General features: G+C 66.5%; 186 protein-coding genes and 2 tRNA genes (1 of these 188 only partly in view). 87 read left to right on the forward strand and 101 right to left on the reverse strand.

Annotated elements, in window-relative coordinates; all coding sequences use genetic code 11:
• Positions 1–10: 10 nt before the first annotated feature.
• Genes ABFD52_00535 through tatB form a run of 6 tightly spaced genes read right to left on the reverse strand, consistent with a single transcriptional unit; the run spans position 11 to position 6,010 of the window.
• The gene (locus ABFD52_00535; protein ID MEN6559247.1) at positions 11–2,200 is read right to left on the reverse strand and encodes a hypothetical protein; all 2,190 of its coding nucleotides are present in this window, start codon (positions 2,198–2,200) and stop codon (positions 11–13) included.
• Between the two features lie 5 nt (positions 2,201–2,205).
• Entirely contained in the window at positions 2,206–2,721 is a 516-nt protein-coding gene (locus ABFD52_00540) for a dCMP deaminase family protein (GenBank protein MEN6559248.1), read from the reverse strand.
• A complete protein-coding gene (locus ABFD52_00545) occupies positions 2,718–3,263 on the reverse strand; it encodes an AAA family ATPase (protein ID MEN6559249.1) in 546 nt (181 codons plus the stop codon). The genes ABFD52_00540 and ABFD52_00545 overlap by 4 nt, the downstream gene beginning before the upstream one ends.
• Positions 3,260–4,903, reverse strand: coding sequence for an aldehyde dehydrogenase family protein (locus ABFD52_00550; GenBank protein ID MEN6559250.1), 1,644 nt, complete (start codon positions 4,901–4,903; stop codon positions 3,260–3,262). Before ABFD52_00550 ends, ABFD52_00545 begins: the two co-directional genes overlap by 4 nt.
• Positions 4,904–4,914: 11 nt before the next feature.
• Positions 4,915–5,691 carry a twin-arginine translocase subunit TatC gene (gene tatC / locus ABFD52_00555; protein MEN6559251.1) on the reverse strand — a complete coding sequence of 259 codons (777 nt, stop codon included), beginning with the start codon at positions 5,689–5,691 and terminating at the stop codon, positions 4,915–4,917.
• Positions 5,660–6,010 carry a Sec-independent protein translocase protein TatB gene (gene tatB, locus ABFD52_00560; GenBank protein MEN6559252.1) on the reverse strand — a complete coding sequence of 117 codons (351 nt, stop codon included), beginning with the start codon at positions 6,008–6,010 and terminating at the stop codon, positions 5,660–5,662. The genes tatC and tatB overlap by 32 nt, the downstream gene beginning before the upstream one ends.
• Positions 6,011–6,120: 110 nt before the next feature.
• Between tatB and ABFD52_00565 the strand changes: the two genes are divergently transcribed.
• From ABFD52_00565 to ABFD52_00605, 9 genes are all read left to right on the forward strand, one after another.
• The gene (locus tag ABFD52_00565; protein MEN6559253.1) at positions 6,121–7,689 is read left to right on the forward strand and encodes a S41 family peptidase; all 1,569 of its coding nucleotides are present in this window, start codon (positions 6,121–6,123) and stop codon (positions 7,687–7,689) included.
• A 55-nt stretch (positions 7,690–7,744) separates the two neighbouring features.
• Positions 7,745–8,194 (forward strand): ribose 5-phosphate isomerase B, encoded by a 450-nt coding sequence (rpiB, locus tag ABFD52_00570; GenBank protein ID MEN6559254.1) that lies wholly within the window; start codon positions 7,745–7,747, stop codon positions 8,192–8,194.
• An 11-nt stretch (positions 8,195–8,205) separates the two neighbouring features.
• A complete protein-coding gene (locus ABFD52_00575) occupies positions 8,206–9,648 on the forward strand; it encodes a hypothetical protein (GenBank protein ID MEN6559255.1) in 1,443 nt (480 codons plus the stop codon).
• Between the two features lie 2 nt (positions 9,649–9,650).
• Positions 9,651–10,931, forward strand: coding sequence for a phosphoribosylamine--glycine ligase (gene purD, locus ABFD52_00580; GenBank protein MEN6559256.1), 1,281 nt, complete (start codon positions 9,651–9,653; stop codon positions 10,929–10,931).
• Entirely contained in the window at positions 10,928–11,419 is a 492-nt protein-coding gene (gene purE / locus ABFD52_00585; GenBank protein ID MEN6559257.1) for a 5-(carboxyamino)imidazole ribonucleotide mutase, read from the forward strand. The genes purD and purE overlap by 4 nt, the downstream gene beginning before the upstream one ends.
• Before the next feature lie 9 nt (positions 11,420–11,428).
• On the forward strand, positions 11,429–12,691 hold the full coding sequence (locus ABFD52_00590; GenBank protein ID MEN6559258.1) for a MiaB/RimO family radical SAM methylthiotransferase: 1,263 nt from the start codon (positions 11,429–11,431) through the stop codon (positions 12,689–12,691).
• A complete protein-coding gene (gene mutL / locus ABFD52_00595; GenBank protein ID MEN6559259.1) occupies positions 12,688–14,472 on the forward strand; it encodes a DNA mismatch repair endonuclease MutL in 1,785 nt (594 codons plus the stop codon). Before ABFD52_00590 ends, mutL begins: the two co-directional genes overlap by 4 nt.
• Before the next feature lie 111 nt (positions 14,473–14,583).
• Positions 14,584–14,658, forward strand: a tRNA-Pro gene (locus tag ABFD52_00600).
• A gap of 23 nt (positions 14,659–14,681) precedes the next feature.
• Positions 14,682–14,758, forward strand: a tRNA-Arg gene (locus ABFD52_00605).
• A 1,672-nt stretch (positions 14,759–16,430) separates the two neighbouring features.
• Here ABFD52_00605 and ABFD52_00610 read toward each other — a convergent pair.
• The 11 genes from ABFD52_00610 to ABFD52_00660 form a co-directional block, all read right to left on the reverse strand.
• Positions 16,431–16,667, reverse strand: a complete 237-nt coding sequence (locus ABFD52_00610) for a hypothetical protein (protein MEN6559260.1) — start codon at positions 16,665–16,667, stop codon at positions 16,431–16,433.
• Entirely contained in the window at positions 16,667–16,960 is a 294-nt protein-coding gene (locus tag ABFD52_00615) for an RNA-binding protein (GenBank protein MEN6559261.1), read from the reverse strand. Before ABFD52_00615 ends, ABFD52_00610 begins: the two co-directional genes overlap by 1 nt.
• A 113-nt stretch (positions 16,961–17,073) precedes the next feature.
• Positions 17,074–18,552 carry a hypothetical protein gene (locus ABFD52_00620; GenBank protein MEN6559262.1) on the reverse strand — a complete coding sequence of 493 codons (1,479 nt, stop codon included), beginning with the start codon at positions 18,550–18,552 and terminating at the stop codon, positions 17,074–17,076.
• 134 nt (positions 18,553–18,686) lie between these two features.
• Entirely contained in the window at positions 18,687–19,334 is a 648-nt protein-coding gene (locus ABFD52_00625; protein MEN6559263.1) for a hypothetical protein, read from the reverse strand.
• 667 nt (positions 19,335–20,001) lie between these two features.
• Positions 20,002–20,607, reverse strand: a complete 606-nt coding sequence (locus ABFD52_00630; GenBank protein ID MEN6559264.1) for a hypothetical protein — start codon at positions 20,605–20,607, stop codon at positions 20,002–20,004.
• Positions 20,604–21,341, reverse strand: a complete 738-nt coding sequence (locus tag ABFD52_00635) for a hypothetical protein (GenBank protein ID MEN6559265.1) — start codon at positions 21,339–21,341, stop codon at positions 20,604–20,606. Before ABFD52_00635 ends, ABFD52_00630 begins: the two co-directional genes overlap by 4 nt.
• A 213-nt stretch (positions 21,342–21,554) precedes the next feature.
• A complete protein-coding gene (locus ABFD52_00640; GenBank protein ID MEN6559266.1) occupies positions 21,555–21,725 on the reverse strand; it encodes a hypothetical protein in 171 nt (56 codons plus the stop codon).
• A gap of 12 nt (positions 21,726–21,737) precedes the next feature.
• A complete protein-coding gene (locus tag ABFD52_00645) occupies positions 21,738–22,364 on the reverse strand; it encodes a hypothetical protein (GenBank protein ID MEN6559267.1) in 627 nt (208 codons plus the stop codon).
• 38 nt (positions 22,365–22,402) lie between these two features.
• The gene (locus tag ABFD52_00650) at positions 22,403–23,380 is read right to left on the reverse strand and encodes a hypothetical protein (GenBank protein MEN6559268.1); all 978 of its coding nucleotides are present in this window, start codon (positions 23,378–23,380) and stop codon (positions 22,403–22,405) included.
• 62 nt (positions 23,381–23,442) lie between these two features.
• Positions 23,443–23,586 (reverse strand): hypothetical protein, encoded by a 144-nt coding sequence (locus ABFD52_00655; protein ID MEN6559269.1) that lies wholly within the window; start codon positions 23,584–23,586, stop codon positions 23,443–23,445.
• Positions 23,587–23,772: 186 nt separating this feature from the next.
• Entirely contained in the window at positions 23,773–24,393 is a 621-nt protein-coding gene (locus ABFD52_00660; protein ID MEN6559270.1) for a site-specific integrase, read from the reverse strand.
• A gap of 270 nt (positions 24,394–24,663) precedes the next feature.
• On the opposite strand from ABFD52_00660, the gene ABFD52_00665 reads away from it, so the two are divergent.
• Entirely contained in the window at positions 24,664–24,879 is a 216-nt protein-coding gene (locus ABFD52_00665) for a hypothetical protein (GenBank protein MEN6559271.1), read from the forward strand.
• Between the two features lie 488 nt (positions 24,880–25,367).
• Here the strand turns inward: ABFD52_00665 and ABFD52_00670 are convergent, their stop codons facing one another.
• The 10 genes from ABFD52_00670 to ABFD52_00715 all read right to left on the reverse strand — a co-directional run bounded on the left by ABFD52_00670 (position 25,368) and on the right by ABFD52_00715 (position 32,997).
• Entirely contained in the window at positions 25,368–25,547 is a 180-nt protein-coding gene (locus ABFD52_00670) for a hypothetical protein (GenBank protein MEN6559272.1), read from the reverse strand.
• A gap of 48 nt (positions 25,548–25,595) precedes the next feature.
• Positions 25,596–25,985, reverse strand: coding sequence for a hypothetical protein (locus ABFD52_00675; protein MEN6559273.1), 390 nt, complete (start codon positions 25,983–25,985; stop codon positions 25,596–25,598).
• Complete coding sequence (locus ABFD52_00680) at positions 25,972–26,262, reverse strand: hypothetical protein (GenBank protein MEN6559274.1); 291 nt, start codon at positions 26,260–26,262, stop codon at positions 25,972–25,974. The genes ABFD52_00675 and ABFD52_00680 overlap by 14 nt, the downstream gene beginning before the upstream one ends.
• Positions 26,263–26,410: 148 nt before the next feature.
• A complete protein-coding gene (locus ABFD52_00685) occupies positions 26,411–27,214 on the reverse strand; it encodes a hypothetical protein (GenBank protein ID MEN6559275.1) in 804 nt (267 codons plus the stop codon).
• Positions 27,215–27,220: 6 nt separating this feature from the next.
• Positions 27,221–28,456, reverse strand: a complete 1,236-nt coding sequence (locus tag ABFD52_00690; protein MEN6559276.1) for a site-specific DNA-methyltransferase — start codon at positions 28,454–28,456, stop codon at positions 27,221–27,223.
• A gap of 124 nt (positions 28,457–28,580) precedes the next feature.
• Positions 28,581–28,832, reverse strand: a complete 252-nt coding sequence (locus ABFD52_00695) for a hypothetical protein (protein ID MEN6559277.1) — start codon at positions 28,830–28,832, stop codon at positions 28,581–28,583.
• Between the two features lie 278 nt (positions 28,833–29,110).
• On the reverse strand, positions 29,111–30,151 hold the full coding sequence (locus ABFD52_00700; protein ID MEN6559278.1) for a hypothetical protein: 1,041 nt from the start codon (positions 30,149–30,151) through the stop codon (positions 29,111–29,113).
• Complete coding sequence (locus ABFD52_00705) at positions 30,148–30,474, reverse strand: hypothetical protein (protein MEN6559279.1); 327 nt, start codon at positions 30,472–30,474, stop codon at positions 30,148–30,150. Before ABFD52_00705 ends, ABFD52_00700 begins: the two co-directional genes overlap by 4 nt.
• Before the next feature lie 301 nt (positions 30,475–30,775).
• Positions 30,776–31,927: an aldo/keto reductase gene (locus ABFD52_00710; protein MEN6559280.1), complete on the reverse strand. Its 1,152-nt coding sequence runs from the start codon at positions 31,925–31,927 to the stop codon at positions 30,776–30,778.
• Positions 31,928–32,010: 83 nt separating this feature from the next.
• Entirely contained in the window at positions 32,011–32,997 is a 987-nt protein-coding gene (locus ABFD52_00715) for an AraC family transcriptional regulator (protein MEN6559281.1), read from the reverse strand.
• A gap of 327 nt (positions 32,998–33,324) precedes the next feature.
• Between ABFD52_00715 and ABFD52_00720 the strand changes: the two genes are divergently transcribed.
• The 6 genes from ABFD52_00720 (at position 33,325) to ABFD52_00745 (ending at position 37,268) form a co-directional block, all read left to right on the forward strand.
• A complete protein-coding gene (locus ABFD52_00720) occupies positions 33,325–33,720 on the forward strand; it encodes a cupin domain-containing protein (GenBank protein ID MEN6559282.1) in 396 nt (131 codons plus the stop codon).
• Between the two features lie 45 nt (positions 33,721–33,765).
• Positions 33,766–34,746 (forward strand): DUF362 domain-containing protein, encoded by a 981-nt coding sequence (locus ABFD52_00725; protein ID MEN6559283.1) that lies wholly within the window; start codon positions 33,766–33,768, stop codon positions 34,744–34,746.
• Between the two features lie 14 nt (positions 34,747–34,760).
• Positions 34,761–35,114: a carboxymuconolactone decarboxylase family protein gene (locus ABFD52_00730; GenBank protein ID MEN6559284.1), complete on the forward strand. Its 354-nt coding sequence runs from the start codon at positions 34,761–34,763 to the stop codon at positions 35,112–35,114.
• A gap of 50 nt (positions 35,115–35,164) precedes the next feature.
• A complete protein-coding gene (locus tag ABFD52_00735) occupies positions 35,165–35,992 on the forward strand; it encodes an SDR family oxidoreductase (protein ID MEN6559285.1) in 828 nt (275 codons plus the stop codon).
• Between the two features lie 100 nt (positions 35,993–36,092).
• Positions 36,093–36,617: a hypothetical protein gene (locus ABFD52_00740; GenBank protein ID MEN6559286.1), complete on the forward strand. Its 525-nt coding sequence runs from the start codon at positions 36,093–36,095 to the stop codon at positions 36,615–36,617.
• Between the two features lie 117 nt (positions 36,618–36,734).
• Positions 36,735–37,268: a flavodoxin gene (locus ABFD52_00745; GenBank protein ID MEN6559287.1), complete on the forward strand. Its 534-nt coding sequence runs from the start codon at positions 36,735–36,737 to the stop codon at positions 37,266–37,268.
• Between the two features lie 394 nt (positions 37,269–37,662).
• Here the strand turns inward: ABFD52_00745 and ABFD52_00750 are convergent, their stop codons facing one another.
• The 4 genes from ABFD52_00750 to ABFD52_00765 all read right to left on the reverse strand — a co-directional run bounded on the left by ABFD52_00750 (position 37,663) and on the right by ABFD52_00765 (position 41,695).
• Positions 37,663–37,923 carry a hypothetical protein gene (locus tag ABFD52_00750; GenBank protein ID MEN6559288.1) on the reverse strand — a complete coding sequence of 87 codons (261 nt, stop codon included), beginning with the start codon at positions 37,921–37,923 and terminating at the stop codon, positions 37,663–37,665.
• A 101-nt stretch (positions 37,924–38,024) separates the two neighbouring features.
• Complete coding sequence (locus ABFD52_00755; GenBank protein ID MEN6559289.1) at positions 38,025–38,957, reverse strand: glycosidase; 933 nt, start codon at positions 38,955–38,957, stop codon at positions 38,025–38,027.
• Entirely contained in the window at positions 38,954–41,242 is a 2,289-nt protein-coding gene (locus tag ABFD52_00760; protein MEN6559290.1) for a glycosyltransferase family 4 protein, read from the reverse strand. Before ABFD52_00760 ends, ABFD52_00755 begins: the two co-directional genes overlap by 4 nt.
• 234 nt (positions 41,243–41,476) lie before the next feature.
• Positions 41,477–41,695 carry a hypothetical protein gene (locus ABFD52_00765; protein ID MEN6559291.1) on the reverse strand — a complete coding sequence of 73 codons (219 nt, stop codon included), beginning with the start codon at positions 41,693–41,695 and terminating at the stop codon, positions 41,477–41,479.
• Between the two features lie 474 nt (positions 41,696–42,169).
• On the opposite strand from ABFD52_00765, the gene pilB reads away from it, so the two are divergent.
• The 6 genes from pilB (at position 42,170) to ABFD52_00795 (ending at position 49,798) form a co-directional block, all read left to right on the forward strand.
• Positions 42,170–43,900 carry a type IV-A pilus assembly ATPase PilB gene (gene pilB / locus ABFD52_00770; GenBank protein ID MEN6559292.1) on the forward strand — a complete coding sequence of 577 codons (1,731 nt, stop codon included), beginning with the start codon at positions 42,170–42,172 and terminating at the stop codon, positions 43,898–43,900.
• A gap of 28 nt (positions 43,901–43,928) precedes the next feature.
• Positions 43,929–45,044, forward strand: coding sequence for a type IV pilus twitching motility protein PilT (locus tag ABFD52_00775; GenBank protein ID MEN6559293.1), 1,116 nt, complete (start codon positions 43,929–43,931; stop codon positions 45,042–45,044).
• A 28-nt stretch (positions 45,045–45,072) separates the two neighbouring features.
• Positions 45,073–46,275, forward strand: a complete 1,203-nt coding sequence (locus ABFD52_00780; protein MEN6559294.1) for a type II secretion system F family protein — start codon at positions 45,073–45,075, stop codon at positions 46,273–46,275.
• Between the two features lie 26 nt (positions 46,276–46,301).
• On the forward strand, positions 46,302–47,603 hold the full coding sequence (locus ABFD52_00785) for an ATP-binding protein (GenBank protein ID MEN6559295.1): 1,302 nt from the start codon (positions 46,302–46,304) through the stop codon (positions 47,601–47,603).
• Positions 47,604–47,613: 10 nt separating this feature from the next.
• Positions 47,614–49,029 carry a sigma-54 dependent transcriptional regulator gene (locus ABFD52_00790; protein ID MEN6559296.1) on the forward strand — a complete coding sequence of 472 codons (1,416 nt, stop codon included), beginning with the start codon at positions 47,614–47,616 and terminating at the stop codon, positions 49,027–49,029.
• A 202-nt stretch (positions 49,030–49,231) separates the two neighbouring features.
• On the forward strand, positions 49,232–49,798 hold the full coding sequence (locus ABFD52_00795; protein ID MEN6559297.1) for a prepilin-type N-terminal cleavage/methylation domain-containing protein: 567 nt from the start codon (positions 49,232–49,234) through the stop codon (positions 49,796–49,798).
• Positions 49,799–49,879: 81 nt separating this feature from the next.
• On the opposite strand, the gene ABFD52_00800 is transcribed toward ABFD52_00795, so the two are convergent.
• Genes ABFD52_00800 through ABFD52_00810 form a run of 3 tightly spaced genes read right to left on the reverse strand, consistent with a single transcriptional unit; the run spans position 49,880 to position 53,834 of the window.
• The gene (locus ABFD52_00800; GenBank protein MEN6559298.1) at positions 49,880–50,899 is read right to left on the reverse strand and encodes a DUF362 domain-containing protein; all 1,020 of its coding nucleotides are present in this window, start codon (positions 50,897–50,899) and stop codon (positions 49,880–49,882) included.
• A complete protein-coding gene (locus ABFD52_00805) occupies positions 50,896–51,810 on the reverse strand; it encodes a hypothetical protein (protein MEN6559299.1) in 915 nt (304 codons plus the stop codon). The genes ABFD52_00800 and ABFD52_00805 overlap by 4 nt, the downstream gene beginning before the upstream one ends.
• Complete coding sequence (locus ABFD52_00810; GenBank protein MEN6559300.1) at positions 51,810–53,834, reverse strand: sulfatase; 2,025 nt, start codon at positions 53,832–53,834, stop codon at positions 51,810–51,812. The genes ABFD52_00805 and ABFD52_00810 overlap by 1 nt, the downstream gene beginning before the upstream one ends.
• Before the next feature lie 65 nt (positions 53,835–53,899).
• On the opposite strand from ABFD52_00810, the gene ABFD52_00815 reads away from it, so the two are divergent.
• Together ABFD52_00815 and ABFD52_00820 are read left to right on the forward strand one after the other, a co-directional pair.
• Positions 53,900–54,598, forward strand: coding sequence for a lysophospholipid acyltransferase family protein (locus ABFD52_00815; GenBank protein ID MEN6559301.1), 699 nt, complete (start codon positions 53,900–53,902; stop codon positions 54,596–54,598).
• 3 nt (positions 54,599–54,601) lie between these two features.
• On the forward strand, positions 54,602–55,159 hold the full coding sequence (locus ABFD52_00820; GenBank protein MEN6559302.1) for an SIS domain-containing protein: 558 nt from the start codon (positions 54,602–54,604) through the stop codon (positions 55,157–55,159).
• Here ABFD52_00820 and ABFD52_00825 read toward each other — a convergent pair.
• From ABFD52_00825 to ABFD52_00910, 18 genes are all read right to left on the reverse strand, one after another.
• Positions 55,156–55,734 (reverse strand): hypothetical protein, encoded by a 579-nt coding sequence (locus ABFD52_00825; protein ID MEN6559303.1) that lies wholly within the window; start codon positions 55,732–55,734, stop codon positions 55,156–55,158. The two genes, ABFD52_00820 and ABFD52_00825, sit on opposite strands and share 4 nt — an antisense overlap.
• 109 nt (positions 55,735–55,843) lie before the next feature.
• Entirely contained in the window at positions 55,844–59,629 is a 3,786-nt protein-coding gene (locus ABFD52_00830; protein ID MEN6559304.1) for a PilC/PilY family type IV pilus protein, read from the reverse strand.
• A 23-nt stretch (positions 59,630–59,652) separates the two neighbouring features.
• Positions 59,653–60,219: a pilus assembly PilX N-terminal domain-containing protein gene (locus tag ABFD52_00835; protein MEN6559305.1), complete on the reverse strand. Its 567-nt coding sequence runs from the start codon at positions 60,217–60,219 to the stop codon at positions 59,653–59,655.
• Positions 60,220–60,229: 10 nt separating this feature from the next.
• A complete protein-coding gene (locus tag ABFD52_00840) occupies positions 60,230–61,336 on the reverse strand; it encodes a hypothetical protein (protein ID MEN6559306.1) in 1,107 nt (368 codons plus the stop codon).
• A 13-nt stretch (positions 61,337–61,349) separates the two neighbouring features.
• Positions 61,350–61,778: a prepilin-type N-terminal cleavage/methylation domain-containing protein gene (locus ABFD52_00845; GenBank protein ID MEN6559307.1), complete on the reverse strand. Its 429-nt coding sequence runs from the start codon at positions 61,776–61,778 to the stop codon at positions 61,350–61,352.
• A 1-nt stretch (position 61,779) separates the two neighbouring features.
• A complete protein-coding gene (locus ABFD52_00850; GenBank protein MEN6559308.1) occupies positions 61,780–62,325 on the reverse strand; it encodes a prepilin-type N-terminal cleavage/methylation domain-containing protein in 546 nt (181 codons plus the stop codon).
• A gap of 213 nt (positions 62,326–62,538) precedes the next feature.
• A complete protein-coding gene (locus tag ABFD52_00855) occupies positions 62,539–64,887 on the reverse strand; it encodes an aminotransferase class I/II-fold pyridoxal phosphate-dependent enzyme (GenBank protein MEN6559309.1) in 2,349 nt (782 codons plus the stop codon).
• Positions 64,888–64,918: 31 nt separating this feature from the next.
• A complete protein-coding gene (locus tag ABFD52_00860; GenBank protein ID MEN6559310.1) occupies positions 64,919–66,328 on the reverse strand; it encodes an SPFH domain-containing protein in 1,410 nt (469 codons plus the stop codon).
• Between the two features lie 206 nt (positions 66,329–66,534).
• Positions 66,535–67,335 (reverse strand): ribonuclease PH, encoded by an 801-nt coding sequence (rph, locus tag ABFD52_00865; protein MEN6559311.1) that lies wholly within the window; start codon positions 67,333–67,335, stop codon positions 66,535–66,537.
• A 53-nt stretch (positions 67,336–67,388) separates the two neighbouring features.
• On the reverse strand, positions 67,389–68,051 hold the full coding sequence (locus tag ABFD52_00870; GenBank protein MEN6559312.1) for a hypothetical protein: 663 nt from the start codon (positions 68,049–68,051) through the stop codon (positions 67,389–67,391).
• A 14-nt stretch (positions 68,052–68,065) separates the two neighbouring features.
• On the reverse strand, positions 68,066–70,429 hold the full coding sequence (locus tag ABFD52_00875; GenBank protein ID MEN6559313.1) for a DNA internalization-related competence protein ComEC/Rec2: 2,364 nt from the start codon (positions 70,427–70,429) through the stop codon (positions 68,066–68,068).
• Between the two features lie 92 nt (positions 70,430–70,521).
• On the reverse strand, positions 70,522–71,859 hold the full coding sequence (locus ABFD52_00880) for an amidohydrolase (GenBank protein ID MEN6559314.1): 1,338 nt from the start codon (positions 71,857–71,859) through the stop codon (positions 70,522–70,524).
• 87 nt (positions 71,860–71,946) lie between these two features.
• Positions 71,947–72,249, reverse strand: coding sequence for a YtxH domain-containing protein (locus tag ABFD52_00885; GenBank protein MEN6559315.1), 303 nt, complete (start codon positions 72,247–72,249; stop codon positions 71,947–71,949).
• Entirely contained in the window at positions 72,242–72,610 is a 369-nt protein-coding gene (locus ABFD52_00890) for a hypothetical protein (protein MEN6559316.1), read from the reverse strand. The genes ABFD52_00885 and ABFD52_00890 overlap by 8 nt, the downstream gene beginning before the upstream one ends.
• A gap of 44 nt (positions 72,611–72,654) precedes the next feature.
• Positions 72,655–73,233, reverse strand: a complete 579-nt coding sequence (locus ABFD52_00895; GenBank protein ID MEN6559317.1) for a hypothetical protein — start codon at positions 73,231–73,233, stop codon at positions 72,655–72,657.
• A gap of 96 nt (positions 73,234–73,329) precedes the next feature.
• Complete coding sequence (locus ABFD52_00900; protein MEN6559318.1) at positions 73,330–74,319, reverse strand: iron ABC transporter permease; 990 nt, start codon at positions 74,317–74,319, stop codon at positions 73,330–73,332.
• Entirely contained in the window at positions 74,316–75,242 is a 927-nt protein-coding gene (locus ABFD52_00905) for an ABC transporter substrate-binding protein (GenBank protein ID MEN6559319.1), read from the reverse strand. Before ABFD52_00905 ends, ABFD52_00900 begins: the two co-directional genes overlap by 4 nt.
• Complete coding sequence (locus tag ABFD52_00910; protein MEN6559320.1) at positions 75,239–76,045, reverse strand: ABC transporter ATP-binding protein; 807 nt, start codon at positions 76,043–76,045, stop codon at positions 75,239–75,241. The genes ABFD52_00905 and ABFD52_00910 overlap by 4 nt, the downstream gene beginning before the upstream one ends.
• 110 nt (positions 76,046–76,155) lie before the next feature.
• Here ABFD52_00910 and leuS point away from each other — a divergent pair, with 110 nt between their 5' ends.
• From leuS to holA, 3 genes are read left to right on the forward strand one after another with little or no spacing between them, the layout of a single operon-like run.
• Entirely contained in the window at positions 76,156–78,624 is a 2,469-nt protein-coding gene (leuS, locus tag ABFD52_00915) for a leucine--tRNA ligase (protein ID MEN6559321.1), read from the forward strand.
• Between the two features lie 26 nt (positions 78,625–78,650).
• Positions 78,651–79,196 carry an LptE family protein gene (locus tag ABFD52_00920; protein MEN6559322.1) on the forward strand — a complete coding sequence of 182 codons (546 nt, stop codon included), beginning with the start codon at positions 78,651–78,653 and terminating at the stop codon, positions 79,194–79,196.
• Between the two features lies 1 nt (position 79,197).
• A complete protein-coding gene (gene holA, locus ABFD52_00925; GenBank protein MEN6559323.1) occupies positions 79,198–80,343 on the forward strand; it encodes a DNA polymerase III subunit delta in 1,146 nt (381 codons plus the stop codon).
• Here the strand turns inward: holA and rpsT are convergent.
• The gene (gene rpsT / locus ABFD52_00930; GenBank protein ID MEN6559324.1) at positions 80,327–80,605 is read right to left on the reverse strand and encodes a 30S ribosomal protein S20; all 279 of its coding nucleotides are present in this window, start codon (positions 80,603–80,605) and stop codon (positions 80,327–80,329) included. The two genes, holA and rpsT, sit on opposite strands and share 17 nt — an antisense overlap.
• Positions 80,606–80,716: 111 nt before the next feature.
• On the opposite strand from rpsT, the gene dtd reads away from it, so the two are divergent.
• From dtd to ABFD52_00960, 6 genes are all read left to right on the forward strand, one after another.
• On the forward strand, positions 80,717–81,181 hold the full coding sequence (dtd, locus tag ABFD52_00935; GenBank protein MEN6559325.1) for a D-aminoacyl-tRNA deacylase: 465 nt from the start codon (positions 80,717–80,719) through the stop codon (positions 81,179–81,181).
• Positions 81,182–81,356: 175 nt separating this feature from the next.
• Complete coding sequence (locus ABFD52_00940) at positions 81,357–83,333, forward strand: radical SAM protein (protein ID MEN6559326.1); 1,977 nt, start codon at positions 81,357–81,359, stop codon at positions 83,331–83,333.
• Positions 83,330–84,505, forward strand: coding sequence for a radical SAM protein (locus tag ABFD52_00945; protein ID MEN6559327.1), 1,176 nt, complete (start codon positions 83,330–83,332; stop codon positions 84,503–84,505). Before ABFD52_00940 ends, ABFD52_00945 begins: the two co-directional genes overlap by 4 nt.
• On the forward strand, positions 84,502–84,819 hold the full coding sequence (locus tag ABFD52_00950) for a PqqD family protein (GenBank protein ID MEN6559328.1): 318 nt from the start codon (positions 84,502–84,504) through the stop codon (positions 84,817–84,819). Before ABFD52_00945 ends, ABFD52_00950 begins: the two co-directional genes overlap by 4 nt.
• 3 nt (positions 84,820–84,822) lie before the next feature.
• On the forward strand, positions 84,823–85,305 hold the full coding sequence (locus ABFD52_00955; protein MEN6559329.1) for a S24/S26 family peptidase: 483 nt from the start codon (positions 84,823–84,825) through the stop codon (positions 85,303–85,305).
• 1 nt (position 85,306) lies between these two features.
• The gene (locus ABFD52_00960) at positions 85,307–86,434 is read left to right on the forward strand and encodes a radical SAM protein (protein MEN6559330.1); all 1,128 of its coding nucleotides are present in this window, start codon (positions 85,307–85,309) and stop codon (positions 86,432–86,434) included.
• A gap of 300 nt (positions 86,435–86,734) precedes the next feature.
• Here the strand turns inward: ABFD52_00960 and ABFD52_00965 are convergent, their stop codons facing one another.
• Genes ABFD52_00965 through ftsY form a run of 5 tightly spaced genes read right to left on the reverse strand, consistent with a single transcriptional unit; the run spans position 86,735 to position 91,073 of the window.
• Complete coding sequence (locus ABFD52_00965) at positions 86,735–87,250, reverse strand: HEAT repeat domain-containing protein (GenBank protein ID MEN6559331.1); 516 nt, start codon at positions 87,248–87,250, stop codon at positions 86,735–86,737.
• A gap of 2 nt (positions 87,251–87,252) precedes the next feature.
• Positions 87,253–88,470, reverse strand: coding sequence for a bifunctional 3,4-dihydroxy-2-butanone-4-phosphate synthase/GTP cyclohydrolase II (locus tag ABFD52_00970; protein ID MEN6559332.1), 1,218 nt, complete (start codon positions 88,468–88,470; stop codon positions 87,253–87,255).
• A 19-nt stretch (positions 88,471–88,489) separates the two neighbouring features.
• Positions 88,490–89,086, reverse strand: coding sequence for a riboflavin synthase (locus tag ABFD52_00975; GenBank protein MEN6559333.1), 597 nt, complete (start codon positions 89,084–89,086; stop codon positions 88,490–88,492).
• Positions 89,086–90,186, reverse strand: coding sequence for a bifunctional diaminohydroxyphosphoribosylaminopyrimidine deaminase/5-amino-6-(5-phosphoribosylamino)uracil reductase RibD (gene ribD / locus ABFD52_00980; GenBank protein MEN6559334.1), 1,101 nt, complete (start codon positions 90,184–90,186; stop codon positions 89,086–89,088). Before ribD ends, ABFD52_00975 begins: the two co-directional genes overlap by 1 nt.
• Complete coding sequence (gene ftsY / locus ABFD52_00985; GenBank protein ID MEN6559335.1) at positions 90,183–91,073, reverse strand: signal recognition particle-docking protein FtsY; 891 nt, start codon at positions 91,071–91,073, stop codon at positions 90,183–90,185. The genes ribD and ftsY overlap by 4 nt, the downstream gene beginning before the upstream one ends.
• Before the next feature lie 494 nt (positions 91,074–91,567).
• Here ftsY and recJ point away from each other — a divergent pair, with 494 nt between their 5' ends.
• From recJ to ptsP, 11 genes are read left to right on the forward strand one after another with little or no spacing between them, the layout of a single operon-like run.
• Positions 91,568–93,259, forward strand: coding sequence for a single-stranded-DNA-specific exonuclease RecJ (gene recJ, locus ABFD52_00990; GenBank protein ID MEN6559336.1), 1,692 nt, complete (start codon positions 91,568–91,570; stop codon positions 93,257–93,259).
• Positions 93,260–93,263: 4 nt separating this feature from the next.
• A complete protein-coding gene (locus ABFD52_00995; GenBank protein MEN6559337.1) occupies positions 93,264–95,114 on the forward strand; it encodes an LptA/OstA family protein in 1,851 nt (616 codons plus the stop codon).
• 3 nt (positions 95,115–95,117) lie between these two features.
• Entirely contained in the window at positions 95,118–95,843 is a 726-nt protein-coding gene (lptB, locus tag ABFD52_01000) for an LPS export ABC transporter ATP-binding protein (protein MEN6559338.1), read from the forward strand.
• A 19-nt stretch (positions 95,844–95,862) separates the two neighbouring features.
• The gene (gene rpoN / locus ABFD52_01005) at positions 95,863–97,350 is read left to right on the forward strand and encodes an RNA polymerase factor sigma-54 (GenBank protein ID MEN6559339.1); all 1,488 of its coding nucleotides are present in this window, start codon (positions 95,863–95,865) and stop codon (positions 97,348–97,350) included.
• Entirely contained in the window at positions 97,347–97,871 is a 525-nt protein-coding gene (gene raiA / locus ABFD52_01010) for a ribosome-associated translation inhibitor RaiA (protein MEN6559340.1), read from the forward strand. Before rpoN ends, raiA begins: the two co-directional genes overlap by 4 nt.
• Positions 97,872–97,887: 16 nt before the next feature.
• A complete protein-coding gene (locus ABFD52_01015; protein ID MEN6559341.1) occupies positions 97,888–98,358 on the forward strand; it encodes a PTS sugar transporter subunit IIA in 471 nt (156 codons plus the stop codon).
• Positions 98,351–98,917, forward strand: coding sequence for a hypothetical protein (locus tag ABFD52_01020; protein MEN6559342.1), 567 nt, complete (start codon positions 98,351–98,353; stop codon positions 98,915–98,917). Before ABFD52_01015 ends, ABFD52_01020 begins: the two co-directional genes overlap by 8 nt.
• Positions 98,918–98,928: 11 nt before the next feature.
• Positions 98,929–99,798 carry an RNase adapter RapZ gene (rapZ, locus tag ABFD52_01025; protein ID MEN6559343.1) on the forward strand — a complete coding sequence of 290 codons (870 nt, stop codon included), beginning with the start codon at positions 98,929–98,931 and terminating at the stop codon, positions 99,796–99,798.
• A gap of 47 nt (positions 99,799–99,845) precedes the next feature.
• Positions 99,846–100,253: a PTS sugar transporter subunit IIA gene (locus ABFD52_01030; GenBank protein ID MEN6559344.1), complete on the forward strand. Its 408-nt coding sequence runs from the start codon at positions 99,846–99,848 to the stop codon at positions 100,251–100,253.
• A 7-nt stretch (positions 100,254–100,260) separates the two neighbouring features.
• The gene (locus tag ABFD52_01035; GenBank protein MEN6559345.1) at positions 100,261–100,530 is read left to right on the forward strand and encodes an HPr family phosphocarrier protein; all 270 of its coding nucleotides are present in this window, start codon (positions 100,261–100,263) and stop codon (positions 100,528–100,530) included.
• 5 nt (positions 100,531–100,535) lie between these two features.
• Positions 100,536–102,317 (forward strand): phosphoenolpyruvate--protein phosphotransferase, encoded by a 1,782-nt coding sequence (gene ptsP / locus ABFD52_01040; protein ID MEN6559346.1) that lies wholly within the window; start codon positions 100,536–100,538, stop codon positions 102,315–102,317.
• Positions 102,318–102,499: 182 nt separating this feature from the next.
• Here ptsP and ABFD52_01045 read toward each other — a convergent pair whose 3' ends face one another.
• The 8 genes from ABFD52_01045 to tolQ all read right to left on the reverse strand — a co-directional run bounded on the left by ABFD52_01045 (position 102,500) and on the right by tolQ (position 108,247).
• Positions 102,500–102,880 carry a phosphomannose isomerase type II C-terminal cupin domain gene (locus ABFD52_01045; protein ID MEN6559347.1) on the reverse strand — a complete coding sequence of 127 codons (381 nt, stop codon included), beginning with the start codon at positions 102,878–102,880 and terminating at the stop codon, positions 102,500–102,502.
• 3 nt (positions 102,881–102,883) lie between these two features.
• Positions 102,884–103,384 (reverse strand): single-stranded DNA-binding protein, encoded by a 501-nt coding sequence (ssb, locus tag ABFD52_01050; GenBank protein MEN6559348.1) that lies wholly within the window; start codon positions 103,382–103,384, stop codon positions 102,884–102,886.
• Positions 103,381–104,232 carry a tol-pal system protein YbgF gene (gene ybgF, locus ABFD52_01055; GenBank protein MEN6559349.1) on the reverse strand — a complete coding sequence of 284 codons (852 nt, stop codon included), beginning with the start codon at positions 104,230–104,232 and terminating at the stop codon, positions 103,381–103,383. Before ybgF ends, ssb begins: the two co-directional genes overlap by 4 nt.
• Before the next feature lie 3 nt (positions 104,233–104,235).
• Entirely contained in the window at positions 104,236–104,784 is a 549-nt protein-coding gene (gene pal, locus ABFD52_01060; GenBank protein MEN6559350.1) for a peptidoglycan-associated lipoprotein Pal, read from the reverse strand.
• Between the two features lie 182 nt (positions 104,785–104,966).
• A complete protein-coding gene (gene tolB, locus ABFD52_01065) occupies positions 104,967–106,277 on the reverse strand; it encodes a Tol-Pal system beta propeller repeat protein TolB (GenBank protein MEN6559351.1) in 1,311 nt (436 codons plus the stop codon).
• On the reverse strand, positions 106,274–107,095 hold the full coding sequence (locus ABFD52_01070) for an energy transducer TonB (protein ID MEN6559352.1): 822 nt from the start codon (positions 107,093–107,095) through the stop codon (positions 106,274–106,276). The genes tolB and ABFD52_01070 overlap by 4 nt, the downstream gene beginning before the upstream one ends.
• A 44-nt stretch (positions 107,096–107,139) precedes the next feature.
• Positions 107,140–107,589, reverse strand: coding sequence for a biopolymer transporter ExbD (locus tag ABFD52_01075; protein ID MEN6559353.1), 450 nt, complete (start codon positions 107,587–107,589; stop codon positions 107,140–107,142).
• Entirely contained in the window at positions 107,579–108,247 is a 669-nt protein-coding gene (tolQ, locus tag ABFD52_01080; protein MEN6559354.1) for a protein TolQ, read from the reverse strand. The genes ABFD52_01075 and tolQ overlap by 11 nt, the downstream gene beginning before the upstream one ends.
• Before the next feature lie 129 nt (positions 108,248–108,376).
• Here tolQ and ABFD52_01085 point away from each other — a divergent pair, with 129 nt between their 5' ends.
• Positions 108,377–110,350: an APC family permease gene (locus ABFD52_01085; GenBank protein MEN6559355.1), complete on the forward strand. Its 1,974-nt coding sequence runs from the start codon at positions 108,377–108,379 to the stop codon at positions 110,348–110,350.
• A gap of 21 nt (positions 110,351–110,371) precedes the next feature.
• Here ABFD52_01085 and ABFD52_01090 read toward each other — a convergent pair whose 3' ends face one another.
• A complete protein-coding gene (locus ABFD52_01090) occupies positions 110,372–112,762 on the reverse strand; it encodes a DEAD/DEAH box helicase (GenBank protein MEN6559356.1) in 2,391 nt (796 codons plus the stop codon).
• Between the two features lie 150 nt (positions 112,763–112,912).
• Here ABFD52_01090 and uvrA point away from each other — a divergent pair, with 150 nt between their 5' ends.
• Genes uvrA through ricT form a run of 3 tightly spaced genes read left to right on the forward strand, consistent with a single transcriptional unit; the run spans position 112,913 to position 117,114 of the window.
• The gene (uvrA, locus tag ABFD52_01095) at positions 112,913–115,444 is read left to right on the forward strand and encodes an excinuclease ABC subunit UvrA (GenBank protein ID MEN6559357.1); all 2,532 of its coding nucleotides are present in this window, start codon (positions 112,913–112,915) and stop codon (positions 115,442–115,444) included.
• Between the two features lie 4 nt (positions 115,445–115,448).
• A complete protein-coding gene (gene holB, locus ABFD52_01100; GenBank protein ID MEN6559358.1) occupies positions 115,449–116,438 on the forward strand; it encodes a DNA polymerase III subunit delta' in 990 nt (329 codons plus the stop codon).
• Positions 116,431–117,114, forward strand: coding sequence for a regulatory iron-sulfur-containing complex subunit RicT (gene ricT, locus ABFD52_01105; GenBank protein ID MEN6559359.1), 684 nt, complete (start codon positions 116,431–116,433; stop codon positions 117,112–117,114). Before holB ends, ricT begins: the two co-directional genes overlap by 8 nt.
• Here ricT and ABFD52_01110 read toward each other — a convergent pair.
• The 3 genes from ABFD52_01110 to ABFD52_01120 form a co-directional block, all read right to left on the reverse strand.
• A complete protein-coding gene (locus tag ABFD52_01110; GenBank protein ID MEN6559360.1) occupies positions 117,111–117,380 on the reverse strand; it encodes a zf-HC2 domain-containing protein in 270 nt (89 codons plus the stop codon). The two genes, ricT and ABFD52_01110, sit on opposite strands and share 4 nt — an antisense overlap.
• Positions 117,381–117,448: 68 nt before the next feature.
• Positions 117,449–117,949 (reverse strand): sigma-70 family RNA polymerase sigma factor, encoded by a 501-nt coding sequence (locus tag ABFD52_01115; GenBank protein ID MEN6559361.1) that lies wholly within the window; start codon positions 117,947–117,949, stop codon positions 117,449–117,451.
• Positions 117,950–118,008: 59 nt separating this feature from the next.
• Complete coding sequence (locus ABFD52_01120) at positions 118,009–120,414, reverse strand: DNA translocase FtsK (GenBank protein MEN6559362.1); 2,406 nt, start codon at positions 120,412–120,414, stop codon at positions 118,009–118,011.
• Positions 120,415–120,574: 160 nt separating this feature from the next.
• Here ABFD52_01120 and ABFD52_01125 point away from each other — a divergent pair, with 160 nt between their 5' ends.
• Positions 120,575–120,766, forward strand: a complete 192-nt coding sequence (locus ABFD52_01125) for a hypothetical protein (GenBank protein MEN6559363.1) — start codon at positions 120,575–120,577, stop codon at positions 120,764–120,766.
• 49 nt (positions 120,767–120,815) lie between these two features.
• Here the strand turns inward: ABFD52_01125 and rsmA are convergent, their stop codons facing one another.
• Positions 120,816–121,613 (reverse strand): 16S rRNA (adenine(1518)-N(6)/adenine(1519)-N(6))-dimethyltransferase RsmA, encoded by a 798-nt coding sequence (gene rsmA / locus ABFD52_01130; GenBank protein MEN6559364.1) that lies wholly within the window; start codon positions 121,611–121,613, stop codon positions 120,816–120,818.
• 116 nt (positions 121,614–121,729) lie between these two features.
• Here rsmA and ABFD52_01135 point away from each other — a divergent pair, with 116 nt between their 5' ends.
• From ABFD52_01135 to ABFD52_01185, 11 genes are all read left to right on the forward strand, one after another.
• The gene (locus tag ABFD52_01135; protein ID MEN6559365.1) at positions 121,730–122,218 is read left to right on the forward strand and encodes a response regulator; all 489 of its coding nucleotides are present in this window, start codon (positions 121,730–121,732) and stop codon (positions 122,216–122,218) included.
• The gene (accD, locus tag ABFD52_01140; protein MEN6559366.1) at positions 122,215–123,006 is read left to right on the forward strand and encodes an acetyl-CoA carboxylase, carboxyltransferase subunit beta; all 792 of its coding nucleotides are present in this window, start codon (positions 122,215–122,217) and stop codon (positions 123,004–123,006) included. The genes ABFD52_01135 and accD overlap by 4 nt, the downstream gene beginning before the upstream one ends.
• Positions 123,003–124,298 carry a folylpolyglutamate synthase/dihydrofolate synthase family protein gene (locus ABFD52_01145; GenBank protein ID MEN6559367.1) on the forward strand — a complete coding sequence of 432 codons (1,296 nt, stop codon included), beginning with the start codon at positions 123,003–123,005 and terminating at the stop codon, positions 124,296–124,298. The genes accD and ABFD52_01145 overlap by 4 nt, the downstream gene beginning before the upstream one ends.
• A gap of 519 nt (positions 124,299–124,817) precedes the next feature.
• Positions 124,818–125,237: an ATP synthase F0 subunit B gene (locus ABFD52_01150; GenBank protein ID MEN6559368.1), complete on the forward strand. Its 420-nt coding sequence runs from the start codon at positions 124,818–124,820 to the stop codon at positions 125,235–125,237.
• Positions 125,234–125,734 (forward strand): ATP synthase F0 subunit B, encoded by a 501-nt coding sequence (locus tag ABFD52_01155; protein MEN6559369.1) that lies wholly within the window; start codon positions 125,234–125,236, stop codon positions 125,732–125,734. Before ABFD52_01150 ends, ABFD52_01155 begins: the two co-directional genes overlap by 4 nt.
• The gene (atpH, locus tag ABFD52_01160) at positions 125,724–126,269 is read left to right on the forward strand and encodes an ATP synthase F1 subunit delta (GenBank protein ID MEN6559370.1); all 546 of its coding nucleotides are present in this window, start codon (positions 125,724–125,726) and stop codon (positions 126,267–126,269) included. The genes ABFD52_01155 and atpH overlap by 11 nt, the downstream gene beginning before the upstream one ends.
• An 8-nt stretch (positions 126,270–126,277) precedes the next feature.
• Positions 126,278–127,795, forward strand: a complete 1,518-nt coding sequence (gene atpA, locus ABFD52_01165) for a F0F1 ATP synthase subunit alpha (protein MEN6559371.1) — start codon at positions 126,278–126,280, stop codon at positions 127,793–127,795.
• A 1-nt stretch (position 127,796) separates the two neighbouring features.
• Positions 127,797–128,666 (forward strand): ATP synthase F1 subunit gamma, encoded by an 870-nt coding sequence (atpG, locus tag ABFD52_01170; protein ID MEN6559372.1) that lies wholly within the window; start codon positions 127,797–127,799, stop codon positions 128,664–128,666.
• A gap of 12 nt (positions 128,667–128,678) precedes the next feature.
• Positions 128,679–130,106: a F0F1 ATP synthase subunit beta gene (gene atpD / locus ABFD52_01175; protein MEN6559373.1), complete on the forward strand. Its 1,428-nt coding sequence runs from the start codon at positions 128,679–128,681 to the stop codon at positions 130,104–130,106.
• Positions 130,103–130,396 carry a hypothetical protein gene (locus tag ABFD52_01180; protein MEN6559374.1) on the forward strand — a complete coding sequence of 98 codons (294 nt, stop codon included), beginning with the start codon at positions 130,103–130,105 and terminating at the stop codon, positions 130,394–130,396. The genes atpD and ABFD52_01180 overlap by 4 nt, the downstream gene beginning before the upstream one ends.
• Entirely contained in the window at positions 130,368–131,111 is a 744-nt protein-coding gene (locus ABFD52_01185) for a methyltransferase (GenBank protein ID MEN6559375.1), read from the forward strand. The genes ABFD52_01180 and ABFD52_01185 overlap by 29 nt, the downstream gene beginning before the upstream one ends.
• 205 nt (positions 131,112–131,316) lie before the next feature.
• Here the strand turns inward: ABFD52_01185 and ABFD52_01190 are convergent, their stop codons facing one another.
• The 5 genes from ABFD52_01190 to ABFD52_01210 form a co-directional block, all read right to left on the reverse strand.
• Positions 131,317–132,189 (reverse strand): ankyrin repeat domain-containing protein, encoded by an 873-nt coding sequence (locus ABFD52_01190; protein ID MEN6559376.1) that lies wholly within the window; start codon positions 132,187–132,189, stop codon positions 131,317–131,319.
• 16 nt (positions 132,190–132,205) lie between these two features.
• Entirely contained in the window at positions 132,206–133,018 is an 813-nt protein-coding gene (locus ABFD52_01195) for a hypothetical protein (protein ID MEN6559377.1), read from the reverse strand.
• Positions 133,019–133,047: 29 nt separating this feature from the next.
• Positions 133,048–133,365: a hypothetical protein gene (locus tag ABFD52_01200; GenBank protein MEN6559378.1), complete on the reverse strand. Its 318-nt coding sequence runs from the start codon at positions 133,363–133,365 to the stop codon at positions 133,048–133,050.
• A gap of 886 nt (positions 133,366–134,251) precedes the next feature.
• On the reverse strand, positions 134,252–135,478 hold the full coding sequence (locus tag ABFD52_01205) for a DUF6786 family protein (GenBank protein ID MEN6559379.1): 1,227 nt from the start codon (positions 135,476–135,478) through the stop codon (positions 134,252–134,254).
• A 133-nt stretch (positions 135,479–135,611) separates the two neighbouring features.
• A complete protein-coding gene (locus ABFD52_01210) occupies positions 135,612–136,133 on the reverse strand; it encodes a hypothetical protein (protein MEN6559380.1) in 522 nt (173 codons plus the stop codon).
• A gap of 414 nt (positions 136,134–136,547) precedes the next feature.
• Between ABFD52_01210 and ABFD52_01215 the strand changes: the two genes are divergently transcribed.
• Complete coding sequence (locus tag ABFD52_01215; GenBank protein MEN6559381.1) at positions 136,548–139,595, forward strand: TonB-dependent receptor; 3,048 nt, start codon at positions 136,548–136,550, stop codon at positions 139,593–139,595.
• 109 nt (positions 139,596–139,704) lie between these two features.
• Here ABFD52_01215 and ABFD52_01220 read toward each other — a convergent pair whose 3' ends face one another.
• Together ABFD52_01220 and ABFD52_01225 are read right to left on the reverse strand one after the other, a co-directional pair.
• Positions 139,705–142,131: a tetratricopeptide repeat protein gene (locus ABFD52_01220; protein MEN6559382.1), complete on the reverse strand. Its 2,427-nt coding sequence runs from the start codon at positions 142,129–142,131 to the stop codon at positions 139,705–139,707.
• A gap of 160 nt (positions 142,132–142,291) precedes the next feature.
• A complete protein-coding gene (locus tag ABFD52_01225) occupies positions 142,292–143,437 on the reverse strand; it encodes a gamma-glutamyl-gamma-aminobutyrate hydrolase family protein (protein ID MEN6559383.1) in 1,146 nt (381 codons plus the stop codon).
• A gap of 191 nt (positions 143,438–143,628) precedes the next feature.
• Between ABFD52_01225 and ABFD52_01230 the strand changes: the two genes are divergently transcribed.
• Entirely contained in the window at positions 143,629–145,812 is a 2,184-nt protein-coding gene (locus ABFD52_01230; GenBank protein ID MEN6559384.1) for a DUF5916 domain-containing protein, read from the forward strand.
• A gap of 17 nt (positions 145,813–145,829) precedes the next feature.
• Here the strand turns inward: ABFD52_01230 and ABFD52_01235 are convergent, their stop codons facing one another.
• The gene (locus tag ABFD52_01235) at positions 145,830–147,206 is read right to left on the reverse strand and encodes an alpha/beta fold hydrolase (GenBank protein ID MEN6559385.1); all 1,377 of its coding nucleotides are present in this window, start codon (positions 147,204–147,206) and stop codon (positions 145,830–145,832) included.
• A gap of 203 nt (positions 147,207–147,409) precedes the next feature.
• Between ABFD52_01235 and mfd the strand changes: the two genes are divergently transcribed.
• From mfd to ABFD52_01250, 3 genes are read left to right on the forward strand one after another with little or no spacing between them, the layout of a single operon-like run.
• A complete protein-coding gene (mfd, locus tag ABFD52_01240; GenBank protein MEN6559386.1) occupies positions 147,410–150,832 on the forward strand; it encodes a transcription-repair coupling factor in 3,423 nt (1,140 codons plus the stop codon).
• A 26-nt stretch (positions 150,833–150,858) separates the two neighbouring features.
• Entirely contained in the window at positions 150,859–151,875 is a 1,017-nt protein-coding gene (locus tag ABFD52_01245; protein ID MEN6559387.1) for a peptidyl-prolyl cis-trans isomerase, read from the forward strand.
• The gene (locus tag ABFD52_01250) at positions 151,872–152,849 is read left to right on the forward strand and encodes a peptidyl-prolyl cis-trans isomerase (GenBank protein MEN6559388.1); all 978 of its coding nucleotides are present in this window, start codon (positions 151,872–151,874) and stop codon (positions 152,847–152,849) included. Before ABFD52_01245 ends, ABFD52_01250 begins: the two co-directional genes overlap by 4 nt.
• Before the next feature lie 7 nt (positions 152,850–152,856).
• Here ABFD52_01250 and ABFD52_01255 read toward each other — a convergent pair whose 3' ends face one another.
• The 5 genes from ABFD52_01255 to ABFD52_01275 form a co-directional block, all read right to left on the reverse strand.
• Complete coding sequence (locus ABFD52_01255; GenBank protein ID MEN6559389.1) at positions 152,857–153,414, reverse strand: arginine decarboxylase, pyruvoyl-dependent; 558 nt, start codon at positions 153,412–153,414, stop codon at positions 152,857–152,859.
• Position 153,415: 1 nt separating this feature from the next.
• The gene (locus ABFD52_01260) at positions 153,416–153,943 is read right to left on the reverse strand and encodes a hypothetical protein (GenBank protein ID MEN6559390.1); all 528 of its coding nucleotides are present in this window, start codon (positions 153,941–153,943) and stop codon (positions 153,416–153,418) included.
• Positions 153,944–154,020: 77 nt separating this feature from the next.
• Positions 154,021–155,280, reverse strand: coding sequence for a divergent polysaccharide deacetylase family protein (locus ABFD52_01265; protein ID MEN6559391.1), 1,260 nt, complete (start codon positions 155,278–155,280; stop codon positions 154,021–154,023).
• Positions 155,281–155,286: 6 nt separating this feature from the next.
• Positions 155,287–156,423: a S41 family peptidase gene (locus ABFD52_01270; GenBank protein MEN6559392.1), complete on the reverse strand. Its 1,137-nt coding sequence runs from the start codon at positions 156,421–156,423 to the stop codon at positions 155,287–155,289.
• A 22-nt stretch (positions 156,424–156,445) separates the two neighbouring features.
• Entirely contained in the window at positions 156,446–157,669 is a 1,224-nt protein-coding gene (locus ABFD52_01275; protein ID MEN6559393.1) for a peptidoglycan DD-metalloendopeptidase family protein, read from the reverse strand.
• An 87-nt stretch (positions 157,670–157,756) separates the two neighbouring features.
• Here ABFD52_01275 and ABFD52_01280 point away from each other — a divergent pair, with 87 nt between their 5' ends.
• Together ABFD52_01280 and ABFD52_01285 are read left to right on the forward strand one after the other, a co-directional pair.
• Positions 157,757–159,118, forward strand: a complete 1,362-nt coding sequence (locus ABFD52_01280) for a glycerate kinase (protein ID MEN6559394.1) — start codon at positions 157,757–157,759, stop codon at positions 159,116–159,118.
• Between the two features lie 370 nt (positions 159,119–159,488).
• Positions 159,489–159,953 carry a hypothetical protein gene (locus ABFD52_01285; GenBank protein MEN6559395.1) on the forward strand — a complete coding sequence of 155 codons (465 nt, stop codon included), beginning with the start codon at positions 159,489–159,491 and terminating at the stop codon, positions 159,951–159,953.
• Here ABFD52_01285 and ABFD52_01290 read toward each other — a convergent pair.
• The 4 genes from ABFD52_01290 to ABFD52_01305 all read right to left on the reverse strand — a co-directional run bounded on the left by ABFD52_01290 (position 159,926) and on the right by ABFD52_01305 (position 163,311).
• On the reverse strand, positions 159,926–161,188 hold the full coding sequence (locus ABFD52_01290) for an MFS transporter (protein MEN6559396.1): 1,263 nt from the start codon (positions 161,186–161,188) through the stop codon (positions 159,926–159,928). The two genes, ABFD52_01285 and ABFD52_01290, sit on opposite strands and share 28 nt — an antisense overlap.
• A 118-nt stretch (positions 161,189–161,306) precedes the next feature.
• On the reverse strand, positions 161,307–161,651 hold the full coding sequence (locus ABFD52_01295; GenBank protein ID MEN6559397.1) for a hypothetical protein: 345 nt from the start codon (positions 161,649–161,651) through the stop codon (positions 161,307–161,309).
• 56 nt (positions 161,652–161,707) lie between these two features.
• A complete protein-coding gene (locus ABFD52_01300) occupies positions 161,708–162,520 on the reverse strand; it encodes a redoxin domain-containing protein (protein MEN6559398.1) in 813 nt (270 codons plus the stop codon).
• A gap of 332 nt (positions 162,521–162,852) precedes the next feature.
• Positions 162,853–163,311: a hypothetical protein gene (locus tag ABFD52_01305; protein MEN6559399.1), complete on the reverse strand. Its 459-nt coding sequence runs from the start codon at positions 163,309–163,311 to the stop codon at positions 162,853–162,855.
• Between the two features lie 259 nt (positions 163,312–163,570).
• On the opposite strand from ABFD52_01305, the gene ABFD52_01310 reads away from it, so the two are divergent.
• The 4 genes from ABFD52_01310 (at position 163,571) to ABFD52_01325 (ending at position 172,450) form a co-directional block, all read left to right on the forward strand.
• Entirely contained in the window at positions 163,571–165,292 is a 1,722-nt protein-coding gene (locus ABFD52_01310; GenBank protein ID MEN6559400.1) for a hypothetical protein, read from the forward strand.
• 15 nt (positions 165,293–165,307) lie between these two features.
• Entirely contained in the window at positions 165,308–168,184 is a 2,877-nt protein-coding gene (locus ABFD52_01315; protein ID MEN6559401.1) for an insulinase family protein, read from the forward strand.
• Positions 168,185–168,268: 84 nt separating this feature from the next.
• Positions 168,269–170,707 carry a hypothetical protein gene (locus ABFD52_01320; GenBank protein MEN6559402.1) on the forward strand — a complete coding sequence of 813 codons (2,439 nt, stop codon included), beginning with the start codon at positions 168,269–168,271 and terminating at the stop codon, positions 170,705–170,707.
• A gap of 366 nt (positions 170,708–171,073) precedes the next feature.
• Positions 171,074–172,450, forward strand: coding sequence for a right-handed parallel beta-helix repeat-containing protein (locus ABFD52_01325; protein ID MEN6559403.1), 1,377 nt, complete (start codon positions 171,074–171,076; stop codon positions 172,448–172,450).
• 48 nt (positions 172,451–172,498) lie between these two features.
• Here ABFD52_01325 and ABFD52_01330 read toward each other — a convergent pair whose 3' ends face one another.
• Positions 172,499–174,214 carry a tetratricopeptide repeat protein gene (locus tag ABFD52_01330; GenBank protein ID MEN6559404.1) on the reverse strand — a complete coding sequence of 572 codons (1,716 nt, stop codon included), beginning with the start codon at positions 174,212–174,214 and terminating at the stop codon, positions 172,499–172,501.
• Between the two features lie 224 nt (positions 174,215–174,438).
• Between ABFD52_01330 and ABFD52_01335 the strand changes: the two genes are divergently transcribed.
• Positions 174,439–177,309, forward strand: coding sequence for a penicillin acylase family protein (locus tag ABFD52_01335; GenBank protein MEN6559405.1), 2,871 nt, complete (start codon positions 174,439–174,441; stop codon positions 177,307–177,309).
• 85 nt (positions 177,310–177,394) lie between these two features.
• Here ABFD52_01335 and ABFD52_01340 read toward each other — a convergent pair whose 3' ends face one another.
• Positions 177,395–177,880, reverse strand: coding sequence for a hypothetical protein (locus ABFD52_01340; GenBank protein ID MEN6559406.1), 486 nt, complete (start codon positions 177,878–177,880; stop codon positions 177,395–177,397).
• Between the two features lie 113 nt (positions 177,881–177,993).
• On the opposite strand from ABFD52_01340, the gene ABFD52_01345 reads away from it, so the two are divergent.
• The 3 genes from ABFD52_01345 to ABFD52_01355 all read left to right on the forward strand — a co-directional run bounded on the left by ABFD52_01345 (position 177,994) and on the right by ABFD52_01355 (position 182,921).
• Positions 177,994–178,785, forward strand: coding sequence for a hypothetical protein (locus ABFD52_01345; GenBank protein ID MEN6559407.1), 792 nt, complete (start codon positions 177,994–177,996; stop codon positions 178,783–178,785).
• A 110-nt stretch (positions 178,786–178,895) separates the two neighbouring features.
• Entirely contained in the window at positions 178,896–179,840 is a 945-nt protein-coding gene (gene pilO, locus ABFD52_01350) for a type 4a pilus biogenesis protein PilO (GenBank protein ID MEN6559408.1), read from the forward strand.
• Between the two features lie 111 nt (positions 179,841–179,951).
• Positions 179,952–182,921, forward strand: coding sequence for a CHAT domain-containing tetratricopeptide repeat protein (locus tag ABFD52_01355; protein ID MEN6559409.1), 2,970 nt, complete (start codon positions 179,952–179,954; stop codon positions 182,919–182,921).
• Here the strand turns inward: ABFD52_01355 and ABFD52_01360 are convergent.
• Both ABFD52_01360 and ABFD52_01365 read right to left on the reverse strand, forming a co-directional pair.
• A complete protein-coding gene (locus tag ABFD52_01360; GenBank protein ID MEN6559410.1) occupies positions 182,854–183,534 on the reverse strand; it encodes a hypothetical protein in 681 nt (226 codons plus the stop codon). The two genes, ABFD52_01355 and ABFD52_01360, sit on opposite strands and share 68 nt — an antisense overlap.
• Entirely contained in the window at positions 183,515–184,063 is a 549-nt protein-coding gene (locus ABFD52_01365) for an RNA polymerase sigma factor (GenBank protein MEN6559411.1), read from the reverse strand. Before ABFD52_01365 ends, ABFD52_01360 begins: the two co-directional genes overlap by 20 nt.
• A gap of 227 nt (positions 184,064–184,290) precedes the next feature.
• Here ABFD52_01365 and ABFD52_01370 point away from each other — a divergent pair, with 227 nt between their 5' ends.
• Positions 184,291–185,604, forward strand: a complete 1,314-nt coding sequence (locus ABFD52_01370; protein ID MEN6559412.1) for a VCBS repeat-containing protein — start codon at positions 184,291–184,293, stop codon at positions 185,602–185,604.
• A gap of 24 nt (positions 185,605–185,628) precedes the next feature.
• Here the strand turns inward: ABFD52_01370 and ndk are convergent, their stop codons facing one another.
• Positions 185,629–186,030, reverse strand: coding sequence for a nucleoside-diphosphate kinase (gene ndk / locus ABFD52_01375; protein MEN6559413.1), 402 nt, complete (start codon positions 186,028–186,030; stop codon positions 185,629–185,631).
• A 145-nt stretch (positions 186,031–186,175) separates the two neighbouring features.
• Between ndk and ABFD52_01380 the strand changes: the two genes are divergently transcribed.
• The 4 genes from ABFD52_01380 to ABFD52_01395 all read left to right on the forward strand — a co-directional run bounded on the left by ABFD52_01380 (position 186,176) and on the right by ABFD52_01395 (position 188,924).
• Positions 186,176–186,481: a hypothetical protein gene (locus ABFD52_01380; GenBank protein MEN6559414.1), complete on the forward strand. Its 306-nt coding sequence runs from the start codon at positions 186,176–186,178 to the stop codon at positions 186,479–186,481.
• A gap of 10 nt (positions 186,482–186,491) precedes the next feature.
• A complete protein-coding gene (locus ABFD52_01385) occupies positions 186,492–187,259 on the forward strand; it encodes a YkgJ family cysteine cluster protein (GenBank protein ID MEN6559415.1) in 768 nt (255 codons plus the stop codon).
• Complete coding sequence (locus tag ABFD52_01390) at positions 187,256–188,068, forward strand: hypothetical protein (protein ID MEN6559416.1); 813 nt, start codon at positions 187,256–187,258, stop codon at positions 188,066–188,068. The genes ABFD52_01385 and ABFD52_01390 overlap by 4 nt, the downstream gene beginning before the upstream one ends.
• Positions 188,069–188,309: 241 nt before the next feature.
• Positions 188,310–188,924, forward strand: coding sequence for a class I SAM-dependent methyltransferase (locus ABFD52_01395; protein ID MEN6559417.1), 615 nt, complete (start codon positions 188,310–188,312; stop codon positions 188,922–188,924).
• Between the two features lie 27 nt (positions 188,925–188,951).
• Here ABFD52_01395 and ABFD52_01400 read toward each other — a convergent pair whose 3' ends face one another.
• From ABFD52_01400 to ABFD52_01410, 3 genes are all read right to left on the reverse strand, one after another.
• Positions 188,952–190,496 (reverse strand): C69 family dipeptidase, encoded by a 1,545-nt coding sequence (locus ABFD52_01400; protein MEN6559418.1) that lies wholly within the window; start codon positions 190,494–190,496, stop codon positions 188,952–188,954.
• Positions 190,497–190,606: 110 nt separating this feature from the next.
• Positions 190,607–192,463, reverse strand: a complete 1,857-nt coding sequence (locus tag ABFD52_01405; protein ID MEN6559419.1) for a PDZ domain-containing protein — start codon at positions 192,461–192,463, stop codon at positions 190,607–190,609.
• A gap of 77 nt (positions 192,464–192,540) precedes the next feature.
• Positions 192,541–193,806, reverse strand: a complete 1,266-nt coding sequence (locus ABFD52_01410) for a hypothetical protein (GenBank protein MEN6559420.1) — start codon at positions 193,804–193,806, stop codon at positions 192,541–192,543.
• Positions 193,807–194,081: 275 nt separating this feature from the next.
• Between ABFD52_01410 and ABFD52_01415 the strand changes: the two genes are divergently transcribed.
• From ABFD52_01415 to ABFD52_01425, 3 genes are all read left to right on the forward strand, one after another.
• Positions 194,082–195,743, forward strand: a complete 1,662-nt coding sequence (locus tag ABFD52_01415) for an ankyrin repeat domain-containing protein (protein ID MEN6559421.1) — start codon at positions 194,082–194,084, stop codon at positions 195,741–195,743.
• A 72-nt stretch (positions 195,744–195,815) separates the two neighbouring features.
• On the forward strand, positions 195,816–196,478 hold the full coding sequence (locus tag ABFD52_01420) for a hypothetical protein (GenBank protein ID MEN6559422.1): 663 nt from the start codon (positions 195,816–195,818) through the stop codon (positions 196,476–196,478).
• 98 nt (positions 196,479–196,576) lie between these two features.
• Complete coding sequence (locus ABFD52_01425; GenBank protein MEN6559423.1) at positions 196,577–197,602, forward strand: DUF362 domain-containing protein; 1,026 nt, start codon at positions 196,577–196,579, stop codon at positions 197,600–197,602.
• 7 nt (positions 197,603–197,609) lie between these two features.
• Here ABFD52_01425 and ABFD52_01430 read toward each other — a convergent pair whose 3' ends face one another.
• Together ABFD52_01430 and fbp are read right to left on the reverse strand one after the other, a co-directional pair.
• On the reverse strand, positions 197,610–198,881 hold the full coding sequence (locus ABFD52_01430) for a Xaa-Pro peptidase family protein (protein MEN6559424.1): 1,272 nt from the start codon (positions 198,879–198,881) through the stop codon (positions 197,610–197,612).
• Between the two features lie 61 nt (positions 198,882–198,942).
• Positions 198,943–199,968, reverse strand: a complete 1,026-nt coding sequence (gene fbp / locus ABFD52_01435) for a class 1 fructose-bisphosphatase (GenBank protein ID MEN6559425.1) — start codon at positions 199,966–199,968, stop codon at positions 198,943–198,945.
• Between the two features lie 135 nt (positions 199,969–200,103).
• Between fbp and ABFD52_01440 the strand changes: the two genes are divergently transcribed.
• A complete protein-coding gene (locus ABFD52_01440; GenBank protein MEN6559426.1) occupies positions 200,104–200,289 on the forward strand; it encodes a hypothetical protein in 186 nt (61 codons plus the stop codon).
• A gap of 48 nt (positions 200,290–200,337) precedes the next feature.
• On the opposite strand, the gene surE is transcribed toward ABFD52_01440, so the two are convergent.
• Entirely contained in the window at positions 200,338–201,204 is an 867-nt protein-coding gene (surE, locus tag ABFD52_01445) for a 5'/3'-nucleotidase SurE (GenBank protein MEN6559427.1), read from the reverse strand.
• A 139-nt stretch (positions 201,205–201,343) separates the two neighbouring features.
• On the reverse strand, positions 201,344–203,746 hold the full coding sequence (locus ABFD52_01450; GenBank protein ID MEN6559428.1) for a prolyl oligopeptidase family serine peptidase: 2,403 nt from the start codon (positions 203,744–203,746) through the stop codon (positions 201,344–201,346).
• Positions 203,747–203,879: 133 nt separating this feature from the next.
• On the opposite strand from ABFD52_01450, the gene ABFD52_01455 reads away from it, so the two are divergent.
• From ABFD52_01455 to ABFD52_01465, 3 genes are all read left to right on the forward strand, one after another.
• On the forward strand, positions 203,880–204,626 hold the full coding sequence (locus ABFD52_01455) for a dolichyl-phosphate beta-glucosyltransferase (protein MEN6559429.1): 747 nt from the start codon (positions 203,880–203,882) through the stop codon (positions 204,624–204,626).
• 139 nt (positions 204,627–204,765) lie between these two features.
• Positions 204,766–205,167: a PilZ domain-containing protein gene (locus ABFD52_01460; protein ID MEN6559430.1), complete on the forward strand. Its 402-nt coding sequence runs from the start codon at positions 204,766–204,768 to the stop codon at positions 205,165–205,167.
• Complete coding sequence (locus ABFD52_01465; protein ID MEN6559431.1) at positions 205,167–205,595, forward strand: PilZ domain-containing protein; 429 nt, start codon at positions 205,167–205,169, stop codon at positions 205,593–205,595. The genes ABFD52_01460 and ABFD52_01465 overlap by 1 nt, the downstream gene beginning before the upstream one ends.
• Positions 205,596–206,016: 421 nt before the next feature.
• On the opposite strand, the gene ABFD52_01470 is transcribed toward ABFD52_01465, so the two are convergent.
• Positions 206,017–207,355 carry the 3' portion of a hypothetical protein gene (locus tag ABFD52_01470; GenBank protein MEN6559432.1) on the reverse strand. 299 nt of this gene lie beyond the right edge of the window, so only the last 1,339 of its 1,638 coding nucleotides appear in the window; the start codon falls outside the window, past its right edge; the stop codon is at positions 206,017–206,019.

Raw genomic sequence — 207,355 nt, forward strand, 5'->3', positions numbered from 1 at the left:
TCGCCCCTTCTTATCTCAGCGATTCCAGGTACTTGCCCAGGCCGGCCGCTTTCACGATGGCCAGCGTCTCCTCGCCGCCGAGGCCCCGCTTCTCCTTGAGCGACTCGAGGATGCGGATGATCGAGAAGGCCACCTCGGCCGTCTGTCCCCCCTCCGCCTGCCGGTCCTTGAGATAGGAGATGGCGTCATACAGGACGGCGTTGGCTTCGCCATAGCTGACGGGGTCCCGAGAGCCATGGGCCGCGACCCACTTCGGCGTGCCGAGGATGTCGTTGACGTGCGACTGGATGAGGTAGGTGGCCCGGCCGATGAGCTTGAGGTTGCTCGGGCTGACGTTGGTCATGGTGTTCCCGACGACCTTGCCCAGCTTGGCCATGACCGCGGTCGAGTGGGCGTTGAGAAGCATCTTGGCCGCCATCTGCTGGCGCAGGCCGAAAGGATCGGCTTCGGCCCGGACGGACACCGGCACCGCCACGAGCCGGCCGGCCGCGCCCGCCCAGCGTCGCCGGACCCGCTCGGCGAGCTCCGGGAACTCCTTCGCCGGCCGGGCGGAGAGGATGATGACGCCGGCGTCGGCGCCCCCCGCCGCGGCCAGCCGCAGGACCTTGACGAACGAGGACCCGGGATCGTCGAAGGCCCGGTCCTCCGGGGTCATGGCGACGAGGACGCACAGATCGCCCTTCTTCGGCCCCCGGCCCTCCGTGTTCGCGTCGGACAGCGAGAAGTCGTAGAGCCCGGCCTGATCGTCGCCCGCCTTCTTCAGGCTCTCGAGGGCCGCCCGCCGCAGGTACGGGTCCGCGACCTCTGTCTCGAACGGCTGCCGGTAGATCTCCGCCTTCAGGCCCCGGAAGGGGCGGCCCAGGAAGGCGCGCCAGGCCTCCGCCGGGGTCGCGGCCTTCGTCCAGACCTGGATCCAGCACTTCCTCTTCGGCTCCCGGACCGTGTCCAGCGGCGCCAGCCGGAAGGTCGGGCTCCGCTCGGTGCTGTCGATGAACACGGTGATCAGGCCGCGCTCGGCGTAATAGGTCGAGAAACGCCCGCCGGCGTAGGCGGCCGCCTCGAGATCGGTCAGGGCGGCCAGCTCCGGCAGCGCCGCCCGGGCCCCGGCCAGTACGCCGCTGAAATCGGCCAGCCTGGCCGCGACGCTCGTCCCGCCCCGGGACCGGCCGCCGGCGAAGCCGAGCTTCTCCATGTCCCGCGGGCCGAGGACGGGCGCCAGGACGCGCTCCACCGCCGTTTCGACGATGGCCGCCACGACGTACGTTTCGATCGTCGTGGCCTGCATCCGCGTCGAACCGGTGATGGCCTGCGGCCCGGTCGTCAGGTTGATCTTGGTGATGCCCGGCTCGGTCAGGACGCTCCGGCTGCGGTCGAAGGGCATCAGCCGCTCGTCGGGGTTGTTGTAGACGAAGTAGAGCTTCTTGCGGCTCTCGGCGGGATCGTACCCGGGTTCCGCCTTCCACTCGTCGAGCGCGGCCAGCACGGTCCCGATGACCGATGAAGTCTCCCCGCCTTCGGTGACGCAGATGACAACGTCGCCCTTGGCCACGCCCCGGTCATGGAGCTGGAGCCGCCCGATGAGCTGCAGGTCCTCGAAGCCCTCGAGCGAGCTGATGAGGGCCCGGTCCGCGCCGGTCATCTCGCCGACGAGGCCGGCCTCGATCCCGTCTTTCGCCGGGAGGCGTCCGGCCGCCTTCTTCCAGATCCGGGCGTCGGCCTTGACCGCGCGCCAGAAGGGGCGCCAGAAGGCGCTCTCCATCTGCTTGGCCAGCCGCCCCGTCGCGCCGCAGCCGTAGATGTAGATCTTCCGGCCGCCGAGGATGGCCGTCTCGACCGCCCGGGCCGCCTGTTCAAGCGCCTCGGGCGCCGCGGCCAGCTCCTCCAGCCTGGCCAGGACGTCGTCGTCGACCGACGAGAGCATGCGCAGCCCGGCCTGGGTGTCCTCGCGGACCCGTTCCCCGAGGTACCAGGTTTTTGGATGCCGCTGCTCGGTCAGAAGGGTGTGCAGCTGGAACTGGGTCTTGTTCTGGACATAATCGACGGACTCGGCCGACGGCTCGATCCCCAGCAGCTTGAGCAGCCCGCCCGGGGGCGCGCCCGCCGCCTGCCGGTCCTGCCCTGCGCCTGCCGCCAGCCCGCCGCCCAGCAGGACCGCCGCGGCCGCCGCCAGCCAGAAGCTCCTCTTGGCCCGGGCGGACATCGGCCTCAGTCCTTCCCGTACTGGCGCTCGTCGTCGAGGATGTCGCGGGCCTGCCAATCCCGGATCCAGTCCTCGACGCTGAAGACCTGGGCCCCGCCCCCGGCCGCCGAGCAGACGACCCGGCCGAGGCCGCAGTTGACGATCATCTTCTTGCAGATGAAGCAGGGGAGGGCGTTGATCGGCTTCTCGCCCTCCGGCTCGCTGCCGTAGATGTACATGTCCCCTCCGAGCAGGCTGACCCCGGCCCGGGCCGCGTTGATGATGGCGTTCTGCTCGGCGTGAACGCTGCGGCAGAGCTCGTAGCGCTGGCCGTGGGGGATGGCCAGCCGGTCCCGCAGGCAGAAGCCGTGCTCGAGGCTGTCCTTGGTCTTCCGGGGCGCGCCGACGTAGCCCGTCGAGATGATCTGGTCGTCCCGGACGATGATGGCCCCGATGGACCGCCGGAAACACGTGCTCCGGCGCGAGACCTCCTTGGCGATGCCCAGGTAATACTGGTCCTTGGACGTTCTCTGCGGCCTCATGCGACCTCCTCGAGCTTGCGCTGGAATTCTGCCAGGGTCCCGTCGTTGACGATCAGGCGGTCGGCCGCCGCCAGGCAGGCCTCGAGCTGCTGGGCCCCGGCCCCGCCGGCCCGCTCCTGGCCCTCTTTCTTCCGGAAGGTCTCGAGATCGCCGGCCGATTCGTCCCGGCCCCGGCGCGCCGCCCGGGCGAACCGCAGCTCGATCGGCGCGTCGATGGCCAGCAGGAGGAAGCCCTCCTGGCGCCGGAGGAACTCGATCTCGCGCAGGTTGCGGATGCTGTCGATGACCGCCCGCTCGCCAGGACCGATCTTGGCCATCGTCCGCCGGGCCAGGACGTCGGGGCCGAAGCTGCGCCGCAGATCGTTGCCGGTCCGGATGAGGTTGTCCCGGCTGGCCGGCTCGCCCCGCCGCGCCAGCTCCTCCCGGATGACGTCGGACAGGGAGTGATAGGCGTAGCCCCTGGTCCCGAAATAGGCAGCGGCCTCGCCCTTGCCGGCCCCGTTCGTGCCCGTCAATCCGATCAGCCGCGGCGGCACGGTCATTTTCTGAAAATCCTCGGCAGGGCCCGGACGTAATTCCCGAGCGGCGCGGTGGCCGCGATGCGCCGCCACTCCTTGCGCAGGCCCAGGACGGCCCGCAGCCGGCTCCCGAGGCCCTGGCCATGGAAGGCGGCGATGGCCTTCTCGATGACGCCTTCGAGGCTCCGGTCGTAGGGGAACCACCAGGTCTGCGATCTCTTGCGGAAGAAGTCCATGTCGACGTACTTGATGTCGACGAGCCCGAGCAGGCCGAAGGGGCCATGCGACCGGCCCATGCCGGTCTGCTTGATGCCGCCCCAGATCGCCCGCGGCTCGACGAACGAGTACATGTGGTCGTTGACGGTGACCGACCCGGCCTCCAGGCGCTCGGCGAACCAGGCCGCCCGCTTCCGGTCGCGGGTCCAGACCGAGGCGGTCAGGCCGTAGTCGCTGTCGTTGGCCAGGGCGACGGCCTCGTCGTCGCCGTCGTAGGCCATGATCGGCAGCGTCGGGCCGAACGTTTCCTCGGTCATGCAGCGCATCGTATGATCGACGCCCGTGAGCACGGTCGGCTCGATGAAGTAGCCGGGCAGGCCGGCGACGCGGCCGCCCCCGACCGGGACCGCCGCGCCCCTGGCCCGCGCGTCGGCGATGTGCTCCTCGACGACCGCGAGCTGCCCGGCGTTGGCCATCGGCCCCATGTCGACGCCGGGCTCGAGGGGATCCCCGACCCGGACCTGACGGGCCAGCTCGACGACCCGGGCCGTGAACGCCCCGGCGATCTCCCGGGCGGCGTAGACCCGCTCGATCGACCCGCAGCTCTGGCCGCAGTTCATGAAGGCCGTCCAGACGGCCCCCCGGGCGGCCCGTTCGAGGTCGGCGTCCGGGCAGACGATCATCGGGTCCTTGCCGCCGAGCTCGAGGGCCGCGTTGGTCAGGTTCCGGCCGCAGAGCTCGAGCACCCGCCGGCCGACGCCGACGCTGCCCGTGAACTGGACGCTCCGGATGTCCGGGTGGACGATCATGGCCTCGGCTTCCGGCACGCGGCAGACCACGACGTTGAAAACGCCGGGCGGCAGGCCGGCCTCGACCAGGATCTCGCCGACGGCCAGGGCCGCGAGCGGGGTCGTCGTCGAGGGCCGGAGGACGACGGTGTTGCCCGCGGTCAGGGCGCTGAGCGTGTCGCAGAAGGGGATGAGGAAGGGGAAATTCCAGGGCGAGATGACGAGGGTCGGCCCCAGGGGGTCGAAGCGGAAGGCCGCGGCCTTGTTGAAGAACAGGGGGGTATGGTGGCCGGTCCGCCGCGACCGGAGCAGGCGCCCCTGGCCGCGGCCGTAATAATCGAGGGATTGGAGGGCGCCGAAAACCTCGACCGACAGGGACTCGGGATAGGGCGAGCCCTTTTCCATGGCGATCAGGCGCCCGATCCCGGGGGCCCGCCGGGCCAGGATGTTCTCGGCCCGCTTGAAAACGGCCCGCTTCTCCCGCGGATCGAGACGGCGCCAGGCCGGGCCGGCCTCTTTGGCGGCCCGGACGGCCCGCCCGCAGTCGTCCGGCGAGGCGACCGAGACCTCGCCCACGGGCTCGAGGGTGGCCGGGTTCACGGAGACGAGCTTGTCCGCGGTCTCGACGCGCTCGTTGCCGATGATCAGACGTCCGTCCATGGGGGCGTCCCTCAGCCGGCCTGCTCCGTCTCCTTCCGGCGGGCCTTGTCACGGCGGCGGCCCACCACCAGGGCGATCAGGATGCCGAGGCCGTACAGGAGGATCATCGGGACGGCCACGATGCTCTGGGTGATGGCGTCCGGCGTGGGCGTGATCACGGCGGCGAGGACGAAGGCGGCCAGGACGGCGTACTTGAAGTTGCGGACCATCCAGCGGGCCGTGACCAGGCCCATCTTGGCCAGGAAGTAGATGATCGTCGGCAGCTCGAAGACGGCGGCGATGCCGAGGAGGACCTTGAGAGCGAAGCCCAGATAGTCGTCGGCCTTGATGACCGGCTGGAAGTCCGAGCCGAGCTGAATGAAGAAGCGGCAGGCCCAGGGGAAGACGATGAAGTAGCCGAAGGCCGCGCCGAGCAGGAAGAAGACGGTCGTCATGAACACGAAGGGGATGACGTACTTCTTCTCTTTCTGGTAGAGCCCCGGCGCGACGAAGTACCAGATCTGGAGGAAAATGAACGGCGACATGATGAAGAGGGAGGCCAGGAAGCCGACCTTCATGTAGAGCATGAACGGCGCGGTCAGGCCCGTGTAGGCGAGCTTGGCGCCTTCGGGCAGATACCGGGTCACCGGCCGGGCCAGGATCTTGAAGATGTCCTTGGCGAAGATCCAGCCCGGGACGAACCCGAGGATCAGGGCCAGGATGGCGTAGAAGAGCCGCTTCCGGAGGTCCTCCAGATGCTCGAGGAAGGTCATCTCGTCAGGAGATTTTTTGCCCTTCCCCAGTCCCATGATCCTCGCTGCCCTTCTTGGTTTCTCCGCCCTTGTCCTTGGGGCTCTCGTCCGGGACGGCGGTCAGATCGTCCGCGAACGAGCGCACCCCGGACCGCAGGTCATCGACCCCGGACTGGATGTCCTTGCGGATGTCGTTGATCTCCGAGGCCTCGATCTCGTCGTTGATGCGGCCCTTGATCTCCTCCGAGGTCTTCTTGAACTCGCGCATGGCCTTGCCGACCGAGCGGCCGATCTCGGGGAGCTTCCTCGGGCCGAAAACGAGCAAGGCGATGACAAAGATGAGGAGGAGTTCCTCCGTTCCAAGGCTGCCGAACATGTTCGTCTCGCGGCGCTATTATAGCACGGCGCGGGGAGGCCGCCAAAGCCGGGCCCGCGCGGCTTTACACCGGCCGCGGCGGATGGTAAAATTAGCGGGACGTGAAGTCTATGAAAAAAGGCCTTGTCCCCCTGATCGTGGCGGGGCTCGTCCTGCTTTCGACGCCCTCGCACGACGAGGATCTCTGGGCCGCCGCCGGGAGCAAGGCCCGGGCCGTGGCCGGCCTCCTCGAGCAGAATTATTACCAGCCGCTCAACGAGGAGGCCCTGGCCGTGGCCTCGATCAAGGGGACGCTGGACACGCTCGATCCCCACTCCTACTTCCTCGACCCCTCGAGCTTCTCCCGAATGCGCGAGGACTATTCTGGCAAGTATTTCGGCGTCGGCCTGCAGATCCAGAAGCAGGGCGACAGCATCGTCGTCATCGCCCCGATCGAGGGCGGGCCGGCCTGGCGCCTGGGCCTGCTGCCCGGCGACGTCATCTCGCGCATCAACGGCGAGTCCACGGTGCCGATCTCGAGCTATGACGCCATGCAGAAGCTCCGCGGCGAGAAGGGCACCAAGGTCGACATCACCGTCGTCCGCGACGGAGTCGACAAGCCGCTCGAGCTGACCATCGTCCGAGAGGAGATCCCGCTCCTGAGCGTCCCCTACGCCTTCCTCCTCGACGGGGGCATCGGCTACGTCTACATCAGGAACTTCGGCGAGGAGACGCCGCGGGAGCTCGAGGAGGCCCTGCAGAAGCTCACGGCCCAGGGGATGAAGAGCCTCGTCCTCGACCTGCGCCTGGACACCGGCGGGGGCCTGGCCGCCTCGGTCGAGATCTCGGACCTGTTCCTTCCCCGGGGCGAGCTGATCGTGTCCATGAAGGGCCGCAATCCCTACTTCGACAAGGAGTTCCGGGCCTACGCCGACGGCCAGTACGAGAAGCTGCCCCTGGTCATCCTCATCGACCAGGGCACGGCCAGCGCCTCCGAGATCGTCAGCGGTGCGGTCATGGACCACGATCGGGGCCTCATCGTAGGCGAGGACTCCTGGGGCAAGGGCCTGGTCCAGCAGCTCTTCCCGCTGGCCCCGAACATGGCCGTGGCCCTGACCGTGGCCAAGTACCTGACCCCGAGCGGGCGGTCCATCCAGCGCGATTACAGCCATCTCGACGAATACCTGATGAGCAAGCGCGCCCCCGAGGCCAGCCGCGAGATCCGCTACACCGAGCACGGCCGCAAGGTCCTCGGGCAGGGCGGCATCACCCCCGACTACGCCGTCGATTCCCTGCTCAAGCCGGTCACGGGCCGGCTGCGCCTGAGCGGGATGTTCTTCGCCTACGCCCGGAAGCTCGTTCAGCACCAGACCGACCTCGGCCGGAAGCTGATGCTGCCGCAGGAAGCCCGGGCAGGCGAGCCCGTCTCGGCCGGCAAGATCCGGGTCGGCCAAGCCTTCGTCGTCACCGACGAGGTCGTGGCCGATTTCCGCAAGTACCTCGCCTCCCGCAAGGCGCAATACGACGCGGCGGCGTTCCGCGAGGCCGAGCCGGAGATCCGGCGGGAGATCGAGCGCGAGGTCACCGGGGCCATCTGGGGCGTCGACGCCGGGGTCAAGATCTCGCGGGAGAGCGATCCTGTCGTCCTCAAGGCCATCGAGGTCATGCCCGAAGCGACCCGGCTCCTCGACCGGGAATGACCGGCGCCGGCGGCCGCGCCGCCGGGCGCCGAAGGGGACGAGAAAGGAGACCGGTATGACCATCGCCCTCGCGTCCGACCACGCCGGCTACGAGCTCAAGGCCGGCATCGCCGAGTACCTGAAGGCCCGGGGCGTCGACTTCGTCGACTTCGGCTGCGGCCCGGGCGAAAAAGTGGATTACGTCGAGTACGGGTCGAAGGCCGCCCGGGCCGTCGTTTCCGGCCGATGCGACCGGGCCATCCTCGTCTGCGGCACCGGGCTCGGCATGGCCATCGTGGCTAACAAGTTCAAGGGCCTGCGGGCCACCCCGTGCGGCATCGAATACGCCGCCGAGGTCAGCCGCTCCCATAACGACTCGAACTGCCTGGCCCTGGGCGGCCGCACCCAGACCCTTGAGCTGGCCACCCGCCTGGTGCGGATCTGGCTCGAAACGCCCTTCGAGGCCGGCCGGCACGCCCGGCGGGTCCAGATGATCAGCGACCTAGAGACCGCAAATTTCAAATAAGGACAGGTGACATGCCGACTTTCGCCGAAAAAGCCCAGGACCTGGCCGCCCGGACCGAGCGGAACAGCGCCTGGCGCCAGCAGGACTGCTTCAACCTCATCCCTTCCGAGGCCACGCCCTCGCTCCTGGTCAAGATGTTCGAGATCGCCGACCCGGCCGGCCGCTACGCCGAGCACCGGACGATGAAGGGCGAGGAGGTTTATTTCTACCAGGGCACGGACTTCATCCGCGACATCGAGATCGAGTGCCAGCGCGAGATGGCGGCCTTTTTCGGCTGCACCGACATCGAGCTCCGGCCGATCAGCGGCCAGATGGCCAACGAGTGCGTCTTCAAGGGCCTGGTCAAGTTCATCAACCGCGGCCGGGCCGCGGGCCAGCTCTCGCGGCGCATCCGGCTGGTCTTCAACAACGAGCTCATCTACGGCGGGCACCTCAGCGCCCAGCCGATGGGGGCGCTGTTCAATTACGTCGAGGAAGACCCGGCGACGGGCAAGGAGCGGATCGTCAACCTGCCCGTCCGCAAGGACAATCCCTACAAGCCCGACCCCGAGGCCCTCGGCCGCCTCCTCGAGGCGCACAGGCCCGAGCTCATCGTCTTCGGCAAGAGCATGTTCCTCTACCGCGAGCCGGTCAAGTTCGCGGCCGACATCGTCAGGGACTGGAAGGACCGCCCCGTCCTGATGTTCGACATGGCCCACGTCCTGGGCCTCTACGGCGCTTTCCAGGCTCCCTTCGAGGAAGGCGCCGACCTCGTCACCGGCAGCACGCACAAGACCTTCTTCGGGACGCAGCGCGGCGTCGTCGCCGGCAACATCGTCAAGGGCTCGACGTTCCGGCCGCTCTGGACCGAGATCAAGGGCCGGGCCTTCCCTGGATCGACCAGCAACCACCATCTGGGGACTCTGCTCGGCCTGCTGATGGCCGCCCACGAGATGAACGCCTTCAAGGCGCCCTTCCAGGCCCAGGTCCGGGCCAACGCCAAGGCCCTGGCCAGGGCCCTGCACGCCCACGGCATCCCGGTCGAGGGCGACCCGGCCGACGGCTACACCGAGACCCACCAGGTCATCATCCGGGTCAAGGCCTTCGGGCCGGGCATGGCCATCGCCCGGCGCCTGGAGACCAACAACGTCCTGACCAACTACCAGGCCTTGCCCGACGACGCCACCTTCCTCGAATCGAGCGGCATCCGCCTGGGCGTCCAGGAGATGACCCGGTTCGGCATGGTCGAGAAGGACTTCGACGCGCTCGCCGGCCTGATGGCCGATATCATCATCCGCGGAAAGACCGCCGGCCCGGAGGTGGCCAAGTACCGGAAGAACTTCCTGAAGATGGGCTTCACCCTCCCGCCGGCCGAGGCCCTGCCCCTGGCGGCCCGGATCCTGGCCGCCTCGATCCCCGATCCCGGCTACGCGGCCGCGTTCGTCGAGAACCTGCGCCGGGTCACGGGGGCCTGAACGTGAAGATCCTGATCGTCGGGTCCGGCGGCCGCGAGCATGCCCTGGCCTGGCGGATCGCGAAGAGCCCGCGGGTCGAAAAGATCTACTGCGCCCCGGGCAACGGCGGGACGCGGCTCGTGGCCGAGAACGTGCCGCTGGCCGAGACCGACATCGCCGGGCTGGCCGATTTCGCCGGGCGGGAGAAGATCGGCCTGACCGTGGTCGGCCCCGAGATCCCGCTGGCCCTGGGCCTGGCCGACGAGTTCGAGAGGCGGGGCCTGCGCGTCTTCGGCCCGTCGAAGAAGGCGGCCGAGATCGAGGGCAGCAAGGTCTTCGCCAAGGAGTTCATGGGCCGCCACCGCATCCCGACCGGCCGGTTCCGGGTCACCGACGATTTCGAGCAGGCCCGCAAGATCCTGGCCTCGGGCGAGTTCGGCTTTCCCGTCGTCCTCAAGGCCGACGGCCTCGCGGCGGGCAAGGGGGTCGTCGTCTGCGCCACGCAGCAGAAGGCCGAGGAGACGGCCGGCGAGATGCTGGTCCGGAAGAAGTTCGGCACGGCCGGCCGCCGCATCGTCATCGAGGAATTCCTCCGCGGCCGCGAGGTCTCGTTCATCGTCATAACCGACGGCCTGCGGGTCCAGCCCCTGGTGACGGCCATGGACCACAAGGCCGCCTACGACGGCGACAAGGGCCCGAACACCGGCGGCATGGGGGCCATCTCGCCCTCGCCGCTCATGACCGAGAAGCTCTTCGACGAGATCATGTCCACCGTGATCATGCCGGCCGTCACCCGCCTGCTCGAGGAGGGGCGGAAGTTCAAGGGCGTCCTGTACGCCGGGCTGATGATCACCGCCGAGGGGCCGAAGGTGCTCGAGTTCAACGGCCGCTTCGGCGACCCCGAGACCCAGCCCCAGATGGTCCGGCTCGAAAGCGACCTGGTCGACCTGCTGGAGGCGGCCGTCGACGAGGACCTCCTGCGGACCGAGGTCCGCTGGTCGCCCCGGCCCGCGGGCTGCGTCGTCGTGGCCTCGGGCGGCTATCCCCTCCACTACGAGAAAGGCAAGATCATCTCCGGCCTGGCCGAGGCCGAGGCGGTTCCCGGCGTGACGGTCTTTCAGGCCGGGACGAAGTACGAGAACGGCCGCTGCGTGACGACAGGCGGCCGGGTCCTGAACGTCTGCGCTTCGGACGAGACCCTGGGCGGGGCCATGGGCCGGATCTACGACGCCTGCCGCCGGATCTATTTCGAAGCCATGTACTACCGCCGGGACATCGGCGCCGTCAAGGAGGAGCGGACATGAAGGTCATGATCTTTCTCGGCAGCGAGTCCGACGCGGGGACGATCGAGGAGGCCCTCGCCGTCCTCAAGGACTTCGGCGTGTCGTTCGGCCTCGAGGTGACCTCGGCCCACCGCTCGCCCGAGCGGACGGTCCGCCTGGTCCGGTCGGCCGAAGCCGCCGGCGTCGAGATCTTCGTCGCCGCGGCCGGCAAGGCGGCCCACCTGGCCGGCGTGGTCGCCGCCCACACGGTCAGGCCCGTGATCGGCGTCCCCGTCGAGAGCCCGGCCCTGGCCGGGTTCGACGCGCTTCTGTCGACCGTCCAGATGCCCAAGGGCGTGCCCGTGGCCACGATGGCCCTGGGCAAGCACGGCGGCACCAACGCCGCCCTCCTGGCGATCGAGATCCTGGCCCTCCACGACGACGGGCTGCGGACGAAGCTCGCGGCTTACAGGGCCAAGATGGCCGACAAGGTCGAAGCCGCTTCCCTCCAGCTCAAGGAGAAGCTCTAGCCGGCGGCGATGGTCTCGTTTGCGATCCGGAATTTCGGTTGCCGCGCCAACCAGGCCGACGCGTTCGCCTGGGCGGACGCTCTCGGCCGGAGCGGCCTGCGCCTCGAACGGGATTGGGCCCGTGGCGACGTCGTCGTCGTCAATTCCTGCACGCTGACGGCGCGGGCCGACCGGGACGTCAAGAAGTTCATCCGCGCGGTCGCCCGCGAGAATCCGGCGTCCCGGATCGTCGTCGCCGGGTGCTATGCCGAGCGAGCCCCGGCCGATCTGGCCGCGCTGCCGGGGGTGGCCGCCGTATTGCCGCGGCGGGCCGAACCAGATCTGGTCGAAAGGGTCCTGGAGCTCGGGGGGCCGGGGGCGCGGACGGAAGAGCGCGCGCCGGACGACGCCTTCAGGGCCAGGGCCTTTCTGAGGGTCCAAGACGGCTGCGACAACCGCTGCGCCTACTGCATCGTCCCCGGCGTCCGCGGCCCGAGCCGGAGCGTCCCGGGGGACACGGTTGCGGCCTCGGTCGCGGACCTGGCCCGGCGCGGCTTCCGGGAGATCGTCCTGGCCGGCATCCATCTTTCCTCCTACGGCGAGGAGCTCGAGCCGCGAACGTCGCTCGCCGGGCTCCTGGCGGGCCTGCGGGGCCGGACCGGCCCGGCCCGGCTGCGGCTGACCTCGCTCGATCCGCGGCGGATGGACGACGCCCTGATCGGCTGCATCGTCTCTGACGCCGCGATCTGTCCCCACGTCCATCTGTCCCTCCAGCATGCCTCGGCCGGCACGCTCCGGCTGATGGGCCGGCCCGTCGAGCCCGGACGCGCCGAGGCCATCCTGGAGCGGCTGGGCCGGCTCGCCCCCGACGCGGCGATCGGGGCCGACCTCATGGCCGGCTTTCCCGGGGAGACGGAGTCCGATTTCGAGGCGACGAGGGCGCTCCTCGAGCGCTCGGCGCTGACCTACGCCCATGTCTTCCCGTACTCGCCCCGGCCGGGGACGCCGGCGGCCGCCCGGCCCCAAGTTCCGGCGGGCCTGGCCGCCGGGCGGGCCAGGGCCCTGCGGCGGGTCGCGGCCATGAAGGACTATCGCTTCCGGCGGCGCTTCGTCGGCCGGGAGCTCGAGGCCGTGGTCATCGACCGCCCGGCCGGCGGCGCCGGGGCGGAGGTCCTGACCGGCAACTTCATCAAGGTGTTCGTCCCGGCCTGCGCCGCCCCGCGGCGGGAGCTGGTCCGGGTGGCGGTCCGCCGCGTCCTGCCGCTCCGGACCGAAGGCGAGGTCGTGGCATGAAGAAGATCCATCTCCTGCCGGACGACGTGGCCCGGAAGATCGCCGCGGGCGAGGTCATCGAGCGGCCGGTCTCCGTGGTCAAGGAGCTGGTCGAGAACGCCCTGGACGCCGGCGCGACGGACGTCCGCATCGACCTCGTCGACGGGGGCAAGACCCTGATCAGGGTCCGGGACGACGGCGCGGGCATGGACCGCGAGGACGCGGCCCTGTGCTTCCGCCGGCACTCGACCAGCAAGATCGCCAGGGAAGAGGACCTCGAGCGGATCGCGACGCTCGGCTTCCGGGGCGAGGCCCTGGCCAGCATCGCGGCCGTCTCCCGGCTGACGCTCCGGACCTTCGACGGGACCGGCGACCGGGGCACGATGATCGAGCGGGAGGGCGAACGCCTGGTCGCCGTCACGGACATCGCCTTTCCCCGGGGCTCGACGGTCGAGGTCCGCGACCTGTTCTTCAACCTCCCGGCCCGGCGCAAATTCCTGCGCAGCGGGACGTCCGAGCTCGGCCCCGTGGCTAAATATGTGACCCAGGCCGCGCTGGGCGCGCCGGGGACCCGCTTCACCCTTGTCCACGGGACGCGGGAGACGATCTCCTGCCCGCCCGTGGCCACGCTCCGGGAGCGGGTCTTCCAGCTTTTCGGCAAGAAGCTGGTCGACGGGCTCATGGATGTCGCGGCCGAGGACGGGGAGGCCCGGGTCGATGGCTTGGCTTCGCTGCCCCTGGGCGGCCGCGGCGACAAGTCGGTGCAATACTTTTTCGTCAACGGCCGGCCGGTCAAGGACCGCATCCTGCTCGCCGCCCTGAGCCAGGCCTACACCGGCATCCTCGAGCGGGGCCGGTCTCCGGAGGCCTTCCTGTTCCTGCGGCTGCCGTATGCCGATGTGGACGTCAACGTCCATCCGGCCAAGGCCGAGGTCCGGTTCAGGGACACCCAGGTCGTCTTCAGGCTGGTGCTCCGGGCGGTCGGCGAAGGGGCCGCCCGCGGCCACACGATCAAGGAGGTCGCGCCGGGCCCGGGAAAGACGGCGGCCGGGCCACGGGTAGGAGAGGGCGGCGCGGATTACCAGGCCCCGGGGCTGGATTTCGGCCCGGGCGGCCCGGACGAGCATGCGGCGGGACCCGCGGCCGCCCGGTCGGACGGCATTGGCGGCGGGACCTGGGACATGTGCCGGAGGTACGCGCCCCCGCTTTCGGCGTCAGCTGCCCCGACGAGCCGCCCCGCGGTCCTCGGCCAGTTCGCGAACATGTACATCGTCGCGGCGGCGGCGGACGGTCTCCTCGTCGTCGACCAGCACAACGCCCACGAGCGCGTCCTGTTCGAAAGGTTCAGGGAGATCGACCGGCGCAAGCTCTGGCCCCGCAAGACTCCCCTCATCCCGGCCCTGATCGAGCTCGCGCCGCCGGCGGCGTCCAGCCTGGAGGAGAACGCGGCGGCGCTCGAGGAACTGGGTTTTCGGGTCGAAGCCATGGGCGGCCGCTCCTACGCGCTCAAGGAATATCCCGACGTTTTCAAAGAGGAAGAAGCCCAGGCCGTCTTCCTGAGCCTGCTCGAGGAGGCCGGAGCGAAGGGGGCGGAGGACCGGCGCGAGCGGATGCTCGCGACCATGGCCTGCAAGTCGGCCGTCAAGGCCGGCGAGCCCCTGAACAGCGAAAAGATGGCCTACCTCGTCGAGGAGCTTTTCAAGACATCCCAGCCGGCCCTGTGCCCCCACGGCCGCCCGATCGTCGTCCGGGTCGAGAAGTCGGCCATCGACAAGGGGCTCGGAAGAAAAGGCCAGACGTAGGAAAGCCGGGGCCAGGAAAGACGAAACCAGGAAAGAAGGGACCAGGTCTTCGCAGGCGGCCAAATTGACACCCAGTCACCGCGTCGGTTAAGATACATCGACTGAATGGAACGGGGAGTGGCGCAGCCTGGCTAGCGCGCCTGCCTTGGGAGCAGGAGGTCGGCGGTTCAAATCCGCTCTCCCCGATGTCTTCCTCACGCCGCCTCGACGCGCCTGTAGCTCAGGTGGATAGAGCAGCTGCCTTCTAAGCAGCGGGTCGGGGGTTCGAGTCCCTCCAGGCGCGCCAACTTTAATTTCAGGCGTTTTTCCGGGTTTTTCCGAGCCGGAATCACCCTCGGGGACCGCCTTCATCGCCTTGATGAACCCTCTCTTGGCTAGGTCCAGAAAAGGTTGATTCCAATGGAATTGGAACTTGTCGTAGGTCAAGTATTCGTCCGTTTCCGTCAGCGGGAGCAGGGTGGGTTCGCGGTAGACCTCGACGGTTCTAAACAGGAGGGAATTCAGTTTCTGCCGTTTTTCCGGTGATGCGTGTAAGTATATATTTTTCAACGCCTTAGAAAATTCTAGAATTTCCCTCATGTCCTGGACGTCCCCGGCGAGATTGCCCGTCTTGACGGACTCCAGATGGCTCTCGATCTCGGAACGCTCGGTAGCGGCCTCCTCCAACTGCCTCATGAAGGATTCTTGGACGCGCAGGGAGGCCTTCGCCATGTTGTCGGTAAGGAACTTCTCCTTCGCCTTTAGCTCGGTCAACCTTGCGCTCAGGGTCGTGATCTTGTCGCGGTTCATCTGGGCGAGCAGTTTGATCCCGTCTTCGAGCTGATCTTTAACCTCTAGGTAGACCTTCTCGTCCACGTCCAGGGCCTCGATGGCCGCGCTGAACGCTTCGTCGATCTCACGCCCCTTGAGATAGGGCTTTCGATAGTTAGGACAGCCGGGCGTACTACAATGGTAGTAGTGGTGGACCTTTTTATCGCCGGACTTCAAGTCCTTGATCTGCTCGTCGCCACCGAAGCCGTTCGTGCATAGATGGCAAGTGAGGAGGCCTTTATACCGGAAGTCCTTCCCGCGCTTGATGAGCCGCTTGCCGCCGAGAATATCCTGGACCTGGTCCCATTGGGCCTTGGAGATGAGGGGTTCGTAGTTCCCTCGGTTGGAGTACTTGACCCCCTTGATGGGAATGACCCCGTAGTAGTAGGGATGCCGGAGGTAGTCATTAATTTGGTCGGAGTTGAGCGCCCGACCAGTATCGGACCGGAGCCCCATATCGCGGGCCTTCCGCATTAGCTCGGTCTTATTCCTCTCGCCGGTGGCGATGACGTATTCGAACAGCCGCTTGATAATCGGGGCCCGGTCCGGGTCCTGCACGGGGACCTTGACCCACTTCCCATCGACTAGCTTCGGCACAGAGAGGTAACCGATCGGCTTCTTGTGTGGGTACCGACCCAGGGCTCCTTGTGTCTGCCAGGCCTCGGTCACTTGGCTGGAATTATCGTCCGAATCCTCAGTCGCCTTGACTAGCTCTCGTTCGAACGCACGAGTCCTCTTTCGATCCTCAGGTTCTTGGGATAGTGGGCTGAAGGCCTCCTTGGTTACGGCGTTGTGATGCCGAACCCCGGTGTCGCGCAACGGAAGCCAGTCATCGAGATTACGGGCGATCCGAGAAGGGATAAAGAATATCAGGTGCTGAATCTTCTCGGCTTTGATCTGCTTGATCATCGCTTTGTACTTCGGTCTCTTGCCCGCTTTCCAAGCAGAATCCGTCTCCTCGACTATCCTATCTCCGATATCAAGCCCATGTTCGCGGGCGTATTCGAGGCACTTGTTAAGCTGGGTGATAGGGGAGAACGCATCTTGGGCCTTCGTGCTGACCCGGATGTAGCAGATCGCCTTTTCGCCCATATAGCGGCCTCGGTTCTAAATATAAACCAGCTCACGAATAATGTCAAGAGATTTCCTTATGGAGCCCAGACTTCGCAAGGGAAGACCTTATACAGCCCGTCGAGGAACCTCTGCTTAAAGCCGGGCGCGATCGGGGCCTCATCGTCATAGGCGACGCAACGCCAGAGCACGCCGTCTGGGCCCTCCACTTCGAAGCACTCTGTATGGACCTCGATCGCCTCGACATACTGCATCACCACCTGGGCCAGCAGGTCATCGAGACTTTCATGATCAGACCATCGGAACTTTTCCATCATCTCCCCCAGTGCGGCATCTGCCGCCGTTCGTTATTCGGTCTCTCACGGCGTGGAAGAGCGCGGCTGACGTGGAGGACCCGGTCCATGAAGAGTGTAGTATCCAACGACTCGATAGCTTTCATGGCCTCATGATGATCCGGCATCGTTATGAACGAGAAGCCCCGAGACCGCGACCCGATCCCTTCGGCCCGGACGATCTCGACCTGCTCCACCTTCCCGTATTGTTCAAACAAGGCCCGGACATCGGCCTCTGTTGCGTCGAAATTCAGGCTTCCAACGTAGATTCGCATAGATTCACTCCTTTTCTCTGGGAAACGGGCCTGCCCGCGCCTGTATGCGGCGCGATCATCTTCGCGTGAAGGGCTCTGTATAGGCCACTTTGAGATCGCGCCGTGCTCATAAGTTACCTCCTGATAATCCTGCTTAGACCGCCAGGCCCCGGTGAGAGAAAGTCGTGCATCTCCTTCTCAAGGTCCTCGCGTGCATCGAGCGCTCGTCCGAGAGGACTCATATGCTGTTTAGCGGGAAGGTGCGCGTTCATTTCCTTCTCGTCCCAAACGGTCCCTCTCGCCGCAAACACGAGCGCCCCAACGACGGCGTTGCAGAGGTCGTCGTGCGAATTGTCAGGATGCAGGACTATGTCCTTTCCAGAGCGACCGGTTCTGCGTTCCAAGCTCAACAGCTGGACGATCAGACGCTCGTCGTTGATAATCTCGCATCGAGCCATCGTAAAGAGAGCCTGACCCTCAAGATACAAGTCCGAAGCAGAGAGGTCCGAGACATCAACACGAATTCCTTGTTTTCTGAAGGCCTCGGCAACCCATTCTCCAGCGTATCTATCGCTGGAGACACAATGACACCCATAACTTTTCAGGATACCCGCAAACTCCTCGGCGATCTTCGAAGGGTCAAACGGGGGTCTCCGTTCTTCTATCCGGTCGAGTAGGACTTTCTCTCCTTCCCGATGGCAGATCGCCAGGGCGAAAGAATCATTCCGCCCACCACTGGGGTCTATATGAGCGACATACCTGAGTTTTGGATCGGGTAATGATAAACTTCGCGTTGCGGCCCCACGAACCAGGTCCTCGTTCAAAAAATCGGATATATCATCTCTGAATTCCGAATAGAACTCAGACCTATATCGCAATGGGTCTCTCAAAATGAGTCGGTCAATCGTGGCCTGAGAGAAGGTAGGGTTCATTTCTGTGGTGATAGCATGAAACACAAGCTCGTCCGAATCCTTGGCAAAGGCGTTCTTGTACGTTTGATAAAGGTAGCCTGATTTCTTGTACACGGTGCTGATCGCGATGAGCCGCGCGTTGGGCTTCATCGAGGGCAGAATGGCTGTGATTACCTCTTCAGCAGGATTCGCCGAATTCTCATCCCGCCAGAACGCGATTTCGTCCGCGACGACTGCGATTGTACTGAAGCCTCGAACGCCCTTGAAAGAACATGTCTTCACCCCTACGGCAGTCCCGTTACAGAGAAAAATCTCATCCGCCGTCTCGCGCTCAATCATGTCCGGAAAAAGAGAGAGTAAGCTTCGCACATACCCCAGCACAATCTGACTCTGCTGACGGTCATTCGAGATGCAAAAGGCCCATCCTCGTTCGCCGGGGGCGAGTTCTTTTTCATGGCCGCCCCACAACGCCTCGTAGGCGGTGATGAGACCGGAAATTCTCGATTTTCCGCTTCGCCGCCCGGAGACACAGAGGGCAGAATGATACCCCTCGGACCGAGCCGTCTCGCGTCCTGTGAAGTGCTGAAACAAGGACAGCTCGTCCTCGTCCAGAGGGAGACCGTACAGGCCCTTGAGTAGGATAGTCCAGGCGGCCCAGGTATCGTTAGGCGTGAACGCGGTTCCGAAGAACCTATCGTCCATCATGGCCTCGATGATGTCACGGGGCCGCGCGGGGATCTTCCGAGAATGGAAATAACAGAAGTCGGAATCGGCGACGCACCATGACCCGCATTGGCGTCCGTCTGGATGGATGAACGTGCATTGGGCGGGCATGGCTACATTCGGGCTTGAAGCATACGGAGTCGGCGGATCAGGTCTTCAGGAACAGGACCGTCAAGTGAGGGGGCAGAACGCAAGGCTTCTTCTCGAAGGTCCTTGAGGGTCTGGAGGAGGACTTCGTTCTTGTCGGCCACGGTCGTAAGCCGATCGTGCTCGGTGTCGAAGACTTGATAATCGCCGCGAAATCCCATTTTCCGGAGACTGGCGAGCGCTTTCTGATCGGAGCCGGATGCCTGCTCTTTCCCGGCGTGATTGTGGATGATCGCTTTGAGGCCGGACAGGTAGAATTTCTTAGCGCGGAGGGTGTCGAACAGTTCTTGTCCTGTGAGCGAAACCTGATTCGCCTCCCCGGAGGAGATGGACACGAACGTTCCATCGTCCTTGAGGAAGATCATCGTCTCGCCCTGCTCGGAACCCCAGCCGCGGTACAGGCGGTGGAGTTCGGAGGTTAGGTCATCTGTATTGATTGTGCCCGTTTCCACTTTCTTTCCTTTCCCAACTCCACCAGTCCCGGCCTTGCTCCCTCCTTGCTTCCCAGGTCGGCCCTTGTGGCCGAAGTTGCCGGAGCCCTTGCCGCCCTCTGCCAGAGAGGCCTTGATGAGGCGGACTTTCTCGGTGAGCGTCATTGCTGAAGTATTGAGCATTCCTCACCTTGGCACGTATCGCAGGATTCGCAAGAGTAGCAGACCGCGCAAGCCGGGCCTTGACCTGAGCCGCAGTACCCTCCCTCACAGGCATAACAGGACTGACAGGTCTGGCACGACAGCTGGCACCCCATACAGGTCACGCATGACCCACAATTAGCCTGTTGGCAGATGTCGCAGGTTCCGCAGGCGTAGACGCGATTGCACCCCATCACCGCACCGCACTGGTTCGTGTTGCAGATCATGCACTGGTTGCAGGCCTCGCACGCCGGACATTGGCCAGTTATACAGCCCTGACAGGTGTTACATAGTTCGCAGACCGGGCAGAGATTCGGGCCGACTTCGATCTGACAATTAACGCAGATTTGACAATCGGCGCAGTTCAGCGCGTCGCAGTTCTGACAGGAATTGCAACTTTGACAGGTGCTACAAGAGGCCATGTTAGGCCTGTTTCACATTGCACTGTTCACAGCTCACACAGATTCTGCATTCATTCTGCTGAACCGACACGCACTGCTGGCAAACAAAGCAGGAGGAGCAACGCTCGCGCGTCTCATCGTTGGCCCATTCGGGTTTGATTTTCCCGCCGTTGGCACGGATATCGTCAGCGGTTATGCGCGGCGATATATCCGCTTGGCACGAGTAGCAGTTCTTGCAGTCGTCCATGTTACCACCTCACAGCCGGGTGACTATGTCGGCGCTCGACCTGCTCCTTGGCGCGCTTCTTCAACGCGGCCTCGACCTCCTGCATCTCACTCGCGGTGCGTTCAGTGCGGAGGAGCTTGACCTCGGTTTTGGTAACAAGGTAGTCGTGGTCCTCGGCGGGAGCCTGCTCAGTTACTTCTCGCCACTCGATCCTGCGAAGACGGATGTAGGGGGAATCGAGGAAGAGGGGCACAAGGCGCGGGACGCCTTTATAAACGGAGACCGCCTCGCCGTGTGGGCCGTGCGGGTAGAAGACTTGGATGGGCTCGGGCGAGTTGTTAGCGCACTCCAGCAGGAAGAGACCCCGCCAGTGGTCCGGTGCGCGCCAGGCTTTGTTCCACTCAACTTCTACCCGGTCCTTGGGGAGGAACGTGATTCTTGAAAACGGAGCATAATAGACGCTCCGGTCATACATTTCGACCAGGAATGTCTGGCCTGGAAGGACTTCAAGGAGGACCCTCCCGCCAAACTCCAGCACCTGGACCGGCTCGGCGCGCTTATTGACAAACTCGCAGGAGAGGTCCTCGGCGGGACTTACTTCGTTAGGGATTGCTAGTGTCTCGTTCACTTGGCGGCCTCCTTCTCCAGGAAGTCCAAGTACTCCTCAAAAGTCAGCTTGCACCCCGCCGCGAGTGCCTTGCCATACTCATCGCGGGCCTTCGTCAGCAGTTCCATGCTCTCATGGTCCTCGTTCATCTCTCGGATGTCTTCTCGGGAGAGTTTTGTGCCCGCGAAAAGCGCCTCCGCGTATTTTCGATCGAGTTCTTCTTCAGTAAGTTTCATCGCAGTTTCCTTTCTGTCTTCTATAGGGGCGGACTCGCAGACCATCTCCATTCCCGCATACATGCCCGACGCGGGGGACAGCACGAAGTCCAGGCCCTCCATCGAGTACCCCTGGTTGACAATCTCCTGGCCCTCGGCAACACGAACCTCGCCGCGGCCACGGGCCGATACCCCGATTCGACCGCCATTCTTGAGGATGACCTGGAGGTCATGGCCCTTCTCGGTCGGGAGGATTTTCAAGGTCGCTACGGCGGTCTTGCCCTTCATCTTCACATCCTCGATGATGTGGGAGACATCAGGCACCTCGAGCCGATCCTTGTGTGAGGTGGAACCGTAGCCGGTCGCTTTCGAGAGACGTTTCTTGAGACCTTCGACCGCCGCTGAGAGGACCGATAGCGGATAGAGCCGATGATTCGCGGTCTGCTTGTCTGCCTCTAAAAACGGGACCTCCATGCGGAGCGCACCGTCCGAGGACTCATTCAGTTGTGATTCGGTATCAAGAAATTCAGTGAGTTTCATGTTAGCCTCTCAATTCGCCGGAGCCCGGGGGGAGTCCGGGCGTCACTCCGCTCCCCCCAGGGCGGCAGGACGCGCCGCATGACAACGCGCCCTTTACCAGGAAGGGCAGGGGGCCCGGAGCAGGAAATGGCAAACCCGTTCCAGGCCCCCCGCGTGAAGGAAATGAAGGAAGGAGCGCCGGGAAGCCCAATACCCAACACCCCTTCATATTCGTTACTCTTCGGTGGTCTCGGTGACGTCGGTGACGCGCAGGTCCGCGCCGCCCTCGATCGCGTTGAACTGGCCCACGACCTTCTCGAACAGGGCCTTGAGATTCGCCTTCTCCTGGCTCGTGGGGAGGTTGCCGCCTTCGACGAGCGTGATTTCATAGGTTAAAGTAGCCATATCGTTACTCCGTTACTTCCTTACGCCGAGGCCGAGGTCTCTGACCAGGCTCGGGTCAACAGGCTGGGCCGGACCGATTGCGCCGATCCGCTCAGGCTCCTTCTCGTCCTTCTTAGGCTCTACGGCGGGCTGTGCCTCCGCCCTCTCTTTTTGTATTCGCTCCAGGTCCTCGGTGGGCCGAGGGGTTTTGGAAATCCCAGGACGGGAAACTCTGGCGTAATAACCGGGAATCCTATCAGGCTTGACTCTCTCACTCTCCAGCTTGATCTCGATGCGAGAGAACTCGGCCAACGGGTCCTGACTCGAGAGAAACCTGATGACGGAGATGTTTCTCGGCAAGCAGATCACCTGACCAGCAACGGGGATGAACTCCTTCTCGCGGCCGTCGAGATTGATAAGCTCAACCCGCCAAGGCTCCTTCGAATACGCCTCCACCCACCCTGGGCGTTGAGAGAGGTGCACTGAGCCGTCCCGGTTGAAAATCACCTCGGCGTATGGGGCGTAGAGGTTCTTGTCGGACCGCGCAACGAGGGAGATGATATCGCCCGGTGCGACCACCGCGACGAGCTTTCCCGTATCATCAAACACTGATTGTTTCACAGGTGTCTTGTTCCAGAATTTAGTCTCGAATCCTTCCATCTATTTTCTCCTTATGACCCGATATAGTCTCGGACCACCTAAAAGATGTCCTTGTTTTCAGGATCGGCTTTTTTCTCGGCCTCGAGGTCCATCACGTCAGTCCGGCGACGGTCGACCTCTTCTGGAGTGAGTTGGGGTTCCCCAGCACGTTTCCTGAGAAGATTCTCGAATCGTTTCTCAAGCGCCTCTCTCTGGGTGTCGGGATCGACCTGTTCGATCAGACGTCGAATCTCCAGCTCACCCTCGGCGGTCTCTTTCATCCCCGGCCAGGCCTTTTCGAGCTTCGAATGGTAATCTGTCTGACCCTCAACCCCGACGAGCGCCGCAAGCTCCGCATGACTGAACTCATCGTTCAGCGCCAGGAACGCACGGAAATGCGCCAGTGCAAGATCTCGCTCCGTGGGGGCCTTGGGCGGCTGGACGATCGTGAGCACACGGAGCAAGGCCTCAAACACGGCCTCCGGGCTGTAGTTCCCTCTGACCATTGCCTCGATTGTTCGCCAGATCTTCCACCAACGTCCCGTGTCCTCACGTTTGGCCCACTCCACGGCGGCGGACTCGTGGTCGTGGAGGAACTTCTCGAATCTCTCCCGCGCCGTGTGGAGACCCGATTGTTTCTCCAGGCAAATCCCTATCTCCAACTTGATGACCTTCGTTCGTGAGACCTTCTCCTCGCCCTCTTCATCCACCCTCGCGCGTTCCTCTTTGAACTCGTTCATCCAGGGCTCGGCACGGAGTGTCTCGATCCGGCCGTTGAGCCAGAGGTGAAACACAGCAACGACTCTTCCCGCAAGCTCCTCGTCCGTCGCGGCATCGATGTAGGCCTGGTGACGCGGGCTCCAGGTCTTCTGCAGATAAAACAGGAACCCTTGGACTGCGTCCTCGGCTTCGGTCATCAGGTCCACGGCAAGTTCTGCCCCCGCGAATCTCTCCTTGGCGATGGTGAAGAGGTAGCGCCAGGTGCGGTCACTCGTGGGTCTGCCCCTTAACAAGTCCTTCACTTCCTTCGAAAACATTTCCTTCTCCCTCTCTCAAACATGGAGGTAGGCCCAGGCATTCCCTAGGCCTCCTCGAAACGTCACTCGGTCTTGCTCAAGGCCTTCTGAAGCTCGAGCTTCTTCTGCTCGATCTGCTCGTCCAGCTTCTTGGCCTGGGCCTTGAGGGCCTCGTACCGCTTGAGCAGGGCCGTGAGTTCAGCGAGCACCTTCTGAAGCTTGTCCATTTGGGTCTCCTTTCACCGGCGCTGGGGCCGGGGAATCCTTTTCGTAGAAACTGCACTTTTCGAGGCCCATGATCCGACTGTGCGGGCACCCGGCTGGGTATCGTTCGCAAACGGGTAGTCCCAGTCGAGACGAAAGGCCCATGTAGTGCCGACACGCGCGTGACGCGCATTTGTTGATCATTTTCGTTACCCTTTCTTGAACCTCTCCAACGCGCGCTCCGCCTGCCGTTGGTCCAGCTCGAGGTCCACAGCGTGGTCCACGTACCGTTTGCTGGAGTCGATCTCTCGGTGCCGGAGCCATGACGCCACCTGGGCCAACCCTTCCTTGTTCCGCACGAGTTCCTGCGCCGTCGTGTGGCGGAGATCGTGGACGCTATGACCTTTCAGCCCGGCCTTCTTGGCGATCGCGTAGAATGCGAACTGAATACCCTCGGGGATCATGTGGCCTGTTTCGTGGAAGTCTCGATGCGGGAAGAGATAGGGGTTCTTGTCCGCGCCTTGTAGTTTCTTCCTATCGGCAAGCCAGTGTTTCAGCATCTTCTGGTACGGCTCTGGGAATGGGTAGGGCCGCTTAAGACCGTTCTTGAGGCCTTGGATGGTCACGAAGTTAGGGGGATCGGAGAACGCATCGAGACGGAGCGCGGCACACTCGGCCACCCTCAGGGCCAGATAGCTGATCAGGTTGAACATCAACGCGTACTTCCGGCTCTCCGCTTCTGCGGTCTTGAGGAACTTGGCCAGCTCGTCCTGGGTGAGATACCGGGTAGGGGGAAGGGGAGTTGCTCGCCAATCGCCGGACTTGGGCATCCCGTTTCTCCTTAGCAATCCCGACCTAAGTGTTGTATTATCAGCACCTTGGCACTATGTAATATAAAAGGGAAAACATAATCTGTCAACCCCTGGTGGTGGTTCAAACATACTGGAATCAGTATGTTACGGCTTTCGTCTTAGCCAGTTACACGATTTTAAAATAACTCAAAATAATTTCTTGGAGAGGTCGAAAAAGCCGGGATTCTACATAATCGCGCCTTGACTCTCGGTTCCCGCTGGACCTATTATCGGCGGGAGAGGTGACGGATGTTAGCTACGCCCGAGCAGGCACAATGGTTCGTGGAACTGGATACCTTGCTCAAAGAGATCGCTGGACTGGAGATCACCAAGAACTTGCTCAAGCATGGGGGAGGCATCTTGATCCACCAGCGGGGTGGTGGGGTGGTCGTTCACTACGACGGCGGCCTCTTCGAGATGTGTCAGCGACGGATCGAGAAGGACAAAAAGACCAGCGGGAAGTGAGCGCGCGCGTCGAGGCGTCCGGGTCTCCCAGCGTCCTCACGACACACACCAAACCTCCCCAACCCGCTCCAACTTCTTTCGTCTCCCATGTCTCCCGCCGCCAACTACCCCTACTTTCTCGGCCCCGTGCGGGAACTCCCCCTGTTACCCCCGTCCAAATCCCCACGGACCTGATTCTTGTGAACTGGTTCCCGAGAACTTCTCGCCGCCCACGCGAACTCTGATCCCATAGGTCATACGGGTACTCGATGGGATATGGGATCACCCTCAACCTCTACGGCCTTTTCCCCTTCGGGGAAAAAGGCCGGAGGTGAGGGCGAGAGAACTACCTATAGGTTAACAGGATGACTCGGACTTCGAAGACTCGTCCTTCGTCCACCCCTTCGGGGGTGTTTGGGTTTATACACTTACGGACACAACGATCGTTCTTTTCTCTTTTCATTTCGACCTCTCTCACTCACCTTGTTGAGAGCAGTCGCGGGCGAGTGCTACTTCTTGTTCTGTGGATTAGTGTCGACGACCTGTTTCCACTTCTCGCCTTTTTGCGGCGTCGGAGGAGCAGGTTCGTTCCTGACCAGTGTGGATTTTTGTCCCGACTTCGTTCCCTTATAGATGCCAGAATCCGGGACCTTCTCTCCAGGCTTCACAGAAGGATGATGTTTTCCCATCGGCTTTCTCCTTTCACGCTTTCATTAGCATTATAACTCAAAGCAACCTTAGGGCACGATTTCCGATTGTTCTTTTATTCGGGTTACTGCCGAGCCGCGTTTCTTGAGAGTGTAGATCGCGATGCCTAGAAAGGCCAGACCAACAACACCCGTGAAGGGTGATACCGTAAACACTAATTCGCGGGTTGCAGGGTCCTGGGTTGTTCGTTTGAATAATTCGAGGAGCAAGCTGATGGAGAAGAACAAGGAACCGGAGGCGAGCGAAAAGAAGATCGTGGATAGGGTGTTGAGAAGACTCAGATGATCTAATTCTTCTTCGGTGACTCCGAAGCATTTCACAGTGCGCCTTGACTGCCCGACCTTGATAAGCGCCCCACCTTCCGACTCAAACTGGAGCCTAAAGGGAGTTGCTTCTGCGGTGCCCTTACTTCTTTCCATTGGCTTCTTCCTTTGGCTTCACAACGCCCATCATCACGGCGTTGAAGTAGAGCGTAAGGCCGCACTTCTTACATATCAGCATTACTTGCGGGTAGGTTATGCCCCCCACAAATGCAGTATTTTGCCCAGACCGAAGTGTCGTCACAACATGGTCAGCGATGATCCATGTGCCTTCTCTGCAAACAGGGCAGATGACAGGCTCCTTCCACTTGTCTTCGAACCACTTCTTTATCGTTCCTTTTTCCTCATCTGTGATCTTTCCTTCTACGTCTGGCATCACTACCTCCCTCGTGAGAATCTTTCGCGTCTCCCGGCGTCTCTCTCTATGAGGCGCGATCCTTCGCCCTAACCGGCGTCCCTTCGATCATCGGGGCCATGCCTTCTCGGGCCTCTGGCCCCCCGGCGCCTCAACTTCTTTCGCGGTCCTATCGGAATCTTTGGAGATATATTAGCCCGGCTTCTAGAATCTCAAAGCCGATTTCACCAAATTCTCCTACCTCAACTTCAGCTACTAGATTATTTGTTTTTAGGACATTGATGAGTACTTGAAAGTCAACCCGACTCCTTCTCGGAAACTGCCTCTGGTACTGGGGCTCGATGAATCTGAATGCCAACGACCTATTGGCTTCACTCGCAACCAGACTTAGAAAAAAAACGATTTCTTCGTGAGGCTCAAGACGAGACGTTGATGCTCTAGGTACGCTCTGTTGAGATAGCCCAATAAAAATGTCATTACCCTGCTTTTTCACGATAGCACCGAGTCTTTTGAATGCTTTGAGCCCCCTTTTTGTCAACTTGAACAATTCGTCCTGAACAGAGTTAGCTCCTCCTGTGAAGATAGAGATCCTTATCAGCTTTTTTCGTTCAAGGCCCCGAACTCCAGCGACACACTCTGAAATCGTTCTGGATTCGGAAGGGAACGCTTGCTTGTAAGCTCTGATCAGAAGTTTGAGACCTCTCTCCCCTTCATCAAGAAAGCTAATAATAAATTCTTCTTCTAAGGATAGCTTCCGACTAACTAGCCTAATCAGGAAGAATACAACTAGGCCAATTGCGATAATGATAACGATAGGAACTTTTAGAATCAACAGATTCCAAATGAATCTGAAAGTGGGAACTGCAAAACCGATTATATTTGTTAAAGCATCGAGAAGGATAAAGAGAGAAGAGAGGATAACTAGAATAGTCTCAGTCCTCTTGATTAGTTTCCACGCATTCTCAGATAGCATCAGTTTTCACACTTTGAAGTTCCCGTGGAGAAGGTCGTCCACCTCAACCAGCTTCACCTCAAGACCCTCGTGCTTAGCTCGGGCCGCTTCCTCGCACGCGCCCTTCCCGAAACTGAACGCTACGATGTACCCTTTCGCGTACTTGGCCCGCTTCAATGCGGTCTCGAAGTTGTCCACCACGTTCCGGCCGATATGCTCCGACTGCTTCACTTGGATACCAGCGGGGTCGGTGAAGATCGTTTTGTCGTAGTACCCATCGAGGCCAAAGTCCGATGTAAGCTTCTTGCTCTGCTTGGCCTTCATCTCGTTGATCACCCAGTTCTGGAATTCGAAGGGTTCAAGCGCACGTAAAGCGGAGAGCGTGGTCGGCATTCCTACTACCTCGAATTCTCTGTCCTTCTTGGCACCGGAGAATTTCACCAACCGGTTCTCAATTAGCTTGGTCGCCGTGGGGGAGATGTCGATCCCCACCCACCGACGCCCCAGACGCTGGGCCACGGCCACTGTGGTTCCGCATCCGCAGAACGGGTCGAGCACAATGTCGCCCTTGTTGGAAGACGCTTTAATAATCTTCTCCAGAAGGGTCTCGGGTTTCTGGGTGGGGTATCCAAGCCGCTCGTTCGCCGAGGGGGCGATCGGTTGAATCTGCCACCAATCGTCCGGCTGTTTTCCCAGCGGATTCAGCTTCTGGAGTCCAAAGTCCCCCGATTTTCTCACGTTGCCGATGTAGTGCTTGAATCGCTCCTTCGTGGCTTCGGCGTACTCCTCCCTGACATCATCAAGATTGAAAATATAATCCTCCGTCTTCGAGTAACGATAGATCGTATCGTGTCGCTTGCCGAAATCCTTCTTCGGGTAACCGGCCCCCCTGTAACACCAGACTATCTCGTTCCTGAAGTTATGGTACCCGAAAACTTCGTCGAGCATCACTTTCAAGTAATGACCCGCGTGCCAGTCGCAGTGAAGGTAGAACGTACCGGTGTCCTTCAGAACATCGAGCATCTTGACAACTCGTTCCTTCATCCAGTCAACATAGACGATGATCCCCCCGGACCATCGATCCTTGAAGCTGCGGACCTCCGCTTCGTCACCCCAAACAACCTCGTAATGTCGATTGCTGAAGAACGGCGGATCGAGGTAGATCAGATCGGCCTTGATCCCCTTCTTCACAAGATCGTCCAGCGCAGAGAGGTTGTCCGCGCAGATGAGAAGGTTCTTATCAAGACCATTCGGCTGGGTCATGGGGGCCTCCCCGTCGCTATTTACAAGGATTCTACGCCCGACGGGCCCGGATTGACAATAGGGAGGAATCTTGGCCGGGAATCGGCTTCTCTTGCGTTCTGCGGCGTTTTCTTGAAGGGGTCCCTTACTTGGCCTTCTTCTTTCTACGACCGACTCTCACGCTGTAGGGACCTAATTCGGGCCAGACGACCGGCTGTTCGGTCATCGGGATATCCTTCCAGTGAGGTTCGCCGTGAACGGCGTACTTCTGTTTGAAATCGCTATGGAGACGCTCGACGGCATCAAGCAAGACCGGGTCGTCCAGGGTCTTGATCCGGTCGTGGATCGCTTGAAGCCGGTCAAGGTTGGCGGTGGAGAAGAACGTTTTCAGGGCCATGGGGCCAGCATAGGGCCGCATGGCCGGGGTTGTCAACGCTGGACGTTCTCCGGGCGGCAGGACCGAGAGAGTGCTGGTCCGTATCCGTCAGTCCAGGTGATATGATCCTGAAAGAAGGCCGAGTCTTCGAGGCCTTAGGCCCGAAGGGCCTTTCGACGCTAACCCCCGCTCGTTCACTTTTTCTTCACTCTTAAGATCAAGATTGTGACGGGGAGAAATCCATATGGATTTCGGTTACTCGCCATACTGTTTCCGATTACCTTCCATATGGATTTCGGTTACTCCGGCTTGGGGAGCCGGTTGAAGTCGGTCTTGGTGAGCTTGTAGACCTCACCTTGGAGCCGTTGCCATGATCCGATCCAGCCGGACTTCTTCAGTCCATCGAGCAGACCCTCGACCCTTTCGACCTGCCGAGCATGGTTGTCCGCGTCCCATCGCTCCCAACCAACGATCTTGACAATCTGGTTGAAGGTCAAGATGGCCGGAATGTCCTCCCGCCAGGAGATCGAAAGGAACAGAGTCTGCTCCGGGCCATTGAGGCCCATGAACCCCCGCCAGTTATTGATGAGGGTGAACCTATGGGTGACGATGTTTTGATAAAAGGCCAGACCAGGCATGGAGTTGAAGTATATCCGGTACTTCCTGACCATCCGCCCTTTCCACCGGCCCTTCTCTCGTATCCGCATACCCTCGACTTGAGCCCAGGCAATCGCGCCGATGCACTGCGAGTAGGATACGCGCTCCTTGTCCTCCCCGACCTTGACCACTTCGAATTTCTTCGGCGTCTTGATAACCAGCTTGGCCAGGTTCGTCACGACGGACTCGATGTCGTCGGACGTAAGGTCGGGCTTGTTGAGAATCTTCCTGAATTCGATGTCGTCGAATTCGATGGAGGGCAGGACGTAGTCCTTGCCGGGTTGGAAAAGCATCGGGAAGCGCTTCAGGTCGGACTCGGCCATCTGCACCTCTTCAGGCTTCTCGAAGACCGGCAGACCATCGTTGACAATCTTCTTCGCGGCGACGAGCAGAATCCACCACACCCGGTGGTCGAACTTCCCGCTGACGACCTCGGCCCCACCTTGGCCGACCTGCCAGAGAAGTTCCTGGGTGGATCGCTCGGCGGCGTAAGACCCTTTATCGAGGGCATACTTGAGCTTCTCCTCTTTGGTCGGCTTCGGTCGGCCCTTGGGCTTGGGGGGCCTGGACGTGCTGACCTTTTGACCGCCGAGGGAGGCCGCGAGCTTGCGCTTGTATTCGTCAATATCGGGCCATCTCGGCATCGACGCCGCCGAATGTACTAACCCGGCCTTGTTTTTCATTCTGAGGGGTACCCTTCGTCCAAATTCTGTGAATCCGGCGCGGTTTCGGCGGCATCCTCAAGCTGATTGACCATCTTGTCCGGCCCGAAGCGCTCGCCGTCCGCGAAATTCCGCTTGTCGAGCAGTTCCTGCTCCTTGACCTGCCGGGGCGTACACCCGAAGCGATACGGCCAGAGAGGGCAGTCCAGCGCCGAGCAGTACTTGGCCTCCACGACGCTCCCCGTGGTGCAGTCGAGGCAGTTCTTCCGGATCGACCTCAGGACCTCGGCCTTGGAGTCCTCGCGGGCCATCTTTGATTCATTGGAAAAGTTGACTTCGACCATGTGCGTCTCCTATGCGGGTACAGAGGCCTCCCTTGAGAGGTCCCTGATGATTGACGCCGCCCGCCGGACGTTCCGGATCGCCTCGGCGTCAGCTAGGAAGAAAGGTTCTAGGAACTCCGGGCCGGGCGCGCTCTCTGTTTCCTCGAGAAAAATTCCCCCTCGGCACGCTGGTGTACAGGGAGGTTCGCGATTTGGCATAGGAGGTAGGCCATCGTAAACTCTCTTCGACTGCGACTAATCGACTCCGAAGTCCCCAAGCCGTGAGTTCTTTCATCGGGAATACTTTCCATTTTTGGTGCGCCTACTTCATTGCATCGCTCATTTCAAGCAAAGCGGCAGTGGAACGATCGCCGTACACTCGCAATTTGGAAAAACCATCCTTAAGGTGTCGCCTGTCTTCTGAGGATAGATAAACGGCTGTTGCACTAAGATTTTCTTTCAAATGCGATACATTCGTCGTACCTGGTATTGGAACAATAAAAGGTTTCTGAGCAAGCAGCCACGCCAACGCAACTTGTCCGGGGGTGGCTCCATTCTTTTTCGCTACCTCGGTTAGCAAATCCACAATAGGGCGATTCGCCAAGATCGCTTCAGGTGTGAAGCGCGGGAACATCAGACGAAGATCTCCTTCTTGAAATCTTGTCTTCGCGTCGATCTTCCCCGTAAGATAGCCCATTCCCAACGGACTCCACGGTACAAATCCGATGCCCAGTTCCTCACATGCCGGCAGCACCATTGGTTCAGAGTCTCTCGTCCAAAAGGAATATTCATTCTGCACTGCAGTGACAGGCTGAACAGCATGCGCGCGGCGAAGGGTTTTAGGGCCTGCCTCTGAAAGGCCGAAGTGTTTAACCTTCCCTTGCAGGATGAGGTCCTTGACTGCACCTGCGACATCTTCTATGGACACACTGCGGTCTATGCGGTGTTGATAGAGCAAATCGATAGCATCAGTTTTCAGTCGTCGTAACGATGCTTCCACAACCCTCTTGATATGTTCGGGCCGGCTGTTGAGACCACTGACTTGTCTTGTGTCAGGATTGATGTTGAAGCCGAACTTTGTAGCAATCACCACCTTGTCACGAAACGGGGCTACGGCTTCGCCAACATATTCTTCGTCTTTGAACGGTCCATAAACCTCTGCGGTGTCAAAGAACGTAACGCCTTGTTCGTAGGCAGAACGTATGAGTAAAACTCCGGTCTTCTTATCCACACCAGGACCATACGCCCATGTCAGGTTCATACAGCCCAGTCCGAGCGCAGAGACTTCGAGCGACCCAAGTTTGCGTTTATCGCTTGCCGGATTGAGTTGATTCATGGTGTTTCCTTTCAATTCAGAGGCTGGATTGGCAAATACGCATTTTCCTAAGGCCAAACTTGCGCCTGCAAGAGCCGACTTTGCGATGAAGTCACGGCGATGAATACCTTCACTTCTCGTTTTTGTTTCCTTCTTCATTTTTAACCCCCCTATTCTTTGATTGTTAGAAAATTGATTTCTACTTCAACGAGGCCATGTCTATAACGAAGCGAAAATGTGCGTCACCTCGTTGCAGAGTCCCTCCAGGCGCGCTTCCGTGTTCTTGGCCGGCTCTTTTTCGGCGGCTTGTCGCTCCCTGACGGCGTCGATCGGCGCAAGCTGGTGATGTCGCGCAGGGGCGGCGCGCCAAACAGGCGAGCATACTCGCGGCTGAACTGGGAAGGGCTCTCATAGCCGACCTGGAACGCCGCAGTTGCCGCATCCCGATCCTCGGAGAGCATTAACCGCCGGGCTTCGTTCAAGCGCAACCATTTTTGGTATTGCAGGGGGCTCATGGCAGTCACGGCCCGGAAATGATGGTGAAAAGTCGACGCGCTCATGTGGACCCGTCGCGCGAGAGCGTCGATGTGTAACGGCTGCGAGAAGTTGTCCTTCAGCCAATTGATGACCCGCGCGATCTGATGGCTTTGACTTCCCGCAGAAGCCATCCGGCGCAGCCGGACCCCCTGATCGCCGACGAGCAGACGATAGAAGATCTCCCGTTGGATGATCGGCGCAAGGACGGGAATATCCTCAGGCTCGGCAAGCAAGTCGACCAGGCGCTGAAAGGCGGCGAGCAGGGAAAGTGTGACCTGGCCGGTCGCCATGGCCCGGCTCGAATGCTGGGGCCTCGGGGCGGGCAAATGGCTATCCACCATCAGTTGTGAGAGCTCGCGCGGGTCGAGCTTCAAGACGAGCCCCAGGTAGGGCTTCTCCCGGCTCGCCATGATGATCCGTACGACTGTGGGCAGGTCCACGGACGCGATCAGATAGTGCCTGGCGTCATACACATAGGTGTCATCCCCGAGCCACACGCGTTTGGCCCCTTGCGCGATCAAACAGATGCGAGGTTCGTACAGGACCGTGGTCGGGGGGCTCGGTTCATCACGCCGATGAAGAGACAATCCCGGGATTCCCGCTTCGTGGTAGTCGCCTTTCTCGGTCCATCGGGCAATGCTCTTTCCCAGCGCCTCGAGCGCAATGTCGATGGCGCCCCCATTCTCGATCATCTGCTTAGAGGGCTGTTTATCCACTGATATCTCCTGATCGACATTATCAGATCCTATTGCGGAGCACAACTCAATTATCCATATGCGCGGAGAAATAGGCAAGAATAAAGCAGAATTGGACTAGCCAGTGATCCTCTTCAAGGCTATAATCCTTTTGTCAACAAGATCTGGGAGAACAGTTTCGGGGAACGTCGTGATGATCCTTGCGGGTTTTCGAGGCGCTCGGACCACGTATCGAACGATGCGCCGCCGATGCCAGGACATCCCTGGAGGATAGGGCATGTCATAGACGGTATCCGGCAGCCTGACAGCGAAGGGGACGAAACGGTGGAGATCAAGAAATGCGGCTCACAACCATCCGGCCGGGGACCGGCGGAATGTTTCTCGGGGACTGTTCGGGTCGATCCGTTGTTCAACGCGCCCGATCCCGCGCGCGTTCTTGGCGCCGCCGTCACATTTGAGCCTGGCGCCCGCACGGCATGGCACACCCACCCTTTGGGGCAGACCCTGATCGTGACGGCAGGCTGCGGCCTGGTCCAGCGCTGGGGCGGCCCCCCAGAGGAGATTCGGCCTGGCGATATCGTCTGGATCCCGCCTGGCGAAAAGCATTGGCATGGGGCCACGGCGACCACGGCCATGACCCACATCGCGATTGTGGAGCGGATTGATGGCAAGACCGCAGACTGGATGGAACAGGTCAGCGACGGGCAATACCTTCGGTGACCCGGTGGCTTTGAAAAAAGGGATCTTGGATCAAGGAGAGAGAACATGAAACAGCAGATCACGCGACGGGAATTCGTTAAGCGCGGCGCTATCACGCTGGGCGCGGTCGCCGCATCCGGCTCCGGAGGCCTAGTCAACGTCCTTGGCACATCGCGGCGCAAAGCCCGAGTCTTCTTCATGCAGGATATCAGCGCCGACGGATTGCTGAAGGTCTATTCGAAAATCAATAAAAGCGTCACAGGCAAGGTCGCCATCAAGCTGCACACCGGCGAGCCGCATGGCCCCAATATCCTGCCGAGGGAAATCGTGAAAGCATTGCAGCAGCATATTCCCCACAGCAACCTGGTTGAAACCAATACCCTTTATAAGGGCAAGAGATACACGACGGAGGATCATCGGGCAACCATTAAGATCAACGGCTGGGATTTCTGTCCGGTGGACATCATGGACGAGGACGGGGCGGTGATGATCCCCATCAGGGGAGGAAAGCATTTCAAGGAGATGTCCGTCGGCAAGCACATGTTGAGCTACGACTCGATGATCGTGCTGACCCATTTCAAAGGGCACGCCATGGGCGGCTACGGCGGTTCGCTGAAGAATATCGCCATCGGCTGTGCGGACGGGGCTATAGGCAAGAAGATGGTCCATGCCGCTCCTGATAACGAAAATTATGAGAGCTGGCTGAAAGGCGAGCCGTTCATGGAAAACATGGTGGAGTCGGCCAAAGCCACCATCGATCATTTCGGCAAGAGGATCGTCTACATCAACGTACTGCGCAACATGTCCGTGGACTGCGACTGCGCCGGCGTCGACGCCGCGCCGGTCAAGGCGCGCAACTTGGGCATCCTGGCATCCACCGATATCCTGGCCGTCGAACAAGCTTCCATCGACATGGTGTACAAGCTGCCCGAAGCGGAGCTTCACGATCTCAAGGAACGCATTGAATCCCGCAAGGCCCTGCGGCAGCTGTCGTACATGAAAGAATTGAAAATGGGCAACGATCAGTACACGTTGATCGCCCTCTGAAGGAGGGAGCCCTCATGAAGCAAGAGCGTTCAACAGCCGAGACGATGATCGGAGACTTTGCTCCCAAGCTGGTCGAGCTCACCGACCGCGTGCTCTTTGGCGACGTCTGGGAACGCGCGGATTTGTCCAAGCGCGATCGAAGTTTGATCACTGTAGCGGCGCTCGTCAGTTTGAACCGGTCTGACCAGTTGCGGTTTCACCTGGATAAGGCGCTCGACAACGGGCTCGAGATGACGGAGCTAATCGAGGTCATCACCCATTTGGCGTTTTATGCCGGATGGCCCAATGCGATGACGGCTATTATGGTGGCCAAAGAGCAGTTTTCCAAAAGGGATTCTTCACGTACCCAATCCCAAAAGACGCCGTGAAACGGCGCTCCTGGAGCGCAGGCAATACTCGGGCCTCTAGGGGAATAAGCATGAGAAACGTGATTGTCGTCGTCGGATCAGGTCAGATTGGCCAAGCAATCGCCCGGCGGGTCGGTGTAGGCAAGCACGTCCTTCTGGCCGATATGCGCCCGGACAACGCCAATGCGGCAGCAGAGGTCCTGGAGAACGCCGGATACGAGGTGAGCGTCGCGACCGTCGACGCGTCCTCGCGCGAGGCCGTACACGCGCTCGTCGAGACGGCTACAGGTCTCGGTGACATCATCGGACTTATCCATGCTGCCGGTGTCTCCCCGACGCAGGCCTCGCCGGCGACGATCCTCAAAATCGATCTATATGGCACGGCACTCGTCCTGGAGGAGTTCGGCAACGTCGTCGCCCGTGGTGGCGCTGGGGTCGTCATCGCGTCGCAGTCCGGGCATCGCCTCCCCCCACTCACCGTCGAACAGAATAAAGCGTTGGCCACAACGCCCGTGGAAGAGTTGCTCGCACTTCCCTTCCTTCAACCCGACCAAGTGACGGATTCTCTTCATGCATATCAGATCGCGAAGCGCGGGAACTCGCTGCGCGTCATGGCCGAGGCGATACGCTGGGGCAAGCGTGGTGCCCGGATCAACACGATCAGCCCGGGCATCATTATCACACCGCTCGCCAAGGACGAATTGGCCGGGCCACGAGGTGAAGGATACCGACGTATGATCGAGGTGTCCGCGGCTGGACGTGCTGGTACTCCAGACGAGGTGGGCACTGTCGGCGCGCTGCTCATGGGCCCGGACGGTGGGTTCATCACCGGCAGCGACATCCTTATGGATGGTGGAGTGACTGCCGCCTATTGGTACGGCGAGCTTGCTCCTCGATGAGCGTCCAGCGGGTACTTGAGTGTACCCTGACGACGCGGTGTGAACCGATCGCCGGCTTTGAAGCGCGACGGATGAGACGTGCGGGGGAGGTTGCTCGAACATGACGGTGATTAAGGGATGGGCAGATTTCTACGTCATCGTCGGCTCGTCAGCCGGGGCCCTGATCGGGTTGCAGTTCGTCGTCATTATGCTCATTGCGGCGGGACCGATCGTAAGAGGTGAAGCGCAGGCCGGCCGGGCCTTTGCGACGCCGAGCGTCGTTCATTTCGGAGTCGTGCTATTGCTGTCAGCGATTGCCTCTGCGCCCTGGAACGGGATGGCAGCGATCTCGGCACTCTGGGGATTGCTGGGCGTCTTTGGGATCGTGTACATCCTCGTGGTGGCCCGGCGCATGCGTCGGCAGACTTTCTACCAGCCCGTGTTCGAGGACTGGTTATTCCATGTCCTGCTGCCGGTTATGGCTTACACGGTCCTCGCCATATCGGCTTGTGTGGCCTTTTCGCGCGCTCGTATAGCCCTGTTCCTGGTCGGCGGGACCGCCGTGATGCTGCTCTTTGTCGGCATTCACAATGCTTGGGACGCCGTTATGTATTATGTCTTTTGCGGATCGGGGTCGAAGGAATAATACCGGCCCGAAGCGGCGTGGCAAGGGCCGGGTTTCCCTCAGTCTCTCGCCGTGGGAATGCCGGCTAAAGCGCGAACAATGCCATTATGGAAATAATGATCGGAGGAGGATCTCGTTATGAACGCGACTATAAAAAAGTGCTTGATCGCCTTTTATTCCCGGAAGGGACAGAACATCGTCGGCGGCAGGATCGCTGACTTAAAGGTCGGAAATACGGAAGTCGTCGCAAACATGATTCAGACGAAGGCGGGAGGCGACACGTTCCATATCGAATCCGTGACAGGCTATCCCGAAGATTACATGGAGACGACCGAAGTCGCCAGGAAGGAGCTGCATTCCAAAGCCAGGCCGAAGCTGACGGGACGAATCGAACATATGGAGTCCTACGACGTAATCTTCTTGGGCTTTCCGATTTGGTGGGGAACGATGCCCATGCCGGTTTACACTTTCCTCGAAAGTTATGATTTTTCCGGAAAGACAATCGTCCCATTTTGTACCCATGAGGGTAGCGGAATGGGCCATAGCGAACGGGACATCATCAAAGCATGTCCCAAGGCGACCGTACTGGAGGGGATCGCTATCTACGGAGCCAGCGCAAGCTCCGCGGGCTCAAGGGTGTCGAGTTGGATCCATGAATTGGGAATATCATGATTCGGATGGACCGTGCTCTCCCGTTTATGGAGGAAATCCTTGTCGGTCATGGCTCTCGGCGCTTCCGTAAAGGAGGGCTGCATGCGACGGTCGTTCCGCCGCCGGCGGCTCGCCGGGAGCCTCGTCTTCCTGGCCGCACAGTTTCGAGCATAGGCGACCGCAGTCCTTGTCTCGTCCCGGGGAGGATATGAGCCGGCTGGGAGAACGTTCCTCGTGGTTATGCGGGCGAGGAGCAGCCAACCTGTCCGCCAAGAATCCTCGAGCACTTTGCTGGATCAGCTTTCGGGATCCCTGTCATGCGTTTGGCGTGGTTCCCGATCAGTCACAGGGTTCATCCCGGTTTCTTGGGATCAGGAACACAACAAGGGCCCATGAAACACATGGGGCCGATCCATTACTTCATGGATTCTTCCTGCACCAATTCGGCGATAAGAGTCTGAGCTTTGGCGATGATACCCACCTTCTGTGACATAACTCGGTATTTCCTTCCCACCCACCATACGGTCTCCCCCTTGAGCGCTTCCGCGGCTCCAGGCTCTGCCCTTAGTATTGCCCCGTTCCCGAATTTCAGTATCCACCCAGGCTTGGCTCCAGGCTCTGCCGCATGGCAATCGGCATCGGTCAGGATAGATTCAAAGAGAACCGTGTCTGCCATTTATCACGCCCTCCCTGCCCCTTATGTATTCCTGCCGGGGCTCTGCGTCAAGGATTTTCGCTCGGGCGCAGCTCGGAGATCATTTCGGAAGAACGGACTGGTCATCCCAGCCACTCCAGGAGGGCGTGAATACTGCCGGAAGCGAGGGCGATGCTCGAATCCGCCGCTCCATAGTACAGGTTGATCATGTCGTTATCGGGCGCAATGGTGAAGCCTCCGGGGAACACGACGCTGCCAACGTCCCCGTGCTGCTCGTAGGGCGCCTCCGGGCCAAAGAACCACTCATCGCTGCGCTTGAGGCAACGCTCCGGTGCGTTCAGATCAAAGAGGGCGAGCCCCAGCCGGTACAGCGAACCAGCCGCAGTCTGCCGCACTCCGTGGTAGATCATCAGCCAACCTTCTGGGGTTTCGATGAGCGGAGGGGAGAGTCCGATCTTGTTGGCGTCCCACCACCCGCCGCGCCGGCATTCCAACATCAGCTTGTGGTTGCCCCAATAGCGCAGATCGGGCGAATAGGACATCCAAATATTGGCCCTGGGAGAGCTGACCGGGCGATGAATCAAGGCCCAATTCCCGCCAATACGATGAGGCAGCAAAGCCGCGTCCTTGTCTTCCGGGGGCATGATCACGCCGTAGCGCTCGAAACGGCGGAAATCTTCCGTGGTCGCCAGGGCCACGCCAGGCCCCTCGCGTGAGTAGGCGGTATATACGACGGCGTATTTGTCCAATTCGGGAAGATAGGTGATGCGCGGATCTTCGATTCCCCACATTTCTTCTGGAAAGTGCTTGGGATCAGCCGACAGGGTGGGCTGAGGATCGATCCGCCAATCATCCACGCCATTTATGGACCGGGCCGCGCAAAGATGGGACTGCCCGCGGCGATCCTCGACTCGACATAAAAGCAGGGTCGTGCCATCAGGCAGCAATGCGGCGCCGGGATTAAATACGCTATGGACCGGATAGGTCCAATTGGCGGCGGTCAAGATGGGGTTGTTCTTGTAACGGCGCAAGAGCTCGGGGCGGTGATTGTTCATTGAGATCGTGACTCCAAAGATAGCAGCGTATTTTCAGCCAAGCGCAATTCCAACAGAGCCTGGAGAAAGGCGAGCGTCGATTCCGCGCCCTGATTCTCGTTGGGCCGGTCGGGATGCAGGCCGTCCCGGCAACCTCCGGTCGTCGGGTCGTAGACGGGGAGGCTGAGGTCGTTGCGGCCTATGAACCAATCGAAGGCCCGGCGCGCTTCCTTGTTCCAGCGCTTGTCTCCCGTGACCCGGTAGGCTTCAAGGCAGGCGGATACCATCGCTTGGGCTTCGACCGGCTGTTGATCGAACCGGGCGCGCTCACCGCCCCGCTGATAGAAGCCGCGGGACCCGATGGGGACAAAATGCCCCCCGCCCGGGTCCGAGCACTGGAGGTTGGTCAACCAGCGGAGCGACTCCAGTCCGGCCTCGGCCATGGCCGCGTTCGCCATCGATCGGCCGCAGGTCAGCAACGCGTGCGGCAGCGCGGCGTTGCAATAACTCAGCCCATCCTCAAACCAGAGCCATTCGTCCGAACGATGGCCTTGATAGAGGGTCATGAGCCGCCCGGCCAAGTCCTCCCGGACCTGGCCTGCCCTCCGATCACCGGCAAACCGCCGCAGGTACTCATGGATCCCGATGAGCGCGAATGCCCAGGCCCGCGGACTGGTCGTATCACGAATGGCAGGCAAGGCCTGCTCGAACAGCCAGCCCGCCATATTTTGGACGGCAGGGGTGTTCGCGTTGCCCAACACCATGCCCAGCGCCCATAACGCGCGGCCGTGGCTGTCATCTGAACCGCTATCCTCCTGCCACTGGCGCTGGTAATCCATGAAGTTGCGAAAACGCCGGGTCTTCGTATTGAAGGCATACCAAAGGAAGGCGAGATAGCGCGACGCCAGCTCGAAGGGCTCTTTGATGCCCAGCGCCTCGATCAGCGCGCTCACCATCAGCGCTCGAGCATTGTCGTCGGTGCAGTAGCCCTCCCCGTAGTTGGGCACGGTGAAAATGGCATGCTGCAACATGCCCGTCTCGTCGGTCATGTGGCGCAAGTGGTCCAGCTTGAGAGGGGGCAGGTCCCCAGCGTGTCTATCCAGGGCTTTGGCCGCGAAGCCTGCGGGCGCGAAATGCCGGCGTTCGGTGCGGGCGCGTTCAAAACTCTCCATGTAGCGGCGCGCCACCTCCGGCCAGATCATCGCCCGTCCAAACAGGTAAGCCCGCTTGCGCATGGCGTGGCGCTCGGCCTCGTTTTCCAGCAAGTAGATGACCTGTTCGGCCAAGGCTGCCGGGTCACGGAACGGGACCAGGGAGCCTCGTCCTGCGGATAGCAGCTCTTCCGCATACCAGTACGGCGTCGAAATCACGGCTTTGCCCGCTCCCACGGTGTAGGCCAGCGTGCCGGAAGTGATCTGCTGCGCGTTCAGATAGGGAGTGATGTAGATGTCCGCGACGCTGATGAACTCAACGAGCTCCTCCAGGCTGACGAAACGATTGTAGAAGATCACGTGACCTTCCACGCCCCTCTCCTGAGCCAGCCATTGCAGCGACAGCCGGTAAGTTTCCCCTTCGTGCTTGATCACGTGGGGATGTGTAGCGCCGACAACGATATACACGACATCGGGATAGCGGGCCACAATGGCCGGCAAGGCCGAGATGACGGTTTCGATCCCTTTGTTCGCCGACAGCAGGCCAAAGCTGAGCAAAACGGTTTTGCCCTCGACGCCGAAGAGGTCCTTGTTGAAGCTGGGGTCGACGAAGGGCACGTCGGGGATGCCGTGAGGGATCAGATCGATCTTCTCCGGCGGGACATGATAGACCGTCCGCAGGAATTCAGAGCCGCGTTCGCTCATGACGACCAGCCGATCTGACAGGGCCGCGACGCCTTCCAACACCCGGCGCTGGTCAGGGTCGGGTTCGTTAAGGATGGTATGCAGGGTCGTGACGACGGGCATGCGCAATTCGCGCAAAAGGGTCAGAATGTGGCTGCCCGCTTTTCCGCCGAAAATCCCGTATTCGAATTGAAGGCACACGAGATCGACGTTATTGATATTCAGAAAATCGGCGGCGCGCCGGTAAGACTCGATGTCCTTCTCCGTCAGCTCAAACCGGACGCGAGACGGGTAGTCATAGCCAGCCTCGGTATCGTTGACGGGCAGGGCGATACAGGTCGCGCCAGGATATTCCGAGGCGACGGCCTCACATAGATCGGTGGTGAACGTGGCGATGCCGCACTGCCGCGGCAGGTAGTTGCCGATGAAAGAGATGCGCTTGATGGGCGAATTGGCTAAGCCGCCTTCCATGACCGGTATCTCCTTCCTGCCCCCGTTCCGATCCCGCGGTTAATGAACGCAAAGAGACGGCCACTCGATCGTTATCGCCTTGTCGTGGCCAGAATAGACCGGGACCGAGTGCTTCTCGTTTGAAGGTCGAGCCATTCGGGATTATGCCGAGGATCAAGTATACCACAATCCGACGGTCAGCATGAAAGGGCCCGCCCGCGCCCCGCCTGGGGAGCTCCCGTGGATCCTTTTCGTTCACCCGCCCTGCTGGGCTTTCCGGATGATCGCGATCGCCGCGGGTGAGTCCGTGGCGAACGGCGAGCCGGCCACGGTTGACAATGCCCCCGTGGCGGCATTGATGGCAAAGGCGGAAACATGGTCGGAAGCATAATTCGCCGCGTAGGCATAATACTTGTAGACCGTGCTCGGAGGATTGTGGTCGCCGGCCCGCTCTCTGCCCCCATTGCCGATCATGCGCCAGTCGATGACATATAGCCGGCCACAACTCCGCCGCAAATCATCAAGCGCCTTATCCGGAGGGGATTCTCCTTGGGACTCGAAGGGCCGCGACTCCCTGCATCTTGCCCCCCAGGCTAATCATCGGCGGCAGAACAGTCGATGTCAAGGATTATGGGCTTCATCCCTGAAAGCAGGTCCTTCCTTTAGCGTCGCCCCTCTCCAGAGTGGAGGTGCCACCTCCGGTCCCGCTTCTCACCCCGCGAGATGAGACAATTTTTGGTAATTTCACCCAGGCAATGCTCATCCCGGGTGATTGACGTAATTTGTCGCTGAGAGAGAATAGGCGCCGTGGGAGCAATGCCTTGAAATTCCTGAATCTCTCTCGCATTGGAAAATTTAGCGGGGCCCGATCGTCCTTGATTAATAAGGAGGCCGGAAACGGCGAGATTGACAGGAATTGTCTAAAAACATAAGATGACGGAATAAAAAATGGCATCCAACCTGGGCGAGCTGTTGCTGCGGGAGAAGATCCTCTCGGTTGACCAGCTGAAAACCGCCCTGGAATTCCAGAAAAAGAACAGTCTCCCGGTCGGGACTTCGCTCGTTCAGCTCGGCTACCTGACCGAGGAGGACATCGCCCAGGCCCTCAGCCGCCAGCTCGGCTATCCCTACATCGACCTCGACCAGTTCGACGTCTACTCCGAGGTCATCAGCCTCATTCCCGTGGACGTGGCCAAGAAGTACCTGGTCATGCCCATCCACCGCATCCGGAACTTCCTGACCCTGGCCATGGTCGACCCGACCGACCTCGAGATAATCGAGGACATCCGCTTCCGGACCGGCCTGTCGATCCAGCCGGTCATCGCCTCCGAGACGGGGGTCGTCAACGCCATCAACAAGTACTACGGCACGGCCGACGCCATCCGGGTCAAGAAGATCATCGAGGACATCGCCCTGGCCGACGACGGCCGGGTCAACATCATCGACGAAGACAAGGAAACGGACGTCCTGACCGAGGGCGACGAGACCGAGGCCGAAGAAGCCCCGATCATCAAGCTGGTCAACCAGACCTTCGTCGACGCCATCAAGCGGGGCGCCAGCGACGTCCACTTCGAGCCCTACGAAACGAGCTTCCGCGTCCGCTACCGCATGGACGGCGACCTCTACGAGATCGTCAACCTGCCCCTGAAGTACCGCAGCCCGGTCCTGTCCCGCGTCAAGATCCTGGCGAACATGGACATCGCCGAGAAGCGCCTGCCGCAGGACGGCCGGATCAAGATGCGCCTGCGCCTCGACAACGGCAAGAAGAAAGAGGTCGACATGCGCGTCTCCTCCCTGCCGACCCTGTGGGGGGAGAAGATCGTCGCCCGTATCCTCGACAAGGAGATGCTCAAGCTCGACCTGACCCAGCTCGGCTTCGAAGAAGAGTCGCTGACCGTCTTCCAGGAAGCCATCGGCCGGCCCTGGGGCATCGTCCTCGTCACCGGGCCGACCGGCAGCGGCAAGACGAACACGCTCTACTCGGCCATCTCGACCATCAATTCGCCGGACATGAACATCATGACCGCCGAGGACCCGGTCGAGTTCAACGTCCCGAACATCAACCAGGTCCAGATCAAGGACGAGATCGGGCTGACCTTCGCCGCCTGCCTGCGCAGCTTCCTGCGGCAGGATCCTGACGTCATGCTGGTCGGCGAGATGCGCGACCAGGAGACCGTCGATATCGCCATCAAGGCCGCCCTGACAGGCCACCTGGTCTTCTCCACCATCCACACCAACGACGCCGCGAGCTCGATCACCCGCATGGAGAACATGAACATCGAGCCCTTCCTGATCGCCGACTCGCTCATCCTGGTCGCCGCCCAGCGGCTGGTCCGCAAGCTCTGCAAGAAGTGCGCCCAGCCGCACCCGCTGCCCGAGTCGGCCCTGCTCGAGATGGGCTATCACAAGAACGAGGTCAAGGGGCTCCAGGTCATGAAGCCCGGCGGCTGCGACGCCTGCAACAAGACCGGGTACAAGGGCCGGACCGCCCTGTTCGAGGTCATGAAGGTGGACGATGACATCCGCACCATGATCCTGACCCGGGCCCAGTCCCGGGAGATCAAGAGGAAGGCCATCGAGAAGGGCATGCTGACCCTGCGGCGGAGCGGCCTGGTCAAGATCAAGAACGGCATCACCTCGGTCGAGGAAGTCCTGCGCGAGACCGTCCGGGACGAGTGACGGGGCGCGGAAAGAGAGGAAGAATCCCATGGCCAAGCCGATCTTCGAGCTTCTGAAAGCCTGCGTCGAGGCCGACGCCAGCGACCTCCACATCACGACCTACATCCCGCCGCGCATCCGCGTCCACGGCGTCCTCCGGGACCTCGACCACCCGGCCCTGACCCCGGCCGAGACCAAGGAGATCATCTACAGCATCATGACCGACAAGCAGAAGCGGCTGTTCGAGGAGAAGCTCGAGCTCGACTTCTCCTTCGGCGTCAAGGAGCTGGGCCGGTTCCGGGCCAACGTCTTCATGCAGAAGGGCGCCGTGGCCGGGGCCTTCCGCCGCTTCCTGCCCTCGATGTGGAGCTTCGCCCAGCTGGGCATCCCCCAGCGGGTCCAGCAGCTCTGCTACCTGCCGCGGGGCCTGATCATCGTCACCGGGCCGACCGGCTGCGGCAAGTCGACGACCCTGGCCTGCATGATCGAGCACATCAACGCCGAGCGGCCGGTCCACATCGTCACCATCGAGGACCCCATCGAGTACTACCTGACGCCGCGCAAGGCGATCATCAACCAGCGCGAGCTCTACGCCGACACCCAGTCCTACGGCAACGCCCTGCGCTCGGTCCTGCGCGAGGACCCCGACGTCGTCCTGGTCGGCGAGATGCGCGACTTCGAGACCGTCGAGGCCTGTATGCGCGTCGCCGAGACGGGCCACCTGACCTTCTCGACGCTGCACACGAACTCGGCCGTCGAGTCGATCAGCCGCATCATCGACATCTTCCCCAGCCAGTACCAGGCCCAGGTCCGGATCACGCTGTCGATGTCGCTCGAGGCGGTCATGACCCAGGCCCTCCTGCCGCGCATCGACGGCAAGGGCCGGGTCCTGGCCATGGAGATCCTCATCCCCAACCCGGCCATCCGCAACCTCATCCGGGAGAACAAGATCCACCAGATCTACTCGGCCATGCAGATGGGCCAGGAAAAGTTCGGCATGCAGACCTTCAACCAGTCGCTGGCCAACCTGTACTTCCGCAGGCTGGTCAGCCTGGAAACCGTCATGTCCATGACCTCCTTCCCCGAGGAGCTGACCGACATCATCCAGCGCCGCGAGGGGATCAAGATCGGATCCGGCGGCGCGGCGGGGCCGGCCCGGCGCTAGGGGCGGCCCGCGAAAGGCGAGGTGCACTATGGCGACCTACGTTTGGAAAGGCAAGAACCGCTACGGCGACGCCGTCGGCGGCGAGCGCGTCGCGGCGACCAAGGAAGAGCTGGTCCGGATGCTGCAGAAGGACCAGATCCAGGTCTTCAGCATCGCTCCGGCCAAGACGGGGTTCAAGATCCCCTTCCTCAAGCGGGAAAAGGTCAAGCTCAAGGACCTGTCGGTCTACAGCCGACAGCTCTCGGTCCTCATCGACGCCGAGCTGCCCCTGATCCAGAGCCTGGGCATCCTCGAGGACCAGCAGAAGAACGTTTATTTCAAGAACGTCATCAAGACCGTCAAGGAGGACGTCGAGGCCGGCTCGACCCTCAACCAGGCCAAGCGGAAGCATCCCAAGGTCTTCGACGACCTCTATTGCAACCTCATCGCCTCGGGCGAGCAGTCGGGCTCCCTGGACATCATGCTCCGCCGCCTGTCGGAGTTCATCGAGAAGAACGTCCGCCTGCGGGCCAAGGTCAAGCAGGCCATGATCTACCCGGTGGCCATCGTCATCTTCGCCATCACCGTGGCCATCTTCCTCTTGTGGAAGGTCATCCCCATCTTCGCCAACATCTTCAATGACCTCGGGGCCGAGCTGCCGGGCCTGACGGCCTTCGTCGTGGCCCTGAGCAACTTCGTCCAGAAGTACATCGTCTTCGTCATCATCGGCATCGTCGCCCTGATCTTCCTCTTCCGCTATTACCGCAGCACGACCCCCGGCCGCTGGTCGACCGACCGCCTGGCCCTGAAGCTGCCGCTCTTCGGCAAGCTCCTTTACAAGGTGGCCATGACCCGGGTGACCCGGACCCTGTCGACCCTGATCTCCGGCGGCGTCCCCATGCTCGAAGCCCTCAAGATCACCTCGACCACGGCCGGCAACGTCGTCATCGAGAAGGAGATCATCGAGACCCGCAAGCTCGTCTCCGAGGGCAAAACCCTGAGCGAGTCGTTCAAGCAATCCGGCCAATTCCCGCTGATGATGCTCCAGATGATAAACGTCGGCGAGGCCACCGGCACGCTCGACGAGATGCTGAACAAGCTGTCCTCCTTCTACGACGAGGAGGTCGACAACTCGGTGGCGGCCCTCCTTTCGGTCCTTGAGCCCATCCTGCTCATCTTCGTCGGCGGCATGGTCGGCGGGCTGGTCATTTCCATGTACCTGCCCATCTTCGGCCTGATGAAGGCGTTCTAGGGGACGGGCGGGGCGGGGAGGAGAGGATGGACGCCGTCAAACCCCGACCGGCAGACCGTTCCGGCCCGGTCGAGCGCCGCAGCGTCCTCCTCTACAACATCTATCGCCTGGTCGTGCTGACCTCGCTCCTGGTTTCGGCCCTGATCATCCAGTTCTCCTCGCCCGAGGCCGGCCCGAACCTGCCGTTCTACTATGTTATCCTGGCCGGCTGCGGGTTCGCGGCCGTCTGCTTCGGCCTCTATGCCTGGGGCCGGGCCCTGGCCGTCCAGGCCTATCTCCAGGTCGTTTTCGATCTGCTCTTCATCACCGCTTTCGTCTACATCTCGGGGGGCATCGGCTCCTCGATGTACTTCCTCTACGTCTTCCCCGTCATCGCCGCCAGCCTGGTCCTGTCCGGGCGCTCGGGCTTCCTGGCCGCGTCGCTGGCGGCCATCCTCTTCGGCGCCCTGGTCGACGGCGCCTACGCCGGGCTCTTTCCGCCCTTCCGGCCGGACCAGGCCGTCAGGCCGCCCCTAGGGACGATGCTGGTGACGCTCTTCATCGCCTGGGCCGTCTTCTTCGTCATCGCCGCCCTGATGAGCAAGCTGACGGTCAGCCTGCGCCGGACCAGGGAGGCCCTGCGGGCCGCCGAGAAGGAGCTCCTCGTCCGGGAGCGCCTGTCCGAGGCCGGCCGCGTCTCGGCCAGCCTGGCCCACGAGATCCGCAACCCCCTGGCGGCCATCTCCGGCTCGGTCCAGGTGCTCAAGAAGGAACTGGCCTTGAGCGCCGAGCAGAAGGAGCTCATGGACATCGTCCTCAGGGAATCGGAGCGAGTCTCCCACAGCCTGGAGCAGTTCCTGGATTTTGCCCTGCCGGCCAAGCAGATCTTCGCCCCGATCAACCTGCGCGACATCATGGACGAGACGGTCAAGATGCTCCTGGTCGGCGGGGAGATCGACGGCAAGGTCGAGGTGGAAGGCAACTACCGGACGGCCGACGTCCCCTTTATCGGCAACGCCGGCCAGTTCCGCCAGGTCTTCTGGAACCTGATCAAGAACGCCCTCAAGGCCATGCCCGGCGGCGGCCGGCTTCGGCTCGACTTCCCGGAGCACGGCCGGAAAGATGTCCGCATCGTCGTCGCCGATACCGGCCGGGGCATGTCCGGAGAGGACCAGGCCCATCTCTTCGAGCCCTTCTATTCCGGGTTCGAGAACGGGCGCGGCCTGGGCCTGTCGATCGTCCGCAAGATCATCGACGACTACGACGGCCGGATCGACATCCGGTCGGCCCCCGACGAGGGGACGGAAGTACAAATCATCCTGCCTCTGCGCAAGGGCGCCGGGGCGTGAGGTCGGCGGCATGGATACGATCCTGATAATTGACGACGAGAAGAGCCTCCTCGACCTGCTGACGGTCGTCTTCAAGAAAGAAGGCTACGGCGTCAAGACCGCCCCGTCGGCCGCCGGCGGCTTCGAGATCCTGGCCAAGGAGGAGGTCGATCTCGTCGTCACGGACATCAAAATGCCCGGCGCCGACGGCATGGACATCCTCCGCTATGCCCGCGAGAACCTGCCCGACCTGCCGGTCATCCTCATCACGGCCTACGGCAGCATCGCCCAGGCCGTCGAGGCCCTGAAGGCCGGGGCCCTGGACTACGTCGTCAAGCCCTTCGACGTCGAGGAGCTGAAGATCATCGTCGCCCGGGGGCTGGCCGCCCGACGCCTGCGGCAGGAGAACCAGCTGCTCAAGCGGGACTTCAAGGACCGCTACGGCTTCGAGCAGATGATCGGCAAGAGCCGGGCGATGCAGGAGATCTATATCCTCATCGAGAAGGTCGCTTCGACCGACTCGACCGTCCTGATCACGGGGGAGAGCGGGACAGGCAAGGAGATGGCCGCCCGGGCCGTCCACCTCCAGGGCGCGCGGCGCGACCATCCCTTCGTCTCCATCAACTGCGCCGCCCTGCCCGAGAACCTGCTCGAGAGCGAGCTCTTCGGACATGTCCGCGGCTCGTTCACCGGAGCGGTCTCGGACAAGAAAGGGATGTTCGAGCTGGCCCAACGGGGCACCCTGTTCCTCGACGAGGTCGGCGAGATGTCGCCCTGGACCCAGGTCAAGTTGCTGCGGGCCCTCCAGGAGCGCAAGGTCCGCCGGGTGGGCGGGGCCGACGAGATCCCGGTCGACGTCCGCATCATCGCGGCGACCAACCAGGACCTCAAGAAGAGGATCGCCGAAGGCAAGTTCCGCGAGGAGCTGTTCTACCGGCTGAACGTCATCTCCGTCGACATGCCGCCCCTGCGGAAGAGGACGGAGGACATCCCCCTGCTCATCGGCCATTTCCTCCAGAAGTACTGCGACAAGATGGGCAAGAGGCCCAAGCGGTTCACGCCCGACGTCGTCGGCCTGCTCGAGGGCTATGCCTGGCCGGGTAATATCCGCGAGCTCGAGAACGTCATCGAGCGCATCGTGGCCATCGAGGACCGCGAGACGGTCACCGCCGCCTGCCTGCCGCAGGAGATCGTTTCGCCGCAGAAAAAGAAACTCGAGACCCAGGAGCTCTTCGCCCCGGGCTTCAACCTGACCCATCACCTCGACGATCTCACCAAGAAGTATATCCAGGAAGCGCTGGCCCTGACCGGCGGCAGCCTGCAGAAGGCGGCGCCGCTCCTGGGGCTGAGCTACCGGACCATCCGCTATCTCATCGGCAAATACGACCTCAACCAGGTCCGCAAGGCCGAGAAGCGGAACGGCAACGGGGACCGGAATCCCGTTTGAGCGACAAATAATGTCAATACTGACAAAATACGGCTACTATTTTTCCTCAGGCTCTCTGGCAATTTTTGCATTTTATTTTATATGAGCAACTTACTGATGCTATGAAGTTGGCACGCTTATTGCTATAATAGGGGTGCCAATTATGAATGGCAAGCAAACCCGGCTGAGGAGATCAGCCAGGGAATCTCAAAGGAGGTTTTCAATGCTTAAAAAGATGAGAGGCTTCACCCTCATCGAGCTGCTGATCGTCGTCGCGATCATCGGCATCCTGGCTGCTCTTCTCATCCCGAACGCTCTGGCCGCCATCCAGAAGGCCAAGCAGAAGACGGCGATGAAAGAGATCATGACCATGTCCACGGGCGCCATGGACTACATCACCGACCATGGCGACTGGACGAACGTGACCCAGAACGGCGCCATCGCCAACGCGACCGGCATCTCGGTCGCCATCGCCCCGTTCTACATCAAGGCCTGCCCGATCAATGATCCGTGGAACACCGCCTATCAGTGCGGCGTCGGCGATGCCACGAACATCAACAGCTACCTGACCGGCACCGCGGCCACCGACGTGGGCAACGACGATTTCCTGTTCGCCTCCTACGGCCGGAACGGCGAGGTCGGCGCGCTGACGTACGACCCGACGAACCCTGAAGGCAGCCGCTACAACGTCAGCGGCATGAGCGATTTCGACAACGACCTCGTGGCTTGGTCCGGCAACTGGGTCATCGCCCCCGCGACGGCTCTGGTTCAGAACGCCTCCGGAAGCTGACCTAGATCTTGATCTGACGTCCTTGAAGGGGCGGCTTCGGCCGCCCCTTTTTTTATTGTTTCCCCGCCGCCCGGCGGCGTCTCAGGATCTCGCGGCCCGGAGGGCGGCGAACTCGGGGTCAAGGGCGAAATCGGCCCGGACGCTCTCGATCCGGCCGCCCGAGACGGCGATGTCTTGACGGCGGAGGGAGCCCAGCTTGATCCTGTGAGCCAGGGCCAGGTACTCGACCCGCTCGGGATCGACGCCCATGATCCGGGCCGCCGTGGCGTCGACCGCCAGGGCGTTGTCGCCCATCACCAGCACGCCGGCCTTCTTGGCGCGGCCCATGACGGGGCCGTGGCCCTCCATGCCGATAACGCCGTCGACGACCGTGTAATGGGTCTTGACGGTGCCGTTGATCTCGCAGATGCTGAGCGGGATGCCGTTCCAATGGAGCGTGTTCTTGGGCCAGCCGTAAACCATGCCGGGCAGGATACCGAACATGTTCTTCAGGCCGAGCGTGATCCCGGCGAGCTTGTGGGTCTTCATCTTGGGCAGGGAAATGAGGACATCAGCCTCGCGGATGGTCATCGGCAGGGACATCTTCTTGAGCAGGGTGGCCCGTGGGTTGACGGAAGGGACGGTGACCAGGTCGTCATAATTCAGGTCGACGAGCCGGATCCCGCGGCGGCGGGCCAGGGCCTCATACCCGGCTCTCCGGAAAAGGTCCTCGGAATCACGGTTGTGGGACGTGCCTTCGGCCAGGACGATCTCCCGCGCTCCCTGGTCGCCGAGGTGGAGGACGAGCGCCTCGAGGAGGCGCGGGTCGGTGTGGATCGGCCGCTCGGGGGAGACGTCGACCATGTTCGGCTTGAGCACGACCCGCTTGCCCCGGACGTCGGGCGGCCGGCTCGATCGCCAGCCTTCCCGGATGGCCGCGGCCAGCGTCCCCGGCTCGTAATCTGGACAGGCGACCAGGGCGACCTGAAGGAGCGGAACGGATCCCGTCCCGGCGGCCTGCCGGGCCGCGGCCTTCGCCAGCGCGGCCGTGGGCCAGGCGGCCAGGGCCGAGGTCCCGAGCAGGCGGCCGAATTCCCGTCGCGAACACGGCCTTCCGGTCATCGGTCCCTCCCGGCTGCGGGCGCGAGGATCGGAGCGCCGGCCAGAACAAGATACGACAGGGCCGTTTCGAAAAGGTTGGCGCGGAACCCCCCGTCGGCCGCCTGCAGCCGGGCCAGACGGGAGGCCGCGTCCCGGGCCCGTGCGGCCCGGCCCGCAAAGCACGTCAGGGCCAGCGCCGACCACGCCAGGGTCGCGGTGCTGACGTTCCCGGCCAGGCGATCCTCGAGACAGCGCAGGCCGGCCGCGACGGCGGCGTGGTCCTCGGGGAGGCCGGCTGCGCCGAGGGCCGCCAGGGCCAGGGCGGTCGACATGGCCGTGGCCTCGAGCTCGAACGACTTGCTGAAGGGATTGCCGAAGTTCCAGCCCCCGGACGGGACCCTGCGGTCCAGGATGAGGGCGACGCCGGACCGTATCCTTTTCTCCGTCGCGGCCGTGCCCGTGCGGCGGAGGGCCAGGACGAAAAGGGCGGTCGGCTCGACCCAGGCCGTTGTCCGCGGCGTCCAACCCCAGCCCGGGATCGAGGCGTCGTAGCGAAAGCGGGCCGCGATCTCCGCGAGGTCGGTCTTGCTGTAACGTCCCGAGGCGTCCTCGAAAGCCAGGATCCAGGCCCGCAGCCGGCGCTCCTCCTTCGGCGCCCCCAACGCGTGGAAGGCGAGGAGGGCGGCATAGGCCATCCAGTTCCCGTCCTCGTCCCCGGGGCCAAGGCCGACCGCCCCGCCCGGATTCAGGCAGGACCTGAGGAAGGCCAGGCCGCGGGCCGCCGCGGCCTCGTCGCCGGCCGCGCCGAGCGCGAGGGCGCAGAGCGCCGCCGGTTCGACCAGGCTCTGCCGGCCGGGCTCGTAGCCCCAGCCGCCGTCGGGATTCTGGTTCTTCCGGATGAAGCCGGCCGCCCGGGAGAGGTCCGCGGCCATCAGCGGCCTCCGTCGGGCTTCGCCGCCGGCGTGGACAGCTCGGCCCCGTAATACCGGGACAGGCGGTCCCACAGGTCGCGGAAGACCTCCGGCCGCCCGGCCGAGACGTCCTTCTCGCACGCGGGGTCGGCCCGGAGATCGAACAGGGTCGTCCGGACGCTTTCGTCGGGGCCCCGGACGATGACGTCCCGGACGAGCTTCCAGGCCGGCGTGAGCAGGGCCCGGTTCCGCCGCCGGATCAATACGTCGAAGTACTCTTCGCGGACGGTGATCAGGCCGGTCCGGTCGAACTCGTAGAACTTGGCCCCCTGCTCGATCATGGACTGCAGGGCGATGCCCACGCCGCCCGGCGTGTCCAGGGAGAATTCCGTCTCCATGATGACGGACCTGTCGTCCGGCGGCTCCGGGGCGCCGGGGCCGCGAAGCCAGGGCCCGAGGCTCTGCCCGTCGAAGGCGCGGCCGGCCGTCCCGAACCCGAGGAGATCCAGGATCGTGGGCGCGATATCGACCGTCCGGACGAGCCGGCCGACATCCCGATGGGCCGTCCCCCCGGCCGGCTTCCAGGCGAGCAGGGTCCGGTTCTGCTCGGAGTCACGGAGGTCGGAGCCGTGGCCGTCGGCCGACTCCCCGTGGTCTGACAGGACGACGACGATCGCGTCGTCGTAGAGGCCGGCGGCCTTGAGGGCGCCGAGGATCCGGCCGAGCTGGGCGTCGGCGATCGAGATGGCCGAATCGTAAAGGGCCATGCGCGCGTCGGCGCCGGCCCGGTGCCTGAACTCGCGGGGGGAAGCGTGGTAATAGGGCCAGTGGCCGATGCACAGGTGGGCGGCCAGGAAGAACGGCTTCCCGGACTTGAGCCGCTCGAGCGCGGCGACGAGGTCGTTGATGAAATACCGGCCGTCGTAGAGATGGAAGACGGCCCGGTTGAACCGCAGGAAGGGGAAGATCAGGCTGCCCAGGGGGTTATTGAAAAAAACGTTGGTCAGGCTGAAATCATGGAAGCTGCCGAAGACGAAGTCCTTGACCCCCATCAGCGGATGCCGGAGGACGTCGAAGCCCTCCGCCGGGGTGATGTTGCTGAACCGGACCTCGTCGGTGTAGTGGACGGTCGTGTAGCCTTGCTCCTTCAGCGCGTGGCCGAGGCAGAGCGCCGCCGACTTGATGTGCTTCCTGTTCTGAAGATTGAGGCGGACGCCGTTGGTCACCGGGTACTGGCCGGTCAGGATCGAATACCACGAGGGGAAGGTCCGGGCCAAGGGGGTATAGCAGTTGCTGAAGACGACGTTCTCCCTCAGGAACGCGTCCAGATTGGGGGTCAGGGGCAGGGGGTAGCCGGCGTAGCCGGTGTGGAGGGGATTGAGCGAGTCGAGCCCGATCACGATCACGTTGGGGGCGGCATGCCGAACCGCCGCCGCCCGCGGCAAGGCCCGGCCCACGAGATAGGCGGGGTCGAGCGGCGCCGCGAGAAGCGCGCCCCAGAAGACCAGGGAGGCGACGGCGGCCTTCTTCTCGGCGCAGCGAAGGCTCAGGATGACGAAGCCGAGCAGGTAGACGGCGAGCAGCCCCAGGGACAGGGGCTTCAGGATCCCGGCGCCGCCGACCCATGCCAGGGACTGCCGGACGAAGGCCAGGTTGGAGGCCGGATAAAGCGCCGCGTTCAGCCCGTACAGGCCGGCCAGGAAGACCGAGTTGACGGCCAGGAAGGCGACGCCCGGAGCCGAGCGCGAGAAGCGCGGCCAGCGCCGGGCCATCCGGCTGGCCAGCAGTGACGCGTAGTGCCCGTTCAGGACCCCGAAGAGGACATAGATCGCGAGGAGCGTCAGGATGTAGGCGAGAACGGCCGGCGCCAGGACCCTCAGGCCTTCGCCGAGGCGCGCCGTGATCGTCGATTTGAGATCGTCGCCGGTGTATTCGTTGAGCACGGCCAGGACCTTGGTGACGGCTTCGGCCAGCCACAGGGCGAGGAAGAGGAAGATGCCGAGGCGGACGAGGCGGCGGCCCGAGGTCCCTGGTTCGGACTTCACGGCCGGTATTATATACCATCCGTTTCCCCGGGGGAAAAGAGGTGTGCTATAATCGGCGGGCTTCGATGAGAACCGCGCTGCTCCTTCTCTTCTACGTCCTCGTGGTCGTCGCCGGGCTGCCGTTCTTCCTATTTTGCCGGCTGACGGGGCAGCGGGAGCTGCCGCTGGGGTACGGGCTGTGGGCCATGCGGGTCAGCCGGCGCGTCCTGGGGCTCCGGCTGGACGTGTCCGGCCTCGAAGGGATCGACCCGGGGACGCCCCGGGTCTACATGCCCAACCACGGCAGCTTGATCGACGGGCCCCTGATGCTCATGCTCATCCCCGGCCGGGCCCGGGTCATCCTCAAGCAGTCCGTCCTGCGCATCCCCGTCGTCGGGCCGGTCATGCGCTTCATCGGCTTCGTTCCCGTGGACCGGAAGGGCGCCCGGAGCGGCAAGAGAAGCATCGACCGGGCGGCGGTCCTGATGCGGGAGCGGGGCTACTCGTTCCTGATCTTTCCCGAGGGCACGCGGACGCTCGACGGCCGGCTCGGGCCGTTCCGCCGGGGCGGCTTCTTCCTGGCCCTCGAGACCGGGGCCCCGATCGTGCCCGTGACCATCGCCGGGAGCCGCGAGCTCATGCCCAAGGGGCGGCCCTGCGCGCGGCCGGGCCGGATCGAGGTCGTCTTCCATCGGCCCGTTCCCGTCGCGGGCTATACGAAGGAGACGATGGGCCTTCTGATGGACGAGGTCAGGAGCGCGATCCTGACCGGCGCCGGGAGGTGAGGGATGAAGCCGGAGGATCACGTCGCCGAGCTCGACCGGGCCCTGCGGGAGTTCCTTCGGACCCGCGGTCCCGTCCTGGAAGCCGCGGCCGGGGCCCTCGCCGGCCGGCTCCGGGCCGGGGGCAAGGTCCTCATCTTCGGCAACGGCGGGAGCGCCGCCGAAGCCCAGCACTTCGCCGCGGAGCTGGTCAACGGGTTCTCGCGGCACGACGGGCCGCCCGGAGCGGCCATCGCCCTGACCGCGGACACGTCCTCGCTGACGGCCATCGGCAACGACCGGGGTTTCGATCAGGTCTTCAGCCGCCAGATCGAGGCCCTGGGCGGGCCGGGAGACGCGGCCGTCGCCCTGACCGCGAGCGGGCGCTCTCCCGACGTGGTCCTGGGCCTGAGGGCGGCCCGTTCAAAGGGGCTGCTGACGATCGCCTTCACCGGGCGCGGGGGAGGGGACCTTCCGCCGCTGGCGGACTATCTTCTGGACATCCCGTCCCGTTCGACCGGCCGGATCCAGGAAGCGCACCTCTTCCTCCTGCACGTCCTTGCGGAAAGGATCGAAGAGGGTTAGTGCTCGATCTCGACCGGGCCCTGGCTCGTCCCGGCCCTCTTCTTGTCCAGCTGTTCCTTGATCCGGGCCAGTTGAGCCTGGGCCCTGACCAGGGTTTCGTTGGTCTCGGCGATCTGCTGCTGGATCGCGGAGCCCGGCATCATGGCGTTCTGGGCGTCGTATTGCTGGCGCAGGGCCGCCATCTTGGTCGCCAGCAGGTCGACCCGTTCCTCCGCGGCCCTGAGCTGGGCCTCGAGGACCTTGGCCGACGCATCCGGCCGGCCGATTGCCTGATCGCCAACGAGGGCCGGGCCGTCGGCTTCGACCTGCGGGACGATCTGGGCGCCCGGGGGGATAGTCCGGCCGCCGGCGGCGGGCGGCGCGGCTTCGCCCGTTTCCTCCCCGGCCGTATCGAGGACCTCCACGGCCGGGGTCTTTTTGACGGCCAGGAGGTCCCGGTTGCGGACGAGGACGGCCGGCCGGCCCTTGAGGGCCTCGCGGCGCGCCTTTTCCGACCTGGCGAGATCGACAAGGCTCTGCGCGCCGAGAGAGGCGCTCAGCCCGAACACGGCGAGGATCACTAGCGCTTTCTTCATGACATGAACCAAGTCCCATTATTGCCTTCGGCACGGCGGCTGTCAAACGCGGCGGACGGGTCCCTCATCCGTCTCCCGCGGACGCGAGGTGACCGCCGGACGGGGGCGGTCACCGGATGACCTGATAGACCTCGCGCCAGGACTTGACCCGGAGCAGGGTCCCAATGGGCTGGACGAGCTGCTCGATGGTCGAGTTGTATTCCTGGACGTAGACGTCGCGCTTGTTCATCTTGTTGGCGTTGTCGTAGGCCGCCTCGCCGACGGTCACGGCCTGCCGGGCCTTGCTCTGGAGCTGGAGGTATTCCGGAGGCGCGCCTGACGTCGCCCGGAAGGCCGTCCCGCCGACCGGGATGGACGAGGCCTGGCGGACGAACCGCCCGTAGAGGTGGCCGGCCGATCCGAGGTTCGTGCAGGGGTTGGCCGCCTCGATGCTGCCGCTGAGCGTGCTGAAATAGACGATGTTGTCGGCCAGGACCGGGTCGGCCCAGACCTTGTAGCCGAGGTCCAGGTCGCCGGTGTCCTTGGTCGCGGGAAGCCCGCCCAGCAGGTCCGGGTCGCCGATGTACCATTCCACCCAGTCCTTGGCCGGCGTCTCGGCGGGCCCCTTGTCGACGAGGCCGATGAACGAGAACATCCGGCCGGCCAGCTCGTCCGTGCCTGGGTTGTAGACCCCCAGGTTGCGGTCGTGACCGCCCGTCCCGAAATAGATCCGCGGCGACGTCGGCGTCGATTCCATGGGGTTGAGCCAGACGGCCGGCCTGGTGGAGATCGGGTAGTTCAGGTAATCCTCGTAGATGGCCTGGAGGGCCCAGTTGCCGATGTTGGTCACGGCCGCGTTCAGGCGGTAGATCCGGCCGTCGAGGTCGGCGATGTAGACGTATTCGACGAAGCCGTCCACGTTGTTGTCGACGGCCGTCGGCCCGGCGACGATGGCCGGGGCGATATTGGTGTAACGGTACGGCTCCTTGTCCCCGGTGAAGGCGCTGGTGTCGACGTCGGCGTCGACCGCCAGGGCCGAGATGATCTCGCCCGTGTCGATGCGGACGGTGTAGAAATAGGTCCCGGCGATGGTCGAGGAAGTGTCGTTGTCGTAGCCGGAGCCCATGAAGGCGACCCAGCGGGGGGTCCCGCCGTCGTGGATCCTGCCGATGGCCGGGGTCGACCGCGTCTCGCCCATGGTCCGCATGCCCGAGGCTGAGTCCGTGTGGGTGATCTCCCACAGCGGCTGGGGATCGTGCGGGTCGGTGACGTCGAGGGCCCAGTAGTAGTTGAGCCCGCCGGCCAGGACGCTGCCGCTGCCGGGGCCCTGGCCGCAAACGAGGACGGTCCGCCAGGCGCCGTTGATCTGGACGTCGGACACGACCGGGGTGGCGTCGACGTAGCCGGTCTGCGAGGGCCTGAAAAAGTGGGTCGAGGGGTCGGCCGGGTCGAACTGGTACATCTCCTTCAGCTTGGACAGGAGGTTATAGGGGATGAAGGCCCAGATCTCGTCGCCGGTCAGGACGTCGAAGCAATGGAGCATGCCGTCGTTGGCCCCGACGTAGACGACCGTGGTCCGGCTGGCGTAGGCTGTCTTGAAATCGGCGTAGCTCGTGTCCGAGGCCGAGTCGCCCATGAGGGCGGCGTCCCTGTTCGGCGGCCCGACGACGACAGGGGTCGAGCGGTTGATGTCGCCCAGCTTCCAGTCGCGGCCGGAGCCCCGGATGAACTGGATCAGCCCGGCGTTGTCGTTCTGGACGTCGTCGAGCAGGGGGGCCAGCGTCGCCTCGTTGGCGGTCGTGAACTCGGTCCGGGCCAGGGGATTGGCCAGGTCGGCGTCCTCCCGGACGGCCGTGTAGATCGCCCGGGAATCGGCGGACCGGCCGGCCAGCAGCTGGCCGGCGTCCCACAGGATCGAGGCGTCCCCGACTTCCACGGACCGGCCCGACGAGGCGTCCAGGTCCGAGGTGGACAGGGTGTAGAGCTGCGAGGCCGTCCCCGAGGCGATCGAGACGCTGGTGACGTTGTAGGCCCGGAGCTGGCCCTCGTCGCCGGGGTAGATGAAGGATGCGCCGATGACGAGCTTCGTCGGCGTGCCGTTCCTGGCGACGACGGTCGCGGCGGCCGAGGCCCGCGAGTATTCGAGACGGTTGATGTAAATGTATTCGATGGCGATCGACGAGACGGCGGGCGACTGGAACGAGGCGCCGTCGTAATCGTCCATTGTGTCCTCGGCCGCGGTCAGGACGGCCTTCCAACGGAGGTCGGCCCCGAACGACTTGAACTCGTACCAGTCGAGGTTCGAGGCGTTGGCGATCTCGTTCCCCTCGAACTTCTTGTAGAACTCCCATTGCCGGCCGCCGTTGTTGGAGAAGTACAGCGTGACGGCCAGGCCCGTGGCATCTCCGCCGATGACATGCTGGCGCAGGTCGGTGATCCGGACCTCGGTGACGGCGTGGAGCTTCGGATCGAGGATGCCGGCTCCGACGTCGGTGGAGACGCCCTGGCCGTACAGGGCGAAGACGCCGGCCAGCTGGTTCTCGACGAGATAGTAGTCGCCGGAATGGTTGGCGTCGCAGATGACGACGTCCATGTCCCCGTCGTTGTCGATGTCCAGATAGGCGCCGATATCGATGTCGTAGGGGCTCGGCGTCGGCGACACGCAGCCGTTGAGGCACTTGAACGTCCAGCCGACATTGTAGTTGACGGTCTCGTTGCGCAGGAACCAGATCCGGCCCTCGGCGGTCAGCAGCCCGGCGGACCGGCGGTACATGGCGTCCGTGGCCACGAAGACGTCGATGCGGCCGTCGTTGGTGTAGTCGGCGGACAGGATGGCGTCGACGCCGTAGCAGTTGGCATTGGGGATGGCGATCGTGCTCCTGGTGAAGGCGCCCTTCCCGTCGTTCTGGTAGAAGACAAGATAGTTGGCTGTGCCGACCGAGCCGCAGATGACGTCGATGTCGCCGTCGCCGTCGTAATCGGCCGCGGCGATGGCCGAGCCGCCGGGATAGCCCGCGTAGCCCGTCCGTCCGGCCGAGCCGCCGTAGTTCAGCTCGCCGAGGGAGAATTTGGCGGCCCGCCATGTCCCGCTGCCCTGCCGGAGCAGGAAGACCTTGTCCTCGCTGATCATGAGGATGTCCAGGTCGCCGTCCTTGTCGATGTCGACCGAGGCGAGATGGTTGGTCAGCCAGTAGTTGTAGACGTAATAGGTCCTGGCGTTCCTGCCCGAGCCGACCGTGCAGGACAGCAGGGAGCTGAAGTTGAGGTTGTACGAGCTCGACGCGGAAAAGACCGGGTCGGTCTTCGTGCCGATGTTGATGTACATCTTGGCCAGGAAATTGGTATAGCCGAACTCGTCGGTCGAGTTGCGCATGAAGAAGAAATCGAGCAGGCCGTCGCCGTTATAGTCCCCGGCCGTGATGCAGCACGGACCGGTGTAGATCGTGCCGAAGGAATCGTAGACTTTGGACCAATCGATCGCCAGCGGCTGGTCGGGGTTCGTGGCGTACTGGTTGCGGACCAGGACGAGCTGGGAATACGGCGAGACGCGCGGGCTGGCCACCTGCCCGCTGATCTCGAGGCCGATCAGGTCCGGGTAGCCGTCCCCGGTGAAATCGCCGGACGCGGCCGCGTAGATGTGGCCGCCCATGCTGGCGGCCGAACCCACGGCGAAGTTCGAGCCCAGGACCGGCAGGGTGATCGGCCCCCGGGCCGCCGCCGTCCAGCCGTCGACGGACGAGTTCGCCGCGTCCTTGTAATCGCGGGTATTGAAGTTCTCCGAGAAGGAGTTCGTGGTCTGGGTGCAGTTCTGGACCTGCGGCCAGAGCCGCGGCAGGAGGACCGCCCCCGCCGCGATCAGGCCGGCCGCGGCCAGGATGATCAGGCTCCCTGGGCGCTTCATGCCTTTGCTCGTCATGTCCGTTCCCCTTTCGCGGATCGTCAGGATCCTACCTCGATGACGATTTCGAGCCGCTTGTAGGTGTTCCGCGGCCCTCGCCCGATGCACAGCAGGATGCAGTCGTGGTCGTCCGCCGTGACCGTCCCCGGCGCCTCGTCGTTGATGAGGAACACGGTGTAGGAGCAGCGCGGATCGCCGGCCAGCGCCTCGGCGTTGAAGATCACCGTGCCGGCGTAGTCCGACGCGTGGGCCTGGCAGTCGGCGTAGATCTGGGCGTCGGTCAGCTTGCGGAAATACAACTGGTTCGCCAGGGTCGGATCGTCCAGGACGTTGGGATGGCCGTCGTAATCGTTGTGGTAATGGCCGCTGAACGACGTGTAGGTCGTGCTGACGAAGGCGTCGTTGAGCACGACCCAGGCCGCGTTGAAGCCGGCCTCGGCCGCGTTGAAGGCCATGTCCTGGAGGCGCAGGCTGTCGGAGACCTTGGGGCTCGTGCCCGTGACCGTGATCAGGAGCATGCCCACGGCCAGCATGAAGGCCACGATCATGATGACGACGATGAGGCCGGAGCCCCGCTCCCGGGACGTGCGCTGCCGAAGCGTGTTCATGGGGCGCTCCTCATCTCTCGCCGATGTTGTAGAGGTTGAGGCTCATGTTCCGGACGTTGGACGTCGAGTCCATGAGGAACCGCCGGCGGCGGTCGTCGGCGCCCGCGGCCGGGCTGTTGGAGATGAGCGGCCGGCGATAGATCTGGACGCCGCCCGGCGGGGTCTTCCCGACCGAGGCGAAGGCCTGGGGGGTCCGGCCGAGGACCCAGACCCGGATCTGCTGGATGCGGGCGATCTGGTCGAGGCTCCAGCCGTCGTCCCAGGGCGACCAGCCGTCGAGGTCGTTGTCCATGTTCATGTCGCCGTCGTACTCGACCTGGAAGTTCTCGATGTTCCGGGCGATGGCGAAGTGGATGCCGTTGTGGGTGCAGTAGAGGACGCCCGGCTCGCCGACATAGCCGTTGGCCGCTGTCATGGCGGTTCCGCCGGCCGTGCCGGTCGTGTCCAGCCAGTATTCCTTGACGTTGATGAAGCTGATCATGCCGCCGTTGTAGTTGCTGGAGTCCGAGCAGGTCCCGGACAGGCCGCCCGGCGGGTCGACCCCCGGGGCCAGGCCGGGCGAGAAGTTGAGCTTCTCGTTGCTGCCGCCGGCGTTATGGGTGACGTGGGTGACGACCCGGACCTCGGCCGCCCGGCAGCCCGAATCCGGGTTCGGCAGGATGATGACGAACCTGTTGGCATAGAAGTCGTCGGGGTAGGCATATTGCTCGAAGCTGTAATCCTCGAGGCCGACGTTGGCCGACGAGCCGTGGTAGCTTTGGATGGGCAGGTTGAGCGGGTCGTCGATGTTGCCCATGAGGCGGATGCGGTCGGGCTGAACGTCGCCGCCGCCCGACTGGGCTTCGTTGTCCCAGCCCTGGACGAAGTAGGACGAGAACTGCTCGGGCAGGCCGGCCCCGGCCATGCGCAGGTCTCGGGTCAGGAAGAACATCCCGGAGCGCACGTCGTTCTGTATCTCGGTGACCATCTGCTGCTCGACCGAGACCTTGTTGCTCCTGGCGTAGATGAACAGGGCCCCGAGGACGGCCACCAGCATGACGCTGGCGCCGACCAGGAGCTCGATCATGGTGAAGCCGCCGGAGCGCCGGAGGGCAAGCGCGCGCAGACGTTGTTTCACGGTCTTGGCTCCCTTACCTGGTGATGATCGTCGAGATGAGCGCCCGGGCCCGGTGCAGCTCGGGCTGGTCGATCAGGTCCTGGGGGTCGGCCACGCCGACGTTCTCGGCGGAATAGACGCGGACCTGGATGTCGTAGGAAACGGCCGAGGCCGCCGAGATCGAGGTCACGCGCCGGTAGTCGTTCGTCCCATCCGAGTTCATGTCGATGACCTCGTCGGTGAGGCTGCCGCAGGCGCTGATCTCGGCCGCCGTCAGGCCCCGGAGCCAGTCGATCTCCTGCTGGGCCAGGAAGGTCGCATTGGCGACCCGGTCGGCCTTGAGGTTGTTGGCCACGGCGACCAGGAACAGCTCGGCCAGGCCGAGGACGGCCACGGCGACGAGGAACAGGCCGACCAGGACCTCGATCAGGCTGAAACCGCGGGCAGGCTTCGGGGTTTTCATCTCAGGCGCTCTTTCTCTTGGCATATTCGATCGATCCGCCCATGAACAGGCTCAGGACCCGCTGGTCGTCCTGGCCCTGGTTCAGGAGCTTCGGACTCTGCAGGGCGATCGAGCTCTGGCCGACGGCGTACTGGGGGAACATGCCGAGGGGGGAGAAGACGGCCACGGGGTCCCCCGTCGTCGTGTCGACCGGCAGGCTGATGATGACGTTGAACCTCGTGGAGATGGTCTTGATCGGTCCCCGCTGGTCCAGGGACCAGGCCGCGCCGTCCTCCTGGAGGCCCTCCATCTGGTAGGCCCAGGCGGTCCCCCCGTCCGGATGGTAGAAGCGGACGCGATGGGCGACCCGGGTGCTTACGGCCTGGAGCTTCGTCTGCTGCAGGAACGTCTGGATCTCCCGGGTGGCGTTCTCGAGGTTGCGCACGGCCATCGTGTTCATGATGCTGGGGTAGGAGACGACCAGGAAGATGCCCATGATGCCGAGGACGACCAGGACCTCGATCATGGTGAAGCCCCGGCGGGCAGGGCGGCGCACGCGCTTGTTCATGAGATATCCCTCTGTCACGGCCTTACCGACCTCATTTTATATAGCAAATGCGTCACCCGTTCAAGGCGGCCCCGGGGGACTTTACCCCGTTATGCAGTATGGAGAGGCCGGCCTCCGCGGACAATCATCGCCCCGGATGAACGCCCGGGTGATATTTCGGGGAGGGGCCTCACCCCGGACGATTAGCCGCGCGGGCGTCCCCCGGGACGCGGGTCAGAGCCCGGACAGGGCGATGTCCTTGAGCTTGTCCGCCCCGGCCGCGCCGCTGTTGAAGAGGATGCACCTCACCGACTCGAGCAGCCGGCCGAAAAAGGCCTTCTGGGCCTCGAGCTTCTCGGGCGACGCACCCAGGAGATGGGGATTGTAAAAGGGCTGGGCCTTGCCCCCGGCGAGCGATTTCCTGGCTCCGGCCGCTTCGCCGGCTTCGAGGGCCCGCAGGGCCTCGTCCTTGGCCAGCTCGACCACGGCCGGGGAGGTCGCGTCGTTCCGGAGCAGCACGAGCCAGCGCAGGTCCGTCCTCCGGACGGCCGCGGCCGGCCCGAGCCAGGCCGGATCGAGCAGGGCCTGGGCTTCCTTGGCGGCCTTGTAGCAGTACGGCGAGCCCCGGTCCAGCCGGCAGTCGTCGGCCCGCTGGCAATCGAGGTCCTGGCAGTCCTCCCGGCGGACGACGATGTTCTCGCACTTGCTCCGGTCGAAGAGGCCGGCCAGCCGGCCGTCGAGCTCGACCGCCGTCGTGGGCACGGCCAGCTTGCGTTCGACGCAGTCGGCCCGGGCCCGGCCGGCCGCGATCTCGACGAAGACGAGGTCGTTGGCCTGGAGCTTGAAGCGGCGGTCGGCCAGGAGCTCGAAGAACAGCTCCGTCTTCTTCGTGCCCGGGGGGCCGACGAGGACGAGGCCCCGGCCGTCCAGGTCGACCGACATGCCCCGCACCGCGCCGGCGGCGCCGCCGCCCGAACGCATCGAGATGTCCGTGGCCAGGCCGAGGGCCAGGCTGCGGAGGGAGCCGTAGAGATCGGTGTTGACCAGGACGCCGGTCTGCGTCGCCTCGTGATAGAAGCCGCGCGGCTCGCGGCCCGCGATCCCGTCGACGGCATAGACGACGCCGTGCGGCCGGACGTCGGCCTCGCCGGGAGCCGGCGGGAAGCCCTCGACCCAGAAGTCGTTGAGATGGGGGACGTTGGTCCGCAGCTGGATGACCGCCCCGCCGATGCGGGCGTTCCACTCGTAGCGGCCCTCGTAGCCGAGGTGGGTCTCCATCTCGGCCACCAGGGCGTCGCGCATCCTGGCGTCCGCGACGGTCTCGACCGGCACGGCCTTCTTGACCCGGGTGACCGTGTTGCTCAGGGCGACGCGCTTGACCTTCCTGGCCGTCTTGAGCTTGGCCAGGGCCTCGACCATCCGGTCCATGCTCTTCTCGAGGTTGGCCATCGAGGTGGAGTAGGACAGCCGGATGTGGTCATCGGCCCCGAAGGCGTCGCCGGGGACGATGGCCACGCGGGCCTCCTTGAGGAGGTAGTAGGCCAGTCCGTAGGAATTGCGGATCTTGGCCCCGTTGGCGGTTTCCTTGTCGTAGAACGACTTGACGTTGGGGAAGAGGTAGAAGGCGCCCTGGGGCTTGAAGCAGGACAGGCCGGGGACCGCGGCCAGCCGCATCAGGCAGTAATTGCGGCGCCTCTGGAACTCGGCGACCATCTTGGCGACCTCGTACTGGGGGCCTTCGTAGGCCTCGAGGGCGGCCTTCTGGGCGATGGAGCAGGCGTTTGAGGTCGTGTGGCTCTGGATCTTGGACATGCCGTCGATGACCTCGGCCGGCCCGGCGGCGAAGCCGATGCGCCAGCCGGTCATCGAGTACGACTTCGAGACGCCGTTGATCAGGACGGTCTTCTTCCTGATGTCCTCGCCGAGCGCGGCGAAGCTGGTGAACTTGAAGTTGTCGTAGATGAGGCTGGCATAGATCTCGTCGGCGATGACGTAGAGGTCCTCGCCCTTGATCGCCTCGGCCAGGGCCAGGAGCTGGTCCCTGGTGTAGGCCCCGCCGGTCGGGTTCGACGGGTTGTTGAGGATGACGGCCTTGGTGGCCGGCGAGATCGAGGCCTTGAGCGCCTCGGGCGTCAGCCGGAAGCCGTCCTCCTCGCGCGTCGGGACGATCACCGGCTTGCCCTTGGCCAGGGCGATGCACTCGGGGTAGGTGACCCAGTAGGGGGCCGGGACGATGACCTCCTCGCCCTCGTCGACCAGGGCCTGGACGAGGTGGAAGAGGGAGGCCTTGGCCCCGGCCGAGACGATGATCTGCTTCGGCCCGTACTCGACGCCGTAATCTTCCTTGAGCCGCTTGGCGATCGCGCTGCGCAGGGGCAGGATGCCGTCGCTCACGGTGTACTTCGTGAAGTTGTCGCGGATGGCCTTGATCCCCGCCTCCTTGATGTTCTCGGGGGTCGGGAAATCCGGCTCGCCGACGCTGAGGTCGACGACGTCGATGCCCTCGGCCTTCATGGCCTTGGCCTTGGCCGAGATCTTCAGGGTGGGGGAGGCGCCGATGCGCTGGACTTTTTCAGAGATCATGGTTCACCTGCCTCGACGCCCGGCCGGGCGCTCATTTCTTCGCGTCTTTGGCCTCGGGTGAGAGCTTGGCCTTGAGGAACTCCCGGATGTCGGCGCCCGTCAGCGACTTGACCACCTCGGGCATCTGGGCCAGGATCTGGGCCACCTGGCCCGTGATCTTGGTCGTGCCGAGCTCCTTGTCGCCGCCGACGATGACGATCTTGTCGACCTTCGACAGCGGCTCGGAGACGGCCCTGGCCAGTTCGGGCAGGGCCTTGATATAGGTGTCCATGACCGCGGCCTGGGTGTACTTCTCCCAGGCCTGGGCCTTCTTCATCATGGCCTCGGCCTCGGCCGCGCCCTTGGCCCGGATCTCGTCAGCCTGGGCCAGGCCCTCGAGCTTGACGGCCTCGGACTTGCCCTTGGCCTCGGCGGCGATGCGGAACTCCTCGGCCTCGGCCTCGGCCTTGATCTGGTACTTGCGGGCGTCGGCCGGCTTGATGACCGTGGCCTCGAGCTCCTTCTCCTTGCGGGCGATCTCGAGCTCCTCGATCTTGATGGCCTCTTCCTTCTCGACCTGCTTGACCCGGGCCTCTTCCTTCTTCAGCTCCTGCCCGATGCGGTTGCGCTCGAGCTCGTAGGAGAAGTCGGCCTGGGCCTTCTTGGCGTTGACGAGGACCTGCGACTCGGCCTTCTTGGCCTCGTTCTCCCACTGGGCCTTGGCGATCAGCGCTTCCGACTGGAGGCGGGCGACCTCGGCTTCCTTGCGGGCCTGGGACGACTTGATGATCGATTCTTTCTCGGTCTCGGCCTGGGCTATGACCGCGTCGCGCTTGGCGGCCGCGATCTGGGGCTTGCTCAGGGCGTCGAGGTAGCCCTGCGTGTCGCTGATGTCCTTGAGGGCGAAGGAGAGCATGATCAGTCCCATGGCCCGGAAGTCATCCCTGGCGGCCGCGGTGACGCGCTTCGAGAATTCCTGCCGGCCGCGATAGATCTCCTCGACGGACATGCCGCCGATGACCTCGCGGATCTTGCCTTCGAGGACGTTGACGGCCACGTCCCGGATGCCGTCGCGGCCGATGCCGAGGAACTGCTCGGCGGCCCGGTGGATGGCCTCGTCGGAGGAGTCGATCTTGATCTGGGCCGCGGCCTCGGCCATGATCGGCACGCCGCCGCTGGTCAGGACCTCCGGGGTCCGGATGCTCACGGGGATGATGTCCATGGGGAGGACGTAGACCTTTTCCATCCCGGGCCAGACGAAAACGCCGCCGCCGAGGCGGTAGCGGTAGCCGACCTTCTGCTTCGTCCCGTCGGCCAGGGCGATCGAACGCTTGCGCCCTCCGGCGATGATGAGGGCCTCGTTGGGGCCGACCTTCCGGTAGCGCAGGGCCAGGACGAGGATGATCAGGGCGACGAAGGCGACGACGGCGCCGATGAGGATGAGCCAGGATGTCAGGTTCATGACGACCTCCTTGAGACGCCTCGCCCGGCCTGGGGGCGGGTTTCGAAAAAAAGACCTGTCCGGCCGGTTTCCGGGCCTCTCGTTATTTGGGTTGCAGAGGACTGATTCTATTGATTCAGAGGGAAGGTTGTCAAGCCGTCCGATCTGAGGCGGGCAAGCCTGCTTTTTGCTCATTTTGCGCAAAAGGCAGGTTTGACCCTTTCTTGCTACTTGCTGTCCTTATAGCCGTAGGCCATGAAGAGGAAGCTCTTCTCCTTGAGGGCCCGCTTCTGGGCCTGGATGATCCGGCCGATCCCCTTGTCGGCCATCTTCAGCAGCCCCGTCAGGTCCTGCCGGGAAAAGGGGCCCTTCTCGGCCCCGGCCTGGACCTCGACGAGCTCGCCGCGGTCGGTCTCTATGACGTTCATGTCCAGGTCGGCCTGGCAGTCCTCCGAATAGTCCAGATCGAGGAGGGGACGGCCGCGGACGATGCCCACGCTGACGCCGGCCACCAGGTGGCGCAGGGGCATCTGGCCGAGCAGGCCCTGGTCCATCATCTTCTTGAGAGCCAGGCCCAGGGCGACGCAGCCGGCCGTCACCGAGGCCGAGCGCGTCCCGCCGTCGGCCTGGATGACGTCGCAGTCGACGATGATCTGCCGTTCGCCCAGGGCGTTGAGGTCGGTCACGGCCCGGAGGGCCCGGCCGACCAGCCGCTGGATCTCCTGGGTCCGGCCCGAGATCCGGCCGGCGACTCGCTCGCGCGGCGTCCGCTCCGTCGTCGCCCGGGGGAGCATGGCGTACTCGGCGGTCACCCAGCCGCGGCCGGTGCCCCGCAGGAACGGCGGCACGCGATCCTCGATCGTGGCCGCGGCCAGGACCCGGGTCCGGCCGCACTCGACCAGGGCGGACCCGTCGGCGAAGTCGATGTAGTCCAGGCTGATGCGGAGCGGGCGGAGCTCGGTCGGGCGGCGCCTGTCGGCCCGGGGCGCGTCGGCCCCGGCCGGAGCCGGCTTGGGTTTGGCGGTCATGATCGTCCTCGGCGTGTGGTGTTCGTGCTGGAGCGGCGCTCGCGCCGCCGGGATCAGCGGAACCAGATCGACGGCGTGCTTTCTTTCTTCGTCTGGGCGACGAAATCCTGGAAGTCCTTGGCCGCCTTCTGGGCGTCCACCTGGGCCTTGAGCAGCTTGTCGTAGGTGTCGCTGATCTGGGCTTGCAGGAGCTCGCGCGACTTGAGATTGTCGAGCGAGTAGAACTCCTGGTAGAGCGCGTTCATCTTGAGCGTCAGGAGCTCGACCAGTTGCTGTGCGTCCTCGGCCGCCTTCTGCAGCTCGGCCGTCCGGGCCTGGGCGCTCTTGACGGCCTCGTCCCGGGCCTGGTCCGGCGTCGTTTCGGCCGGCTTCCCGGCCGCGGGGTTGGCTTCCGCGGGCTTGGCCTCGCCGGTGCCGGCCGCCGCGGCCTCCGCGCCCTGGACGGCGGCGGGCGCGGCCGCGCCTTCGGGGGCCTTGGCCTCGCCACTCTCGGCGGCGATCTCCTCGCCGGTCAGCTTCGGTGTCGTCGATTCGACAGCCGGCCGCTTCTTGACCTTGGCCACGTCGGCCGTCGTGATCACCGCGGCCGGCTTGCCCTTGATGGCCGCCCGGCGCTCTTTTTCCTTTTTGGCCAGGTCGGTCAGGCTCTGGGCCTGGAGGAACGACGCCAAAAGGAGGGGCAGGAAAAGCGCCGCCAGCCAACTTGTCTTGCGCATGGGACCTCCCTCCTTCAGTCCACGCCGATTATCATGGATTTAGTCGTACGTGTCAAACGATGGGGCGGGCCGGCCCCGGCCCGCCGGGCCGCGGCGGTCCGGACGACCAGGCGGCGGCCGTCGGCCAGGACTTCGACCGCCCCGTCGAGATCGGTCCGAAGGACGACGGCCCCGGCCCGGTCGCAGCGGGCCAGGAAGGCCGGGCTGGGGAACCCGTAGGCGTTGCCCTCGCCGGCGGAGACGAGCACCAGGCGCGGCCCGACGGCTGCCAGAAGCTCGGCCGAGGTCGAAGCCGCGCTGCCGTGGTGGCCGGCCTTGAGCACGTCGCTCCGGAGGTCGATCCCTGATCCGAGCAGGGCTCGCTCGGTTTCAGGGCCGGCGTCCCCCATGAGCAGGAAGGAGGTCCCGGCGGCCGTCAGCCGGATCACCAGCGAGTCCTCGTTGGCCGGCTGGCCGGGCGCGGCGCCGTCGCCGGGAAGCGGGGGATTCAGGACCTCGATCGCGACGGGGCCGATGTCGAAGCGCGAGCCGCGGCCGCAGCGGCGCCGGACGGCCCCTGCCGGCAGGGCCCGGAGGAGCTCCGCGTAGGCCCCCTCGGGCGGCGCGGGCCGCCCCTCCCAGAACTCGCCGACGCGGAAGTCCCGGGCCAGGGCCGGAAGCCCGCCGAGGTGGTCGGGATGGGGGTGGGTCAGGACCAGGCGGTCGATCCGGGTGATGCCCTTGCGCCACAGGACGGGCGCGACGACCCTCTCACCGACGTCGAACGGCGTCGCCGGGAGGCCGCCGCCGTCGATGAGCATGGCTTGCCGCCCGGGGAACTCGACCAAAATGGACTCGCCCTGGCCGACGTCGATCAGGGTCAGGCGCAGGCCGGGCGGGGCGGCCCGGAGCGGGGGAAAGGCCACAAGCCCGGCGAAGGCGAGGACGGCGGCGAGCGCGGCCGGCCTCTGGAACCGGAAGCGGGGCGGGAGCAGGGCCAGGCCGAGGGCCAGGTAATAGCCGCAGAGGACGCCGGCCTTGGGCGTCGGCACGCGGACGGACAGGAACGGGAAGGCGTCGAGCGAATGGGAGATCAGGGCGAAGAGGGCGACGAGAAGCCGCAGGACCGCGGCGGGAAGCGACGCGGCGGCCGGCCAAACCGCGGCGAGCGGCAGGAAGGCGTAGCCGACGCCCATGATCACCCCGACCAGGGGGATGGCCGGGAAGTTCAGCAGGAGCGAGGATAGCGAGACCCGGTTGAAGCTGCGGGCGATGAGCGGCGCGGCGCCCAGGGAGGCGGCGAACGACATCGCGGCCAGCTCGGAGATCTTGAAGGGCAGGCGCGGCAGGCGGCGGAGGAGGGGCGGCATGAACAGGATGATCGTCAGGGTGGCGGCGTAGGTCAGCTGGAAGCCGATGTCGAAGAGGCTGGACGGGTTGGCGAGAAGCAGGACGAAGGCGCTGGCCGCGATCGTGTTGAGGACGTGGACGTCCTTCCACAGGAGCCGCCCGGCCAGGACGGCCAGGGTCATGAGCACGGCCCGAAGCACCGACGGGCTGCCCTCGACCAGGGCGGTATAGAAGACGAGGAAGACGGCCAGGGCCAGGCTCGAGGCCCGCCGGGACATGCGGACGAGACGGAAGAGCGAGAACAGGAGCAGGTTGATGATGGCGATGTGGCCGCCGGAGATGGCGAAGAGGTGGTACAGCCCGGTCGTCTGCAGGTTCTCGACGGTCGCCTCGTCCAGGCGGCCGTCCTCGCCCAGGAGCAGGGCCTCGAGCACGGCCCCCTGGGGCGAGATGTCCAGCCCGTCGGGAGCGGGGAAGCGGCGCTCGAGCTCCGACTGGATGCTCCGGCGGACGCGGGATATGGCGGCCCGGACCGAGCCGGCCGGGGCGGGCGCGGCCCGGACGACGAGAAGGGCGGACTTGGTCGAGCCGCGGCGGTGGACGCCCAGGGTCTGGAGGTAGCGCTCATAGGAGAAGGCGCCGAAATTGCGGAACGAGCCGCCGGAGCCGAGCCGGACCGAGGCCCGGACGAAGTCCCCGGCGAGATAGTCGAGGCGGCGGCGCTCGCCCCGGCGGAAGGGCACGCTCAGGCGGAGACGGCCCCGGACCGGACTCCCGGCGCCGTCCGGGGACACGGCGGCGACGTCTATGAAGAGGACGTCGCGGTCGGGCTCGCGGCCGGGAGAACGGCAGAGCCGCCCGGCCACGTCAACGTAGCCGTCTGCGGCGAGCGCGTGGAGGGGATTGGCCTGGTACCGGCGGTCGCGGACGGCGAAGAGCGCGGCCCCCAGGCCGGCCACGGCGGCCAGGATCAGGACGGCGGCGGCGCGATCGCGGCGGCGGGCGAAGAGGGTCCAGGCGGCGGCCAGGGCGGCCACGGCCGCGGCCAAGGCCGGCGGCGCGGCTAGGGCGGCCGCTTCGGCGGAGACGATGCCCAGGCAGAGCCCGGCCGCCAGGAAGACGAACGGATAGGGGCTGGTCCTCAGAAGGCGGGACGGGCCGCCGCCAGGGCGCTCTGAGCTTCCAGGGCGTCGAGGACCAGGTTGCTCATGATCCGGACGCCCAGCGGGATGGCGTTCTCGTCCGGGCTGAAGGCCGGGCTGTGAAGGGGCGTCGCCGGCTGGCCCGGGCCCCGGACCCCCAGGAAGAAGTAGAAGCCGGGGGCCTTCCGGGCCAGGAAGGCAAAGTCCTCGGCGATCATCTGCGGCTTCCACTCGACGACCCGATCCTTACCCAGGAGCCGGACCAGCGTCGGCGTCATGGACGCGGCCAGCTCAGGATTATTAAAGACGGACGGGTTGCCGGGTTTGTACTCATACTGGTAGCCGGCGCCGTAGATCTCCGTGATGTTCCTGACGATGTTCTCCAGGAGCGCCGGCAGCTTCTTCCGGTTCGCTTCGCTCATGGTCCGGATCGTGCCCTCGAGAACAACCCGGTCGGCGATGATGTTGCGGCGGCTGCCGCCGTTGATCGTGCCGACGGTCAGCACGGCGGGATCGGTCGGGTCTGAGGCCCGGCTGACGATCGTCTGGAGGGCGCCGACGATCTCGGCGGCGATGACGATGGCGTCCACGCCCTCGTGCGGCCGGGCGCCGTGGGCGCTCCGGCCCTTGACGGTTATGGAGAAGCTGTCGGCCGCGGCGGTCACGTTGCCCGGGGCGAAGAGGACGCGCCCGGTCGGCTCGGGCCAGACGTGGAATCCGAAAACGGCTGAAACCGGCGGGTTGTCGAGGGCCCCCTCCCGGATCATGAGCTCGGCGCCGCCATCCTCTCCCTCGGGAGCGCCCTCCTCGGCCGGCTGGAAGAGGAAGGTGACCGTGCCCTTGAGGTCGTCTTTGAGGGCCTTGAGCACCAGGGCCGTGCCGAGGACGACCGCGCTGTGGACGTCGTGGCCGCAGGCGTGCATGACGCCGGGGTTCAGGGACTTGTAGGGCAGGCCGGTCGCTTCCTGGACCGGCAGGGCGTCCATGTCGGCCCGGACGGCCACGGACGGCCCGGCCTGGCCCCCGCGGAGAACGGCCACGACCCCGTTCCTGGCCACGCCGGTGCGGACCTCGAAGCCAAGGGGCTGGAGCGTCGAGGCGATGAGCTTGGCCGTTTCGACCTCGCGGTTGCTCAGCTCGGGGTTCATATGGATGAAGCGCCGGATCTTGACGATCTCGGCTTTGTTCTTATCGATCTCCTGGTCGATGCGCCGGGCGGTCTTGGGGTCGACGGCCCGGGCGGCGGGCGGGACGGCGGCCAGGACGGACAGGACGGCCAGGACGGCGAAGGCGGCCAGCGGGGCGGGGGCGGCGGGGCGGCGGGTGTTTCGGATCATGGTCTTCGGTTCCTCATATAAATAACCCCGGCTCGAGGATCGGCCGGGGACCGGAAGTCGGACGGGCGGAAAGCGTCGCGGACGCGGTTACTTTTCTTCGGCTTTCTGCTGCATCTCGCCTTTTTTCTTTTCGATGAAATCGCGGATGGCGTCGACGCTTTCGCCGGTCTTCTCCTTGACCAGGCGGATGCTCTTCTCGGCCTCCTTGGCGATCTTCTCATAGCCTTCCATGGCCGCTTCGCCGGTCTTGGCGGCCTTGTCCTTGATCTTCTTGCGGGTTTCCTTGCCGCTCGCGGGGGCGACCAGGATGCCCAGGATGAATCCGGCCGTGGCGCCGACGGCGAACGTCAGGAGCGAATCCCAGAAATGGCTGTCTTTCGTCTCACCCATCCTTCTTCTCCTTTCTTTTCTTCAACTGCCGCAGGCCGAAGCTGACGAGCGGGAACAGGATCGGCCAGAACTTCGCCGACGGCCGGATGACCTTGGAGGTCAGGAACAGGGAGATCTCCGAAAGGCCGGAGATGGCTCTCTTCGATACGGCCAGGACCTCGCCGACATTGTCCAGGCTGGCGTTGATCTTGGCCTCGATCACCTTCATCTCGTCCATCGCCTCCTGGGCCTTGATCAGGGCCTTTTCGCCCTCCCGGGCGGTCCGGCGGAGCTGGCTCAGGAAAAGGACCAGGTAGGTCACGGCGACGACGGCCGCGACGGTCAGGATGATCCCCAGGACCTGGTTCAGGGTCAGAGTCATGGCATCTATACCCTAAGCCAATCGTCCCGGAATGTCAATTTCCCCTATTTCCAGAGCAGTTTACGCGGGGAGGGGAGTTCGTGGACCTGTTCCAGGCGGTCGAGGAGCTCGGGGAAGCGCGCCTCGTCGCGGGCCTCGACCGCCGCTTCCCATTCGGCCAGCAGGGGATCGGCGACGAACTCGTGCTCCCGATGGAGGATGCGGTCGATGCCCCGGAGGGCCTGCCACTGGATGATCATGACGATGGCCAGGGCGTAGAAGAAGATGTTCGGGCCTGGCAGGAGGGCGAGCAGCCCGGAGAACGGGACGAGGATGGCCTCGGCGATCAGGGCCGCGACATGACGGGTCCGCTGGCGCTGGAGGAAGAAGAACAGGCGCGTCCTGACGTGGCGGCCCTCCCCGTTCCCGGCGTGCAGGATCCGGAGCGGCCCTTCCGCCGGCCTGCCCGCGTGCTCAAAGGCCTGTTCCTGGAGCAGGGCCCGCGGGTTGAGCCCGACGACCTTCGTCTTGGCCTTCTCCCAGATCTCGCGGGCTCTGGAAAAGTTGGCGGGCACGGGGCCGAGCGGCCCGGCGGAGAAGAAGCGGCTGCGGCGCCGGTAGTCGCGGATGAAAAAATAATCCATGGGACCTCATTTTACCATACGGCCCTGCCGCCTCCCCTGTTCCGCCGGGACGGGGTCAAAGCCAAGAGGGGGTCATTCAGAGGGTCTGCCCCCCTCTTAGCGCTTCTTGTGGAGCAGGTAGAGGAAGAACGGGGCGCCGACGGCGGCGGTGATGACGCCGATGGGCAGCTCGGCGGCGAGAAGGTTGCGGGCCAGGAGGTCGCAGTAGAGGAGGAAGGTGCCGCCGGCCAGCGCCGACGCGGCGAAAAGGGGGCGGTGGCGCGGGCCGATGAGGATGCGGACCCAATGCGGGACGACCAGGCCGACGAAGCCGATGATGCCGCTCACGGACACCGCCAGGGAGGCCAGCAGGGCCGACATGGCCAGGAAAGCCTTGCGGATCCGCCGGACCGGGCTGCCGAGGGCCTGGGCCGTTTCGTCGCCCAGGGCCAGGAGGTCCATGTCCCGGGCCAGCCAGATCGCGGCGAATAAGCACAGGACGATCCAGGGCGCGATGGTCGCCGCCTGTCCCCACTCGGCCAGCTGGAAGCTGCCGAGAAGCCAGAAGACCGCCTGGTCGTAGGAGTCCGAGCGCATGAAGAGGAGGAACGAGGTCAGGGCCGAGGCCAGCGCGCCCGCGGCGATGCCGGTCAGGAGGAGGGTCTCGACCTTGAAGCCGCCCCGGCGCAGCGACAAGGCGTAGACGAGCGAGACGATGCCCAGCCCCGACAGGAAGGCCATCAGCCCGGGACCGCTGAAGCCGAAGATCGCCGTCTCGAAGCCGAGGAGCGTGGCCAGGACGGCCCCAAGCGACGCGCCGGACGAAACGCCGACTATGAACGGGTCGGCCATGGGATTGCGGAAATAGCCCTGGAGGATGGCCCCCGACAGGGCGAGGGCGGCCCCGACCAGGAAAGCCAGGACGGCCCGGGCCAGGCGCAGGTCGATGAAGATGGCGGTATGCGCGGGATCCGGCGCCCGGAGGAAACGTGCCAGGTCGGCGGGCGTCGTCCTGACCGGGCCGATCAGGAGCGACACGAGGAATCCGGCCAGGCACAAAAACAGGGACACCGCCCAGAAGAGCTTCCTTCTGGCCGCTGCGCTCACGGCCGCCCCCCGAAGCGGTCGGGGTGGAAGAGGGAGGCCATGCGGACGAGGACGTCGACGAGCCGGGGAGCGAAGCGGCTGGCCGCGTTCTCGTCGAGCTCGTAGATCCGCCCGGCCTTGACCGCCTTCACGCCGTCGAGCCCCGGCATGCGGGCCAGCCGCTCGCGGCCGGCCCGGAAGTCGGCCGCGGTCCGGGCCAGGATGAAGATGACGTCGGGATCGTCCCGGATGATCCGCTCGCGCTTGTAGAGGACCCATTTTTTCGGCAGGGACGAGGCGACGTTCGTTCCGCCGGCCCGGGCGATGAGGTCGTTGACATAGCTCTGGCCGCCGCACGTCCACAGTCCCTGGCCGTAGAGCAGGACAAAGGCCTTGGGGCGGGCCGCGATGCCGCGCAGGGCCGTGTCCACCTCGGCCAGGCGGAGGCTGAGGCCGGCGGCGATCGCGGCCGCCCGGTCCTCGGTCCGCGTCACCCGGCCGATCCGCTCGACCAGGGGCACGAGGCCGTCCAGGCCCTGGCCGATGTCGAGGACGAACACGGGCAGGCCGAGCTTGCGGACCCGGTCGACGAGCCGCAGCGGGTTGCCGCGAAAGGCCACGACCAGGTCGGGGTCGAGCGAACGGATGATCTCCACGTTCGGGTCGACCAGGCCGCCGATCTTGCGGACGGAAGCGGTCTCCGGCGGGTAATCGCAGAACCTGGTCACGCCCACGACCCTGGGGCCGAGGCCGAGGGCGAAGAGGATCTCGGTGATGTTCGGGGCCATGGACACGATCCGCCTCGGCGTCGCGGCGGGCAGGGGGAACGGCCGGCCGAGATCGTCCCTGATGTCCTGAGAAGCGAGGGCCGGCCCGGCGGACAGCAGGAGAAGCAGGGAGGCCAGCACCAAGGCGGGCGCGGTCCGGGCCGCCGGCCCGCTCATGGCCTTTCCCCGGCCCCGGCGAGCGAGATCTCCGGACGGCCGCTGCGGGCGTTCGCGCGGATATCGACGTCCGCGCCGAAGATCCAGCGGATGTTCCCGGCCGTCACGGTCTCCGCGGGCGTGCCCTCGGCGGCCACGGCCCCGCCCGCCAGGAAGACCAGGCGGCCGGCGAAGGCCGCGGCCAGGTTGATGTTGTGCTCGGCGACGACGACGGCCTTGGCCCGCGTCCGCTGCAGGTCCTCGAGGATGCGGTAGATCTCCGCCTGGTAGGCGATGTCCAGATGACTGCTCGGCTCGTCGAGCAGGAGCAGTGGAGAGTCCTGGGCCAGGGCCCGGGCGATGAACACCCGCTGGCTCTCGCCGCCGCTCAGCTGGGAGAGATTCATGCGGCGCAGCCGGGCGACGTCGGTCAGGCGCATGGCCTCGGTCGCCGCCTCCTCGTCCCCGGCCGAAACACGCTCCAGCCGGCCCTGGCGGGCGAAGCGGCCCATGAGGACGATCTCCTCGACGGTGTACTCGAAGACCGGCTCGGCCATCTGGGGGACATAGGCGATCCTGGCAGCCAGCCGCCGCGGGCCCAGGCGGAAGACATCCTCGCCGCCGCAGCGGACCTCGCCCCGGACGCGGCCGAGGAGGTTCTGGACGGCCTTGATCAGCGTGCTCTTGCCGGATCCGTTCCGCCCCAGGATGGCCACGAATTCCCCCGGCTCGACCGCGAGCGAGACGTCGTGGATGACGTCCCGGCCGTCATATCCGGCCGACAGATGCTCGATCTCGAGGAAGCTCATCTCCGTTCCGCCCATCAGTATAGCCATTCATCCCGGCGAATGCCACACGGCCGGCCCGGCCTTCCTTGACTTCGGGGGGGAATGAAACTAAGATGAAAACCCATTCTTTCGAGGATTTTAATACCATGATCGAGACCTACGACTTTGCCGCGATCGAGGCCAAATGGCGGAAGGCCTGGGAGAAAGAACGGGCTTTCGCCGCCGCCGCCGAGCCCGGCCGCCCGAAGTTCTACTGCCTGGAGATGTACCCGTATCCCTCCGGGCGCATCCACATGGGCCACGTCCGCAACTATTCCATCGGCGACGTCATCGCCCGCCAGAAGCGCATGGCCGGAGCCAACGTCCTGCACCCCATCGGCTGGGACGCCCTGGGCATGCCGGCCGAGAACGCGGCCATCAAGCACGGCACCCACCCGCAGACCTGGACGCTCGAGAACGTCGCCCACATGCGCACCCAGCTCAAGCGCATGGGCATCAGCTATGACTGGGACCGCGAGGTCAACACCTGTCTGCCCGAATACTACAAGTGGAACCAGTGGATCTTCCTGCGCATGCTCGAACGCGGCCTGGCCTTCCGCAAGGAGAGCTGGGTCAACTGGTGCTCCCAGTGCCGGACCGTCCTGGCCAACGAGCAGGTCGTCGGAGGCGGCTGCTGGCGCTGCGAAACGCCCGTGACGCAGAAGAAGATGGAACAGTGGTTCCTCAAGATCACGGCCTACGCCGACGAGCTCCTGTCCGGCCACGCCGCCCTGGGCAAGTGGCCCGAGCACGTCCTGCAGATGCAGAAGAACTGGATCGGCAAGAGCTCCGGCGCCCATGTCCGCTTCGGCCTGGACGGGACGTCCCGGGAGATCGAGGTCTTCACCACCCGCATCGACACGATCTACGGCGCGACCTTCCTCGTCCTCTCGGCCGAGCACCCCGCCGTCGCGGAGCTCATCCGCGGGCCGCGCGAGAAGGAGCTCGGCGCCTGGGTCGCCCGGACCGTGGCTGAGATGCGAAAGCGCCGGGACGTCGGCGAGACCGAGAAGGACGGCGTCGACACCGGCAGGAAGGCCGTCAACCCCTTCACCGGCGAGCGCATCCCGATCTGGATCGCCAACTATGTCCTGATGGACTACGGCACGGGCGCCATCATGGCCGTCCCGGCCCACGACGCCCGCGACTTCGAGTTCGCCAAGGCCTATGGCATCCCCATCCGGACGGTCATCGCCCCGCCGGAGAGGGCCGGCGACAGGTTCGACGCCGAGCCCGCGGAACCGTTCGAGGAGCCGGGCGTCCTGGTCAACTCCGGCCCGTTCTCGGGCCTGCCCAACGACAAGGCCATGGAGGAGATGGGGAAGCACGCCGAGGACAAGGGCTTCGGCCGGCGCAGCACCATCTTCCGCCTCCGCGACTGGGGCATCTCCCGCCAGCGCTACTGGGGGACTCCCATCCCGGTCATCTATTGCGACCGCTGCGGCATCGTCGGCGTGCCCGACAAGGACCTGCCCGTCGAGCTGCCCTTCGACGTCAAGCTGACCGGGGAGGAGGGCTCGCCCCTCGAGCGCCTCGACAGCTTCGTTCACACGACCTGCCCGAAGTGCGGCGGCCCGGCCCGCCGCGAGACGGACACGATGGACACTTTCGTCGATTCCTCGTGGTACTTCTTCCGCTACTGCTCGCCCCGCGAGACCTCGCTGCCGTTCCGGCCCGAGGACGCCGAGTGCTGGCTCCCCGTCGACCTCTACATCGGCGGCGTCGAGCACGCCATCCTGCACCTGATCTATTCGCGGTTCTTCACCAAGGTCCTGCGCGACTTCGGCCTGACCGGCATCTCCGAGCCCTTCCCGCACTACCTGGCCCAGGGCATGGTGACCATGGGCGGCTCGGCCATGTCCAAGTCCAAGGGCAACATCGTCGACCCCGACGAGATCCTGGTCCGCTACGGCGCCGACGCCCTGCGCGTGTTCATCCTCTTCGCCTCGCCGCCTGACAAGGAGTTCGCCTGGGCCGAGGAGGGGCTCGAGGGCTGCTACCGCTTCCTCGTCCGGGTCTGGACCATCGTCCTCGAGAACCTGGACCTTTTCGCCGGCCCCGCCGCCGCCGTCGATCCGTCCTCGGCCCTGGTCCGCAAGACCCATCAGACCATCCGCAAGGTGACCGAGGACATCGGCGTCCGCTTCCACCTCAACACGGCCGTCAGCTCGATCATGGAGCTTTACAACCTGACCCACAAGGAACGGGAGGCGATGCTGGAGACGCCCGCCGGACGGGCCGGCCTGCGGCTGGCCATCGAGTCGATGATCCAGCTGCTCTCGCCGTTCGCCCCGCACCTGGCCGAGGAGCTCTGGGAACGGACCGGGCACGCCGGCCTGGTCATGCTCTCGCCCTGGCCGGCCTGCGACCCGGTCCTGGCCCGCGACGAGATGGCCACGGTCGTCGTCCAGGTCAACGGCAAGGTCCGGGACCGGTTCGAAGCCGCGCCCGACACGCCGGAGGCCGAGCTGGAGGCCGCGGCCCTGGCCCGGCCCAAGGTCCAGGCGGCCCTCGGCGGCCAGGCGCCGCGCAAGGTCATCGCGGTCAGGAACAAGTTGGTCAACATCGTCAGCTGACGGCCCCCTGCCGGAGCGCGCCGACAATGAACGGACCGAACGATCGCCTGCGGGCCCGGGCCGCCGCGGCCGTCCTGGCCGCGGCCGCGCTGGCCGCCGCGGCGGCGGGCTGCGGCTATCGTCTCCGCGGCACCGGCTCGGCCCTGCCGTCCCGGATCAGGACTATGAGCGTGCCCATGTTCAAGAACCAGACGACCCGTTACGAGCTCGACGTCAAGCTGACCCGGGCCGTCATCAACGAGCTCGTCGCCCGGGGCAAGGTCCGGATCGGCGACGACCCGGCCGCGGCCGACGCCGTGCTCGAGGGCGAGATCACCGGCTTCGTGGCCAGCCCCATCGGCTTCAGCGGCGCGAACCAGGCCGACAAGTACAACGTCACCGTGACGGCCCGGGTCACCCTGAGGGACCGGACCTCCGCCGAACCACTGTTCTCGAACCCGGCCTTCATCTATCAGCAGGAGTACGACGTTCCGCCCGGCTCGAGCTTCGAGTCGGTCCAGACCGAGGCCCTCGACAAGATCGCCGGGAAGTTCGCCCGCAGTCTCGTCGTCAGCATCCTCGAGGGGTTCTAGCATGTCCGCCCCGGCCTCCGGCGGGCTGCGCCTGGAGACGCTCCTGGCCGGCTATCTCTTCTTCGGGGAGGAGGACTACATCGCCGAGGAATTCCTGGCCGGCCTCGAAGGCCTGCTGGCGGAGGCGGCCGGCGGCGAGTTCCGCCTGACCCGCATGAGCCTCGACGATACGAAGTGGCGGGACGTGATCGACACGGCCCGGACCGCGCCGTTCCTGTTCGAACCCTGGCGGGCGCTGCTCGTCCGCGTGCCGGAGGGCAAGCCGTCCGAACGGGCGGGGGGCGGAAGGGCGAAGGACGAAGGCGACGAGGGCCGGGGCTCCAAGTACCTGTCGGCGCTCGACCAGAAGATCCTCAAGGAGTATTTCGCCGGCCCGCCGGAGCGGACCATCATCGTTGTCGTCCGGGCCGGCGGCATCCGCCGGGACGACGCTTTCGTCCGCTTCTTCCAGTCCCTGCCGAAGTCGGCGATGTCGGTCGTGGAGATGAAGCGCCTGACCGAATACCGGCTGATGCAGCGGGCCGACGAGAAGGCCCGCGCCCTGGGCAAGACGCTGTCAGCCGGGGCCAGGAAGCGGCTGTTCGAGCTGCTGGGCCAGGACCTGCGGCTGATGATGAACGAGATCGAGAAGCTGGCCGTGTTCGTCGGCGAGAAGAAGGGTATCGACGAGGGCGATGTCGACCTGGCCACGGCCGGGCAGCGGAGTTTCCAGGCCTACGAACTCGACGACGCCCTGGCCGCGGCCGATTTCGCCAAGGCGGCGTCCATACTCGGCGACCTCTTCGCCGAAAGCGAGCGGACCGGGATCATCATCGGCCGCCTGGCCGGCTTCCTCCGCAGCGTGCTGGCCGCCCAGACCTGGCTCAGGGAGAAGAGCCGGACCAAGGACGAGGTTTTCCAGACCTTTTTCCCGAATATCTCGCGGAACTTCGCCGACCTCTACAGGCGCAAATACGATGATTTCTTCGGCACGGTCGAGAGCCTGGCCCCGGACGTGCTCAACGCCCTGCTGCGGAAGCTCCGCCAGCTGGACAGGACGCTCAAGACGACGGGTTCGAAGGATGCGGGCGAGAAGGTCCTCTTCGAGGCCTTCCTGAAGGAGTTCTGCCTGGCGCGGAAGGAGCGGACGCTTATTTCGCCGGAGTAGGGCCGAGGAGCGCGACCTGGCGGCTCAGCCGGGATTTGTAGCGGCCGCCGGTGTTCTTCTTGATGGCCCCCTTCTTGACCGCCTGGTCGATGGCCTTGAAGAGCGCGGGCAGCATCTTGACCGCGCCTTCCTGGTCCTTGTCCCCGATGGCTTCCCGGACCTTGCGCATCTCGGTGCGCAGGGCGGACTTGTTCTGGGTATTGACGGATTTCCGGCGCAAACTGCGGCGGTGCTGCCGTATCGCTGATTTGTGACGGGCCATATTTTTCTCCTCTTAAAAGGGGCCTATGATAGAATATCGAGGCCTTAAAGTCAAACGGCCGCCGGGTTTGGGGGAAGCCGCTCCCCGCAGCCGGCGGGCGCGGAGAAGCCCGTGAAGATCGTGCTCCAGCGGGTCCGGGAGGCCCGCGTCGACGTCGAAGGCCGGACCGCCGGCCGCATCGGCCGAGGCCTCTGCCTCCTGGTCGGGGTCGAGAAGGGAGACGGCGAGGCGGACGCCGAATACCTGGCCCGGAAGTGCGTCGAACTGCGCGTCTTCCCCGACGCCCAGGGCAAGATGAACCTGTCGCTGGCCGAGGCCGGCGGCGACGTCCTGGCCGTCTCCCAGTTCACCCTGGCGGGCTCGGTGCGGAAGGGCCGCCGGCCGAGCTTCGACGGCGCGGAGGAGCCGGCCCGGGCGGCCGCCCTCTTCGATCATTTCGTCGGGGCCGTCGAGGCCGTCGGCGTGACCGTGGAAACCGGCGTCTTCCAGGCGATGATGGAGGTCCATATCGTCAACGACGGGCCGGTGACGTTCATCCTCGAGTCGAGGCCGGGCGGCGGCCGGGAGGAGGGGTGAGAGGGCCGGAACCGTCTCACCCCCCGGGGGGAGGCCCGGGGCCCGAAAATCACCCCCCTTTTCCCCGGCCGCGGCCATGCCCCGGGACGCCCCGGGCTTTACCCTGTGACCGGGTCCGGGCCGGAGTCTGCCGGACGCACTGGGATGATCCCGGCCGCGCCCAGATGGAGAATGCATGAGCCGCTATGTGAGCCGGCGCGAGGTCCGGGACTATCCGCGGCTTCCCCTCAAGGGGAGCCTCGACCTGACCTATCGCTGCGGCAACGATTGCCGCCATTGCTGGCTGAGGCTCGCCCCGGACGCCGCCGAAAAGAGGGCCGAGCTTTCCTTCGACGAGATCCGCCGGATCGCCGGGGAAGCCCGGAAGATGGGCTGCCGGGAATGGACGATCTCCGGCGGCGAGCCCATGCTCCGCCCCGACTTCCCCGAGATCTTCGCCGAACTCGCCGCCCAGGCTTCCTGGTACACGCTGAACACGAACGGGACCCTGATCACGCCGGCCATCGCCCGGCTGCTGAGGCGCCCCGGCGTCAAGCTCGTGGCGCTCTACGGCGCGACCGCCGCCGTCCATGACGCGGTCACGCGCGCGCCGGGATCCTTCGCCGCCCTGGAGCGGGGCATCGCCTGTCTCCGCGAGGCGGGCGCGGCTTTCACGGTCCAGGTCGTTCCGATGCGGACGAACATCGCCGAATTCGAGGCCATGGTCCGCCTGGCCGAGTCTTGGAGCCCGAGCTGGAGGGTCGGGGCGGCCTGGCTTTACCTCTCCGCGGCGGGCGACGCGAGCCGGAACCGCGACATCATGGCCGAGCGCCTGGACCCGGCCCGGATCGTCGAGATCGACGAGGACTGGGCCGGCGGCGCCGGGCCGGACGGCGACGGCCGGGAGGGCTGCGCCGCGGCGGCCGCGGCCGGGGGCCGCGGGCTCTATGCCGACTGCCTGGCCGGCCGCCGCGATTTCCACGTCGATCCCTACGGCGGTCTGAGCTTCTGCTCGTTCGTCAAGGACCCCGGACTGCGGCTCGACCTGAGGGCGACGAGCTTCGCCGAGGCCTGGGAAGAGCGCCTGCCCCGACTGGCCGGCGCCGTCGTCCCGTCGAAGGCCTACGCCGACGGCTGCGGCGCCTGCGACCTGCGGGCCGGCTGCCGCTGGTGCCCGGTCTTCGCCTACCTCGAGCATCGCGACCATTCGGCCAGGATCGGCTATCTCTGCGACATCGCCCGGGAGTCCCGGCGGGCCAGGACGGCCTGGCTCGGGACGCACCGCCGCCGCTTCCGCGTCGCGGGCCTGACGATCGACGTCGAGGCCGACCGGCCCATCACCGGAGACACCTTCGAACCGAAATTCGACCTCTTCCGCGTCGAGCCGGACGGGGCGCCGGATATCGTCCTGCGCCACCATTTCGCCCTGCCTGACCTCGGGGCCTTCGACCTGGGCCGGGAAGTCTACCGCCATCCCCCCTGGGCCGTTTACCGCAAGGGCCGTTCGTGGATCTACCTCATGATCTCGCCGGACCCCGGCGACGCGACGGTCCACCGGGTCATGGTCTTCGACGACGGCCACACCAGGGGGCGGATCTACAGCCCCTCGGACGCCTTCTTCCGCGCCGGCCGGCTCGATTCGCTGGCCCTGCTGCCCTCGGACCAGCTTATCCTGGCCCGGGCCCTGCCGGCCTTCGGCGGCCTCTTCGTCCACGCCTCGGCGGTCGACATGGGCGGCCGCGGTCTCGTTTTCGCCGGGGCCTCCGGGGCGGGCAAGTCGACCATCGTCAAGCTCATCGGCGGCCGGGGCCGGGTCCTCTGCGACGACCGGGTCATCGTCCGCAGAAGCCCCGGCGGCTTCCGCGTCCACGGCACCTGGAACCACGGCGAGATCCCGGTCGTGTCCGCCGGCTCGGCGCCCGTCCGGGCCGTTTTCTTCCTGCGACAGGCGGCGGCGAACCGGCTGGACCGCGTCGACGACCCCAAGGCCGTCCTGCGGGACTTCCTGCCCCGGCTGGTCCGGCCGCTCCTCTCGGCCGACTGGTGGGAGCGGGCCCTGGGCCTGGCCGGCGAGATCGTCCGCGAGGCGCCCTTCTACGACCTGTCCTTCGACAAGAGCGGGGCCATCGCCGGCGTTCTCGAAGAATTCCTCCGGAAAGAGGGCCGGCCGTGACGGCGAAGAGCTACGTTCGCAAGGTCCGGTCCGGCGAGGACCGGCTTTGGCGGGCCTCCGCCCCGGCCCTGGCCCGCCTGGACGTCGAGCTGACCGAGCGCTGCAACTTCGCCTGCCGCCATTGTTCGGTCGGCCTGCCGGCCGGCGACCGCGCCGCCCGGGCCCGGGAGTGGCCGGCGGCGCGATGGAAGGCCCTGCTGAGCGAAGCCGCGGACCTGGGCTGCCTGGTCGTCCGGCTGACCGGCGGCGAGCCGGCGCTCCGCGACGACTTCGAGGACATCTACGTCCACGCCCGGCGGCTCGGCCTGCGGGTCATGCTCTTCACCAACGCCGCGCTCGTCACGCCCGGCCTGGCCCGGCTCCTGGCCGACGTGCCGCCGCTCGAGGCGGTCGAGGTCTCGGTCTACGGCCTGACGCCGGAAAGCTCGGAAGCGGCTACGGGCACGCCCGGCTCGTTCGCCGCGACGAGGCGCGGCCTGAGCCTGCTCGGCGAACGGGGCGTGTCCTTCGTGGTCAAGGGCGCGGTCCTGCCGCCGACACGAGGCGAGATGGACGGGCTCGAAGCCTGGGCTGCCGGCCTCCCCGGCCTGGCCGGGCCGGTCTCCTGGGTCACGCTCCTCGACCTCCACTCGCGCCGGGACGCGGCCCGCAGCGCCGTTATCGCCGGGCTGAGGATGGAGGCCGGCGAGTTCGTCCGCCTGGCCCGCCGCGGCGGCGAGGCCGCGGTCGACGAATGGCGCGAGTTCTGCGGCCGCGACGGCCGGCCCCGCGGCGACCGCCTGTTCAGCTGCTTGCCCGCGGCGGCCTCGGCCGCGGTCGACGCGTACGGCCGGCTCCAGTATTGCCTCGGCCTGCGCCATCCCGACACCGTCTACGACCTGGCCGCGGGCTCGCTCCGCGAGGCCGTGACGGATTTCCTGCCGCGGCTCCGGGAGCGGCGCGCGGCCGGCCCGGCCTATCTCGAGCGCTGCGGCCGCTGCTTTCTCAAGGGCCTCTGCCAGCAATGCCCGGCCAAGTCGTGGGCCGAGCACGGCACGCTGGACACGCCGGTCGAATATTTCTGCGATGTCGCCCACGCCCAGGCCGTCGCGGCCGGCCTTCTCGAGCGGGGGAAGAAGGCCTGGACCGTCAGCGACGGCGCCGCGCGGGCCGCGAGGAGGAACGGAGCATGACGGAGAAGATCGATCTGAACAAGGCCTACCTGCCGTCCGAGGAGGTCGTCGTCCGCGAGATCGAGGGGGAGATCGTCATCGTTCCCCTGACCTCCGGCATCGGCGACCTCGAGGACGAGCTGCTGACCCTCAACGAGACCGGGCGCGACATCTGGTCTCGGCTCGATGGGGCGCGTCCCCTGGCCGAGATCGTCCGGGACCTCGAAGCCGGCTACGACGCCGCGGACGGGCTCGTCCGGGAGGACGTCGTCGGGTTCCTCCAGGAGCTCTGCGACCGGCGGATGATCGTGGCCAAGGACCGGGACAAGGACTGAGACGTGGACGAAACGCCCCGCCCGCGGCCTTCCCTCGGCGACGGCTATTCCGTGGCCGGGCTCATCCGGGCGGTCCTGGAGCGGGGCCGGCCCTGCCGCTACGAGGCCCGGGGCTCGAGCATGCACCCCGCCGTCAAGGACGGGGACGTCGTCACCCTCCGGCCCGTCGGCGCGGCCGGGCCGCGCCTGGGCGATATCGTGGCCTTCGTTCTCCCCGGGACGGAAGCCGTCCGCCTCCACCGCGTGGTCGGGATCGCGGACGGGAGATATCTCCTTAAGGGCGACAACGGCCTGGTCGACGACGGCGAGGTCGGGCGGCAGGACATCCTTGGCGCGGTCGTCCGGATCGAGCGGAACGGCCGGGCTCTCCGTGTCGGGCCGGGCTTCCTGGCCGCCGGCCTGGCCCGCCTGTCGCGGTCCTCCTGGTTCACGCGGTATTCCATGCGGCTCCGCCGGGCCCTCGGCCTCCGGGACCGGAAGGTTTGAGATGGGCAAGGACTTCGTCGTCCGTCGCCCGCTCGCCGGGTTCGGCCTGTGGGAGAAGATGGCCGGCAGCCGGGCCGTCTTCAGCTTCGACTACGAGACGACGGCCCGCTGCAATCTCGATTGCCGGCACTGCTACATCAACGCCCCGGCCGGGGACAGGGCGGCCCGGAAGCGCGAGCTCTCCGTCGACGAGGCCGGCCGCATAGCCGCCGAGGCCGCGGCCCAAGGCGCCGTCTGGTGCCTCCTGACCGGCGGCGAGCCCCTCCTCCGCAAGGATTTCTTCGATCTCTACCAGGCGATCCTGAGCAAGGGCCTGCTCGTTTCGCTCTTCACCAACGCCACGCTCGTCACCGACGAGCACGTCCGTTTCTTCAGGAAGTTCCCGCCCCGGGACATCGAGGTGACCGTTTACGGCGTGACCCGCGAGACCTACGAGCGGGTGACCAGGACGCCGGGCTCCTTCGACGCTTTTAAGAGAGGGCTCGACCGGCTCCTGGCGAGCGGCGCCGCCGTCCGGCTCAAGGCCATGGCCCTGCGCTCGAACAAGCACGAGGTCCCGGCCATCGGCGACTTCTGCCGGGCCCGGACGAAGGATTATTACCGCTTCGACCCGCAGCTGCACCTTCGCTTCGACCGGGACGAGGCCCGGAACGCCCTGATCCGGGCCGAGCGGCTCAGCCCGCGGGAGGTGGCCCGGCTGGAGCGGTCCGATCCCGAGCGCTTCGGGGCCCTCACGGACGCCTGCGCCGAGATCCTGCCGGCGGCGCCGGCGGAGGGGACCCCGGTCCCGGACTGCCGGCACATCTTCCGCTGCGGCGTCGGCCGGATGAGCTTCGTCGTCGGCCCGGAGGGGCTGCTGCGGCCCTGCCTGTCCCTCCATCATCCGGATTTCCTCTATGACCTGCGGAAAGGAAGCCTGGACGACGCCTGGACCCGCTTCCTGCCCGCCGCGCTCCGGAAGGAGTCCCACAGGCCGGAATACCTGGAAAAGTGCGGCCGCTGCCCGATCGTCAACCTCTGCCTCTGGTGCCCGGCCCACGCCTACCTCGAGACGGGGGAGCTCGACCGGCCGGTCGAGGAGTTCTGCCGGGTGGCCGAGGCCCGGGCGGAGGGGCTAAAATCAGGTTGACTTTGCCGGAAGTTCGGCTTAAGATATTGTCAAGGAAGCGTTTCTGGAGGATTGACCGCCATGAAAAAACGATGGCAGACGCCGGAGCTCATTGTCCTTTTCAAGGGGCGTCCGGAGGAGACCCTTTTGTGCCATTGCAAGCATAAAACGGCTCCGCCCGTGGCGCCGTACAGCCACAAGGACAACTGCACGTCGAACCCCCTCTGCTGCCAGGCTTGCTCCGCAGTCACTTACGCGTCCTGATCCGTCCGCCCGCGGGAAGATTAGCCGCGGCCGGCGCGCCGCGGGACGAACTCGGCATCAGCTGAACCGCACCCCGCTCGTCCGGCCGATGGCTTCCTCGGCGGCCGCCCGCACATAAGGATTGGCGTCCTTTTTCAGCCGGACGAGGAGCCGGACCGATTCCTCGCCGCCGATCAGGCCCAGGGCCTCGGCCGCCGCCCGGCGGACGTCGGCGTTGGGATCGCCGACCGCCGTTCCGATCCCGGGCAGGGCCTCGCGAAGGCGCCGCCTTCCGATGACCGCCAGGGCCGCGCTCCGGGCGTACCAGGGAGGAAGATGGAGCCGGCGGACGGCCCATCCGGGCCTGACCTCGTCCCTGGCGCAGAGCTCGCGGACGACGAGATCGCGGATGCCCTCGTTGGGATCGGCCAGAGATTCCCAGAGGAGCTCCTCGGACCAGGGCCGGGCCAACTTGCCGCAGGCGGCGATGATCCTCTGCCGCCTGGCCTTGTCGGGGGTCCGGCCGAGCTTTTGGACGAAGGCGAGGCAGACGGGAGAGGGCGTCGGTTCGTCGGGAGGGCGGCGCTTGTCCATCCTCAGACCATGTCCAGGATGTGGCCCATCTTCTCTTTCTTGGTCTTCAGATAGCGCCTGTTGCTGGGATTCGGCGGGACCTCGATCGGCACGCGCTCGACGATCTCCAGGCCGTAGCCGGCCAGGCCGACGAACTTCCGCGGGTTGTTCGTGATAAGGCGGAGCCGCCGGACGCCGAGGGCGACCAGGATCTGGGCGCCGACGCCGTAATCGCGCTGGTCGGTCTTGAAGCCCAGCTTGTGGTTGGCCTCGACCGTGTCGGCGCCCTGGTCCTGCATGGCGTAGGCCCGGATCTTGTTGACCAGGCCGATGCCGCGGCCCTCGTGGTCCAGCATGTAGAGCACGACGCCCCGGCCTTCCTTCTCGATCATCTCCATGGACAGGTGGATCTGGTCGCCGCAGTCGCAGCGGGCCGAGCCGAACACGTCGCCGGTCAGGCACTGGGAGTGGGCCCGGACAAGCACCGGCCGGCCGTCGCCGACTTCCCCCTTGACCAGGGCGACGTGCGGCTTGTGGCGGATGATGTCCTCGAAGACATGAAGGCGGAAATGACCGTGGGCCGTGGGCAGGTCGGTTTCCGTGAGCTTGCGGACGAGGGTCTCGTGGCTGACGCGGTAGCGGATGAGCTCGGCGATCGTCAGGATGGGGATGTCGAACCGCCGGCTGACCTCTTCGAGCTGGGGCCGGCGGGCCATGGTCCCGTCCTCGTTCATGACCTCGCAGATGACGCCGGCCGGGACGAGCCCGGCCATGCGGGCCAGGTCCACGGAGGCCTCGGTCTGGCCGGCTCGGGACAGGACGCCGCCCTCGACTGCCCGCAGGGGGAAGATGTGGCCCGGGCGGGCCAGGTCGTCCGGCTTGGTCGCCGGGTCGATCGCGGCCAGGATGGTCCGGGCCCGGTCGGGGGCCGAGATGCCCGTCGTCACGCCTTTCTTGGCGTCGATGGACACGGTGAAGGCCGTCTGGAAACGGGCCGTGTTCTCGCTGACCATGAGCGGCAGCTGCAGCTCCTCGAGACGCTCGTGGGTCAGGGGCAGGCAGATCAGGCCGCGGCCGTGCCGGGCCATGAAATTGACGATCTCCGGGGTGGCTTTCTCGGCGGCAACCATCAGGTCGCCCTCGTTCTCGCGGTCCTCGTCGTCGACGATGATGATCATCCGGCCGGCCCGGACGGCCTCCAGCGCCGTTTCGACGGAGACGATCGGTTGTTCTTCGGTCATGGAAGTGAAGGGGCCTTTCTCAGCCCTCTTTGCGTCCTCGCGACAGCCAATTATACACGTATTTCCCGACCATGTCACACTCGAGGTTGACCTTGGCCCCGGCCCGCAGGCCGCCCAGGTTCGTCGCCGCCAGCGTGGCCGGGACGAGCTCGACCTCGAGGGCCGAGGCCGAGAGCGCGGCGATAGTCAGGCTGACGCCGTCGACCGCGACCGACCCCTTTTCGACGAAAAACGGCCGGAGCGCGGCCGGGAACGACACGGCCAGGCGCCGTCCGGGCGGCCGGGAGACGGAGCGCAGGACCCGGCCCACGCTGTCGACGTGGCCGCTGACGAGGTGCCCGCCGAGCGGGGCGGCCAGGGTCAGCGGCAGCTCGAGGTTGACCGGGGCGCCCGTGCGGAGGCCGCCCAGCGTGGACTTGGCCAGGGTCTCCCGCGAGACGTCGAAATGGACCGCCCCCGGCGCGGCCTCGACGACGGTCAGGCAGACGCCGTTGACGGCGACGCTGCCGCCCGGGGCGACCTTGGCCGTGAGGCCCGGCGCCTCGACGGCCAGACGGGAGCGGCCGCCGCGGAACCCAAGTACGCGGCCCCGGTGGGAGATGATGCCGGTGAACATCAGAAGTATCCTTCCACGATCGTGTCGTCCCCGATCGAGAACGAGCGGGTCCGCTTCAGGGGGATGGCCTGGGCGATGCGGTCAGCCCCCCGGCCGCCGAGAAGGCCGGGGGCTGTGGCGCCGCCGACAAGGACGGGCGCGAAGGTCAGGACGGCCTTGTCCGCGCGGTTCTCCTCGATGAAGGACGTGAACAGGCGGCTTCCGCCCTCGACGAGCAGGGCGGCGATCTCGCGGCGGCCGAGCTCGGCCAGGACGCGTTCGAGCGTCCAGGCCGCGGCGCCGTCCGGCGGAGGTACGACCTCGACGCCGCGGGCCTCGAGCGCCCGGGCCCTGTCCGCCGGCGCCTCCCGCCCGGCGAAGACGAGGACGGGCCCGCGGTCGAGCGTCTCGAGCATCCGGGCCCCGGCCGGGAAGCGCAGCCGCGAGTCGAGGACGGCCCGGGCGAGCTTCTTGCCGGGCCAGGCCGGGTGGCGCACGGTCAGGAGCGGATCGTCGGCGAGGAGGGTGCCGGAGCCGATCATCACGGCGTCCTGCTCGCCGCGAAGGAGATGGACGTAGTTGCGCGTGGCCGCCGACGTGATCCACTTTGAGTCGCCCGTCCGGCTGGCGATCTTGCCGTCGAGCGTCAGGGCCGCCTTGAGCGTGACGAAGGGGACCCTGGCCGTGATGAACTTGGCGTGGACCTCGTTGAGCGCGGCGTTCCGCTCGGCCAGGAGCCCGGCCTCGACAGCGAGACCAGCCTCTTCGAGCCGGCGGATGCCCTTAGTCCGGACCAGGGGATTCGGATCGACGGCCGAGACGACCACCCGGGCCAGCCCGGCCGCGATGACCGTGTCGACGCACGGCGGCGTGCGGCCCCAGTGGACGCAGGGCTCGAGGGTCAGGTAGAGGGTCGCGCCCCTGGCCCGGCGGCCGGCCCGGCCCAGGGCGACAATTTCGGCGTGCGGCCGGCCCGGCCCCTCGTGATAGCCGTGGCCGACGAGCTTTCCGTCGCGAACGACGACTGCCCCGACGAGCGGGTTGGGGCTCGTCCGGCCGCGGGCCTTTTCGGCCAGGCCGTAGGCCATCTCCATCCAGGCCAGGTCGGCGGGCCGGGTCATGCGAGCAGGGCCTCCACGAATTCGCGCGGCGAGAAGTCGGCGATATCGTCCTCGCCTTCGCCCAGGCCGAGGTAGCGGATGGGCAGGCCGAGCTCGGCCGCGACGGCGATGGCCGCGCCGCCCTTGGCCGTGCCGTCGACCTTGGTCAGGAAGATGCCGGTCAGCCCGGAGAATTTCAGGAACTCCCGGGCCTGGAGAACGGCGTTCTGCCCGACCGTGGCGTCGAGGACGAGCAGGGATTCGACGCGGGCCCCGGGCAGCTCGCGGACGACGACGCGCCGGACCTTCTCCAGCTCGGCCATGAGGTTGGCGTTCGTGTGGATGCGCCCGGCGGTGTCGACAAGCAGGATGTCGCCCCGCTGGGCCTTGAACGATCGGACGGCGTCGAAAACGACCGAGGCCGGGTCGGCGCCGTAAGAGCCCTTGACCACCGGGACGTCGAGCTTCCGGCCCCAGATGGCCAGCTGCTCCTGGGCCGCGGCCCGGAAGGTGTCGGCGGCCGCGAACATCACGCGCCGGCCGTCGCGCTTGAACCGGGCCGCGAGCTTGGCGGCCGAGGTGGTTTTGCCTCCGCCGTTGACGCCGACCATCAGGATGACTGTCTGTTCCGCGGCCGGGGCGGGCCGGCCGTTCGCCGGGGACAACAGGATGACCAGCTCGTCCCTGAGCGCGGCCTCGAGCCCGGCCTGATCCTCGGCCCTGCCGGTCTTGGCCTTCAGCGCGCCGACGATCTTCTCCGTGGCCGCGACGCCGACGTCGGCCTGGATGAGGGCCTCTTCGAGGCCTTCCAGGATCTCGTCGCGGCGCTTGCCGCTGCGGAGCAGGTCCCCGACCCGGCGGAAGGCGTCGCGGGTCCGGACGAGCTTTTCCTTGAGACTTGCGAACATGGCCTTAACATTTTATTTTTCAAGCGTTTAATTGTCAATGCTCCGCGAAAGGCCTTGGGCCGGGCACGTATTATTTCTATGTCCGGTCCCGCGACAGGACGTCCAATGCCGTCGCCTTCGCCAAGACGGCGCTGATCGTGCCGCCGGAACAGGCCGCGCCGTTCGCGCGCCGGCGGATTTCATCTTCGCCGGAAGCGCCGCCGATAGGCCAGGGGAGACATGCCGGAAAGATGCTTGAACGCCCGGTCGAAATTAGATCCCTGGCGGAGTTCCAAGGCGTGATGATTCCTTAAAAATGATAACGATTCCTCTTTACGGATAATACCTTTATCTTGTCCCGAAGGGCTCGGGCTTTGAATCCATGCAGAGATAGTCTTTCAATCTCTATGTCTTCTGAACATCCCACTAGTTGGCACGTTACGAGCCGAATCCAGGACTCAAACGCCTCCGCCGAACTTGGGCTGTCCGGGGGAATGTGCTAGAGTGAGGGCGCCATGAATCCCGCAGTCTGGGTCGTCCATCCTCCGAGCGCCGAGGCCGACCGGCTGGCCCTGGCCCTGGACATCCCGCCGGCCATCGCCCGGGTCCTGGTCAACCGCAAGATCGCGACCGAGGAGGCGGCCCGGGATTTCCTCTTCGGCGACCTCAAAAAGCTCCATGACCCCTACCTGATGAAGGGCATGGACAGGGCCGTGGCCCGCATCGGCGAGGCCGTCGACCGGGGCGAGAAGATCCTGATCTTCGGCGATTACGACGTCGACGGCGTGCTCTCGACGGTCATGCTCAAGAAGGCCCTGACGACCCTCGGGGCCGACGTGGACTACTTCATCCCCGAGCGCCTGACCGACGGCTACGGCATCAAGGACGAGCACGTCCGCATCCCGGTCGAGCGCGGCGCCCGGCTGGTCATCAGCGTCGACTGCGGCATCAAGTCCGGCGAGTTCGTCGCCCGGGCCAGGGAGCAGGGGATCGACGTCATCATCACCGACCACCACCGGCCCGGCGAGACCCTGCCCGACGCCGTGGCCGTGCTCGACCCGATCCTGCCGGATTCCGGCTATCCCGACCCGGGGCTGGCCGGCGTGGGCGTCGCCTTCAAGCTCATCCAGGCCCTGCTGGCCAAGGCCGGGCGCGAGGCGGGGCTGCTTCACTACATGAAGCTCGTCTCGATCGGCACGGTGGCCGACGTGGCCGAGCTCAAAGGCGAGAACCGGCTTTTCGTCAAGCAGGGGCTCAAGGGCCTGCGCGACGTCTCCAACACCGGGCTGCGCCTGCTGATCGAGGCCAGCGGCCTGGGCCGCCGGGCCATTTCCGAGGGCGACCTCGGCTTCCGCATCGGCCCGCGCATCAACGCCGCCGGCCGGATGGGCATGACCGATCTGGCCGTCAAGCTCTTCTTTTCCGAGGACCCGGCCGAAGCCCTGGCCCTGGTCCAGAAGCTCGACGAGCTCAACAGCCGTCGCCAGAAGACCGAGGAGAAGATCTTCGTCGAGGCCGCGGGCCGGATCGAGGAGCGCGGGCTCGACCGGAAGTACAAGTGCCTCGTCCTCGGCGATCCCGACTGGCACCGCGGCGTCATCGGCATCGTCGCCTCCAAGCTCAAGGACCGCTTCCACCGGCCGGTCATCCTGTTCCATTACGAGAACGGCAAGGCCCATGGCTCGGGCCGGAGCATCTCCGAGGTGCCGCTTATCGACCTCCTGGAAGGGTGCAAGGGGCATTTCCTGAGCTACGGCGGGCACCGGCTGGCCGTCGGCTGCACCCTGCCCACGGCCGGCATGGCCGCCTTCAAGGCCGCGCTGAATCCCCTGGCGGACGCCGCCATCCCCGAGGATAGCCTGAAGAAGAAGCTCAAGATCGACGCGCCGCTCGATTTTGCCGCCGTCGACGAGCGCTTCATGGCCGTGTACGCCCTGCTCGTGCCCTTCGGCGTCGGCAACCCCAGGCCGCTGTTCATGGCCGACGACGTCGAGGTCGCCAGCGATCCGCAGGTCCTCAAGGGCAAACACCTGAAGTTCCTGGGGCGCCAGAACGGCCGGGTCCTCGAGCTCCTGGGCTGGGACAAGGCCGAGTATCGCCATGTCCTCAAGCGAGGCGACCGGGTCAGCCTGGCCTTCACGCTCATGACCTCGGAGTACCTGGGCGTGCCGAAAACGAACCTGTCCATAGAAGACCTGAAGGTCTGAAGCGATGAGCGCGCAGAAAGCCTCGGCGCCGGTGAGGTTCGCCCGGATCGCGGCGACGGCGGCCCTCGTTATCGTCGCCGCGGCCATCGTCGTCCGCCTGGCCGGCCGCCGCGAACCGCCTTCCTCCGCCGTTCCCGCCGCGCCCCCGCCCGCGGATCGGGTCGTCGACCTCCAGGAACGGGTCCGCCAGCGGGAATTCAAGGACGGGCGCCCCGTCGCCGATATCCGCGGCGACCGCTTCTTCCGCGGGCCGGACGGCCGCAACCATCTCGCCGGCGCGGTCGAGGTCGTGAGCTTCGGCCCGGGGGGCGAGACCGCTTCCCGTCTCACGGCCGGCGAGATCGTCTACGATCCGGGCTCGCTCCGCTTCTCGGTCACCGGGAACGTCCGGGTCGAGGCGGGCGGCGTCGTCCTCCTGGGCGATGCCTTCGAGTACGACAAGGCGAAGGGCCTGTTCTGGACGAAGACCGGGGGACGGTTCTCCTCGGCCTCGATGGCCGGGAGCGCCGGGGCCGTTCTCTACGCCGAAACCGCCGGCGAGGTCCGGCTGGGCGGCAGCTTCCGGGTCGAGATCGGTGCGCCCGGCCGTCCGAACGAGGTCCTGGACGCATCCGGCGACTCCTTCGAATACGCCCTCCGCGAGCGCCGCGGCCGGATCGACGGCCGGGCCTCGATCTCGGGCGCCGATTTCCGCGGGACATCGGAGACCGTCTCGTTCTTCGCGGCCAGGGACGAATTGTCGTTCGAATCCGCTGTTCTCGAGGGCGCCGCCAGGATCGTTCCGGGACCCAAAGCGTCCGGCGGAGGGGCAAGCGGCGAGGTCCTCGCCGACCGGATCGAGGTCTCGTTCTCGCGCCAGCCGGCGGGTTTTTCGATCAGGACCTCGGGCCGGTCCAGCCTCCTCGACCGGTCCGCCGCGGACAGGACCGTGACCGTCCGGGCGGCGACGATCCGGCTGAGCTTCCGCAGGGCGGACGGCCGCTCGGCCTGGTCCGCCTCGGGCGGCGTCCGGGCCGAGATCGCGGAGGCCGGCGCCGCCGTCCGAACCCTCGAAGGCGAAGATGCGGCGTACGGGTCGGGCGATGTCGTCGAGGCGACCGGGGCCGCCGGCCGTCCCGCGGTCGCCGAATCCGCGGAGGCCCGGATCGAGGCGCCCGAAATCGCCGTCGCCGCCGGAACGGGATGGATCCGGGCTTCGGGCGGCGCGGCCTGCGTCCTGAGGAAGGCGGGCGGGAGGCGGGCCATGGGTTTTCTTTCCCAGTCCGAGGACGTCTCCGTTTCGTGCGAAACGCTCGAGGCGAGGCCCGGGACCTCGACATACGGTTTTGCCGGGAACGTCGCCGTCCGGCAGGGAGGCAAGGCGATCAGGGCCGCGGCGATCGAGGCGGCCGGAGAGACGGGCCGGATGAGCGGCAGCGGGGGAGTCGCGGTGACGCTGACCGAGGCCCCGTCCGACGGAAAGCCCGGCCGCGCGGTCGACCTGGGCGGCGCGGATATGGCTTATGAACCCAGCCGGAGGGTCCTGATCCTGTCCTCAAGAGCCTATGTCCGCCTGCCAGAAGCCGGCCTGGAAGCTTCGACCGTGACGGCCGTGATCGGCCGGGACGGACGGACCGTCGAATCGCTCACGGCGGCCCGGGGCGTCGTCGTCTCCAAGGGGCGCTATGTCGGCCGTTCGGAGGCGGCGTCGTACGATGCTGCGGCCGGCCGGCTGACGCTCACCGGAAGCCCCGTTCTGACCGACGGCAAAGGGGGTTCGGCCAGGGGGGCCAAATTGACTTTCGATCTGGCCGATGATAAGATTTCGGTCGAGAACGAGGGAGATGGAAGAGCCACGACCGTCGTCAGATCATGAGCCATGAAGGGTTCCCTGAAAGCGGTTGACCTCGAGAAAAGCTACGGGCGAAAGAAGGTCGTCGACAAGGTTTCGGTCAGGGTCGAAGGGGGGGAGATCATCGGTCTCCTGGGGCCGAACGGCGCCGGCAAAACGACCACCTTCTCCATGATCCTCGGCCTCGTCCCCCAGGACGGCGGCCGGGTCATCCTCCGGGACGAGGACATCACGAGGCTGCCGATGTATCTCCGGGCGCGCCGCGGCCTGGTCCTCCTGCCGCAGGAGCCGTCGGCCTTCCGGAAGATGACCGTGGCCGAGAACCTCCTGGCCGTCCTCGAGACCAGGCCGTCGGGCGCGGCAGCGCGGTCCGCCCGCGTCGACGCCGCGCTCGAGGAGTTCGGCCTGAAGAGCCTGGCCGGGGCCAGGGCCCTGACCCTGTCCGGCGGCGAGCGCCGGCGCCTGGAGATCGCCCGGGCCATGGTCATGGACCCGGAGTTCATCCTGCTCGACGAGCCGTTCACGGGGATCGACCCCCTTTCGGTGCGGGACCTCCAGGGCATCATCAGGGGCCTGCGGGACAAGGGCCTGGGCGTCCTGCTGACGGACCACGCCGTCCGGGAGACCCTGGCGATCACCGACCGGGCCTATATCCTCGAGGGCGGCCGCGTCCTCAAGGAGGGCCCGCCGGCGGAGATCGTCGCTTCCGACGAGGTCCGGGAGAGATATTTGGGCCAGGAGTTTCGTCTATAGTCAGGGATGAGATGACGCCATGATCCTCAAGCAGCGGCTCGACCAGCGCCAGGTGCAGAAGCTCGTCCTTGCCCCGGCCCTGCAGCAGGCCATCAAGCTCCTGCCCCTGACCAACCTCGAGCTCATCGAGGTCATCGACGAGGAGCTGGCCCAGAACCCGATGATCGAGATCGAGGACGAGGCCCGCGAGGGCGCCGCCAAGGACAGCGAGACCGTGGCCGCCGAGGAGGCGGGGGTTAAGAACCGGGACAGCGTGCTCGAGGGGCTGAGCCTCGAATCGACCGAGCCCAAGCTGGCCGGCGAGGCCCCCGAGGACAACATCCTGGCCGGCTTCCAGGACTACCTCGACGAGGGCTTCCGGCCGCACTTCACCGAGAGCCGCGACGCCGTCTCGCTCGAGAACACCATCTCCCGGACGCCCTCCCTCTGGGACCACCTGAACTGGCAGGCCAGCCTGACCTTCTTCGAGCCAGCGGACCGGGAGCTGGCCGAGCGCATCATCGGCGACATCAACGACGACGGCTACCTCAGCTCGGCCATCGACGAGCTGGCGCGCCTGAACAGGACGACGCCGGAGGCGGTCGAAGCCGTCCGGGCCAAGATCAAGACCTTCGACCCCGTCGGCTGCGCCAGCCTGGACCTGCGCGAGGCGCTCCTGGCCCAGATGGACTATCTCCAGATCCAGGACGAGATGGCCCGCCGGATCATCGCCCAGCACCTGCCGCTCCTCGAGAGATCCGACTTCGCCCAGCTGGCCAAGGTCCTCGGCGCTTCGCTGGCCGAGATCCGGGTGCGCATCGACCTGATCAGGACCCTCGACCCGGCGCCGGGCCGCAAGTACACCGAGGAGGAGACGAGCTACGTCGTCCCGGACATCGTCGTCGACAAGGAAGGCGACGACTGGACGATCGCGCTCAACGACGAGGGCCTGCCGCGCCTGCGCATCAGCCCCTACTACCGCCAGCTCCTGGCCAAGGCGACCGCCGGCGAGCCCGAGGCCTACCGCTTCCTCAAGGACCGCCTGAAGAAGGCCCTCTGGTTCCTGCGCAGCCTCGACCAGAGGAACCGGACGATCTACAAGGTCGCCAAGTTCATCGTTGACCGCCAGAAGGAGTTCTTCGAGAAGGGCATCGACTTCATCAGGCCCCTGACCCTGATGGAGATCGCCCAGGACATCGGCGTCCACGAATCGACGGTCGGCCGCGTCGTCGCCAACAAGTTCATGATGACGCCCCGGGGCGTCTTCTCGCTCAAATACTTCTTCCACAAGTCGCTGCAGGGGAGCTACGGCGAGGACGTCTCCTCGCTCATGGTCAAGGACCGCATCCGCAAGCTCGTCGAGGGGGAGGACAGGGACAACCCCCTAAGCGACATCGAGATCGGCGAGCTGCTGGCCCGGGAGAACCTGCGCATCGCCCGCCGGACGGTGGCCAAGTACCGGACCCAGCTCGGGATCGAGCCCTCCCATATCCGCAAGAGAAAGTCCATCATGGAGGAGAAGGCATGAACGTCCAGTACACCGCGCGGCAAGCGGCCCTGACGCCCGAGATCAAGGCCTACTGCGAGAAGCGGCTGGGCCGCCTGAAGAACCTGGCCGACGACGTCCTCGACATCAACATCATCCTGGGCGCCCAGAAGGGCCGGTCCAAGGCCGAGATCAACGTCAAGGCCAGGGGGCGGAGCCTGATCGTCGTCGAGGAGACCCTGGACATGATGGATTCGCTCAACCGGGCCTTCGACACGCTCGAGACGCGGATTCGCAAGGACCGGGCCAAGTTCCGCGAAAAGAAGCGCCGGGGCGGACGGGAGCGGAAGGCCCTGGCCCCGGCCGTCGAGGCCCCGGAGGCGGAGAAGCGGGTCGTCCGGGCGAACTTCTTCTCCCTCAAGCCGCTGACGATCGAGGAGGCCCTGGTTCAGCTGGACGCCAAGGCCAAGGAGGTCTTCCTGTTCCGCCGCGAAGGCAGCCAGACCTGGGCCGCCGTCTACCGGCGCAAGGACGGCCACTACGGCCTGGTCGAGCCGGAATAGGCGGCGGGGGAAGCGGATGAAGATCCACGCGCTCCTAGACGAGAGCCTGATCCTGCCGCGGCTGGAGGCCCGGGACCGGGCCGGCGTTCTCCGCGAGATGTCGGATTCGCTGGAGGCCCGGCACGCGCCCGCTCTCGACGGCGCGCTCCTCGAAAAGCTCCTGAAGCGGGAGGAGCTGGGCACGACGGCCATCGGCAAGGGCGTCGCCGTGCCTCATTGCCGGGCCAGGGGGCTGGAGGTCCCGGCCCTGCTCCTCGGCCTGTCCCAGGACGGCGTCGCCTTCGAGGCCGTCGACGGCAAGCCCTCGCACGTCTTCTTCCTCCTCGTCTCGCCCGAGGACAACCCCGGCGCCGGCCTGCGGCTTCTGGCCGCCATTGCCGGGCTGGTGCGCCGGTCGCGATCGCTCTCCTCGAAGCTGCTCAAGGCGACCACCGCGGCCGGCGTCATCGAGGCCCTCCGGGCCGAGGAGGAGAAGGCCCGTGCCTGACGGACCCGCCGGCCGGGCCGCGGAGGCGGCCAAGCCCGAGCAGACGACCATCTCGGCCGGCTTCCTGAAGATCTTCGGCCTGGGCACGCTCATTCTCGGCGACAGCGGCATCGGCAAGAGCGAGAGCGCCCTCGAGCTCATCGCCCGCGGCCACCAGTTCATCGCCGACGACGTCGTCCGGATCCGGGCGGGGTCGAACGGCGGGCTGGTCGGCACGGCCCCGCCCCTGAGCCGCAACTTCATGGAGATCCGGGGGTTGGGCATCATCAACATCCGGGCCATCTTCGGGGCCCGGTCGATCGCCCGGAGCGCCAGGGTCGACCTGGTCATCCGCCTGAAAAAATGGCGGCGCGGCTACGAGGTCGACCGGCTCGGCCTCAAGTCCGGGGACGACATGGTCATCCTGGGCCGCCGCATCCCCCAGCTGGCCATCCCCGTCGCTCCCGGCCGGAACATCGCCACCCTGATCGAGGTCGCCTGCAAGGTCCACATCCTGCGCAAGAAGGGCTACAGCGCTCCGGACGAGATCGTCCGCCGCCTCGAGCGCGTTTTGACCTGAGAGGTGTGTCCATGCCCGCCGCCAAGGACAACCGCTTCCTGATCGTCACCGGCCTGTCCGGCTCCGGCAAGAGCGTGGTCAGCCGGGCCCTTGAGGACTTCGGCTACTACTGCATGGACAACCTGCCGGCCAAGCTCATCGCCGACTTCGTCGACCTCTGGCTCAAGAAGAAGGTCGAGATCGACCGGGCGGCCATGGTCGTCGACATCCGCGAGCCGCGGTTCCTGGCCGACTTCCCGGCCGTCCTGCGGGAGATCCGCAAGCGGGTGCCAGTCCGGCTGGTCTTCCTGGAGGCCTCCGACGAGGCCCTGGCCAAGCGCTTCAACGAGACCCGGCGGCCGCATCCGCTGGCCCCCCGGCGGCCCATCCTCGAGGGCGTCAGGCTGGAGCGGAAGCGGCTCCTGGGCATCCGCCGCCTGGCCGACGAGATCCTCGACACGTCGGGCCTCAACATCTACCAGCTCAAGGACCTGGTCGGCGAGCGCCTGCTGCGGCGGCGGAAGCCGCGGACGCAGGTCGTGGTGACCAGCTTCGGCTACAAGCACGGGCTGCCGATCGAATCCGACCTGGTCTTCGACACCCGGCTGCTGCCGAACCCGTTCTACGTCGACCAGCTGCGGAAGCGGACGGGCAAGGCGCCGAGCGTCCGCAGGTACGTCCTCGGATCGCCCGGGACGAAGCCGTTCCTGCAGCACCTGGCCCGCTTCGTCGATTTCGCCCTGCCCCGGTTCGCCCGGGAGGGCAAGACGGCCGTGGCCATCGCCGTCGGCTGCACCGGCGGGCGTCACCGGTCGGTGGTCGTCGCCGAGGAGCTCGGGCGCCACCTCAAGAAGGGCGGCGCCTGCGACGTCCGGATTTATCACCGTGACCTTTATAAATAGCCGGCTTTGGCATACAATAGCGGCCTGAATCGGAGAGCGAGCGAGCCATGATCGGAGGCATCATCGTCTGCCACGGCCGGATGGCCGAGGAGCTGCTGAACGCCCTGACCATCATCCTCGGCGAGGCGCCCAACATCGAAGCCATCTCCATCGGCTGGTACGACGACGTCGAGGATTCGAAGAAGAAGATCAACCAGAGCCTCAAAAAGGTCGACCAGAAGAGCGGCGTCGTCATCTTCACCGACATGTTCGGCGGCACCCCTTCCAACCTGAGCTTCAGCTTCTTCAAGGAGGGGCACGTCGAGATCGTCACCGGGGTCAACCTGCCGATGCTCATCAAGTTCGTCTCCCTGCAGCGGGCCAACAACCTCAAGGACGTGGCCAAGAAGGTAGTCGACCAGGGCAAGAAGAACATCCACCTGGTCAGCGCCCTGCTCAAGTCCCGGACCAAGTAACGCCTCCATGCTCGACAAGACGGTCACCATCCGCAACAAGCTGGGCCTGCACGCCCGGGCCGCCGTCAAGTTCGTCAACCTGGCCAACCGCTTCGGCTCGTCGGTCAAGATCGTCAAGGCCGGCGACGAGATCGACGGCAAGAGCATCCTCGGCATCCTGACCCTGGCCGCGACGCAGGGCACGCCGATCCGCCTGGTCATCTCCGGCAAGGACGAGGAATCGGCCATGGCCGCCCTGACCGAGCTCATCGGCAACCGCTTCGACGAGAAAGAGTGACGCGGATGGACATGACCCGCCTTCGGGGAACAGGGGTGTCGCCGGGCATCGCCATGGGCGAGGTCCTCCTGCCCAAGCGCGTCGTCTTCACCTCGCGCAAGGAGATCATCGCCGACGACCAGGTCGAGGCCGAGCTGGCGCGGCTGCGCCGGGCCATCGACCGCACCCGGGAGGAGCTCGTCCGGATCAGGGATGGCGTCCGCGAGAAGGCCGGCCCGGACAGCTCGCTCATCTTCGAGGCCCACCTCCTCATCCTCGAGGACCCGGCCCTGCTGGCCGGGCTCGATGGCGTCATCAGCGGCGAGAAGGCCCGGGCGGAGTGGGCCCTGTCCAAGGCCAACATGCGCTTCGAGCGCCTGTTCGAGTCCCTGACGGACGATTACTTCCGCCAGCGCAAGTCGGACGTCTCGGACGTCCTGAAGCGAGTCTACCGGAACCTCGAGAACAACCGGGAGGCGGAGAAGGCGCCGGACAAGCCGCACATCCTCGTCGCCCACGAGCTTCTGCCGTCCGAAGCCGCCCTGCGCCTGAGCAAGGAGCTGACCCTGGGCGTGGCCCTGGACATGGGCGGGCAGACCTCGCACACGGCCATCCTGGCCAGGTCCCTGGGCATCCCGGCCGTCCTGGGGCTGCGCGACATCACCCGGCAGGTCCGGGAGGGCGAGTTCGTCATCATCGACGGCACCGACGGCGAGGTCATCCTCGACCCGCCGCCCGCGGTCCGGCGCGAGTTCCAGGCCAAGAAGGAGAAGTACGAGAACTACCGCCGCGAGCTCCAGAAGACGGCCAAGCTCAAGTCGGAGACGCTCGACCGGGTCCGCTTCATCCCCCAGGCCAACATCGAGCTGCCGGAGGAGGTGGCCCTGTCCCTGTCGATGGGCGCGGAGGGCGTGGGCCTTTTCCGCTCGGAGTTCATCTACCTCAGGCGGGAGTCCCTGCCGACCGAAGAGGACCATTTCGAGATCTACGCCCGCCTGGCCCGGGGCGCCCAGCCGTATCCCGTCACCATCCGGACCCTCGACATCGGCGGCGAGAAGAGCCTGCCCCAGCTGAACATCGAGAAGGAGCCCAACCCGGCGCTCGGGCTGCGGGCGGTCCGCTTCTCCCTGCGGAACCGGGACCTCTTCCGCATCCAGCTCCGGGCCATCCTCAGGGCCAGCGCCGCCGGGAACGTCCGCATCCTCGTGCCCATGGTCACCGAGGTCGACGAGATCCTCGAGGTCAAGGACATCTTCGAGGACGTCAAGAGGGGGCTGCGGCGGAAGGGCGAAGCCTTCGACGAGAAGATCCCCCTGGGCATCATGATCGAGGTGCCGGCGGCGGCCGCGCTGGCCGACGTCATGCTCAAGGAGGTCGATTTCGTCAGCATCGGGACGAACGACCTCATCCAGTACTACCTGGCCGTCGACCGGTCCAACGAGTACGTCAGTTACCTCTACAAGCCGTTCCACCCGGCGGTCATCCGGCTCATCCGGTCCGTCATCCAGGCGGCCCGGCAGGCCGGGAAGGACGTCGTCGTCTGCGGCGAGATGGCCGCCGACACGCCCTCGGCCATCGTCCTGCTCGGCCTGGGCCTGCGGACCTTCAGCATGAACCCCATCTTCATCCCGAGGGTCAAGAAGGCCCTGCGCTCGATCGAGTGCCGGACGGCCGCGAAGATCGCCGAGGAGACCCTGAAGCTGCGGAGCGCGCAGGACATCGAGGAATACGTCACCGAGGAGATCCTGCTCCGCCACCCCCAGGTGTTCCTGACCGGCCAGCCCCTGGAAGCCGCCCCGAAGAAATAGGCCTCTCCCGCGTTCATTCGGGTCTTTCTAGAACTCCACCCGTGAGGCGGCGAGGAGTGTCGATCCAAAGCCCCCGTGAGGGAAAGGGGGCCCGCCGAAGGCGGGGGAAACCAGCTACAAGGTTTCCGGGGTGCGGGGGCAAGGATCGATACCCCGAGCAAAGCCGAAGAGGGTGGAGTTCTTCACTTCCGATGATAATCGTCCGAGAGGCGGACGATGTCGGCTTCCGAGGAGTGGCCGATCCAGATCTCCATGAAACGGGCCGGGGCCTGCCCGGCGTTGCGCACCCGGTGGGCGGCCCGGCGGGGGATGATGATCTCCTCGTTCGGCGCCGCCAGCCAGACGCGGCCGCCGACGGTGATCTCGAGCCCGGGGTCGAGCACGACCCAGAGCTCGGCCCGCTTCTCGTGATACTGGAGCGACAGCCGGCCGCCGGGCTCGACGGTGATGATCTTGATGCTGCCGGCGTTCTCGTGCGGGTAGCGCCGGAACTTGCCCCAGGGGCGGACGTCCTCGACGATGCCGCCGCGGATATCGTCCTCGGGCGGGATCTTGTCGCTCACGGGCTAGAAGGGGATGTCGTCGTCCGGGCCGCCGGAGCCGCTGGGCTCCTCGCCGCCCGACGGGAATTCGTCTTCCGCCGCCGCGCCGCCGCGGGGGCCGCGGCTGTAGACCGCGTCGAGGTCGGTCGTGTCGGTCCGCGTCGCCGAGCTCTCCTCGCGCCGGCCGAGCAGGACGATCTTGTCGGCCACGATCTCGGTCATGTAGCGCTTGTTGTTGTCGCGGTCCTGGTATTCCCGGGTCCGGATGCTCCCCTCGATGAGGATCTGCTTGCCCTTGTCGAGGTACTTGTCGCAGAACTCGACCAGCCGGGGGAACCAGACGACGATCTTGTGCCACTCGGTCTTGTCGGTCGCGGTCTGGGTGGACGGGTTGTAGAGCCGCTCGTTCGTGGCCAGGGAGAAGCGCGCCGACGACCGGCCGCTCTGGGCGTGGCTCCGGATCTCCGGCTTCTGGCCGAGGCGGCCGACGAGGATGACCTTGTTCAGGCTGTTGATGTCTCTCATTTTTGTTCGAGCTCCCGGATCTTGTCCTGGGCGATGCGGGCTTCCTCCTCGAGCGGATACTTGGCCACGAGCAGCTTGAGCGCGGCCAGGGCTTCGGGCTTGCGCCCGAGCTCGATGAAACTGAGGCCCTTTTTGAGGTGGGCCGCCGCGGCCTTGTCCCCCTGCGGATAGGTCAGGATGAGCTCGTCGAAGGCGTCGATCGCCTCCTCGAACTTCCGCTGGCTGTAGCGGCACTCCCCGATCCAGTAGAGGGCGTTGTCGGCCAGCGGGCTCTCGGGGAACTGCTGGCGGTAGAGCTTGAAGCTCTCGACGGCCAGGTCGTAATTGCCCTTGAGGTAATCGTTGTAGGCGACCGAGTAGGCCTCCTGGGGGGACATGGTCGGGGCCGGCGCCGGGGTGACCGGCGCGGCCGGCTGCGGCTTGGCCTCGGCCGGGGCCTTGACCGGCGCCGCCGGGACCGGCTTCCGTTCCGCCTCCGCTCCGGGCTCCGCCGCGGCGGGAGCCCGGCCGGCCAGTCCGGCCGCGAGCGCCTGGATATCGAGCGTCAGCTGATCTAGCCGGCGCAGGATGTCCTGATACTGGGCGGGGACGGCTCGCAGGCCCTCCTGGGTCCCGGACTGCCCGGCGACCGCCTGGCGGACGAGATCCGAGAGGGCCTTGAGCTGGTCCTGGATAGACTGGATCGCCTCGGCGTTCTGGTCGACGCGGGCCCTCAGCTCCTGGACCTGCTGCTTGAGGGCCTGGACGTCGTCGTAGACGAGCTCGATGGCCTTCTTGCTCTTGTCCTGCCCGGCCGCGGCCAGGGTCAGGACGGCGAGCAGGAAGGCCCCGAGGCGAAGTCGACGCAAGTGTTACTTCTCGATGACGACGAACTGGGCCCGGCGGTTCATCTGCCAGGCGCTTTCGTCGTGTCCGGGATTGACGGGCTGGCTCTTGCCGTAGGAGATGATCTTGAGCCGGCCGGCCGCGACGCCCGTGGACAGGAGATAGTCCTGGGCGGCCTTGGCCCGCTTCTCGCCGAGGGCGAGGTTGTATTCCTCGGTGCCGCGTTCGTCGCAGTGGCCTTCGACCAGGACCTTGGCCGTCTTGAACTTCTTCATCCAGGCGGCGTTGGCGTCCAGCGTGCCCTGGGCGTCAGTGCGGACGACGGCGCGGTCGTAATCGAAATAGATCGTGCCGAGGGGCTTCTCGCGGTTGATCTGATCGAGCGACTTCTGGAGGAAGAGCTCTTCTTCGGTCAGCTGCGGCTCCTGGACGACGGGCGCCTCGACCTTCTCGACCTTGGGCTGTTCCTGGGCCTGCGGCGGAGGGGGCGGGACTTCCTTGGGTTTCTTCTTGCACGCGACGGAGAATGATAGGACGAGCATGACTGCGAGCAGACAGATAACGAGCTTTTTCATCGGGCCTCCTGTAAGATCGCGTCCCGACCCTCGAAAACGACGGTGCGACGCTTCAAATCAGCCATTTTATACCCTGTAAAGGGGGGCGTGTCAATACGTTTTCCCCCTGAAAAAGGCGAATTCCCCCCTTTGGGTTACTCCGCCTGTAGCGACGGGGGCCGTCCCGCCGCGGACGGCCCCGCCTAGTTCGTCCAGTTGGGGAGCTTGTTCTCGCCGCGGTCGGTCAGCCGCCGGAGGTTGGTCCCGTCGTAGTCGACGGTGTAGATCTGGACGGAGCCCGAGAGGTTCGAGGCGAAGACGAGATGGCGGCCGTCGGGCGACCAGCTTGGCGACTCGTTGCGCATGTTGTTCTCGGTCAGCTTGCTGATCTGGTTGGTCCGCAGGTTGAGGACGTAGATGTCGAAGGTGCTGTCGACGCGCGAGACGAAGGCGATGCGCTCGCTCGTCGGCGCCCAGGCCGGCGCGTCGTGGTAGTTGCCGCCGAAGCTGGCCTTGCGCACGTTCGAGCCCTCGGCGTCCATGATGTAGATCTGGGGACTGCCCTGGCCCAGGCGGTCGGTGGTGAAGGCGATCTCGCGGCCGGTCGGCGACCAGGACGGCGCCGTCTCGATGGCGGCGTTGTAGGTCAGGCGCTTGATCTTCTTCGTCTCGAGGTCCATGACGAAGATGTCGGCGTTGCCCTCCTCGGCCATGGTCGAGCAGAAGGCCAGCTTCTTGCCGTCCGGCGAGAAGGCCGCCGAGTAGTTCGTCCCCTTGGTCGAGACAGCCGTCTCCGTGCCCTCGTAGATGTTGCGCAGGTACAGCCCGGCGTTGCCGCCGCGATAAGAGGTGAAAGCGATGGTCCGCTGGTCCGGGGACCAGGCCGGCATGTAGTCCTTGATCTTGTTGAAGGTCACCCGGGTCGGGTTGGCCCCGTCGTAGTCCATCATGTAGATCTCGTCGTTGCCGTCGCGGTTGGAGACGAACGCGATCTTGGTCGTGAAGATGGGCTTTTCGCCGTGGAGCTTGAGGAGCTCGTCGGCCATCTTGTGGGCGACCAGGCGCAGGCCGTTCTTCTCGGCCTGGTAGCGCTTGCCGACGATGAAGCGCTCGCTCTTGACGTCGTAGATCTTGCCGTCGAAGACGATCCGGCCGGCGTCCTCGCGGACCTCGCCCGTGACCAGCAGCCGGGCCTGGATGGAGTCCCAGTCCTTGAACATGATCTTGTCCGGGTCGAGCGGCCGGATGTAGCCGTAGTACTCCTTGGGCAGGAGCTGGAAGATGCGCGTGTACTTGATGTCGTCCGAGAGGGCCTGGCGGATCTCCTGCGCGGCGGCCTGGGCCGCGGGCGAAGAGCCGCGGACGACGAACTCGGGCAGGGCCAGCGGGATCATGGGCATGCCCTCGCTGATCTTCAGGACGACCTCCTGCTGGGCGCGGGCCGCGGGGACCGGGCCGAGCGCGGCGGCGGCGAGGAGGATGGGGATGGCGATGACGTATTTTGGGTCTCTCATTTGGCGTGCTCGAAGACGAGGGTGATCCCGAGGTACTGTCCGTCGTACTCGTTCGGGAGGGACGCGAAGGGCGCCGCGGTCTGGATGGCCCTGCGGGCCGAGAGATCGAAGGCCTCGATCCCGCTGGAAACCTCGATCTTGACGTCGGAGATCGAGCCGTTTTTATAAATGCGGAAATAGACCTGGGTCTGGAGCAGCCCGCCGACGCCGGGGTCGACCAGGGCCTGGAACCAGTTGGCCGTGATCTTGTCGGAGATCATCTGGAGATAGAACTGGAAGGGGAAGCCGGCCACGCCGAAGGGGTCGCCGGCGCCGGTCCCGCCGCCGAAGCCGCCGCCCCCGGTCCCGGTCCCTCCGACTCCTCCGCCGGTCCCGCCGCCGCCCGCGCCGAAGCGGAGGCCGAAGCCGGAGCCGCTTGTCGCGGCGGCCGCCGCGGCGTTGACGGCGTCGGCGGCCGTCGGGGCCGCGGGCTCGGGCCTGGTGATGGCCGCTTTCTTCTCGGCCGTCTTCTTCTTAACCGCCTTGGGCTTGTCGACCGGGTGGGTCAGGGAGGTCGCGGGCTCGGCCTTGAGCTTGGACGCCACGGTCAGGTCGCGCAGGGCCGGCTTCTTCGCCGCCGGCGGGGGCTCGGTCCTGGCGGCCGCGCTCCCGCCGCCCCCGGTCCCTCCGCTCCCTCCGCCGGGCCCGCCGCCCGTGCCGCCGCCACCGCCGCCGATGAAGTTGACGTACTGGACCAGGCCCTTCGGCGGCCGGCGCGAGAAGGACGGGGAGGCGGCGACGAGCACGATGAGGACGGCGTGGAGGAGGGCCGAGATCATCACCGCCCTCTTGAAAGCCTTCGGCAAGGCCGCGCGCGCGGGAGTCATCGGTTCTTGTCTTTGACGTCGACGGGTTCGGTGATGATGCCGACCAGCTCGATGCCCGCCTTCTTGGTGATGTCCATGATGCGGACGACGACGCCGTAAGGCAGGTCCTTGTCGGCCTGGAGGAAGACCACCTTTTTCGGCTTGTTATAGAAGTATTCGGTCAGCCGGCGCTCGAGGAGGTTGATGTTGATGGTCGATTCGCCGATGTGGACGTAGCCGTCCCTGGTGACCGTGAGCGTCAGCCCCTCCTCGGCCGGCTTGGTGTCGGTCTCGGCCTGGGGCAGGTTGATGCCGATGCCCGACTGCATCATGGGCGCGGTGACCATGAAGATGACGAGCAGGACCAGCATGACGTCGATGAAGGGCGTGACGTTGATCTCGGACAGGTGCGTGCCGACCTGGCGCCGGTGCGAGATGGAAGGCAGGCCCTGGGTGCTAAGAGCCATGGAGCCTCTCGGCGATGCTCAGGAATTCGAGGGAGAAGTCCTCCATGTCGGCGATGAGGTCCTTGATCCGGCCCAGGAAATAGTTGTAGGCGATGACGGCCGGCACGGCCGCGAACAGGCCCACGGCCGTGGCGATGAGGGCCTCGGCGATGCCCGGGGCGACGACCTGGAGGCTGGCCGAACGCATGGCCCCGATGCGGATGAACGAGATCATGATGCCCCAGACCGTGCCGAACAGGCCGATGAACGGCGAGACGCTGCCGGTCGTGGCCAGGAAGAACATCATCTTCTCCAGGCGCGCGACCTCGTTGTTGGAGGCCTTGAGCAGGGCCCGGCTGAGGCTCTCGGTCTTCTCATGGGTCCAGCCGTTCTCGCCGGTCGACTTGGACTGGTAGGCGAGCTCCTTGTTGCCGGCCAGGAAGATGAGGGCCAGCGGGCTGGCCCGGAGCCTCTTGGCGGCGTCGTTGACCTCGGTCAGGCTCTTGCTCCGGCGGAAGGCTTCGAGGAACCGGCCCGACTGCCGGTTCGCGGCCTTGAGGGTCTTCAGCTTGAAAAAGATGATGGCCCACGAGAAGACGGAGAAGAAAACGAGGACGAGCAGGATCAGCTTGACGACGATGTCGGCGTCGGCGATGATCTTGAAGATATTGATATTCATGACGATTCGACGAAAAAGTAGCATACGGTCCCTGATCTGTCAAATGACCGCCTTGAACGGCGGCGGCGTTTCACGGTATAGTCCGGGCATGGTTTGCGGAACGCGCGGGCCCGCCGCCGGAGGACGGCCGTGAGGGTCTGGCGCCGGCTCAGAACGCTCGTCCTCGGCGGCGAAAAGGACGTCCGCGATCCCGGGACGTTCCACCGGATGGCCCTGATCGCCTTCTTCGCCTGGGTCGGGCTGGGGGCCGACGGGCTGAGCTCGGCCAACTACGGGCCGCCGGAGGCCTTCCTGTCGCTGGGCGACCACCGGCACCTGGCCCTCTACCTGGCCATCATGACCGCGCTGACGGTCATCACCATCTCGGCCAGCTATTCGCAGATCATCGAGCTCTTCCCGACGGGCGGCGGCGGCTACGTCGTGGCCACCAAGCTGCTCGGGCCGATCTTCGGCCTCGTCTCCGGCTGCGCCCTGATCGTCGATTACATGCTGACGATCAGCATCTCCATCTCGAGCGGCGTCGAGGCGGTGCTGAGCTTCCTGCCGCCCGGCTGGTTCCAGTACAAGCTGACCTTCATCCTGGTCATCACGCTCGGCCTGATCCTCCTCAATCTCCGGGGGGTCAAGGAATCGGTGGCCGCGCTGACGCCGATCTTCCTCATCTTCTTCGTCTCGCACGCCGCGCTCATCCTCTACGGCATCTTCTCGCACGTCGCGGCGACCCCGACGCTCTTCGCCGACACGATCCGGGAGACGCGGCAGGGCATCCAGCAGCTGGGATTCGGGGCCATGGCCTTCATCCTCCTGCGCGGCTACAGCCTCGGGGCCGGCACCTACACGGGGATCGAGGCGGTCTCGAACGGGCTCCAGATCCTGCGCCCGCCGCAGGTGAAGACGGGCAAGAAGACGATGGCCTACATGGCCCTCTCCCTGTCGTTCACGGCCGGCGGCCTGCTCATCTGCTACCTGCTGACGAACGTTCAGCACGTCGCCGGCAAGACCCTGAACGCCTCGCTCATCGAAGCGCTCCTCGGGACCTGGACGATCGGGGGCTTCCCGCTGGGGGTCTGGCTCCTCGGGATCATCCTGGTGTCCGAGGGCGCCATCCTGTTCGTCGCCGCCCAGACGGGCTTCATCGACGGGCCGCGGGTCCTGGGGAACATGGCCATCGACTCCTGGGTGCCGAACCGGTTCATGCACCTGTCGGAGCGGCTGGTCGTCCAGAACGGCATCCTGTTCATGGGCCTGGCCTCGATCCTCATCCTCGTCCTGACCAGGGGCTCGGTCCAGACCCTCATCGTCATGTACAGCATCAACGTCTTCATCACCTTCTCGCTGTCCCAGCTCGGGATGTGCCTCCATTGGGTGAAGACGAAGGCGCCCCGCCGGGGCCGGAAATTCTCCATCAACTTCATCGGCCTGATCATGTCCCTGTCCATCCTGGCCGTGACGGTGGCCATCAAGTTCAGGGAGGGGGGCTGGATCACCCTGGTGATCACGGCGGCCCTGATCGCCGTCTGCCTCTTCATCCGCCGGCACTACGACCAGGTCAAGGAGATGATGAAGCGCCTTGACGCCGTCATGGCCCAGGTCCAGCAGATGGCCCGGCGGCACGAGGCGCCGGTCCGGGACGACAGCGCCCCGACGGCCGTGCTGTTCGTGCGGAGCTTCGGCGGCCTGGGCATCCACTCGTTCCTCAACATCCACCGCTTCTTCCCCAACTACTTCAAGAACTTCGTCTTCGTCTCCATCGGGGTCGTGGACTGGAAGAACTTCAAGGGGGCCGAGGAGATAAAGAACCTGGAGGGCCATATCGGCGTCGATCTGGAGAAGTACGTCCGGATGGCCAACGACTTCGGCTTCTACGCCGAGGCCATCCAGTCGGTCGAGACCGACACGCTGCCGGCGATCGAGGCGCTGGCCGAGGACATCCAGCGCCGGCACCCCAAGGCCGTCTTCTTCGTCGGCAAGCTCGTGTTCGAGGAGGAGAACGTGTTCACCCGCTTCCTCCACAACCAGACGGCCTTCAGCATCCAGCGCATCCTGCAGTTCAAGGGCATCCCGACGATCGTCCTGCCCATCCGCGTCATCAAGGCGAAATAGAAAAGCAGGGTTGACCCCTTCTTAATTGACCAGAGGAGGGCGCGGCGCCTCGACGCCCAGCAGGCCCTGCAGGATGGCCCGGGCGACCGACTTGGCCTCCCGGCCGCTCTCGTTGGTGGCCCCGACGCACGAGGGGCAGCCGTCGCGGCAGGGGCAGGCCTCGAGGGTCCGCAGGGCGTGTTCGAGGAGCCTGGGCCCGAGGGCGAAGAGCGACGGACTGAGCCCGATGCCGCCGGGGTAATTGTCGTAGATGAAGATGTTGGGCTCGAAGTCCGGGTCCAGCGCGATCGGCATCTCGTCGCCGGCCTGGGCCGCCGCCCGGGCCTGGGGGGTCAGCTGCCGGACGGGTTCGCCCGAGGCGTTGTCGCCGATCGACACGCCGACGTCGTGGAGGTCGCACATCATGAACAGCGGCGAGACGTGGTGGATGAGGTAGGACAGGCCGAACAGGCCGTTGACCCGCTGCTCGGCCGGGAAGGGCAGGGCCTGCATGAGGGCCGAGGGCACGGTCAGCCAGTAGGCCGTCGTGTGCATCTCGTTCTGGGGCAGCTGCAGGTCGCCCGCCCCGACGTTCTCCATGGTGTGGAACTTGATCTTCTTGAACCCGACGACCTGGGTGGCCACGTGGACCTCGCCGTGGGAGAGGCGGCCCGTCCCGCCCTCGAGCCCCTTCTTCTCGAACAGGTCGAGGATGGTGATCTTGGTGTAGTCGATGGCGTCCGTGTAGTAGTCGATGTCGGTCTTCTTGACGTAGGCTTTGCGCTCCTCGAAGTCGAGCTTCTCGACGAAGAACTGCTCGCCCTCGACGATGTAGATGGCCTTGGGGTGCAGGGCCGTCAGGGCCGAGGTGAAGTCGACCTCGGCGATGACCCGCGGCTCCCCGGTGACGTCGACGACGACGAAGTTGTCCGAGCTGATGCTGCGCAGGCTGATGGCGTCGGCCGGGTAGGCCTCCGAGGTGAAGAACCACTTGTCCTTGGAGTGATGGAGGATCTTGTCCTCCTCGAGGTACTCGAGGATGGGGCCGATCTCGGCCCGGCCGAACTTCTCGCCGTCCTCGAACGGCAGCTCGAAGGCGGCGCACTCGATGTGGCTGATGAGGATCGAGAGGTTGTCCGGGTTGATCAGGGCCATCTCCGGCGACCGGGAGAAGAAGTAGTCCGGGTTGTTGATGATGAACTGGTCGAGCGGCGAGCTCGTGGCCACGAGCACGGCCGCCGACAGGCCCGACTTGCGGCCGGCCCGGCCGGCCCGCTGCCAGGTGCTGGCGATCGTCCCCGGGTAGCCGGCCAGCACGGCGACGTCGAGCGTGCCGATGTCGATGCCGAGCTCGAGGGCGTTGGTCGAGACGACGCCCAGGATCTCGCCGGTCCGCAGGCCCTTCTCGATCTCCCGCCGCTTGATCGGCAGGTAGCCGCCCCGGTAGCCGCGGACGAGGCCCTCCTTCTGGATGCTGGTCTCGATGTCCTCCTTGAGGTAGGTCAGGAGGACCTCGGTGATCAGGCGGCTGCCGGCGAAGACGATCGTCTGGAGCCCGTTCTTGAGGAAGATCGAGGCCACCCGCCGCGACTCGCCGACGTAGGAGCGGCGGATGCCCAGGGCGGCGTTGACGACCGGCGGCGTGTAGAAGACGAAGTACTTGCCGCCCCGCGGCGCGCCGTTGTCGTCGACGAGCGCGACCGGCGCCTCGATCATCTTCTCGGCCATCTCGGCCGGGTTGGCTATCGTCGCGGTGCAGAGGATGAACTGCGGGTTCGCGCCGTAGAACCTGGCGATCCGCTTCAGCCGCCGCAAGACGTTGGCCAGGTGGCTGCCGAAGATGCCGCGGTAGTTGTGGAGCTCGTCGATGACGATGTACTTGAGGTTCTCGAACAGCTTGATCCACTTGGTGTGGTGGGGCAGGATGCCGGCGTGGAGCATGTCCGGGTTGGTCAGGACTATGTGGCCGCGGGCCCGGATGGCCTTGCGGGCGTCCTGGGGCGTGTCGCCGTCGTAGGTGAAGACCCGGATCTCCTCGGGCAGCCGGCCGTTGATGTCGTCGAGCTCGGACTGCTGGTCCTGGGACAGGGCCTTGGTCGGGAAGAGGTAGAGGGCCCGGGCCGAGGGGTCCTTGAGGATGGCGTCGAGGACCGGCAGGTTGTAGCAGAGCGTCTTGCCCGAGGCCGTCGGCGTCACGACGACGATGTTCTTGCCCTCCTTCAGCGCCTCCCAGCTCGAACGCTGGTGGGAGAAGAGGCGGGTGAAGCCCTTGGCCGCCAGGGCCTCGCGCAGGGCCGGGTGGACGTCGTCCGGGTAGTCCCGGTACTGTCCCTCCTGGGCCGGCAGGTGCTTGATGGCCTTGATCGAGTCGCTCTTGTAGCCGATGTCCTTGAGCAGCTTGAGCGACCGGAGGATCTTCTCTTCTTTGGACATGGGGAGCCCCTTCATCCTAACGAAATCAAAAGATGGGGTCAAACCTCGGATGGGGCAAAAGGCTGCTTTTTGCGCAAAAATGAGCAAAAAGCAGGTTTGACCCCCTTGGAAGCCGCTGCCGGGCCGTCGTTTATGATAAAATAGTTTGCTATGCTGGACGAGATTCGCATCAAGAGGGCGGCGCAGCACAATCTCAAGCACATCGATGTCGCGCTCCCCCGGAACAAGCTGATCGTGGTCACCGGCCCGTCAGGCTCGGGGAAATCCTCGCTCGCCTTCGACACCATCTTCGCCGAGGGCCAGCGCCGCTACATCGAGTGCCTGTCCGCCTATGCCCGCCAGTTCATCGACCAGATGGAGAAGCCGGAGGTCGAGTCCGTCGAGGGCATCTCGCCCTCCATCTCCATCGACCAGAAGACGATCTCGACCAACCCGCGCTCGACCGTGGGCACGATCACCGAGGTCTACGACCTGTTCCGGCTCCTCTTCGCCCGGGTCGGCACGCCGCACTGCCCGAGCTGCGGCCGGGTCGTCGCCTCCCAGACCCCCGAGGAGATCCTGAAAAGGATCTCCGGACAGGTCCCCGGCGGCAAGGTCCGCATCCTGGCGCCCGTCATCAAGGGCCGCAAGGGCGAGTACCAGCGCCTGTTCGAGCGCCTGCGCAAGAAGGGCTTCCTCCGGGCCCGCGTCAACGGCGCCCTGCGCGACCTCGAGGACGACATCCCCCTCGAGAAGAACCGCAAGCACACGATCGAGGTCCTGGTCGACACGGTCAAGATCGGCCCGGACGCGGAGCGCCGCCTCCGGGCCGCCGTCGAGAAGGCCCTCGAGGTTTCCGACGGCGAGGTCCTGGCCGTCGACGAGGCGGGCCGGGAGCGCTTCTTCTCCCTGACCCTGCTCTGCCCTCACTGCGAGGTCTCGCTGGCCGAGCCCGAGCCGCGCAACTTCTCCTTCAACAGCCCCTACGGCGCCTGCCCGAAGTGCCACGGCCTCGGCTACCAGACGACCCACAACGAGTGGGGCGAGGTCGAGCTGACCGACGACGTCTGCGCCGAATGCGGCGGCGCCCGCCTCAGCAGGGAGAGCCTCTCGGTCCGGATCGGAGGCCGGAACATCCACGAGATCTGCGAGCTCTCGATCCGCGACCTGCTGGCCGAGACGGCCAGGATGGGCTTTCCGCCGGCCGGATCCGTCGTCGCCTCCCGCATCCTCAAGGAGATCCGGTCCCGGCTGGAGGTCTGCGAGGAGCTGGGCATGTCCTATCTCCAGCTCAACCGCAGCGCCGCCTCGCTCTCCGGCGGCGAGGCCCAGCGCGTCCGCCTGGCGGCCCAGGTCGGGTCGCGCCTGCGCGGCGTCCTCTATGTCCTCGACGAGCCGACGATCGGCCTCCACCAGCGGGACAACGGCCGGCTGATCTCGCTCCTCCGGGCCCTGCGCGACGAGGGCAACTCGGTCGTCGTCGTCGAGCACGACGAGCAGACCATCCGTTCGGCCGACTACCTTCTCGACCTCGGCCCCGGCGCCGGCGAGGAGGGCGGCTTCAAGGTCGCCGAGGGCCCGCTCGCGGCCGTCCTGGCCTCGCCCGATTCGCTGACGGCCCAGTACCTCCGGGGCGAGAAGTCCGTGCCTGTCCCGCCGACCCGCCGCAAGGCGTCCGGCTGGCTCGTTGTCCGCAAGGCCCGCGAGCACAACCTCAAGGGCATCGACGCCCGCATCCCGCTCGGCGCCATGACGGCCGTCACCGGCGTCTCCGGCTCGGGCAAGAGCACCCTCGTCTACGACATCCTCTTCAAGGCCCTGGAGAACCGGTTCTACAACGCCCGCCAGTCCGTCGGCGCCCACGACCGGATCGAAGGCCTGGACGGCCTGGACAAGGTCGTCGCCGTCGACCAGAAGCCCATCGGCCGGACGCCGCGCTCCAATCCGGCGACCTACACCGGCCTCTTCGCCGCTCTGCGCGACCTCATGGCCCGCACCCCCGAGGCCCGCATGCGCGGCTACGGGCCCGGCCGCTTCAGCTTCAACGTCCCGGGCGGGCGCTGCGAGGACTGCGAGGGCGCCGGGGTCAAGAAGATCGAGATGCACTTCCTGCCCGACGTCTTCGTCACCTGCGACCGCTGCGGCGGCCGGCGCTACAACAAGGAGACCCTGGCCGTCGCCTACAAGGGCAAGACGATCGCCGACTACCTGGCCATGACCGTCGACGACGCCTACGAGCTGCTCAAGGCCTACCCCCAGCTCAAGCGCAAGCTGGCCACGCTCAAGCGGGTCGGGCTCGGCTACATCCGCCTGGGCCAGCCCGCGCCGACCCTGTCCGGCGGCGAGGCCCAGCGCATCAAGCTGACCAAGGAGCTCGGGCGCCGGGCCACGGGCCGGACCCTTTACCTCCTCGACGAGCCGACGACCGGCCTCCATTTCGACGACGTGCGCAAGCTGCTCGAGGTCCTGTCCGAGCTGACCTCGCTCGGCAACACGGTCGTCATCATCGAGCACAACCTTGAAGTGATCAAATACTGCGACTATATTATCGACCTGGGACCGGAAGGCGGCGAGGAGGGCGGCCGGATCGTGGCCCAGGGCACGCCGGAGGATGTCGCCGCCTCGGCGAACGGCTCGCACACGGGCCGCTATCTCAGGAAGGCCCTGGAGGGCGGCAGCGGCCCCGGGCGAAAGGACGGCTGAGGACATGGCCTTCAAGGACGTCGCGGGCAACGAGGGGGTCAAGAAGATCCTCCGGCTGGCCCTCGAGCGCGGCCGCGTTCCCAACTCGCTCGTCTTCGCCGGCCCGGAGGGCGTCGGCAAGCGGGCCCTGGCCCTGGCCCTGGCCAAGGCTCTCAACTGCGCCGCCCCGGCCCCGGACGGCTGCGACGACTGCCCCTCCTGCCGGGCCATCGACGCCGGCAACCATCCGGACGTCATGACCTTGACCGTCGACGTCCAGAAGGTCAGGGTCGGGCAGACCGAGATCGTCAGGCAGATGGCCTATCTCCGGCCGATGACCGGCCGGAAGCGGGTGTTCATCATCGACGACGCCAAGGACATGACCGCCCACGCCGCCAACTCCCTGCTCAAGGTCCTCGAGGAGCCGCCGTCCTTCAGCCACGTCATCCTGATCACGGACAGCCCTCATCTCCTGCTCCCGACCATCCTGTCGCGCTGCCGGATCCTGTCCTTCTCGGTGATCGGCCGGGAGGAGATCGAGAAGTCCCTGGCCGCGCGGGACTTCAGCCCGGAGCAGGCCCGCATCCTGGCCCTGCTCGTCAACGGCAACCTCGACCGGGCCCGGGAGCTGGATTGGGACGAAGTCCAGGCCCTCCGGGAGAGCGCCTGGACCCTCTTCGAGGCCCTCTCGTCGGGCGACCGGCCCAGCCGGTTCCTGGAGCGCTTCGGGGCCGCGCCGAAGGCCGTCCAGGAGGAGCTCGGCGACGTCTTGGAGGTCTTCTCGTCCTTCGCCCGCGACCTCCTGCTCCTCCGCCTCGGCGGCGAGCCGGCGCTCCTGCTCAACCCGGACCTCGAGGACCGGCTCCGCCGGACGTCGGAGTCCTGGAGCGCGCCCCGGCTCCTCGACCTGCTGGCCGAGCTCGACGCCCTGCTCGCCCAGCTCGGCGGCAACATGAACAAGGGCCTGCTGGCGACGACGTTCTTTTCCGATTTCATGGAGCTGCGACATGCCTGACATCATCTGCGTCCGTTCGGAATCCACCGGCCGCGTCGTCCGGGCCCGGCCCGGCGCCCTGCCCCTCCACGTCGGCGACCGCTGCCTGATCGAGTCCGACCTCGGCGGCGACCTGGCCGTCGTCGTCGACGAGACGTCGAGCTTCTGCCGCGACGCCAAAGCGGCCTGCCAGGCGGTCCAGGTCATCCGCCAGGCCACGCCCGAGGACGTCCGCAGGTTCGAGTGGCTGCGCGAGCGCGAGAGCCGGGCCTTCGACCTCTGCCTCCAGCGCATCGCCGCCCACAACCTGGCCATGAAGCTCGTCGCCGTCCGCTACTTCTTCAACGAGAAGAAGGGCATCTTCTACTACACGGCCGACGGCCGGATCGACTTCCGCCAGCTGGTCAAGGACCTGGCCAAGGAGCTGCGCATGCGCATCGAGATGCGCCAGGTGGGGGTCCGCGACGAGGCCAAGATGATCGGCGGCCTGGGCGTCTGCGGCCGCTGCCTCTGCTGCTCGAGCTTCATGACGACCTTCGAGCCGGTGACCATCCAGAAGGCCCGCAAGCAGCAGATCGTCATCAACCCGACCAAGATCTCGGGGCAATGCGGCCGGCTGATGTGCTGCCTGGGGTTCGAGGAGCAGTCGAAGGGGAGGATCGCCCCGCCGGCGGACGAGCCGCAGATCGAAGATTAGCGGCGGCGGGCCTGGCGGCCGATGCCGAGGCGGCGCAGCAGCCGGCGCCACAAGGACGGCCGCCGGTGAACGTGCTCGCAGGGTTGCCCGGCCGCCTCGAGCACCCCTTCCTTCTTCAGGATCTGGACGATCTCGCTCTTCTGGTCGAGCTTGGCGAAGCAGTGCGGACAGATGAAGTAGTGCTCCTCGAACTCGGCCTGGTCCTCGGGCTTGAGCTTGTCGAGGAGATAGCTGTCGATCCAGCGCTCGTATTTACACGACTTCATGTCCGCAGCCTCATCGGGCTTCACGGATTTAGTCGCTCGACGCCGGGTCAGAACGGACACCGGAGCACCTATTTCCGGACGGCTTTCTGGATGAGCTTGAGGGCGTAGTTGACCCTCTCCGAGACCCGGCGGGGGGAGATGTCCAGGGCCCGGGCCACCTCGTCGCGGGACATCTCCTTGTAATAATAGAGGTAAAGGACGTCCCGGAACTTGGGCTTGAGGCCGTTGACGACCTGCTCCACCTGGCGGGCCCGCTCCTGGTGCTCCATCTCCTCGTGGGGGTCGGGGTAGGGGGCCGGCTCGGGGGCGTGCTTGAGGATCCGCGTCTTCTGGCGGATGTAATCGATGATGCGGCGGCTGGTGATGGTGTAGAGGAAGGTCCCGATCGAGGAGTCGCCGCGGAACTCGCCGCTCTTGATCTTGGCCACGGCCTGGGTCAGGATCTCGTTGACCACGTCCTCCCAATCGGGGTTTGAGCTGCCGAGGGCCTTGCGGACGCGGAAGGAGATGACCGGCCGGTACTGCAGGACGGCATCTTCGGGCGGCGCGGTTTTCCCCTCTTTGGTCATCCGCGCCATTATAACGGCAGGACGGGGGATTCCGCAAGGCCGGGCCCGCGGCGCGGCGCTCATTCCCCGGGATCGCGGTCCGGCTCCCGCTCGGCGGCCCGGGCCTTGTTCCTGAAGAACTCCTTGCGGTCGACCAGGATCTCCCGCGGCTTGGCCCCCTCGGACGGGCCGATGATCCCCTCGCCCTCCATCTGGTCGATGATCCGGGCCGCCCGGGCGTAGCCGAGCTTGAGCCGGCGCTGGAGATGGGAGGCCGAGGCCTGGCCGCTCTGGAGGACGGTCTCGACGGCCTTGTCGTAGAGCTCGTCCTTCTCGCCGTCCTCGGCGATCAGGTGGTCGCCGTCGCCCTTGACGACGTTGAGGATGCGGGTGTCGTAGGTCGGCGTGCCCTGGCCCTTGACGTGCTTGACCAGGCGCCGGACCTCCGGGATGGAGATGAACGAGCAGTGCTGGCGGACGAGCCGCGGGAAGTTCGGCGGCAGGAAGAGCATGTCGCCCATGCCCAGCAGCTTGTCCGCGCCGACCGTGTCGATGATGATCCGCGAGTCGACCTTGGACGGGACGCGGAAGGCGATGCGGCAGGCGAAGTTGTTCTTGATCGTCCCGGTGATGACGTCGATCGACGGCCGCTGCGTGGCCATGACCAGGTGGATGCCGACGGCCCGGGCCAGCTGGGCCAGGCGGCCGATGAAGAACTCGACCTCCTGGGCCCCGACCATCATCAGCTCGGCCAGCTCGTCGATGATGATGACGATGTAGGGCAGGGGCGCCAGCTGCTGCTTCTCCTCGTCGGTCAGATGTCCCTTTCTCTCGGCGATGAGCTGCTTCATCTGGGTGTTGTACTGGTCGATGTTGCGGACCTTGACCCCCTGCAGCTTCTTGTAGCGCTCCTCCATCTTGCGGACGATGTCCATGAGGACGATGTGGGCCTTCTTGGGGTCGTTGATGACCGGGCAGAGGAGGTGGGGGATGTCCTCGTAGAGCGCGAACTCGAGCCGCTTGGGGTCGATCAGGACGATCTTGACCTCCTCGGGCGTGGCCTTGTAGAGGAGGCTGGCGATGAGGGCGTTGAGGGCGACGCTCTTGCCCGTGCCGGTCGAGCCGGCGATGAGGAGGTGGGGCATGACGGCCAGGTCGGTGACCGTGACGCCGCCGTGGACGTCCTTGCCCAGGGCGAAGGTCAGCTTGGAGGGCGAACTCTGGAACTTCTCGGATTCGATGATGTCGCGGAGCTTGATTATCTCGCGCTTGTCGTTGGGGATCTCGACGCCGAGGGACGACTTGCCGGGGATGCGCTGGATGCGGACCGACTCGGTCTCCAGGGCCAGGGCCAGGTCCTCGGCCAGGTTGGCGACCTGGGCCACCTTGATGCCCGGGGCGGGGAAGTACTCGTAGGTCGTGATGACCGGGCCGGGGTGGTATTCGCGGACCTCGCCCTCGATGCCGAACTCCCGGAGCTTCTCCTCGATCCGGCGCTTCTTGTCGAGGAGCTCCGACTGGTTGATCTTCTCGGCCGGCTTGCCGGGCTCGAGCAGGCTGAACGGCGGGTACTGGTAATCGCCCTTGCGGCCGAGATCGGGGAAGAGGAGCGGCTCGGGCTTGGGCGGCGCGACGGGCTTCGGCGGGGGCGGCGGCGGGGGCGCGGCCTTGGGCGCCTTGCGGGCCTCCTTCTCCTGGCGGCGGCGCTCCCGCTCGCGCTCCTTCTCGGCCTCTTTCTCGGCCTTGCGGGCGGCCTTCTCCGCCTTCGCGTCTGGGACGGCCGGCTCGGCCGGGGCCGCGTATTTCTGGCGGACCTTCTCCCGCATCCGGTCCTTGGCCTTGGCGGCCTGGCGGTCGGTGACCTGGATGCGGACCTCCTTGGCCGTGGAGTCGAAGGCGCCCTTGGCGAAGCGCAGCGTCCTGGCCAGCGACCAGCGGGTCGAGAAGAGCAGGAAAGCGGCCAGGGCGGCCAGGAGGAAGATGAACGAGCCGACCGTGCCGAGATAGCGGGCCAGGAAATTGAGCAGCAGGTCGCCGAGCAGGCCGCCGGCCGGCACGGTGCTGCCGTGGACCGGGAAGGACTCGAAGACCAGGGCCAGGAGCGGGCAGACGATGGCCAGGCCCAGGGCGATCGTGCCCAGCCGCTTGAGCAGGTGGGCCGACGAGCCGCGCAGGACGGCCCGGAGCGCAGCGTAGCCCAGGATGAAGGGCAGGATGTACGAGGCCAGGCCCAGGAACCAGAGGAAGGCCTGGGAGAAATAGGAGCCGGCGCGGCCGGCGAAATTCCGGATCTCCTGGCCGGCCGTCGGGGCCGTGGCGAAGGACGGGTCCTTGGGATCGAAGCTGATGACGCTGATCAAGGCGAAAAGGGCCAGGAAGACGAGCAGGACGCCGGTGACCTCGACGGCCAGGTTCTGCTTCCCGGACGCGGCCTTGCCGTTCTTGCCGTTCCGGCCGTTGGCGGCGCCCTTTTTACGCTTTTTCACGGCGGGATTATAGCATAACGCTCCGGGCCATGTCCGTTCGCGGCCCCTGACCGGCCAATAGAAGGGACATGTAAGGATGCGTCCCCGAAATGATGCCTATTGCCAAGAGGCCCCGGTCTTGGTTAAAATACGCACAGCTTAGGGAAGAGGAGGGAGATCCATGAAGATCTGCTTCTGCCGCTTCATTCTGGCCGCCGCCGCCGCCATCCTGGCCATCTTCTGGTGGCCGGCCGCATGGGCCAGGTGGGTCATCGTCATAGCCGGCATCATCCTGGCGGTTATGAGCCTTTTCTACCAGACGTGCTGCTGCCGGACCATGAAGAAAGCCGGGCCCGGACCGGCCCAAAGCTAGGCGCGTCCCCGCCGCGCGGAAGGGTTTTCAGGCCATCGGCCGAAAAGGGTTAAGTCTGGCCTTTGAGCGCCCCGAAGAGCGCGAAGAGCGCGTCCGGCGGCAGCTCCTCGGCCCGGGCGCCGCGGGGGATGCCGAGCTTCGCGTAGGCCGCGTCGAGAGCCGCCGGCGTCGCCCGGCGGGCCAGGTTCTTCCAGAGCATCTTGCGGCGCTCGGCGAAGGCGGCCCGGAGGAAGGCCCGGAAAGGCTCGCCGGCGGCGCCGTCGTGAAGCGGCGCGGCCCGGCGCTTCATGACCAGCAGGGCCGATTGGACCTTCGGCGGAGGCGAGAACGATCCCGGGGCCACCGTGAAGGCGACACGGGCCTCGAACTCGTTCTGAAGCAGGATGCCGAGCGGGGCATAGCTCTTCGTGCCGGGCCCTGCGACGACCCGCTCGGCCACTTCCTTCTGGACGAGAAAGACGCAATCCGAAAGAAGGGCGCGCTCGTCGAGGACCCGGAAGAGAAGGGGCGAGGAGATCGAATAGGGGATATTCCCGACCAGGCGGAGCGCGGGAACCCCGGCTCCGGCCCGGATCGCGCCGAGGTCGGTCCTCAGGAAATCCCCATGGACGACCTCGACGTTGGCCGGCATAGCCTCCCGGAGCCCGGGGACGAGCCGCTCGTCCTTCTCGACGGCGACGACCCGCCCCGCCCCGGCAGCCAGGAGCCGGGTCAGGGCCCCTTTGCCGGGGCCGACCTCCACGATCACGTCCTCCGGCCCGGGGGCGATCGCGGCGGCGATCTTGCGCAGGACGCCCTCGTTGGCCAGGAAGTGCTGGCCCAGGGCGTGGCGGCGGGACTTGAACATGAGGCGGGCCCATTCTAGGCCTTTTCGCGCCGGAGGGACAGTCCGCCCTTTCCCTCCCCCCGGTCCCCTCTTAAGGGTTTGACAAGGCCCCCCCGATTGCCTACAGTATCTAGGCCATGTGCCCTCCGTCCGAGAAGAAGATCCTGGTCGTCGACTACGATGCCGCGAGCCTCGATAGTCTCGCCAAGCTGCTGAAGGAAAAGAAATTTCGCGTGGTCACGGCCTCCGACGGCAAGGCCGGGTACGAGCTCTTCACGGCCGAGAAGCCCGACCTGGTCGTCCTCGAGGCCATGCTGCCCAAGCTTCACGGCTTCGACCTGACCCGGAAGATCTCGCAGGAGACCCAGGGGCGGGTTCCGGTCGTCCTCATCACCGGGCTCTACAAGGGGCCGCAATACAGGCGGGAAGCGACCAACGGGATGGGGGCCGCGGAATATTTCGAGAAGCCTCTCGACCTGGCCGCGTTCATCGCGGCGATCAGGCGGCTGCTCCACGACGAGGACGATATCGACGAGGAGCTGCCCGACTCGAACGCGGTCATCGAGGCCCTGAGCCGCCGCCGGCCCGGGGCCGCCAAGCTCAGCGCCAAAGGACGATGCCCATGACAAGCCTCTGGACCCGTTGCAACAACTGCCAGCGGATCCTCTACAAGCAGGACATCATCGACAACCTGGCCGTCTGCCCGTCCTGCAACTTCCATTTCCGGCTCTCGGCCGAGGAGCGCCTGCAGATGCTCTTCGACGAGGGCGCCTACGAGGTCCTCGACGCCAACCTCCACTCCGTCGACGCCCTGCACTTCGTCGACGTCAAGCGCTACGCCGACCGGATCGCCGAGTACGAGCGCAAGACGGGGCTGGCCGAGGCCGTCGTCACGGCCCGCGGCGCGATCGGCGGCATCCCTGTCTACATCCTGGCCATGGAGTTCGGCTTCCTCGGCGGCAGCGTGGCCTCTGTAGTCGGCGAGAAGATAGTCCGGGCCTGCGAGCGGGCCCTGGAGGACCGCCGGCCGGTCATCGTCGTCTCGTGCTCCGGCGGCATGCGCATGCAGGAAGGCATGCTCTCGCTCATGCAGATGGCCAAGACGAGCGCGGCCATCGCCCGGCTGGGCGAGGCCGGCATCCCCTTCATCTCCGTCCTGGCCGATCCGACGACGGGCGGCACGACGGCCAGCTTCGCCATGCTCGGGGACATCAATGTCGCCGAGCCCCAGGCCCTGATCGGCTTCGCCGGGCCGCGGGTCATCGAGCAGACGATCAAGGAGAAGCTGCCCAAGGGCTTCCAGCGCGCCGAGTTCCTGCTCGGCCACGGCATGCTCGACGACGTCGTCGAGCGCAAGGCCCTCAAGCCCTACCTCGTCCGGGCCCTGCGCCTGTTCCTCGACAAGCCCCAATGACGCCCGCGGAGTGCCGGGACTATCTCGGCCGGCTGCAGCACTTCGGCATCAAGCTCGGCCTCGAGAACATCGCCGCGCTCTGCGCGGCCCTGGGCAATCCCCAGAACCAGTTCCTGTCCCTCCACGTCGCGGGGACGAACGGCAAGGGCTCGGTCTCGGCCGTGCTGGCGGAGATCACGCGCCGGCACGGGCTCCGGACCGGGCTCTACACCTCGCCGCACCTCGTCCGCGTCGAGGAGCGCATCCGCGTCGACGGCCGGATGATCTCGCCGCGGCGCTTCCGCGAGCGGCTGAGCGGCCTCAAGGAGGTCATCGACCGCCTGATGGCCGAGGGCCGGCTCGTCTACCACCCGACCTACTTCGAGGTGGTGACCGCCCTGGCCTTCCTGGAGTTCGCCGAGCGCCGGGTCGACGTGGCCGTCCTCGAGGTGGGCATGGGCGGGCGGTTCGACGCCACCAACATCGTCCGGCCGCTCGTCTCGGTGATCACGACGATCGCCAGGGACCACGAGAAGCACCTCGGCTCGACGCTCCGGCAGATCGCCTTCGAAAAGGCGGGCATCATCAAGCCCGGCGTCCCGGTCGTTTGCGGCGTCCGGGGCGGGGAGGCCCTCCGGGAGATCAGGCGGATCGCCCGCGAGCGCGGCGCCGCGGTCACCGAGGCCTTCGGCCGCGGCCGGACGCTCGAGGCACGGAAGGTCAGCGGCGGCTACCGGTTCGCCTACGAGGGGGAAGGGGGCCGCTACGAGTTCTCGCCCGGGCTGGCCGGACGCCATCAGGGCGCCAACGCGGCCACGGCCATCGCCGCCGCCGAGGTCCTGTCGCGGGTCTGGCGGCCGATCGACAAGGGCAAGATCCTCGAGGCCGTCCGCGAGACCCGCTGGGAGGGGCGCCTGGAAACGGTCCGGCGGCGACCGCTGGTCCTTCTCGACGGGGCCCATAACCCCGAGGGCGTTACGGCGCTCGTTTCCCACATCCGGGAGGTCATCGGCCGGCCTGTCGTCCTCGTCTTCGCGGCCATGAAGGACAAGGATCTGCGGACCATGACCCGCCTTCTCTTCCCGGCCGCGTCCACGGTCATCCTGACCCGCGTCCCCTACAAGCGCTCGGCCGACCCCGAGGAGCTCCTGGCCGCGGCGCCGCCGTTCAAGGGCGCGATCTTCCTCGAGCCCGACACCCGCAAGGCTGTCGAGCTGGCCCTGTCGATCAGCGGGACGGGCTCCCCGGCCCCCGTCGTCATTGCCGGCTCGCTCTTCCTCATCGGCGAGGTCAAGCGCCTGAAGCTGTTTTAGGCCGCCGGCCCAGCTCCCTCTATTTACGAACCGCTAGCTGTCTCAATGTCGATCTGAGCATCCTGCTCACTAGCCACGCTTCTTCCGACAAGCCGAGCTTTATCCTGGCAATTGACGCCAGGAGTTCTGCATGCTCGGGATCGCCTTCCAAGGTCTCGAATTGTGATTCATAAGATCCGTCCCCGTCCAGGTCGCAGACGGGATTGAAGACGATACAACCAAGAGCGCCAACAGCCTTGAAGTTGGCGGTTCGAAAGTCTCGGGCATTGATTGAGAAGGACTTCCGCCTCCCGGAGCATGGTGATGATCTGCTCCGGGGAAAACCGCTTCCTGGCCATTTCCACCTCCCTCGATCCAGCTTAATCCCAACACAAGGGCTGGATCCCCGTGAGGGGGGCAGGTCAAGTTGAGCTTGGGTCGCGCGGGCCGCCAGTCCGGGAAATCCCCGCCGGGAAATTGAAGTCCGGCCCGCTTCGTGCTATTATTTTCTTTACTATTCCGCCTCCGGATAGTCGCCTGATGCTCAATATCGACGCAACGGCCTTGGTAGTCTTCGCCATCGTTTGGCTAGTTGTCCTCATTCTCAGCAAGATCTTCTTCAAGCCCATCCTGCGCATCCTTGACGAGCGGGCGGACAAGATCGCCGGGGACAGGGCGGCCGCCGAGAGCGCCCGCGAGGCCGCCGCGGCCGACCTGAAGCGCATCGAGGACGGCCTCAAGGAAGCCCGGGCGGCCGCCGAATCCGTCCGCAGCACGGCCGAGACCGAAGCCCTCAAGGACAAGAGCCGCCTCGTCCGCGAGGTCCAGGCCGAGGGCCGGGCCGAGGTCGAGAAGGCCAAGGCGGAGATCCGGCGGGAGATGGACCAGCTCAAGAAGGAGCTGGACCAGCGGACCGAGGAGATCGCCGAAACCATCGAAAAGAGGATATTGGGCGAATGAGCGCCGGCGGATCCGCGGCCATGGACTTCCTCGGCAAGGTCGTCAACTTTCTCCTCCTCTTCGGCACGCTCGGCTATATCCTGCGCAAGCCGGTCAAGGCCATGCTGATCAAGCGGACCGCGGATGCCGGCGAGAGCATCCGCGCGGCCGCGGCGGGCCGGACCGAGGCCGAAGCCCGGGAGGCGGAGTCCCAGGCCAAGCTGGCCGGGCTCGAAGGCGAGGTCCGCGGCCTGAAGGCCGCGGCGGAGGAGGAGGGGAAGCGCGAGGCCGCGCGCATCTCCCGCGCCGCCGCCGAGGAAGCCGACCGGCTCAAGAAGATCACCCGCCAGGAGCTCGACGAGCAGGCCCGCCGGGGCGTCGGGGAGCTCAAGACCTATGCCGCCGCCCGGGCCGCCGAGATCGCCCGCGAGCGCATCCGCCGCCGCCTGACCCCGGAGGCTCATTCTGCCCTGATCGACAAATCCATCGACAAACTGTCCGAGATCCATGAGAAATAGGACGCTCGTCCATAGGTACGCCGACGGCCTGGCCCGGGCGCTCAAGGACGACCGGGAATACGGCGCAGTCGGAGCGGAGATCCGCGCTTTCCTCGATCTCTTCCAATCCCGCAAGGACCTGGCCAAGGCCGTGGTCAGCCCCTTCGTCAGCGCCCGCATCCGCGAGGCCGTCCTTGGCAAGGTCCTGGCCGCCCAGGGCATGAGCCCGAAGGCCTCCCGCTTCCTCAAGCTCCTCCAGGACCACAAGCGCCTCGACCTCCTGCCGGAGATCGTCCAGGCGCTGCCGGACGCCTGGGCCGACAAGCAGGGCGTCGTGAGCTACGAGGTCGCGTCCGTAGTCCCCCTGGGCGCCGCCCAGCGCGACAGGCTGGCCCGGAGCCTCGAGGCCGCCGAAGGCCGGCCTGTCCGGCTCGTCTTCAAGATCGACCCGGCGCTCCTCGGGGGCCTGACCGTGCGCAAGGGCCACGTCATCTACGACGCTTCCGTCGAGGGCGAGCTGGCCGCCATCATCGAACGACTCGGGACCGCATCATAGAGGTTGTCATGAGCATCAAGGCCGACGAGATCACCAAGATCATCCAGCAGCAGATCGAAGGCTTCGCCCAGGAGGTCGATGTCCGCGAGGTCGGCACCGTCACCTCGGTCGGCGACGGCATCGCCCGCGTCTACGGGCTCGACCGGGTCATGTCCAACGAGCTCCTGGAGTTCCCCCAGGGCGTTCACGGCTTGGCCCTGAACCTCGAGGAGGACAACGTCGGCGCGGTCCTGCTCGGCCAGAGCCACCTCATCCGCGAAGGCGACGTCGTCAAGCGGACGCGGCGGATCATGCAGGTCCCGGCCGGGCCGGCCCTGGTCGGGCGGGTCATCGATCCCCTCGGCCAGCCCCTGGACGGCAAGGGGCCCATCGTCAGCGACACGCACATGTTCGTCGAGCGCCTGGCCCCCGGCGTCGTCGACCGCCAGCCGGTCCGCGAGCCCCTCCAGACGGGCATCAAGGCCATCGACGCCATGATCCCGATCGGCCGCGGCCAGCGCGAGCTGATCATCGGCGACCGCCAGACCGGCAAGACCATCATCGTCATCGACACCATCCTCAATCAGAAGGCCTCCGGCGTGATCTGCATCTACGTCGCCATCGGCCAGAAGAACTCGACCATCGCCCAGCTGGTCAAGAGCCTGGAGGACGCCGGGGCCATGGAGTACACGATCGTCGTGGCCGCATCGGCCAGCGATCCCTCGCCGCTTCAGTACCTCGCGCCCTACGCCGGCTGCGCCATGGGCGAGTACTTCCGCGACAGCGGCCGGCACGCCCTGGTCATCTACGACGACCTGTCCAAGCACGCCGCCGCCTACCGCGAGATCTCGCTCCTGCTGCGGCGGCCGCCGGGACGCGAGGCCTACCCCGGCGACGTCTTCTACCTCCACTCGCGGCTCCTCGAGCGGGCGGCCAAGCTCAGCGACGCCCTCGGCGGCGGCTCGCTGACGGCCCTGCCGATCATCGAGACCCAGGCCAGCGACGTCTCCGGCTATATCCCGACCAACGTCATCTCCATCACCGACGGCCAGATCTACCTCCAGCCCGACCTGTTCAACGCCGGCGTCCGGCCGGCCATCAACGTCGGCATCTCGGTGTCGCGCGTCGGCGGCAGCGCCCAGATCAAGGCCATGAAGCAGGTGGCCGGCAAGCTGCGCGGCGACCTGCAGCAGTACCGGGAGCTCCTGACGTTCGCCCAGTTCGGGACCGAGCTCGACCGCATCTCCCAGGCCCAGCTCGACCGGGGCGAGCGGCTGACCGAGATCCTCAAGCAGGGGCAGAACGCCCCGCTGCCGGTCGAGAAGCAGGTCCTCGTGATCTACGCCGGCAACCGCGGCTACATCGACGAGATCCCCGTCTCCCGGGTCGGGGCCTACGAGAAGAGGCTCTACGAGTACTTCGATCGCAACCATCCCGACATCCTGGCCAGGATCCGCGAGAAGAAGTCCATCGACATGGCCCTCGACGGCGAGATCGCCGCGGCCCTCAAGGAATTCAACGGCGCCTTCAAGGAGGGCCTGAAGTAGCATGCCGACCCTGATCGATCTCCGCCGGCGCATCCAGAGCGTCCGGAACACCGAGCAGATCACGCAGGCGATGAAGACCGTCGCGACGGCCCGGCTGCGCAAGGCCCAGAGGACCGTCCAGGAGGGCCGGCCGTTCTGGCACATCTTCCCGGAATTGATGGACCGGCTTGCCTACTGGGCCTCGGCCGGCGACCACCCCCTGCTCCTCCGCCGGGACGAGAAGAAGGTCGAGGTCATCGTCATCACCGCCGACAAGGGCCTGGCCGGGGCCTACAACTCCAACCTCCTGGCCGCGGCCGACGCGTTCCTGGCCGGCAAGGCCGCGACCGCGTCCGTCCGGCTCGCCCTCATCGGCAAGAAAGCGGCCGGCCACTACCGGAAGGGGCCTTACCCGGCGGACCGGGTCTTCGGCGACCGGACCGACCGCCTGACCCGCGACGACCTCCGCGGCCTGGCGGAGGACCTGATGCGGGCCTACGCCTTCCAGGAGATCGACGCCGTCTATATCGTCAGCAACGAGTTCAAGTCCATAGTGGCGCCCAAGATCATGACCCACCGGGTCCTGCCGATCACGCCCCAGCCCGGGGCCGAGGAGTCGGCGGCCTGGCTCCCCGACTGGGAGCCCGGCTCGGCGCGGCTGGCCGCGTTCGTCCTTCCGCTCTACGTCGAGAGCCAGATCCACCACGCCTTCTACGAGTCCCAGGCCGCCGAGCAGGCCGCCAGGATGATGGCCATGGACAACGCCACCAAGAACGCCGAGGAGCTCATCGACGACCTCGTCCTTCAGCTCAACAAGATCCGCCAGGCCGGCATCACCAAGGAGCTCCTGGAGATCATGACCGCCGTCGAAGCGCTCAAGCAGAAAGAGTAGGGAGTAATGCCCATGAATCAGAAAGACGCCAAGGTCGGGACCGTCGTCCAGGTCATCGGGCCTGTCGTCGACGTCAAGTTCGAGGGCGGCGCCCTGCCCGAGATCTACACCGCCGTGCGGGTGACGAGCGAGGGCTTCGACGTCGCGGAGCCGATCTCGATCATCGTCGAGGTCGAGCAGCACATCGGCGAGGACCGCGTCCGCTGCGTCGCCATGAACCCGACGGAGGGCCTGTCCCGCGGCATGAAGGCCGAGAGCCTGGGCGGCCCGATCGAGGTCCCGGTCGGCGAGGGCACGCTCGGCCGGGTCATGAACGTCATCGGCGAGCCGGTCGACAAGATGGGCCCCATCGTCGCCAGCAAGCGCTATCCCATCCACCGCCAGCCGCCGTCGCTCCAGGACCAGAGCACGAAGCTCGAGATGTTCGAGACCGGCATCAAGGTCATCGACCTCATCCAGCCCTTCCTCAAGGGCGGCAAGATCGGCCTGTTCGGGGGCGCCGGCGTCGGCAAGACGGTCATCATCCAGGAGCTCATCCACAACGTCGCCCTCAAGCATGGCGGCTACTCGGTCTTCGCCGGCGTCGGCGAGCGGACCCGCGAGGGCAACGACCTCTGGCTCGACATGAAGGGCTCTGGCGTCATCTCCAAGGCCTCGCTCATCTACGGCCAGATGACCGAGCCGCCGGGAGCCCGCCTCCGGGTCGGCCTGACGGCCCTGTCGGTGGCCGAGTACTTCCGCGACGAGATGGGCCAGGACATCCTGCTGTTCATCGACAACATCTTCCGCTTCACCCAGGCAGGCTCCGAGGTCTCGGCCCTGCTCGGCCGGATGCCCTCGGCCGTCGGCTACCAGCCCAACCTGGCCTCGGAGCTGGGCGAGCTCGAGGAGCGCATCACCTCGACGAAGAAGGGCTCGATCACGTCGGTGCAGGCCGTTTACGTCCCGGCCGACGATTTTACCGATCCGGCCCCGGCCACGACCTTCGCCCACCTCGACGCGACGACGAACCTGTCGCGGGCCCTGACCGACATGGGCATCTACCCGGCCGTCGACCCGCTGGCCTCGTTCTCGCGCATCCTGGACCCGGCCATCGTCGGCGAGGAGCACTACCAGGTGGCCCGCCGGGTCAAGGAGATCCTCCAGCGCTACCGCGACCTCCAGGACACGATCGCCATCCTGGGCATCGAGGAGCTGTCGGACGAGGACAAGGTCATCGTGGCCCGGGCCCGCAAGATCCAGCGCTTCCTGTCCCAGCCCTTCCACGTCGCTCAGGAGTTCACCGGGCGGCCCGGCAAGTACGTCCCGATCGAGGAGACCATCCGCGGCTTCAAGGAGATCGCCGAGGGCCTGCATGACGACAAGCCCGAGCAGGCCTTCTACATGGTCGGCGGCATCGAAGAGGTCGCCAAGCGAGCCGAGGAGCTGAGGGCGGCATGAACGAGGCATTGCCGGCCACCCTCCACCTGAAGGTGGTCACTCCCCGGCGCCTGCTCGTCGAGGCCGACGTCGAGGCCGTCTTCCTGCCGACCCTCGAAGGCCAGATCGGCGTCCTGCCCGGGCACCGGCCGCTGTTCGTCGGGATCGGGCAGGGCCGGCTCATCTACCGGGAGGGCGGCAGCGAGGATTCGTTCGCCATCCGGGGCGGCTACGCCCAGGTCCAGCCCGAGAAGGTCGTGGTCGTGACCGAGGGGGACGAGGATGACGGCTCCGGCGGCGCCGCGGCCTGACGCCGAGACCCTCGACGCCTTTTACCACGGGCGGATCCGCATCCTGCAGGCCAGGCGCGGCTACCGTTTCGCCGTCGATGCCCCGCTGCTGGCCGATTTCATCCGGACGGAGCCCGGCGACGAGGCGCTCGAGCTCGGCGCGGGCAACGGCGTCATCTCGCTCCTGCTGAGCGTCAAGCCCTTCCGGCGGATCGTCGCGGTCGAGATACAGGCGGGGCCGGCGGCGCTGGCCCGGCGCAACGTCGAGCTCAACGGCCTGGGCGGCCGGATCGAGATCGTGCGGGCCGACCTGCGGACGTTCCGGCCGGAGCGCGCCTTCGACCTGATCTTTTCCAACCCCCCGTACATCCGGAAGTCGACCGGCTTCCTGAGCGCCTCGGCCGAGAAGTCGGCGAGCAAGCACGAGATCCACGGCGACATCGGCGATATCCTGCGGAAGACGGCCGGATGGCTGGCCCCGGGCGGCCGGGCCTGTTTCGTTTACCCGGAGAAGCGGCGGGCGGACCTGCTGAAAGCGGCGGGGGAGAGCGGCCTCGAGCCGCGCCGCCTGCGGTTCGTCCATCCGAGGGAAGGCGAACCGGCCAACCTGTTCCTGATCGAGATGGGGCGCGCGGGGGCGGCGGGCGCGCCGACGGAGCTCATGCCGCCGCTCGTCCTCTTCGGCCCCGACGGCAAGTACACCGCCGCCGCCGAGGCCGTCTTCTCCGGTCCATAAAATGGGGGACACAATACCTATTTCCCATTTTTCCAGATAGGCAAAAAGCGGGACACAATACCTATTTCCGAATTTCGGGAAGGTGCGCGGAAATTCGGGGACATAACCCTTTTATCTTGAAAAGGGATTGCATCCCCGTGAATTCCGGGCAAACGGAAAAATCGGAAATAGGTATTGTGTCCCCCATTTTGAGGTCCAGTTTGAATCAGCGATCAATTAGGACGGCGAGCAGCTCTTTGAATGCGAACAGGCGGGCATAGTCGGCGGCGGTCCGCCCCGTCGCGTCCCGGACGCCCGTGTCCGCGCCGGCGGCGACGAGCAGCCGGACGACGGCGACCTGCCCGCAGCGCGAAGCCCGGATAAGCGCCGTCGCGCCTCCGCTGTCCGCGCTGTCCATGCGGGCCCCGCGTTCGAGGAGGAGTTCGACCAGGCGGCCGTACCCGGACCAGGCGGCGAGATGGAGCGGGGTTTCGCCGGTCCCGGCCGCGTGGTCCACCGCCGCGCCGTGATCGATCAGGAGGCGGGCGGCGCTCTCGCTGCCGGCCTGGCAGGCCAGGTGCAGAGGGGTCAGCCCTTCTTTGTCGGGGACGTCGACCGACCCGCCGTTCCCGATCAGGATCTCGAGCACGCCGGCCTGCCCACCCTCGCAGGCGGCGTGAACGGCCGTCCGCCCGAGCCCGTCCCTGGCGTTGACCGACGCGCCCCGGGCCAGGAGGGCCCGGAGGATATCTTCGCGCCCGCGAAGGGCGGACAGGCCGAGGGGCGTCCGTCCCTCCTGGCCGCCGCGGGCTTCGATCGCCGCCCCGGCGTCCAGCAGGATCTTCGCGACGGGCGCCTGGCCGCATAGGGAGGCCCAATGCAGGGCCGTGTATTCGAACTGGTCGGTCCCGCGCACGCTCTCGGGGGACTCGCGCAGGATGGCCTGAACGACGTCGAGCCGGCCTTCGCGCGCCGCCCGGCACAGCCTCCTGGCCGGTTCATCCGCCGGCCCGGCGCCGGCCCGGGCGGACGCGAAGGCCGGCAGGATCCCAAGTCCCAGCGCCAGGACGATCCAACCCGCCGGCCTCGAGCGGCTCATCGTTTCTCCGTCGCGCTTATCGGATGGTCTCCGCGTCCGCGGAGGGGATGTCGGCCAGGATGCAGGAATAGTACTTCCTCAGGGGTTTCGGGATCATGGTCTTGGTCATGAAGAGCCGTTCGGCGAGCCAGGGGAACAGCTCGTGAGCCAGGAGAGGCCGCGACAGCCGGGCGGCCAGGATGTCCCCGATCTCGGCATAGGACCGCCGGCAACGGGGGTCGGAGATATCGTCCCCGAACCGGAGCAGGAAGAGCCGCTGCCCGGCGGCGGTCTGGGCCCGGCAGTATTCCTCGATGAGGTCCTCGCCCTCCCGCGCGAACGCGGCCCGCTCCCGGTCATCGAGGACGTTCGCCCACAGGTCGTGGCAGATCTCGTGGACCAGGATCGGCAGGGCCCTGTCTCCGACGTTCTTATAGAGCTCGGTCCCTTCCATCCCGACCTCGAAATGGGAGAACAGGTCCTTCCGCAGGAAGATGACGTCCCGCGCCCCGGGCGTGTGGGAGAAGCAGCCCAAGCCCTTGTTCCCCTTGGGAGGAACGGGGCTCCCCGGGCCGAAGAAGGCGTAGCGGTTGTTCATGATCTCCAGGCGGACGGCGTCGTTGTGCCGGAAGAACCTCGAGGCCCACAGCCGGGCCAGGAGCGGCTCGATCTCGCGGCCGGCCGGCGACGGATCGAGAACGATCTTTTCCGCGACTTGCGAACCGCTCCCGTCCCCGCTCCCGGGTCCGCCGCGGCCCGCCGCGGCCGGACCCGCCGCGAGCACGACGAAGAGGACGGCGGCGACCGTCGCTGCGGCCCCCCCGGGCTCTCTCCCGAACACCTTCCTCACGGCCACCCCCTGCCCGTGACGGACGAGTCTTATATGGGCTGTCTGGTGATCTGCTTGGTGATCAGGATGTGCTGCTTCTTGACCTTCGCGTTCAGCGTCTGTTTCTTGACCCTGAGGAACGAAGCCGTCGCCACCTGGCTGCCGTGCGCCCTGACCAGCGCCTCGAAGACGACGGCCCGCTCGAAGCGGGCCAGGAAGTCCCGAAGACTGAGATGAGGCGGCTCCCCGTTGTGCTTCATGAAGAACTGATAGGCGGCCAGGTCAAATTGCCGGTCGAGCGCGGCCTGCCTCAGTGATCTGCCCCCGGACCGCAGATCCGCCGACGGCACCTTCCGCAGATTCCTCATCGTGTCCCCCTTCTGCTCTCGGTCGTTCAACAACCTGGCCCCCGGCCAGGATATCGGACCTGTCCACATAATCGGATGGCGCCCCGGCGAAGTCAATGGGCCCGCGCGGCATGGCAAATAATGTCGCATTTTGTCGCTTCCCCCGCGCCTTCATCGCCCATTACCCGGCCCCCGGGATAAGGCGCGCGACAAATGACGGATCAGGTTCCCCGAATCTCCGTAAAATGGTCCTGCATGAAATATGCCAACGGAGACCCCCTTTCCCGTCTTAACGCCTCCCTCGAAAGGCCGGGACGGCGCGCCCGGCCCGCAAATTTCTTTACACCTTTGTATACTCCGGTCATCCCGGTTTCGTTGTGATGCGGCCGCAGATCCGGCCGTTCTATGGACAGGGCTCGATAGCCCCTTAACGATCCGGTTCTTATCGCTCCGGCGCGGGGAAGAAAAAAAGCGGAGGAAGAGACGCTTGAGGTCCGCCGTCAGGACCTCAGGGCAGTCCGCGTCTCTCCCTCCTCCCTTCCCCCCTTGAAAGCGGACCGTGTCCCTTCTCCCCATTGCCGACACCGGGCTCCCTCGGTTCGAAGGCACATGGTCTTCATCGGTCTGCCCTCACGATGGGTCCCGGGCGGCGGGGTGTCAAGGGGCCATGGGGCCATTTGAACGGAAGTCGCGTTTTCGTCACATCGCAAACGCCCTGACCGCCTGTTCGGTTTCCCCAGGCAACCGGCCCGGAAAGGCACGCCTCCCCTGCGATGCCGGCGGCCGGAACCGGGGCCGGCCGCCCTGCCCGAACGGCGACCCGGTGTAATTCTCGATAAAAACGCCGGATCGCCCGTTCCCGCCGTCCTGGACGCGCGGCATGCCCTGACCCCATTCGGGGACAGGCTCACCTGGGGAGCGCCCTCTCGATCTCGTCGAGACCGACGCCGAGGACCTTCCGGGCGATCTTGTCGAGGGCCTTCCTCGGCCCGGCGAAGTGCATGGTCGTATGGACGTGCGACAGGGTCTCGCCCGGCGCGAGGGCCGCGGCCGGGGACGAGGTCTCGAGCTCGAAGAACGGACCGAGGGGCTTGGCCCCCGGCGAGGCCGGGCCGTCGTTGTAGCTGTTGACGGCGTCGCCGGCGAACGGCTTATCCTGGATCTCCCACATGGAGTTGACATAATCGGCCGCCCCCCCGGGCAGGGTCAGATGGACCAGGGTCAGGACCCCGTTGGCCGCGTCGTAGCTCGCCGCGAAGGGCTTGACCCGGGCGGGGGACAGGCCGATCTTGCTCCGATGCTTGCCGTCGCCGGAGAAGAACAGGACGCCTTTCGCCTCGTCGACGGCGAGGCGGTCGGCCGGGACCTTGCCGAAATAGGCGTCGTTCACGGCCGGGCCGAGCTCGGCGGCCGGCCCCGTCTTGAACGGGATGACGATGGTCGTCGCCGGCGAGGGGTTGAACATGCCCAGGATCCAGATCGAGAGCAGGCCGGCGTTCCTGGTCCAGACGTTCACGCCGATGTTGGTGACGGCGTTGTCGGAGGCGTAGGCGACCATGGAAACGCCTGCCGGCAGCGGAACGCCGAGCGCCCCGATCTCGGCCGCCCCGAGCAGGCGGATCTCCCGGCCGACCTCGAGGTCGAACTCGGCGCCCGAATAGTTCACCAGGTGGGCGACCTTGCGGAGGCGGATGCGGTCCGCGGCCTGCGACACGACGTCGAAGGCGCCCTCGTTTACGGCCGGCGGCGTCCGCCAGTGGTCGAGGTCGAAGGGATCGCCCTTCTTGAAGAAGATCGAGAACTGGCCGCCCTCGGGGCCGAGCCAGAAACGGTCCTCTCCCCCGAAGGAGTTCATGTGCGGGTTGTTGACGCCCGAGGCGATGGCCTCCCGGCCGATCCAGCCGAAGCTCAGGCCGCCGGGGCCGGTCGCCGTGCTGGTCATGACCCGTCCCTGGAGGTCGGGGTTGACGGCCACCTGGGCCGGCCCGCCGGCGCCGAGCACGACGACCTTGGTGTGGGCCTGCAGAAAGGCCAGGTCGTCGCGGAACAGGACGCCCTCGGGCGCCCTGGCTGACTTCGCGCAGGCCGCCGCGACGGCGATGAGGACGAGCGCCGCGCCTATGTCGAATCTCATGGAGCCTCCTTCCGTACCTGTCGCCTTCTATTCTATGGCATCGGGGGCGCAAGACCAATCCCCGATCTTCCTTTCTCGGCAGGCGGAAACCGGCGCCTGTCTCAGGGCCGCGATCCGGTTCCAGGGCGGCCGGTCATGGGCCCCACGGGTAGCCGGTCCGCGTGACGCAGCAGGAGCCCGAAGAGGCGTTGCCGAGGTCGAAGACGCACTCGAGCGGCGGGCCCTCCTCGGGCTGGTAGGGCCCGGCGATCGAGATCCGAACGGATCCCGGCGCGAGACCGGTGATCTCGTAGCTGATGTCGTAAAGGCAGTTGCAGTCGCAGAGCGAGGACGATTCCCTCTCCCTGATCCTGATGATCGTGCCCGAGGCCTCGATGTCCGCGGAGATGGCGCCCGGGCAGCAGTTGAAGGCGGCGTTGACGTGCCTGAGCCGCAGGACGCTCCGCCCGTCGTACTCGTACTCGACGCATTCCTGGCTCGCCGCCGCAGCGCCGGCCCCGCGGACGGGCGTTCCGCCGGCGCTCTTGCAGTCCGTTCGGGCGACGATCCTGCCCAGGGGCGCGGGACCGGACGGGGAGCCGCAGCTCGCGGCCAGGACGATGAGGGCCGCCGCGCCCAGCGCCGGCGGGACGGGAACGCCGCGAAACCATCTCATGATCGACCCAGCTCCCTGCCCAGAGCATAGACGGCCGTCCGGGACGTGTCAAGCCGGCGCCGGGCGGCCTGGGACTATCGGTTCATATGGGCAAATGGGCCCATTGGCCCATTTACACGGCGGCCGGGGGACCTATGGTGGAGGCATGTCCGGGAAGACGGGTACGACCATGGACGCGATCATCATGCGCAAAGGAGGTGCTCAGGAACCGAAGGCCCGCAACAAGATCCGTATCCCAGGGGGAGCGATCCCGCCGCGTCCGGCGCCAGGCCCGGAGCCTGAGCCCGCCGCGACTCCGGACGGCCCGCTCCAGGCAAGGAATTCTCGGCGCGACGGGCGGACGGCCCGGCGCGCGGAACGAGAGAACGGCCCGGCCGCCCCCGAGGGGGGTTCGGTCCGGGACAAGGAGAAACCATGAAATTGCTCAGATCGATCGGCTTGCTCGCCTTCGCCGCGCTTCTCCTGGCCGGGGTCCTCTCCGCTCAGGTTCCCACGGCCGGCAGGATCATAGGCACGGTCATCGACGACCAGGGGGCGCCCCTCCCCGGCGTGTCCGTCGAGGCGAAGAGCCCGCGGCTCGTCGGGACGGCGGCCACGGTCACGGACGCGAACGGCGTCTACCGCCTCCTGGCCCTTCCGCCCGGCACGTTCAAGATCACCTATAGCCTCCAGGGCTTTGCCGCGGTCGTCCGCGACGACATCGTCCTCGGCGTCGAACAGGCCCTGGTCGTCGACATCTCGATGAAGCCCAGCACCGTTGAGGAGGAGGTCGTGGTCGTCGGCCAGGCCCCGCTCATCGATGTCAAGAACAGCGCCCGGGGCCAGGTCCTCACCGCCGACACCTTCAACGCCCTGCCCAAGGGCCGGAGCTTCGATTCGCTGGTGACCATCCTGCCCGGCGTCCAGAGCGAGAACGATCTTCTCGCCGGCATCTCGGTCGACGGCGCCTCGGGGGCGGAGAACGTTTTTTTCGTCGATGGGACGGACACCTCCGACCTGCTGGGCGGGACGCGCAAGCAGAACGTGGTCTTCGATTTCGCCGACGAGGTCCAGTTCAAGGCCTCCGGCTATAACGCCGAGTACGGCGGATCCGTCGGCGGCGTCGTCAACGTCATCACCCGCTCGGGCGGCAACGCCTATCACGGCGAGCTCATCGGCTACTATACCGGCACGGGGCTCGAGGGCGCGCGGCGAGCCCGGCTGTCCCTGGACCTGAGCGACGGCACGCAGGCCCGCTACTACCCCTATGCGGAATATGTCGGCAAGGACAAGGAGAGCTCCTTCGAGGGCGGGTTCCTGCTGGGAGGCTATATCGTCAAGGACCGGCTCTGGTTCTTCGGGGCCCTGACGCCGAGCCTGTTCCGCCGGGACCGCGACATGGACATGTCCATCCAGAGCGTCCCGACCGTCAATTCCTACAGGCGGACCGAAACGACCTGGAACGCTTCGTTCAAGCTCTCGGCCCAGCCGCTCAAGAACCTCCGGGCCGGGGCCAGCGTCGTCCTGAACCTCTTCAAGTACAAGGGCGGCAGCGACCCCATGACCTATCCGGCTGACCAGACCTACGCCGCCACGTCCAACGCCTCCGGCGACTACAATAACCTCGGCTTCTCCTACCCGAACTATTCGATGACCGCCTATGCGGACCTGACCCTCAGCAACAACGCCCTGTTGAGCGTCCGCGGCGGCTATTTCTACAACAACCAGAATCACCGGATCGCGTCGCTGCCGACGACCCCGTATTACGCGTTCCGCCTGGAACAGCCCGGCAGCTATGCCTACGTCTCGAACGACATGTTCCCCGAGATCCCGGCCGACCTCGTTCACCCTGCCGGATGGCAGAATTTCCCCAGGGCCAACGTCATGGGGCTGGAGCAGCGGATGGACAGCCGGCTGAGCGCCAACGCCGACTTCACCTACTACCTCAACGCCGCCGGCGAGCACGCCCTCAAGGCGGGCCTCCAGTTCATGCGCCGGACCCAGAACGTCAACGATGGGGCCCAGCAGCCCATCGTTTTCCTGGGCTGGGACCTGGACCTTGTCGCCTACAGCGTCAACTACGGCCGCGGCGATTACGGCTACTACGCCATTCGCGGCGCCGGCGAGGCCGGCCCCTACGGCGAGGGCTACAAGGTCAACATGAACAGCTGGTCCCTCTATCTCCAGGACAGCTGGACGATCGCCGGGCGGCTGACGCTCAACCTCGGCCTCCGCGCCGAGGCGGAGTACCTGCCCAGCTACACGACCGACCCGGCCTTCGCCGGCATCAAGAAGCCGGTCAATTTTTCCTTCGCCGACAAGCTCGCGCCGCGGTTCGGCTTTTCCTACGACGTCTTCGGCGACTCGAGCTTCAAGATCTACGGCAGCTTCGGCATCTTCCAGGACGTCATGAAGCTCAACATGGGCGCCAACGGCCTGGGCGGCCTGAAGTGGAAGAGCGCCTATTACACCCTCGACGACTGGGACTACACCAAGATCGGCGTCGACGGGTACTTCCCCGGCACGCTCCTGACCGTCATCGACTTCCGCCCGCCTCTCTTCGACGTCATCGACCCCGACATGAAGCCGTTCACCCAGCGCGAGATCTCCCTCGGCTTCGAGAAGAAGCTGGCCGAGGACGCGTCCCTGTCGCTGCGCCTCGTCAACAAGAAGGTCCTTTGGGCCATCGAGGACATCGGCGTGCCCATCGAAGCGTACTACTACACCAACCCCGGCAGCCAGTATATCAAGAACGTCTTCGCTGAGTGCAGGGAGAGCGGCCTGCTCCTGCCCGGGACGCCCGACTGTCCCAAGGCCAAGCGCGACTACTACGCCATGAACCTGTCCCTGGAGAAGCGCTTCAGCGACAACTGGCAGGGCGGCATCTCCTACACCCTCAGCCGGCTGGAAGGCAACTACAGCGGCCTGGCCTCGTCCGACGAGGACGGCCGCAACTCCCCGAACGGCGAGCGGTTCTTCGACATGTGGCACCTGTCGTTCGACAAGGAGCTCAATCCCATCGACGGGCCTTTGCCGACGGACCGGACCCATTCCATCAAGGCCTACGGCAGCTACGCCCTGCCCTTCGGCCTGACCGTGGGCCTAGTCGCCAACGCCTACAGCGGCACCCCGGTCACCGAGGAGTGGAACGTCGATTCGGCCGGCTACTACCCCTACAACAGGGGCAGCATGGGCCGCACCCCGTTCATCTTCCTGGCCAACGCCTATGTCGAGTACCGGGTCAAGCTCGGCGGCCGTAAGGCCCTCAGCTTCAATCTCAACGTCGACAACCTGTTCAACTCCCGGACGGCGACGCGGATCTACTCGATAAAGTACCGCTACAACATCTCCCCCGGCGACGCGGCGCTCATTTCGACCAACTGGGAGCCGTCCCCGGACGAGGTCGTCGATCCGCGGTTCGGCATGCCCTACAGCTTCCTGGCTCCTATTTCCGGGCGCGTCGGAATGCGCTTCTCGTTCTAGTCTCCAGCGAGGGGAACGACGCGGAGCCCGTCGGGCCCGCCCCTATCCCGGAGGGGCGGGCCCCCCTCTTTTCCGATGTGATAAAACCCTTCTTCTGATCACTCTTCGATCAGCGGGGGGAGTCCGACGAACCGGCCAGCGCGGCCAGGCGGGCCCGGGCCTCCGCTACCTCCGGCCGCCCCGGATCGGCGTTCCGCCAGAGCTCGAGGAAGTCCCGATAACCCGCGATGGCGTCCGCCCGGCGGCCCAGGGCCTCCGAGGCCCGGGCTTTTCCGAGGACGGCGAGGGGGTAGGAGTCGGCGAAGAGGAAGCGGAACGACGTTTCCCGCAGGATCTCCTCGTAGGCCGCCGCCGCCCCGGCGGCGTCGCCGGCCTTTTCCCTGGCCTGCCCGAGGCAGGAGAAGATGACCGGCTCGTAGGCCGAGGGGGGGAAGGCGGACGGCAGGGTGGCCGCGGCTTTTTCAAGGGCGGCCACAGCCTCCCGGTAGCGGCCGCGCTCGTAGGCCACGACGCCGGTGAATAGATCGTAGTCCCTGAGGACGCGGCGGGGGGCGCCGGGCCCGACGGACTCCCGGAACCGCCGCGTCAGGTCCTCGATCCCGGCGTCGTCCCCGGTCCTGGCGCAGGCTGCTCCCAGGACGATCAGGCGCGCTCTCGTCCGCGAGACGTCGCTGTCGGAGCCCGTGACCGCCGTCCGGAGCTCGGCCAGGGCGGCCTCCGGCTTGCCCTGTTCGAGCAGGACCTGCCCGAGCATCGCCCGGATGTCCTTGGACCACATGAACTCGCGGATGGACTCCGCCAGGTCGATGCCGTTGCGGCATTCCTTTTCGGCCTCGGTGTAACGGCCCTCGGCCAGGGCGAGCAGCATCAGGCGGAGCCTGGCCTGGAGGTGCCAGGCCGGCTCGTCCATGAGGAACAGCCGGCCGAACTCTGCGCGCGCCGGACCGGGTCCCCGGGTGAAGAAGAGCAGCATGCCCTTCCAGGTCGACCAGGAGGGATCGGGAAAGACGGCGGCGGCCTTTTCGAGCGCCGCGGCCGCGCCGGCGAGGTCCCCCGTGTCGATCAGGATGGCGACGAGCGTCTGGTAGACCAGGCGGTTGGCCGGATAGTTCTCGAGATAGGCGTTCAGGACCCGCACGGCTTCCTTCGTCCGGCCGAGGGCCCGGAGCGAGACGGCCCGGGTGTGATGCGGAAAGGGATCGGACGCGCCCTGACGGATCGGGATGTCCGCGCGGGCAGCCGCGGACTCGAAGTCCTCGGTCTCGTAGCACAGGACCGCGAGGCTGGTGTTAGCGACGAGATCGTAGGGGTGGTCCTCGATCACCTTCATGAACTCGGCGGCCGCCAGCTCCCAGGTGGCCTCTGATTTGGCGTAGTAATCCCCCCGGATGAGGTGGCGCTCCCGGCAGTCCTCCGGCAGCCGGTCCGTGAGCTCGAAGGCCCGGCGCAGGTATTCGGCCTCGCGGTCGATGTAGCGGAGGTTCCGGGCGTTCACGGCCATCATCCGGTAGGCCATGGCGAATTCCGGGTCGATCTCCACCGCTTTCCTGAGCATGATGAGGCTCTGCTCGTAATCTCCCGTGCGGTGATAGCGCCAGCCCTCGGCGTAATATTTGTAGGCCAGGGCGGAGGTGGTCGTCAGGACCTCGACGTCGAGGTCGATGTCGTCGAGGGCATGCTCGGCGGTCCGGGCCAGGCCCGACCGGATGGCCCTGGCCAGCCCGTCCGCCTTCTGCATCAGGTCCTTCTCGTCCTGGCAGTCCAGCATCTCGGTCCGGATAGCGGTCCCCGTCCGGGCGTCCTGGAGGACGGCCGTGACGACGATCCGTCCCGCCGCGGCCAGCACGGTCCCGCTGATGAGGTAGTCGGCCTTCATCTCCCTGGCCAGGCGGCGCAGCTCCTCCCGGGAATACCGCCGCCGGCCAGTCAGGTCGAACTTCGTGAGCGCGCTGTAGACGGCGTCGTCGCTGACGGTCCGCAGGCGCCTGGACTGGCCGAGATCGGTGGCCAGGAGGAGAGGGAGCCCGGTCACCCACTTGTCGAGGTCGGGGTCGGCCGAGAGGTTCTCGAAGTCCAGCACGGCCAACGCCGGCGTCGGCGGAAAAGCGGCGGGGCGGGGCCGCCGGCCCCAGGTCCTCCAGGCGGCCAGGGTCGCGGCCGCGGCGAGGACCAGGATGAGGACCGGCAGGGCGGCCCTGCGGAGAAGGGGGTGCCCTCCGGCGGGCGCGGGATCGGCCGCGGCCGGGCGGCCCGGATCCTCGAGCACGGACTGGAAGCAGCGGACGAGCTGGATGCGGTTCCGGATGCCGAGCTTCCGGTAGATATGATGGATATGGTTCTTGACCGTGTGCTCGGAGATGAAGAGCTCTTCGGAGATCCGCTTGCTGTCCTTGCCCCCGAGGAGCAGCCTGGCGATCTCGCTTTCGCGGGCGGTGAGGCCGAGCTTGTCCGCGCAGGCGGCGAAGGCGTCACCGTTCTTGACGCGCAGGGCGGCTTCGGGCCGGGTTCGCCGGAACAACGACGCGAACGCTGCCATCCCGCTGTCTCCTCGTTCCCGGGAGAAGAGCTAAAACCCCTGATCCCTGCTATGATAACCGTTGGCGGGGGGGGCTGTCAAAGAGCCATGGAGCCGCGCTCTTCCCCGCTCTTATAGACGCGCGGCCCGGGGAAAATGTTGCGGCCGGGCGCCGGCCGCCCTAGCGGCCGTGGCTCTCGGCCAGCCGGCCCGCGAACCAGCGCCAGATCGCCTTGTTGAATTCGACGCTCGGCGGCGTGCCCTCGAGGATGGCCAGGAAGCTCGTCGGCGCGTCGCCGGGCTTCTGCCTCTGCCGCGGCCCGGGGTCGAAGAGCAGGGGATGCTCGGGGTGGAACTGGACGCCGAGGACGTTGGGGTATTTCTCGTGCTGGACGGCCTCGACGATCCGGCCGTCGCGCGAGCTGGCCGTGGCCACCAGGCCCTTCCCCATCCGGCCGATGGCCTGGTGATGGGCGCTGAGGACGCGGGGATGATCGGACGGCTTGAAGCCCATGGCCTTGACGAAGACGCTCCCGTCGCCGAGCTGCAGGCTATGGAAGCTGTAGCCCATGAGCCGGTCGAGCGGGAACAGGCCCCGGTAGGGATTCGTGTGCCACTGCTCGGGCCCGAGGGCGATCGTCCCTTCGAAGGTCGTCTGCCCGTAGACGTCCCAGCGGATGTCCTGGGCCAGCGTCCCGCCCGTCCCGATGTTCATCGTCTGTAAGCCCAGGCAGATGCCGAGCACGGGGAAGCCCGGGCGCCCCTCCAGGAGCGGCTTGAAACCCGGGTCCTGCGAGCCGCCGAGGAAGTGGAAGGCCGCCGAGACCTCGAGGTAGTGACGGAAGGGATCGCTGATCTCCGTGAACAGGCTCGTTTTCTCGCCGTAAATCGAGGCCGGCGCGTCGGGCCCGCCGAAAAAGATGACGCCGTCGGCCTTGGCCGCGATCCTCTCGAACTCTGGCGTGCAGGCGTTCCGCTTGAAGAGGACCGGCTCGCTGATCTCGGCTCTGACGACATGGAACTTGAACCAGTCGAGCTTGTTCTCCGCGACGTACTTCCGGCTCTCGGCGAAATCGTCCGCCTGCCGCTCGTGCCAGACGCCGACGACCGTCAGGTTGGGGATGTCGATGACGCCGAGCCGGCGCAGCTCGGCCAGGGCCCGGACATTGAACACCTCGGGATTGAAGATGACCAGGCGGACGTCGTCGCCGCGCCCCGTCACGCCGTCGAGCCAGCGGTCGGGATCGGGCGTCTGGCAGGCGAGGGGCGCCGGGACGGCGGCCGCCGCCACGAGGAATGCGAGGGCGAGAACGAGAGTCCTTCTCACGGGGAACCTCCGCCGGGCTCGGATCATGTCCCGGCCATTATATTCGCAATCCCGGCTGTCCCGCAACCGGACGCGGCGCCGCGCCGGCCCTATTTTTCCGGTCTCGCGTGAACATTCGGGCCCGTCCCTTCGTCAACCTTGCTGAAGGGACAAGGTGGCGCGGGGGCGGACCACGAAAAAGGAGCGCGCTCATGAGGAAACGGATCTTCGGGGCTGTGCTGCGGTTGGCGCTGGCCTGGGCCGCCGTCCGGGCGGCCTCCCCCGCCGCGCCGGCCCGGACGGCCGGCGATCTCAAGTCGCCCCTCGAGATCCCCCGCCTGACCCGCGCTCCGAAGATCGACGGCGTCCTCGACAATCCCATCTGGGAGGCCGAGGGCCTGAAGATCGACGCTTTCGTCCAGCTCAGCCCCAAGGAGAACGGGACGCCGACCGAGAGGACCGCGGCCTATCTCGGCCACGACGAGAAGAACCTCTATATCGCCATACGGGCTTTCGATTCCCAGTCTTCCAGGATCCGCTGCTCGATCACCAAGCGCGACGGCTGCCTGGAGGACGACTGGGTCATGGTCATGCTCGACACCTTCAACGAGAAGCGGCGGGCCTTCACCTTCGCCGTCAACCCGGCCGGCGTCCAGATGGACTTCATCCGGGTCGAGGAGGGCGGCAACGACAACATGGACGACAGCTGGGACACCGTTTTCGCCTCCGGCGGCTCGATCGACGGGGAGGGCTACACGGTCGAGATGGCCATCCCCTTCAAGAGCCTGCGCTTCCCGAACGAGGACCTCAAAGCCTGGAACCTGGTCTTTGCCCGCAACCTGCCGCGAACGGGCGAGGTCATCGTGCATCCGACGGTTTCGCGCGACATCCCCGGCCTGCTGTCCAACGGCCGGCCGTTCCTGATGCGCGGGGCCGTCGAGCGCAGCCGCAACGTCGAGGTCATGCCCTTCGTGACCTCGCTCGGGCGGGGCGGGCCGGCGGCCGAGGGGAAGGCGTTCGACTTTCAGCCGGGCGCCAATTTCAAGCTCGGCCTGGCCTCGAACACGACCCTCGACCTGACGGCCAACCCCGATTTCAGCCAGATCGAGGCCGACGAGCCGCAGATCGACTACAACCTCCGCTACGCCCTGCGCTACAACGAGAAGCGGCCCTTCTTCCTCGAGGGCATGGAGATCTTCAACTCGCCGGCGATCGAGACGGTCTACACCCGCCAGATCAACGACCCCAGCTTCGGGGCAAAGATCTCCGGCAAGAGCGGCCGGTTCGCCTACGGCCTGCTCTCGGCCTACGACATGCACCCGGCCGAGAGCCTCTGGGAGATACCGAACGGCGGGGGGGAGACTTCCGGGGCCAAGGCCTTTTCCAATGTCCTCCGGACCAAGGCGGACGTCGGCTCGGGCTCCTACATCGGCTTCACCCTGACCGACAAGGAGCTCGGCGGGGGCAGCTGGAGCCGCCTGGGTGGGATCGACGGCCAGCTCCGGTTCAAGGACCGGGTCTTTTTCAACTTCCAGGCCGTGGCCTCGAGCTCGAGCGCCGCCGGCGAGCGGACCTCGCTCGCGCCCGGCCTTTACGGCGACCTCTGCTACACGACCAGGCATTGGGACGTCGGCGGCTTCTACAAGGCGGTCCACCCCGACTTCCAGGCCTCGCTCGGCTTCGTCAACAGGACCGACTACCGGAGCGCCGGCGGCTACGCCTCCTACACCCTCTATCCCGACAAGAAATACCTCAACCAGGTCCGCTTCCGCGTCCAGGCGGGCGTGCGCGACGGCTACGCCGACAGCGTCACCCAGGACACCTGGATCCGGCCCCAGATCCAATTCCGGCTGACCGAATTCAACCAGGTCTTTGTCCAATACGAGGCGGCGATGGAGCGGTTCGCTGGCGTCGAGTTCCGGAAGCAGAATCTCTCGATCGAATCGCAGTTCACCTTCATCAGCTGGCTGCCCTTGTACTTCTCCTTCCAGACAGGCGACAGCATCAACTACGACCCCGACGACGCTTACCTCGGCGCCAGCAACACGTACGGCGTGTCGCTGACCATCAAGCCCAGCAAGCGGCTCCAGCTGGGGACCGACTTCAGCAAGCAGACGTTCTGGGACCGGGCCGACGGCTCCGGGAACTGGGACTACAACGTCGTCCGCGAGAAGGCGGCCTACCAGTTCAGCCGGACGCTGTCGTTCCGGGCCATCGTCGACTACAACTTCTTCTACGAGAAGGCCTTCGGCAGCCTCCTGGCCAGCTGGGTCCTGCGGCCGGGCACGGTCTTCTTCCTCGGCTTCGACAACAATTACCTCCGCACCTCGTCCGGCCGCTTCCTCCGCGAGAACTGGAACGTCTTCGTCAAGTTCTCCTACTGGTGGCGGCTGTAGGACGGCATCGGCGGCCTTCAGCGCTTCGCGATCCAGCCGGCGATGTCGTCCACGACGTAGGGCGCGACGCTGCCGTGCTTCTCGATGTACTCCGCCGGCGTCAGGGCTCCCTCCCCCTCGTAGAAGAGATGATTGAGCTTGGGATAGAGGCGGAACTCGACGTCCCGCCGCGAGCCCAGGGCGGCCTTCCAGTTGTCGAGGTCGGCCGTCTGGACCTGGTAATCGCGCTCGCCCTGGAGGATGAGCATGGGCGCCTTGACCGACCTGGCAAGCTCGGGCGGGTTGTAGCCGCGGAGGTCGAGCCAGTAGGCCGGCATGGCCCCCAGGAGCCTCGTGGTCGAGCCGCTGTCGGCCGCGGTGAGGGCCTTGATCCTGGCCGCCTGGGCCTTGAGGCCCTCGAGCCTTTTCCTGTCGTCGTCGGACAGGGAGCTCCCGGCCAGGCCGTAAAGGTAAGTCATCTGGCGGATCATCGTGTCCTCGATCGGCCGCGTCAGGCCGGCCAGGATGATGAACCCGGCCGGCTTCAGCGGCCGGCCGGCCAGGGCGATCCTCGGCATCAGGTATCCGCCCAGGCTGTGCCCCAGGATGAACACCCGCCGGCCGTCGAGCCCCGGCGTCTTGCGGAGCAGGGCCGCGGCGGCCAGCGCGTCGTCGACGGTCTCTTCCTTCACGGTCATTGCCGCCTCGATCCTGGGATCGGCCACGATCCTCTTCCCGTGGACCTTGCTGCGCTTGTCGTAGCGGAGGACGGCGATGCCGCGCGAGGCCAGCCCCCAGGCCAGGTCCTTGAAGAGCTTGTTGGGGCCGAGCGTCTCGTCCCGGTCGTTGGGCCCGGAGCCGTGGACGAGCACGATGGCGGGGAAGGGGCCGGCGCCTTTCGGCCTGGTCAGCGTCCCCGGCAGGGCCCACTCGCCCGAGCCGACCGTGACCTCGGTCTCTTCGAATCTGGCCGGATCGGCGTAGGCCGGCGGCTCGTATTTCACCGGCGGCGCCGGCGGCGCGAACTGCAGGCCGGCGATCCGGCCGTCCTTATTGAAAACGACCCGCGCGTCGATCCGGGCCTTTTCGAACTCGCAGGCGACGAAGACGATCTCGTAGCCCTGTTGCTCTTCGCGGCGCGCCGGGCCCTGCTGCTTGAACGCCCCGAGCTGGGCCGGCAGCTGCCTGGCCCACATCGTCTCGAGCTTGTCCGGTCCCAGGGCCTTGAGCATGGTCGCGTCGAAGTCGCGGGCGGCCAGGGCGAAGTCGCCCTTCTCCATGGCCGCCAGGAACTCCCGGGCCTTGACCGTGAGCGCGTCCTCGGCCGGGGCGGGCGCCTGAGCCGGGCGAACGGGGGAGGCCATCGCGGCGGCGACGGATCCCAGGATAATGAACAGGAAGCAGGCTTTTTTCATCCAGACGATCCTCCTTTTGTGCGCAGACGACGTTGGTGTTCGAACGGGGGATGTCCCGCCAAAGCAGTATACTCCCTCCGGACTGCTCGTGAAAATGGAGGTCGGCAAAAGGCAGGTTTGACCCTTTCTGGCTTGGCCTTTCCGGGTCGCCCGCTCTTCGCAGCGGGGGCAGGCCCCGCCGGCGTTCATGGTAGAATAACCGGGTGAGCCTCGATTTTCTCCTGCGCACGCCCGAATTCGCCGACTTGGCCCGGGCCGTCGCCTCGCCGGAGCGGCCGATATCGGTCCACGGCGTCATCGAGCCGGCCAAGGCCTGCGTCCTGGCCTGCCTGGCCAAGACCGCCGGCCGGCCGATCGTCTTCATCCGCGCCGAATCCGCCCCGCTCGGCCAGGCCGAGCAGGACTGCCGCTTCTACCTGCCGCGCCTGGCCCCGGGGGCCGGGCTGGCCACGCTGCCGCCCCTCTCCGAGAACCCTTATTTTGAGGTCCCGCCCGCCCTGGACGCCGTGTCCTCGCGGATGAAGCTCCTCCGCCGCCTCCTGGCGGCCCCGCCCGCGCTCATCGTCACGTCGCTCGGCGGCCTGCTCAAGCCGGTCCCGGGGCCGGAGGACCTGCGCGGCCTCTTCCTCGACCTCGAGGTCGGCGGCGAGGCGGACCACGACGCCCTGCTCGAGACCCTGGCCCGCTACGGCTACACCCGCGAGGACCTCATCGCCTCGCCGGGCGAATACGCCTGGCGCGGCGGCATCGTCGACGTCTTCTCGCCCTGGGAGGCCAACCCGTTCCGCATCGAGCTCGACGGGACGCGCGTCGTCTCGCTCCGCGAGTTCGACATCTCCACCCAGCGGTCCCTCAAGCGCGTCGACCGGCTGACCGTCCCGGGCCTGCGCGAGTTCCCGGCCACGCCGGAGTTCCTCGACGCCTGGAAATCCGCCGCGCACAGGCGCTCCAGGGGCTTCGCCCGCGACCTCGAGGCCAGGGCCGCCGCCTTCGACCGCGGCGACTTCGGGCCGAGCTTCGCCGCCCAGGCCCTGCTCCTGGCCGACCGCTTCGCGCCCGTGACCGACTACCTCCGCGACCCCGTCTTCGTCGTCGACAACCCCGAGGCCGTCGACGGCGAGTGGGACGGCCACGTCAAGGAGCTGCGCGACCAGTGCGCCGACCTCCTGGCCGACGGCGTCTTCGCCCTCGATCCCGAGGCCATCTTCCCGCCCCGCCTCCTGCAGCGCGTCCGGCGGGAAGCCGTCCGGTTCGAGGAGCTCGGCGCCCCCGCCCGCAAGAAGAGCTACGGCTTCTCCTTCCAGCCCGTGCCCCGCTTCGACAACAAGATCCCCTTCTTCCTCCAATATCTCAAGAAGCTCCAGGCCGAGAGCGATCTCTGCTCGATCTACCTCCTGAACGCCGGGACGCGCCAGCGCATGGCCACGCTCCTCCGCGAGAGCGATATCCCCGTCGTCGAGACCGACTCGCCCTTCGCCGTGCCGCCCCGCGACGAGGTCGCCCTGCTCCTCGGCCCCCTGCCGGGCGGCTTCAGCTATCCCCGCGAGAAGCTCGACTTCTTCGCCGAAAAGGACATCTTCACCGAGGAAAAGGTCATCGTCAGCCGGGCCTCGCGCCGGCCCTTCCTCTCCCAGTTCCAGGACCTCCGGGCCGGCGATTTCGTCGTCCACGCCGACTACGGCATCGGCGTCTTCCGCGGCCTGCGGCGGGTCGAGGTCGAGGGCCAGGGCCGCGAGTTCATCGAGCTCCACTACCGCGACGGCGACAAGCTGCTCGTGCCGGTCGAGAACCTCAACCTGGTCCAGAAGTTCTCCCAGGCCGGGGCGGAGCTCCCGCCGCTCGACAAGCTCGGCACGAACTCCTGGGAGAAGACCCGGACCCGGGCCAAGAAGGCCGTCGAGGCCGTGGCCAAGGAGCTGGTCGATCTCTACGCCAAGCGGCGGGCCGTCAAGGGCCACGCCTTCTCCTCGGGCGGGCCGTGGGACGAGGAGTTCGCCAAGACCTTCGAGTACGAGGAGACCGACGACCAGCTCCGCTCGATCCGCGAGATCCGGGCCGACATGGAGGGCCGGGCCTCCATGGACCGCCTCCTCTGCGGCGACGTCGGCTACGGCAAGACCGAGGTGGCCATGCGGGCCGCCTTCAAGGCCGTCATGGACGGCAAGCAGGTCGCCGTGCTCTGCCCGACGACCGTCCTGGCCAGCCAGCACCTGAAGACCTTCCGTGACCGGATGGTCCTCTTCCCGGTCCGCGTCGAGGCCCTGACCCGGCTCCAGTCGCCGCGCGAGCAGAAGGCTCTGCTCGAGGACTGCCGCAAGGGCTTCGTCGACATCCTCATCGGCACGCACCGGATCCTGTCCAAGGACGTCGGCTTCAAGGACCTGGGCCTGCTCATCGTCGACGAGGAGCAGCGCTTCGGGGTCGGCCACAAGGAGAAGATCAAGCAGTTCAAGGCCACGATCGACGTCCTGACCCTGACCGCGACGCCCATCCCGCGGACGCTGAACATGTCGCTCTCGGGCCTGCGCGACATCTCGCTCATCGAGACGCCGCCGCGCGACCGCCTGGCCGTCCACACGGTCGTCACCCCGTTCAACGCCAAGCTCATCGCCGCCGCGGTGCGCCAGGAGATCGGCCGGGGCGGGCAGGTCTATGTCATCCACAACCGCATCGAGGACATCGACAAGGTCGCCGAGATGGTCGTCAAGCTCGTGCCCCAGGCCCGCGTCGTCGCCGTCCACGGCCAGATGGCCGGCCCGGACCTGGAAAAGCGGATGCTCGACTTCGTCGACCGCAGGTACGACGTCCTCGTCTCGACGACCATCATCGAGAACGGCATCGACATTCCGCTCGTCAACACCCTCATCGTCGACCGGGCCGACCTCTACGGCCTGGCCCAGCTCTACCAGCTCCGCGGCCGGGTCGGCCGGTCGGCGCGGCAGGCCTACGCCTACTTCCTCGTCCCGCCCTACATCGAGCTGACCCCGCTCGCCCGCGAGCGCCTGAAGGCGCTCAAGGAGTTCAGCGAGCTCGGCTCGGGCTTCCGCCTGGCCGCCCGCGACCTCGAGATCCGCGGCGCCGGAAACCTCCTCGGCCATCGCCAGCACGGCACGATGGAGGCCGTCGGCTTCGAGTACTACATGCAGCTCCTCGACCAGGCCATCCGCGGGCTTAAGGGCGAGGTCGTCGAGGAGACGAACCCCGAGATCAATCTCAAGGTCGACATCCACGTCCCCGAGGACTACCTGCCCCAGGTCAACCTGCGCCTGAACCTCTACAAGCGGCTGGCCGCGGTCGAGAGCCTGGAGGAGATCGAGGGCATCCGGGCGGAGATCGCCGACCGCTTCGGGCCCGTCCCCGGGCCGATCGAGAACCTGCTGCGCTACGGCGCGCTCAAGCACCTGGCGACGAGGCTGCGCATCCGGTCCATCGACCGGGCCGAGCGCCGGCTGGTGATCAAGTTCCGGCCCGAGACGCCCGTGGACTGGGCCCGGGTCACGCCCCTGCTCAAGAAGCACGCCGGCTCGCTCTCGCCCGAAGGCGTCATGTCTCTGGCCCTGCGGGGGACGACGGAGCGGGACCTCCTCGATGAAACGGTCGGCGTCTTGAAGACGTTATCCAATTGAGATACAATGAATTGATACTAAAAAAGATGTGCGCATACGGCAGGAGCGGTCGGAGCTGGTGGTCCCAGGGGGGGCGTCCGGTCTTCCAGGTCCTGGCCGCGCTGGGCGTCCTGGCCATCCTGGCCCTGTTCGCCTGCGGCCGCGACAAGGGCCGCTCGGCCGTCTCCAAGGTCGCCGGGCTCGTCCAGAGCAAGCTCAGGAGCAGCCAGGTCCTGCGGGTCGAAAAGAACGAGTACGGCAACGCCGATCTCCGGGCCTACCTCGAGGCCGCCGGGGCGGCCGCGCCGGGGCTCCCGGCCGAGTCCCTGAGCCGGCTCTTCGACCGGTTCGTCGACGAGGCGATCCTGCTCGAAGCCGCCCGGCAGCGCGGCGTCTCCCTGAGCGAAGACGAAAAGAAGGAATACCTGGCCAAGCTGGCCATGGGCGTCCTGCCCGAGGCGGGGGCCGGGACGCGGGAGCCGGCGCCGGCCGGGCGCGCCTTCGACCGGCTCCTGATCGAGAAATACACCTACCTCGTCGTGCGCGACGTCCGGGTCGACCCGGCCGAGGTCCACGACTACTACGAGCAGCACAAGAAGGACTTCCTCCACCAGGGACGGGTCCAGGTCTCGCAGATCCTCGTCGACACCGAGCAGAAGGCGGTCTCGATCGTCCGGCGGCTCGAGGGGACGGGGGAGGACGAGTTCCGCAGGATCGCCCGGGCGGAATCGCTCGGCCCCGAGGCGGCCCGCGGCGGCGTCATGGGCGTCTTCGCCCAGGGCGACCTGCCCGCGGACATGGAGAAGGTCATCTTCGCGCTCGACGAGGGCCGGACCAGCCAGGTCGTCGAATCCTCCTACGGCTTCCACGTCTTCAGGCTGGACAAGAAGTATCCGCCCGCCCTCCAGGCCGAGGCCGAGGCGGCGACGGAGATCCAGCAGCGGATCATGGCCCAGAAGATGAAGGACGCCCTGGCCGCCCACCTGGCCGGGCTCAAGGAAACGCTGAGCTGGGAGACGCATCCCGAGAATCTATTCTTCAAGTACCAGAGGTCGGACGAATGAAAAAGATCATCGCAGGTCTGACGTTGGCGGTCGTCCTCGTCGCGGCGCCCGCGCTCTCCGCCCAGGAGGTCGTCGAGGAGATCGTGGCCGTTGTCAACGACGACGTCATCACGCTGTCCGAATTCCGGGCCCAGTTCGAGATGGCCCAATCCGCCCTGCGGGCCCAGGTCCCCGAGGCGCAGCAGGCCCAGGCGGAGGAGGGCCTGCGCAAGGAGTTCCTCAACTCCCTGATCACCCAGATCCTGCTGCTGCAGAAGGCCAAGGAGCTCGGCCTGAACGTCCAGGAGCAGCTCAAGGCGGCCGTCGAGAGGATCAAGCAGGACAACAACATCACCTCGGACGCCGACCTGCGCCGGGCCCTCGAGCAGCAGGGCGTTTCCTACGAGGCCTGGCTCCGCCAATACGAGGAGAACATCCTGCGGGACGCCGTCGTTTACACGGAGGTCCGGCGATCCATCGCGCTCGGGGATTCTGAGGTCGTCCAGTACTACAAGAAGAACCCGGACGAGTTCACGGTGCCGACGGAGTACAAGCTCAACGCCATCTACCTCGCGGGCGAGGGCCGGACGGCCGAGGCGGCCGAGTCACAGAAAGCCGCGGTCGACGCCAAGCTCAGGTCGGGCGCGGCCTTCGCCGACGCCGCCACGGAGCTGTCCGACCCGCCGATGAAGGAGGCCAAGGGCGAGCTGGGGACGTTCAAGGCCGGCGAGCTCGAGCCGGCCCTCGAATCGGCCGTGGACAAGCTCAAGGCCGGCGAGACCAGCGGCTGGATCAACAGCAAGAACGGCTGGTACCTGCTCCAGCTCGTGGAGAAAAAGGACAGCCGCCTGAAGTCGTTCGAGGAATCCCGCAGCGAGGTCGAGCAGAAGCTCTTCGCCCAGAAGTCGTCCGTCAAGGAAGCGGCCTATCTCAAGGATCTCCGCGAGAAGAGCTACGTCAAGATTCTCAACGACCCGTTCGCTCCCGGCAAATAGCGGAGCCTTATCTTTCCTCGCAGACCAGCACGGCGGCGGCGACGGCCGTCGTCCACAGCCCCTTCTGGCCCCTCGCGCCCTGCGTGACGCTCCGCGTCTTGAGCGACAGGCCGTTGGAGATCCGGAAGGTCCCGGCGGTCTTGGCCCGTCCTGGCGCCCGGAGCTTCTGCCCGAGCTTGGTGGCCAGCATCTCGGCGGCCAGGTACTCGCAGTGGAGCGAGGTCTCCCGGGCTGACCTCCCGCTGTCGGAGTGTTCGGCGAGATAGCCGTAGCGCGACGGGTCGTCGGGCACGGCCATGCCGATCGAGGCCGTGACGAGCTCGCCCGGATCCTCGGTCGCGTTCTCGCTGAGGACGACGAACAGGATCTGGCCTTCCCTGAGCAGCTTCAGGCCCGCCGCCTTGCCGACGTAGCGGCAGTGGGGCGGGTAGATGCTCGAGACGCGGACGAGGTTGTACGGGGCGATGCCCGCTTCGCGCAGGGCCTTCTCGAAGCTGACGAGCTTCTCCCCGTGGCGGCCCAGGCCGCGGACGAGGAAAACCCTGGTCGGAACGAGCGCTCCCATGTCACTTCTTCGGCTCGACGGGTTCCGGTTCCTTGAAGTCGATGTCCCGGGAGACGTCGTAGACGCCGAGAAGGACAGGGGTCGACCCCTTGGAGATGGCGAACAGGCGGACGAAGGCCGGCTTCCATTCGGGGTTGTCGCGGATGCCGGCCAGGTTCTTGCCGTCGACGCCGAGGTTGCTCCTGAGGACGATCAGGTCGCTCGTGCCGCCGGGCGGGACGGCCTTGCCCCGGATGGCGGCCTTGAAGGAATCGCCGAAGTTCTCCGGATCGCCCTTGAACTGATAGACGGCGTTGAAGTTGACGTAGGTCATGGGCTTCTGGCCGATGTTCTTGACGCGGAACGTGATCTGGGGGACGAGGATGAGCCTCGGCGGCCAGGGCTGGTAATATTTCGAGACCCAGGCGGACGAATAGTCGACGATCTCGATCGAGCTCTTCAGCTCCTCGCTCGACGTCGTCTTGCAGGCCGGCAGGGCCGTCAGGGCCAGGGCCGCGAGGACGAGGATGGACGGGGCTATTCTCTTCATGAGGCTCCTCCTCTCTAACGACTGTATATTAGCGGACCCGGGGCGATCACGCAACAACGGGCCGGCCGGGGCCGGCCCTAGCGGACGAGCTTCGAGACGGGAACGAATTCGAGGCCGTAGGCGTCGACGAGGTACAGGCTCGACTTGAGGACGGCCAGGGTTTCGGGAAAGGGATGGCAGATGCCGACCGCCCGGCCCTTCTTGCGGGCCTTCTGGAGCAGCTCGACGAGCCGGCCGCGGATGCGGCCGCGGTCCTCGTCGGCGTCAAGGAAGACATCCCGCTGGGCCGCCGGGATGCCCATCCGGCGCGCTTCTTCCAGGGCCACGGTCTTGGCCGTCGTCCGGCTGTCGACGAAGAACAGCCCGCGCTCCCTGATCGGCTTCAGGACCGCCCGCATCAGGTCCCGCTCGGCCGTGAAGCGCGAGCCCATGTGATTGTTCGTGCCCGCGGCGAAAGGGACGCGGTCGCAGCAGGCCTCGAAGGCGGCGACGATCGCGGGCTCGGTCATCATGGCCATGATCAGGCCCTCGGTATTGGCCATGGCCTCGTGGTTGTTGACCGACTCGAGCGGGAGGTGGAGCAGGACCTCGAGGCCCTTCTCGTGGGCCATCCGGGCCGTCTCGCCGGCCTGGGCCCCGTAGGGGAGGACCGAGATCGTGATCGGCCGCCCCAGGGCCGCGAGCTCGTCCAGCGTCTCAAGGCTGTTGCCCATGTCGTCCATGATCAGGGCGACTTGGCCGCGCGGCGCGCGCTTCGCGGCCGGCTCTTTCGCGGCGGCCGGGACGGGCGGCGGTTGGGCCGGCGGTCCGGCCGGCAGGACGAAGGAGATGGCCGCCTCCTCCCTGGCCGGCCGGCGCAGGGTCCAGAGGATCTCCGTCCGGCCCTCGCCGGGGCTGCGCTTCTTGTCGAGGACGCGGAGGCCCTGGGCCCCGAGGGCCTTTTCGACAGCGGGGCCGAGCGACTCGTAGAGCTCGGCCGGGATCTCGACCTCGAAGAGCGGCCGGCCCTTGGGCCCCTTGAGCTGCAGGACCGAATCATCGGACACGCCCGCCGCGGCCAGCGTCGCGGCGATGACCTCGTCGAGGGCCCGGACCGCGACCGGGCCGGGCGCGGGGGCCTTAACGGCCTTGCCGGCCGCCTCCCGGGCGGGCCCCGCGCCGCTGCGCGCGGCGGCCGCCCCGGCCGGGCCGCCGAAGAGGTAGGAACGATCGCCCCGGCGGGAGTTCAGGTAATCGAGCGAGATCGTCGCGGCGAGCGCCGCCCCCGCCAGGACGGCCGTGAGCAGGGTGAAGGCCGGCCAGGCTTGGCGACCTTTGGGCAGTAGCCTCTTCGTCATCCGTCGTCAGAGCTTGGGCAGAAGAGGCAGGGTCTTCTCGAGGTACGTTTTGTCGTTGAGCGTGTCGGCCGGGATGGCCGCGTCCGGCACCAGGCCGTCGTTCCAGATCTTGCGGCCGGACGGCAGCTGGAAGACGCCCGCGGTCAGCAGCACGGCGCTGTCGTCCTTGAGCGGGAAGAGGGTCGTCCGGCCGACCAGTCCCGGGGTCTCAAAGCCGACGATCCGGGCCTTGCGCACCTCCTGGAGGAGCCCGGCGGCGAGCTCGGCCGGACCGGCCGTGCCGGCATCGGTCCAGACGACCAGGGGGATCGTTCCGAGCTCGGCCTCGCCCGGGCACGAAACGGGCTCACTGGCCCCGTCGCGCCCCTCGAAGCGGCCCGCGTCGGCGGCCTTGACGAACAGGTTGACGAGCTTGGCGGCCTCGGCGGTCTCGCCGTCCTGGCAGCCCCGCAGATCGAGGACGAGCGGCGCCCTGCGGGCCTTGAACGCCGGGACCACGTCGCGCCCGACCGCGGCGGCCAGGCCGTCATCGAAGCGGTGGACGCGCAGCCGCGCCGGCTGGCCGGCCGCCCGGATGAAGGTGAACGGCGCCGGGAAGAGCCGGGCCCGGGCCACGGACAGGTTGTGGGTGTCGTTGCCCCGGAGCACGCGGATGTCGACCGGCCGTTCGTCCGTTCCCCGCAGCATGATCTTGACCTCGACCAGGCTCATGTCCAGCGTGCTCCGGCCGCCGATGGCGGTGATGAGGTCGCCCAGCTGGGCCCCGGCGGCCTGGGCCGGGGAATTGTCGGCGACGGCCACGACCTGGGGGAAGGCGGCGTAACGCTTGAGGACGACGAGGCCCGTCTCGGCCTGCCGGCCCGGCAGCGCCCTGTAGCCCTCGACGAGGTCCTTGGAGAGATAGGCCGAGAGCGGGTCCAGCGAGTTGACCAGGCCGCGGAAGGTCCCTTCGGCCGTCTGGAGGGGATCCCGCTCCTCGAGGTAATCGTTGCGGATGTGGCTCATCAGGGTGTCGAGAAGCTCGAATCCCCGGGGCGATGTCGTGGCGTGGCCGCGCGACAGGTACCCCATCTCGAGGACAAAGAACAAGGCCGCGGCCAGGGCGGCCGCCCAAAGGAACCAGCGGTATCTCGGAACCTTCATGGCAGGTTGAACATCCATTTTATCATCTCCGCTTCAGCCATTGCAAGGGATCGAGGGCCTTGGTCTTGTAGCGGATCTCGAAATAGAGGCACTCGCCCTTGAGGGACCCGGTGTCCCCGACCACGGCCACGGGCTGGCCGGCCCGGACCATGTCGCCGGCCGCCGCCAGGAACTCCGAACAGTGCCCGTAAAGCGAGTAATAGCTCATGCCGTGGTCGACGATGAGGAGGTTGCCGTAGCCCTGGAAATAGTCGGCATAGACGACCTTGCCCGGGTGGACGGCCAGGATAAGGGACTTGTCCCGGCCGGGCGCGATCTCGACGCCCTTGTTCATGACGACCGTGTTGAAATTCGGGTTCTTCTCGAAGCCGAACGCGGTGACGACCCGGCCCTCCAGGGGCCAGGGCAGCCGGCCCCGCCGCTCGTAGAGCGGGACCCAGGCGGGCGGCAGGACCCACTCCTGGCTGGCGATCTTGGCCATGAGCTTCTGGAGCTCCTCGGCGCTGTCCGCGAGCTCCCTGAGGGTCTGCTGGTACGTCGTCCGGTTCTTGCGGATCTCCTCGACCAGGGTCGCGCTCTTGCGGGCCTCGGTGTCGAGCTCCTGGCGCTTGAGCTTGGCGGCCCGGGCCGTGGCTGCCAGGTCCGTCTGCTTGCTCTCGAGGGCCGACTCGGCCGACCGCAGCTCGTCGAGGGAAGCCTGGTACTCCGCGACGACCTTGTCCTGGCCGCGGGCCAGGAACGACAGGTGCTTGCTCTCGGACGCGTAGGTCTCGATGTTCCGGGCCTGCAGGAGGACCTGGAAGAAGTCGACGCGGCCGAACTTGTAGAGCGTCACCAGCGTCCGGTCGAGGGACTCCCGCTGCAGGCCGACCTTGGCCCGGATGGCGCGGATGTTCTCCTGGATGACGGCCAAGTCGGCCCGGCCGCGCTCCAGCTCGACGTTCAGCGCGGCCAGCTCCCGCTCGACGATGCCCTTGTTGAGGTTGATCCGGGCCAGGGACGTCAGGACGGTCGTTTCCTGCCTGGTCTCGGCCTCGAGGCGGGCCCGGAGGTCCCGGATCTGCCCGTTGATGCGGGCCAGGCGCTGCTCGAAATCCTGCGTCTCCCCGGGCGGGGCCGCCGCCGTCCCGGCCTGTGCGGCGCCGCCGCGGGACGATTGGGCCGGGGCCAGGGGAGCGCAGGGGAGGAGGAGCGCCGAGGCCAGGGCCAGGAAGAGGACCGGGACCGGCGCGCGGACGCTTCGCATCCTTTATTTTATAGCATAAAAACGGCCCGGGCGGCGCGCTCTTGAAGCGCTCTTGGAGGCCCGGCCGGTTTGGGCTATAGTACGGGCATGATCGATCCCATACGGGGGCGGGGCGGTTTCCCGGAGGACGCCGAGGCCATCTGGCGGGCCGCGTTGGAGTCGGTCGATCCGTGGCGGCTCGTCCGCGAGAGCGTCGCGCGGCAAGGGGAGATCCTGCGGATCAGGGACAAGGAATTCGACCTGGGGGCGGCCGAGAACGTCTACATCATCTCGTTCGGCAAGGCCGCAGCGGCCATGGGCGAGGCCCTGGCCGGCATCCTCGACGAAAAGTTGACCGCGGGCCTCGTCGTCGTGCCCTGGCCGGCCGGCCAGGAGGCGTCCCGTCTCGAGTACCTGGAAGCCGCCCACCCCATCCCGGACGCGCGGAGCGTCGAGGCGGCCCGGCGGGCCCTCGAGTTCGCGGCCCGGGCCGGCGAGAGGGACATCGTCTTCGTCTGCATCTCCGGCGGCGGCTCGTCCCTCCTGGCCCTGCCGCCCGAGGGCATCGCGCTCGAGAAGAAGCGCAAGCTGACCGAGGACCTGCTCCGGGCCGGCGCGACCATCCAGGAGATAAACGTCGTCCGCAAGCATCTTTCGGAGATCAAGGGCGGGCAGCTGGCCCGGGCGGCCTTCCCGGCGGCGGTCGTCACCCTGGCCATCTCCGACGTGGTCGGGGACGACCTCGGCACGATCGCCTCGGGGCCGACGCACTGGGACAACTCGACCTTCGCCGACGCCCGGGCCGTCCTCGAGCGCTGCGGGCTCTGGGACGGGGCCTCGGCCATGGTCCGGGCCCGCATCGAGGACGGCGAGCGCGGCCGGGTCCCGGAGACGCTCAAGGAGCGCGACCCGGCCTTCGACCGGGTCTCGAGCTTCGTCATCGGCGACAACATGACCGCCCTGCGCGCCGCCAAGCACGAAGCGGAGAAGCTGGGCTTCGAGGCCGTCTTCCTGTCGGCCGGCGACGGCGGGGAGGCCCGGAAGACGGCCGCCGGCTACGCCGCGTTCCTGGCCGAGCTGGCCTGTTCGGCGTCCAGCCTGCCGCGCCCGCTCTGCCTTCTGGCCGGCGGCGAGCTGACCGTCACGGTCAAGGGGCGCGGCCGGGGCGGCCGCAACATGGAGTTCGTCCTGGCCTCGCTGGCCGACCTGGAGAAGGCCGGGGTCGAGGGGCTCGACTGGCTCATCCTGAGCATCGGCACGGACGGCATCGACGGTCCGACCGACGCGGCCGGGGCCTGGGCCGACCCGCGGACCGTCCGGACGGCCCGCGCCCTGGGCCTCAATCCGGCCGAATACCTCGACGACAACGATTCCTACGGCTTCTTCAAGCAGACGGGGAGCCTGATCGTCACCGGCCCGACCGGGACGAACGTCATGGACCTCCGCGTCTTCCTGCTCCGGGCCGCCTGACGGCGGCCCGAACGCGCCGGCCGCTTGCTTTTTTCCGTTAAACGGCTATAATATAGTCAAGTTTTCTTGCGCCGGCTGGAGAAAACTTCAACCCCATGAAATACTCCATTTTCCCCCTTTTCTGCTGTTAAAAAAAACAGCCGGCACTTGTCCGTTGCGCCCCCGTTTCCGCCGCGAAATATTTTCCTTGCTTTTTGCCCGCGCCTTTTAATAGAATGGCATCGGCTCTCTTTCGCCGGCTGGAGAGGGCTCCCTCAATTTTCCAATCATCACCCCCCTTTTGCTGACCTCAGCCGGCACTTCCTCCGCCGCTTTGCCGGCCCCGACGATTGTGCTATCATACTGAAAATCCCCGCGCGCGGAGACCACGATGGGCAAAGTCGATTGGAAGAAGGAACTCGCCAACCACTTCGAGAACGTCCGGGTCATTGAGCTCTGCCAGGCCGAGACGGTCGCCCAGTTCGACCAGTTCTGCGAGTTCATCGCCGAGCCGGCCTTCGAGGCCCTGACCGACGAGCTCGGCCAGTACAAGATCAAATCCGCGCACGTCAAGACCAAGGGCCGCAGCATCCGCTTCGCCATCTGCTTCCCCGGCCTGAAGGACGAGCAGTTCCACTACCGCATCGCCCTGCCCAAGAATTCCGTCGAGCTGCGGCTCAAGCTCCAGATCCGGACCCGCCAGACCCCCAAGGCTGAATATCAGACGACGGACGAGGATTTCATGCCCGGGTTGTTCCCCTTCAAGGTGCTGCGGATGGACAAGGACGAGGTCATCGCCGACGTCGTCAAGCACTACACGACGTTCTGCTACAAGGCGCTGACGTCGCCGGACTGAGCGACCGCCCCGCGCCCCTTCTTCACCTTCTTTTCCGCGACCGGCGACTCGCCCAGGACGGCGGCCAGACCGGCGGCGGCGACCATGAGCCCGGCCAGGAGAAGGAGCGGCCTGGTCATGGATCCGGTCGCCCGGTCCTTGAGCGCGTCCAGGCCGACGATGAAGAGGACGCCCGAGACCTGGCCCATCAGGATGAGCAGGCTGTTCGACGTGCCCTCCGGGGCCGGATAGGTGATCTCGGCCGCGTACTGGAAGGCGATGGGGCCGGCGCTCAGCAGGAAGAACCCGAAGGCGAACCCCGACAGGAACAGCAGCCAGGCCGCGGTGGCATAGGTCATTCCCAGGAGGCCGGGAAGGAGGCCGACGAGCGCCAGGACGATGAACGGCTTACGCCGCCGGACGCCGTCCGAAACGAGGGGTATGACGATCGCGCCGGCGATGCCTCCGGCCAGCATCAGGGCGCCGAGAACGCCGGCCTGGGAGATCGTGAAGCCCCGCGGCCGGACGATGTTCTCGACCCAGGTCGAGACGCCGTTGAAGAGGCCCAGGCCGACGAAGAAGACGGCCAGGAGCAGCAGGAAGTCGCGCTGCCGCAGCATCGATCGGAGGCCGTCGAGCATCAAGGCGCGCTCGTCGGGGCCGGGCGGCGTCGGCGGATGCTCGCGGGCCACGGCGAGGAACAGGATCGCGGCGGCGGCCATGGCCGCTCCGTAAACGAGGAGCAGGCCCTTCATCCCCGAACGCAGGAAGAGATAGGGGGATAGGAGCATGGCCGCCAGGGGGCCGGCGTAAAGCGCCAGCGTCCCCAGCCCGGCCGCCGTCGCCCGCTCGCGGGCCGGGAACCAGCGCGCGGCGACCTTGGTGATGGCCCCGATCACGAGCGGCTGGCCGAGGGCGATCCCGACCTGGGCGGCCAGGACGACCGTGTAGTTGGAGGCGAAGAAGCCGCGCAGGAGGGCGAAGACGGCCGAGATGACGGCCCCGAGCCCGGCCGCGGCCTTGAATCCCCACGTGTCGATGGCCCAGGCCGCGGGGATCGCGGCCAGGATATACACGATCATGAAGACCATGGACAGGAGCCCGATCATCAGGTCGGACCGCCCGTAGAACGCGGCGGCCGGGCCGGTGATGGGCGCGAACGTGAGCCAGAGGACCTGGGTCATCGCGGCCATGACCACGAAAACGGCGAGCACGGACCAGCGGGACCGGTAAACCTTGATCGTCTCAGCTTCCATGGGGCGGGCCTCCTTGGCCTGACGGCCCTTTTGCGTGGACGGGCCGCCGGCGAGGATCGTGCGTTCCGGGAAACGGTTGCTTTTCGCGGACGACTATAGGTCCGGCGGCGGGCTCGTGTCAACAGGAAGCAGAAGGCCCCTGCGGCGGCTTGGGAGGCTTGGGCGGCTTGGGCGGCTTGGCCCACTTGCCGGGCTTCCAGACCCAGCGCGCGCCGACCCGGCTCCAGGTCCCCGGGACCCAGATCCTGTTCGGCTTGCCCTTGACCCAGCGGCCCTCGACCCATTCATAGTTGATGCCGGTCCATTTCCAGAAGCCGGAGATCCAGACATAGTCGGCGGCCGGCCGGAGCGTCGGGGCTTCGGTCCGGGGCGGGGGAGGCCCGACCCGCGGCTGGTTGTCGGCCAGGCCCGCGGCCGCGGCGACAAAAAGGACGGCCAGAACGGCGCAGACGGTCTTTCCCATCGCGTCCTCCACCTGTTCGATCACCTGTTTAGTCGCCGGAGGGGAGCGAAAATCGGCTACTTCACCGAGTTGATGACCTCGAGAACCTTCAGGAGGTAGCCGTAGCTCGGACGGTCGACCGTGTTCTGGCCGATGTACTTGAACTGGAGGACGCCGTTGGCGTCGATGATGTAGACGCTGGGGATGTTCTGGGCGGCCTTGCCGCCGCCCCACTCGGTCCGGAAGAGGTCCAGCCGCTTGGAAAGCGTCTCCTCGCCGTCGACCAGGATCGGGAACGGCGTCAGGATCGCGCCCTTCTCGAGCGAATAGTCGCCGGGGAAGAGCTGGCGGAAGCGGTCCATGCGGGCCCGGCCCTTCTCGTCGAGCAGGGACGGATCGGCGGGGTTTTTCGTGGCCCGGATCATCTCGAGCTGGCCCGGCAGGGCCTCGAGCCAGGCCTTGATGACGTCCCGGGGATAGGGGAAGACGACCAGGATCTCGACGTTGTACTTCTCCCGGATCCTTTGCGCCTTCTCGAGTTCGGCCAGCTCGACATAGCGGTAGTTGCAGATCGTGCACCAATAGTTCTCGGCCGCCCAGCCCCGGGGAAAGAGGAGGAGGACGTTCTTGCCGCGCAGCGACGACAGCGTCAGCGCGCCGCCCTGATAGACGGGGAGCGTGAAATCCGACATGGGTTGTCCGACGACGGCCGGCTGGGGCCGGGGCTCGACGCCCGGAGCGGGCTGGGCTTGGCCGGCCGTCGCTTTCGGCCGGGGCTTGAAGACCGTCTCCTGCGCCGCGGCTCGGCCTTTGAATAGGATGATCATCGCGGCGACGGCCAGGACGATCAGGGCGACGACGAGGACGGCGGCTCTTTTTCTGCTGACCATGGGTGGGCCTCCTTTCGGGGAACGCCCCTATTAAAGAGGACCCGCCCGGCGGAGTCAAGCGCGGCGGAGCCGGGCTTCTTCGCCGGGGGCAGGATCAAGGGGCCGCACGACCCCCGAGGCCGAACGGACGATGATCCCCGCGGCCCGGTCTTTCAGTTCGGCCGGGCCGCGGGGAAACGGGAATGCGCCGGGAAATCAGAAGCGGAAATGGATGCCGGCCTGGATGCTGAAGCCGCTGAGGTCGATCTTGGGCTCTTGGACGGGGTCCGTCGCGGCGGGAGGGGTATTCGAAACCACGAACAGGCTGGCCATGCCCCCGGATTCGGGGATCGTTAAGTGTGCGCCTTGGCTAACGCAACCATTACAAAATAAATAAAATACGTTCGTTCCCGAAGCAGGCCTTCAGCTTTGGATACTGGTTTTTGCCCGCAAAAACCGGTTTTTGTACCGGCGAGCCGGACGGGCACGGCCGAGACGACCGGCTTGCCGGTGACGATCAGCGACTCCGTTCCGACCATGGTCGTCATGGTCGAGGACCGCGGGGACCTCAGGCAGCCGGCGCCCGCGCCGATGCCGATCCAGGGGGCGATCTGATAGATGACGTCGCCGCCGAAATCATAGCCGCCGTGCATCGGCTTGTAGCCGCCCGTGGTGGCAAACCCGCCGTCGGCCGCGTAGAGCTTAAGCATCTCGAACAGGCCGTCCGCTCCCGCATTGATGTCTTTCGCGGCAAGATAGCTGATAAATCGAGCCTTGCTGATAAATCGAGCCTTGGCTAACGTATCAGGCAATAATTAATAAGGATACAGCTGTTCCGGCAGGAGCCCTTCAGCTTTAGATCCGGTTTTTCGCCCGTAAAAAGAACGGATCTTCTTACCGACATAAGAAACGGAAAAATGGCCAAAAAAGAGCCGATTCAAACTGATTACCGGCCTGCCCAGATGTGCTAACTCATTTGGTGACAGCAAAATGCGTTAGCCAAGGCGAACATTGACAGACTGACGACCGAGGGCCATTATGATAACGGAGTAGGAGTAACGGAGGCCCGGCATGAGCGCGAGCGTCGGAAGGGCGCGAACAATGGAGAACCTCCGGATGCTGGCCGCCGTCCTGTCCGCGGTCAGCCTGGCGGCGGCCTGCTCGGTCTACAAGTTCAAGGACATGGACGGCCGGGCCCTGGCCGCCAAGGGCCGGCGCGGGAAGATCATCAGCGTGCAGACGGCCGACGAGAGCATCACCTTCGCGGCCAGCGATCCGCCCGCAGTCAAGAACGGGGCGTTGGTCGGCAACCTGCATCTGACCTACACCATCGACCCGCTCGATATCGCCGATATCACCGGCGGCGGGACCGGTCCGAAGGTCGTGCTGAAAGACGGCAGCCGCTTCCGGGTCGTCTCCAGCCGGGCCGAAGGCGACAAGATCAAGTGTCAGGCGGTCAAGGTCAGGTGGATCCCCCTCGACCGGATCATGCGGGCCAGGGTCCGGAAGATCAACGGACCGGCCTCGGTCCTCAAGGCGCTTGCCGGCGTCGTCGTCTTCGTGGGCGTTTTTGCCATCGACGCCGTGTTCCCCGGCGAGGATGAGGACGCCCTCGCCACGGAAGTCGAAGCCACGGTCGATGTGCTCAACTGGATGTTCAAGTCCGAAGGGGGCGGCGCGAACGGGAAGATAGGCCGCCGGGGGTCCAACGCCGCGCTCTTGGAAATGGACAAATCGTACGACACGGCCGCGGAAACGGAGTTCTGGGCCATGGAATGGACGCCCGTCGATGCCGCGCCGGACGCGGACGGCAAGCTCCGGATCCGGCTCGGCAATCCGTCCGGCGTGACGCGGGGGGTCGATGAAGCCAAGCTCGTCGTCGTCGACCATGCCCCCGGGGTGGGCGTCTTCCCCGACGTTCGTGGGGCCATGCGCGGCTGTGCCGCCCCCGTCGCCCCCGAAACGGCCACGGCCAGGAACGGCCGGGACATCAAGAATCTCGTCTCGGCCCGGGACGGCGTCTTCTGGCGGACTGCCGACGGGGAGGCGGCGCCGGCCGCGGCGCCGCCGTCACGGGACGAGATCACGCTCTCGTTCCCCCGGCCGAAGGACGCCCGCCGAGCGAAGCTCATTGTCGCCGCCGCGAATTCTTCATGGCGCGCCGAATTCGCCCGAGAGGTCAAGGCCCGGCTGGCCGCTTCGCCCGCCCCGTCTCCGCCGGCCCCGTCTCCGGGCCAGGCCGATCATAACGATCATAAGAAGAGGAAGAATGACAAGGATAAGGGTCAGGCGCCGCTACCATCGCGGCCACAGCGGCTCCCGCAGTCCCTGCGGCCCGGCTACGAGGAATGGGAGTACGGCCGCGTCCGGGTCCAGCTGCTGACAGCCTTCGGCTGGCAGACCGGGCAGGCGCTCTTGGCCGGCGGGCCGCTTCCCGCCGGCGACATGATCTATAACCTCGACCTGGACGACATCGGCACCGACAAGGTTTGGCTCAAGCTCTCCCCGCCGGCCAGATACTGGCTCGTCGACCGCCTGGCCCTCGATTTCGGCGCGGACGGCCCCGTCGAGCGGACGGACATTGACGCCGGGGACGTGGACGGCCCGGACGCGGCCGAGGTTCTGCTGGCGCTTGCGGCCGAGGACGGCACCACATTCCTCATCGGGCCCGAGGACCAGCCCGCCCTCCTGACCTTCACCCTGCCCCCGCCCAAAGGGGGCCTGGAACGGACCCTCTTCCTCCGCACCGTCAGCTGCTATGCGACGCCCCCGGCCGCCCGGACAGATAAATAGTGTATGATGGAGGGGATGAACAAGCTGCGCAGAACCCTCCTGGCCATCCTTTCGGTCCTGCTGGTCCTTTCGGTCCTGGCGCCCTTCTCGGCCGCCCAGACCTCCGCGCCCGCCGCCTCGCCCGCCATCGCCCCGGCGGCCGCCCAGACCGACCTCTACGCCCTCGACCAGAAGATCCCGGTCGATCCCCGCATCACGGTCGGCCGTCTCCCCAACGGCCTCCGCTACTGGATCCGCGAGAACCGGGAGCCGAAGAACCGGGCCGAGCTGCGCCTGGTCGTCCAGGCCGGCTCCGTCCTCGAGGACGAGGACCAGCGCGGCCTGGCCCACGTCGTCGAGCACCTGGCCTTCAACGGCACGACCCATTTCCCCAAGCAGAAACTGGTCGATTTCATGGAATCGATCGGCATGCGCTTCGGCTCCGACCTCAACGCCTTCACCGGCTTCGACCAGACGATCTACATGCTCCAGATCCCGATGGATTCGCCGGCCGTCCTCGACAACGCCTTCCTCATCCTCGAGGACTGGGCCCACAACGTGACCTTCGACCCCAAGGCCGTTGACAAGGAGCGCGGCATCATCCTGGAGGAGTGGCGGCTCGGCCAGGGCGCCGACGCCCGCATCCGTGACAAGCAGATCCCCATCCTGCTGGCCGGCTCGCGCTACGCCGAGCGCCTTCCCGACGGGAAGCCCGAGATCATCGCCAACTTCTCCTACGACACCCTCAAGCGCTTTTATCGGACCTGGTACCGGCCGGACCTGATGGCCGTCATCGCCGTGGGCGATTTCGACCGGGCCCGGATCGAGGACCAGATCAAGAAGCACTTCGGGCCGCTCGCGACGCCGCCCGGCGCCCCGCCGCGCCCCGAGTACCCCGTGCCGGACCACGACGGCACGCTCTTCGCCCTGGCCCCCGACAAGGAGGCTTCCCGGAGCGTCGTGGCCGTATACCACAAGCTTCCGGCCGCCGACCAGAGCACCGTCGGGGCCTACCGCCGCATGCTGGTCGAGCGGCTGTTCAACGACATGATCAACGAGCGGCTGGCCGAGATCGCCCAGAAGCCCGATCCGCCGTTCCTCGGCGCCGCCTCCAGCCGCGGCCGCTTCGTCGGCTCCAAGGACGCCTACGCCCTCTCGGCGCTCGTCGTCGACGGCGGCATCCCGCGCGGCCTCCGGGCACTCTACGCGGAAGGCGAGCGGGTGGCCCGCTTCGGGTTCACCGCGACCGAGCTCGAGCGCCGGAAGGCCGCGGCCTTCCGCTACTTCGAGCGGGCCCTGGCCGAGAAGGAGACCGAAGACTCGAGCTCCTACGCCGAGGAGTTCACCCGGGCCTTCCTCGAGGGCGAGCCGACGCCCGGCATCCAGTACGAATACAACCTGCACAAGCAGTTCCTGCCCGGCATCACCCTCGACGAGGTAAACGCCCTGGCCCGCGAGTGGATGACCGACCGCAACCGCGTGGTCATGGCCAGCTTCCCGGACAAGCCCTCCGTCCCGGTCCCGACCGAGGCCGGCCTGCGGGCCGTTCTCGAGGAGGTCAAGGCCCAGCCGCTCACGGCCTACGAAGACACGGCGACCGACGCGCCGCTCATCGCCCAGGAGCCGGCTCCCGGGACGATCACGGCCCGCCGCGAGATCCCCGCGGCCGGCGTCATCGAGTGGACGCTCTCCAACGGCGCCCGCGTCGTCCTGAAGCCCACGACCTTCAAGGAGGACGAGATCCTCTTCCGGGCCACGAGCGCGGGCGGCGTTTCGCTCGCCGACGACCGGAACCTCATCGCCGCCAACACGGCCGACCAGGTCGTGCCCGCCGGCGGCCTCGGCGCGTTCAGCGCCGTCGACCTGGAGAAGAAGCTGGCCGGCAAGGCCGTCGGCATCGATCCGTCGATCGGCGAGCTCGAGGAGGGCGTGTCGGGCAGCGCCTCGCCCCGCGACGCGGAGACGCTCTTCCAGCTCGTTTACCTGACCTTCACCGCGCCGCGGCCGGACCCCGTCGTCTTCGAGGTCTTCAAGTCCCACCTGAAGAGCGTCCTCGAGAACCGGACCAAGAGCCCGGAGACCGTGTTCTCGGACACCCTGCGGACGACACTGCAGCGGGACCAGCCCCGGTTCCGGCCGATGACCGTGGACGAGATCCCGCAGATGGACCTCCAGAAGTCCCTGGCTTTCTACCGCGACCGCTTCGCCGACGCGAGCGATTTCACGTTCGTCATCGTCGGCAACCTGGACCTGGCGAAGATCGAGCCGCTCGTCTGCCGCTACCTGGCCTCGCTGCCGTCGCTCCACCGGACGGAGACCTGGAAGGACTGGCGCGTGGCGCCGCCCGAGGGCGTGGTCAAGCGGACGGTCGAGAAGGGCGTCGAGCCCAAGAGCCTGACGGCCATCGTCTTCTCGGGGGATTTCCGCGACGACGCCGCGGGCCGGCTCAATATCCGGGCCGCCGCCCACGTGCTCGAGACGCGCCTGCGGAAGCTCCTGCGCGAGACCCTGAGCGGCACCTACGACGTCAGCGTCCGGCCCTCGTACGGCCGGATCCCGCGGCCGGAGTTCCGGATGTCGATCGACCTGGGCACCGACCCGGCCCGGATGGACGAGATGACCCGGGCCATCTTCGCCGAGATCCGGAAGCTGCAGAAGAAGGGGCCCGCCGCGGCCGAGGTCGCCGAGGACCGCCTGGCCGAGTCGCGCGATTACGAGACGGCCAGCCGCCAGAACGGCTGGTGGCTCGACGAGCTCGTCGAGTGCAGCCGGCTGGGCACGGACCCGGCCGGGATCCTGCGCTTCCCCGAGTCGTTGAAGCTCCTGACGACGGGCTCGGTCAAGGCCGCGGCGAAGACGTATTTCGACACCAAGCGCTACGTCCAGGTCACGTTGTATCCGGAGAAGAAGTAGCCCGGGGCGCCGTCCGCTCCGGCTCTCGGCCGCGGCGGCGCGCATTATTGACCGCCGTCAAGGCTTTCCGATATGATGCCGGCCATGTCACCCTTCGCCCCTGCCGGCCAATCCCGCCGCCCCCGCACCGCGCCGCGCACGGCGCTTCTCGGCGCCCTCCTGGCCCTCCTTTCGGCCGCTGCCGTTCCCCTGCCGGCCGCCGCGCCCCCGCCCCCGCAGGAGTTCAAGCGGCTGGCCCAGCACGATCCCGCCCGGCCGATCGCCTTCCGCATCGTGCTCGAGGAGAACGCGCAGGTCGGCGAAGTGAACTGGTCCGCCAAGGGAGAGGTGCGGTATGCCCTCCTTCCGGCCTGGGACGGCACGCCTTTCTCGTGGAGCGCCTTCGCCCGCCTCAAGGCGGGCGAGCGGCTGCCGTTCTACGCTAAGGAGATCAAGGGCTCAGGCAAGGCCAAGGACCCCGATTTCGACTATACCTGGACCGAGACGCTCCGAGACGGGGCCTATGAGTTCAACGCCAAGAACGGATCTAGCTACAGCAAGCAAGCCCCCTACGCCGACGACACGGACGCGGTGCTCGAACGCACTGCGTCCGGGGCCACCCTGAAGTTCAGCTGGATGCTCCAGACGGTCACCGAGATCGGCGCGGGCGTCCATTGCCTCGGCTTCACCGACGACGAGGCGGCCCGGCTCCTGACGTTCCGTTTCAGCGAAGACGAGATCCGGCGGGCGGCCTCGATCGTCAAGACGAACCAGGGGACCATCCAAGGCGATCCCGAGGCAGATATCAGGTACCCGGTCGACGTCCGGGCCACGTTGAGCTTCGGGCCCCCGCCCGCCGCCGCCCAGGTCACGCTGGCCGGCTGCTTCACGCTGGGAGAGGGCGGCCGGGGCCAGGTGACGGCCTCGGGCACCCCGGCGGGCGGCACCTACAGCTTCCGCGTCATTCCGCCGGAGGCGGTGAAGATCCAGTCCCAGGGCGCCGCGGCCACGCTGACCGCGGGATCGCCGGACCGGGGGACCCTCTTCGTGGAATACACCACCCCCGACGGCCAGGTCGTCGAGGCCTCCCACGCCGTGGCCTCGGTCCGCATCGAATCGGTCAACGGCGGCGCGGCCGTCCCCGAGATCCCGCTCTACGATATTGACGGCAAGAAGACGCCGGGCGTCCTCGAGGTTCCGATCAAGGTCCTCCCCGCGGATGCGGCGGACATGCTCGATTTCGTCGCCGACGACCCGGCGGTCCTGTCCCTCGCCAACCTGGGCAACGCGGTCGCCCTCCAGGGCCTGCGCCCGGGGAAGACGGCCATCCAGGCCCGGACATCGTGCGGCGAGCGGTTCGGCCCCGCCGTCCAGGTCGACGTCGTCAATTGCGACAAGGCGACCATCGCCAAGCTCGAGGAGATGATGAAGATCGCCTCCGACTCCTGGAAGGCCTCGGCCAAGGACTTCTCGGCGGCCATGGATTCCAAGGAGTTCCAGGAGTCCTCGGAGAAGATCGCGACGGCCACCGCCCAGCTGGCCCGCAAGACGGCTGTCGCCGTCGTCGGCTCGGCGGCGGGGTACGGGGAGACGGTGACGGCGGGGGCCAAAGGCGTCGCCGACGTCATCGGCAAGCTCGACGCCATCGCCGACGTCCTCACCGACGCTGTCACGGGCGCCGGGGCCCTGGACTCCGGCGTCGACGTGGCCGGCCTGGCCGCGGAGTTCTCTGGCAAGCAGTTCGCCCAGACGGTCTTCGACGCGCAGGACGTCGTCAAGGCGGCCCAGGAGTTCGGCCAGCACCTCGGCAACCTCAAGGGCCAGACCGACAGGATGGCCGAGGCGGCCAAGTGGATGGACCACTGGAACAAGATCATGCAGGACATCACCCGGCGCCAGAAGATCTGCCGGAAAACGGAGACGCCGCCGCAGGAGAAGAAGCCGCCGACCGAGCCGGAAAAGCCGAAGCCCGCGCCGAAGTCCGATCCGAAGAAGACGACGCCTCCGGCGACGACCCCGGCCACGACGCCCACGACGCCGGGCACGACGACCACGCCCGGGGCCACGACGCCCGGGACGGAGCTGCCGCCGACGCCCCCGTCCAACCCGCCGAGCCTGGTGGGGCTGCCCTTCGAAAAGAGCGACTGCGGCTGCGGCAAAACCCAGGCCATCGGCCAGACCGCGGCCGGTCTCGCCTCGGTCTCGACGGGCTTCGGCAACCTGCTGGACTGCGTCGATCGGTTCCGCACCACCGGGCTCGAGCCCTATGCCGCGACCCTGCAGGAGATGCCGTCGGTGTTCGAGAAGCTGGGAGCCGCCGCGAAAACGGGGGGCAAGGCCCTCAAGGAGGCCGCCAAGACCGCCCTGCCGTCGGTGCAGTCGTTCTCGGAGCGGGCCAAGGCCTTCCAGACCGCTGGCCTGACGTTCAACGATGGCTTCCAGGCCTGCCCGGAGTCGACGAAGACGGCGGTCAGCTACCTCCAGTCGACCAAGGACTACGCCAAGACGACCGGGAGCGCGACCACGGTCGAATTGAAAAAATAGCTTCAGCGGCGCCTCCGGCCCCGGCTGGAGCGGGCAGGCTCCTTGTGCACCTGGCGCCTGTCATGCCCATTCCAGCGATCTCCGTGTCCGGAGCGAAGCTCTTTTCGCGAAGCCCGCGATCACACCGCTTTTTCCCATCTCGAGCCCCGGCCTCGAAGATCGCGGGTTCAACGTCCGGCGCTTGACAACGGCCGGGCTGCCTTCTATCTATTGATATATCTTCTCTTGACGGGCGGGCAGCAGATTCCGCAGCAGGGCTCCCTTCGGCGTCGGGGCGCGCCGAAAAGGAGGTGCCGTGGGGGGAGGACTTCATCGTTGCGTGATCCCGAGGGGGGATTCCGTCTGTCTTATAAAAGGAGGGTGATCATGGCCAAGGAGCAGAGTGGATTCCGGCATTTTCTCTTGCCGATCGCGGCGGCGGCCGCCTTACTGGCGGCGTCTTCCGGCCTGGCCCAGGCGGCGACCTGGACGGTCGATCCGTCCATGGGGCGCCCGGCCATCCAGGCGGTCATCGACGGGGCCGCGAACGGGGACACGGTCCTTTTCCTGGCGGGCACGTACGATTGGAGCGATACGCCCCTTTCTTATAAGTGGGAAAACACCGGGGCGATCGTCATCCTGGACAAGACGCTGACGATCAAAGGCGCGCCCGGCGCGGTCCTCGTCGGCCGGCCGAGCATCGACGGCACGACCAGCCTGGCCCAAGGTATCAACGCCTTCGCCGTCATCGACCAAGACCTGAACGATGACGTGACCTTCGACGGCCTGCTCTTCCAGACCTTCCTCCGGGGGGTCCGGTGCGGCTGGCTGAGCTCCCGCGATCCCGCGAGCGGGGACGAGGTCTTTGAGCCCAATCTCCGGAACCTGACCGTCGCTAATTGCGTCTTCCGGGACATGCACCGGGAGTCCGTCAGCGTGTCCAACCTCGGGGGGAACGCCCTTGTCAGGAACAACGACATGACCGGGCCCTACATCGCCCTGTTCGTCGACTGGTACTGGAGCCCGGGCCGAGACTGGCAGTGGCAGCCCGAGGGCACGATTATCCAATGCCTGGGCAACAGGGTCCATTCCCCGGGGCTGGGCTTCTATTTCTGCCAGACCAGGAACGTCGCCGTCAGGGACAACACTGTCGCCGAGGCGGGCGCCTGGGCGATCGAGATGAACAGGGCCTACCTCGGCGCGGTCATTTCCGGCAATGTCCTCTCGCGCTGCTGGGGCGGCATCCTCCTCGTCGGCCCGGCGATCGGCGCGACCGTCGAACGCAACGAGCTCACGGACATCCTCGACCGGGGGATCAGCCTCCGGACCGACGACGCCTCGGGAAATGTCATCAGCCGGAACAGGATCGCCATGGCGGCTGGCAGCCGCTGGGCGGTGCTCAGCAACGCCAAGAAGAATTTCTACGGGCAGAACAAGGTCACGGGGGCGGGAGAGCTGGCCTTCTGCCTGTACGGGGAGGAGACCGCGGAGGGCGCCCTCGAAATCGCCCACCACGAAACCATGCAGGGCAACAATGTCAACGATTTCACGCCGGTCTATTGCCATTTCTACTTTGATCCCACGACCCATGACAACCTCGTCGTCGGCTCGGGGATGGACACGAATACCGTTTACGACGAAGGCGTCAGCAACAGGATCACGGGCGCAACCTCCGTCGCCGGGGGTATCGGGCAGGATCTGAAAAGAGCGATCCTGCTCCGTAATGACACGCTCAAGGAGGCCCGGGAGATCCTTCGCCACTGAGCCCGTCCGGTCTTTTTCCCGCGGCCGCTGCCCGCGGCCGCTTCGACCTCACCGGGGAAGGCCGAGGCGGTCGGCGAAGGCCGCGAAGCGGGGGTCGCGGGCCGCTTCGGGCGCGAGGTACTCAGCGTAGACATGGATGAAGGGGATCTGCGAGTCGCGATATCGCTCGGCCGTCGCGAGCCATTCGAAACCTTCGTCCAGGCGTCCGACCGCGGCGCACGCCCAGGCCAGGTAAACGGGGGAAATAGGACCTTTCTTGTAGTCCTCGAGGAGCCGCTCGAGCAGCTTCTCGGCCCCCTGCCGGTCGCCCTTCCTGGCATAGCAGGCGACGAGCGCCGCTTCCGCCGAGCCGGGGGAGCGGGGGAGAGGCAGGCTCTTCTCCAGCATCTTCCGGGCCTCGTCCAGGCGCCCCATCCGCATGTAGGCATTCCCGGCCCAGACGTAGCCGTACCCGAAGTTCGGCTCGATCCGGAGGGCCCTGGCGAATTCCGCCAGGGCTTCCTCGCACCGGCCGGAGATCACGCGGACGGACATGGAATGGGCATAAAAGAGCGGCATCAAGGGATCGAGCGCGATGGCGCGATCGGCCTCCGTCCGGGCCTCGGCGAACCGCCTCCTCGACACGAGAAACCAGGAGTACCAGCCCCGGGTCAACGAATCGCCGGGCTTGATCTCAAGCGCCCGGCGGAAGCTCCGCTCGGCGCCCTTCCAGTCCCAGTCGAACCAGAACTTCACGGCGGCGTCCAAAGCGCAAGCTTCGGGCAGGCCGGGATCCAGGGCCATGGCCCTCTCGAGCGCGGCCTTGGCCTTCGGGAACACCTCCAGCGGCGGCGCCGCGAGCTGGTTGGCCATGTTCACGTAGGCCCAGGCCGCGCCGCTGTGAGCCAGGGCGAAGCCGGGGTCCCGCTCGAGCGCCGCTCCGAAGAATTCCAGCGCCCTTTGCGGCGCGTCGGGCGCCGGGCGCCCCAGGACATAGCGGCCCTTCAGGTACAGGCCGTAGGCTTCCGTGTCCTCGGTGGGACGCTTGCGCAGGAGCTTCTCCTGCCCGGCCAGGAGCCTGACCTTGAGCTGCTCCAGGACGGACATCGCGATCTCGTCCTCGACGTCCAGGATGTCGCGGGTCTTGCGGTCGTACCTCTTCGCCCAGATCTTGAAGCCGTCCTCCGCGCTGACCAGCTGGACGGCCACGCGGAGGTCCTCCCCGACGACCTGGATGCTTCCCTCGAGGATGGTCCTGACGCTGAGCTTCCGTCCGATCTCCCGGATATCGACGTTCCGGCCCTTGAACCAGAAGCTGGAGGTCCGGCCGGGCACCCGGAGCTCGGGGACCCGGCCGAGGGTGTTGATGATGCTGTCGGCCAGGCCGTCGGCCACGGGCTCAGAGGCGGGACCGGGGCTCAGATCGACAAAGGGCAGGACCGCGACGGACCTGGCGTCGGCCGTTGATCCCGGCTCCCGAGCCGGGCCCCTTCGGCCGGCGACCTTGACCAGGACGAGGCCGGCGGCGATGACGATCAGCGCGGCCGCGGCATAATAGAGGATCCGGCGCCCTCCGCCCCGTTCCCGCGTCCTCTCGCGGGCCTTGTCGGCGAGCCAGGCGTCGATCTCGTCGGGGTAGGCGAAGACCCGGGCTTTCGGCGAGCCGTCGAGCCGATGGACGGGCAGCCCCATCTCGATCTCGAGCCTCTGGCAGGTCCGGGTGGTCCGTTTGAGATAGGCCGAGATCTCCTTCCAGGAAGAAAGAAACTCCCGCGGTTCCGGCATCCCAGGTTCCCTCGTCCACCAAATCATAGACGCGCTGCGGCGCAGATGTCAAACATGCGGGGATGCGACACAGTGACACAGGATGCGCCATAGAGAGACTTCTCCCTCCGGTCCGTTGACAATCGCCGCGGCCGGGCCGACCTGAGGGATCGGAGACCGGGGATCGCGCGGACGGCGGGCGCGAGCCCGGCGCGGCCGAGCCGGTCCCCCAAGGAGGAACGCTCATGAGCATCGTCAAGGCATCGATCGTCGCGGCGCTTCTCATCGTCTTGTGTGCCGGATGGTCCGGCCAGTCCCCGAGCTCCGGCCCGCCGGCCCGCATGCCGGGGCTGCGGGCGGCCGCCGAGATCGTCCGGGACCCGGGCGGCATCGCCCACATCCGGGCGGCCAACGAGCACGACCTGTTTTTCTTGAACGGCTATGTCCACGCCGAGGACCGGCTGTTCCAGATGGACGTGCTCCGGCGCACGGCCGGCGGCACGCTCGCCGAGCTCGTCGGCCCGGCCGCGCTGCCCCAGGACGTCCAGTTCCGGACGCTCGGGCTGCGCCGGGCCGCGGCCCGGTCGTGGGCGGCCGCCTCGCCGCGCGTCCGGGCGATCCTCGAGGCCTACGCCGACGGCGTCAACGCCTTCGTCGCGGGCCATCCGCTCCCGCCCGAATACGGCGCCCTCCAGGCCGGCGCGTTCGATCCCTGGGAGCCCCTCGACACGATGGCGGTCGTCAAGATCCTGTGCCTCCAGCAGGGGGTGTTCAACGATCTCGACATTCCGTACACGACCGCTCTCCTGACCTACCAGGCGGCGGGCGGCGCGCTGGGCTTCGACGGCACGAAGCTCTTCTATGACGACCTCTTCCGCTCGGCACCGTTCGAGACGGCCGCGACCGTTCCCGACGCCATGGCCGAGCCGGCCCGGGCCGCGGCCGGGGGACGTCGCGGCCCCGCCCCGTCCCCGGACCCGTCCGTGCTTGAACTCGTGAAGAAACACCTCAGGGAGACTGACGGCATAGAATTCTTCCGGGCGGCCAGGGAGGGCCGCGGCGGCGGCTCGAACGCCTGGGCCGTCGCCGGGTGCCGGACGGGCTCGGGCTTTCCGCTGATGGCGAACGATCCTCACCTCGAGCTGCCCGTCCCCGCGTATTTCTATCCGATCCATCTCTCGGCGGGGCGCTATGACGTCACCGGCCAGAGCTTCGCCGGCGCGCCCACCGTCATGATCGGCCACAGCCCCTGGTTCTCCTGGGGCTTCACGAACCCGTACGTCGACACGATCGACTATTACGCCGAACAGGTCGTGCCCGACGCGGATTCGCCGAGCGGCCTGAGCACGATCTACCTGGGCCGGGCCGAGCACATCATCCCCGTGCCCGAGACCTTCCGGGCCAGGGTCAACGGCCAGCTGGCCGTCGTCCCTCCGGGGTCGGGGATCCCCGCGGCCACCCTGATCGTGCCGCGCCGCAACGACGGCCCGATCGTCCAATTGACCCCGGCGACCGGGGCCGCCCTGAGCTGGCAGTGGACGGGGTCCGGCGCCAGCCAGGAGCTCGAGGGGGCCCTGGCCTGGGCCGAGGCCCGCACGGTCGGGGACTTCGCCCGCGGCACGCGCCTGTTCACCTTTCCGCAGAACATCGTCTTCATCGGCCGCCGGGGCGATTTCGGCTACTTCCTCGCCGGCGAGATCCCCATCCGCGAGGACCTGCAGGCCGGCGCGGTCAACGGGGCGCCGCCATGGCTCGTGCGCAACGGCCGTGGCGGCAACGAATGGCTGCCGGTCGTGAACCCGCAGCCGGACCAGGCCCTGCCCTTCGAGATCATCCCGGCGGAGGAGATGCCCCACGCCGTCAACCCGCCAGCCGGGTTCGTCGTGAACGCGAACAACGACCCGGCCGGGATCACGCTGGGGAACGACCCGCTCGCGGCGGAGCGGCCGGGCGGCGGCATCTATTACATCGGATACTCCTTCAACATCGGATCGCGGGCCGGGCGCATAACCGAGCTGCTCAAGAATAAGATCGCCGGCGGCGCCGTGAGCTTCGAGGACATGAAACGGATCCAGGCCGACACGGTCCTCATGGACGCCCGGTTCTTCGTGCCGCACATACTCGCGGCCAACGCGAACGCGGCCCGGGCGGGGGCGGCCGAGCCCCTGGCCCTGTTCCGCTTCGACCCGGCCCTCCAGGAGGCGGTGGCGCGGCTCGCGGCCTGGGACTTCACCACCCCGACCGGCATCCCCGAGGGCTATGACGCTGGCGATACGTTCGGAGGGCTTGGCTCGCCGTCATCCGCCGAGATCGCCGCGAGCGCGGCGGCGACCATCTACGCCCTGTGGCGCAGCCAGGCGGTCACGAGCGTTTTCGACGCCAAGCTCAGCCCCTACGGGCTGCCGCTCCCGTATCCCGGGACCTCCCTGGCGGACTTGCGCCATCTCCTCGAGGCGTTCCCGGCGAACCGCGGCGTCGGAGGATCCGGGATCGACTTCTTCGCCTATCCCGGCGTGCCGAGCCCCGAGGATCGCCGGGACATCTACCTGCTGCGGGCTCTGAGGAGCGCCCTGGACATGCTCGCCGGCGACGGCTTCGCCAACGCCTTCGGGCACTCGACCGATCAGAGCGACTACCGCTGGGGGAAGCTGAACCGCCTGATCTTCAAGCACCCCCTGGGCTCGATCTTCAATATCCCTCCCGCCGGCGGGGAGTTCCCGCCGCCGCTCCAGACCCTCTCCGGCATCCCCGTTGACGGCGGCTTCAATACGGTGGACCCGGCCAGCAACACCGTGCGGGCGGTCGACGAGAACTCGTTCCTGCTGGTCTACGGGCCGGTCAGCCGTTCCGTGGCCGAGGGCCGGCCGAGCGGCATCCGCGGGGTGAGCTCGCTCGCCGGCGGCGTCAGCGGCGTCCTCGGCAGCCCCCATTACTGGAGCTTCCTGCCCGGGTGGCTGACGAACACGGACTATTACGACCAGTACTTCGGGCCGGACGAGCTCGAGGGGCATGTCTCGTCCATCCTGAAGCTCGTGCCGGCGAAGAAAGATACGGCGGATCAGGATGAGCGGCCGGGCCCCGGCGGCCGGCGCCCGGCGGCGCGTCATGCGTCATGACGAGGCCGCACGCCGCCGCGGATCGACCGGGGCCGCGGCGCCGCCGGTTTCAGGCCCGCCTGTCCATTCGGGCCGGCAAGCCGATTCAGCGGGCCTTTCCGGGCGGGTCGGGCTGGGGCGAGAGCTTCAATAGGGCCTGGCGGTCGAAGATGCGGAGCGACGGGAACTGGATCGTCGCCGGGAGCCAAGTCACCTCGTCGTCGATCTTGATGTAATCGCCGGGAGGGACGTCCTTCAGGGCCTTGCCCGAATCGCCGATGATGGCCGCGGCGCTCTTCAGGACGCCGTTGAAGCCGGTGGCGATGAACTTGCCCTTCGGGTCGCGGATGCCGCAATCGCCCAGGATGCCGACCTCGTCCGGCTTGGCCTCGGCCTTGCCCGCTTTCTTGAAGGACGTGATCGTGAAGACGTAGCCGGCGGGGGTCGTGAGCTTGAAGCTTCCCGGCCCGAGCGTCTCGGCCTTGGTCCCCTTGGGGATGGTGATGGACCGGCCCTGAGCCGCCGCGGTCCCGGCGATCGCAAGGGAGAAGGCGAAGGCCAGGACCAGAAGCAGGACGGACCTCTTTTTCATGGTTCCTCCTTCTTTCTGCTGCTGAAGGCTATGCTTGACTTCAATATAGGTCCGCGCCCCCGGCCAGTCAAGCCGGGCGGAATCAGCGAGGATATCATCATCAGGAGGATTCGATGCGAAAGATAAAGATCCGGCTTATCTCGGCGGCTGTTGCCGGGCTCCTGCTGGGCGCCGGGGCCTGCCATAGTCCGACGGCGCCCGGAGCCGACGGGATGTCCGGGTTGTGGTTGCTGCCTTTCGGCGGCGGCACGGTGGCGTCCTTGACCCAGAGCGGCGGCGCCGTTTCCGGCTTCGCCCACGTGATCGACAGCCCCGTCACGTGCTGGGACCAATATGACCGCCTCGACGTGCGGGGGTCGATCGGCAAAGACAACTCGGTCAGGCTGACCTTCGGCGGGACCTTCCCCGTCGAGATGACCGGCGTCCTCTCTCCCGACGGGACGGTCCTCAACAACGTCCATTCCATCTCGAGGTCCTGCGCTCCAGGCGGCTATCCCTGGGAAGAGACGGCCGCCACGCCTGGGACCAGGATCGGATCGATCAGCGGAACGTACGAGTTCCGGTTCGAGGTCGACGGCGCGGTCCGGAGCTTCACGGCGACCCTCTCCCATCCCATGACCATCGGCCCGGCCGGCGAGATTCCCGTGACCGTCAGCGGCTCACTGGGATCCGGCTGGCCCTGCGCCCCCCGCGCCGTATCCTCGAGAGACTTCTACATCATGGGCTATCGGCTCCAGGGCATGCTCCTGATCGACGCCGGCTCCGAACTCATGTTCGTCGAGGTCAAGCCCGCCTCTTCCCAATGGAACGAATTCCAGGGGACGTTCAGCGGATCGTGGAATCCCCAGGCACGGGAGTGCGTCGAGGGATTCGACAACGGCTCGGTCACGCTCACGAAACGCTAGCCGGCCGCTCGGCGGCCGGGGAACAGGCGAGCCGGGGCTCGGGCGGCAAATCCGCCGGCAGCCGCGACTAAAATCAGGTAAGCACGATCGACCGGCCTGGAAGCTCGCCCATGATCCGAAAGACACCGAGCCCGCTGATCCTGGGCTTTTGCCTGGCCCTGGCGGCCTGCGGCTCCGGGCCCTCCTCCTCCGGCCCTTCCTCGTCCGCCCGGGACGAGGCCGCGACCCTCGAACGGAGGGTTGAGCACATCGAGGACCTGCTGGCCCGGCGTCCCTTGGCCGCCCGGGTCTTCGACGATCTCATCTCGGCCCTGCCGGACCGCGTTTGGCTGACGGATGTCGTCTGCGACGCCGGGAAGGTCCGGATCAAGGGGGCTGCCTGGTCCAACGACCTTCTGGCGGATTACATCTCCCGGCTCGGCGAAAGCCCGTCGCTCGAAAACCTGGCGCTTGGCGCCTCCGTCTTGAAGACCGTGAATGGCCGGGAGCGGGCGGAATTCTCCCTGGCCGCCGCCGTCCGGGAGGAACCCCCCGGCGCTCCGGCCCCGGCCGGCGCGCCCCTGACCTCGCGCCTGGAAGAGCTGGAGAAGGATCTGCCGGCCCGGCAGGACAGTTCAGCCATGCTGCGGGAGATCCAGCTGCTCACCCTGGATTCGGGGCTCCGGATGACAAAGTTCGCGCCTGGCGCCGGGGTCCCGGGGGAATTCACGACGGCGCTGCCCGTCGTTATCGACGTCACCGGCAGTCCGAGCGAGCTCAGGCGCTTCCTCCGCGGTCTGGCCGGGCTTCCCGGCCTTTGGGTCGTTGAGCGCTTTTCGGTCAAGACCGTTTCCCCGGACGACCCGCGCTCACCCGTGCGCGCCTCCGTCTCGGCGCGCGCCTACGCCAAAAGCCGACCCGGGGCCGCTTCTCTGATCACGATCTCCTCTTCGCTATGGGCCATCTGCGGCCGATCGGCCGCAGAGCCGGGACCGTCCTTCGGGCCCGGGCCGCCGCGCCGAAACGACCCGCGCGTGAGAATTTATCCGACGGACAAGCGTCTTTCTCTCACGTAAGGGCCATGATCTCGTTTTTTCGCATCGGGCCTTCTCAGTTGATTCGCCATGGCCTGGTTCGTATAATGATCGCGAGATTTGTTGGCTTATAAGGGGCAGGAGGGCTCCAGGATGCGCCTGGCGGTCTTCGTTTCCTTAGGCCTCCTGTTTTTTACAGGCAGCCTCCCGATACCTCCGGCAGAGCCGGAAAAGCCGTCATTCGAAAGATCGCTTGCCCATGCAGGGGAATTGCGTTCTCAAGGCGATTTCGTCCGGTCTTTCAAGGCCATGCAACAGGCGCTTTCCATCGCCTTGCGGGACCGGAAGCCCTCCCAGCAAGGCAAGTGCCTGATACGGATGGGCCTCCTCAAGTGGGACCTTGGCGAGATGGCCGAATCCGCCTCCAGTTTTAGCGACGCAAGGGCGGCCTTCAAGGCGGCCGGAGATCTGAGGGCCCAGGAATTCTGCGCCACTTGTCTCGAGGTGATCCGTCTCTACAAACAGGGCAAGGAAGACCGCAAGGCCGGACTATTATATCGTTCAGTCGCCCGATTCGAAGAGGCGTTCTCCCGTGGCCGTGAGACCGGCATGCCGGATTTCGAGCTTAAGTGCCTGCGCCAGCAATCCCTGGCATATCTGGACCTGCGCCAGTTCGACCTTTTCTTGAAGAACAACAAGAAAGGGTTGGAGATCGCGACGTACATCTCCCATTCTGCCGAACAAGGCCGCTGCCTGAACAACATCGGGGTCTATCATCAATGGCATAATGATTATTCGCGGGCCGTTTCGCATTTCGAAAAGGCCCTGGCCGTATCGAACGCGGCCGAGGATCCGGCAACGGAAGCCGAGTGCCTGAACAACCTCGGACTCATCTATCGGGAACTCGACAACTTCGAGCGGGCTCAATTCTATCTCGAGCGCGCGCTGGCGCGGGATCGGTCAGGAGGGGACCCGAACGCCGTCGTTATGGATCTCGTCAATATCGGAGCGGTGCTCTTGAGTCGAGGGATCGAGGAGCACACGAAGGACGACCTGCTCAAGGCGCTCGAAATTTTCAGGGACTGCCTGCGACTTCAGGATCTGAAGACGGCGGATCGCCTCGTCATCTTTGTGATCCTCAATAATATGGGTATCATCCGTAACGAACTTGGCGATCCCGAAGGGGCCCGACGCCACTTCGAACGGGCGGCGGAGATCCTCGACCCCGCCAAGGATATCCTGGAACGGTGCCAGGCGCAGATCAACATTGCGGCCTCCTATCTGCGCGAGCAAAACGTCGAACAAGCGTTGTTCCATTTCCGGAGCGCGTTCGACATCGGCGCCAAAGGATCATCTGAAAACGTCCTGATCGAAGCGTCCGTCGGGCTCGGTCAATGCTACGAGAGGATGCACGACGGCCTGTCGGCCCTCTCGTTCTATCGGCGGGCCATCGAGACCATCGAGACGATGAGGGGCCGGATCTTGAGCGAAAGCGCGTCGATCGGCTTCGCTCGGAACAAGCTCGAACCCTATGAAAGGTCGATCCATATTCTAGCCGACCGTTACGTCGCGCGGCCTTCTCTGGGAGGACTCGACGAGATCTTCAGCGTTATCGAAAGAGCCCGAGCCCGAGCCTTCCTGGAAAGCGTCAACCAGGCCCGTTTCGATCTCCCGTCGTCCGGTTCCCCGACATTGGCCGAGCGACAACGGGCCATCTCCGGGAATATTGCCAGATTAAGGACGGCGGCAGCCGATCCTTCGAACGCCCCGGAACTGCGGCAGGCCATGAAGCAGGAACTCGAACTGGAGGAAGAGAAGTACGTCCGCTTGATCCAGGAAGCGAAGGCTGCCGGACGACCCCGGGACCTTCGATGGCAGACCCCCCTTGACCGGATCGACGTTGTGCAGGGATTGCTTGCGAGCAGAGAAGCCCTGGTTCTGGAATATTTCCTGGGCGAGGAGCGCTCCTATCTGATCTCGATCTCTCAAACGACGGCGGCCCTTCATCTTCTCCCGGGGCGGCGGATGATCGAAGGATCGTTGAGAGCCTATCTGAAATCGATCGCTGACCGTTCGTTGGATCCGGAGACCGGATCCAACGCCGCCGAGAGGATCGGGAGCGATCTTATCCCGGTCGAACAGGAGATCCGATCGGTCCGGACCGTAATTGTGATCCCCGACGGCATCCTCCACTATCTCCCTTTTGAGACCCTCAAGATACGGGACGGTAACGGCTCGAGATACCTCGTCGAGGAGACCTCCGTCGCCTATTGTCCGTCGTCCTCGGCGCTTGTCGCTCTCGCGGGATCGGGCTTGCCGCTGCGGCCGAGATGGAAAAAGGAGCTTCTGGCCGTCGGGGGGGTGACCTATCAGGCCGGCGACAGGCATGATCGCCGGGCTTCAATAACCAGCCGTCTTTCCGACGAACCGATCGATTTCGAGGAGGGGATTGAATACCCCTCGCTTCCGTTCAGCCGGAAGGAGATCCTGGATATCTCACGGGTTTTCCCGGCGGATACGGTAGACGTATTGACTGGTGACGCCGCGACCGAAGCGAACGTCAAAATATGGCCCTTGACGGAATACCGGATCATCCATTTCGCCTGCCATGGATTCCTCAACGAGCGCTATCCCTTCAGGTCGGCCCTGGCCCTCTCTCCCGGAGGTAGCCCGGAAGAGGACGGGTTTCTTCAGATGCGGGAGATCTACGGGCTGGACGTAAACGCCGATCTCGTCGTTTTGTCAGCTTGCCAGACAGGGCAAGGCCTGATGGAGAGATCAGAGGGCCCCATGGGCCTATCTCGCCCGTTCTTTTTCGCCGGCGCCCGCTCGGTCCTCGCTTCCCTTTGGCCGACCGACGACGCGGCCAGCCGGGCCTTCATGTCCGATCTCTATCGGGCGATCGCCGACGGCTCGTCCGCGTCTGAGGCTCTCAGCCGCACGAAAAGAAAGATGCTGAGGAGCTCTCAATGGGCTCATCCTTTCTATTGGGCTGCCTTCATGTTGCAGGGAGATCCTTCGACCGCGGCGTCGGCGACCCGGCATCCCCTTGATCCTACCGGTGGACGACGAAACGGAGCAGCCCGGATTCCGCGCACTTGGAACCACGGAGATAAGACGTAACCATCCAAAAATAAGCCTGCCCGGGGCGCAGCCTTAAAGCGATCTCGGACGGGAGTCGCGCCTGAAGATCCTGGATCTTATCGCTGGTCCAAACCGGCAGCAGGTTTTCGTCGAAAAGCTCGACAACGTAATATTCTGAACCTGGCTTGGCCTGCCAACGAAATATCGCCGGGGACGAAAGTGCGAGTCCTTGTTTGGGTGAGAGGAGGGAGATCTCCGCGGAGGCCAGTTGGCGCGTCCCGGAAACCTCCGCCTGATGCCCGATAACGAGGAATGAATAGACGATAAGGCTCAGGCCGAGCAGGGCCAGGGCCCCCTGCCAGAGAGCGGGATATCCCAGCTCCTTCCCGATGTCCTCCGGCTGCGATGCGGAGTCGGCTGTCGGGTCCGAGGAGGTCGTTCTCTGGTGCTCGAAGAACATCATGAATTCCTCGCGGCACATCTGACATGCGGAGATGTGATCGACGATCCTCTTCTTCTTGCGGACGGAAGCCGTAGGCTCGAAGGACCTGGCGATTTCCCGGGGGGACGGACACTTCTTGCGTCCTGAAGGCCTGCGGGAAGATGCGTAGGCCTTATAGGTTTCCCGGAGATCAGGATGATCGGTCTTCATTGCGCGTTTCCAGATCTTTAAGGGATTTCCGTATGTCGGCGAATCCTCTGTAGAGGAGGTTCCGGGTCTTGTCCAGGCTCCAGTTCATGTAGGAGGCGATCTCCTGAATGTTCAGATTGAGGAGGTAGAGCTTAACGACCTGCCGCCGAGAATCCATGAGCTGTTCGACGGCCCTTCCGACCGTCTCTTCAAAAGCCCTCTTTTGGATGCCTTCGCCGTTATAGGGGATGCTCCGCTCTGAAATGTGCTTCTGCCTTTCGTGGAGATAGAGCGAATCGTCCCTGCGCCGTTTCCTAAGTTGGTCGATGACCGCCGAACTGATTATCCTCCTGATATAGGACGCAGGGCTGAGAATCGCCCTTTCACTGCAGATGAGCTTCCAGATCCTGATCTTGACCTCCTGCAGGATGTCTTCCGGGTCAAGACCGTACTTCAGAAGGTTAAATCGTTGGACCTGGAAGTTCATATAGGGAGCATAGGCATCGAGGATCTTTTTGAATTTCTCTTCCCTTTGACGAGAAAGATCCATCCGAGCGTCCCGCCTGTCGCTGGTTCTTTTAGATATTCTATAAATAAAGAGCGAAAATGATACAAGAAAATTCTCACGGACGGAAAAAAGACTCTCGATTCTTGAAAATACCCATATCCCGGGTTGCTTCAAACGGGACCGCGCCGGATCCGGCCCGCCTTGACTCCCCCGGCCGGATGGATAAAATAGCATTTTACCAAGGACTTAGGCATCCTGGGGGCCGCGGCGTGAACGAGTTCTCCAAGGAGAATCTTCTGCGCTCCTGGAAGGAGATAGCCGCCTACCTGGGCTGTGACGTCCGGACCTGCCACCGCTGGGAGGTCCAGAGGGGCATGCCCGTCCATAGGGCGGAGGGCTCAGAGACCAAGTCCCCCGTTTTTGCCTACAGGGACGAGCTCGACCGCTGGTTCCAGGAAACCTTCACGGCTTCGAACAACCGCAAAGAGAAGGCGCGCGGGCTCCCCGCCTGGGCCAAGTGGGCGGCGGGGGCCGTCCTGATCCTGGGCCTGGCCGGGGGATCTTGGCTCCTGCTGGGGCGGCGGACCAGGCGGCAGCCGGCAGACTTCTCCATCGAGGGCTCGGTCTTCATCGCCCTGGACAAGCAGAAGCGCGAGCTTTGGCGCCAGGACCTCAAGGTGCCGGACCTCCAGAGCGAGGACTATTACCGGCAGAACTTCCAGACCGTCCACAAGGACGGCAATATCCTGCCCGTCCTCTGCATCGGGGACATCGACAAGGACGGCGACAGCGAAGTCCTTTTCGCCCTGCGGAGGAAGAGGGACCAGACGGGGGAGGGAATCCTGTACTGCTGGGACCGCCGGGGCCGGGAGCTTTGGAAGTTCGCCGCCGGCAGCGAGCTCAAGTGCGGCCCGACGGTCTTTTCCCCGGACTACCGCATCGTCGGCATCTTCCCCCACGACGTCGACGGCGACGGCAGGCTGGAGATCGCCGTCGAATCGTTCCAGGCTCCCGAATGGCCGTGCCAGCTGGCCCTGCTCGACTCGTCGGGCCGGAAGACGGGCGAGTTCTGGAATGCCGGCTATCTCCGGGAGGTGGCGTTCAAGGACATCGACGGCGACGGCCGCGAGGAGCTGATCGTCGTCGGGGTCAACAACGAATTCCAGGGCGGCTGCTTGATCGTCTTCGACACGCGGCGCATCGGCGGCGGCTCCCCGCAGACCGGCAGGTTCGCGTGCGACGGTGTCAGCCCGGGCACGATGCTCTACTACGTGACCACGCCCTATCCCGACGTCGCGAAGGTTCTCAACTTCCGGGTCGAGGGGTTCGGGCTGGTCGAGATCACCAACAACAATTGGATCAGGGCCTCGACCGCCAGCGGCCTGATTTGGGAGTTTGACTTCGACCTCCGGTGCGTCCAGGTCACCTGGGGGCACACCTTCGAGATCCATCACGACGAGGGCGTCAAGGCGGGGACCCTCACGAGCGTCCTCGGCGACGGCTACGCCCGGATGCTCCGCGAGGGCGTCCGCTGGTGGAACGGCGCGGAGTGGACGGCCGAGCCGTCCATGGTCCGGCGCTGACGCCGCCGCCCCGCGCCGGGCCGCCTATTTCTTGAAGAAGTAAGCGATCTCCCACTCCGCCGTCTCGCGGGCGTCCGAGCCGTGGACGGCGTTGCGCTCGATGGAGAAGCCGTAGGCGCGGCGGAGCGTGCCCGGCTTGGCCTGGGCCGGGTCGGTGGCGCCCATCGTCTCGCGCCAGCGCTTGATGGCCTCCTCGGCCTCGAGGACCATGATCACGGCCGGGCCCGACGACATGAATTCGCACAGGCTGCCGTAGAAGGGCTTGTCCTTGTGGACGATGTAGAACCCCCTGGCCTCGTCCGCGGTCAGGTGGACGAGCTTCATCCGGACGATGCCGAAGCCCTCCTCCTCGATGCGGCTGACGATCTTGCCGATGATCCTCTTCTTCACGGCGTCGGGCTTGATGATGGCCAGGGTCCGTTCCATGGGGCGCTCCTTCGGGTCAGAATCCCCCCGATATTACGTGTCTTCAGGCGGGGAGTCAACCGGACTGGGCGGCGCAGCCGGCCTTGACAAGCGCCGGCTCCGGACTTACCATCGGGCCATGGAGAATGAAAAAATCGGGAAAGCGGTGAAAAGACGGGAGATCCTGATGCTGGCCGGGACCGCGGCGGCCTTCTGCACGTCCTTCGGCTTCCTCCAGGGGGGACAGACCCAGCACAAGAACGAGCTGACGGCCGTGCACAAGAGCGAGCTGCAGCGCTGGAGCCAGGCCCAGATCAAGTGGTACGCGGGCTCGACGCTCCTGCACTCCGAGGCCATCCCGGCCCAGGTCGCCAAGCGCCTGGCCGCCGACGCGAACGAGGTCGTCGAGCTCAAGCTCTTCCAATCGGGCCGGATGGTCAAGAACCTGGGCACGATCCAGGGCAAGTTCTGAAGACGGGCCGTTGGTTTTCCGCCTCGAACGCCGCGACAGCTTCTCGTTTTCCTGCCGGGCCTGCGGACGCTGCTGCTCCGGCAAGGTCATCCCGGTCGGCCCCCACGAGATTCTGGGCATGTCGCGCCACCTCGGGATCGGGACGACGGAGTTCCTCGCCCTCTACTCAGACAACGGCGGCACGACGCTCCGCAACGACGCGGCCGGCCGCTGTCTTTTCGTGACCCCGACCGGCTGCAAGGTCCATCCGCGCCGGCCCCTGGTCTGCCGTCTCTATCCGCTGGGGCGGGCGACCGACGCGGAAGGCGGGGAGCGGTTCGCCATGTTCCCGAAGCAGGACGGCTGCCGGGCGGCCGCCGGGACGGACGGCACGATCGCGGGCTTCCTCGAGTCGCAGGGCGTCCAGCCGTGCTTCGAATGGTCGCGCCGCTACGGCCTTCTGTTCCACCGCATGCTCGGCCTCCTCGACGCGCTGGGCGTCGAGGCCAAGGTCGAAGCCCGGGACGAGGCCGGGGCCGGCCCGGGGGATGCGGCCAAGGCGCCCGACGCCGGGACCGGACCCGGCGCCCCGCCCATCTCGCCGTGGCTGGACATCGACGCGTCGCTCGCCGCGTATTGCGCCGCCAGGGCGATCCCCGTGCCGGCCGGGATCGAGGAATCGATCGACCTCCATCTCCGGGCCCTGGAAGAGTGGCTCGACGACCTGGAGGCCAGGGCCCCGGCCAAGTCCCTTGGCGATGCCGATGGCGATGACGGCAAAGGAGCGGGAAAGGCGTGACGTTCAACGAGCCGGTCGTGCTGGGCCGCACGGGATTGAGGGTCGGGCGCCTGGGCATCGCCTCCGGATACGGGGCGCCCGCGGCGGCCATCGAGGAGGCCTTCGAGCGGGGCTGCAACTACTGGACATGGGGGACGGTCATCAAGGGCTACGCGCCGGGCATGCGCCAGGCCCTGAAGGCCGTCGCCGCCAAGGGGCAGCGCGACCGGCTGGTCCTGGCGGCGTTCAGCTACGCCCACAACAACGGACTGACCGGGATGCTCCTGCGGCGCGGCCTCCGGAGCGCCGGGCTCGACCACGCCGACATCCTCATACTCGGCTATTTCTCGCGGCGGCCGCCGCGGCGGCTCGTCGACGGGGCCCTGGCGATGAAGGAAAAGGGGCTTGTCCGTTTCGTCGGGATCTCGAGCCACAACCGCAAGCTGCTCGGGGAGCTGGCGGGCGAAGGCGAGTTCGACGTCCTCCATCTCCGCTACAACGCCGCCCACCGCGGGGCCGAGATCGACATCTTCCCCTACCTGAGCGATGAGCGGGAGAAGCGCCCCGGCACGGTCTCCTTCACCGCCACGCGCGGCGGCCGGCTGCTGAAGCCCGGGAACATGCCGCCGGGCGAGAAGCCGCCGACGGCCGCCGAATGCTACGTATTCGTGCTCTCCAACCCCGCCGTCGACGTCTGCATGTCGGCGGCCCGCACCGTGGAGCAGATGCGCGAGAACCTGGCCGTCCTCGACGGCGGGCCGATGGCCGACGCCGGGATCGAGCGCCTGCGCCGCGTCGGCGACTTCGTCCACGGGCGCCGGCGCGGCTGAAGTCCCCTTCCGAACCCCGGCCCTTCCTATCCTTCGACGACGTAGCGGTGGTTGCAGAAGTCGTCGCCCCGCATGAGGGTTTTCGTCCGGATCATGCGCATCTTGGGATTGAATCCCCGGGCCGACGCATAATCCCCGTAGGTTTGGACATCGAACGTAAAGAAGCTACGCGGAGCCCGGTCCTTTCCAAGGGGGAAGGGGTGGCATAAAAGTTGCTTGGCCTAATGATAAAGGAGGAGCCATGATCAAGATGGTCGGCAAAAACGTGCTTTGGCCGGTCATTCTGTCGAGTCTCATCGCGTCGTCGGGCCCGGCCCAGTCACCGAACGCCGCCCGCGACGGCCTGGAACAGCCTGAAAAGGTCATGGAAGTGACCGGGGTGAAGCCCGGCATGGTCATCGGAGAGATCGGCGCGGGCCAGGGTTATTTCACGTTCTGGCTTTCCCATGGCGTGGGGGAGTCGGGGAAGGTCTACGCCAACGACATCGACGGCTCCGCCCTGGCGGCGATCGAACGGAGACGCGAGAGCGAGAAGGTCTCGAACATCGAAACCGTCCTCGGCACCGTGGCGGATCCCCGCTTCCCGTCCGCCTCGCTGGACATGGTCTTCATGGTCAACGCCTTCCACGACCTGGAGCGGCCGGTCGAGCTCCTGGCCAACCTCCTGCCCGCGCTGAAGACGGGCGCGACGGTCGTCATCATGGACAGGGATCCGGCCAGATTCAAGGACACACATCGCCACTTCCTGACCCGGGACGAAGTGGAGGAGACGATCGGACGGTCGGTTTTCGAGCTGGTCCGGGTGGAGACGTTCCTCCGCGACCATAACCTCTACATCCTCAAAGCCAGGAAATGATCCCGGCCCCGTTCCGCCGTGCCGCGGCTATCGGCCCAGCAGCCGGGCCGTGAGGCCGGCGGCCCGGCGGAAGGCCGCGGCCGCGTAGTCGTCGAGCAGCTTCTGGGCCCCGGCCTTGTCCTTGGCGTAGAGGGCGGCGAATTTCTTCTCGAACTTCGGCCGGTTCTCCAGGAGAGACCTTTCCTCGGGGAAGAGCCGGCGCTCGATGGTCAGGCGGACGAAGCGGTAGTTCTCCTCGGCGGCCTTCTCGAGCTCGAGGACCGCCGTGTTGAGGAGACGGCCCTTGCCGGCCTGCAGGGGGGCGTCGGCGAAATGCTGCCGGGCCAGGAGGGCGTCGTCGGGCTCGCTCGTCCCCACGCCGGCCCCCGGGGGCAGGGCCCCGACGCCGTAATAGAAGGGCACGTAGAGGGTCGTGTCCGGCTTGCCGAAAGCCAGCCAGATCGCGATCGAGAGCGGTTCCGGCCGGTCCGGCCGGAGCGAGACGATGAACGAATCGATGGTCGAGGCGGTGCAGATCGTCCGGAACCTGGTCTTGTTCGGAGTGCCGGTCCGGTAGCCGTTCGTGGCGTCGTATTCGGTGCCCTCGTAATGATCGCGCAGGATGGCCATCAGGGCCGCGGCGGTCATCTTCTTCCCCGGCTTCACGGAGAAGGGATAGTCGCCGCCGAGCTTCCACGGCCTCCCGGTCACGAGGCACAGGCCCCGCCAGTGGCGGAGGGTGTTGCCGTCGTCGACCGGCTGCCGGCTCGTCGGCCGGTCGAAGGCCTTCTTGAAGTCGAACGGCCCGTCCTTGGCCTCTTCGTACCAGCCGCTGCGCGCCGCGTATTCGACGATGTCCGGGCTGCCCAGGAAATGGTCGGCGTCGCCGGGGCGGATCTGCCGGATCGTGTAGTAATTCGGGATGACGGCCACCTCGTCGTCGGGGACGCGCTGGGCGTACCAGCGGCGGCCCCTCAGGATGGCCAGCATCCAGGCCTCGTCCTTGTCGGCGATGGAGTAGGTCCGGCCGGAGGAGCGGTAGCCGTACCGTTCGACCAGCTCGCCGGCCAGCCGGACGGCCTCGCGGGCCGAGGTCGCCTTCTCGGCCAGGAGCCGGCGGAGCATCCAGCCGATGCCGCCGTCGGTGTAGTCCTCCTCGGTCGCGCGCGACGGGCAGGCGTCGGAGGTGATGGCGACGCCGTGCTCGTTGACGAAGCTGTCGGCGAACTCCTGGGTCGTGGCTTCGATCCAGAGGAAGCCGTTCGTCCGGCTGTCGGTCTCGTAGAACGCGCCCTTGCCGAGATCGACCCGGCGGGACGAGCCGGCGTCGCGGCCGCGGATCTTGCGCACGTTGACGATGATGGCGCCGCGGTCGTCCTCGTTGTGGGCGACCATGACCGCGCCGTCGGCGCTGGCCTTCTTGCCGACCAGGACCGTGAAACACTCGCCGTCCTCGCCGCCGTCCCCAGGGGCAACCGGCGCGGCAAGGGTTGGCGCTGGGCCGGCCGGCGCCGCGTGGGACGGCAGGATCAGCAGGGCGGTCGCGAGGGCGAGGGATTGGACGGCGGCGAGCGGCTTCAGGGCGTTCTTCATGCCCCCCAATTTACCCCACGGGCGGGGTCCGTTCAAGCGGGATCGGCCGGCCGGGCGCTTTTCCGGGGCGCGGCGGCCTCCGCTTCCCGGGCGGCGCTCGAAAAGGCCGGCTATTTCAGCCAGGCGTCGAGCAGGGCCTTTTGGGCGGCGGTCGGATCCGCGAGCGGCCTGATGCGCCAGCTCGGCTCGGCCTTCCGCCCCAGTTCGACCTCCGCCTCGGCTGCCCGGCCGCGCCGGGCATAGAGGACGCGGACCTTGGCGCCGGGCTTGAAGCCGCCGAGGACGTCCTGGAGCGAGCGTGGCGTCACCCGCGCGCCGCCGACCGCCAGGATCTCGTCCTGGGCGCTCAGCCCGGCGAGCGAGGCGGGGGAATCGGCCTCGACGGCCGAGACGACCGCGCCTCCGTTCTGGTCCTCGGTCGTGGCGCCGAACCAGGGGCGGGCGGACGGGCGCGGCTCGAGATCGATCGTCAGGCCGGTGCCGGCGAGATACTTGGCGTAGTCCCACTTTTCGCTGGTCGCGGCGTAGACGTCGAAGATCTCGCCGAGCGGCGCGCCGGCCGCGCGCTCGCAGGCCTGGCGCAGCTCCGCGTCCGTGAAGCCGCGCTTCTTGCCTTTGTAGTACGTCCGGTAGAGCGTGCGCATCACGTCGTCGAGGGACGAGCGGCCCTTCGACGCCTCCCGGATCCCGAGGTCGAGCAGGAGCCCCAGTCCGCAGCCGATGTCGTAGTAGGAGATGGTCGTGTTGGCGGCGTGCTCGCTCCGGCCGAAATAGCCCGTCCAGGCGTCGAAGCTCGACAGGCGCGCCGACTCGTGGCGGCGGCCGGGGGCGTTCTCGTAGACGGCGATCGTCGAACCGAGCCGGTCGAGGACCTCGTCGCGGGCCATCAATCCCGCCCGGTTGAGCAGGATGTGCTCGTAATAGACCGTGACGCCCTCGGAGAACCAGAGCAGGTTGGTGTAGTTCTCGCGGTCGTAGTCGAAGGGGCCGAGGGCGATCGGCCGGATGGACTTGACGTTGAACAGGTGGAAATACTCGTGGGCGATGAAGGTCAGCCAGCGCGCGTAACCCCGGGCGTCGGCGAGCGAGGCGGGATTCAGCGTCACGGCCGCGGAGTTCAGGTGCTCGAGCCCGCCGCCGCCGGGGCCGATGACGAGGAACGTGTAATGGCGGTAGGGCAGGTCGCCCATGAGCGCAGCGGCGGCCTCGACGATCCTGGCCAGGTCGCCCGTGAACTTGACCCGGTCGAAGGCGCCGAGGTCATAGGCGGCGACCGTGTGGGGGCGCCCCGCGGCCTCGAAGGTCAGGATCTCCTGGCGGCCGATCATGATGGGGCAATCGTAGAGCGTGTCGAAATCGGGCGCCGTGAACGTCCGGGGACGCCCGGGGACGGGCTCGAGGCCCGTCGAGACCTCCGGCCAGCCCGCGGCCGGGAGGATGTTGACCGTGACGGGATCGGCCAGGCGGCCGGCCACGTGCATGAAGACGCCCGCCGGGGTGATGAAGCCGCCGTCGTCGGCGAGGTAGCTCGCGGCCACGAAGCGGTTGAAGGCGTAGACGTCGTAGCTCACGACGATCGCGGCCGCCCGGCCGGCGCGGACGCGCCAGGCGTTCTTGGCCGTCTTCTCCCAGGCGAGGGCGCGGCCGGCGCCGTCCTCGGCCCGGAAGTCCTTGACGTTCCTGGCGTAATCCATGATCTGGTAGTAGCCGGGCGTCCAGGCGGGCATCTTGAATTCCTGGGTCTCGCCCCGGAGGCCCTCGGCCCGGAAGACCACGTGGTAATAGTGCGTTGACGGCCGCTCCATGGACACCGTGATGGACAGGGAGGAGGCGGCCGGCCGCGCCTGCTCCGTCCCGGCGGCGGGGGCCGGGGCTCCGGCCAGAAGGGGTCCGGCGGCGCAGGCCAGGATGGCCAATAGGGCAAGGAGAGATCGGCCGCCGCGGCGCGGGCGCTTGATCGTTTTCATGGGGGGGCCTCCGTTCAGGGAGCCGAATGATAACGCCGCCCGGCCGGAGGGTCAAGGAGCGGCGCGGGGCCGGATCCTCAGATCCTGAATCCGATCCTCAGGCCGCACGACAGGCCGCTGAGGGAGTAGGCCTGGGAGGGGATCGTCACCTGGACCGGGCGGACGACGGGTTCTCCCTCGTTCTGAATGTCGTCGACGTCCCAGAAGCTCGCTTCCGCCGTTCCGATGGCGTCGGAGAACGTGGCTTGGCAGCGGCGATAGCTGTAGAAGACCCCCAGGAAGAGATTCCGGGTGAAAAAGCGATCTGCCGCGGCGTGGATCCTATACGACAGGACGGTCTTTTTCTCGGCCGTGACGGTCATGTAGGAGGATTCGGCCGAGATCCGGGCCGGCCCGGCCGCGGCGCCGATCTCGACGGACCACCGTCCGCCGCGGACGGCCGCGATCGGACGATAGCTCAAGCCGGCGAGCGCGGCGCTGAACCGGGCCACCTGGTCGTACCCGAAAAAGGCCCGATAGGTCAGGCCGTCGGCCGTCGAGACGAAGCGCGCATCGGCCCAGCCCCAGCCCCGCCGCTCCTCGCCCAGGAAGAAAAACTCGATCTCCGAGGACCAATGTTCCGCCCAATCGCAAGCCAAACTGACGGGGCCCCAGGAAGCCCAATCGAGCCCGATCTGCCGGCTTTGGATCAGAGTGCAGACATGGGGGCCTTCCTCCCCGGGCGGAACGTCGCCCCGGAAGATCCAGGGAACGTCCGTCAGGCGCGATCCCCATCTCTCGGACCGGAAGGACATGGTCGAACCGAAGCCCAGCCGGAATCGGGGCCGCCGGCGCGGGCCGGCCGTCCTCGCCAGCCGGGCCTCGCGCGAGACGCTTCTCAAGATATCCAGGCGGGCGGCCACGTCGTCGTCCGCCTCCCCGGCCAGGACGAGCTTCCTGTCGCCGCTCATGATAACGCCGCCGGCCGTCGCGCCGAGCGCGCCCAGGACGCCGCCGAGGCATGCGCTCAGCCCCTGGAAATCGTTGCCCTCGCCGGCGCCCGAACCCAGCGCCCCGGCCCCGGCCAGAGCCCCGACAAGGATCAGGAATCCCGTCGGGCTTTTCCGGACGATCCTCACCTTCTGGATCTCGCCGCGGCCGACGCTGATGTCCCCGCCCGTCGGGCTCAGCAGGAGCAGGGAGTCGGGCTTGACGGCGATGAGTTCGCCGCTCTGCCGGCTTCCATCGAGCTTGGTGACGACGACCGTCGCGCCCCGCGTCTCCTGGGCGGCGAGCCCGACGGGGGAAAGGACGAAGGCGATGATGAGCGCCGCTGCGACGCCGGGGACCGAAACGTTCCTCATGTCGGGATCCTCCCTTCGGCGCCAGTATATTCCTACGTCGCGGGGAAGCTGTCAACGTTTTGTCGAGGATTCCGCCGGGCCCGATTTCCTTCTCGAGCCGAAGACGCGCGCCTATCGGCCCTGGAAGCCCGGGGCTTCCTTGACAACATCGAACCGGGACCTATCTATATCTTTGGACGGATCGCCGGCGAGGGCCTGAGCAGCCTCGCCGCGGCATCCCGGCTTGGTCGGCGGAGCCCCGTCAACGGCCCCGGCCGGGATCGAAGGGGGAGGCCATGAAAAAGGCATGGAGCCTGGGAGGCGTGGTCTGCGGCGCGATATTGATGAGCGTGGTTCCGGTCCGCTCGGCCGGACCCGCCGCGCAGGAGCAGCCCGCCGGCAAGCCGCAGGTCATTGACATGGGGAGCTTCCGGGTCAGCCCGCCGCCCGGCGGCAGATGGCATGTCGAGGTGAGCAAGGACGAGGAGCAGGTCACTTTTCTAAGGTCCAAAGGAGGAGGGCTGCTGAGCCAGCTGGCCCCGACCACTCAGCAGCGGGAAGTGTTCATCATGGTCGAGGGCAAAACGCTCCAGCCTTGGAACTGGCCGATGACCGAAGCCGCGGCCGTGGACTACTTCATCCAAGAATATATCAGCCAGATGTCTTCGGGGTCGGGGGCCCCTCTTGAGCTCATCGACAAGGAAGATATTCAGGTGGGCGCCAAGAAGCTCCGGTCCGCCTGCTTCCAGGGGACCATTGCGGACAAAGACGATCCCGACGTGCTTTTCACCCAAGACCAGTACGCCTATCTCTATCTCCCTCCCGATTTCAGGAAGACCCACCGGATCTTCGTGTTCCAATCGATCTATACCAGGCCGGGTTACGGGTTGAAGTTCTTCAGGAACCCGGGTGAGAAGCCTGTGTTTGCGGTCATCGAGTCCCTCGAGATCCCGGATCCGCTCGAGGCCGCGACGGGACCCGACGGCGAGCTCCTCCGGGCGGCGGCCAAGGGAGATGTGGAAGCGGCCCGGCGGGCGCTTGACGGCGGGGCCGCGGCCGATGCCGCCGTGCCCGGAATGACCGCACTCGGCGCCGCGGCCTGGACCGGAAAGAGGGACGTCGTCGGTCTTCTGCTGGCCAAAGGCGCGGACGTCAACAAGGCCGACATGTCCGGAGGCCGTACGCCTCTGCACCGGGCCCTTGGCGGCGGAGACGGGGAGATCGCCGGGATGCTCATCCAGGCCGGGGCCCGGCCCGATCCGCGGACCTTGGCCGGCCATTCGCCCCTGATGTACGCCGCGATCTACGGGTTCGGCGACATCGTTTCGGGTCTCATCGAGCGAGGCGCGGATATCAACGCCCGGACCAATGACGGCGAAACGGCCCTGACTTTCGCGGCCCGCCATGGATCGGCCGAGATGACCCGGTTGCTGATCGACAAGGGGGCCGCCCTGAACGTCCAGGCAAAAACGGGATGGACGCCCCTGATCGGCGCCCTGTATGAAAAACATGAAGACGTGGCCCGGATGCTTCTCGACCGGGGCGCCGACGCCGGGCTCAAGGCCACGACGGGGTGGAACGCCCTCATGATGGCTATCAGCATGGGCCACGATTCCGAGATCATCCGGACCTTGATCGAGAAGGGAGCGGACGTCAACGCGAGATTGCCGGACAATGGATGGTCGCCGCTCCTGCTGGCCTTGTCCTTCGAGGGGTTAGACGAGATCGCCGGGGCGCTCATCGATGCCGGCGCGGATCCCCAGGCCAGGATGAACAACGGATGGACCACCCTCATGTTCGCCGCCAAGAACGCTTCGGCGGACACGGTCAAGCGCCTTCTCGCCAAGGGCGTCGACGTCAACGCCAAGGGCGCCCATAAGCGCACGGCCCTGAGGATCGCGAGGAAGGCGGGCCGGTCCGACATCGTGAAGCTGCTCCAGGCCGCCGGGGCGAAGTGAAGAGCTTGCCGTTGACAGGCCGGGCGATGCGCCGATAGAATGGCTCCGCCCCCGGACGAGGGGGAGAAAGCCATGGATCATCAGGACCTGAAGGCCTTTGCCGCCGGTCTCGGCTTCGACCTCTTCGGCGCGGCGGACGTCACGGCGATCCGGGGCGATTTCCTGCTCGAGCCGAAGACGCGCGACCGGTTCGACCTGGCCGTCGCGCTGGGCAAGCGCCTGAGCGGCGCCGTTCTCGACGACATCCCCGACCGCCCGACCTCGCTCTACTTCCACCATTACCGGCAGGTCAACAATTTCCTCGACCGGGGCGCGCTCCTCGTCGCCGGAGAGATCCAGAAGAGGGGATACCGGGCCCTGCCCGTCGCCGCATCCCAGATCATCGATTGGGAGGGGCAGCGGGCCCACGTCTCCCACAAGCACGTCGGGCGGCTGGCCGGCCTGGGCTGGTTCGGCCGCAACAACCTCCTCGTCAACCCGGAGTTCGGCGCGCAGTTCCGGCTGGTCACGCTGCTGACCGACATGCCGCTCGAGCCCGGCGTCCCGCTCGACCGCGGCTGCGGCGCCTGCCGGGCCTGCGTCAAGGCCTGTCCCTGCGGGGCCATCAAGGACGCGCCTGACGCCTTCGACCACCGGGCCTGCTACGAGACGCTCAAGGAATTCCGCAAGAAGGGCTACACGACCCAGTTCATCTGCGGCATCTGCGTCCGCGACTGCCGCGGGCCGAAACCCTGAGGCCGGCCCGGGAGCCGGCCGCCCGCTTCCGTCGCGCGCGGCGGGCCCGGAGATATGGTAAATTGAAAAGGCCGGACGTTCGCCAAAGGAGGACGGCCATGACGAGCACAAAGGGAATGACCCGCAGGGAATTCTTCGCCGCCGGGGCCGGGCTGGCCGGCGGGATCGCCTTCGCCTCGCGGGCCCGGGGGGCGGCGAGCGCCCAACAGGTCCAGCTCGTGGACGCGTCCGGCAAGTCCCGCGTCATCCTGGTCAAGACCGACTCGCGGGCCGACGGGGTCAAGAAGTGCCTCGACCTCCTGGACTTCGATCCCTTCGGCGGGAAGAGCGTCCTGGTCAAGCCGAACCTCAACACCTCCGACGAGACGCCGGGATCGACCCACGCCGACACGCTCAAGGCCATCCTCCAGAGCGCCCGCGAGCGGGGGGCGGCGAAGCTCGCGATCGGCGACCGCAGCGGGCCGGAGGCGACGGAGCAGGTCTTCGCGAAGAAGGGCCTGCCGGCCCTGGCCGGCTCCTTCGACGCCAAGCTCCTGAACTTCGACGAGCTGGGCGAACGGGGCTACAGCCGGTACGATCCCCCGGCCTCGCACTGGAAGAACGGCTTCCTCGTCGCCCGGCCGGTCGTCGAGACGCCCTGCGTCGTCTCCACCTGCTGCCTGAAGACCCACCAGTTCGGCGGGGTCTTCTCGATGTCCCTCAAGAACTCCGTCGGCATCGTGCCGCGCAAGGGCCACAGCTTCATGAAGCAGCTCCACGGCTCGCCCGACCAGCGGCGGATGATCGCCGAGATCAACACGGTCTACAAGCCGGCCCTGATCGTCGTGGACGGCCTCGTGGCTTTCGTCGACAAGGGGCCGATGACCGGGCCGCGCAAGGACGCCGGCGTCTTTCTGGCCGGCACCGACCGGATCGCCGTCGACGCCGTCGGTCTGGCCATCCTCAAGGAGCTGGGCTCGAACGATGCCATCATGAAGACGCCCATCTTCGCCCAGGAGCAGATCGCCTGGGCGGCGACGCTCGAGCTGGGGGCCGCGTCGCCGGGGGGCATAGTCATCCAGACGCCGGACTCGGCCAGCGAGGCCTACGCCGAGAAGATCCGCAAGATCCTGGCGGCCGGCTGATCCGGCCTTAGCCGGCGCCGAACGGCTCCTCGATCGATACCGCTTCCATGCCGCCGAGATGGCGGGCCCCGTTCTCCGTGATCACCATGCAGTCCTCGGTCCGGATGCCGAACTCGCCGTATATGTAGATGCCGGGCTCGTTGCTGAAGGTCATGCCCGGCTCCAGCCGGAGGCTGTTGCCCTTGACGAGATAGGGGTATTCGTGGCCCTCCATGCCGATGCCGTGGCCGAGCCGGTGGGCGAAATACCTATAGCCGGGCCCGTACCCGGCCTCCTCGATGACCTTGCGGGCCGCGGCGTCGACCGACTCGCAGGTCGCGCCGGGCCGGGCCGCCGCCAGCGCGGCCTGCTGGGCCCTGCGGACGATGCCCCAGACGCGGCGCTGCTTGTCCGAGGGCTTGCCGAAGACGACCGTGCGGGTGACGTCGGAGCTGAAGCCCTCGACCGAGCAGCCTCCGTCGACGAGGACGCAGTCGCCGGCCGTCAGGTTCCGGGGCGCCTGCGAGCCGTGCGGAAAGGCCGTGTTCGGGCCGAACTGCGGCCCGCCGCCGCCCTGCGAGCCCATCTTCTGCGTCGCCGCCGCGATGGCCCCGGCCAGATCGCGCGTCGTCATGCCGGCCCGTAGGGTCTTGAAGCCCTCGCGGAAGGCCAGCTTGGTGACGCGGTTGGCCAAATCCATGTAGGCGATCTCCTTGTCCGTCTTGACTCCCCGGCAGCCTTCGGTGACGGCCGAGCCGTCGACGACACGGGCCGCGGTCAGGGTCCGGGCCAGGCCGTGGACCTCGAAGGCGCGGAGATCGGGGGCCGTGCCGAGCGTGCCGGTCGCCGCGCCGATATCCTTGAGCACGCCGCCGACCGTCGCGTAGGGGTTCTCGTGCTCCGCCCAGGTCCGGATCTCCTGGCCGGCCGGGACGAGCTCCTGGGCCCGGGGCGCCTCGAAGGCGGGACAGACCCAGACCGGGTCGGCCTTGCGGCCGAGGACCAGGCCGAAGACGCGCTCGCTCAGCCACCAGCGGACCCTGGTGAAGTAGACGAGGTTGGTGCCGCCGCCGATGAAGATGGCGTCGAGGCCGCGCTCGGCCAGCAGCCGCCTGGCTTTTTCGATCCGCGCGGCGTAGTCCTCGGGCCGGAGCGGCTCGATACCCCTGACGAGGTTCTCGATCTCCTGACCCGCGCCTTCCCGTGCCGCCGGTTTCGCGGACGCGGCGAGAGGGGCGAGGCCGGCGGCGGCCAGCGAGATCGTGCCGGTCTTGATGAACGAGCGTCTGGTGGGTGACATCCGGAAGCCTCCTGGGACCAGAAGGAATACCACATTTCGGAAGAAGGGGAAAGGGCGGGCGTCAGCCGTCCAGGTCGCGGACGAACTCCTCGACCTTGAGGACGAGGTCCCTGTTGCCGATGAAGAGAGGCGTCCGCTGATGGAGCGAGGCTGGCGTGATGTCCAGGATGGGCCCGCGCCCGTCCGAGGCGTAGCCGCCGGCCTGCTCGGCGACGAAGGCGAGCGGCGCGGCCTCGTAGAGCAGCCGGAGCTTGCCGGAAGGGGCCTTGGGGTCCTTCGTGTCGGCCGGGTAGTAGAAGACGCCGCCGGCGAGAAGGTTGCGGTGGAAATCCGAAACGAGGGTGCCGATGTAGCGGAGCGACAGCCCCTGCACGCCGCCTTCGCGGCCCTGCAGATATTCCGTGAAGCGCTGGACGCCGCGGCTCCAGTACTTCTGGTAGCCGAGGTTGACGCTGAAGTATTTGGCCCTGGGGATGGTGATGTTCGGATGGCACAGGAGGAACTCGCCGACCGACGGGTCGAGGGTGAAGCCGTGCACGCCGTGCCCGGCCGTGTAGACGAACATCGTGCTCGTGCCGTAGGCGATGTAGCCCGCGGCGACCAGGCTGCGGCCGGGCTGGAAGAACTCGGCCTCCGAGACCGGGCCGGAGTCGCGCGTCCTCCTGTAGATGCCGAAGATGGTGCCCACGGGCATGTTGAAGTCGACGTTAGAGGAGCCGTCGAGGGGGTCGAAGACCAGGAGGTACTTGCCCATGGGGTACTGGGCGGGGATGGGCAGGAACTCGGCGTTCTCCTCGGAAGCCAGCCCGGCCAGCCGGCCCGTGTGGTCGGTCAGGCGGGCGACCGTGAGGTCGGCGAAGCGGTCGAGCTTCATGACCGTCTCGCCCTGGACGTTGATGTCGTCCGTGCGGCCGAGGATCTCGGCCAGCCCGGCCCGGGTCGTCTTGCTGGCGATGACCTTGCCGGCCAGGGCCAGGTCGTAGAGGATGTTGGTCAGGACGCCGGTCGCCCCGGGATGGAAGGCCTGCTCATCGAGGATGTGGCGTTCGATGGTGATGATGGGAGAGGGATCGGCATGATCGGCCATGGCGCCTCCTCGCTATTCCCGGTTCCTCGGGCTGCCGTCAGGATAACATGCCTCCGCCGCCTCTTCAAGCGCGGCGCGGCGGCCTCGGAAGGAGGGAATTGCCAACGGCCCTGGTTTCGGGGATAATCCCGGCCGATGCGCAAGTGGCTGCTGCTTCTCCTGGTCATAAGCCTGATCTTCGTCCTGCCCAAGATCAACACCCGGCGGACCAGGCAGGCGTTCCCCCTTATGAAGCGGATCGACGCCGCGGTCAACGTCGCCGTCGTGCTGCTGCTGGCGATCTACCTCTTTGCCTTCGTCCGCTGGCTGCTCATCCGATGAGCTTCGAGCCGCAGGATGTGCCCGGCCCGGATATCCGCCGCTTCTTTTTTAGCGAAGGGGGAGGGACTCGAGGCGCTTGAGGGGCAGGAGGGCGGCGGGCGGCGCGGCCGCCGACTGGTCGATGCCGAACACCGAGACCGAGACATAGCCGTTGCGCACGGCCCAGATGTCCGTGTCGGCGGCGGCCGGCTCGAGGTGCTCCCACCGGGGCAGGAAGACCGGCAGGCCGTCGGGCCCGGCCGCCTTGTCGTAAAGATCGATCGGGGCGCGGGTATCTTGGCGGGTGATCCGGATCCCCAGCAGCCGCTCGCGGGGCAGGGCGGGGATGTTGACGTTGAGGAACGTCCCCCTGGCGATCCCTCCCGGAAGGAGGGCCCGGACGAGCCCGGCCGTGACCGCCGCGGCGGTCCCATAGTCAGCGCCGTCCGCCGCCGCCAGGTTGACGGCCAGGGCCGGCAGGCCGAGCAGGGCCGCCTCCCGGGCGGCGCCGACCGTGGCCGAATAGAAGGTGACCGTCCCCAGGTTCTCCCCCGAGTTGATGCCCGAGAGGACGACGTCCGGGGGGGCGGCCAGGAGGCGCTCGACGGCCAGCCGCACGCAGGTCGCCGGCATGGCGTCGATGGACAGCCAGCGGACGTCTTCGGCGGCGCTTTCCATGACCGCGATGGGCTTGTCCGATGTGACCCCGTGGCTCGCCCCGCTCCGGTTCCCCGACGGCGCGGCGACTGTAACCCGGCCCAGGGGCCTGAGGGCCAGGGCCAGGGCCCGGATCCCCGGGGCCTCGATGCCGTCGTCGTTCGTGATCAGGATGCGCAGGGGGGCGGCGGCCGGCGCCGAAGGCGGCGGGCCGCAGGCCGCCGCGGCCAGGATCGCCAGGATCGCGACCGCCCCGAGAAGACGCCGCTGCGCTCTCATCGTCTGCTCCTTCCGGCGGCGCGTCGCGCTGCCCATTCGATGTGCAATCTTTCAAAAGTCCGCGTCTGACAAGACGTTATCTTCGCGGGCCCGGAGTTTTTCCACAGGGATATGCACAGAGTCTGTGGATATCGGGTGTTCATTTTCTGTTCTTCACGTATTTATCGAACCATTCGAACATCTCGGCCAGCACGTCGAGGACCGATTCGCGCGCCGAGTAGCCGTGGCTTTCGTACGGCAGGTAGACGAAGCGCGCCGTCGCGCCGGACCCCTTCAGGGCGGCGAACAGGCGCTCCGACTGGATCGGGAAGGTGCCGGAATTGTTGTCGGCCATGCCGTGGATCATCAGCAGCGGCGTCTTGATCTTGTCGGCGAACATGAACGGCGACATCCTGATGTAGGTGTCGGGCGCCTCCCAGAGGGTCCGCCGCTCGCTCTGGAAGCCGAACGGCGTCAGGGTGCGGTTGTAGGCCCCGCTCCGGGCGATGCCGGCGGCGAAGAGGTCGCAGTGGGCCAGCAGGTTGGCCGTCATGAAGGCCCCGTAGCTGTGCCCGCCGACCCCGACCCGCCTGGGGTCGCCGACGCCCATCTCGTCGAGCTTGCGGATGGCCGCCTCGGCGTTGGAGACGATCTGCTGGACAAAGGTGTCGTTGACCGTCTCGGGCGTGCCGACGACGGGCATCTCGGCGTCGTCGAGGACGGCGTAGCCCTGGGTGACGAAGAACAGCTGCGAGGTGCCGCGGAAGAAAGTGAAGCGGTTGACCGAGCCCCGGACCTGGCCGGCCGTGGCCGCCGTGTCGTATTCCAGGGGATAAGCCCAGATGACGGCCGGCAGGCGCGTGCCCTCCTTATAGCCGGGCGGCAGGTAGAGCGTGCCGCTGAGCTGGAGGCCGTCGGCCCGCTTGTAGGTGATGCGCTCCTTGCGGAGACCCGTCAGCTGCGGCGCCGGGTCCTTGAAATCGGTCAGGGCCGTCCGCTTCCGGGTCTTGAGGTCGTAGAGGTAATAGTTCGGGGGATCGGCCTTGGTCTCGCGGCTGGTGATGAGCTTCGTCCGCGAGGCGCCGGCGAAGTCCACGAAAATCTCGTAGGCCGGGTCCTGGCACTGCCAGAGCCGCTCGACCTTCTTCGTCTTGAGGTTCATCCGGTCGAGGAAGGGATGGTCGCCCTGGGGCGAGGAACCCGCGCCCGAGAGATAGATCCAGTCCTTGTCCTGGAGAACGATCCGCTCGCCGGTCTGGAGCCGGTCGGTCACGGGGTATCCCGGGTCGCGGTAGCTGTCGTTCATATCCAGGTCCCAGATCTTGACCGGCTCGGCGGCGGGATCGGCCAGGTCGACGAGAAAGGTCGTCCGCCAGCTCCTCTTCCATTCGGTCTGGGAAGCCAGGACCTGACCCGGCTTCGCCAGATATTGCAGTCCGGCGGCCCGTTCCTTGAGCTTGAGGACCTCCCGCGCGTCGGCCGTGAAGGGGGCGTCGAGCGTCAGGTAGCGGTCGCGGTAAGCCGCGTCCTTCTTGGGGTCGCCCTCGTCCAGCGCCTCCGTCCAGATGAGGGTCGAGGGCTTGAGGGTCATCCAGTCGACGTTGCGGGGGCCCTTGGCCACGCCGTTGAGCGGCACGCCCTCGTCGGTCGGCAGGTCGGCGACGAGCTTGACCAGCCCGCCGTCCATGTCCCAGACCTCGACGGCCCGGGCGAAGCCGTAGGCGGGCACGGCGTAGGAGTACGGCCGCTTGATCCGCTCGACCAGGAGATAGGCCATGTCGGGCGAGACCGATGCGGAAGCGAAGATCCCGGGGCGGCCGACCTTGCGGAGCTCGCCTGTCGCCATGTTGACGGCGGTCAGCTGTGAAGTGGCGTAATAGTCGAAGAGGGTCTCGTCGAAGGCGCTCTTGAGGAGATCCTGGTAGGTGGCGGCTTTGGCCAGCTGGCCGCCTGAAACCTGGACCTCCGGGCCGACGGGGACGCGTGGCGCGACGGGGGCTGGGCCGCGGCCTTCGGGGACGAGGGTGACGAAGAGACGGCGGCTGTCGGGCGCCCATTCGACCGCGGACAGGACGGCGTTGACCGCGGCCGGCGTCAGGGCCTTGGCCGTCGCGGTCGCGACGTCGACCTTCCACAGCTCGACCCCGCCCTGGACATAGCGAAGCAGGGCCATGGTCCGGCCGTCGGGCGACCAGGAGGGATATGTGAACTTGACGCCGTCGGGCAGGGCCACCCGCCGCAGCGCGCCCGTCTTCATGTCCTTGAGCGAGAGGCCGGTCGAGAAGCTCAGGACCTGGCGGCTGTTGAAGCCCGGGGTGATGCGCATCCCGGCGATCCGCAGGATCGGCTCGGCCAAATAGGCGATGGACGGCATGGACTCGCGCTCGACCAGGGCCATGACATCGCCGGCCGGGCTCATGGTGACCAGCGGCGTCGGCGGCGCGTCGACGATGTCGACGACCTCCTTCGGCGGCAGCTTGTAGCGCTCCTGGGCCGCGAGCGCGGGCCCGAAAGCCAGGGCCAGGACGAGGATGACGATCCAGCGGCATGTTCGTGTCTTCACGAAGCGACCTCCTGACAGGCGGAGATGATGGCGCGAAGGGACATTGTAAAACAAATCCCCCTTTTGCGATACCGTCCCGCGCCGGCCTGGGCTCCGGCGGCGGATCCGGGTTATAATGCCGCCGGATCGCCCGATGACCGAACAGGAAACGCCCCGCCTCCGCCTCTCCGTCGTCATCCCGGCCTACAAGGCCGAGGCGCGGATCGCCGGCACGCTCGCCGCGGTCGGCGCCTGCCTCGACGCCAGGCCTTTCGCCTCGGAGATCATCGTCGTCGACGACGGCAGCCCCGACCGGACCGCGGCCGCGGCCCGGGCCGCGCTGGCCGGGCGCGCCTCGTCGCGGGTCCTCCGACAGGACCGGAACCTGGGCAAGGGGGCCACGGTCCGCGAGGGCGTGCTCGCGGCGTCCGGCGAGATCATCCTGTTCTGCGACGACGACCTGTCGACCCCCATCGACGAGCTCGACGAGGCCCTGGCCGCCCTCGAGGGCGGGGCCGACGCCGTCATCGGCTCGCGGGCGCATCCGGATTCCGAGATCCGCATCCGCCAGCGCCGGCCGCGCGAATGGCTGGGCAAGGCCTTCAATCTCCTGGTCCGGCTCTTTGTCCTCGAGGGCTACCGCGACACCCAGTGCGGCTTCAAGGCCTTCCGCCGGGCCGCGGCCCGGGATGTCTTCGCCCGGCTCCGGACGTCCGGGTTCGGCTTTGACGTCGAGATCCTGGCTCTCTGCCGCGATCTGGGCTACCGGGTCGTCGAGATCCCGATCGTCTGGCGCGATGCCCGGCCGAGCAGGGTGAGGATCCTCGGCGGCTCCTGGGGAATGCTCAAGGACCTCTGGCGACTGCGCCGCCTCCGCCGGTCCGGCCGGGAGCGGAACTGACCGGGGCCGGCCGCGGACGCTCCCCCAGGCGGCGGGAATTCATCGCCGGATTCACCCCCAGGGGTGATTGCCCCCTTCCACGGCCCCGGGTCAAAATGCCGGTGTCACGAATGCCCCAGACCGGGCTGGAGTGCCGCTCATGATGGAAAGACGCAAGCACCGCCGCTTCCAGCAATGGAACAAGGCCATCATCAAGTCCGCGACCGGCGGCCAGGGGATCCTGCCCGCCTGCCCCGTCGATGCCTACGCCTGGGACCTGTCGCTGGGCGGGGCGCGGATCCAGTCCGACGAGAGCTTCCCCGTCGGCGCCGTCCTGCGCATCCATCTCGAGCTCGTCCGCTCGCAGGAGTTCGTCGGCCTCGACGGCGAGGTCCGCTGGTCCCGCTGGAACGAGGAGCTGAAAGTGCACGAGTGCGGCGTGGAATTCCGGGAGTGCGTCGAGGCCACGCTCCAGGCCATCATGCGGAACCTCTATCACGAAACCGACCACAAGGGGGCCGAAAGTCCGGCGCCCGGGACGCTGGACAAGGCCGCCTTCTGATGACGCCCTCCAAACATCCGCAGCCCCAGGGCTTCGACATCCAGAAGCGCAAGGACCGCCGCTTCAAGCAATGGAACAAGACCCGCATCTGGGACCTGACCGAGCTGCGGGACCCGAACGGGCATCCCGCGATCGATGGCTTCACCTACGACCTCTCGATCGGAGGGGCCCGGATCCACGCCATGGAATCCTTCGACGCCGGGACCCTGCTCCGTCTCCAGATCGAGCTCGTCCGGACGGGCGAGACGCTCCGCGTCGAGGGCGTCGTCAAATGGCGCCGGGAGATGTCCGGGAGCGTCTTCGAGATGGGCGTCGAGTTCCAGCACACGAGCATGGTGACGGTCCTGGGCCTGATGAAGAACCTCCACGACGCTCGGCGCCTCCCCGTCCCGCCGAAGGGCGAGCCCGCCGGCATCGGCCGGTCCTGACCGTCCTGATCCTCCCCGTGATCGCCACCGTGATCCTGTAGCTCCCCCGCGCGTTGGCCACCGTGATCGAGGCCAGGTCGGAAACCGTCCCCTGCGGATGGAAGACCGGCGCGTTGTTGGCCCGGACGACAACGCCGGCCAGGACGACCGTCCGAACGGGCCGCCAGGACCCCGCCGTCTCGTCATAGCGCTCAAAGACGAGGCCCGGGGAGGCGAAGCGGAGGCGGACGCGCGAGCCGGACAGAATGGCCTGGAAGCGGGCCTGGTTGAGCCCCGCGGTCACTTCCCAGACTGCCGACCGCAGGTGGAACCCCCGGGCTATGCGGCCGATCGCGACCGTGCCGCCCGCGGCGAAGAGGCCGGCGAGGGCCAGGGCCAGCATCGCCTCGACCAGCGTGAACCCCCCGCGGCGCCGGACCATTCAGTACTCCTGCCAGGCCAGGACCCTCAAGGCGTAGAACGCGAGCTGGGGCTCGGACGTCCGCGGGGAATTCTCGGGCAGCCTGCCCTCGGCCGCCCTGTCGTCACGATAGAGGACGAGGCGGTTTCCGTTGCCGGCGTAAGCGCCGGTCTGGAGGCCCCCGAGGAGCTCGACCGTCCGGCCTTCGCCCTCGATCCGGAAGCCGCCCGCGGCCGCGGTCAGCGAAGCCTGGACTTTAAGCTGGCCGGGAGCGCCGCCGGCGACGGCGATGCCGCCCGCGGCCGCTTCTCCGCTGACGATGTCCCGGCCCGCCGCGAAGATCACCAGCTGGGCGTCAGTGTCCTTGGAATAGGGAATGCCGTCCTGCCAGCGGACGCCCTGCAGGATCAGGTGGGAGGCGATGGTCACCCGGTCCGCCGAAACGATGGTCAGATCGACGCCGTCGAGCACGGCGGGCGTCGCGCCGTCATAGCGCATCTCGACCCGGCCGTCCGCCCCGACCGCCCCGCCGCCGAGCGCCGCGATCGCGCCGTTGACGAGGACGATAGGACGCGGCACGAGGTCGTAAACCGCCGTCCCGTCCGGCCACGCGAATTCCGTCCGGACGCGGGCCGGGCTCCACTCGAGGCGCCATTCCGCGCCGCCGGCCCGGAAGACGACGACCTGGGCGTCGTCCCGGATGGCCAGGATCATCTCGTCGAGATCGCCCTGCACGAAGAGCCCGCCGAGGCCGAGGTCGTCGCGGACGAGATAGACGCCGTCGGGAACGGGATCGGCCGACGCTTCGAGCCCGAGCGCCAGCCGGAGCCGGGCGGGGGAGAGGTCGCCGGGCCGGAAGACGCCGATGTTCAGGGCCTTGGCCGCGAGCGGGCCCGGGTCGTCGGGCAGTACGCCGCCGGGGGCCGCGGCGAGGGCGGCCCCCAAGGGCAGCCCGGGCTTGGCCGGGATCTCGATCCCGTTCTCCCGGGAGAAGGCGGCCCTCTGGCCGTCCGTCATTGCTCCTTCTATATATAGGGGAACGGCCGCCAGCGGGAGGCGGCCGGCCAGAAGACCGAGCGAGCCCTCGAGGACGGAAAGCCGCCGCGGCCGGATCCGGCGAAGGCCGCCGGAAGCCTCGATCCTGAGGCCGGCCGTGATCCGCAGGTAGCCGCCCATGTCGGCGAGGTCCCCGAAGCGGCACTCGGCCCGGCTGGCCCAGGTCATGCCGTCGAAGGACTCTTCGAGCGTGCGGGGGAAGGCGGATCCCAGGGCCTCCCCGACGAGGTCGGGGAAGGCCGCCCGCGGATCGGCCCGCACGGCTTCCACGGCGGCTTCGCCGACCGGGGCGAGCAGGGCCTTG

This window comes from Acidobacteriota bacterium (assembly GCA_039683095.1).
Classification (GTDB): Bacteria; Acidobacteriota; Aminicenantia; order Aminicenantales; family Saccharicenantaceae; genus RBG-16-66-30.

Coding starts and splice junctions, on each gene's coding strand:
- ABFD52_00535 (MEN6559247.1), bottom strand. CDS start 2,200: ATGTCCGCCCGGGCCAAGAGGAGCTTCTGGCTGGCGGCGGCCGCGGCG.
- ABFD52_00540 (MEN6559248.1), bottom strand. CDS start 2,721: ATGAGGCCGCAGAGAACGTCCAAGGACCAGTATTACCTGGGCATCGCC.
- ABFD52_00545 (MEN6559249.1), bottom strand. CDS start 3,263: ATGACCGTGCCGCCGCGGCTGATCGGATTGACGGGCACGAACGGGGCC.
- ABFD52_00550 (MEN6559250.1), bottom strand. CDS start 4,903: ATGGACGGACGTCTGATCATCGGCAACGAGCGCGTCGAGACCGCGGAC.
- tatC (MEN6559251.1), bottom strand. CDS start 5,691: ATGGGACTGGGGAAGGGCAAAAAATCTCCTGACGAGATGACCTTCCTC.
- tatB (MEN6559252.1), bottom strand. CDS start 6,010: ATGTTCGGCAGCCTTGGAACGGAGGAACTCCTCCTCATCTTTGTCATC.
- ABFD52_00565 (MEN6559253.1), top strand. CDS start 6,121: ATGAAAAAAGGCCTTGTCCCCCTGATCGTGGCGGGGCTCGTCCTGCTT.
- rpiB (MEN6559254.1), top strand. CDS start 7,745: ATGACCATCGCCCTCGCGTCCGACCACGCCGGCTACGAGCTCAAGGCC.
- ABFD52_00575 (MEN6559255.1), top strand. CDS start 8,206: ATGCCGACTTTCGCCGAAAAAGCCCAGGACCTGGCCGCCCGGACCGAG.
- purE (MEN6559257.1), top strand. CDS start 10,928: ATGAAGGTCATGATCTTTCTCGGCAGCGAGTCCGACGCGGGGACGATC.
- ABFD52_00590 (MEN6559258.1), top strand. CDS start 11,429: ATGGTCTCGTTTGCGATCCGGAATTTCGGTTGCCGCGCCAACCAGGCC.
- mutL (MEN6559259.1), top strand. CDS start 12,688: ATGAAGAAGATCCATCTCCTGCCGGACGACGTGGCCCGGAAGATCGCC.
- ABFD52_00610 (MEN6559260.1), bottom strand. CDS start 16,667: ATGGAAAAGTTCCGATGGTCTGATCATGAAAGTCTCGATGACCTGCTG.
- ABFD52_00615 (MEN6559261.1), bottom strand. CDS start 16,960: ATGCGAATCTACGTTGGAAGCCTGAATTTCGACGCAACAGAGGCCGAT.
- ABFD52_00620 (MEN6559262.1), bottom strand. CDS start 18,552: ATGGACGATAGGTTCTTCGGAACCGCGTTCACGCCTAACGATACCTGG.
- ABFD52_00625 (MEN6559263.1), bottom strand. CDS start 19,334: ATGCTCAATACTTCAGCAATGACGCTCACCGAGAAAGTCCGCCTCATC.
- ABFD52_00635 (MEN6559265.1), bottom strand. CDS start 21,341: ATGAAACTCACTGAATTTCTTGATACCGAATCACAACTGAATGAGTCC.
- ABFD52_00640 (MEN6559266.1), bottom strand. CDS start 21,725: ATGGCTACTTTAACCTATGAAATCACGCTCGTCGAAGGCGGCAACCTC.
- ABFD52_00645 (MEN6559267.1), bottom strand. CDS start 22,364: ATGGAAGGATTCGAGACTAAATTCTGGAACAAGACACCTGTGAAACAA.
- ABFD52_00650 (MEN6559268.1), bottom strand. CDS start 23,380: ATGTTTTCGAAGGAAGTGAAGGACTTGTTAAGGGGCAGACCCACGAGT.
- ABFD52_00655 (MEN6559269.1), bottom strand. CDS start 23,586: ATGGACAAGCTTCAGAAGGTGCTCGCTGAACTCACGGCCCTGCTCAAG.
- ABFD52_00660 (MEN6559270.1), bottom strand. CDS start 24,393: ATGCCCAAGTCCGGCGATTGGCGAGCAACTCCCCTTCCCCCTACCCGG.
- ABFD52_00665 (MEN6559271.1), top strand. CDS start 24,664: ATGTTAGCTACGCCCGAGCAGGCACAATGGTTCGTGGAACTGGATACC.
- ABFD52_00670 (MEN6559272.1), bottom strand. CDS start 25,547: ATGGGAAAACATCATCCTTCTGTGAAGCCTGGAGAGAAGGTCCCGGAT.
- ABFD52_00675 (MEN6559273.1), bottom strand. CDS start 25,985: ATGGAAAGAAGTAAGGGCACCGCAGAAGCAACTCCCTTTAGGCTCCAG.
- ABFD52_00680 (MEN6559274.1), bottom strand. CDS start 26,262: ATGCCAGACGTAGAAGGAAAGATCACAGATGAGGAAAAAGGAACGATA.
- ABFD52_00685 (MEN6559275.1), bottom strand. CDS start 27,214: ATGCTATCTGAGAATGCGTGGAAACTAATCAAGAGGACTGAGACTATT.
- ABFD52_00690 (MEN6559276.1), bottom strand. CDS start 28,456: ATGACCCAGCCGAATGGTCTTGATAAGAACCTTCTCATCTGCGCGGAC.
- ABFD52_00695 (MEN6559277.1), bottom strand. CDS start 28,832: ATGGCCCTGAAAACGTTCTTCTCCACCGCCAACCTTGACCGGCTTCAA.
- ABFD52_00700 (MEN6559278.1), bottom strand. CDS start 30,151: ATGAAAAACAAGGCCGGGTTAGTACATTCGGCGGCGTCGATGCCGAGA.
- ABFD52_00705 (MEN6559279.1), bottom strand. CDS start 30,474: ATGGTCGAAGTCAACTTTTCCAATGAATCAAAGATGGCCCGCGAGGAC.
- ABFD52_00710 (MEN6559280.1), bottom strand. CDS start 31,927: ATGAAGAAGGAAACAAAAACGAGAAGTGAAGGTATTCATCGCCGTGAC.
- ABFD52_00715 (MEN6559281.1), bottom strand. CDS start 32,997: ATGATCGAGAATGGGGGCGCCATCGACATTGCGCTCGAGGCGCTGGGA.
- ABFD52_00725 (MEN6559283.1), top strand. CDS start 33,766: ATGAAACAGCAGATCACGCGACGGGAATTCGTTAAGCGCGGCGCTATC.
- ABFD52_00730 (MEN6559284.1), top strand. CDS start 34,761: ATGAAGCAAGAGCGTTCAACAGCCGAGACGATGATCGGAGACTTTGCT.
- ABFD52_00735 (MEN6559285.1), top strand. CDS start 35,165: ATGAGAAACGTGATTGTCGTCGTCGGATCAGGTCAGATTGGCCAAGCA.
- ABFD52_00740 (MEN6559286.1), top strand. CDS start 36,093: ATGACGGTGATTAAGGGATGGGCAGATTTCTACGTCATCGTCGGCTCG.
- ABFD52_00745 (MEN6559287.1), top strand. CDS start 36,735: ATGAACGCGACTATAAAAAAGTGCTTGATCGCCTTTTATTCCCGGAAG.
- ABFD52_00750 (MEN6559288.1), bottom strand. CDS start 37,923: ATGGCAGACACGGTTCTCTTTGAATCTATCCTGACCGATGCCGATTGC.
- ABFD52_00755 (MEN6559289.1), bottom strand. CDS start 38,957: ATGAACAATCACCGCCCCGAGCTCTTGCGCCGTTACAAGAACAACCCC.
- ABFD52_00760 (MEN6559290.1), bottom strand. CDS start 41,242: ATGGAAGGCGGCTTAGCCAATTCGCCCATCAAGCGCATCTCTTTCATC.
- ABFD52_00765 (MEN6559291.1), bottom strand. CDS start 41,695: ATGATCGGCAATGGGGGCAGAGAGCGGGCCGGCGACCACAATCCTCCG.
- pilB (MEN6559292.1), top strand. CDS start 42,170: ATGGCATCCAACCTGGGCGAGCTGTTGCTGCGGGAGAAGATCCTCTCG.
- ABFD52_00775 (MEN6559293.1), top strand. CDS start 43,929: ATGGCCAAGCCGATCTTCGAGCTTCTGAAAGCCTGCGTCGAGGCCGAC.
- ABFD52_00780 (MEN6559294.1), top strand. CDS start 45,073: ATGGCGACCTACGTTTGGAAAGGCAAGAACCGCTACGGCGACGCCGTC.
- ABFD52_00785 (MEN6559295.1), top strand. CDS start 46,302: ATGGACGCCGTCAAACCCCGACCGGCAGACCGTTCCGGCCCGGTCGAG.
- ABFD52_00790 (MEN6559296.1), top strand. CDS start 47,614: ATGGATACGATCCTGATAATTGACGACGAGAAGAGCCTCCTCGACCTG.
- ABFD52_00795 (MEN6559297.1), top strand. CDS start 49,232: ATGCTTAAAAAGATGAGAGGCTTCACCCTCATCGAGCTGCTGATCGTC.
- ABFD52_00800 (MEN6559298.1), bottom strand. CDS start 50,899: ATGACCGGAAGGCCGTGTTCGCGACGGGAATTCGGCCGCCTGCTCGGG.
- ABFD52_00805 (MEN6559299.1), bottom strand. CDS start 51,810: ATGGCCGCGGACCTCTCCCGGGCGGCCGGCTTCATCCGGAAGAACCAG.
- ABFD52_00815 (MEN6559301.1), top strand. CDS start 53,900: ATGAGAACCGCGCTGCTCCTTCTCTTCTACGTCCTCGTGGTCGTCGCC.
- ABFD52_00820 (MEN6559302.1), top strand. CDS start 54,602: ATGAAGCCGGAGGATCACGTCGCCGAGCTCGACCGGGCCCTGCGGGAG.
- ABFD52_00825 (MEN6559303.1), bottom strand. CDS start 55,734: ATGAAGAAAGCGCTAGTGATCCTCGCCGTGTTCGGGCTGAGCGCCTCT.
- ABFD52_00830 (MEN6559304.1), bottom strand. CDS start 59,629: ATGACGAGCAAAGGCATGAAGCGCCCAGGGAGCCTGATCATCCTGGCC.
- ABFD52_00835 (MEN6559305.1), bottom strand. CDS start 60,219: ATGAACACGCTTCGGCAGCGCACGTCCCGGGAGCGGGGCTCCGGCCTC.
- ABFD52_00845 (MEN6559307.1), bottom strand. CDS start 61,778: ATGAAAACCCCGAAGCCTGCCCGCGGTTTCAGCCTGATCGAGGTCCTG.
- ABFD52_00850 (MEN6559308.1), bottom strand. CDS start 62,325: ATGAACAAGCGCGTGCGCCGCCCTGCCCGCCGGGGCTTCACCATGATC.
- ABFD52_00855 (MEN6559309.1), bottom strand. CDS start 64,887: ATGATCTCTGAAAAAGTCCAGCGCATCGGCGCCTCCCCCACCCTGAAG.
- ABFD52_00860 (MEN6559310.1), bottom strand. CDS start 66,328: ATGAACCTGACATCCTGGCTCATCCTCATCGGCGCCGTCGTCGCCTTC.
- rph (MEN6559311.1), bottom strand. CDS start 67,335: ATGACCGCCAAACCCAAGCCGGCTCCGGCCGGGGCCGACGCGCCCCGG.
- ABFD52_00870 (MEN6559312.1), bottom strand. CDS start 68,051: ATGCGCAAGACAAGTTGGCTGGCGGCGCTTTTCCTGCCCCTCCTTTTG.
- ABFD52_00880 (MEN6559314.1), bottom strand. CDS start 71,859: ATGATCCGAAACACCCGCCGCCCCGCCGCCCCCGCCCCGCTGGCCGCC.
- ABFD52_00885 (MEN6559315.1), bottom strand. CDS start 72,249: ATGGGTGAGACGAAAGACAGCCATTTCTGGGATTCGCTCCTGACGTTC.
- ABFD52_00890 (MEN6559316.1), bottom strand. CDS start 72,610: ATGACTCTGACCCTGAACCAGGTCCTGGGGATCATCCTGACCGTCGCG.
- ABFD52_00895 (MEN6559317.1), bottom strand. CDS start 73,233: ATGGATTATTTTTTCATCCGCGACTACCGGCGCCGCAGCCGCTTCTTC.
- ABFD52_00905 (MEN6559319.1), bottom strand. CDS start 75,242: ATGAGCGGGCCGGCGGCCCGGACCGCGCCCGCCTTGGTGCTGGCCTCC.
- ABFD52_00910 (MEN6559320.1), bottom strand. CDS start 76,045: ATGGGCGGAACGGAGATGAGCTTCCTCGAGATCGAGCATCTGTCGGCC.
- leuS (MEN6559321.1), top strand. CDS start 76,156: ATGATCGAGACCTACGACTTTGCCGCGATCGAGGCCAAATGGCGGAAG.
- ABFD52_00920 (MEN6559322.1), top strand. CDS start 78,651: ATGAACGGACCGAACGATCGCCTGCGGGCCCGGGCCGCCGCGGCCGTC.
- holA (MEN6559323.1), top strand. CDS start 79,198: ATGTCCGCCCCGGCCTCCGGCGGGCTGCGCCTGGAGACGCTCCTGGCC.
- rpsT (MEN6559324.1), bottom strand. CDS start 80,605: ATGGCCCGTCACAAATCAGCGATACGGCAGCACCGCCGCAGTTTGCGC.
- ABFD52_00940 (MEN6559326.1), top strand. CDS start 81,357: ATGAGCCGCTATGTGAGCCGGCGCGAGGTCCGGGACTATCCGCGGCTT.
- ABFD52_00950 (MEN6559328.1), top strand. CDS start 84,502: ATGACGGAGAAGATCGATCTGAACAAGGCCTACCTGCCGTCCGAGGAG.
- ABFD52_00960 (MEN6559330.1), top strand. CDS start 85,307: ATGGGCAAGGACTTCGTCGTCCGTCGCCCGCTCGCCGGGTTCGGCCTG.
- ABFD52_00965 (MEN6559331.1), bottom strand. CDS start 87,250: ATGGACAAGCGCCGCCCTCCCGACGAACCGACGCCCTCTCCCGTCTGC.
- ABFD52_00970 (MEN6559332.1), bottom strand. CDS start 88,470: ATGACCGAAGAACAACCGATCGTCTCCGTCGAAACGGCGCTGGAGGCC.
- ABFD52_00975 (MEN6559333.1), bottom strand. CDS start 89,086: ATGTTCACCGGCATCATCTCCCACCGGGGCCGCGTACTTGGGTTCCGC.
- ribD (MEN6559334.1), bottom strand. CDS start 90,186: ATGACCCGGCCCGCCGACCTGGCCTGGATGGAGATGGCCTACGGCCTG.
- ftsY (MEN6559335.1), bottom strand. CDS start 91,073: ATGTTCGCAAGTCTCAAGGAAAAGCTCGTCCGGACCCGCGACGCCTTC.
- recJ (MEN6559336.1), top strand. CDS start 91,568: ATGAATCCCGCAGTCTGGGTCGTCCATCCTCCGAGCGCCGAGGCCGAC.
- ABFD52_00995 (MEN6559337.1), top strand. CDS start 93,264: ATGAGCGCGCAGAAAGCCTCGGCGCCGGTGAGGTTCGCCCGGATCGCG.
- lptB (MEN6559338.1), top strand. CDS start 95,118: ATGAAGGGTTCCCTGAAAGCGGTTGACCTCGAGAAAAGCTACGGGCGA.
- rpoN (MEN6559339.1), top strand. CDS start 95,863: ATGATCCTCAAGCAGCGGCTCGACCAGCGCCAGGTGCAGAAGCTCGTC.
- raiA (MEN6559340.1), top strand. CDS start 97,347: ATGAACGTCCAGTACACCGCGCGGCAAGCGGCCCTGACGCCCGAGATC.
- ABFD52_01015 (MEN6559341.1), top strand. CDS start 97,888: ATGAAGATCCACGCGCTCCTAGACGAGAGCCTGATCCTGCCGCGGCTG.
- rapZ (MEN6559343.1), top strand. CDS start 98,929: ATGCCCGCCGCCAAGGACAACCGCTTCCTGATCGTCACCGGCCTGTCC.
- ABFD52_01030 (MEN6559344.1), top strand. CDS start 99,846: ATGATCGGAGGCATCATCGTCTGCCACGGCCGGATGGCCGAGGAGCTG.
- ABFD52_01035 (MEN6559345.1), top strand. CDS start 100,261: ATGCTCGACAAGACGGTCACCATCCGCAACAAGCTGGGCCTGCACGCC.
- ptsP (MEN6559346.1), top strand. CDS start 100,536: ATGGACATGACCCGCCTTCGGGGAACAGGGGTGTCGCCGGGCATCGCC.
- ssb (MEN6559348.1), bottom strand. CDS start 103,384: ATGAGAGACATCAACAGCCTGAACAAGGTCATCCTCGTCGGCCGCCTC.
- pal (MEN6559350.1), bottom strand. CDS start 104,784: ATGAAAAAGCTCGTTATCTGTCTGCTCGCAGTCATGCTCGTCCTATCA.
- tolB (MEN6559351.1), bottom strand. CDS start 106,277: ATGAGAGACCCAAAATACGTCATCGCCATCCCCATCCTCCTCGCCGCC.
- ABFD52_01070 (MEN6559352.1), bottom strand. CDS start 107,095: ATGATCTCGGCCCTCCTCCACGCCGTCCTCATCGTGCTCGTCGCCGCC.
- ABFD52_01075 (MEN6559353.1), bottom strand. CDS start 107,589: ATGGCTCTTAGCACCCAGGGCCTGCCTTCCATCTCGCACCGGCGCCAG.
- tolQ (MEN6559354.1), bottom strand. CDS start 108,247: ATGAATATCAATATCTTCAAGATCATCGCCGACGCCGACATCGTCGTC.
- ABFD52_01090 (MEN6559356.1), bottom strand. CDS start 112,762: ATGTCCAAAGAAGAGAAGATCCTCCGGTCGCTCAAGCTGCTCAAGGAC.
- uvrA (MEN6559357.1), top strand. CDS start 112,913: ATGCTGGACGAGATTCGCATCAAGAGGGCGGCGCAGCACAATCTCAAG.
- holB (MEN6559358.1), top strand. CDS start 115,449: ATGGCCTTCAAGGACGTCGCGGGCAACGAGGGGGTCAAGAAGATCCTC.
- ricT (MEN6559359.1), top strand. CDS start 116,431: ATGCCTGACATCATCTGCGTCCGTTCGGAATCCACCGGCCGCGTCGTC.
- ABFD52_01110 (MEN6559360.1), bottom strand. CDS start 117,380: ATGAAGTCGTGTAAATACGAGCGCTGGATCGACAGCTATCTCCTCGAC.
- ABFD52_01115 (MEN6559361.1), bottom strand. CDS start 117,949: ATGACCAAAGAGGGGAAAACCGCGCCGCCCGAAGATGCCGTCCTGCAG.
- ABFD52_01125 (MEN6559363.1), top strand. CDS start 120,575: ATGAAGATCTGCTTCTGCCGCTTCATTCTGGCCGCCGCCGCCGCCATC.
- rsmA (MEN6559364.1), bottom strand. CDS start 121,613: ATGTTCAAGTCCCGCCGCCACGCCCTGGGCCAGCACTTCCTGGCCAAC.
- ABFD52_01135 (MEN6559365.1), top strand. CDS start 121,730: ATGTGCCCTCCGTCCGAGAAGAAGATCCTGGTCGTCGACTACGATGCC.
- accD (MEN6559366.1), top strand. CDS start 122,215: ATGACAAGCCTCTGGACCCGTTGCAACAACTGCCAGCGGATCCTCTAC.
- ABFD52_01145 (MEN6559367.1), top strand. CDS start 123,003: ATGACGCCCGCGGAGTGCCGGGACTATCTCGGCCGGCTGCAGCACTTC.
- ABFD52_01150 (MEN6559368.1), top strand. CDS start 124,818: ATGCTCAATATCGACGCAACGGCCTTGGTAGTCTTCGCCATCGTTTGG.
- ABFD52_01155 (MEN6559369.1), top strand. CDS start 125,234: ATGAGCGCCGGCGGATCCGCGGCCATGGACTTCCTCGGCAAGGTCGTC.
- atpH (MEN6559370.1), top strand. CDS start 125,724: ATGAGAAATAGGACGCTCGTCCATAGGTACGCCGACGGCCTGGCCCGG.
- atpA (MEN6559371.1), top strand. CDS start 126,278: ATGAGCATCAAGGCCGACGAGATCACCAAGATCATCCAGCAGCAGATC.
- atpG (MEN6559372.1), top strand. CDS start 127,797: ATGCCGACCCTGATCGATCTCCGCCGGCGCATCCAGAGCGTCCGGAAC.
- atpD (MEN6559373.1), top strand. CDS start 128,679: ATGAATCAGAAAGACGCCAAGGTCGGGACCGTCGTCCAGGTCATCGGG.
- ABFD52_01180 (MEN6559374.1), top strand. CDS start 130,103: ATGAACGAGGCATTGCCGGCCACCCTCCACCTGAAGGTGGTCACTCCC.
- ABFD52_01185 (MEN6559375.1), top strand. CDS start 130,368: ATGACGGCTCCGGCGGCGCCGCGGCCTGACGCCGAGACCCTCGACGCC.
- ABFD52_01190 (MEN6559376.1), bottom strand. CDS start 132,189: ATGAGCCGCTCGAGGCCGGCGGGTTGGATCGTCCTGGCGCTGGGACTT.
- ABFD52_01200 (MEN6559378.1), bottom strand. CDS start 133,365: ATGAGGAATCTGCGGAAGGTGCCGTCGGCGGATCTGCGGTCCGGGGGC.
- ABFD52_01205 (MEN6559379.1), bottom strand. CDS start 135,478: ATGAGATTCGACATAGGCGCGGCGCTCGTCCTCATCGCCGTCGCGGCG.
- ABFD52_01210 (MEN6559380.1), bottom strand. CDS start 136,133: ATGAGATGGTTTCGCGGCGTTCCCGTCCCGCCGGCGCTGGGCGCGGCG.
- ABFD52_01215 (MEN6559381.1), top strand. CDS start 136,548: ATGAAATTGCTCAGATCGATCGGCTTGCTCGCCTTCGCCGCGCTTCTC.
- ABFD52_01220 (MEN6559382.1), bottom strand. CDS start 142,131: ATGGCAGCGTTCGCGTCGTTGTTCCGGCGAACCCGGCCCGAAGCCGCC.
- ABFD52_01230 (MEN6559384.1), top strand. CDS start 143,629: ATGAGGAAACGGATCTTCGGGGCTGTGCTGCGGTTGGCGCTGGCCTGG.
- ABFD52_01235 (MEN6559385.1), bottom strand. CDS start 147,206: ATGAAAAAAGCCTGCTTCCTGTTCATTATCCTGGGATCCGTCGCCGCC.
- ABFD52_01245 (MEN6559387.1), top strand. CDS start 150,859: ATGTGCGCATACGGCAGGAGCGGTCGGAGCTGGTGGTCCCAGGGGGGG.
- ABFD52_01250 (MEN6559388.1), top strand. CDS start 151,872: ATGAAAAAGATCATCGCAGGTCTGACGTTGGCGGTCGTCCTCGTCGCG.
- ABFD52_01255 (MEN6559389.1), bottom strand. CDS start 153,414: ATGGGAGCGCTCGTTCCGACCAGGGTTTTCCTCGTCCGCGGCCTGGGC.
- ABFD52_01260 (MEN6559390.1), bottom strand. CDS start 153,943: ATGAAGAGAATAGCCCCGTCCATCCTCGTCCTCGCGGCCCTGGCCCTG.
- ABFD52_01265 (MEN6559391.1), bottom strand. CDS start 155,280: ATGACGAAGAGGCTACTGCCCAAAGGTCGCCAAGCCTGGCCGGCCTTC.
- ABFD52_01270 (MEN6559392.1), bottom strand. CDS start 156,423: ATGAAGGTTCCGAGATACCGCTGGTTCCTTTGGGCGGCCGCCCTGGCC.
- ABFD52_01275 (MEN6559393.1), bottom strand. CDS start 157,669: ATGCGAAGCGTCCGCGCGCCGGTCCCGGTCCTCTTCCTGGCCCTGGCC.
- ABFD52_01280 (MEN6559394.1), top strand. CDS start 157,757: ATGATCGATCCCATACGGGGGCGGGGCGGTTTCCCGGAGGACGCCGAG.
- ABFD52_01285 (MEN6559395.1), top strand. CDS start 159,489: ATGGGCAAAGTCGATTGGAAGAAGGAACTCGCCAACCACTTCGAGAAC.
- ABFD52_01290 (MEN6559396.1), bottom strand. CDS start 161,188: ATGGAAGCTGAGACGATCAAGGTTTACCGGTCCCGCTGGTCCGTGCTC.
- ABFD52_01295 (MEN6559397.1), bottom strand. CDS start 161,651: ATGGGAAAGACCGTCTGCGCCGTTCTGGCCGTCCTTTTTGTCGCCGCG.
- ABFD52_01300 (MEN6559398.1), bottom strand. CDS start 162,520: ATGGTCAGCAGAAAAAGAGCCGCCGTCCTCGTCGTCGCCCTGATCGTC.
- ABFD52_01310 (MEN6559400.1), top strand. CDS start 163,571: ATGAGCGCGAGCGTCGGAAGGGCGCGAACAATGGAGAACCTCCGGATG.
- ABFD52_01315 (MEN6559401.1), top strand. CDS start 165,308: ATGAACAAGCTGCGCAGAACCCTCCTGGCCATCCTTTCGGTCCTGCTG.
- ABFD52_01320 (MEN6559402.1), top strand. CDS start 168,269: ATGTCACCCTTCGCCCCTGCCGGCCAATCCCGCCGCCCCCGCACCGCG.
- ABFD52_01325 (MEN6559403.1), top strand. CDS start 171,074: ATGGCCAAGGAGCAGAGTGGATTCCGGCATTTTCTCTTGCCGATCGCG.
- ABFD52_01330 (MEN6559404.1), bottom strand. CDS start 174,214: ATGCCGGAACCGCGGGAGTTTCTTTCTTCCTGGAAGGAGATCTCGGCC.
- ABFD52_01335 (MEN6559405.1), top strand. CDS start 174,439: ATGAGCATCGTCAAGGCATCGATCGTCGCGGCGCTTCTCATCGTCTTG.
- ABFD52_01340 (MEN6559406.1), bottom strand. CDS start 177,880: ATGAAAAAGAGGTCCGTCCTGCTTCTGGTCCTGGCCTTCGCCTTCTCC.
- ABFD52_01345 (MEN6559407.1), top strand. CDS start 177,994: ATGCGAAAGATAAAGATCCGGCTTATCTCGGCGGCTGTTGCCGGGCTC.
- pilO (MEN6559408.1), top strand. CDS start 178,896: ATGATCCGAAAGACACCGAGCCCGCTGATCCTGGGCTTTTGCCTGGCC.
- ABFD52_01355 (MEN6559409.1), top strand. CDS start 179,952: ATGCGCCTGGCGGTCTTCGTTTCCTTAGGCCTCCTGTTTTTTACAGGC.
- ABFD52_01360 (MEN6559410.1), bottom strand. CDS start 183,534: ATGAAGACCGATCATCCTGATCTCCGGGAAACCTATAAGGCCTACGCA.
- ABFD52_01365 (MEN6559411.1), bottom strand. CDS start 184,063: ATGGATCTTTCTCGTCAAAGGGAAGAGAAATTCAAAAAGATCCTCGAT.
- ndk (MEN6559413.1), bottom strand. CDS start 186,030: ATGGAACGGACCCTGGCCATCATCAAGCCCGACGCCGTGAAGAAGAGG.
- ABFD52_01395 (MEN6559417.1), top strand. CDS start 188,310: ATGATCAAGATGGTCGGCAAAAACGTGCTTTGGCCGGTCATTCTGTCG.
- ABFD52_01400 (MEN6559418.1), bottom strand. CDS start 190,496: ATGAAGAACGCCCTGAAGCCGCTCGCCGCCGTCCAATCCCTCGCCCTC.
- ABFD52_01405 (MEN6559419.1), bottom strand. CDS start 192,463: ATGAAAACGATCAAGCGCCCGCGCCGCGGCGGCCGATCTCTCCTTGCC.
- ABFD52_01410 (MEN6559420.1), bottom strand. CDS start 193,806: ATGAGGAACGTTTCGGTCCCCGGCGTCGCAGCGGCGCTCATCATCGCC.
- ABFD52_01415 (MEN6559421.1), top strand. CDS start 194,082: ATGAAAAAGGCATGGAGCCTGGGAGGCGTGGTCTGCGGCGCGATATTG.
- ABFD52_01420 (MEN6559422.1), top strand. CDS start 195,816: ATGGATCATCAGGACCTGAAGGCCTTTGCCGCCGGTCTCGGCTTCGAC.
- ABFD52_01425 (MEN6559423.1), top strand. CDS start 196,577: ATGACGAGCACAAAGGGAATGACCCGCAGGGAATTCTTCGCCGCCGGG.
- ABFD52_01430 (MEN6559424.1), bottom strand. CDS start 198,881: ATGTCACCCACCAGACGCTCGTTCATCAAGACCGGCACGATCTCGCTG.
- fbp (MEN6559425.1), bottom strand. CDS start 199,968: ATGGCCGATCATGCCGATCCCTCTCCCATCATCACCATCGAACGCCAC.
- ABFD52_01440 (MEN6559426.1), top strand. CDS start 200,104: ATGCGCAAGTGGCTGCTGCTTCTCCTGGTCATAAGCCTGATCTTCGTC.
- surE (MEN6559427.1), bottom strand. CDS start 201,204: ATGAGAGCGCAGCGGCGTCTTCTCGGGGCGGTCGCGATCCTGGCGATC.
- ABFD52_01455 (MEN6559429.1), top strand. CDS start 203,880: ATGACCGAACAGGAAACGCCCCGCCTCCGCCTCTCCGTCGTCATCCCG.
- ABFD52_01460 (MEN6559430.1), top strand. CDS start 204,766: ATGATGGAAAGACGCAAGCACCGCCGCTTCCAGCAATGGAACAAGGCC.
- ABFD52_01465 (MEN6559431.1), top strand. CDS start 205,167: ATGACGCCCTCCAAACATCCGCAGCCCCAGGGCTTCGACATCCAGAAG.